The organism is Streptomyces sp. NPDC051913, from assembly GCF_044593635.1.
GTDB lineage: Bacteria > Actinomycetota > Actinomycetes > Streptomycetales > Streptomycetaceae > Streptomyces.
The window spans coordinates 1-161,593 of the sequence record NZ_JBIUCI010000020.1; the positions used below are offsets into that span (position 1 = coordinate 1).

Here is a 161,593-nt window from a genome sequence, read left to right on the forward strand (position 1 = left end):
TTCGGTGTGGACACCGTCATCGGCTTCACCGGCTCCGCGATCTGGCACCTGGTCGCGATGTTCCCGCCCGCGCCCGAGGCGATGATCGAGCGCGGCTACGAGGACTTCGCCACCCGCTGGAATCCGATCCTGGACGTGTTCGACGCGGAGGGCGTGCGGTTCGCGCACGAGGTCCATCCCAGCGAGATCGCCTACGACTACTGGACAACCCAGCGTGCGCTGGCGGCCGTTGACCACCGCCCGGCCTTTGGCCTGAACTTCGACCCCTCCCACTTCGTGTGGCAGGACCTGGACCCGGTCGGCTTCCTCTACGACTTCCGCGACCGGATCTACCACGTCGACTGCAAGGAGGCCCGCAAACGCCTCGACGGCCGCAACGGCCGCCTCGGCTCCCACCTCCCGTGGGGCGACCCGCGCCGTGGCTGGGACTTCGTCTCCGCCGGGCACGGTGACGTGCCGTGGGAGGACGTGTTCCGGATGCTGCGCTCCATCGCCTACGACGGCCCGATCTCGGTCGAGTGGGAGGACGCCGGCATGGACCGGCTCCAGGGGGCGCCGCAAGCGCTCGCCCATCTGAAGCGGTTCGACTTCGATCCGCCGTCGGCCTCCTTCGACGCCGCGTTCGCGGGCGGCGACAACTAGCCACCACCGTCCGGCGTTTGCTCACGCCCGACTTCCTCAGAGCCGACCAGGTCCGTGCCCGGCAGCGGTGAGCCGCCGGGCCGGTCCGGGCTGCCCCGCCCCTTCTTTGTCCTGGTCCGGGAAGAAGTTCGCTTTCTTCATGCACAAGGGGTTCCGGCCAAAGACGAACGGGGCTACGGTCCCTTCGTGCACAGGAACCACACAGTGGTCCGAGACTGACCCGCACCGCGTAGGGCCAAGTGCCCCCAGGTATCCCGCAGTTCTCAACGGCGGCCCTCTGCCGCCCCCTCGCACGCCGTAACCGCGCCCACTGACGGAGAAGAACTCCCAGGCCGCGGCCAAAGCCGCCCCAATGCCGGCGGTGGGCGAGAGGCCCCGAGCCTCGCCCACCGTCCTCCACACCACATCGGCACATCGACATGGCAGGGAGGCAGCCCGTGAACAACGACGGAAAAGCAGCGCAGCCCCAGAACGGGGAGACGACCGCACGCACCGGTGTCTGGTTCGTCGGGGCCCGCGGATCGGTGGCCACCACCGCCGTCGCCGGATGCGCGGCCGTCACCGCGGGACTGCACCCGCCGACCGGCATGGTCACCGAGACCCCGCCGTTCGACGGCGCCGGCCTGCCGCCCCTGTCCTCGCTCGTCTTCGGCGGCCACGACACCGCCCACGCCCCGCTGCCCAAGCGGGCCGAACACCTCACCGACGCGGGCGTCCTGCCGCACGGCCTCGCCCCCGCCGTCCGCGCCGAACTCCACGCCGCGGACGAGGAGATACGGCTCGGCGGCCCCCTCCCGGACGACGCACGCGACGACGAGGAACTCATCGCGGACCTCGCCGCAGACCTCACCTCGTTCCGCACCCGCAACGCACTGGCGCGAGTGGTCGTCGTGAACGTCTCCTCCACGGAGGCACTGCCCGCGCCCGACGCCGTACGACTGCCGCCCAGCTCCCTCTACGCGGCCGCCGCCGTGCGAGCCGGCTGTCCCTACGTCAACTTCACGCCCTCCACCGGGCTGCGCACCCCGGCCCTCACGGCCGCCGCCGCTCGCGCCGGACTTCCCCACGCGGGCCGGGACGGCAAGACCGGCCAGACGTTGCTGCGCGCCGCGCTCGCTCCGATGTTCGTCCAACGCGCCCTGGAGGTAAGGGCCTGGTCGGGCACCAATCTGCTGGGCGGCGGCGACGGCGCCGCGCTCGCCGACCCGGGCGCCGCCGCGGCGAAGAACGCCGGCAAGGAACGCGTCCTGGCCGACACCCTCGGGCACACCCCGCAGGGCGAGGTGCACATCGACGACGTACCGGTGCTCGGCGACTGGAAGACCGCCTGGGACCACATCGCCTTCGACGGCTTCCTCGGCTCGCGCATGATCCTCCAGACCATCTGGCAGGGCTGCGACTCGGCCCTGGCCGCACCCCTGGTCCTGGACCTGGCCCGACTGGTCGCCCGCGCCCACGAGGCGGGCCTGTCCGGACCGCTCCCGGATCTCGGCTTCTACTTCAAGGACCCCGACGCGGGCCCGTCGGGTCTCGCGGAGCAGTTCACCGCGCTGCTGTCGTTCGCCGACCGACTGCGGGAGGCGCGGTGATCCGCCGCCTACGGAACCGCGTCACACCGGTGCGCCCGTCCAAGCCCGCCGTACCGCACGCACGCCTGCGGGACTGGGCCGAACTGCTCCGCGTCTCCGCGCTGTTCACCGTCCCCGGCGATGCCCTCGCCGGCGCCGCGGCCGCCGCCCCGCGACCCAACCGGGGCACGGCGTACGCCATGGGCGCCTCGCTCTGCCTCTACGAGGCGGGCATGGCGCTCAACGACTGGGCCGACCGCGACGAGGACGCCGTCGACCGCCCGCACCGACCCCTTCCTTCCGGCCGTATCTCCCCGACGGCCGCACTGGGCGCGGCCGGACTCCTGACCGCGGCGGGCCTGACGCTCGCCGCCCGCGCGGGCCGCCCCGCACTCGCGGCGGCGTCGGCCCTGACCGCCACGGTCTGGGCGTACGACCTCCGCCTGAAGCACACCGCGGCGGCCCCGGCGGCGATGGCCGCGGCCCGCGCCCTGGACCTCGTGCTCGGCGCGACGGCCACCCTGACGACCCCTCAAGGACGCGTCCCCGCCGCTCCCGCCGCCGCCCGCCGCGTCGCGGCCCCCGCCCTCGCCCTGGCCGCCCACACCTACGCCGTCACCGCCGTCTCCCGGCACGAGACGCAGGGCGGCTCCGCACGCACCCCCCTCGCCGCCCTCGGCGCGATGACCGCGCTGGGCGTACTGCTGGCCCGCACCCACCCGACGGCCGGGCACCTTGCGACGCTGACGAGCGCCGCGTACATCCGCACCAGCGCCCTGCCCCACCTGCACGCCGCCCTCAACCCGTCCCCGCCCCTCACCCAGCGCGCCGTGGGCGGCGGGATCCGCGCCCTGATCCCGCTCCAGGCCGCGCTCGCCGCCCGGTCCGGGGCCCGCGGCACGGCCCTCGCCGTCCTGGGGCTCGTCCCCGTGGCCCGCACGCTGGCACGGAAAGTGAGCGTCACATGAGCCGCCACCAGCGCCTCCGCCTCGGTTACGGCACCAACGGCCTCACCGACCTCCGTCTCGACGACGCCCTCGGCCTCCTCGCCGACCTGGGCTACGACGGCGTCGGACTGACCCTCGACCACATGCACCTCGACCCGCTCGCCCCCGATCTCGTCGCCCGTACCGCCCGAGTCGCCCGCAGGCTCGGCGCACTCGGCCTCACCGCGACCGTCGAGACCGGCGCCCGCTACGTCCTCGACCCCCGCCGCAAGCACGGCCCGTCGCTGCTCGACGCGGACCCCGAAGGACGGGCCGCCCGCACCCGGCTGCTGCTCACGGCGTTCCAGGTCGCGGCGGACCTCGGAGCCCACGCCGTGCACTGCTTCAGCGGCATCACACCTCCCGGCGCCGACGCCGACACCGCCTGGCAGCGCCTTGAGGCGGCGCTCACACCCGTACTCGACGCCGCGGCAGCCGCCGGCGTACCGCTGGCGATCGAACCCGAACCGGGCCACCTCCTCGCCACCCTCGACGACTTCCACCGGCTCCGCCGCCTGCTCGACGACCCGGAGCCGCTCGGTCTGACCCTCGACATCGGTCACTGCCAGTGCCTGGAAGCCGAGTCGCCCGCCGACTGCGTCCGGGCGGCCGGGCCCTGGCTGCGGCATGTGCAGATCGAGGACATGCGGCGCGGGGTGCACGAGCATCTGCCGTTCGGCGACGGCGAGATCGACTTCCCGCCCGTGCTGGACGCCCTCGCCGCCACCGGCTACCAGGGCCTGACCGTCGTGGAGCTGCCCCGCCACTCCCACGCCGGACCCGAACTGGCCCGCGCCTCCATCGAGTTCCTGCAAGCCGTGGCGGCCACCCCCGCGAAGGGGGTCTCGGCAGCATGACCCCACCACACCTGCCCTGGACCCGTGACACCGTCAGCGCCGCGTTGCCCACCGATGACGCCCGCAGCTGGCTCGACGAAGCGCTGACGGACGCGGCACAGGCCTCACCGACCTGGGAGCTGCGGTTCGCCGCCGCCGGACGGCACTGCGGCAACGACCACGCGGACGCCGTACGGGCACTGCTGCTGGTCGAGGCCACCTCGGGGATCGACACCCTGAACCGGCTCTACCAGCACGGCAGCGCCGCCGAACGCCGCGCCGTACTCAGGGCGTTGCCCGCCCTGGTCGAGGGACCGCACGCCGTGCACCTCGTCGAGGACGCGCTGCGCAGCAACGACACGCGGCTGATCGCCGCCGCCGTCGGCCCGTACGCCGCCGCCCACCTCGATCCGCACGCCTGGCGGCACGCCGTCCTGAAGTGCCTGTTCACCGGTGTCCCCCTCGACGCGGTCGCGAACCTCCCGCAACGGGCGGCCGGCGACGGCGAACTGGCCCGCATGCTCACCGACTACGCCGCCGAGCGAACGGCAGCCGGCCGAGAGGTCCCCGACGACCTCGGCCGCGTGCTGACCCTGACGGGCGAAGAGCCCAAGGAGCTGTGATGCGCATCTTCGACCCCCACATCCACATGACGTCCCGCACCACCGACGACTACCAGGCGATGTACGCCGCCGGTGTCCGCGCCGTCGTCGAACCGTCCTTCTGGCTCGGCCAGCCCCGCACCTCGACCGCCTCCTTCCTCGACTACTTCGACGCCCTCCTCGGCTGGGAGCCCTTCCGCGCCGCCCAGTACGGCATCGCCCACCACTGCACCCTCGCCCTCAACCCCAAGGAGGCCAACGACCCGCGCTGCACGCCCGTCCTGGACGAACTGCCCCGCTATCTCGTCAAGGACGGCGTCGTCGCCGTCGGCGAGATCGGCTACGACTCCATGACCCCGGCCGAGGACACCGCCCTGGCCGCCCAGCTCCAACTCGCCGCCGACCACGGCCTGCCCGCCCTCGTCCACACCCCGCACCGCGACAAGCTCGTCGGCCTGCGCCGCACCGTGGACGTCGTCCGCGAGTCGGGCCTGCCGCTGGAGCGGGTGCTGCTCGACCACCTCAACGAGACCACCGTCAAAGTCGCCAAGGACAGCGGCTGCTGGCTCGGCTTCTCCGTCTACCCGGACACCAAGATGGACGAGGACCGCATGGTCGACATCCTGCGGATCCACGGAACGGAGAAGGTCCTCGTCAACTCGGCGGCCGACTGGGGAAGAAGCGACCCCCTCAAGACCCGCAAGGTCGCCGACACCATGCTCGCGTCCGGCTTCACCGAGGACGACGTCGACCAGGTGCTGTGGCGCAACCCCGTCGCCTTCTACGGACTCAGCGGCCGGCTGCGCCTCGACGTCCCCGAAGCCGAAGGCTCGCACGAGGGCAACTCCATTCTGCGCGGAGGCGAATAGCCCATGCGCTTCCGCCACCCCGACGGCTCCACCGTCCACCTCGCCTACTGCACCAACGTCCATCCCGCCGAGACCCTCGACGGAGTCCTCGCCCAACTCCGCGACCACTGCGAACCCGTCCGCAGATCCCTGGGCCGCGACCGCCTCGGCATCGGCCTGTGGCTGGCCAAGGGCGCCGCACACACCCTCACCACCGACCCGGTGGCACTGCGGAACCTGCGGGCCGAACTCGACCGTCGCGGCCTCGAAGTGGTGACACTCAACGGCTTCCCCTACGACGGCTTCGGCGCCGAAGAGGTCAAGTACCGCGTCTACACACCCGACTGGACCGACCCCGAACGCCTCGCGCACACCACCGACCTGGCCCGGCTGCTGACCGCGCTACTGCCCGACGACGTCACCGAAGGGACCGTCTCCACCCTCCCGCTCGCCTGGCGCACCGACTTCGACGAGCACGCCGCCGCCACCGCCGGCGCGGCGCTGACCACGCTGTCGGGCCAGCTCGACGCACTGGAGGAGTTGACCGGCAAATCGATCCGTGTCGCGCTCGAACCGGAGCCCGGGTGCACGGTGGAGACCACCGCGGACGCGATCGGACCGCTCACGGCGCTGCCCGGCGACCGTATCGGCGTCTGCGTGGACACGTGCCATCTCGCCACCTCCTTCGAGGACCCGGCCACCGCCCTGACCGCACTCGACACGGCCGGCGTCGGCATCCCCAAGGCACAGTTGTCGGCGGCCCTGCACGCCGAGGAACCCGGCCGGCCCGAAGTCCGCGCCGCCCTCGCCGCCTTCGACGAACCCCGCTTCCTGCACCAGACCCGCACCCGCACGCCCGGTGGTCTGCGCGGCACCGACGACCTCGGCGAGGCACTGGCCACCGACGCCCTGCCCGACACCGCACCCTGGCGCGCCCACTTCCACGTCCCCCTGCACGCCCCGCCCGCCCCACCGCTGACCTCCACCCTGCCGGTGCTCCAGGAGGCCCTGGCCCTGCTGGTGGGAGGCGTGGAGCCACGCACCCGGCACCTCGAAGTGGAGACCTACACCTGGCAGGCGCTTCCGCCCGAGCTGCGCCCCCGCACCAGAACCCAGCTCGTCGACGGCATCGCCGCCGAACTCACCCTCGCCCGCGACCTGCTGACCGACCTCGGCCTGAAGGAACTCCCATGAGCAGCCGCCCGACTCCGCTCCTGGTCCTCGACGTGGTCGGCCTCACCCCCCGTCTCCTGGACGACATGCCCCGGCTCAAGGCGCTGGCGGTCTCCGGCTCGCAGGCCCACCTGTCCACGGTGCTCCCGGCCGTGACCTGCAGCGCCCAGTCGACGTTCCTGACCGGCACGCTGCCCGCCGAGCACGGCATCGTCGGCAACGGCTGGTACTTCCGCGAACTCGGCGACGTACTGCTGTGGCGTCAGCACAACGGACTCGTCGCCGGCGACAAACTCTGGGACGCCGCCCGCCGCGCCCACCCCGGCTACACGGTCGCCAACATCTGCTGGTGGTACGCCATGGGCGCCGACACCGACTTCACCGTCACCCCACGGCCGGTCTACTACGCCGACGGCCGCAAGGAACCCGACTGCTACACCCGCCCACCGTCCCTGCACGACGAACTCACCGAGAAACTCGGCACCTTCCCTCTCTTCCACTTCTGGGGACCGGGCGCGGACATCGTCTCCAGCCAGTGGATCGCCGACGCCACCCGCCACATCATGCGCACCCGCCATCCCGACCTGACCCTCTGCTACCTCCCTCATCTCGACTACGACCTCCAGCGGTTCGGCCCCGACGACCCCCGCTCGCACCGGGCCGCCGCCGAACTCGACGCCGTCATCGGCCCGTTGCTCGACGACGCCCGCGCCGAGGGCCGCACGGTCGTGGCCCTGTCCGAGTACGGCATCACCCGCGTCAACCGCCCGGTCGACATCAACCGCGCCCTGCGCCGCGCCGGCCTCCTTGAAGTGCACACGCAGGACGGCATGGAGTACCTCGACCCGATGGCCTCCCGCGCCTTCGCGGTCGCCGACCACCAGATCGCCCACGTGTACGTCCGGCGCCCCGAGGATCTGGCGGCCACCCGCGAAGCGCTCGCGGACCTGCCGGGTATCGACGAGCTCCTCGACGACGAGGGCAAGAAGGCCAACGGGCTCGATCACCCGCGCTCCGGCGAACTGGTCGCGGTCGCCGCGCCGGACGCCTGGTTCACGTACTACTACTGGCTCGACGACGCCCGCGCCCCCGACTTCGCCCGGCTCGTCGAGATCCACCGCAAACCCGGCTACGACCCCGTCGAGCTGTTCATGGACCCCGAGGACCCCTACGTCCGCCTCAAGGCGGCCAAGGCGGTGGCCCGCAAGAAGCTCGGCATGCGCTACCGCATGGCGGTCGTACCCCTTGATCCCGCACCCCTTCGCGGCAGCCACGGCCGCCGCCCCACGAGCGACGACGACGGTCCGCTCGTCCTGGTCTCCACCCCCCGCGCAGTGTCCGGCCGCGTCGCGGCCACCGAAGTGAAATCCCTGCTCCTGCGGCTCGCCGGCCTCTCCTGAGACCGGCAGCCACCAGGCATCCGCAGCACTCGCTACAACGAAAGAGAGAACCACTGTGACCGCGTTCAACGACGAAGCCGTCACCGGCGACGACCTGCGCCGCACCCTCGGCGTCAGCCGCCGCCGTTTCCTCAGCACCTGCACGGCCGTCTCCGCCGCGGCGATCGCCGCTCCGGTCTTCGGTGCCGCTCCCGCCCTGGCGCAGGACAGAGCCGAGGCCGCCGCCGCTGACCGGGGCCGTTCCGCGCTGGTCCCGCCGCAGAAGCGGGGCATCATCCTCTACACCGTCCGTGACGCGGTCGGCCGCGATCCGCTCGCCTCCGACCTGCCCTCCGGGTTCCGCGAGGTGTTCAAGCAGCTGTCGCGCTTCGGCTACCGGCAGGTGGAGTTCGCCGGTTACGGCCAGCACGCCAACGCGCCCGGCGGCGCCGACCTGGGCACCGTCCAGGGCGCGAAGCTCCTGCGCTCCTGGCTCGACGAGTACGGCCTGCGGGCCCAGGGCAGCCACGGCTACATCCCGCCGTCCTGGCCGCTGACCACGTCCGACCTGGACACCTTCAAGCGCTTCCTGGAGATATCCAACATCCTCGGTATGGAGCACATGGGGACCGGCGCCGACCCCACCAACACCCGCTACCGGGCCGACTGGGACGTCGCCGCGGAGAAGTGGAACACCCTGGGCGGCATCGCCCGCCGTGAGGGCCTCAAGCTGTACACCCACAACCACGACGCGGCCTACGACTTCCTGCTCGACGGCGGCCCGCTCGACGACCAGGGCAAGCCCACCCGCAGCTCCGGCATCCGCAAGCTGGAGTACTTCCTGAAGGTCACGGACCGCAAGAACGTCTATCTGGAGCTGGACGTCTTCTGGGCACACGTGGCCCAGTACAAGTTCCACACGTACACCGCCCACGACGGCTCGCAGCGCGAGGACGTCTTCGACCCGGCCGCCCTCGTGGTCCGCAACACCAACCGCTTCCCGCTCTTCCACGCGAAGGACGGCGTGATCAACCTCCAGAGCGGCCTGGGCTACGACATGGTGCCCTTCGGTACGGGCGACATCGACTACCGGAAGTTCTTCACCCGGGTGGGCGCGAAGAACTACCACAACCCGATGGTCGAGCAGGACAACGCGCCGAGCACGACCGCCCTCGGCCAGTCCCTTGAGTTCGCCAAGGTCGGCTACGACAACCTCGCGGCCCTGCGCGCCTGCAACTGACGTCCTGTCACCCACTGTTCAGGTCAAAGGAGTTCTGAGTGCGTAACAGACGGATCGTCACCTTGCTCGGGGCGGCCGCCCTGGCCGGAGCCATCGGGCTGCTGCCTCTCCCCGCGGCCCAGGCCCACCCGTCGGACCCCACACCGCCGACTTCGTCGGACTTCCAGAAGGTCACCCTCAACGACCGCCCGGGCGAGCCGATGGCCCTGGCCGTGCTGCCCGACCGGCGTGTGCTGCACACCGCCCGCACCGGAGAGGTACGCGTCCACGACCCCAAGAGCGGCGTGAACTTCCTCGCCGCCGACATGAAGAAGAGCCCCGCCGGGCTCTACCAGCACGACGAGGAGGGCGTGCAGGGCATCGCCGTCGACCCGGGCTTCGCCAAGAACCACTGGGTCTACCTCTACTACTCGCCCCGCCTCGACACCCCCATGGACGACCCGGCCACCCCGGGCGTCAACGAAGGCGACGCACCGCAGTTCGGCACGGCCGCCGACTTCGCCAAGTACAAGGGCGTCACGCGGCTCTCGCGGTTCAAGCTCGTGGGCAACAAGCTCGACTATGGCACCGAGCAGAAGATCCTCGACGTGCCGGCCGACCGCGGCATCTGCTGCCACGTCGGCGGCAAGATCGACTTCGACCGCAAGGGCAACCTGTTCCTGTCGACCGGCGACGACTCCAACCCGTTCTCCTCCGACGGCTACGCCCCGCTCGACGACCGCGCCGACCGCAACCCCGCCTACGACGCGCGGCGCACCGCGGGCAACACCAACGACCTGCGCGGCAAGGTCCTGCGCATCAAGGCCAAGCGCAACGGCGGCTATTCGATACCCGACGGCAACCTGTTCGCCCCGGGCACGGCGAAGACCCGCCCCGAGATCTACGCCATGGGCCTGCGCAACCCCTTCCGCTTCGGAGTGGACGACAAGACCGGTGAGGTCTACGTCGGCGACTACTCGCCCGACGCCAACAGCGCCAACCCCAACCGCGGCCCCGCTGGCCAGGGCCGCTGGATGGTCATCGACCGCCCCGCCAACTACGGCTGGCCGTTCTGCGTGACCCAGGACCAGCCCTACCAGGACTACGACTTCGCCACCCAGACCTCCAGCGGCGCCTTCAACTGCGCCAAGCCGGTCAACGACTCACGCCACAACACCGGCCGCAGCGAGCTGCCCCCGGTCGAGGACGCCGAGATCGTCTACGGCTACGGCGCCACCCCGGAGTTCCCCGAACTCGGCACCGGCGGCATCGGCCCCATGGGCGGCCCGGTCTACAGCTACGACAAGCACAACAAGGCCGCCAACCGCTGGCCCCAGTACTTCGACGGCAAGCCGCTCTTCTACGAGTGGACCCGTGACCAGATGAAGGCCATCACCCTCGGCAAGAACAACGAGGTCCGGAAGATCGAGGACGCGATCCCCGGGATCGTCACCGACGGCCCGATCGACGCCGAGTTCGGCCCCGACGGCGCGCTGTACGTCCTCGAATACGGCACCGGGTACTTCGCGGAACTGCCCGAGGCCCAGCTCTCCCGCATCGACTTCGTCCGCGGCAACCGCACTCCGGAGCCCAAGGTCGCCGCCGACGTGGTCAACGGCACCAGCCCGCTGACGGTCCAGTTCTCCAGCAGCGGCACCAAGGACGCCGACGGTGACGCCCTGCGCTACGCCTGGGACCTCGACGCCGACGGTACCGTGGACTCCAGGGAGGCCAACCCGACGCACACCTTCGACAAGAACGGCGTCTACGACGCCACGCTGAAGGTCACCGACAGCACCGGCCGTTCGGCCTCCGCCTCGGTGCCCGTCGTGGTCGGCAACAAGGCGCCGGTCGTCTCCCTCACCACCGACCCCGCCCCGCACGGCGGCACCCCGTTCCACTGGGGTGACACGGTCACCTGGCAGGTCACCGTCACCGATGACCAGCCGGTGGACTGCGCCAAGGTCAGCGTCTCGTTCATCCTCGGCCATGACTCGCACGGCCACCCGCTGTCCACGAGCAACGGCTGCTCCGGCTCGTTCAAGACCTTCGTGGACGGCGGCCACTCCGGCTCGGACAACCTCAAGGCCGTCTTCAACGCCACCTACACCGACACGCCCCCGGCGGGCCTCCCGTCCCTCACGGGCAGCGCCGAGGTCGCCCTGACCCCGGCCGACTGACCTCCACCACCGACACCGCGGCGGGGCACCCCCTCTGGGGGTGCCCCGTCATGCCGGTGTCGGCACGGCAGCGCGTTCCAGGCGGACGACGACGCTCTTCGACGTGGGTGTGTTGCTGATGTCGGCGACGCTGTCGAGGGGCACGAGGACGTTGGTCTCCGGGTAGTAGGCGGCGGCCGAGCCCGGGGGAGTGGGATAGCCGACGACGCGGAGGGCCTCCGCGCGGCGTTCCGAGCCGTCGGACCAGATGCTGACCAGGTCGACGAGGCTGCCGTCGGTGAGACCGAGGCCGGTGAGGTCGGCGGGGTTGACGAGGACCACGCGCCGTCCGCCCTTGATGCCGCGGTAGCGGTCGTCCATGGCGTAGGGAACGGTGTTCCACTGGTCGTGCGAGCGCAGGGTCTGGAGGATCAGGTGACCCTCGGGCGCCTGAAGCAGGGTGAAGTCGTTGACGCTGAAGACGGCCCTGCCGGTGGTGGTGCGGAAGACACGGGAGTTGACCGGGTTGGGCAGGCGGAAGCCGCCCGGTCGGCGGACCCGCTCGTTGAAGTCCTCGAAGCCGTCGACCACCCGGGCGATGCGGTCGCGGACGCGGTCGTAGTCGGCCTCGAAGTCGGCCCACGGGATGTCCGGCGACGAGCCCAGCACCTTGCGGGCGAGGCGGGTGATGATGGACACCTCGCTCAACAGGTGCGGGGAGGCGGGAGCGAGGCGGCCGCGGGTGGCGTGGACCTCGCTCATGGAGTCCTCGACCGTCATGAACTGCTCGCCGCCCGCCTGTGTGTCCCGATCGCTGCGGCCCAGCGTGGGCAGGATGAGGGCGGTGCGTCCGCACACCGCGTGGGAGCGGTTGAGCTTCGTCGAGATGTGCGCGGTCAGCCGACAGGTGCGCAGCGCGCGCTCGGTGACGCCGCTGTCGGGCGAGGCCCGGACGAAATTGCCGGCGACTCCGACGAACACCTTGGCGTGGCCGTCGCGCATGGCCCGGATCGAGTCCACGGAGTCCAGTCCGTGCCGGGTGGGCGGCGCGAAGCCGAACTCGCGCCCCAGGGCGTCCAGGAAGGCCTGCGGCATGCGCTCCCAGATGCCCATGGTGCGGTCGCCCTGCACGTTGGAGTGACCGCGCACCGGGCACACGCCCGCGCCCGGGCGGCCGATGTTGCCGCGCAGCAGAAGGAAGTTGACCACCTCGCGGATGGTCGGCACACCGTGCTTGTGCTGGGTCAGACCCATCGCCCAGCAGACGATGACACTGCGGCTGGCCAGCACCCGCTCGTGGACCCGCTCGATCTCGTCCCGGCTCAGCCCGGTCGCCTCCAACACGGCGTCCCAGGACGTCTCCCGGATGTGCTCGGCGAAGGCGTCGTAGCCGGTGGTGTGCGCGTCGATGAACGCGCGGTCCAGGACGGTGCCCGGCTCCTTGTCCTCGGCCTCGACCAGCATCAGGTTCAGCGCCTGGAACAGGGCTAGGTCGCCGCCGGGCCGAATCTGCAGGAACTGGTCGGCGATGTCGGTGCCGCGGCCGATGACGCCGCGGGCCTTCTGCGGGTGCTTGAAGCGCAGCAGCCCGGCCTCGGGGAGCGGGTTGACGGCGATGACGTGGCCGCCGCGGCGCTTGGTCTCCTCCAGGGCGGAAAGCATGCGCGGGTGGTTGGTGCCCGGGTTCTGGCCCACGACGAAGACGAGGTCCGAGTCGTACAGGTCGTCGAGGCTGACGCTGCCCTTGCCGATGCCCAGGGTCTCGCCCAGGGCCGAACCGCTGGACTCGTGGCACATGTTGGAGCAGTCCGGCAGGTTGTTGGTGCCGAAGACCCGGGCGAACAGCTGGAGCAGGAAGGCGGGTTCGTTGGCGAGACGGCCGGAGGTGTAGAACAGCGCCTCGTCCGGGTCGTCCAGGGCGCGCAGTTCACCGGCGAGGAGGTCCAGGGCCGCGTCCCAGCCGATCGGCTCGTAGTGGGTCGCGCCCTCGCGCAGCACCATCGGCTCGGTCAGACGGCCCTGCTGGTTGAGCCAGTGGTCGGACTTCCGGCTCAACTCGTCGACGGAGTGCTGCCTGAAGAAGTCGGCGCTCACGCGACGGGAGGTGGCCTCGTCGGCGATGTGCTTGGCGCCGTTCTCGCAGTACTCGTTGCGATGCCGCTTGCCGGGGGCGGGCTCGGGCCAGGCGCAGCCCGGACAGTCGAAGCCCTTGGTCTGGTTGATGTTGAGCAGCGTCAGCGCGGTGCGCTTCGGCGATGTCTGGCCGAGCGCGTACTGGAGCGCGTGCACGACGGCGGGGGCGCCGGTGGCCCAGGTCTTGGGGGCCGACACCGACAGTTCACCCTTGTCCGGTTCGCCTTCGTCGAGATCACGCATCACGCCCACGCCCTTTCCGCCCTGTCCTCCCGCCCACTCTTCGCCCGTACGTCGGGCCAGGTCAAAGCGGTAGTTCCGATCACCTGAGAGGCGTCACCGATCAGCGCTGCCCCCTGAGGAGACCGGCGCCGGGGGAGTGAGCGTGGATCATTGGAGGGTGCTGCTGCGCCAACTGGAATACCTCGTCGCCCTCGCCCGCGCCCGCCACTTCGCGAAGGCGGCCCAGGCCTGCTACGTCTCCCAGCCGACCCTGTCCGAGGGCATCCGGAAACTGGAGGACGAACTCGGCGTGCCCCTGGTCCAACGGGGCCGCCGATTCGAGGGGTTCACTCCGGAAGGCGAACGGGTCGTCATGTGGGCGCGCCGCATCCTCGCCGACCGGGACGCGATGCGGGGCGAACTCCAGGCGCTGCGGGCCGGTCTGAGCGGGCGGCTGCGCATCGGCACCGTCCCCACCGCCGCCACGGCGGTCGCGCTGCTGACCCAGCCGTTCTGCGCCGCCAACCCGCTCGCCACGGTGCAGGTCTTCGCCGACCTGCGGTCCGAGGACATCATCAACCGGCTCAAGGCCTACGAACTCGACGCCGCCGTGACCTACCACAGCACCGTCGCCGACCACGGCTTCACGTTCGTACCGCTGTACCAGGAGCGGTACGTCCTGCTGATCCAGCGCTCCGCCCCCGAGGCGGGGCCCGCGGAGATCGCGTGGGAGGAGGCGGCGCACTACCCGCTCTGCCTGTTGCACCCCGGGATGCAAGGGCGCCAGGTCATCGACGCGGCCTTCGACTCGGTGGGCGTGCCGGTGACCCCGAGGGTGGAGACCGACTCGATCGCCTCCATGTTCGCGCAGGTCAGGGCCGGTCAGTGGGCGAGTGTCGTCCCGCACGCCTGGCTGCACGTCTTCGGTGTCCCGCCCGGCATGCACGCCGTCCCGCTGGTGGACCCGGTACGCACCGAGCAGATGGGCCTGGTCCTGCCCGCCCGCGAGCCGGTCTCCCCGATCGGCCAGGCGCTGCTCGACGTCGCGGACCGCTCGGTCGTCGCGGCGACGCTGGAGGGGCTCCCGGACGCGTATTGAGCGACACCCCGCATTTCCGTCAATGGCCGGTACCGAATGAACCGCGAAAGACTTTCGGAAACGTGCTCGTGACACACCGCTGCCGCGTCCCAATACTGACCTCACCTTTCATCGGCAATTTCCGCCGAAGAAACCCCCTGAGGTCGTAAAGGAATCGCGTTGATTCGTTCATTGATACGGAAGGTGCTCGCGACGGCAGCGGCCGCGGGCATCGGTATCGCCTTCACCATCGCCTCCGCGTCGACCGCGTCGGCTTATCAGCCGAGCCCCGCGAACCTGTATACGGCGACGAATTCGGCCGCCTGCAACAAGAGTCCGTGTGTGCTCTACCCGAAGTCGGCCCAGTTGCCGAGCGGCCGGATCGTGGCGACGTTCGAGGACAGCGAGACCGCCCCGGTGGGGCAGACCCTGCCCGTCTACAAGAGCGACGACGACGGCACGACCTGGGCCAAGCTCGCCGACGTCAAGGCGCCTGCCTACCTGTCGTCCGACTCGGCGTACGCGAAGTACACGAGTAACTGGACGAACCCGTATCTCTACGTCCTCCCACAGCGCGTGGGCGATCTGAGCGCCGGCACCCTGCTGCTCGCGAGCATCGTCTCGGGGGACGACTACTACTACCAGGAGCAGAAGGCGGCCAACTCCGGCTGGACGCCGACGGCCGACGGTGACCGCAAGGACGTGGCACTGGCCCTGTACTCCAGCACGGACGACGGGGCGACCTGGAGCTTTTCGAACATCATCGCCGCGGGCTCCTGGCAGGGCGGCAGCGCGGGCGCCCTCGGCCGCACCTCGACGGCCAACACGTACGCGCAGGTCGACCCGGTCTGGGAGCCGCATCTGCTCGCCCACGACGGGCGGCTGATCGCCTACTACTCCGACGAGGACGACTACACGGGCTACGACACCGCAACCGGCGCCCCGACCCTCGACCCGGACAACGCCACGGCGACCGACTCCGGCGGCCAGGTCCTGCTGCACCGCACCTGGAACGGCACCAGCGCGTCGGCCTGGAGCAGTCCGGTCATCGACGTCCCCGGCTCGACCGTGAGCATGGGCGGCGGCAAGACGGAGATCGGCGACGGCCGGCCCGGTATGACCACGGTCGCGCCGACGACCGACGGCAAGTGGCTGATGACGTACGAGTACTGGGGCGGCGGCGCGACCGTCCGTTACCGCATCGCCGACGACCCGACGAAGTTCTACGCGGGCACGGACGGGGCGGTCACCTCGCTGCCCGTGCCCGCGGGCGGCAACACCCTGGCCGTCGGCGGCAGCCCGGTCCTGCTGCCGATGCCCGACGGGCGCATCGTCTACAACGCCTCCGGCAGCGGCAGTGTGTGGGTCAACGAGTCCGGCTCGTCCACCGGCACCTGGAAGCAGTACCAGACGCCGATCGCCGCCGGGTACAGCCGCCAGCTCCAGTACGTCGACGGCACCGGACGCGTGCTCGTCCTCCAGGCATCGTGGAGCGGCACGAGCGTCGGTCCCGTGAAGTACGCCGAGGTCGACCTCGGCCGCTCCGACGGCACCTACTACACCCTCGTCAACCGGCTGACCGGCCAGGCCCTCGCCCCCGCCGCGGGCAGGACGCAGGACGCCAACCTCACCGGCGATGTCGCCGACCTGGTCACCAGTGCCGTGAGCGCCTCCGACACGAAACAGCGCTGGCACACCCAGGCCACGGGCTCCGACGTCACCCTGCTCAACAAGGCCGGCGGGCGCGCGGTCGCCATCTGGACCGGCACGGCGACGGCCGGACAGAAGCTGACCCAGTGGGTCGACGACGGCGCCGGCGACAAGAAGTGGACTTTGGTCGCCTCCTCGGCCTCCGGCTACTACAAGCTCCGCTCGGTGAAGAACACCGGTCTCTTCATGAGCGGCGCGACCGCGGGCGGCGCCGTCACCCTGGCCGCCTCGGCGGACGACGGCTCCCAGGACTGGCAGCTGGTCGCCGACCCGCTGCCCACGGCCTCGACCTTCACCCTCAAGGGCGCGCAGTCCGGCCGCTGCCTCGACGTGCCGAACGGCGCGACCGGTGTCCAGGTCCAGCTCTACGACTGCTCGGGCAACGCCAACCAGACCATCACCCGCACCGACGCGGGCGAGCTGCGCGTCTCCGGCAAGTGCCTGGCCGCCAACGGCGACGGCACTACCGCGGGCACCAAGGTCATCCTGTGGGCCTGCAACGGCAAGACCAGCCAGCAGTGGGCGTTCCGGGTGGACTCGACCATCGTCAACCGGTCCAACGGCCTGGTCCTGGACGTGACGAGCGCGGGCACGGCCAACGGTTCGAAGGTCGAGCTGTGGACCGGCACAGGCGCCGCCAACCAGCGGTGGAGCAGGGCATAAGCAGCCACGGCAGCGGGCGCCGGAGTCTTGTCTCCCGGCGCCCGCTGCTGTTGGCTTGCGACGGAACTCCAGGTCAGGGGTGGGTGGGAGAGCGAGGACAGTGACCGTTCAGGACAAGGGGCAGCCGGCCGGCCAGTACGGTCTGCTGACGAGCATCGCCCAGGAGGCGGGCGTCTCGCCGAGCACCGTGTCCAAGGTGGTGCACCGACGCCGGGACGTGGGCGCCAAGACCCGTTCCCGGGTCGAGGAGCTGCTGGCACGGCACGGGTACGTGCGCCCCTGGGACCGCGAGTCCGTCGCGTCCCGCCAGATCATCGCCGTCTTCCGGGACCTGTCGGGCCCGTACACCCTGGAGGTCGTCCGCGGGATCGTGGAGGCGGCCGGCGAGTTCGACGTCGACGTGCTGACCGGGACGACGAGCCGGCGGTCCATCTCCCAGTGGCTGGAGGAGTGCGTGGCGCTCGATGCCGCGGGCCTGATCATCGTGATCTCGATGCTGGCCGACGACGACCAGCGCAGGATCGTCGAGCAGCGGCTCCCGGTGGTGCTGGTGGACCCGCTGAGCGCCCCGTCGGCCGACATCCCGAGCATCGGGGTGACGAACTGGAGCGGCGCCAGGGATGCGGTGCAGCATCTGCTCGGCCTGGGCCACACCAGGGTCGCCATGGTCGCGGGCCGCGCCCATTCCTTGGCGGGTGCGGCGCGGCTGCACGGATACCGGGCGGCGCTGGAGGAGGCGGGCATCGTCTACGACCCGGCGATCGTGGGGTCGACCGACTTCGACTACGACGAGGCGCTGGCCGTCGGCCTCAGGATCCTGCGTACCGAGCGTCCGCCCACGGCCGTCTTCGCGGCCAGTGACGCCCAGGCGCTCGGCGTGCTGGAGGCCGCCCGGCAACTGGGCCTCCGGGTGCCGGACGACCTGGCCGTGATGTCCTTCGACGACACGCTGGTGGCGGCCATGGCGTCCCCGCCGCTGAGCGCGGTGCGCCAGCCGTTCGAGGAGCTGGGACGCGAGGCCACCCGGGTACTGCTGTCGGTGTCCGAGGGCCGCCCGCCCGCCTCCCCGCGCATCGAACTGGCCACGGAACTGGTCTTGCGGGCCTCGACGTCCGGCCCGCGCAACACCGTCTGAGTACGACGAGAGGGCGGGCGGCCCCGTGGGGGAACCGCCCGCCCTTCGCTGTGTTTCAGCCCTTCTGGATGTCTACCGGCACCCCGTGCTGCCGCAGCACCCTCACCTGCCGCTGCTCACCGACGAGTTGGACGCGCGTCTCGTTCGGTGTGTCACCGCTGGACGAGCCCGCGTACAGCAGGATCTCGCCGGGCTCCACGATCCGGTGCTCCGCGAGCCCGGTGAAGGCCAGCCGGTCGGTGTGGACGTCGAATCGGACCATCGCCTCCTCGCCCGGCTCCAACTCCACCTTGGCGAAGGCGAGCAGCGCCCGCACCGGTCGGGTCACCTGGGCGACCGGGTCGGTGAAGTACACCTGCACGGTCTCCGCACCGGACACGTCCCCGGTGTTGCGCACCCGCACGGTCACGGTGAACTCCCCGTCGGTGGGTACGAGGTCACGATCCACGGTCGGCTCGCCGATGGCGAACGTGGTGTACGACAGCCCGTGCCCGAAGGGGAATGCGGGCGTCGGATCGAGGTTGGACAGCCGGCTCTGCCGGTCGCCCAGCGGTGGGTGGAGGTAGGTGTACGGCTGTCCGGCGGGCGAGTTGGGGATCTGCACCGGCAGCTTTCCGCTGAAGTTCGCGGTACCGGAGAGGAGTTCGGCGACCGCGCGCCCGCCCTCCTCGCCCGGCAGGAAGACCTGCACCATGGCGGCCGTGTCCGCCGCGAACCGCCCCACGGCGTACGGCCGCCCGCTGTTGACGACGAGCACGACCGGCGTGCCGACCGCCAGGACCGCCTCCACCAACTCCTCCTGAACGCCGGGCAGTCGCAGGTCCTCGACGTCGCAGCCCTCGCCGGAGGTGCCGATGCCGAACATGCCGGCCTTGTCGCCGACGACCATCACGGCCAGGTCGGCCCCGGCGGCGGCCTCGACCGCGACGGGGATTCCGGTGCGGTCCTCGTCCCGGATCGGACACCCCTCGGCGAACACCCAGTCAAGGGTGGGCAGTTCGAGGGCGAGCGCGTCCCGCAGGGATAGGGCCTCGACGCCGTTGCCCAGGTCGTCGCGGTCGGAGAGGACGTGGTTGGGGAAGCTGTAGCAGCCGAACATGGTGCGGACGTCGTCCGCGCACGGGCCGAGGAGAGCGATCCGCCCGGCCGACGGCAGCGGCAGCCCCCCGTCATTGGACAGCAGCACGGCACTCGACTGGGCCACAGCATGGGCGAGTTGACGGTTCTCGGGCTTGTCCAGGTCGAGCTCGCCCGCACGCAGGGCGGCCGGTTCCGGGTCCCAGCCGGCGTCGAGCAGCCCGAGGTCGGCCTTCTGGCGCAGCACCCGGCGGACCGCACCGTCGAGGTCGGCCTCGCTCGCCCGGCCATGCCGGACCGCCTCGACCAGGAGGTCACCGAAGCCGCGTTGGTCGGGCAGTTCTACGTCCATGCCCGCCGCCAGAGCCAGTGCACCCGCCTCGGTCAGGTCGGCGGCGACCCGGTGCGCGTTCACCAGGAACGGCAGGGACCAGTAGTCGGAGACGACGGTGCCCTCGAAACCCCACTCCTCCCGAAGCACCTCGGTGAGCAGCCGGCGGCTCGCGGCGGGAGCCTCGCCGTCGATCTCCGCGTACGAGTTCATCACCGAGCGCACCCCGGCGGTGACCAGCCGCTCGAACGGCGGCAGGATCACGTCGTACAGCTCCCGGCGGCCCATGCCGACGGGCGCGTGGTTGCGGCCGCCCATGGACGCGGAGTACCCGGCGAAGTGCTTCAGAGTGGCGTACACCCCGGCGCCCTGGAGCCCCAGGACATACGCCTCGCCCATCTCGCCCACCAGATACGGGTCTTCGCCGTACGTCTCCTCGCAGCGGCCCCAACGATAGTCGCGGACCACGTCGACGACCGGGGAGAGCCCCTGGTGGACCCCGGCGGCGGCCATGTCGGTGCCGATGGCCGCGCCGACGCGGCGCACCAGCGCCGGGTCGAAGGTGGCGGCCATGCCGAGGGAGGTCGGGTAGATGGTCGCGCCGTAGGCGGTGAACCCGGTCAGGCACTCGTCGTGGGTCATCGCCGGGACGCCGAAACGGCTCTGCGCCATGACCTGACGCTGCCGTTCGGCGAGCACCCGGGCGTGGTCCAGTGCGGGCCGGGGCACGGTGCCGTAGGGGCGGGTGAGCTGGCCGAGCCCGTGCCGGGCGGTCCGGTCGAGGTCGCCCACGCGGCCGAACAGATTGGTGCCGGGGGCCACTTCGGGACCGGCGGGCTCGACGTCCTCCCAGGCGCTGCTGAGTTGGGCGACCTTCTCCTCCAGAGTGAGCCGGGCGAGCAGCGCCTCGACGCGTTCGTCGGCGGGGAGCGCGGGGTCGGTCCAGGGATTGGCCGGGGTGAGATCGGCGTGGTCCGGCAGGGTGGCAGTCATTCACGACTCCTCGGGGGATCGCTTGGGCATGCCGAGGGGCGGCCGGGGCCGCAGCGGGCCCGGGCCGACTCCTTCACGGCATGGGTTACTTGGAGAATCCGGCGGTCAGACCGGCGACCAACTGGCGCCGGGCGAGGACGAAGACCACCAGCACGGGAAGGGTGGAGAGCACCACCGCGGCCATCGTCGCGGGCACGTTGATGCCGAACTCGCCCCGGTAGAGCGTGAGGGCGAGCGGCAGCACGGCCTTGTCGCCGCTCTGGGTGAGGATGAGAGGAAAGAGGAAGCCGTTCCAGACCTGGAGGCCGTCGTACACCGCGACGGTCACCAACGCGGGGCGGGCCATCGGCGCGGCCAGCGAGAACAGCATCCGCCAGTCGCCCGCACCGTCCATGACCATCGCCTCGAACAGCGAACGCGGGATGTCGCGCAGGAAGCTGACGAGGATCATCACCGTGACCGGCAGCGCGAACGCGGCCGAGGGCAACACGATCGCGAGCAGGCTGTCGTACAACCGCATCCGGATGATCAGCAGGTACACGGGGATGATCACCGCCTGGAGCGGGATCGCCAGGCCCAGGAGGTAGAGCCGGAAGGTCAGTCGGGACCACGGGGTGGAGTGGCGGACGACGGAGAACGCGGCCATCAGGGCGACGGCGATGACGACGGCGACCGTGGCGAGGGTGACGATCACGCTGTTGAGGAGATAGGTCGTGAAGTCGCCGTCGAGGACGGTCCGGTAGTTGTCCAGGGTCGGGTGTCCGGGCAGTGCCAGGGGGTTTCCGGTGGTGAAGTCGGCCTGGCCGCGCAGACTGGTCACGAGCACCCAGTACAGGGGTACGACGACCAGTGCCGTCCACAGCAGTCCCGCGCCGCCGGTGGCGGTACGGCGCAGAGTCGTCACGACGGTGCTCACAGGCCCTCCTGCTGGCTGTCCATCCGGGTGAAGCCGGACATTCGGGTGGTGAACAGGGACAGCCCGAGGCCGAGCACCACCAGGATCGTGGCGATCGCGCTGGCGCGGCCCATGTCGTGGGCCTGGAATCCCGTGATGTACATGGCCAGCAGCAGGACGCGGGTCGCGGTGCCCGGGCCGCCGGTGCCGCCCGACAGGACGTAGATCAGGTCGAAGTAGGTCAGCGAGCCCACCAGCATGAGGGTGCTGGAGGTGACGAAGGTGTACTTCAGCTGCGGAAGGGTGATCCGCAGGAAGCGGGTGACCGGTCCGGCACCGTCTATGGCGGCGGCTTCGTAGAGCGCGACGGGGATCTGCCGCATCCCGGCCTGGTAGAGGAGGGCGTGGAAGGGCACGAACTGCCAGGCGATCACGAAGACGACCGTGTAGAGGGCGAGTTCGGGCGAGCCGAGGAACGGGCGAGCCAGCCAGTGCAGTCCGGCGGCCGCGCCGATCCCGAAGGACGGGTCGAGCAGCGCCTGCCAGGTCAGGCCGATCGCGACCGCCGACAGCAGGAGCGGCAGGAACCAGACCACGGCGAAGAAGGCGCGCAGCCGTCCTCGGGGTGCCTGGAAGGCGCCGAGGGCCAGCGCGAGCGGCGTCTGCACCAGCCAGCTCACCGCCATCACCTTGACGGTGAGCCACAGCGCCTGCCAGGTGGCGCCGTCGGTGAGAACGCCGCTCCAGTTGGTGAACCCGGCCCAGCGGAGCGAGCCGAGCCCGTCCCAGCCGGTCAGGCTGAGCACCAGCACACCGACCAGGGGGACCAGGCCGAACAGACCGAACAGGAGCAGTGCGGGCAGGGCCATGAGCAGTCCGCTGCGTCTTGGCCGTCGTGAACGGGTCGTGCCCGGACGCGTCTTGGCGGACGCGACCGGACGCGACGTACGAGCGAGGATGGCCACTACTTCGCCGCCTCGTTCATGTTCGTACCGAATTCCTCGGGGCCGATCTGTCGCAGGAACGACTTGTCGACGTTGGTCAGCAGCGGGTCGGCTTGGTCGGAGGGCAGCGCCTGGTCCCAGGAGAGCTGGAAACTGGGCGAGTTCTGCACCAGGTCGTAGACGAACGTCAGCCACTTCCTGTCGTCGGCCGACTTCACCTCCGCCAGCCGGGAGTCGAGCCCGTTCACCGGCGGCACGCTGCCCGCGGCTATGTAGGCGTCGACCTGGTCGTCGTCGAGGACGTAGTCCTTGAGATAGGTCAGCGCCGCCGACTTGTGCTCGCTGGAGGAGTTGAGTGAAAGGAAGTTGGAGGGATTGCCGACGATGGCCTTCGGATCGCCCTTCCCGTCGGACAGGGACGGGAAGGCGACATAGCCGAGGTCGTTCTTCACGAAGTCCGGGGCGGCCTTGACCAGGTTGGCGTACTCCCAGGTGCCCATCAGCTCCATGCCGGCCTTGCCGGTGTAGAGCAGGGCCGTGGACGCGCCCTGGTCGTAGCTGACGGAGGAGGCGCTGGAACCGAACGCGCCGGCCTTGACGAGCTCCTGGAGACGCGCGTTGGCCCGGGTGACCGAGGTGTCCTTCCATCCGGAGGTGTCACCGGAGGCGATCTTCTCGAACACTCCGGAGCCGCCCTCGCGGTCGAGGAGGTACTCCAGGTACATCAGCGTCGGCCACTTGGAGTTGGCGGCGAGGGAGATCGGGGTGACGTCCGCGGTTCTCAGCTTCTTGACCGTGGCCAGGAGCTCTTCGTACGTCGTCGGCGCCTCGACGCCGACGTCCTCGAAGACCTTCTTGTTGTAATAGAGGACCACGGGAGCCAGCCCGTTGGCCGGAACGCCGTACGCCTTGCCGCCGAAGGTGGCGCTCTCCATCACGCTGGGCGTGAACCGGTCCAGGCGCACCTGGGCGTCGCTGAGGGCGTCCACCTTGCCCGCCTCGACGTAGTCGTCCAGCGCGCCGCCACCCCAGCTGAAGAAGATGTCCGGGGCCTTGTCCGCGCCGAAGGCCACCCGCAGCTTCTGCTTGTAGTCGTCGTTGGCGTACAGCTGCAGGGTGATCTTCTCGTCCGGGTGGTCCTTGTTGTAGGCGTCCACGGACTCCTTGAGGATCGTCTGGTCCGACAGCGCCCACATCGTCAGCCCCTTGGACGACGAGCTGGTCGACGGCCCCGACGTCCCGCACGCGGTAACGAGCGTCATGGCCGCCGTCACGGCGATCGCGGCGCTCGTCGCGTGCCTCACTCCCGGACGTCTCCCGCCGCTCTGTCCAGGCACCGGAAATCCACGCATAACTGCCTCACTTCTCTCGGGATGCCGAATTCACGCGTCAGGCAGTTGAGCGGCTGGTGCGAAAAGCTTTCGGACGTCGTCACCGCAGACGGCCTGTCTCCTGGACCGGGACATTGACACGGAATTCACGACGGCGACAAGGAGGGAAATTCTTCGGTTACGAAAGACTTTCGTGACCGGAGGAGCCGGACGATCTCAGGCCGGCCGGTGGTGCGGGTCGGTGCCTGGTATCTCGCCGCGCTCGACACCGCCGCGGTGGCGGGCGGCACCGGGGAGCGGCTCGCCCAGCCCGAGTCACTGGCCTCGTGGCCGATGTCTGATCTCTGGCCCGGCGGCTACATCGCGTCCCTCGACGTCCGCCCCGTCGCCCCGCCCCGACCAGGACGTACGGCCGCCTGGATCGCCACGCCGCTCGACCTGGTCGCCGGCGTCGAGGTCAGTCCGCTCGCCTCGTACGTCGCCCTCGTCGACACCGCCAACGGCATCGCCGTACGGCAGCCGCCCACGGCCTGGATGTTCCCCAACGTCGACCTGACCGTCCATCTGCACCGACAGCCGCGCGGCGCCTGGACGGGCCTGGACACCACGGTCACGTTCGGCCCGTCCGGGCAGGGCCTGACCAGTAGCGTCCTGCACGATGTGGACGGACCGGTCGGCCGGGCGGAGCAGATCCTCACCGTCCGCCCCTCGCCGGGTGCGTGACGGACGCAGATCCCGCGTCGGGTCGGGCCCGCCACCTGTGGGGGAAGTCCCGCAACACGGCGGCTTCGGAAACCGGCTGGCGCTTCGAGCAGGGTCGTACTCGCGTTCCGACACCACGGTCGGGCCGGCCCGGTGAGGCGAAGGACAGGTGGTCGCCGCGATGCGGGCGGGTGAGGCCGCGGCGACGCCCAGCGACGAGCGGGTGAGCCGCGGAGGCTTCTGCGAGGTCGAGGAGCGCGGCCCGGGGCCGGTTCGCTCCTACGCCCACGGCGGCATGGTCATCGGGAACAGCCGCACCGGCATCGACCTGGCCCCGGACTGGGCGCGCGGGCGTACGACGTGAGGCGATCGGCGAATGCGAGGACGAGGTCGCGCAGTTCGGCGGGGCGCTCGATGACGAACGGTCGGTCGAGTGCGGCGATGACCCGAGGCAGCCAGTCGAGCCGCTCGGCCCGCAGTTCCACGCGCAGCCATCGCTCGGCCGCCGGGTCCTGCCCGGCCTCGGCCCCGTACGCGTGCTCGTGCTCTTCCAGGCTCGCGACGCTTGCGGGGAGGTGGGCGCGGATCTGCTCGACCGTCGCGTGGATGCGCAAGGTCACCTCATGCCGGTACTCGGCCGTGGCGAACCCCGACATCACGCGCTCTGCCGGAGCCGGACCCTCGGGCGCCTCGAACGAGCCGGGCAGGGTCCTCGCGTCCGCGATGCGATCGAGCCGGAAGGTCCGGTCCTCGCCGACCTGGGCGTCCCTTCCCGTGACGTACCAACGGCCCGCGTGGGCGACGATCCCGTACGCGTGCAGCGTGCGCTCACTGCGCCGTCCGTCACGGTCGGTGTAGCGGATCGAGACCGGCCTGCGGTGGCGGACCGCATCGGCGAGGGTGAGCAGCAGCCCGGCGTCCGGGTGCTCCAACTCGCCGGGCTGATCCGTGAAGGCGAGAGCCTCCAGGAGGGAGTCGAGGCGGTGGGCGAGGTGCCGGGGCAGCACGCGCCGGATCTTCGCCGACGCCGTCTCGTTCGCCGTGCGCTCGGTCGTCGTCAGCCCTGCCCGGCGGCCGGTGACCAGGCCGAGCAGCACCGCCAGCGCCTCGTCGTCGCTGAGCATGAGCGGCGGCAGACGGTACCCGGGGGACAGCCGGTACCCGCCGTAGCGGCCGCGCACCGACTCCACGGGAATGTCCAGGTCGACCAGCTGCTCCACGTACCGCCGCACGGTGCGTCCCTCGACACCGAGACGGTCGGCGAGCTCGGCCATGGTCCGGGTGCCGCCCGACTGCAGCAGCTCCAGGAGGGTCAGCACGCGGCCGGTGGGGCGAGGCATGTTCGCAGCCTAACGCCGATACAGGACCGATTCTGTCCAGTATCTCTCCTAGCCTGCGACGAGCACGCCCGCACGCCCTTCAGCACGGCCAAGGAGATCTCCCATGGACATGGACTTCGTCTCGATCCGCATCATCACCGGCGACGTCGCCCGCCTCGTCGACTTCTACGAGCGAGCCACGGGCGTACGGGCGCAGTGGGCCACCGAGGACTTCGCCGAACTCAGGACCGCGGGCGCGACCCTCGCGATCGCCGGCACCCGCACCGTCCCGCTGTTCGCCCCCGGCTCCGCCCGCCCGGCGGAAAACCACAGCGTGATCACCGAGTTCCGCGTCGACGACGTGGACCGCGTCCACCAGAACCTGACCGGCCTCGTCACCGACTTCGTCGCCGGGCCCACCACGATGCCCTGGGGCAACCGTTCGCTGCTGTTCCGCGACCCCGACGGCAACCTCGTCAACTTCTTCACGCCCGTGACGGCGGCGGCCATGGAGAAGTTCGCCCGCTGACAGCATCAGTGAGGAACGGGCCACCATGGCCGCCGCCGTCGCACCCGGACGCCCGCGAAGGGGTGGGCGGAGTCCGGGTGACCGGTCGGCAGTCACTGCGGGCCACCGACCGGGCCGTCCTCGCCGAACGGACGCCTACTTCTCCGCCGCCCGCAGCCGCTGGGCCGCCGTGTCGCCGCGTCGGCCGACCGGTACGACACCCGTCGCGGCGCCGAGGCCGTAGGCGGGCATGTCGACGTACACCGATTCGTAGGAGCCCGCCGGCACGATGAACGTCTCGTGCCAGATGCCCACACGGCCCTTTCCGGCGCGTGCTCGTCGGTTGAACGCCGACCATGCAGGCCGGTGCTCCTTGTTCTGCTGGTGTGCGTAGGCGAGGAGCCGTTCCTTGTCGGTCCAGTACTCGACGACGTAGAAGTCCCGGAGGCCGCCGTAGAGCACCTTGTAGCCGAGCAGCCCGCTGCCCTTCTCCTGTGACAGCTCGCGCAGCATGCGTGGCATCGACATGAAGGCCGGCACCCAACTGGAGAACGCCCACAGTCGGTTGATCCGAAGCCCGATGTGGAAGACGACGACATCGCCCTCCGCGGCGGCGGTATTTCGACCCGGTACTACTTTCTCGGGCATGTTCCTCCTCTGATCCCCGTGGTGTCGGTGCGCGTCATGGCCGGACGGGCGAGCGGTACTTCGAGCGAATCGCCCAGGCGTGGATCGCGAGCCCGATCCCCCAGCCGACAATCGACCACACGGGCCAGAAGAAGTGGTCGGGTGTGAGGATCGCCCACAGCACCACCTGGGCCGCATTGGCGACGACGTACCAGAGAAGGTGGATACGCAGGCCCCACCTCATGGCCTTTTCGGTCTTGTGCATGTTCCCTCCCACGGATCAGCGGATCGGTGCACCTGCGGTGTCCGGCGGGGCTACTGGGGGAGCGTCCGCTCCTGTACGGCGGTCTCGATGAGGGCCACCGTCGCGCCCGGCCGGGAGACGAACACCATGTGCGAGGCGCCCTCGACCACCTGGGTCTTCGCGCCGGAGCGCTGGGCCATGAACTCCTGCGTCGCGGGCGGGATGATCCTGTCGGCGCCGCTGATCAGGTTGTAGCTCGGAATCGTGTGCCAGGCCTGCGGACCGGCGGCGGGTTCGCCCAGGGCGGCGCCGGTGGCGGGGCGTTGGGCGATCGAGTAGAGCGCGGCTTCCTCCGCCGACACGTCGGCCGCGAAATGCGGATGAAAGACCTTCGGGTCGATGTACAGGTCGACCTGACCGTCGGGCAGCGGCACCGGTTTCAGGGACTCGCCCACGGTGCTCCCCGGGAACTTCTCCACCAGTGCCTGCGCGCTCTCGCCCGTCTCGGGCACGAACGCCGCCAGATAGACCAGTGCCTTGACGTTCGCGTTCCCCTGGGCGGCAGTCGAGATGACCGCACCGCCGTACGAGTGCCCGACCAGCACGATGGGTCCCTCGATGCTCTCCAGCAATGCCCTGACCTGAGCCGCGTCAAAAGCGAGCCCGCGCAGCGGATTCGGCGCGGCGACCACGGAATGGCCGTCGGTGACAAGCCGCTTGGCGACGGCGTTGAAGCCGCTGCTGTCGGCAAAGGCTCCGTGTACGAGCACGATCGTCGGTTTCCCGCTCACCATGGACCAGCCTCTCCTTCGGATGACGACGTCTTCGCGATCGACGCAAAGCTATGGCGCCGTACTGGACGGGAATTGAACGAGACCGGGGCATCGATCCGGGCGGCCTTCACTGGTCATTCAGTCGCCGTCAAGTCGGCCCGGCCAGGGTGAGCGCCTCGAAGGACACCACGTCCCCGGTCGTTTCTGGTTGTTTGCTTTGCTTTTCCAGTCAGCAATTACCGGTAATCGCTTTCCCTGTCACAGGACTTGAGCCACCATGGACACCGGATGGCGGCGAGGGCCGACCAGGGCTGGGAATGGGAAAAGGAATGGCTTCCTCCGCCGCGTCTCTGCGTCTGCAGGTTCTCGGTCCGATGCGGATCTGGCGGGACGGCGTCGAACTGGACCCCGGACCTCGGCAGCAGTCGTACCTGCTCGCCCTCCTGCTCGCCCGCGCGGGCAAGCCGATCACCACGAGCGAACTGGTCGACCTGATCTGGGCCGAGGACGTCCCGGCGTCGGCTCTCAACATCCTCCAGAAGTACGTCGGCGCGTTGCGACGGCTGCTGGAGCCTTCGCTGCCCGTACGTGAAGCCGGCTCGTTCCTCCACCGGCGCGGCAATTCCTACCTCTTCGTCGCGGGCTCCGCCCTTCTGGACCTCGTCGCCTTCCGGGAACTCGTGGAAGCCGCCAGGGCCGCGTCGGCCCGGCACGAGCACGAGACGGCTCTCGACCACTACGTCGAGGCGCTCGGGCTCTGGCACGGCTCGGCGGGCGACGGCATCGCCGACGGGACGCTCGCCGCGACGGTCTTCGCCGCACTCGACAACGAGTTCTACGACGCGTGCACCGGGGCGGCGGAGCTCGCCGTGCCGACGGGCCACCCGGAGCAGGTGCTCCCGGCGCTGCAACTGGCCGCGTCGATGGCGCCGTTCAACGAGCCCGTGCTGGCCGCCCTGGTCGGGGTTCTCGGCGCCTGCGGGCGCCAGGCGGAGGCGCTGTCGGTGTTCCGCCAGGCCCGGGACAGGCTCGCCGAGGAGCTCGGCATCGACCCGGGCCAGGCGCTGGTGGACGCACAGCAGCGCATCCTCACGCAGCCCGCGGCGGCGTCGGCGGTGCGGGATCCGGACATGGCCGTGGAGGTCGGGCGAGCCACCGCGGCCCCCTTGATCGGCCGGACCGAGGAACTCGCCACGCTGCGGCGCCTGGTGGAGCGCGCGCTCGCCGGCGACAGCGCGATCGGCGTCGTCGAGGGGGAACCGGGCGCGGGCAAGACGCGGCTGCTGGAGGAGGCCGCCGCCGTGGCGGGCCGGCTGGGTGCGCTCACCGTCTGGGGCTCCTGCCTGGAGGGCGAGGGGACGCCGGCGATGTGGCCGTGGGAGCAGGCACTCGGCCAGGTCGTGCACAGCCTGCCCACCGCGGCGGGCGAACAGTGGCTCACGGGCGGGCTGGCCGGCCTCCTCGGGGCGCGGGACGACACCGGCCGGGAACTCCCCGACGGCAACGCCCAGTTCCGGCTCTTCGAACAGGTCGTCGCCCTCGTCGGACAGGCCTCGGCGCGGCGGCCGACCCTCCTGATCCTCGACGACCTCCAATGGGCCGACGTCACCTCCCTCCAGTTGTTGCGGCATCTGGCGGGGCGGCTGCCCCAGGGCACCGCGCTCATCGGCGCGTTGCGCGACCGCGCGCCCACTCTCAGCCCGGACCTCTCCCGGGTGCTGGCCGCCGCGAGCCGACGGCCCGGCCACCGCAGATTCCGGCTCGGGCCGCTCGGTCCGGCCGACGTGGCCGAACTCATCCGCAACGAGGCGGGCCAGGATCCCGGCGACGCCGTCGCCCGCGCCATCCACGCCCGTACCTCCGGCAACCCGTTCTTCGTCCGCGAACTGTCCCGGCTCCTCGACGGGGTCGGGGCGCTCGGCGACGGCGACGCGTCCGCGGCGGCCGGAGTCCCCTCCACTGTCCATGACGTCGTCCGCGACCGGATGGCGGGGCTCGACGACCGCGCCCGCGGCCTGCTGCGGGTGGCCGCGCTCATCGGCCGCGACGTCGACCTCAGGCTGCTGTCCCGCGCCACCGGTGTGGACGTCGCGGACTGCCTCCTTCGCCTGGAACCGCTGCACACGCTCGGGCTGCTCGAACCCGGACCGCAGGACCCGTCCTCGCTCCGCTTCGCACACGACCTGGTGCGCGAGTCGGTCTCCGAGACCGCGACGGCACAGCAGGTCACCCAGTTGCATCTGCGGGTCGCGGACGCCCTCGAACAGATCCACGCCGACGACGAGGACGTCGCCGAACGCCTCGCCTACCACCTGTGGGCCGCCGGCCCCCTCGCCGACTCCGGCCGCACCGCGCAGGCCCTGATCCGCGCCGGGCGCCGCGCGGCCGCCAAGCTCGCCTTCGAGTCCGCCAACCGACAGCTGCGCTCCGCCGTCCAGGTCACCCGCGCCTCCGGACTCATGGAGCTGGAGTTCTCCGCCCTCACGCTGCTCGCCATCGTCGTCCGACGGCAGTCGGGCTACGACGCCTCGACCTTCGATCTGCTGGGACGGGCCGAGTACCTGGCCCGCACGCTCGGCCGGGAGGCGGAGGCCGCCGACTTCCTCTTCATCCGCCTGATGGGCGCCTACACCGCCATGGAGAAGGGCCGCGGGCAGCTGGCCCGCCGCATGCACGAGCTCGGTCAGGCGTCCTCCTCGCCCGCCGTCCGACGCTACGGTCGCCAGGCCTGGGGCCTGCACCAGTGGGACATCGGCAACATCGGCGAGGCATACCGGTGCTTCAGCAAGGAGGACGCCGCCGTCGGCGGCACCGTCGCCCCGGACGAGGAGACACCGCTGCGGCGGGACGGCAGCATTCCCGGGGAGGGACCCGGCTGGCGGGCCGTCATGACCGCGCTGCACGGTGATGTCGACACGGCGCTGGCCTTCGTAGACACCTGGGACACCCCGGGGGACCCGTACGCGGCCTCGGTCTGGGTCTACTACACGACCATGATCGCTTCCATGGCCGGGGACGCGGAAACGGCACGGCGCGCCGGCGAGCGGTGGGTCGCCTCCGGCCTCGCCCGCCTCAGCGCCCATATCGACCACTACATCCGGCAGTTCTGGTGCTGGGCGCGCGCCCTCACCGGCGATGATCCGGCCGGCGCCGCGGCCGAGGCTGAGGAACTCCTGGCCGCCCACCTGCTCGATCCGCCGCAATGGGGCATCGCCTACCACTACGCGCTGATCGCCGAGATGTGGCTGGCCGCCGGATCGCCCGACCGGGCCGACGCCGCGCTCGGCCGAGCCGACCAGGCCATGTGGGACTACGGCCAGCGGTACGCCGAAGGGCTGCTCCTGCTGCTGAAGGCCCGACTGCTCCAGGCCCGCGGCGCACCCCCCACCGCGGTGCGGGCCGCAGCCGAACACGCGCACGCGCAATCCACCGCATACGAGGCACACTTGTTCGCTCGCCGCGCCGAACACCTCCTCTTTGCACCTGGAGGCGACGCATGACCGAGGGCCCGGAGGAACAGAACGGGCTGACGGCCCTGGCCCGTGGGCTCTCCGCCCCGAAAGGCTTCGTCGACGCCAGCCTGGCCGCCCCCGCCCCCGGCACGATCCGACTGCTGGGGGGCGTCCCCGCCCCCGCGGCGCTGCCGGTCGAGGCGATCGGCCAGGCATCCGCGCAGGTGTGGCAGGACCCCGACGCCGCCATCACGAGCCTGCGGTACGGGCCGCCGCGCGGATCCGAAGCGCTGTGCGCCTGGATCGCGCAACGGGAGGGCGTCGACCCGAGCCGGATCGTGGTGACCAACGGCGGCATGCACGGCCTCGCACTGACGGTGCTGACCGTCGTCGAACGCGACGCCACCGTCGCCGTGGACGATCCGGTCTTCCCGGGCTTCCTGTGGGCCCTGGAGATGTCCACGACCCGAACCCTCCCGGTACCGGTCGTGGCCGACGGTTTCGACGTCGAACACCTCGCCCGGCGGCTCGCCACCGGCGCCCGGATCGCCGCCGCCTACACCGTGCCTGACTTCCACAACCCCGCGCAGGTCAGTCTCTCGGCACCGAAACGCCAGGCACTGATCGAGCTCGCCGAACGGTACGGCTTCTACGTGATCGTCGACGATCCGTACCGCGAACTGCGCTTCCGCGGACAGGACCAGGGGGTCGCCGCCTTCCACCGGTCGGATCGGGCGATCCACGTCAACACCTTCACCAAGACCCTCGGCCCCGGCTGGCGCGTGGGCTGGCTGGTGCTGCCGGACCACCTCGTGGACCCGGTGACCCGGCTGCGCAACCGCCTCGACGTCCACACGTCCTCGGTGACCCAGGCGATGATCGAGCGGCTGCTCACCGACGACGCCACCCGCTTCGACCGGATCGTGAACGGCGCCACCGCCCTGTACCGAGAGCGCGCCGACGCGCTGATCGACGCTCTGCGCGAGCAACTCCCGGGCACCTTCCGCATCGTGGCCCCTGAAGGCGGCCTGTTCCTCTGGCCGCGCCTCACCGACGACGACGTGGATCCCACCGAGCTGTTCCGGCGGGCGGCCGCCCACGGCGTGCTCTACCAGCCGGGGGAGTACTTCGCGGCGGACCCCGGGCAGCGTTGCTCGGCCCGGCACCTGCGGTTGTCCTACAGCGACCGCACTCCGGAAGAACTGCGGGAGGCCGTACGCCGGCTGGCCCTGGCCTTCTGACGACGCAGACATTCCTGTCGGGGATCTCCTGGAGGCGGCTCATGAGCGACGTTCGGCTTCCCCTGCGCGCACTCGTCCCGTTCGCCGCCGGTTCGGTCGGCATGGGCATCTGGGTCACCGTGCCGGGCATCTTCCTGCTGTACTTCCTGACCGACGTCCTGGGCGTGCCGCCGTACGCGGCCGGGCTGGCGCTGCTGCTGCCGAACGTCGCCGACATCCTGACGCACCCGTGGGTGGGCCGGCTCTCCGACACCGACCTGGCCGCCACCGGCCACCGGCGGCGACTCATGCTGGCCGGCTGCGTCGTGGTGCTCGCGTTCGTGGCCCTGTTCGCCGTGCCCTCGGGACTGCACGGGACGGCCGCCGCGCTATGGGTCGCGGCGGCACTGGTCGCCGGCAACCTGCTCTACTCGCTCTACCAGGTCTCCTACCTCGCCACCCCGGCCGACCTGGGCATCGGCTACCACGAGCGGACCCGTCTCATGGGCTACCGCAATGTCGTGATCACCGTGAGCGTCCTGCTCGCCGGCGTAGCCGCGCCGGTGGTCACCGGCGACGATCCGGGCGTCGGCGACTACACGAGAATGGCCCTGTTGCTGGGCGCGGTGATGCTCGTGGCGATGCTGGTCGGCATCGCAGGCGTCGCCCGCTGCAACCGGGCGGCCCCGGGCACCCCGGCCGGGCCGGGGCGGAGGGGCGGGCTGCTGGTGGCCCTGCGCGACCGCCAGTTCCGTGTGCTCACCGCGTCCTATCTGACCGTCGCGATCACGATGAACCTGGTACTCGCCGCCATGCCGTACTTCGCCGAGTACGAGTTGGGCCGCTCCTCGCTCACGACCGTGCTCATCGCGGCGTTCATGGCACCGGCGGTCCTGACCACACCCCTGTGGGTCCTGGTGGCCCGGCGTCTGGGCAAGCAGCGCAGCCTGCTCGTCGCCCAGGCGGCGTTCGTGGCCGGCTCGCTGGTGCTGGCCCTGGGCTCGGGCGCCGGCCTGCCCCTGCTGATCGCAGCCGTGGCAGTGCTGGGTGTCGCGTTCGCCGCGATGCAGCTGATGCCGCTGTCGATGGTGCCCGACGTCATCGCCGCCGCCGGGCCGGCCGGTGCCGCCAGCGCGGGCAGTTACACCGGTGTGTGGACCGCCGCCGAGGCCACCGGTGGGGCGTTGGGACCGTACGTGTACTCGGCCTGCCTCGCTGTGGGCGGTTTCGTGGCCTCCGGTGCGGGCGAGCACGTCACGCAGTCCTCCGGTGCGCTGGCGGCCGTTCGCTACGGCTTCACCCTGGTGCCGGCCGTGCTCATGACGATCGCCGCCCTGCTGCAACGCCACTACACCTTGGACGAGCACGCCCACACCGAGGCGCCCGGAGACGTCGTGGGAAGGGGTGCTTGACAACAACGGAATCGACGCCCGCAATCCTGTTCAGTTCTCGTCAAGTAGCCGCTTCTACGCTGACCCGCGATCACCACTGAGTACAGCGGAAATCAAAGGGGACACAGCGATGACGACAACTCGCCGAGGGCTGTTGGCCGGATCCGCCGCGGTCGTGATGGGCGCCGCACTCGACGCGCCCGCCGCGCAGGCGCACACCGCGAGCGGCAGCGGCCCGAAGCCCACCGTGGTACTCGTGCACGGAGCGTTCGCCGACGCCTCCGGTTGGAACGGGGTCGCCTCCCGGCTCATCCGCGACGGCTATCCGGTCATCGCGCCGGCCAACCCCCTGCGCGGCGTGGCCGCCGACTCCGCCTGTCTCGCGAGCGTCCTCGCGACCCTCAGCGGCCCGCTCGTCCTGGTCGCGCACTCCTACGGCGGGATCGTCGTCACGAACGCCGCGACCGGCAACCCCAACGTGAAGGCGCTGGTCTACGTGGCCGCGTTCGCGCCCGACCAGGGCGAGACGCTGCTGGGCCTGCAGACGAAGTACCCGGGAAGCAGGCTCAGCGAAGCGGCACTGGACTTCCGTCCCTACGGCGAGGGCCTCGTCGACGGCTACATCAAGAAGGAGTTCTTCCACGACGTGTTCGCCGGCGACCTGCCGAAGGCGACCACCGCGCTGATGTGGGCCGGCCAGCGGCCCGCGGACGTGCGCACCCTCGGGGAGCCGTCCGGCACCCCGGCCTGGAGGACCGTTCCGTCCTGGTACCTGGTGGGCCGCGACGACCAGGTACTGCCCCCGGCGGCGCAGCGGTTCATGGCGCACCGGGCCGGCGCGCACACCGTCGAGGCCGACACCTCACACGTCGCGATGATCGCGCGGCCCGCGGCGACCGCCGCCCTCATCAGGCGCGCCGCGCGCTGACACCTCCGGGCGGGCGACGGCCACTCCCTCGCCCGTCCCTGTCCCACCGACCCTCCTGCCGAGGACGAGACGATGCATCAACGCGCGTACGACCGCCAGTGCACCGCCGAGGAAGGGCGGCACACCGCCGCGACGTCACCCATCAGGAATCCGAGACCGACCTTGTTCGCACTGGCGCTGGGCACCTTCGCCATCGGCGCCGGTGAGTTCGGCAGCAACGGCATCATCCAGCTGTTCGCGGACGATCTCGATGTGTCCGTTCCGGTCGCGACCTACGCGATCACCGCCTACGCCTTCGGCGTGATGATCGGCTCTCCGGCCATCACCCTGCTCGCCGCCCGGGTCAACCGGCGCACTCTGCTGCTCGGCCTGATCGGGCTGTTCGTGATCGGCAACGGCCTGTCCGCCCTGGCGCCGGACATCACCTTGTTCGTCGTCTTCCGGTTCGTCGCGGGCAGCGTGCAGGGCGCGTTCTTCGGCGCCGGGGCCGTCGTCGCCGCGTACGTGTACGGGCCGGGCAAGGGCGGCAAGGCGTTCGCCACCGTGATGGGAGGACTCACCGTCGCCACCATCGCCGGATCACCGCTCGGCACCTTCATCGGCCAGCACGCCGGCTGGCGCGCCATGTACGGGACCGTCGTCGCCGTCGGCCTGCTCGCCGGAGCCGCGCTGATGGCCTGGCTGCCGCGCACCGACGACCTGCGCGGCAGCTCCCTCACGGGCGAACTGGGCGCCCTGCGGAGCCGGGGCGTCTGGCTGATGGTCACCGTCGCGGCACTCGGTATCTCCAGCATCTTCGCCGTCTACACGTTCATCGGCCCGTTCGTCACCGACGCGGCACGGCGGGACGCCTCGCTCATCCCGGTCGCGCTCGCCGTCTTCGGCCTCGGCATGGCGGTCGGCAACCACCTCGGCGGACGGGTCGCCGACCGGTACGAGAACCGGGGCCTGATCCTGGGCTACGGAGGTGCGCTGGCGTTCCTGGTACTGATCGGTGCGGCAGGCGACCACCTGGTGATTCTGCTGCCCTGTCTGTTCGGCGTCGGCGCGACCATGATGTTCGCCATCCCCACCATCCAGGTCCGGCTGACCGCCTTCGCACCCGATGCCCCGACCCTGATGGGAACGCTCAACCTGGCCGCCCTCAACCTGGCCAACTGCCTCGGCGCGATCGGCGGCGCGGTCGCCCTCGACGCCGGCTGGGGGACCCTGTCCACCGTGTGGTCCGGCTTCGTCCTCACCATCGCGGGCCTGCTCCTGTACGTCATGACCGTGGCCCGTGTGAGGCCCGCACCCGTTCCCGTCCGCGCCTGAGAACCACGGACTCTCCTGGGCACCGCGGGGCACCTGAGCCCTGCCATGAGGAAGAGCGATCGCAGGTCGGCCGATTAGGGCCTGTCCGGCGGATCAGGTCGCAGACGCGGGGCCTGGGACGCCCCAGCCGCGGCGTTGTCGTCGGTTGCCGACGCTCCGCGTCGCCGCCCTCCTCCGCCTTGCAGCTGGACGCCCCAGGCCCCGCTCACCGGCGTCAATGAGGTGCCGCGCTTTCCCGCGACCTGATCCGCCGGACAGGCCCTAGTGTCGAGGCATGACGACATCCCTCGCCGGCAGTGCCTTCGACCTCCTCCGCCTCGACGCCGTGTCCGACCAGGAGGCGCTGCGTCAGGTCTACGAACTCCCCAACGCCGCGGCCGTGCGCAAGCAGATGACCGAACTCACCGATCAGACCCGGCGGTTGATCGGCTGCTCCTCGCTGGTCCTGGTCGCCAGCGTGGACGCCGAAGGCAACTGTGACGTCTCCCCGCGCGGCGGCCCGGCCGGCTTCGTCGCCGTCCTGGACTCCCGGACGGTGGCGATACCGGACGCGACCGGCAACAAGCGTCTGGACACCCTGCAGAACGTCCTCGCCACCGGACGGGCCGGGTTGCTGTTCGTCGTCCCGGGGCGCACGACGACGCTCAGAGTGAACGGCCGGGCCTGCGTCTCCACCCGCCCGGAACTGCTCTCGCAGCTGACCGCCGTGGGCAAGCCGCCCGCCAGCGCGCTGGTGGTCGGGATCGAGGAGGTCTACCCCCACTGCCCCAAGTCCCTGTTGCGCAGCGGAGCTTGGCAGCCGGAGCGGTGGCTGCCGGCCGACGCCCAGCCCACCTCGGCCGAGGTGACGCTGGCCCAGCTGCGGATGCCGGAGCTGACGATCGCCGACATCGAGCGGACGGAGGCGGATTCGCTGAAGTACCGGTACGAGTAAGGGGTCGTCCCGCTCGCCGGATCAAGGAGCCGGCCACGCGTCGACCCGGCGGAGCGAACCCCTGGGTGCTGCTGCGACGATGCGGGGATGCGCGAGATCAACGAGCTGACCGACGTCGACGATCCGGCCTGGCCGCTCCTGCTCGAGGAGTTGTCCGGCACCGACGTACCGGTCGAGGTGCTGCCCGGCGACGCCGAGTCGGGCCGCGCCTCGCTGCGGCAACTCCAGGTCTCCGCCCGCTCGAATCTGGGCGGCCTGGTGCTGAACTGCGGTGGTCTGCTGGTGGACGGCGGATGGCTGCGGATCTTCGCAAGCCCGGGCGGTGCCGACGCCGAAGGGCTGCCCGGCCTGGCCGAGGTCAACGCGATGCCCACGACGTTCGATCCCGCATGGCAGCCGGGCGCGGGACTCGTGATCGCGCACGATGTGCTGGGCGGCGCCTTCACGCTCAACGGGGGCAGTCCGCGTGAGTCCGGGCGCCCCGGCGAGCCGGGCGAGATCCTCTATTTCGCCCCGGACGCCCTGCGCTGGGAGCCGCTGGGCGCGGGCCACTCGGCCTGGCTGTCCTGGATTCTCTCCGGAGGCGTCCACGAGTTCTACGAGACCCTGCGATGGGACGGCTGGCGCGACGAGGTCTCCGCGCTGAACGGCCGTCAGGGGCTGTCGTTCTTCCCGCCGTTGTGGTCGGCCGAGGCCCGCCAGGACCTGTCGGCGACCAGCCGGCGTGCGGTGCCCATGGCCGAACTCCTGGGCCTGGGCCGCGACGCGTGCCGTCAGTTCGACGGCGCCGATCCGGGGTTCCTCGGAGCCGGTTGAGGATCCTCGGGTCCCCTCGGCTTCGCTACGCCGGGTACGCGTGCGTCTGAGCCGCCTTCACCGTCGCCCAGACCACAGCCCCCGCGTGGAGGTCGAGTTCGGCCGCGGCGACCGTGGTGAGGTCGGCGGCCAGCGGGAGTTCGCCGCCGAGGGCGACGCGGATCTGGTCGCCGTGCGTCTCCAGACCTGCCACCTCGCAGCGCCAGAGGTTGCGGGCGCTGGACCCGGTCGGCCGGTCGCGGTGCAGGGTGACCGCGCTGGGCGGGAAGGCGACGAAGACCGGTCCGGTGAGGTGCTCCGTGGTGGTCACCGTGGAGCCGCTCTCGACGTGGACCGTGTGCCCGTCGGCCTGTCCCCGGTAGAGGTTGAGGCCGACCAGGTGGGCGATGTAGTCGGTCCGCGGGTGGCGGGCGATGTCGGCGGGCGTGCCCTGCTGGACGACCCGGCCCTCTTCCACCACGACGAGGTGGTCCGCCAGCACCATCGCGTCCAGCGGATCGTGAGTGACGAGGACGGCCACCGCCTCGAAGTCGGCCAGATGACGGCGGAGCTGGGCCCGGACGTCGAGCCGGGTGCGGGCATCCAGGGCGGCGAGCGGCTCGTCGAGCAGGAGCAGGCGCGGGTGGGTGGCCAGGGCGCGGGCGAGCGCGACACGTTGCGCCTGGCCGCCGGAAAGCCGCCGGGGCTTCGCGGACGCGTGCGCCGTCAGGCCCATGCGGTCCAGCCATACGGCGGCCTGGGCGCGGGCGTCCGACTTGGAGGCGCCGTGACAGCGAGGTCCGAAGGCCACGTTGTCGAGCGCGGTGAGGTGCGGGAAGAGCAGGTAGTCCTGGAAGACGACCCCGACCGGGCGGGACTCGGGCGGCATACGGTCCAACTCCGTTCCGTCCAGCCGCAGATGGCCGTCGGTGAGCGGGACCAGACCGGCGAGGGCACGCAGGGCGGTGGTCTTGCCGGCGCCGTTGGGGCCGAGGAGGGCGACGACGTCGCCGGGCTTCGCCGAGAGCGCCACGTCGAGGCGGAAGGAGCCGCGCTCGACCACGAGACGGGCATCGAGTCCGTCAGCGGACGGCGCCTCGACGTCGTAGCGGATCGGGTTCTTCTCGACGTCGGTCATGAGGCGGTCATCCATCGGTCGCGCAGGCCCGCGAGGACCGCGATCGACACGGCGAGCAGTACCAGGCTGAGGGCGATGGCCGCCTCCGGGTCGTTCTGGAGGGCGAGGTACACGGCGAGCGGCATGGTCTGGGTGCGGCCGGGGAAGTTGCCGGCGAAGGTGATCGTCGCCCCGAACTCCCCGAGCGCCCGCGCCCAGGCCAGAACGGCGCCCGCCGCGACACCGGGCGCGATGAGCGGCAGCGTGACCCGGCGGAACGCGGTGAAACGGGAGGCGCCGAGCGTCTGGGCGGCCTCCTCGTAGCGCGGGTCGGCGGCACGCAGAGTGCCCTCGACGCTGATGACGAGGAAGGGCATCGCGACGAACGCCTCCGCGATCACGACCCCGGTGGTGGTGAAGGGGAGGGTGATGCCGAACCACGCGTCGAGCCACTTGCCCACCACCCCGTTGCGGCCCAGCGCCATCAGCAGCGCCACGCCGCCGACGACCGGCGGCAGGACGAGGGGGAGAGTGACCAGCGCCCGTACGAGACCGCGTCCGGGGAACTCCACCCGGGCCAGCAGCCAGGCCAGAGGCACCCCGATCACCAGGCTCACGGCCGTGGCCGCCGTCGCGCAGACCAGGGACAGCTGGAGCGCCTGCCACACCTCGGTGCTGGTGAGCAGGTCGGGCATGCTGCTCCAGGGGGCCCGGATCAGCAGGGCGACGAGCGGCAGGACGAGGAACACCAGGCCGATCAGCGCGGGCACGAGCAGGGGCAGCGGAGCGCCCCGGTACGCGCGGCGGCGCCGCGGACCACCGGTGAGGGTGTCCGCGGCGCCGGCCTTGGTGGGAGACGTCACGGCTGGAGGAACCCTGCCGCGGTCAGCACCTTCTGGCCCTCGGCGGACTGCACCAGCGCGATGAACGCCTTCGCGGTGTCGGTGTTCTTCGACTCCTTGAGCAGGGTGATCGGGTAGTCGTTGATGGCGTCGGCGGACTCGGGGAACTCCACGCCCTCCACCTTGTCACCCGCGGCCTTCACGTCGGTCTTGTAGACGACCGCGGCGTCGGCTTCCTTGAGCACGACCTTGTTGAGGGCGGACTTCACGTCCTCCTCGTAGGAGACCGGGGTGAGCTTCAGCTTGCTCGCCGTCAGGGCCTTCTCCGCCGCGGCACCGCACGGCACCGTCTTGTCGCACAGCACGACCTTCAGATCCGAGTCGGTGAGGTCCTTGAGGGAGGCGACCTTGTCGGGGTTGCCCGGCAGGGTGGCGATCTCCAGCTGGTTGCGGACGAAGGTGGCCGGATCGGTGGCATTGTCACCCGCGTCCGTCACGATCTTCATCGTCTTGGGGCTGGCGGAGGCGAACACGTCCGCCGGGGCGCCGCCCGTGATGCTCGCGGCCAGGGCGTCGCTGCCGCCGAAGCTGAAGGTGACCTTCGTGCCGGGGTGAGCCTTCTCGAACTCCTTGCCCAGCGTCTCGAAGCTCTCCTTGAGCGAGGCCGCGGCGAACACGGTCACCTCGCCCGACAGCTTCGTCGAGGAGGACGCCGAGGCGGCGGAGCCCGACCCCTTGGAGGAGTCGTCGTCGGAGGACGAGCAGGCGCTCAGGGCCAGCAGAGCGGCGGCGCCGACGCCGGTCACCTGCATCATCCGACGGGTCCGACGCACGGAACGGGTCATCACGGGTGCAACTCCTTCTGGTCCTCACGGACACCACCGCACCGGCCCCTGACGGACCGGCAACGGGCTCTCGACCTTGCCTGCGCCGATGATAATGCCGCAAGTGCGAGGCGAAAGTCTCTTGTCGCATCGCATGAGCTGGATCGTCCATCCGAACACATGGCATGTGCGTTTGTACGGGGCCGGTCCTCGGGTACGGTCAGACGGGAGGTGGTAGCCCGTGAGTCAGCCCCTCGCAGCTGCCCGTACGGCCGCCGGACCGGCGGCGGAGCTCGTGCTCGCCGGTGATCTGAGCCGGCCGGCCCGCCTGACGGTGCCCGATCTGCGGGCCTGGCCGCAGCACCGGACGGAGGCCGCCTTCGAGTGCGCCACCAGCGGCATCCAGCACCACACCTTCACCGGCCCACTCCTGTACGACGTCCTCACCGACGCCGGTCCGGTCTTCGACCCCGCCCGCCGCAAGGACCGCCTCCGCTTCCTGATCGCCGTGCGCGGTACGGACGGCCACCACGCGCTGCTGTCCTGGGCGGAGATCGACCCCGACTTCGGCCGGGCCCCCGTCCTGCTCGCCGTCACCCTCGACGCCACCCCGCTGGACCGCGCCGGTCCCCAACTGGTCCTGCCCCAGGACCGCTGCGGCGCCCGCTACATCAGCGGCATCGAGGCGATACGGGTGGACGGCGGATACACCGCGTGGAGCTGAATCAGACGCGGTCGATATGGACGTTCGTCGACTTCACTCGGGCGGTGGCCTCCATGCCTACCTCCAGGCCGAGTTCCTCCACCGCCTCCCGGGTGAGCAGGGAGACCAGCCGGTGCGGACCGGCCTGGATCTCCACCTGTGCCGCCACGTCACCGAGTTTGATCGCGGTGACGATACCGGGGAACGCGTTGCGGACCGAGGTGGTGGAGACCTCCTCCTCGCCGGTGCCCCCCTTGGCGAGTTCCACGGAGAACGCGGCCAGGTCCGCGCCGTCGATGAGCCGCTTTCCCCCCTCGTCGCGGTGGGTGGCGACCCGGCCGGCGTCCGCCCATCTGCGCGCGGTGTCCGGACTCACGCCGAGGAGACGGGCTGCCTGGCCGATTGTGTATGACTGCATGGGCGCCAAGATAGGTCAGCAAGAGCGGTGCGCCGTCGCAGGGCTCGGTGGTGAGCGGGAAACCTTCCGTCCGCCCTGGTGAGCATCAGGTCGCAAGCCATGGACGCGTCAGCCTGCGCCGTTCCCGCCGCAGTCGGTCCCCGGGCCGGGCGCACCCCCATGCCGTCCACCGGCGCACGATGCCCCCGGCCACTGCCGCACGTCGTCAGGCGGCCCGGAGTCCGGCCCTCGCGTACTCCCGGCACCCTCATGACTCGGCCGGCGATGCCGCTGCGGCCGCAGCGAGAGCCTCCGCCGTCGCCGCGTCGGCCGGCAGGAACGCCTCCAGTTTGAGCTCGGCAAGGGTCACGTCGACGGCGGTGGCGAAGGTGGTCACCGTCGTCATCAGGCGCAACTCGCCGTAGGAGGACCGCAGATGGAGCGGCACCGCGAAACCGAGTGGCCCCGCGGCCGGCTCCGGTTCGGGAACGTAACCGGTGAGCTCGGCGTGCAACTCCGCCAAGTGGCCGAGGCGCACCAGGATGTGGCGCGCCCACTCGGCGAGGTTGAGGATCCGGGGGGCCAGGCCGTCGGGATGCAGCGCCAGGCGGTACATGTTTCTGCCCGGGCCGACCAGTTCGGGGGCGGCGCCTTCGGTGATCAGATCGAAGGCGGAGTTCGCGGCGATCAGGCGTCCGCCGCGGTCCAGGACCAGCGCCGGGTACGGCAGATGCCCGCGGAGGATGTGGTCGATCGCCGTGCGCACGGGGGCCAGCGCCGGATCGTCCAGTGAGCTCTCCGGGTAGGCGGGCGCGTACCCGGCCGCCAGCAGCAGCTCGTTGCGCTCCCGCAGCGGCAGCTCCAGCGACTCGGCCAGGCGCACCACCATGTTTCGGCCCGGAACGGACCTGCCGGACTCGATGAAGCTGAGGTGGCGCTGGGTGGTGCCCGCGCGCAGGGCCAGGTCGAGCTGGCTGACACGACGGCGGGTACGGCGTTCACGAAGCGCACGAGGGAAGTCCACCAGCAAGTTGTAACGGTGCCGGAGGTGAACAGGCCATTCCTCGCAGGGAATTGTCGGCACTCGCACCGGCCGCGAATCTTGCCGGCATGGACATCGGTGTACTGCTTCCGACCGGAACCGCCCCATGGGGCGCCGACGACGACGCCCGTGAGCTGATCGCCTTCGGCCGGCATGCCGAACGCGCGGGCCTCTCCTCGCTGTTCGTCAACGATTCCCTCATCAGCCCACGCATCGAGGCGCTCACGATGCTGGCCGCACTCGCCGCGGCCACCGACACCGTCACCCTGGGCACCGCCGCCCTGATGCCGTTCCTGCGCCGGCCGGTCCAGGCCGCGCAGTCACTCGCGTCGATCGACCTGCTGTCCGGCGGCAGACTCACCGTGACCGTCGGCGCCGGTTTCCCGGGCAGATTCGGGCGGCCCCTCTACACGCTGTCCGAGCTGCCCTGGGAGAGGCGCTTCGCCCGCCTGGACGAGACAGTCGCGCTGTGGCGGGCCCTGTGGGACGGCGCCGACGCCTTCCACGGGGAGATCCTCCGATTCACCGACATCCCTCCCACCACCCGGCCGTTCCGAGCCGGCGGCCCCCCTCTGTGGCTCGGCGGCGCGACACCCGCCGCACTGGCCCGCGCCGGCCGGCTGTACGACGGATGGCTGCCCTACCCGCCCGACCCCGCCGACTACGCATCCGGCCTCCACGCCATCCACAAGGCGGCGGCCGACGCCGGACGGACGACCGAGGCCATCACCCCCGCACTGTTCGTCTCGGCACGCATCGACGACGACATCGACTCCGGCCGCCGGGCACTGGACGAGTACGCACTGGCCACCTACGGAATGCCACTGCGTGAACTGGAGAAGATCCAGGCCGTCGTCACCGGCTCCGCGGACCAGGTGCTGGAACACCTGGGAGCGTACGTCGCCGCCGGCGCCCGGCACATCGTCGTCCGCCTCGGCTGTCTGGGCCTGCACGCCCAGCGCGACCAACTCGAACGGCTCGCCGACCTCGTTCCCGCCGTCCGCACCTCCCACCAACCCGCGTCCTCCTAGGGGGACTTGGGTACTGTGACGTCACATGACCGACACCGGCACCGCCACCCCCACCGAGATCACCGCAGATCTGGTACGTGCCCTGCTGAAGGAGCAACATCCCGACCTCGCGGCGCTGCCCCTGCGTGAGGTGGCGGGCGGCTGGGGCAACCAGATGTGGCGCCTCGGCGACGAGTTGGCCGTACGCATGCAACGTATGGACCCCACCCCGGAGCACCAGCTCAAGGAACGCCGGTGGCTCCCCGTGCTGGCTCCGCGCCTGCCGCTCCCGGTGCCGACACCGGTGCGGTTCGGCGAACCGTCCGAACGCTTCCCCAAGCACTGGACCGTGATGACATGGGTTCCCGGCGAGCCACTGGACCACGGCTCGATCACCCGCGGCGCCCACGCGGCCGACACACTGGCGGACTTCCTCCGGGCGCTCCATGTGCCGGCACCCGCCGATGCACCGACCGCCAGAGACCGCGGCGCCCATCCCAAGCACTGCACGGACGGCTTCGAGCACTTCCTCCGGTCCGTCGCCGTCGACGACATCGCCGCCGAGGTCCGGGCCGTCTGGGACGACGCGGTCGCGGCCCCCGAGTGGGAAGGCCCGCCGGTATGGGTGCACGGCGACCTCCACCCCGCGAACGTGGTCGTCTCCGACGGAACGCTCTCCGGCATCGTCGACTTCGGCGACATGTTCGCCGGCGACCCGGCGTGGGACCTGGCCGCGGCGTGGGTACTGCTCCCCGCGGGCACGGCCGCACGGTTCTTCGACACGTATGCGCATGCGGACGACGCGACGATCCGGCGGGCCCGCGGCCTGGCCGCGACGAAGTGCCTCTTCCTGATCCTCATGGGGCACAACGGCGACCGGGGCCTTCCCGGCGGCAAGCCGCACTGGGGACCTGTGGGCCGGGCGGCGCTGGAACGTGTTCTGCGGGGCCTGTGACGAGCGCCCTTCGAACTCGTCATCTGGCCCCCTTTCACCGTGGCCGTCCTGCTCCTGGGCGTCGTCGGTACCCTGCGGGACCAACGTGTGTGGCGCGCCCTGTACACAGCCGGCGTGCGCGCCATGGGCAAGGTCCCTTCCGCCTGGTGGCCGACCCCGCCGTGGGCGGAGAAGCGAGCCCAGACCTGCGGGGCGTCACCGACGCCCGACGGCCACGCGCAGTCCGCGGAGCACATAGCCGCCTATCTCGTCCTGGAACGTGACGCGGGGCGGCGTGAGCATGCGGATGCCGTCGAGGGAGAAGAGGTGACCCAGGAAGACGTTGGCCTCCATCAGCGCGATGTCGCCACCGGGGCAGCGGTGCGGTCCGTCGCCGAAGGACAGGGCGGCCGCGTAACGGCCGGTTGTCGCCGGCCTGCCGGGGCAGGCGGTCGTGGGCTCGTCGCCCATGGCGTCCGGGTCGGTGTTCGCCTCGTCCACGAAGATCTCGACGAGCGCGTCGCCGGGCACGGTGACCGGCCCGTCCGCCCCCGGTACCTCCACCGCGCCGGTGGTCCGCCGCTTGAGGCGGGCGACCGCGGGCTCCAGGCGCAGGAGTTCGTGCACCACCGCCAGACGTTCGCTCTCACTCCCCGCCAGATAGCGCTCGCGCAGCGCCTCGTCGGTGAACAGATGCCAGGCGGCGACGCTGATGAACTCACGCGTGGTGACCATGCCCGCGGCGGCGTAGGTGAGGCATTCACCGAGGATCTCGGCACGGGAACACCCCTCGGCGATCAGATGGGAGATCAGGTTGTCCGCGGGCTGTTCCCGGTGGGCCCGGACGGCCGGGCGGACGTCGGCGAGATAGATCCGCAGCCACTGGCTGTTCTGCCGCAGCAGCCAGTAGACCCCGTGCCAACTGGTCAGCCCGGGTCTGCCGAACTTCTCGGGGAAGAAGCGCTCCAGGCGGCGCTGGATCCCGGGTCTGCTGTGCGTCAGACCGATCACCTCGCACGCCACGTCGATCGAGACGCCGAAGGTGAGATCCTCCAGCCGTGCCTCGCCCTCACTCCGCAGGGTGTCCAGGTGCCGGCGTACGACGCGGTCCGCCAGGTCCCGGTAGTGCTCGTCCACGCGGCGCGGCGTGAAGTAGCGGGCGGTCTGCCGGCGGTGCTCACGGTGCTGGGGCCCGTCGCGGTACAGCACCGGCCGCCGGATCCGGGCCGGCAGCTTCTCCACGGTCTCGATCCCCAGGCCCGCCTGCACGGTCTCGGTGCTGCGCAGAACGGCGCGTGCCGCCTCGTAGCCCCGTATCCGCCAAGTGCCGTCCTCCCCGCGGTCGATCGGGCAGACGGGTGTGGCGTGAGCCCTGCGAATCTTGCGTACGTCCTCGGCCCGATCCATCAGGACCTAGCCAGCGGACGCCCCGCTTTAGCGGGGTGGGGAATGGCTTGTGAACTCTGCTCTGACCTCAACTGGGTGCATGGATCTGCACTGTTCACCTGAGCCCACCTTTCTGCTGCACCAGACCTGCGGCGCTTGTCTGGTGATCGTGTGGCCGTGACCGGGAAGGTTCGCCGATTCTCCGGCGGGGTGTACGGTCTCGGGCTGTACGTGGTGTGGTGCCCGAGGTACCGCTGTCCGGCTCCTCGGCGGCCGGGTCGCGGAACGGCTGGACGAACTGATCCGGCACAAGGCAGACGAACGCGGGTGGGAGATCATCGCTCTTGAGGCGATGCCCGACCACGTGCACCTGTTCGTCAAGCACGATGCGAAGTCGTCGGCCTCGTACGTGGCAGATCAGCTCAAAGGGCTTCACCTCCCGCGGTGCTGCGCGAGGAGTTCGGGCACTTGAAGTCACGGATGCCGACGCATGGGTCGTCGTCGTACTTCGTTGCCTCGGCCGACGACGTGTCGGCAGTCACGGTCGAGAAGTACATCAACACCCACGGGGAGCGCCCGTGGAGGAAGGGGGACGGCTGGTGATCCGCGCGTACAAGTTCCTCCTGCGCCCCACGGCCCGTCAGAGGGCAGCGCTCGGCGAGATGTTGCGGAATCACTGCTCCTTGTACAACGGTGCGCTGCAAGAGCGCCGTGACGCCTACCGGCACACTTCGAAGACCAGTGTCCGCTACGGCGGCCAGTCTGCCCAGCTCAAGGAGATTCGGGCGTTCGATCCCGAGGGGCAGGGCCGCTGGTCGTTCTCCTCCCAGCAAGCCACCCTGCGCCGCCTGGACAAGGCGTTCCAGGCGTTCTTCCGCCGGGTCAGGGCCGGCCGGGCGCCGGGCTACCCGCGTTTCAAGGGCGTCGGGCACTTCGACACCGTTATTTTCCCCAAGGACGGCGACGGCTGCCGCTGGGACTCCACGCCCCACGACCCCGTCACCCGTGTCCGCATCCAGGGTGTCGGGCATATCCGTGTGCACCGGCACCGGCCGGTGCGCGGCCGGGTCAAGACGGTCTCGGTGAAGCGGGAGGGAACCCGCTGGTATGTCGTCCTCTCGTGCGACAACGTGCCCGCCGAGGAACTGCCGCCCACCGGGACGATCGTCGGCATCGACCTTGGCGTCACCCACTTCCTGACCACCTCGGACGGCGAACACGTCGCCAACCCGCGATTCCTCACCGCGATGGCCGACGAGCTGGCCGAAGCGCAACGGCACCTCGCGACGTTCCCCAAGCGGACCCGGCAGCGCACCAAACGCCACCGCGCGGCGGCCCGGAAGGTCGCCAAGCTGCACGCCAGGATCAGGCGGCAGCGCGCCGACTTCCACCACAAGACCGCCCGCGCCCTGATCACCGGCCACAACGTGATCGCCCACGAGCGGCTCAACACGGCGGGCATGACCAAGAGCCCCGCACCCAACACCGACCCCGAACAGCCCGGCAGCTTCCGGCCCAACGGCGCTGCCGCGAAAGCCGGCCTCAACCGCAGCATCCTCGACGCGGGTTGGGCGCAGTTCCTCCAGATCCTGGCGAACAAGGCTGAAAGTGCCGGTCGCCTCGTGGTCCCGGTGGACGCGCGCAACACCTCCCGCACATGCCCCGAATGCGGGCATGTCGCGAAGGAGAACCGCGTCACCCAAGCGAGATTCGAATGCGTCAGATGCGGGTTCGCGGCGAACGCGGACCACGTCGGCGCGACGAACGTCCTCAACAGGGCCGGGCTGGTCCTCTGCGCGGCGGCTTAGCCACCAACGCAGGAAGCCCGCGCGTTCACGCGTGGGTGGAGTCACCGACTGCTGCCTCCGTCGTCAGGTGGTCGCCCCAATGGGAGGACCCACGGCCCGGCACATGCGGCCAGAATCCAGGAGGGCAGGGCCTTGCCGCCAGTAGTACTTCCAGTACTTCGTCGGCCGGCGCCCTCGCCTAGAGCTTGTCCTGGCGATCATGAGCGGAGCCAGAGGCAAGGCTCACCCGATTTGCTCGGCGATTTCCAGGAGGTTGGGGTGCAACCGCCTTGTAGAGAGCTCAACGCCCAACAACCGGCCGTTCGCGTCGAAGTCGAGCACCGCAGCCATGTCATCGCCAGCGATCGCTTGCCGTACTGCTTCACCAGGAGCAACGGCATCGACCAAGTAGATGTAGGCCATGCCTGCCTTGGCGTCGTACGTAACCCGCATCCTCTTCATCCCCGTCTCTCGATCGCACCAGATGCCCAGCTAGGCTATCGGCCACAAGATCGCGGGGACAGGCCCCAGGTTCCGCCCCGTCGATCATGTGACTATCGCCCGATCTGGTCGTTGAATCGGGGATGGGGCGGGGAGATCTCACGGATGCCGAGTGGGAGCGGCTGCGGCCGGTCCTGCCGGTCAGCAACAGGCGTTGTGGCCGGTGGCGGGACCACCGGCAGGTGATCGACGGGATTCTGCACCGGGTGCGGACCGGGGTGCACTGGCGTGACCTGCCCGAACGGTTCGGACCGTGGAAGACCGTCTACGAGCGCCACCGCCTCTGGTCGGCCGACGGTACCTGGGAGCGCCTGCTCCAGCGGGTCCAGGCCCAGGCGGACGCGGCCGGCGACATCGACTGGGACGTCTCGGTGGACTCCACCATCGTCCGGGCCCACCAGCACGCGGCTGGCGCCCGCACCGATCCACCGCCGGCCCTCGCGTCAAAGGGGGCCGGGTCAGGAGAACACCAGGACGAAACGCCGTCGCAGAGTCTCCTCGCCCGCCTGGCGGAGGTGGTGCAGGAGGCGAGGGGCTCGGCCGCTCGCGCGGCGGGTTCACCGCCAAGATCCACCTGAGTGCGGACGGCCGCTGCCGCCCGCTGTCCCTGCTCGTCACCGCGGGGCAGCGGGCCGACTGCACGCAGTTCGAGTCCGTGCTGGAGAAGATCCGCGTCCCACGGACCGGTTTGGGCAGGCCCCGCAAGACGCCCGAGAGCCTGGCTGGCGACAAGGCGTACAGCAACGGGCCGTGCCGTGCCTACCTGCGCAGACGCGGCATCCGGCACACGATCCGGGAGAAGGCCGACAGCCGGGCCGCCCGCCTGCGCAAAGGCTCACGCGGCGGACGGCCATCGAGCTTCGACGAGGAGCGGTACAAGAAGCGCAACACCGTCGAACGGGCCATCAACAAGCTCAAGCACGCCCGAGCCGTCGCCACCCGATACGACAAGCGCGGACACGTCTACCTCGGTACTGTCACCGCAGCCGCCCTCGTCATCTGGCTCCGCACATGATCGACCGGACGGAACCTAGTGAGGAGCGGTGGGCTGCTGTGGCGAGCGCAGTACGAGCAGGGTGATCTCGCTGGGGGCGAAGACGCGGAAGGGCGGGCCCCAGAAGCCGGTGCCGCGGCTGGTGTAGAGGAGGGTGCGGGCGCCGTGGCGGGTGAGGCCGGCGAGGGCGGGCTGGTCGATCCGGACCAGGTGGTGGAAGGGCCAGATCTGGCCGCCGTGCGTGTGGCCGGAGAGCTGGAGGTCGATGCCCGCGGCGGCGGCCCGGTCGATGAACTTGGGCTGATGGGCAAGGAGCAGAACGGGAAGATCGGGGTCGGCGCCGTCCAGGGCACCGGCCAGGTGGGCGCGGTGGCCGACGAGGCCGGAGGATTCGGCGGTGACGTCGTCCACGCCCGCGACCACGAGGGTGTCGCCGCCGCGTTCGAGCAGCAGATGGCGGTTGCGCAGCGGCTCCCAGCCCAGCTCGTCCATCAGGTCGACCCAGCCCTGGGCCTCGCTGTAGTACTCGTGGTTGCCGGTGACGTAGACCCGGGCCCGGGCGGCCTTCACGGTGCCGAGCGGGGCCGCCTGCGCGCGGCGGCGTTCCGCCGTGCCGTCCGCGATGTCGCCGGTGTGGCAGACCAGGTCCGCCTCCAGGGTGTTGACCACCTCGCAGACCCGCGCCGACCAGCGGGCGCGGTCGAGGGGACCGTAATGCGTGTCGGTGATGAGAGCGACACGGGTGCCGTCGAGCCCCGCCCCCAACCGCGGGAGCGTCACGTCCAGTTGACGTACCCGGGGCACGCGGCGAGCCTCGTAGTACCCCCAGCCGAGCAGCACGGCGGTCACGCCGAGGACGGTCCAGGCCACGACGCGGGCTCGATCCTGTCCGTCGCCGACACCGGCCACCGCCAGGGCCGACCGCAGCAGGACGCCGAGCAGCACGGACCAGGTGAACAGGACCCAGCTGCCGCCCAGCAGGGAGTCACCCACGATCGCCGCCCGGTCCTGCTGGCGTCGGCCGTGACCGCGCACCATCGAGAGCGGCATGGCGACCAGCCCGACGCCGAACCCAGCGGTGCCGGCGACTGTGACGGGCAGCGGCCAGTCCTGACCGCCGTACAGCAGCACCCAGCAGGGCACGGCCCACAGCAGGACGGGGGCGATCAGGGGCAGGTAGCGCATCAGGCGGAGCAGCGGGCTCGGTCGAGCCGCTCGCGCGGAACCGTCTGCGGGTCGGGTGTCGCTGGTGTCGGTCACGCTGCTCCTCCTGCTGTCCTGTCCGCCACATGATGCCCCTTGCCGTGTCGGAGGCGGACGGCGGAGTGGGTCAGCGCCTCACCCGGCGGCGCGACGCGCTGATGAGTTCACCTACGGTCGCGAGTTTGGTACGCGGCCTGCCGTCACCGAGGGCGCGCTCCGCCCGATCGATGGCCGCCATACCGCGAGCGTCCACGATTTGCGGGGCCCGACGCCGGGCCAGCCGCGCGAACGCCTTGGCCGAAGGCGTCGGCCGGGGCAGCGCGCCCTCGACCGCGTCGGCGATCAGTGTGCCCACCGTCTCGGCGGCGCAGGTGCGGTTCGCGCCGATACCGCCCGACGAACCACGCTTGATCCACCCCACGACGTAGGTGCCGGGCAGGCCGGTCACCCGGCCCCCCTCGTGCGGGACGGTCCCGGTCGCCTCGTCGAACGGCAGCCCCGGCACCGGCGTTCCCCGGTAGCCGATGGCCCGCAGGACCGTCGAGGCGGGGAGCAGGATCTCGCCGCCGGCACCGCTGACCCGGACAGCGCTCACGGCCGAGCCGGGGCCCTCGCCCTCGGCCCCGACGATCTCCCGCGGTTCGGAGTGGAAGCGCAGCACAATGCGCCTGCCCTCGCCGGGCGTTCGGGACCAGTCGATCTTCTCGCGCGGCACCTCCCGCAGCAGGGCCGCGAGTTCGCCCGGCGCGGCCGAGTCGATCGCCGCACCCACGCGAGGATCGTGGTCGTCCACGACCAGCCGCACGCCCGGGAGCTGGGCGAGCGCGAGGAGTTCGGGCCGGGTACAGGCCGCGTCCTCGGGCCCACGGCGGCCCAGGAGCACGACCTCGCGGACGGCGGAGTCGCGCAGGGCACGCAGGGCGTGGTCGGCGATGTCGGTGGCGGCCAGCCGCTCGTGGTCGCCGGTCAGGATGCGAGCCACGTCGAGGGCGACGTTGCCGTTGCCGACCACGACGACACGCTCGGCGGACAGGTCGATCGCGTCGGGCGCCACATCGGGGTGGGCGTTGTACCAGGCGACGAACGTCGTCGCGGACACACTGCCGACGCGGTCCTCGCCGGGGATGCCGAGGCGCCGGTCGGTGGCGGCGCCGACCGCGTACACCACGGCGTCGTGGTGGGCCGACAGCTCCTCGGCGGTCACCTGCTCCCCGACCCGCAGACCCAGCAGCATCCGCACCCGGGGGTGGTCGTGGAAGCGGGCGAAGGTGTCGCCGATCTTCCTGGTCGTCGGATGGTCGGGAGCGACGCCGTACCGCACCAGTCCGCCGGCCACCGGCAGCCGGTCGATCAGCGTGACCTCCGCGTTGGTGTGCAGCAGCAGATCCTGGGCGGTGTACATACCGGCCGGTCCCGTGCCGACGATCGCCACCCGCAGCGGTCGGAAGTCGGCGGGCAGGGCACGCTCGAACGAAGGCCGGTCCCACACATGGAAGTTGGGGCTGCCCGCGGCCGGTGCGGGGGCCGGGGTGCCGTCGAAGTACGCGGCGTTGATCTCGGCGTACGCCTTCTGCGGACCGGTCAGCCGGTCCACGGGGAAGATCGCGTCCACCGGACAGGCGTCCGCGCAGGCGCCGCAGTCGATACAGGCCCTGGGGTCCACATGGAGCATCTCGGTGCTGCCGAACTCCCGCTCCTGCGGGGTGGGGTGGATGCAGTTGACCGGGCAGACGGCGACGCAGGTCGCGTCGGCGCAGCAGGTCTGGGTGATCGCGTAGGTCATGGTGTCCGCTCTGCTCGGCAACGCTGCCGGGGGTCGGTCAGATCAGGTGAGCACGCTTGTAGAAGGCCAGGGCGGGCCTGGTCAGCAGGCCGGCCGAGGCGAGGAACTCCATCAGCCCGGCGCAGCTGGAACGCAGCATCGCCTTGTGGTGCTCGTTGCCACGGGCCTCGGCGATGGCTCGCTTCGCGTCCAGTCCCGCGTTGGCGTACACGGCCTTGTTCACCATGCTCGTGACGATGACGTACGCCGCCACGGCGATCACGAACGCGTGGATCCGCCGACGCACGCGGCCCGCCTTCGCCAGATGACGGCGGGTCTCCTCACGCGCGAACTTCATGTGGCGGGACTCCTCGACCACATGGATGTTGTTGATGGTGCGCACGAACGGCACGACCCGCTCGTCCCGCATCCAGTCGCGCTGCATGACGTCCAGGACCTCCTCGGCGACGAGGATCGCCGCGTAGGCGGCCTCGCCGAACGCCAGGGTCTTGAACGCCCTGCCCAGTTCGACCGCCACCCGGTGCGGCCGGTAGGCCGGGGCCCGGAGCTTCTTGGCACCACGGGCGAACATGATCGAGTGCCGGCACTCGTCCGCGATCTCGGTGAGGGCCCACTGGACCGTCTCGTCCGTCGGGTCCTTGGCGTAGACGTCCCGCAGGATGAGCTGCTGGAGGATCATCTCGAACCAGATGCCGGTGCTGGCGACCGAGGCGGCCTCCTGCCTGGTCAGCTCCTTGCGCTGTGCCTCGGTGAGCTCGGCCCAGTACGACGTCCCGTACAGGGTGCTCCACTCGGGGCTCGCGCCGTGGAAGTCCTCGTCCAGAGGCGTGTCCCAGTCCACCTCGCTCAAGGGGTCGTAGGACAACTGCTGGGCCGAGTCGAGCAGTCGGCCGGCGACTTCAGCGGCCTGGACATCCTGCTCGGCTCCCGACCGGACCGTGCTGCTTGCCATGCTCCCAACTCCTCGGTGTCGAGTGACGTAAGGGCTCCGTCGTACGGGCGCGGGTGTCGCCGGCCCTTGTTAGACGGAACGTATAACAAGCACTCGCGCTGAGCCTACCCCCGAGTAGGTAAGAACCGTCGGGAGGTTCCGTGAGAGGGATGTCGTCGGTGCCGGGTGCGACGCTGGTCCGCGTGGAAGGGGCGGATTGGACCCACGGGCCCGAGCGGGGGAGCGGGGAGTGGTGAGTAGGGCGTGCTCAGGCGCCCTTCGACTCCAGTTCGCGCTTGAGGTTGCGCAGCGTGGTCTCGATGTTGCGGGCCTGGAACGCGGCGAAGGTCCGGCCCGAAGTGGCCACCCGGTCGAAGGCGTTCGCCACGAACGTCGGCCAACGGCGCCGGTCGTCGGTCCAGATCTCCGTCACCCGGGTGCCCGCGTCGACCCGCTCGAAGCGGTACTCCCAGGTGGCGATCGGCCCGCGCAGCCACGGTGTGCGGACGCCGATCGCGTGGACGCGGAAGGCGAACCGGCGGGCGGGCTCGGCCGCGGTGACGGTGCAGCGTGTCACCCACCTGAACCGTCCTCGCTTGTTGCGTCCCGTGAAGACGCCGCCCACGGTCGCCGGGCCGCCCGCCGACGCCGCGGTCGTCCCCAGGTTCTCCGGGCTCCAACGGCCCATGTCCTCGGGGCGGCTCACCGCCTCGTAGGCGACCTCGGGCGTGACGTCGATGACGATGCTGCTGCTGACGGTGAACACTCGGGCCACTGTGCTGCCTCCCACCGGGGACCAGGAAATCTGTTCGGAGGAGCCTCCGAACCAGGAAGCTACCGTCCGGTAGGAAGCATGTCATGAGGACACTGGCCCACACCGGCGCGTCCGACCGCGGGGACGGTCAGCGGGCCATGCCCTTGACGACGGACAGGTCCTCTCCGGTCAACTCCGCGACACGGTGCGCCGGTACACCCGCCGCCAGGGCCCGGGTGAGCAGCGCGTCGCGGCCGTCGACCCGGGAGCGGTAGGCGAGGAGTTCGTCCTCCAGCCGAGCGAGGTTCTCGGGTGCGAGCTGGTGGCGGACCCGGATCAGCTCCTCCTCGCCGAGCGGTACGGGGATCCGCTCGGCGTCCTCGGGGATGGCCGCCGTCTCCTCCGGCGGCACGAGGCGCAGATCCGGCGACGTCGCGGAAACACCTTGAGCCTGTAGCCATGCCCGTACGGCCGGGGTCTCCATGCAGGCCGGTTCACCGGCGGCCGCGGGCGGTACGCCGAGGTCGGGGGCCGTGGCGGTGATCAGGACGAGGTAGGCGTCGTCGGTCATCCTGGGGTTCCTCACGCGTGAAGTTGTGATGTTGACGGCGGCACAGATACCCGCCGACGGGCGTCTTACGTCTGGTCCGGTGGGGATGCTCGATGCTCGACGCCACGCGGGCCTTGGCCCGACCGGGGCTGGCCGGATCGGGGTTGGCCGGACGGGGTACGCCTGACCGGGGTTGGCCGGGCCGGGATTGGCCGGGCCGGGGTTGGCCGGGCCGGGAGTGGCCTCCGGGGCTGGCCTCCTGGCCAGAGCCGGGTCGATCAGGGCCGGGCTGGTGCTGGCGCAGGCCCGATCGGCGTCGGCCTCTTGGCGCTGGCCCGTCCCTGGCCGGTCGGTGCCGATTCGTAGGGCGCCTGCCTGTCTCCGGCCCGGCCGGTGCCAGTTCGTAGGGAACTACGTGTCCCCGTCCCGTCCGGTGCCAGTTCGTAGGGAACTACGTGTCCCCGTCCCGTCCGGTGCCGGTCCTGGGGTGCCGTCCGTCTCCGCCTCGGCCCGCTAGGCGTGGTTCCGGCCCCCTCGGCACCGGTCCGCCGACGAGCGACCGGCCGCCCGCCGCCCTGCACCGCGCCTCCTCCACCCCGCCCCACACCCCACTCAGCCACCCCGTTAGCCCTCCCGACGCCGAGGCTCATGCTTGCGTGCCGTCTGGGTAGGCGCGGTCGACGACCTTCCGTAGCCGAGGAACGGAGAACACCGTGCCGACGACACCCTCACCCGCCGGCCCAGCCCCGCACGCCGACCCCCAGCTCGCCGCAGGCTGGACGCACTGGTTCGGCGACCACACCGCCGCGCTGATCGAGATACCCCTGCGCATCGGGCTGATCATCGTGGTGCTGGCCGTGGTCCGCTGGGTGGCCGGGCGGGCCATCACCCGGGTCGTGCGCCATGTGCTGGAGCCCTCGACGGGGGAGGGCGAGGCCAGGACGCCGAGGCGCCACGGGCGGGGGCTCGCCGTTCTGCAACGGGACCGCTCCCGGGCCCGGCAGCGCCGCGAGCAGCGGGCCCGCACCATCGGCACGGTCCTCGGCAGCAGCGTGACGATCATGCTGTCGCTGGTCGGCGTGGCGATGGTGCTCGACCAGGTCGGCATCGCGCTGGGGCCGCTGCTGGCCAGTGCGGGCGTGGTCGGTCTGGCGATCGGCTTCGGCGCTCAGAGCCTGGTCGCCGACTACCTCTCCGGGCTGCTGATCATGATCGAGGACCAGTACGGCGTCGGCGACTCCGTGGACCTCGGCGAAGCCGTGGGTGAGGTCGAGCACGTAGGTCTGCGGCTGACGCATGTGCGCGACCTCAACGGCGGTCTGTGGCACATCCGCAACGGGGAGATCCTGCGGGTCCGCAACGACAGTCAGGACTGGGCGCGAGCCGTCCTGGACATTCCCGTCTCCCACGCGGCCGACCTCGACACGGTGCAGCGGGTGCTGGAGGAGACCGGCCAGGAGCTGCGTCAGGACGCGGCGTTCACGGACCTGCTGCTGGAGGACCCGTCGGTGTGGGGGGTGCAGTCCCTGGACGCGGACGGCATCGTCGTACGGCTCGCCGTCAAGACGGTTCCCCAGCAGCAGTGGGGCGTCACGCGGGAGTTGCGCCGCCGGGTCAAGGGCGCGCTCGACGAGGCCGGTATCGACATCCCGTTCCCGCAGCACACCGTCTGGCTGCGCACGGACAAGCCGGCTCAGGTCCCGGTGAGTTGAACGACCCGGCCCGCTGGAACGGGTGCTCCGCGGCGGAGCCGGACGCTGGGGGCGGCCCCGATGCCAGATCGACGCCTACCCGTGCGAGGTCTGCGGGCACCTCGAACTCTTCGCCCCGTACGAGGTCCGACAGTCCCGCACCCTCCCGCGCACGACCCGGACTTCTTCGTCAGCGCGCGCTTCTGCGCAGGTGTTCCAGGTACCCCTCGGCGTCGGCGAAGTCCCGGTCCTGGGCGCCGTGTCGGTGCAGCTCCAGTCGGCCGTCGGGATGCATACGCACGGTGGTCGTGGCCATCCGCGGGCCGGAGGCGCTCCGCTCCGCCCCGGCCGCCGGTCCGCTCGGCGGCACGGCGAGGACGGGTACCGCGGCGGGGAACATCGCGAGGGCGTCGGCGGTGCCGGCGGCCGGTGCCCGCCCCGTGCGGTTGGCACTGCTGACGTAGAGGACGGGGTGTTCGTCGAGCAGGGGACGCAGGGGCCGCCAGCGGGCGCCGAACATCAGCATCCAGCCGTCCTTGACCGCCGGTTGCGTCCAACCGGGCAGTTCAGCGGGGTCACGCACCGGCACGAGCAGGGTGAGGAGCCGCTCGACCAGCAGCCGGCGCGCTGTCGCCGCCGGTCCCGGCTCCAGCCCCCAGATCCCGTCCAACTGTTGCACCGTGTCGGGATGATGGGCCCACAGGGCGACCGGCTGACCGGCGGGGCGGCCCTTGGCCTCGTTCACGGTCCGGGCCCGCAGGGCGGCGACCACGTGGGTGAGCGGGGCAGGGTTGGGGAACACCACGGCAGCCCCCGCGCGCAGGGCGCGCCCGGCCTCACCGAGGGACACCGGCCCCGCCGGGTCGCGGGTCGGCGGACGAGAGTTCATGTGCTGGTCCCGGAGGGGTGAGGGAGGTGGTGGCATCGCTCGACGTGCGGTGAAGATCGTATCCAGCCCCATCATGTGCTGGACGTGCATGCCCGACGACTGTGCCGCGGGCGGTGCAGTGCACTCCTGTCCGCCCCTTGAGTACCTCCACGCGCTCCCTCACACGTGTTTCGAACAGGCCCTTCGCCGTCGACCCCGTCGGCTAGAACAGGTGCCTTCGACACAGCGGTACGGCGCCGGAGTCGGTGCGCAGAGGGCGGTCATATGCACGGGGGATGGCACAGTGCCCGTCTGCGACGACGGTTGGGGTTCGCCGTCTGCGGGGTCTCCCTGGCGGGTCTGGCGGGCTCGCTGCGGATCTGGTGGGACGACACGGCGACCGCGGGCGTACTGGTGTCGGCGATCGGCGCCTTCGTGTCGGTGGCCGCACTCGTGACCGACCTCGTGCGCAGCGACGCCGGGACGGCGGGCCTGTCCGACGCCGAGATCCGGCGACGGGCCGCCGACTCGCTCGCCGATGCCGTACGGGAGCAGTGGGGGACCGAGGCGCGGTTGCGCCGGCTCCAGGATCCGGTGCCCCTCGACGTGGAGTGGGAGCCGGCGGAGCGGCGCCTGGCCGACCACGCGCGGAACATCCGGCGGCGCCCGCTCCTGCCCGCGCCGCGCGAGGGTGGGGACGAGGAGGTCATCGGGGCGCTCCCCGCCCTGCCCAGCCGGCGTCTGGTGGTGCTCGGCGGGCCCGGCACCGGCAAGAGCGTGCTGGCCATCCGTTTCGTCCTCGACCGGATCGCCGCTCGGCGCCCCGGTGATCCGGTGCCGGTGATCTTTCCCCTGGCCGGCTGGGACGTCCGGTGCACCGGACTGCGGGACTGGATGGCCACCCGGCTCGCCGCGGACTACCCGCCCCTGGGCGCCGCGGTCGACGACCGGCGTTCCCTCGCCCGTGTCCTGCTCGACACCGACCTTGTCCTTCCGGTCCTGGACGGCTTCGACGAACTGCCCCGGTCCGCCCAGGGGGAAGCCGTACGCCGTGTCAACGCGGAGCTGGCAGCCGACCTGCCGCTGCTGCTGACCAGCCGCCGTGAGGCGTGGGAGACGGCGGTCACCGAAGGCGATGTGCTCACCGCCGCCGAGGTCGTCGAGCTGCGACCGCTTCCCCTCGACCGGGCAGCCGCCCATCTGGAGCGGACCGCGCGGCCGCTGCGCCTGGACGACGAGGAACTCGGCACGGTGTGGACCCCGGTGCTGAACCGGCTCGTCCGGTCACCGGCGTCACCCGCCGCGCGAGCACTCACCACTCCTCTCATGGTGGCCCTCGCCCGCGCCGTCTACGGCGACACCTCCCGTGACCCGTCCGAACTGCTCGACCGGGACCGCTTCACCAGTGCGGCGAGCGTCGAGGAGCATCTGCTGACGGCGTTCGTGCCCGCCGCGTTCGCGGACGCGGGGCCCCGGGCGGCCGAGACCGCCGTGCGACGGCTGGCACTGCTGGCCCGTGCCGGCCGGCGACGGGGCGGCGGGCGGCTGGCCTGGTGGGAACTGGATTCGTTACTGCCCAGGACGCTGGCCCTGTACGCGCCCGGACTGCTGGCCATGGTGGCGCTCTCCGTCCTCGTCCTGCCCGTCGCTGTGGCCCGCACGGCCAGTGACCTGGCGGGCGCGGAGGATCTGGTGTCCGTGGTCGCGGCGCTGGCCGGACAGACCATCGGGTTCGCCTTCGGGGCGCACCTTCTCCTGCCGCCGGTGGCCGGTCGGCGGGACACACGCTTCCTCGTACGGCAGGGACTTGTCACCGTCGGTGTGAGCGTGCTCCTGTGGGCCGGCTTCGCCTGGGCCGACGACCTGCGGCTCGGGTTCCGCTTCGGCGGGGTGAGCGACGGGTGGCTGCCCGATCTGCTCGGCGGCTGTCTGTTCGCGATGCTGTTCACTCTCTTCTTCGGCATCGCGGGCCTGCCGCAGCGACCGACACCGCTCAGCCTGCCCTGGAGCGGCTCCGCCGGGCGGGCGTCGGCCCGGGTCTGCGGATCGGCACTGCTGCTCGGCGGGGCGGGGACGACGGGCCTGGCGCTGGCGGGCCGGACCGGCAGCGTGTGGACCGCACCGGTCGGCACCACCTGCGCGGCGGCGGGTGTGGCCCTGCTGGCGGGCGCCACCAGCAGGGCCGCGCGGGACAGTCCGCACCCGGTACGAGCCGGGCGGGTGGCGCGGCGCTTCGTGGTCGGCGTCACGCGGGGCACCGCCGCGGCGCTGGTGATCGGCGTGAGCGCCTGTGCGGCAGCGGGACTGAGCGCGGTGGCGGTGACCGCGGCGAAGTCGGCCTCCGCGGCCGATCTCGCCGGACGGCGGTTCGACGGTTGGCGGTTCGCGGATCGGCACGGGGTGAGAACGGCGGTCACGGTACGGCCGCTGCGGGGCACGCTGCTGATCCCCGGCGGCGGCGCCAGGCCGGTGGCCTACCCCGAGGGGGCGCGACCGTCGGACTGCACGCTGCCCCTGCTGGACAGCCGCAGGTGTGTCCCCTTCACTTCGCTGCGCACGGTGTTCGAGTCCCGGGGCGGTGCCGTGGCCGTCCGCCTCACCCTGGCGGGCAGCGGCTCGGTGTCCGGCCGTACACCCGGGCCGACCGTCACGACGAGCGGCACGAAGAGGCCTGTTGAGGTCACGACGGTGGCGTACGCCGCCAACCTGCGCTCGGCGCTGCCGCCGGCGGCACGCGGGTGGCTGGCTCAGGGCCCGGTGACCGGTCTCCTGGTGCGGACGCTGCCGCCGCTGCTCGCCGCGGGGGCACTCATCGGAGTGGTCGGAGGGTGTGTGTGCGGGGTGTACCGCGCACTGAGCGTGCCCTCGGACGTGATGCGCGCGGCCGGCCCCGCCTCCTCGCTGCGCACGGACCGGACCGCGTCGTTCACCCGGGGCGGCGCCGTGGCGTTGCTGGTCGGGCTGGTCTGTGTGCCGCTGGCGGCGCTGCCCGGCGATCGGGGCGGTCTGGTGCACGTCGGCACCCAGTTGTGGCTCCCGCTGGGCACCGCGGCGCTGTCCTTGAGTGCCTGGGGCCGGTTCACCGTGACCCGTGTCTGGCTCGCCATGACGGGCCGGTTGCCGTGGCGGTTGATGACCTTCCTCGAAGACGCCCACCGGCGCGGGGTGTTGCGACAGAACGGGGCGAGTTTCGAGTTCCGTCATGTGCGGCTGCACGCGCATCTCGTGGGCGACGACCCGGTCGAGGGCTCGCCGCTTCCCGCCCAGGCGGAGGTCGGGCGCCCTCGTTTGTCGGACGGCGGTACGGCAGCTGACGGGGCGAACCTGGGGATCGGCGGGGACGGGGCGGACAGGCTCTAGGCAGCGGGTAGTCCGAGTGTTCGAGTCGGTCCTTCCGGCAGGGCAACGATCCGGCCGGTTCGCTGGTCGTAGGAGACGACACAGACCCGTCTGCCGTACCCGCCGTCAACTTCCTTGGCCGGCGCAGTGGTTGGTGGGCACGATGCGTTCTCCGTGGAGGAATGATGAGGCGATACGTCGCACCGACCGACGAAAGACGGACCGGCGGGCGCGAGGTCTCCCGGCCCGCCCGCGCCGTGTCGCGCGGGCCCGTCCGGAGCGTCGCGAAGCGTGGTGCCCTCGTGGGCACCGTCGCCGTCGTGCTGGTGGGAGCGGGGACCACGGCTGATGCCGCGACCGGCGCTTCGGCCACTGATCCGGTGGTCAGCGGTGCGGTGGTCAACTCGGGGCACGACGTCATCGTGGGCATCACGCGCGACGTGACGTTCCCGGTCACGGTGACCGGCTCTGACGACTCCGGGCTGTCCTTCGTCGACGTGGACCTGAAGGGGCCTCACGGAGGCTTCTACACCACCGACGCGTACTGCGAGTCTCCGACGGCCTGCACCACGGCGTTCACCGTCAACGCCCACCTGGCTCCCGGCAGCGACGATCCGGTGGACCTGGCCAACGCCAACGCGGGGACCTGGTCGGTGGACGCGTTGGCCGACGCGGTCGACGGCGGTTCCGTCTTCGCGCCCGGCGCGGGGTCGTTCGCCCTCAAGCGCGCCGCGCGGCTCACCGTCAACGCGGCCCCGGAACCGGTGGCGAAGGGCGCCCGTATCACCGTCACCGGCAAGCTGGTGCGGGCCAACTGGGACACCTACCGGTACGCGGGGTACGCGGGCCGGGCGGTGAAGCTGCAGTTCCGGCCCAAGGGCAGCAGCACCTACACCACGGTCGCCACGGTGAACACCAGCAGCACGGGCACGCTGCGCACCACGGTCAAGGCGGTCAAGGACGGCTACTGGCGTTGGAACTTCACCGGGTCCGCCACCACCGGTCCGGCCAAGGCCGCCGGCGACTTCGTGGACGTACGCTCCTGAACCGGCGTACGTCACGCACCACCCTTCATCCCTGGCCTCGCTCGGGCCGGCTCACGTGACTGGCGATCATCGGCGGGCCGGGGGTGCCTCGGGGCGGCCTCGACCGTGTCGCGGATCCGGCCGAGCAGGGTGCGCAGGGTGGTGCGGTCCTCGGCGGTGAGGGCGCCGGTGGCCGTGCTCAGCGCCTCGCGGTCCAGGTCCTCCGCCTCCTGGTGGCGCAAGCGGCCCGCGTCGGTGAGGGCGAGGAGGTGGGCGCGGCGGTCGGTGGGGTGGGGCAGCCGTGCCACCAGGCCGTCCCGCTCCAGGGCGTCGACCAGGCTGGTCGCCGTGCGGGCGGCGATGCCCAGCATGTCGCTGAGGTCGCGCATCCGCATCGGCTCGGCGGTGTGGGCGAGGAAGCGCAGGGCGCGCAGCCGTGCCACGGACGTGCCCTTCTCGGCCAGCCGTCCGTCGACGTAGGAGCGCAGCCGCTGGGTGGTGGCGAACATTTCGTCGATCAGTGGATCGCTGCTGCCCGGTACGTCCCTCACCGTGGCTCCTGTCCTCGTCGGCCTGTCTTCACGGGCCACAACTGCTGTGCGCCGCGTGTCCGTTCCTATCGCATGCGGGCGGCGGACCGTCGGGCGACCGGCCGTCGCCGGTGCGGCGGGAGGCTCCAGGAACCACTTCAGGAACCACTTCAGGAACCGCTGCAGGAAACACTGAGGTTACTCATACTGAGTATGCTCAGCATGTGTCCGTACGTCTCAACCAGCGCATCGTCGTCCCCATCGTCTGTGTGGTCACCGCGTTCATGTCCATCGTGGACGGAGCCGGGACCACTGTCGCCCTGCCCTCGATCGGACGGGACTTCGGGCTCGCCACCGCGGGCCTGGACGCCGTCGTCGTGGTCTACCCCGTCTGTGTCGGCCTGGCCGTCCCCGTCTCGGCGTGGCTCGGTGACCGCTTCGGCGGCAGGAGCACGGTACTCGTCTCGTTCGCTGTCTTCACCCTCGCCTCCGGGCTCTGCGGCGCGGCCGGCTCGCTCGGCGAACTCGTCGCCTGGCGCGCCCTCCAGGGCCTGGCGGCCGGCATTCTGCTGCCGGTCACCGCGGCCCTGCTCTACCGCACCTTCAGCCTGTCCGAGCAGGTCAAGGTCTCCCGTTACATGATCATCCCGCAGCAGGTGGCACCCGCCCTGGCTCCGATGGGGGCCGGCTGGCTCGTCGACCACATGTCCTGGCGCTGGGTGTTCTACGCCAACCTCCCGATCGGCGCCGCGGTCCTGGTCTTCGGGCTGCTCTTCCTCGACCGGCACCGGGACCACGTCCCCGGGCGCCTCGATGTGCCGGGCCTGGTGCTCACCGCGTTCGGCACCGCGGGGCTGATGTTCGGTGTCAGCGAGGGTGCCGAGATGGGCTGGGGGAGTCCCCTGGTGCTGTCCGCGCTGACCGGCGGCGCGGTTCTGCTGGCGGCGGCCGTTGTGGTCGAGCTGCGGGTGCCCGAACCCGCCCTGCGGGTCCGCCTCTTCGCCGACCGGCTGTTCCGCGACACCAACATCACCGCCTTCATCGGCTTCATCGGGTTCATGGGGGCGATGTTCCTCGGCCCGCTCTTCCTCCAGGAGGGCCTGGGGCTGAGCGCCTGGGAGTCCGGTTCCGCCACCTTCGCCGAGGCGCTCGGCGTGCTGCTCACCGTCCAGCTCGTCGGCCCGCTCTACGCCAGGGTCGGCCCGCGCCGCATCGCCGGCTGCGGACTGCTCGGGGTGGCGCTGGTGCTGGTCGCCTTCTCCCGGCTGGACGCGGAGTCCTCGCTGTGGGCGTTCCGGGGGCTGATGTTCCTGCTCGGCGCGGCCATGGGAGGGGTGTTCATGCCCACCACCGTCGCCTCGTTCACCGCCATAGCGAAGGCCGACGTCTCGCACGCCTCGACCCTCAACACCGTCGTACGGCAGGCCGCCAACGCCGCCGCCCCCGCGGTGGTCACCGTCGTGCTGGCCTCGGCCACCGCGGTCGGCACGGGCGCCGACGCCCATCCGCCCGTCTCCGCCTTCCAGCACGCCTATCTCGTGCTCGCGGCCGTCTCCGCCGCCGCCGCGCTGTTCGCCTTCACCATGCCGGACCGCGCGGCCCGCATCGCCGCGTCGGCGCAGCCGGCCACGCGGCGCGAGGCGGTCGACGCCTGACCGCCTCCGGCACACCGCGAGCGCGCCCCCTTCTGCGGGGAAGGCGTGACTCGCGGTGCCCGCGGGTGCCTGTCCGAGCGGGACGGGACGCGCGCCGTGAAGCCGGCTATGCGCCGTCACCGCGCAGGGAACGGACCATGCCCTGGAGGATCCGGAACGCCTGTGCCTGCTCGGCGTCAGTCAGGTCGGCGAGCATCCTGGCCTCGACGGACCGGACGGCCGCGCTCGCCTGCTCAAGGCTTCGTCGGCCGCGAGGTGTGAGCCGCGTGGGAAGTGCCTTCCCGACGGGCGCCTCCGCGGGCCTGCTCACGTAGCCGTCGCGTTCCAGGGCCTGGAGCAGCACATTCATGGTCTGCCGTGTCACGAACGCGCCCCGCGCCAGCTCGGAGTTCGACAAGCCCGGCCGCTGCGCGAGCAGTTCCAGGCAGGAGTAGTGCGTCACGCTCATCCCGAGCGGCCGCAGCACGTCCTCCATGGCCGTGCGCAGGGCGCTCGACGCTTCCTTGAGCAGGTAGCCCAGTGACGTCTCCAGGTCGACGCCGACACCTTCTTGACTCATGTCAGTATTCTGACATAGCTTGCAGCGTGTCAGGAAACTGACACGACCGTAAGGAGCCTCATCATGCCCGTCACCGGCCCCGACTTCATCTCGCTCCAAGTACGCGATCTCGACGCGTCACAGGCGTTCTACGAGCAGTACCTGGGCGTCGTCCGTTCGCCGACCGGGCCGCCGCACGCCGTCGTCTTCGAGACGAAGCCGATCGCGTTCGCACTGCGCGACGTCATCCCCGGCACCGACCTCGCATCCGTCGCCCAGCCCGGCATCGGCGCCGCGATCTGGCTCCACGCCACCGACGTCCAGGCCATCCACGACGCACTCGCCGCCGACGGCCACACCATCGTCTCCGCACCGATCGACGGCCCCTTCGGCCGGACCTTCACCTTCGCCGACCCCGACGGGTACCGGATCACCCTTCATGACCGCTCCTGACACCATCGGATCAGTCTCCGGTGGGTCTGGGCCGGGACCGACCTGGCCGGACGGCGACGCGAGAGTGACTACGTGCTCGTTGAACTGACGGCGAAGTCCTCCGAAGCGCGGCAATGGCTGGGCGCGCACGCGGAGCACCTGAACTCGGTCCTTGCGGAGGGGTTCTCCGTGGAGGTGCACGACATGTAGGGCTGGCGTGGTGGCCGCCGGAACCGCGGTTCAGGCCTCCGGTGTGCGTGACTCAGGCATCCACGGTCTCGGTCCGCTCCTTCGTCGTCCGCGCGGCTTCTTCCGCCCCGTGCTCGCGGCCGGGCAGGACGGCGATGACGATCAGGGTGCCGACGGCCATGATGATGCCGCCGACGAGACTGGTGTGGGCGATGGCGTGGGCGAAGGACTCGTGCACCGCGCCGAGCAGTGTCTGGGCCTGTTCGGCGCCGCCCTGCGGGTTCTTGGCGACCTGCTCGGCGACCGCGATGCCGCCGCCCACCGAGTCCTTGGCCGTGTCCAGCGCGCCGGCCGGGAGGTGGCCGCCGACCAGGTCGGTCAGCTTGTCCTTGTAGGACGTGGCGAGCAGCGAGCCCAGGATGGCGATGCCCAGGGCGCAACCCAGTTCCAGGGCGGTGTCGTTGGCGCCGCCGCCGACACCGAGTTCCGACTCGGGGAAGGAGCCCATGATGGTGTCGGTGGCGGGGGACAGGCTCAGGCCTATGGCGAAGCCGAGCAGCAGCAGGGGTGCCAGGAAGTCGGTGTAGGTCGAGCCCGACTCGATCCGGGTGAGCAGGAGGACGCCGACCGTGCCGATGACCATGCCGGCGCCGACCACCAGCTTCACGCCCAGCTTCGGGGCGATGCGTCCGGTGACCGCGGCACCGACGAACACGGCGCCGGCCAGCGGCAGCAGCCGGATGCCGGTCTCCAGGGCGTTGTAGCCGAGGACGAACTGCAGGAACTGGGTGGAGTAGTAGATCGAGCCGAAGGTGCCGAAGAAGAAGAACAGCACGGCGAGCATCGAGCCGCTGAAGGAACGCTCGGTGAACTTGCGGACGTTCAGCATCGGGTTCGGGTGCCTCAACTCCCAGGCCACGAAGGCCGACAGGCCCGCCCCGGCGACGACGGCCGCGGTGATCGGGCCGACGCCCCAGCCGAAGTGCGGGCCCTCGATGGTCGCGTAGACGAGCGAGCCGACCGAGATGATCGACAGCAGACCGCCGACGTAGTCGATCCGGCCCATGCCCTCCGCCTTCGACGGCGGCACCAGCAGCAGCGCCCCGACGACGCCGAGAACGGCGACGGGGACGTTCATCAGGAAGGTCGAGCCCCAGGCGTGGTTCTCCAGGAGCCAGCCGGCGGCCAGCGGGCCGGCGGCGATCGCGAGACCGGAGGTCGCGGACCAGGCGGTGATGGCCTTGGCGCGCTCGGCCCGCGGGAAGATCGCGACGAGCAGCGAGAGCGTGGCCGGCATGACGACGGCGGCGCCGACGCCCATGACGGCGCGGGCGACGATCACAAGGCTCGTCTCGTCGACCAGGCCGCCCATGACCGATCCGCCGACGAAGATCAGCAGGCCCAGCACGAGTGCGCCACGACGGCTGTACTTGTCGCCGATGGCGCCGAGCACGAGCATCAGCGCGGCGTAGGGGACGGTGTAGCCGTCGATGACCCATTGCAGGTCGCTGCTGCTCAGCCCCAGGTCCCTGGTCATGTCGGGCGCGGCCACGATGAGTGAGGTGTTCGCCATGACGACGATCAGCAGGCTCAGGCAGAGCACCAGCAGCGCCCACCAGCGCCGGGCGTAGGGCTCGGTCATCTTCTCGACGGGTGTCTTCGCAAAGAGCGGCATCGTGGGACTCCTCGGCAGGAGGGGAAGCGGGGCTTCGGGGGTGCGGATCGACGGGATCGGTGCGGGCGCGGCCAAGAGGGGCGCGGCGCCTCGGGCAGTTAATTGCCCATCGATGTGCAGACTAGTTTATTGCTCAGTGGTGTGCAACGATCGAATCGCCCTCCCCGCCGAACCGGAGGTCCGACATGACCCACGCACCCGTTCCCGCTGCCCTGGAAGGCGGTCGAACCCTGCTCACCCGGGCCCGCATTCTCGAAGCGGCTCGGCAGGAACTCGGCCGCGACCCGGACAGCGGCCTCGGCGACATCGCCGAGGCGGCGGGCGTGGTGCGCCGTACGGTCTACGGCCACTTCAACGGCCGGGCCGCACTCGTCGAGGGACTGGTGGAGGAGGCCGCGCAGGCACTGCGGCGGGCACTCGCCGCTCCGCGCGGGCAGGCGGCGGACGCCGCCGCGGAGCTGGCGCTGTTCGTCCTCGCCGTGTGGCCCGTCGGTGACCGCTACCGCATCCTGCTCCGCCTCGCCCCGCAGGACCTGGGGCCCGAGCGGGTCGTCGAAGTCCTCGCCCCCGCGCGCGACATGGCGGAGACGATCATCGCCCGAGGGCAGCGGCAGGGGGCTTTCCAGGCCGGCATCGCGCCGGTCGTGCTGGCCCGGGCACTGGAGGGCCACCTGCTGGGGCTCCTGGACTGCGTGAACAGCGGGCTCTGGAGCGACGACGGCACGGGCACCGCGACCGCCGCCCTGATCGCGATGGGCGTGGACGCGCAGCGCGCCTCGACATGTGTCCACGGGCTCGTCCGCCCCGGAGGCGATGCCTCCTGAGCCGCTTGCCCACGCGTCACCGAGCACTTCCCAGGCACCCGAAGAGGAGAAGCGTGTACCAGTCCCAGCACGACGAGGAGTACGTCGGTGAGCCCTGCTACGGCGACGGATCCGTGTACGTCGGACCCCCGGCCCGGACCAGGCGGCGTCTGATCCTCGTCGCCGCCTCCCTGGCGGCCCTGCTCGCCGGCGCCGTCGCGGTCGACCGGATCACCGCAGGGCGCGCGGAGAGCCGTACGGCGCAAGCGTTCCAGGACGGAATGGGAACCACCGATCGGCCATCGGTGCACGTCAGCGGCTTTCCCGTGCTGACCCAGCTGGCCCGCGGCAGCCTCGACCACGTCGATCTCACCGCCCACGACATCCCGGCGAACGGCACGACCCGGCCCCTGCCGGTGACGAGGCTGACGGTCGGGATGGACGGGCTGATGACCTCGGGGAGCGCCGACGAGGCGCACGCCCGCAGCGTCGAGGCGACCGCCCATCTGTCGTACGCGGACGTGTCGAGCGCGCTCGGGGTGAAGGTGTCGCGGGGCGACGGGGCGGGTCGGGTCGACGCGACCGCGACTCTGCCCCTCGCCGGTGACGTGACCGTGAGCGCGGCCGTCTCGGCCGCGAGCGGCAACCGCGTCGCCTTCACCGACGTGCGCGCGGAGCGGGGCGACCTGCTGCCGCCGCTGAAATCACTGCTCGACAAAGCCCTGGACGAGCCCATTGCGCTGCGGAACGTTCCCCAGGGACTGCGTCTGCGTTCGGTCACCACCACCGAGGACGGGATCGACGCCCGCTTCACGGGCCGCTCGGTCACCTTCCGCCCCGAGTCGTCGTCCGGCTGAGGTCGGCCGAGGTCAGTCCAGGTCGGGCAAGGGGCGCCGGGCGGCCTCGTGGGCGTCGTCCGCCGGCAGACCCAGCATGCGCAGCACCATTTCGGCGAGGTTCACCGCCGCCTCGTCGCCGTCGACCTCGGGGCGGGCGAACCGCAGTTCCAGCAGGGCCAGCAGGGTGCCGCCGAGGGCTGTGAGGGCGACGACCGGGTCGAGGGCGGTGAAGCGGCCGGAGGCGATGCCGACCTCGAGATCGCGCAGGGCGCGTCGGGCGAGCCCGTTGTCCGCGTGGACGTGTCCGAGGCCGCGGCGGCGCAGGACCTGCATCAGCTCCGGATGGGAGTCGGCCATGCGGGCGCTGAGCCGGAAGCCGGCGGCGACCAGCTCCGCCGGGTCGTCGATCCCCGTCAGGTGCTCGTCGAAGGCCTGGCCGAACTCCTCCATGGCGTCCACCACGGCCGTCTCGAACAGTTCCGTCTTGGAGTCGAAGTGGTTGTAGAAGGAGCCGAAGCCGACGTCCGCGCGCTCGGCGATCGCCTGGATGCTCGCGCCGGTGTCCCCGGTCTCGGCGAGGATCTGCCGGGCCGCTCGTACGAGAGCCCCACGGGTCTCCGCACGACGCCGTTCGAACCGGTTGCTGGGCAGGGCTGACGTAGACATGCGCAGAGTCTAGCCGCCACGGCGATGGCGATCGCAGTCCTGATGAATTCATCATTTCCTGTCGCGAACGCCTTGACGAAGAAACTGTCACAGTTGATGATTTCCTCATTACGGCGATGTTGCTCGGAGGGCACCATGTCTGAAATCCGCGTCAACGGGGCCGATGTCATCACGGCCCACCAGGACCTCCACAGCGAGCAGGGCGCCCTGCGCGGCGAACACCCCGGCCGCTCCCGGAACCCCGTCATCAAGGTGGCCGACCTGGCCTGGCTGGAGTTCGAGAAACCCGACCTGGACCGCGCCGAGGTCTTCGCCCGCGACTTCGGGTTCGGCGTCGCGGCGCGCACCGAACGGGAGCTGTGGCTGCGCGGGACCTTCGCCGGCTCGCCCTGCATGGTGATCCGCAAGGGCCGCGTCTCCCGCTTCATCGGCCCCGCGTTCCGGGCCGCCGAGCGGGTCGACCTGGACCGGCTGGCCCGGGCCGTCGGAGCCTCGGTACGGGAAGCCGACGTTCCCGGCGGTGGAAAGGCGGTCGACCTGCTCGACCCCTCGGGCTTCCCGGTACGGGTCGTGCACTGCGGCGAACAGCTCCCGGCGCTGCCGGAACAGCGGCCGCTGCTCCTGAACTTCGGTACGGATCACCGTCGTACCGACACCACCCAGCGCCCCCCGCGCGAGCCCTCCCGCATCCAGCGGCTCGGCCATGTGGTGCTGGAGACGCGCGTGTTCGGCCGCGCCCTGGACTGGTATCTGGACACCCTCGGGATGATCGTCTCCGACTTCCTCTTCCTGGACGGACAGCGCGACCGGGGCCCCACGATGGCGTTCATCCGCTGCGACCTGGGCGGCGTACCGGCCGACCACCACACCCTGGCCATGCATCTGGGGCCGGGCACGGGCTACGTCCACTCCGCCTACCAGGTCACCGACCTGGACTCCATCGCCGCCGGCGGCGAGTACCTCAAGGAGCGGGGCTACAAGCGCAGTTGGGGCATCGGACGGCACATCCAGGGCAGCCAGCTCTTCGACTACTGGCGCGACCCCGACCGCTTCATGCTGGAGCACTTCGCCGACGGCGACCTGTTCTCCTGCGACGTCGAGCCCGGCTGGGCGCCCATGTCGACCAGCGGCCTGGCCCAGTGGGGCCCACCGGCCACCCGTGACTTCCTCGGCGCCGGCCCCTCCCCGCAACGCGTCCGCGATGTCGTCCAGGCCCTGCGCGGCGACAACGAGATGGACTCCGCACGGCTCTTCGGCCTGCTCAAGGCCGCCAACTCCTGACCCGCACCTCTGAAGAAGGCACTGACATGAGCACCAATGTCCTGCGCACCGCCGACGGCTGGTGGGCCGTCCGCGGCGACCGGGCCGTCCCGGTCGACACCAAGGCCGTGACCACCGCCGAACTCCTGGCCGGCCGCGCCGCGGTCCGCGCCGCCGCCACCTCCGGCGAGCCGGGCACCCCGCTCGCCGATCTGGTCGCGCTCTCGCCGGTCACCACGCCCTGCCGGGTGGTCGCCCAGATGGTCAACTACCGCAGCCACGCCCGCGATTCAGGCTTCAAGGGAGAGATCCCGCCCGCCTTCTTCCGCAAGGCCTCCGGCTCGGTCAGCGGCCCCGCCGAGGCCGTCGTCCGCCCCGCACACGTGACACTCCTCGACTACGAGATAGAACTCGGGCTCGTCATGGGCGCCCCCCTGCCCGTCGGCACCGTGGTCGAGGAGCGGGACCTGCCGTCGTACGTCGCCGGACTGGTCATCACCAACGACATCAGCGCCCGCGAGGTGCAGCTGACCAAGACCCAGTTCTACGAGAGCAAGTCCTACCCCACCTTCACGCCGACCGGCCCGTACCTGTCCCTCCTGGAGCCCGACGACTTCGCCCATCTCCTCGATCTGCGACTGAAGTTGAGCGTCAACGACGAGCTGCGCCAGGACCGCACCCTGGCCGACATGATCGTCCGCCCGGCGCAGGCGCTCACCCTCCTCGCCCGGTTCCAGACCCTGGACGCCGGCGACCTGCTGCTCACCGGCACGCCCGGCGGCACCGCGCTCAAGGCGCCACCCAAGGCCGTCGAGAAGATCGGCGCGCTGCTCCCGCCCGCCGTGAAATGGAAGGCGTTCTTCAAGAGCCAGGCCAAGAACCCGCACTACCTCCGTGCCGGAGACATGATCACGGCGGCGATCGCGACCCCGGACGGCCGCATCGACCTCGGCGAGCAGCGCACGCCCGTCGCGGACGCGAACTGACACCCGGGGTGAGCCGCACATGAACGTCGACGACACCATACGTGTGCCCGTCGTGATCGTCGGAGCCGGGCCGGTCGGTGTGACCGCCGCCCTTCTCCTGGCCCGGCGCGGAGTCCGCAGCGTCGTCCTCGAACGCCACCGGGACGTCTACCCCCTCCCGCGGGCCGTCGCAGCCGACGACGAGATCCACCGGATCCTCCAGGCCGCGGGGGTCGGGGAGGAGTTCACCGCGATCTCCCGTCCGGCGGGCGGGCTGCGGCTGCTGGACGCCGGGCACCGGGTGATGGCCGAGTTCCGGCGCTCCCCGCACGGCCACCACGGCTATCCGCAGTCCAGCATGTTCGACCAGCCCGAACTGGAACGCGTACTGCGCGACGCCCTGGCCCGGCACCCGGAATGCGAGCTGCGGGGCGGGGTCGAGGTCACCGGCGTCGGCCCGGACAGCACGGGCCCCGTGCGCGTGACCTACCGCGCCGACGACGGCGAGCACGAGCTGTGGGCCGACGCGGTCCTCGGCTGCGACGGCGCGGGCAGCCTCACCCGCGAGGCGATCGGCGGCGTCTGGGAGGATCTGCGCTTCGAGGAACGCTGGACCGTCATCGACGCCGAGACGACGGCCCCCGTCCGTTGCTGGGAGGGCGTGGACCAGGTCTGCGACCCGGAACGCCCGGGCACCTTCATGCGGATCAACGACATCCGCTACCGCTGGGAGTTCAGGATCCGGGAAGGGCAGGAGACGGTCCGCGAACTGATCGCCCCCTGGCTCTCGCCCTCGTACGACGGGGACTTCGAGGTCGTCCGCGAGACGCGGTACACCTTCCGGGCCCGCGTCGCCGACCGCTGGCGCAGCGGCCGGGTCTTCCTGCTCGGCGACGCCGCCCACCTCACCCCGCCGTTCATCGGACAGGGCCTGTGCTCGGGACTGCGGGACGCCTACAACCTCACCTGGAAGCTCGCCCGGGTGCTCCAACAGGGTGGCAACGAAAGGCTGTTGGACACCTATGAGCGGGAACGCAGACCGCACGCCCGGCATGTGGTCCGCCTCGCGGTCGCCATGGGCTGGGCCATGACCGGCGGCCAGGACCGGGCCGCCGCGCTGCGCCGCCGGGCACTGGCCGCCGCCTGCCGCATACCCGGCCTGACCGAACTCGCCGGGCGCGACCTCAGCCCGCCCCTGACCGCCGGACCGCTGGTGCGGCGAGGTGTGCGCCGGGGCCTGGCAGGTACGCACTGCCCCAACCGTGGGTGAGCGTCGGCGGCCGGCGCACCCGGCTCGACGAGGTGCTCGGCGATTCCTTCGCCGTACTGACCGCCACCGAACCCGGCCCCGCCCTGACCGCGCTCGCCCACGGTCTGGGCGTGGACGCGGTCGCGGTGACCGCCCTCGGCGACGACGGCACACTCGCCGCCTGGCTGCGCTCCGGACGCGCGGACGCGGTCCTGCTGCGGCCGGACCGCGTCGTCATGGACGTCATCCCGACAGGTGGCCGGGACTTCACGGCCACCGCCGACTGGGCATCCCTTCTGCACACCACACGAAGCCCCGTTCCCTCCGAACGAACGGCCCCGAAAAGCCTGTTGAGGAGCACGACGCGATGAGCACGCCCTTCTTCACACCCGATCCGGAGACGGCGGCCGCCAGTCGCATCGCGGACTTCGCCCACTACGTCGGCGTGGACGACACCGACTACGCCGCCCTGCACCGCTGGTCCGTCACCCACCTGGAAGGCTTCTGGGGCGCGGTGTGGGACTACTTCCACATCGACGCCGACACCCCCTACGAACAGGTCCTGACCGAGGAACGGATGCCCGGCGCCCGCTGGTTCCCCGGCGCCACCCTCAACTACGCCCTCCACGCCCTGCGCAAGGTCAGGGACGACGAGGCGGCGATCGTCGCCCTCGACGAGACCGGCTCCGGGTACGAGGTGACCGGCGGGCGGCTGCGGGACCTGGTCGCCTCCGTCGCCGCCACCCTGCGCGACCTCGGCGTCGGCAAGGGCGACCGGGTCGTCGGCTACCTGCCCAACACCCCGCACGCCGTCGTCGCGTTCCTCGCCGCCGCGAGCCTGGGCGCGGTCTGGTCGGTGTGCGGGCAGGACTACGCACCCAAGGCCGCCGCCGACCGCTTCGCCCAGCTCGAACCCACCGTGCTGATCGCCGCCGACGGCTACCTCTTCAACGGCACCACCCACGACCGGCGTGACGCCGTCCTCGAACTGGCCGGTGCGCTGCCGACGTTGAAGGCGACCCTGCTGGTCGACCACGTCGGTCTGCCCTGGCCGACCCGGGCCTACCCGACGCTGGTCGTGCCCTGGGAGGACGCCTCGACCCGCACCGAGCAACTCAGCTGCGTACCGGTGCCGTTCGACCACCCCCTGTGGATCGTCTTCTCCTCCGGCACCACGGGCCTGCCCAAGGGCATCGTCCACGGCCACGGCGGGGTGCTCCTGGAACACCTCAAAACCCTCGGCCTGCACTCCGACCTGGGCCCGGAGGACCGCCTCCTCTGGTACACCACCACCCACTGGATGATGTGGAACCTGGTCGTCTCCACCCTCCTGACCGGCGCCACGACCTGCACCTACGACGGCAGCCCGGCCCCCTTCGCCCGACCCGACGTCCTGTGGCAGCTGGCCGCCCGCCACCGCGTCACCGTCTTCGGCACCAGCCCCCAGTACCTGCTGGGCATGGCCAAGTTCGGCATCGACCCCTCGGTGCACGACCTGTCGTCGATCCGCGTGGTCGGCTGCACCGGCTCCGCCCTGCCCGCCTCCGCCTACCCGTGGGTCCGCGACCAGGTGGGGGAGAGGGTGCTGCTGGCCTCCATCAGCGGCGGCACCGACATCGTCTCCGGCTTCGCGGGCAGCGCGCCCAACACCCCGGTCTGGGCGGGGGAGTTGTCCGCACCGCACCTGGGCGTGGCGCTGGCCGCCTACGACGCCGAGGGCCTGCCCGTCACCGGCCGGGTCGGCGAACTGGTCGTCACCCGCCCCATGCCCTCCATGCCGCTGTACTTCTGGAACGATCCCGACGGCACCCGTTACCGCGACGCCTACTTCTCCTCGTACCCCGGCATCTGGCGGCACGGCGACTGGATCACCCTCACCGACCACGGCTCGGTGATCGTGCACGGCCGCTCGGACAGCACGCTCAACCGCAACGGGGTCCGCCTCGGCAGCGCCGACATCCATGACGTCGTCGAGCGCCTCCCCGAGGTCGCCGAGGCGCTGGTCATCGGCGCGGAGGAGCCGGACGGCGGCTACTGGATGCCGCTGTTCGTGGTCCCGGCGCCCGGCGTGACACTGGACGACGCCCTGCGCGACAGGATCCGCGACGCCGTCCGTACGGGCGCCTCACCGCGCCATGTCCCCGACGAGGTGATCGAAGTGCCGGGCATCCCGCACACCCGTACCGGAAAGAAGCTGGAGGTCCCGGTCAAGCGGCTGCTCCAGGGCGCGCCGGTCGAGCAGGTCGTCAACCCCGCCACCGTGGACGCCCCCGAGCTCATCGACCACTACGCGCGACTGGGCGCCGAGCGTCGCGCGGGCAGGACCAGCGCATGACGCCGGTCATGCGCCAGGCGGCGGCCCATCTCGGAATGTCGACCCGCCTCTACCGTGTCGTCGGCGCGCTGGAGGTGGCCGGCGTCGCCGGTCCGCCGACGGGGCTGCCCTGGACACCGCTGGGCGGCGCCGGGCGCCGGCAGCCCCCGGTGAGGGCGGCGGCTGCCCGCACCGGCGTCAGGCCTCAGGCGCGACTCGGCCGCCCTCGGCGTCGCTCCTCCGGGGCTGCCTCTGCGTCGCGGCCCAGGTCGCCAGCAGGGTGAGGCCGTCCGCGCTGGGCGTTCCGGGAACCGCGGTGTAGGTGGTGATGGAGACGTGCGGGTCTCCGGGCAGGGCGAAGTCGTCGTACGCGAGGTCCATCCTGCCGATGGCCGGGTGATGGACGACCTTGCGCCCGCGCGAGTGTCGGCGCACGTCGTGCCGGGCCCACCGGGTGCTGAAATCGGTGCTGTGTGTGGAGAGCTCCCCGATGAGTCCGGTCACCTGCCGGTCCAGCGGGTCGCGCCCGGCGGTCGCGCGGAGTATCGCGACCACCTGGTCCTTCGCCTCGTCGAGGTCGGTGTAATAGGCCTGCGCACGTGGGTCGAGGAACACGAATCTGGCGAGGTTCGGCACCTGCCCGCCCGCGGTGAACAGGTCGGCGTACAGGGCGCGGCCCAGTTCGTTGGCCGCCAGGAGATCGAGACGCCCGTTCTGGATGACGGCGGGCACGCTCATGGAGTCGAGTACCTGCTGTACGGACGCGGTGATGGGCGAGGTGCGCTGAGGGCGTTTGCGGCGTGCGCCGGGTGCGACGTTGCGGGCCAGGTCGTACAGGTGGGCGCGCTCGTCGTCATCCAGGTGCAGCGCACCGGCGACCGCGTCGAGGACACTCTCGGACGCGCCGCCGATCCGGCCGCGCTCCATCCGGGTGTAGTACTCGACGCTGAGGCCCGCGAGCATCGCCACTTCCTCGCGCCGCAGCCCCTGGACGCGGCGGTGACCTGCGACGTAGGGGAGCCCGGCCTGCTCGGGTGTGATCCTCGCCCGGCGGCTCATGAGGAACCCTCTGATCTCCTGCTGGAACTCCATGGCTTCCAGGCTAGGGCGCCTGTTCCGGGTGTGGGGGTCCCTGACAGTGCCTGGCACGCGTGCGCGATGCGCGGGACGGTAGCTCGGTACCTGAGAAGAGCCGTGCGAAAAGGAACGTCAGCACATGCGTGGAACAGTCATTCATGCCCCGGGCGACATCCGGGTCGAGGAGCGTGAGAACCCCACGATCGTCGCGCCGACGGACGCGATCGTCCGTGTGTCCGCCAGTTGTGTGTGCGGCTCGGACCTGTGGGACTACCGAGGCGTCAACAAGGTGGCCCAGCCGACCCCGATGGGGCACGAATACGTCGGTGTCGTCACCGAGATCGGCGCCGAGGTCAAGAACATCGAGGTGGGTGACTTCGTCGTCGGTTCGTTCATGGCCTCGGACAACACCTGCGAGATCTGTGAGGCCGGCTACCAGTCACGGTGCGCGCACGGCGAGTTCGTCGGCGCCGGCGGGGCGCAGGCGGAGTACCTGCGGGTTCCGCTGGCCGACGGCACCCTCGTCGCCACGCCCACCGTGCCGGACGACGACCTGATCCCCTCGCTGCTGGCCGCCTCCGACGTGCTCGGGACGGGCTGGTTCGGCGCGGTGGCCGCCGAGGCCGGGCCGGGCAGGACCGTGGCCGTGGTCGGCGACGGAGCCGTGGGCCTGCTCGCGGTCCTGGCCGCGAAGCAGCTGGGCGCCGAGCGCGTCATCGCGATGTCGCGGCACGCGTCGAGGCAGCAGCTCGCCCGAGAGTTCGGCGCGACCGACATCGTGGCGGAGCGCGGCGACGAGGGCGTCGCCAGGATCAAGGAGCTGACCGGCGGATACGGCGCCCACAGCGTGATCGAGGCCGTCGGCACCCAGGAATCGATGATGCAGGCCATCCGCGCCACCCGCCCCGGCGGGCACGTGGGATACGTGGGTGTGGCCCACGGGGTGGAGCTGCCGGGCGAGGAACTGTTCTTCGCCGAGGTGCACCTGCACGGCGGGCCCGCTCCGGTGCGCCGGTTCCTGCCCGAGCTGATCCAGCTCATCTGGGACCGCGAGATCGACCCGGGCAAGGTCTTCGACCTCACCCTCCCGCTCGATCAGGCCGCGGAGGGCTACCGGGCGATGGACGAGCGCCGCGCCATCAAGACCCTGCTCAAGCCCTGACCCCTCACCCCCTCCTTCCAGCCGCTCTCGCCGGGCCTCTCGACATTCCCAGGCCGGTCGCGAGACCCGATCTCGAACTCGACGGAGAACCCCATGAGCCCCATGAACCCCACGAACCTCATGAATCCCACCTACGACTTCTCCGGGCAGGTGGCCCTGGTCACCGGCGCCGCCTCCGGCATGGGCCTGGCGGCCGCCCGCGCCTTCGCCGACTCCGGCGCGGCCGTGGTGCTGGCCGACCGCGACCACGACGCCGCCCACAAGGCAGCCGAGGAGATCACCGGCCGCGGCGGCCGGGCGATCGGCGTGGCCTGCGACGTCACCGACGAACAGCAGGTGGAAGCGGCCGTGCGGCGCGCGGTCACCGAGTACGGCCGTCTGGACATGGCGTTCAACAACGCCGGCGTCCAGGCACCCCCGACCGACGCCGCCGACGAGACGGCCGATGCCTTCGACCGGGTCAACGCCGTCAACCTGCGCGGCGTCTGGGCGGCGATGAAGCACGAACTGCGACAGATGCGGGAGCAGGGCAGCGGCACCATCGTCAACTGCTCCTCCCTGGGCGGGCTCGTCGGGCTGCCCGAGCGCGCGGCCTACCACGCCTCCAAGCACGGCGTCATCGGCCTGACCCGCAGCGCGGCCGTCGAGTACGCGCCCCGAGGCGTCCGTATCAACGCCGTGTGCCCCGGCGTCATCGACACTCCGATGGTCGCCGACATGGTCGAGAACCAGGCCGACGCCATGGCCGCGATCATGAAGGAACAGCCCATCGGGCGGCTGGGACGGGCCGACGAGGTCGCGGCCGTCGTCCTGTGGCTGTGCAGCCCCGGCGCGAGCTTCGTCACGGGAACCGCTCTCCCGGTCGACGGCGGTTTCACCGTCCACTAGGCGTCCCCACGGGTCAGCCGCGTCCGCGCAGCCAACGCAGCGCCGCTGCCTCCTGATGAGGCCCGCCACCCTCGTGGCCGTTGAACTCGTAGACGTTGATCTCCTTGTCCGGGTGGGGCCAGGCGTTGAAGGCGGCGAAGACCGTGGAGGGCGGGGAGACCTGGTCCTCCAGAGCGGTGGAGAACAGGGCCGGAGCCTGGGCGCGGGCGGCGAAGTGGACGCCGTCGAAGTAGGAGAGGGTCGCGCGGACCTGCGCCACGCGGGTGCGGTGGACGCGGAGGTAGTCGGCTATCTCGCGGTACGGGGTGCTGTGGGTGACGGCCAGGGCGCGCGGGAAGTCGCAGAGGAACGGGACGTCCGCGAGGGTGGCGCCGAGGTCGGGGATCAGACCGCTCGCCGCGAGCGCGATGCCCGCGCCCTGGCTGCCGCCGGCGAGCGTGGTGCGCGAGGCGTCCGTCAGGGGGTGCGAGCGAGCCGCCTCCACGGCGCGGACGGCGTCCGTGAAGACACGGCGGTAGTAGTAGTCGTGCGGCGACTCGATGCCGCGCGTCATGCAGCCGGGGTACGAGGGTCCCGAACCCACCGGGTCCGGGGTGTCCCCGCCGGCCATGCGCGCGCCCTGTCCGCGGGTGTCCATCACGAAATGGGCCCGGCCCGTGGCGGGCCAGAGCAGATGCATGTGGGGCAGGCCACGGTCACCTCCGTAACCGACGAACTGGACCACCAGGGGCACGGGGGTGCTCGTCCCGGCGGGAAGCGTCAGCCAGCCTCTCACCGGGTGGCCGCCGAATCCGCTGAAAGTCGCGTCGTACACGTCGACCGTCGTCAGACCTGTGTCGACGGGTTCGAAACGCGCGTCGAGCGGATACTGGCGCGCCTCCTTCAGGGTGTGCTGCCAGAACGCGTCGAAGTCGGCGGGTTCCGCGGAGCTGCCGCGGTAGGCGCGGAGTTCGTCGAGCGGGAGGTCGAACTGGACCATGGTGGCTGCCTTTTGGGTGGTGAGACGGGGTTGCGGGGCGGGCGGGAGTGAGCCCACCCGCCCCGGGACTGCGGTGTCGCGTCCCCGGTCAGCGCACCTGACGCGCCGGGACCAGGCCCTGGTCCGCCAGATCGCCCAGGACCAGTCCGGCGAACGTCGTCGCCCCGGAGACCGACGTGTGCGTGTTGTCGCCGTTGACGTCGGTCAGATAGAGGTCCTTGGACGCCTCGACGCCCAGGCCCTCGACGAGGTCCCTGCTCATCTGCGTGAGATCCACCAACGGGACGTCCAACTCCTTGGCGAGGGAGCGCATTTCGTTCGGCAGGTCCGCTGCCATCACATGCAGCGCCACGGAGTTGAGCGTGCCGTCCGAGTTGAAACGCCGGCGGACGATGGGGGTCACGAAGACGGGCTGGCCGCCCTGTGCCCGGACCCGTTCGGCCATGGCCGTCAGATTGGCGCGGTAGTCGTCGGCGGTGGTCGTCTTGTCGTTGTGGGCGAGCTGGATGAGGACCAGGTCACCCGCGCGGATCTCCGTCTCCAGCTGGTCGAACAGGAGCGGGTTCGCCAGGAAGGAGACCGTGCTCTCGCCCGAGTCGGCGTGGTTGGCGACCGAGATGCCGCGGCGCAACAGCTGGGGGAGTTCCTGGCCCCAGCCGGTGTACGGCTCCAGCGGCTGGTCGCAGACGGTGGAGTCACCGGCGAGCAGGATCTGGCGGGCATGCGTGGCGGGGGTGACGTCGAGGCCCGCGAGCAGCGGGGCCGAGCCTTCGAAGCGCAGGTCGAGGCCGGGGCTGCCGATCTCGCCGGTCGGCTCGCCCTCCACGGCACGGACATCGACCGTGAAGCTGCGGTAGGCCCGGTCGCCGGCCGTGGTGGCGGTCTCGCCGAGTACCGCGCGGCGCTGCTCCGCGCTGATGGAGGTGCTGCCCGCCGTGTCGCCGCCGAGCAGTGCGGAGACGTCGTAGGTGCCCGGCGGGACGTCGAAGTGGCAGACGATGGGCGCGGTGCCCGTGCAGTGGGACGCCAGGGAGTGCCGGTGGAGTCCGTGGGCGGAGGCGGGCTGGGCCGTGACGGCGGTGAGCGCGGTGAGGGCGGTCAGCAGCGCGAGGCCGCCGGCGGACGTGCGGGCAGGGCGGAGCGAACCCATGGTGAGTGTCCTTCCGGAAGGGGTGTGGGTGCGGTGAGCGGCGGAGGCGGTGTGTCCGGGCCGGGTCAGCGGGCTTCGAAGGCGCCCAGGTCCGGTGCCGCGCCGCGGTAGGGCAGGCCGACGTCGGTGCCCTGGTCGACGAGGGTGCTGGTCCCCGAGAGACGGAAGGCGGGCAGGACGGGCAGCCCGCCGTCGGCGTCGCGGGGCGCGTCCCAGCCGGACGTGGACACGCTCTTGAACTGGCTGTCGGACACCGTGACGTTCAGATCCCAGGTGTTGTGGGAGGAGTCCGTCCCCGCCGTGTTCGAGGTGAGCGTGCCCCCGTAGGCGATGTTGTTGCGCAGGACTCCCAGGCCGGTGCTGGTGCCGTCGGGGGCGACGCCGAGCATGTTGAAGTCGGGGTGATTGGCGTAACCGGTGTTGTTGAAGTAGTCGTTGGCGACGGTGTGGTGGTTGGCGTAGATGCCGGACGCCCGGTTGGCGAAGGCGACCGCGTTGCGGACGGTGTGCTTGGCGCCGCCTTCGACGTAACCGCCGCCGTAGCCACCGGCTTTGAAGCCGACGCCGTTTCCCGCGGCTGTGGTGGTCTGCGGTAGGTAACCGTTGCGCCAGGACCAGGAGTTGTCGATGGTGACGGACGAGAACGCGCGGATCAGGTCGAAGCCGTCGTCGGAGTTCCACCAGGCCCGACAGCCCCGGAACACGTTGCCGGCATTGCCCGCCGGGATGTGGGCGCCGAAGCCGTCGGCGTTCTCGCCCGCACCGCCGGAGCTGTGGGCGTCGTAGTTGTCGTGGGAGTCCGAGTTCAGGACGAGGTTGCCGCCGCCGTTCTGGATGAACAGGCCGGGCCCCATGTTGTCGTGCAGATCGAGGCGTTCGAAGGTGTTGTGGCTGCCGGAGATCCAGACGCCCCAGGACTCGTGGTTGAGTTCGTTGTTCTGCGGGACACCCTTCACCTCCAGCCCCCTGAGGTGCAGGTGGTCGGCCGTGACGTCGAATCCCTTGATGCGGCAGTCGTCGCGCATGGCGGAGAAGTCGAAGACGGGGGTCTCGCCGGGGTAGGCCCAGTAGCGGATGGGGGCCGCCGCCGTGCCGCTCCTGTTCAGGGTGATCGCGTCGACCCGCGCTGTCCGGCTCGCGCAGGCGCTGTCGGCCCGGGTGTAGGCGTAGGTGCCGCCGCGGAAGTACACCGTGTCGCCCGGCCGCACGACACTCTGTGCGTGGGCCAAGCTCGCCCAGGGGGCCGACTTCGACCCGGATGCGTTGTCACTGCCGGTGGGGGAGACGTAGTGGACCTGAGCCGTCGCGCCGTGCGCCGAGGGCGGGACGACGACGCAGGCGGCGGCGCACACGGCGGCGGCCGCGAAGGTGCGGGGCGGGGTGATCCATGTGCTTCTCCTGCGCCTGTGTGTCACATCTACTCCTTTGTAGACGGGTGGGGTGGGGGACCGAGGCAGATCAGGGCCGCACGGACTCAGGAACTCGGGTGGGCGCCGCAGGAGGCTCGGATCACGAGTGACGGCTGGAGATGGACCTGTCGCACGGGTGGCGGGGTGGTCCCGTGCGCGGCGTGTTCCAGACGGTCCAGCAGCAGGCCGGCCGCCTGGCTGCCGACCGCGTGTTTGGGCGGCGCGACCGCGGTGAGGGGTACGTCCGCGAGTTCGGCGATCTCGTCGTCGTAGGCGATCAGGGCGAGGTCGTCCGGAGCGCGCAGACCGCGGGACGCCATGCGGCTCAGCAGTTCGATGGCGTCGTGGTCGGAGTGCACCAGCGCGGCCCGGACGCCCGTGTCGCGGCAGGTGTCGAGGAAACTGTCGTAGTGCGGCGCCGACTCGGCCGCCCCCCGTGCCGGCCGCCCGCTGTCCACCACCGGCACCCCGGGTGCGAGCCCGAGGTGGCGCACCGCGGCGGAGTGTCCCTGGCGCAACAGGGCAGCGGTGGGGCTGCCGTTGGTGAACAGGGCCACCCGGTCGTGGCCCAGCTCGGCGAGGTGCCGGATCGCCGCGTAGACGCCCTGGCGGTGATCGGTGACGGCGAACTCGCAGGGCAGGAACGGATTGGGCGGTCTGCGTTCGATGAGGGCGAACGGCAGGCCCGTGGCCGCGAGTCGGGCGTACGTGTCGGAGGCGAGCCCGTGGCCGTGCGCGGAGGCGATCAGCAGTCCCGAAGCGCCCGAGTGGTGCAGTTCGTCGATGCGCTGGGCGTCATGCTCGTGGGCGTAGCCGCTGAGGCCGATGACGACCCGGGCGCCGCGTCGCGCGGCCTCCGCCTGCACGCCGTCGATCACCTGGGGGTAGTAGTAGGTGGCCGACGGCACGATCAGGCCGAGGACGTGGGTCTGCGCGTGCCGTGTCGCAGGGGGCACGGACGAGGGGCGAGGGTCGCCGGCGGTGGTGTCGGCCGGCAGTGCGCCTCCTCGGACGCGGACGACGAGCCCTTGGCGCTCCAGGTCGATGAGGTCCCGGCGCACCGTCGCCCGGGACACGCGCAGCAGCGCGGCGAGATCGATCACCTTGCGTCCGCCGCACCTCTCGAGCGCGGTGACGAGCTGCTTGCGCCGGGAGTCGACGAGTACGTCGGGCATGGTTCCTCCGTCCGTGGCGGGGACCTTGGGTGCGGGGGCGTGGCTAGGCCGTGTCTTTCGGATCATCCCGGGGCCGCGGGGCACCGGTGCAGCACCGTCGCTCCGAGTCGGGCTGATCCGAAAGACACGGGCTAGCCGATCGCGTTCCCCACGAGGGCCAGGCACTGGATCGCCGCCAGGCCGTACTGCGCGCTGGCGTTGGTGGACAGTGGGGCCTCGTCGACGGGGTTGAGCACGTCGGGCCCCTCGTAGTGCCTGGTGGCGAAGGAGAGGCTGTCGGGGTAGCCGGCCGCGCCCTTGCGCAGCTCGGTCACGGCCCGCGTGGCGAGCGCGCTGTCGTCGAGCTGCTTCGCCGCGTAGGCGGTGGCGCGGGAGTAGGCCTGGCCGAGGTTGAGGCTGCCCCAGCTGGATCCTGTGGTGGCGATCTGGTCGGCCTTGGTGCCGTTGTAGAGGCGGCAGAACTCGACCCACTTGGCCTTGACCTCCGGGAGGTCCACCAGGTCGATCAGTTCGGTCATCACTTCGACGAGGCCGAACACACTGCTCAGCGCGCCGACGGAGACGGACTTCTCGGTGGGGCCCGTATAGGTGCCGTCGGTGAGGTTGTAGCGGATGTCGCCGCCCTGCGCCCAGCCGTTGGGCAGGGCCGCGATGGTGGTGGCGCTGTTGATCAGTTTGGTCTTCGCGATCGGGTCGCCGCCTCGCTCCCACTCCGCGAGCCACGCCATCGCCAGCGCCCCCCAGTCGGTGGTGGTGCTGATGCCCAGCGCCGCCGGGTCGGGTTCGTAGGCTCCCTCGCGGATCTTGCGCCCGGGGTCCAGGGCCAGGAAGGTCCGATCGGAGTCGACGAGGTCGTGCAGGATGTCGCCGATGCGTTCGTCGGCGGTGAGGAAGTAGTGGAAGCGCCGGTAGGCGGCGTTGCTGATGCGGACCTGCTTGGCGCTGTCGCCCCAGTGCATGACGCCGTGCCGGGTGCCGAGTCCGGCGTACTTGCCGAGGTGGTAGACGTCGACCTCGCTGGTGTGCCGGCTCATCGCCTCGACGAAGCGGAACGCGGTGGCGTCGCCGGTGCGCAGGTAGTGGTACCACAGCCACATGTCCGTGGACAGCTCGGAGTTGTCCCAGGCGTAGCCGCCGATGTCGTAGCACCAGGTGTGCCGGGTGCCGTCGTAGGTGTGCATGATGTCGCCGAAGTCCCAGAAGCCGTACCAGGAGCGCTGGTCGACCTGCTCGCGGTGGTAGGTGTGCATCTGCTGGAGGCGGTCCTCGATGGTCTTCTTGGCGGCCGTCGAGCGGTCGACCGGGCTCCAGGAGCCGAACACGCCCGCGGAGTGCAGGTGTTGGGGGCTGCTGACGAGCAGGGGCGGGGTGGCGTTGGCGGCGGCGAGCTCGGAGAACCGCTCCGCGGTGGGTGTGGCGTCCAGGGCCCAGAACGTCAGCTCCGTGGTGCGGGCGACGCCGTAGGGACTGCCGAAGCCGGGCTCGTAGTCCTCGTAGGTGATCTCCAGCGCGTCCAGCTGCTTGTCGTAGGTGTCCTCGCCCATGCCGTCGTGGTAGAAGCGCAGGTCCATCGCCCCGGCGCGGGGGGACCACATCCAGACCGTGGCGGTGGCGGTGTCGCTCGCCGCGCCGGTGATCTCCAGCTCGGTGGGGTGCAGTTGCCAGAAGTTGCGCATGCCGAAGGCGAGTCCGCCGGTGGGGGAGCCGACGTAGGCCAGGCCCTCGGCGCGCTTGCCGCCGTCGGACCGGATCCAGGAGTGGCCTTCCTTGGTCCGCTTGCGGATCTCGAAGCCGTGCGCGCTGAGCTGGGACAGGCGGTAGTCGCCCCAGGCGGGGATCCACTGGAGCCGGCTGGTGACCCGGGTGTCCCAGGTCGAGGTGTCCGGGGTGGCCTTGCCCTGGTACTGGGCGGCGCGTACGGCGGCGCCGGGGTCGCGGCGCAGACCGGTGACGCCCTGGACCGCCTCGGCGAGGACGCCCTTTCCGTCGCCGGCGAAGCGGACGTGCCGGTTGTGGAGCTCGCCGCGCATCGGGACGGAGAAGCGCACCGCGAGCCCGTCGATGAAGTCCTTCTGCTCGTTGCCGTCGAAGACGAAGGTGTGCACGACGCGGATGGCGTCCGACCCGGCGTAGAGGTAGAAGCGGACGGTGAACGGGAGCCAGGAGCGCAGCCCCTTGCGGTGCTTGCCCTCGACCCGGACGACGGCCCGGACGGGACCGTCCTGTTCGATGTGGACGGCCTTCACGGTGCTGGTGAACGTTTCGGATCTGACGGTGCTGGACTCGCCGGGCGCGCTGTCCTGCCGGGAGGCGATGAGCCGGCCGGAGGTGGCGATCTCGGTGCCTGCGCGCTTGATGGACTTGATCAGGTCGTTGCCGGACTTTCCGAAGGTGACCTGGACGACGCCGGTGTCGACGACGACCGTGCCGCTGTCGCCGGTGACGCGTACCGGCTTCTCGGGGGCCTGGGGGCTGCCCGCTTCCAGCCGGTAGGTCTCCCCGCGGGGCGCCGAGTCGGCGACGGCGTGGGCCGTCCACTTCACGGAACCGTCCGGCCACCAGCCCGTGGGCCATGTCTGCACGGGCACCTGGGTGCCTGAGTCGCTGGTCAGGGAGAAGGGCTGGTCCGCGGCGAAGGCTCCGCGTGGCCAGGGGACGCCCCAGGTGGTGCCGGCGGCGAGCTCCGCGGGGGTGCCGCCCTCCAGCCAGCGCAGGGTCACCGGGTCATGGCCGGTGAGGCCGGCGGCCCGGGCCCCGTCGCCGGCCGCCGCGGGTGCGGCGTGCGCCGTTCCCGACTGCGAGGCCAGCAGGACGGTGGCACCGCTTGCCGCGGCCGAGGCGAGGACGGCGCGTCTGCTGATGTGAACCACGGTGTGCGACTCCTTGAAGGCAGGGGTGAGGGGGCGTGCCAGGACCATGTCGCTTAAAACGTTTTCAGTGCATGCATGCGGGGGCTAGGAGGCTATGAGGGGCAATACAGGGAAGTCCTTGCGGGCCAGGAGTGGAATCGTTTGCGGCTCGATCCGACTCCGGCGGGCTGACGGTGGACATGCTTACACCAGTTGGATCGGATGAACCAGACCTGACGCCGAGGTTCACAGCGGGTGCGCGTCGCACCGGCGCGAACGGCGTCCTGAGCGGGGCCGGTTGCAGCAAAGTGAAGCAAGAGGAACGCATGCTGGCCCTTTTCCCGTGCCGGCTGTTCAATCTGTGCAGGGCCCGCAGATGCCGCTTCTCCATGTGCCCTCTCCCCGCAACCTCCTGTCAGGGAAGACCCATGCCATTCGACGTTTCCCCGTCCGCCCGGCTGTTGTTCCAGGGCGACAGCATCACCGCCGCCGGCCGCGATCCCGCCGACGGACTGAGCCTGGGGCACGGCTATGTCGCCGCCGTGGCACGGCACTTCGCGGCCTCGGGCGCGACCCCGGACATCCTCAACCGTGGTGTCAGCGGCCATCGCACCGCGGACCTGCGCGTCCGCTGGGAACGCGACGCCGTCGCCCTCGAACCCGACGTGCTGTCCGTGCTGATCGGCGTCAACGACACCTGGCGCCGCTACGACGCCCAGGACCCCACGTCGACGGCCGACTACGCCCGCGACTACCGCGAACTGCTGCTCCCGTTCCAGGCAACCGGCACCCGGCTGGTGCTGGTGGAGCCGTTCCTGATTCCCGTACGCCGCGAGCAGTGGGCCTGGCGTCAGGACCTCGATCCGCGCATCCACGTGGTCCGGCGCCTGGCCGCCGAGTTCGACGCGGCCCTGCTGGCGGCGGACGGGCTGCTGAACCAGGCGGCGCGGGAGGCCGGGGACCCCACGCTGATCAGCGAGGACGGGGTGCATCTCACCTCGCGGGGGCACGAGGTGCTGGCCGCTGCCTGGACCGGTCTGGTCCGTGTTGGCTAGCGCCGCGCGTCCGCCGGCCGCGTCGTCCGGCGCCCCGCGTCCGCGCGCCGCGGTGGTGCTCTCGCGAGCCCTGCGGGAGGAGGTCTTCGGCCCGGCCGCGTGGGCGGAACTGACCGGCCTGGTCGACCTGGTGACCGACTGCTCCGATGGCGCCGACCTGGTCGTACACCCGCTGCGCGGCGAGGTCGAAGTCCTCGTCACCTCCTGGGGTGCGCCTCCGCTGACAGCCGGGCTCCTCGCCGAACTCCCACGGCTGCGCACCGTGTTGCACGCGGCCGGGTCCGTGCGCCGCATCGCCACCGACGCGCTCTGGGAGCGTGGGATCACCGTGGTGTCGGCGGCCGACGCCAACAACGAGCCGGTCGCCGAGTACGTGTACGCCCAGACCGTCCTCGCGCTGAAGGACGTGCACCGACGCTCCCGGCGGATCGTCGCCGACCGGGCACTGCCCCCGCTGGACGGCGTCCCGGGTATCCGTGAACAGACCGTCGGGCTGGTCTCGTTCGGCTCTGTCGCCCGCAAGACCGCGCAACGGCTGCACCGGCTCGACGCCCGGATCCTGGCCTGGGACCCGTACCTGGACGACGACGCGTTCCGGGCGGAGGGCGTGACCAGGGTGGCCGAGCTGTCCGAACTGGCCGCGAGATCGCGGGTGCTGAGCATCCATACGCCGCTCATCGCGGGCCGCACGGAGGACCTCGTCGGGGAAGACCTGCTGCGGCTGCTGCCCCCATGGGCGACCCTCATCAACACCGCGCGCGGAGCCGTGATCGACGAGGCGGCCCTGCTCCGGGTCCTCGTCGAACGGCCCGACCTGTTCGCCGTGTTGGACGTCACCCGAGCCGAGCCCCCGGAGCCGGAATCGGCCCTCTACGCCCTGCCGAACGTCCTGCTCACCGGGCATGTCGCCGGGACGGTGGGCACCGAACGACGAGCCATGGGGCGCCTCGTCGTCGACGAACTCCGGCGCCTGGCCGCGGGGTTGTTACCGCTGCACGCCGTGCCGGCGGCCTCCGCCCATCTGCGGGCCTAGCCTCGGACGCGGGCCCGGCTTCAGGTCGACGCATCTCGTCGCAAGCATTGACCCGTCTCTGAAAACGTTTTAACTTCCCTTCACTCCCTACCTCCCTGAAGGAGGCTCCGTGGCAGCGTTGCTGCGTGAGCGCCCTGCCAAACCGACGGATAAACGCTCATTCCGTCGCCCGGCAGGCGCCAAGACCGAGCGAACACGTTTTCGCGACCGCCGGAACGCGACACTGTTCTGGCTGATGGTGCCCGGCCTGGCCTACTTCCTGCTCTTCCACTACGGCGCGCTGGTCGGCAACGTCATCGCGTTCAAGGAGTACATCCCCTTCGAGGGACTGTGGGGCAGCCCCTGGACCGGCGTCGGCAACTTCCAGCGCATGCTGGAGGACAAGGCGTTCTGGGACGCGGTGTTCAACACCGTCTGGATCGCCCTGCTTCAGCTCGTGTTCTACTTCCCCGTGCCGCTGGCCCTGGCGCTGCTGCTGCACAGCCTGACCTGGAGCAGCGTCCGCCGCTTCGTGCAGTCCGTCGCCTACCTGCCCCACTTCATCTCGTGGGTCATCGTCGTCGCCCTGTTCCAGCAGGTCCTCGGCGACACCGGGATGCTCAACAGCTATCTCGGCGACGCCGGACTGCACAGCGCGGACATCATCGGCAACCCGGACGCGTTCAAGCCGCTCGTCGTCGCCCAGGTCATCTGGAAGGACGCCGGCTGGGGCACGATCATCTTCCTCGCCGCGCTCTCCCAGGTCGACGAGCAGCAGTACGAGGCCGCCGCGATCGACGGCGCGGGCCCCTGGCGCCGCTTCTGGCACGTCACCCTGCCCGCCATCCGCCCGGTCGTCATCCTGCTGCTGATCATGCGGCTCGGAGACATCCTCTCCGTCGGCTTCGAGCAGATGCTGCTCCAGCGCGACGCCGTCGGCCCGCAGGCCGCCGAGATCATCGACACCTTCGTCTACTACCAGGGCATCGTCGGCGGCGACTACGGATACGCCGCCGCGGCAGGCCTGTTCAAGGGCGTCATCGGCGCCGTCCTCGTCTACGCGGCGAACAAGGTCGCGCACCGCCTCGGCGAGCAGGGGGTCTACAAGTGAGTGCCACTGTCCGGCCCGGCTGGATGGAGAAGCCGAAGCCGCTGACCCAGGCGGCGAAGGTGCTGGCGCTGCTCACCGTCGTCCTCCTGGTGTGCGTGCCCTTCCTCGTCATCGTCTCCACCTCCCTCGCCTCACAGAAAGAGGTCGTCGCCAACGGCGGCTGGGTGCTGTGGCCGACGGAGCCCACCCTGCAGGCCTACCGGGACATCCTCGACGGCGGCATCGTCACCCACGCCCTCGGCGTCAGCGCCGGCGTCACCCTCGTCGGCACCCTGCTCAGCCTCGCGTGCACCGTCACCCTCGCCTACGCGCTCGCCCGCCCCGGCGTCTTCGGCGGCCGGCCCGCGCTGCTGCTGATCCTGTTCACGTTCCTCTTCCCGCCCGGCATGATCCCCAACTTCCTGCTGGTCAAGGAGCTGGGCCTGCTGGACAGTTACGCCTCGCTGATCCTCCCGGTGCTGATCAACGTCTTCAACCTGGTGGTCCTGCGCGGCTTCTTCCAGGGCATCCCCGAGGAACTGTACGAGGCCGCCCGCCTCGACGGCGCCGGGGACCTGCGCGTGCTGTGGACCGTCGTCCTGCCCCTGTCCAAGGCCGCCCTCGCCGTCGTGGGGCTCTTCTACGCGGTGGCCTACTGGAACTCCTGGTTCTACGCCTCCCTGTACCTGGAGAGCGACCACTGGCCCCTCCAGCAGGTGCTGCGCACGTATGTCATCTCCGGCGTCAGCATGACCGACACCACCCTCGGCGACGGGGCGGTCAACGCCCCCCAGACCATCCAGATGGCCGTCCTGGTGATCGCCACCGTACCGATCCTGCTGGTCTACCCCTTCCTCCAGAAGTACTTCACCAAGGGCGTGCTCACGGGCGCCATCAAGAGCTGAGCAGGTCTTCCCCCGGCAGTGCCCGGGCAGCGGTGCCCGCACCCGCGCCGGCACCCCATCACCCCTTTCACGAGCCGCACAACGAAAGGCACTTCGCCATGTCCCATGTCTCCCGGCGCACCGTCCTGCGCTCCGCCGCCATGGCCGGCGCCGCCCTGTCCGTGCCCGGTCTGCTCACCGCCTGCTCCACGGACGACGGCGGCGGCGAGGGCGTGTCCAACACCGGCAAGAAGCTCGCCCCGTGGCCCACGTACAAGCCCGCCCCCGCGGCCAAGCCGGACCTCGCCGGCACCGCCGAGGGCGTGCAGCCCGGCTACACCTCCTACCCGGCGTCCCTCACCAGCTCCGTCGCCCGCACCCCCGGTGACGGCTCCACCATCAAGGTGATGTCGGTCAGCTTCGGCACCCCGCCCAAGGCGGAGGCGCAGAACCAGTACTGGAAGGCGGTCGAGAAGGCCCTCGGCGTCAAGATCGAGTACACGGTCGTCCCGCAGACCGACTACCAGAAGAAGATGGCCACCGTGATGGCCGGCGACCCCGACTCACTGCCCGACATCATCAACATGTTCGCCGGCTACACCCTGCCCCGCGAAGCCCAGTTCGTGCAGAAGCTCGGCGAGGACCTCACCGCGCACCTGTCCGGCGACGCGATCGCCGACTACCCCAACCTCGCCAACCTCCCCACCCACGCCTGGCACGACATGGGCCGTATCGGCGGCCGTATCTACGGCATCCCGCTGGAACGCCCCGTCCCCGGCTCCACCCTGTACCTGAACCGGACCATGTTCGACGGCGCCGGCATGAAGGAGGGCTGGACCTCCGAGGACTTCGCCGCCGTGGCGAAGAAGGCCACCTCGGGCAAGAAGTACGCGCTGGGCGCGGCCACCGGCTCCATGTTCGGCAACGCCGTGCACAACGCCGCCCACAACGCCCCCAACGGCTGGGCCGTCGACTCCAAGGGCACCTTCCGCGCCGCGTGCACCGACGACCGCTGGAGGGCGGCCGTCGCCTTCCAGGCCCAGCTGCGCAAGAACGGCTCCTACCACCCCGACGCCACCTCCCTGTCCACCCCCGACCTCCAGACCCTGTTCCTCAACGGCACGGTCGGCTCCCTGCAGAACGGCTTCGGCGCCTACACCACCCTGTTCTCCGACGCCGAGGGCCTGATCACGCCGGCGCTCGCGCTGCCGTACAGCGTCGACGGCACCCCCGGTGGCGTCGTCGGGGCCCGACGCTCCTTCGGCTACACCATCCTCAAGAAGGCCAAGAAGGAACGCGTCCAGCTGCTGCTGCGCGTCCTCGACTACCTCGCGGCCCCCTTCGGCACCAAGGAGTACGAACTCCTCCACTACGGAGTGGAGGGCGTCCACTTCACCCGCGGCAAGGACGGCTCCCCGCAGGCCACCAAGCTGGGCGAGGTGGAGAACATCACCAACCTGCCCTTCCGCTACCTCGCCGAAGGCCCCCAGGTGCTGTTCGTGCCCGGCATGCCCGACGTGGTGCGCTCCCTGCACGCCTGGCAGCAGAAGGTCGTGCCGGTCGCCATCCGCAACCCCGCCTTCGGCCTCCAGTCGCCGACCAACACCGCCCAGGGTGCCACCCTCGACGCGCTGCTCAACGACACGGTCACCGCGGTCGTCGCCGGCCGCTCCCCGCTGTCCGAACTCGACTCCGTGGTCAAGAGCTGGCGCTCGCGCGGAGGCGACAAGATGGCGGAGGAATACGCCGCGGAGTACGCCCAGAACGTCTGACCGGCGCGAGCGCACTGCACCGACGTATCGCTCTCGTGCGAGGAAAGGCGGACCTGATGGGACGCGTCACGATCCGGGACGTGGCCGAGCGGGCCGGCGTGTCCGCGGCCACGGTGTCGCGGGTGCTCACCGGCAACTACCCGGTGCCGCACACCACCCGGGCCAAAGTCCTGCGGGCCGCCCGCGCGCTCGACTACGTCGCCAACCCGCACGCCCGCGCCCTGGTCGGAGCCGGCCGCAAGACGGTCGCCGTCGTCCTTCGGGGGGTGACCAGCCCGTTCTACGCCCTTGTCGCCGAGGGCGTCGAGGCGGAGGCGTCGGCCAACGGCTGGCTCTGCATGGTCGGCACCACCGGCGGCGACCCCCAGCGGGAACTGGACTTCGTGCACCTCATGCGGGAGGAGGGCACCCGGGTGGTGATCCTGGTGGGCGGCGTCGTGGAGGACGACGCCTACCGGCAGCGCATCGCCCGCTACGCCCACGCCCTCGACTCGGCCGGGGCCCGCCTCGTACTGTGCGGGCGCCCCTCCCCGGACCCCGAACTCCCGGTGCAGGTCGTGATGTTCGACAACGAGGCCGGAGCCCATGCCATCACCGGGCATCTGCTGTCCGCCGGGCACCGGCGCATCGTCTTCCTCGGCGGCCTGCCCGGCAACACCGCCCTGGACGCCCGGGTCCGCGGCTACCGCGCCGCCCTCGCCGAACACGGACTGCCCCCCGAGGCGGGTCACGTCGTCGACTGCGGACTGGGCCGCGCCGCCGGCCGCCGCGCGATGGCCGAACTCCTCGTTCAGCGGCGGGACTTCACCGCCGTCTTCGCCGGCGACGACATGGTCGCCGCCGGAGCGTTGCGCGCCATCGCCGAGGCCGGACTGCGCGTGCCCGACGACATCTCCGTCGTCGGACACGACGACATCCCCCTCGCCGAGGACTTCAACCCGCCCCTGACCACCGTCCGTACCCCCGCCGAGGAACTCGGCCGCGCCGGCATGCGCCTGGCGCTGCGCGACCCCGAGGACACCGACGGCGCCCCGCTCGTCCTGGGCTCCCACATCGTCGTACGCGACAGCGTGGCCGCACCGGCACGCCATGCCGACGACCGGCCGTCCGTGGGCGCCCGCTGAATCGACGAACAGCCCTCGCCCGCACCAAGGCGACGACGTGGACCACCACCCCCGCCTCGCCGGGACCGCATGGGTCTCCTGACGCACCCACCGACCAACGGAGGAAACGCCCCCGTATGACCGCGCCTTCGGTCACCACGCCCGGCCCGCCGCCCGCGGACCACCGCCTCTCGCCCCTCACCGGCTACACCCGGGCCCACTGGGAAGCCGCCGCCGACCGACTCCTCGACGCACTTCGTCCCTACGCCACCCCTGGGCTGGCCCAGTACCGGCTGCCCGGCCGCACCGGCTACTCCGGGGAACAGGCCGACGGTCTGGAGGGCTACGCCCGTTCCTTCCTGCTGGCCGCGTTCCGTATCGCCGGAGCGACCCGGCCGGGGGAGCGGGAGAGACTGGCCCCGCTCATCGAGCGGTACGCGGCCGGACTCACCGCGGGCACCGACCCGGGGCACCCCGAGCACTGGCCCCCCATCAAGGACCGTTCGCAGCCCATGGTGGAGGCCGCGTCCGTGGCCATCGCCCTGCACGAAACCCGGCCCTGGCTCTGGGACCTGCTCGACGACCAGGTCCGCGGCCGTGTCGTCGACTGGCTCGCGGACTTCGTGGGCGCCACCGCCAACGACTCCAACTGGCGCCTGTTCCAAGTGGTCGTGGAGGAGTTCCTCGCCTCCGTCGGCGCACCGCACCGCCGCTCCGAGATCGAGGCGGGACTCGCCCGCCTCGACGACTGGTACCGCGGCGACGGCTGGTACACCGACGGCGACGGCCAGAAGTTCGACTACTACAACGCCTGGGCCCTGCACCTGTATCCCGTCCTGTGGGCCCGGATCGCCGGCGAACGAGCGGACCCGTCCCTGACGGCCGGTCACCGTGAGCGCCTGCGCGCCTTCCTGGAGACGCACCAGTACTTCTTCGGCGCGGACGGTGCCCCCCTGCACCAGGGCCGCTCGCTGACCTACCGGTACGGCACTGCCGCCGCCCTGTGGGCCGGGGCGCTGGTCGGCGCGACCCCGCTGCCCCCGGGCCGCACCCGTCGGCTGGCCTCGGGTGCGCTGAAGCACTTCACGGACCGAGGGGTTCCCGGTCCCGACGGCCTGCTCAGCCTCGGCTGGTACCACCCCTACCTGCCCGTCACCCAGCCCTACTCGGGGCCGGCCTCGCCGTACTGGGCGGCCAAGGCGTTCCTCGGTCTGCTGCTGCCCGACACACATCCCGTGTGGACGGCGACCGAGGAGCCCGGGCCCGTCGAGACGCGGGACACCGTACTGGCCCTGCCCGGCCCCGGGTGGCTGCTGCACAGTACGGCCGCCGACGGGATCGTGCGCCTGGTCAACCACGGCAGCGACCGGCGGTCGCCCACCCCCGACGAACAGCCCGAGAGCCCGCACTACTCCCGGCTCGCCTACTCCACCGCGACCGCACCGCAGACCCCGCCCGACGGCCACGCCACCACCGTCGACCACCACATCGCCGTCCTCGACGCCGCCGCGGTGTCGCGACGTCGGCGAATACACCGGCTGGGCGCCGCCGACGGTGCTCTCGCCGCCTCCTGGTACACCGACGACGGCACCGCGCCCGGGGCGCCGGCATCGGTCGCCACGGTCAGCGCCGTCCATCGCGCCTGGGAGATCCGCGTCCATCTGGTGCACGCCGGCGAGGGAGCCGCGGTGCGCGAGACGGGGTGGTCACTCGCCTACGACGACACCCCCTGCACCGTGGAGGCCGGGCCCGGCTGGGTCGTGGCCCGCCGCGCCGACGGCCTGACCTCGGCGCTGGCCGGCCTGCACGGCTGGGACGGCCCGGGCGAGCCGCGCGACGGCCTCGTCGTCCAGGCGACGGGACTGAACGCCTACGGACCGCACTCCGCCACCCCCGCCCTCGTCCTCCCGCACCACCCCGGCGACACCCTGCTCCTGGCCACCCTGGTCGTCCTCACCCGGGACCCCCGACTCGCCCATGACCCGCACGCGCTGTGCCACGGCGCCCGTGTGCGGACCACGCAGGACGGCGCCCTGGACCTTCACTTCCCCGACGGCCACCGGGAGCGACTGGCCCCCGACCTGACGGCGGCGGCACGGGAACACGTGGGCGGTGCGCCCGCGCACTGACTGAGGGAGCCGTTGTGAAGACGACCGTCGCTTCTCGGGAAGCGGCGGTCTTCTCGTATGCCGTACGCCCGCCCGGTGCGCGCCGTCCGGTCGAGCAGCGTGTACCCGGCTTCGGCTGCTTCATGGCCGTGGGCGGGCCGAGACGTTTGCCACACCGCTAGGCCGCGCCGGAGGGGGTACTCGGTCGTCATGCCAAGACAGAACACCGACCGATACTTGCCATTTGACAACTATGGCCGGGAGGCAACAAAGTAGCGATGACGGACGCGCATGGGGAAGGATCTTGGATGTTCCGGTGGGCGGGGGCGGCTCCGTGCGCTGATCCCCGGGACCCGGCCGCGGTGCCGGGCCGGATCCCGCGGCGGATCGCTCAGGCAGTCCTGCTGTCGGACGCCTCGGCGTCGTCGTGCAGTTGTAGTGCCGCCGCCGCACAGAAGGCGTCCAGTCCCTCCATCAACGCGGTTCGCTTCGCGGCGGGCATCTGGTCGAGAACCGCTCGCAGCGCCTGCTCCCGGCGGGCGCGCAGGTCGACGAGGAAGGCACGGCCCCGGCCGCTGAGGTGCAGCCGCACTTCGCGCCGATTGGCCGGACTCACCACACGCTCCACGAACCCCGCAGCCTGCAACCGGTCGCACAGGCGACTGGTGGAGGGCGGAGTGGAGGCGAGATGGTCGGCGAGGGTGCGCAGGTTGATGCCGTCGTGGTGTTCGAGGACGAACAGCACGCGCAGCTGGGACGCGGAAGCGGGGGCGGTCGAGGCGCGGCCCCACAGCACTTCCAGCAGCTCCGCAGCCGTGGAGGTCATACGAGCGACCTCGTCGGGCTCCGGGCGGGGGCGGAAGGCAGTCACAGTCACACTTTCGCAGGCACTGGGGTGCCCGTCAGCGTACTAGGTGCGCGGGCGGGCCAATGAGGCATTGGAGCGACGGTCGCGGCCGGGACGGGCGGGTTCGCCGCCCGGCGGAGCCAGCGGCCTCCGGCAAGAGATAGGTGTGTTGTCCATCGTGAACAGATTCATGGCCGCTGAGCGCGCGCTGCGCACAGCGGCGCCCCATGCGTTGCTCGACGCCCTCCGCGCCGCACTGATCGAGCAGTACGGTGCGGAGGACGTCGAGCTGTTCATGGCCGACTACGGATTGACGGTGCTCCAGCCGGTGTCGGTCCTGCCGCACGTCCTGGAGCCGGTGTCGATCTACAACAGCCCGGCCGGGCGGGCCTTCGGCTCGCAGCGGCCGTACCGGGAGGACTCCCCGGAGGGGCGGACGCGGCTGCATCTGCCGGTCAGCGTCCGTGGTGATCGCGTCGGCGTGCTGTCGGTGACGTTCGGCGGGGGCGAGGTCACGCGGCAGCGCGAGTCCGAACTCCTGGAGATCGCCGACGTGCTGGGGCGTGAGGTGCTCGTGGCCGAACGGGACACCGACCTGTACCTGGAGGCGCGTCGCAAGGACCGGCTGACCCTGGCGGCGGAGATGCAGTGGCAACTGCTGCCCGGCTGCGGCTGCATCCGCCCGGAGTACGAGCTGGGGGCTCAACTGGAGCCCGCCTACGCCATCTTCGGCGACAACTTCGACTGGGCCGCCACGGCCGACCGGCTGTCGCTCTACGTCACCAACGGCATGGGTGAGGGCATAGAGGCGGCCCTGCTGACCAACCTGGCGATCAACGCCCTGCGCAACGCCCGGCGGGCCGGCCTCCCCATCGCCGACCAGGCCGCCCTCGCGGACCAGGCCGTGTACGCCCACTACCAGGGGCGCTGCTATCTCTCGGTCCTGATGTTCGACTTCGACCTGGCCACCGGGCGGGCCAGCGTGGTGGACGCGGGCTCCCCGCAACTGCTGCGGCTGCGCGGCGGTGCCGTGGAGCGCATCGCCTTCGACGCCCAGCTGCCCCTCGGCATGTTCGAGGAGACCGACTACGTGGTGCAGGACTTCCACGTCGAGCCCGGTGACCGGCTGGTCTTCGTCAGCGACGGCGTGCACGCCGTGGCCTCTCCCAAGGGGGAGGCGTACGGGGAGGCGGCCCTCGCCCGGGCCATCCACTCCACCCGGCTGCTGCCGGCCGCCGAGGTGCCGCGCGCGATTCTGCGGGAGCTGACCGGCCACCGGGGAGAGGCGGCGGCGGACGACGATGCCCTCATCGTGTGTCTGGACTGGCGGGGGAGGCCGTCGGAGCAAGGAGGCGCCGAACTGCCCTTGTGATGATCGCGTGTTGTTCGCCCCGCGCCCCCGCGATAACGTTTGCCATGCGGCAATAATCAGGTGATGGCCCGCCGCACGGTCGGCCGCAGGAGCGCTCGACAGGAAGAAGATGTACGTGGTGGATCACGACACCGCCCCCGAGGTGGCACAGCAACTCGCCGCATTCCTCGAACGGCGTCGCGAGCAGATCGCCCACCGATGGGCGGACGCCGCGCTGTTCCGCGCCGTTTTCACGGTCTCCCGGGACGAGGCGGTCGAGGGGAGCAAGGCGGTGGTGGACGCCCTCGCCGAGGTGGCCCGCGCCGACCGGCTGGAGGACGTCGACGCCCCCGGCTTCGACATCGTCAGGGACCAACTGGGCCGCATGGCGATCGCCCGCACCCAGGCCGGGTACAACCCGCCGCAGATCGCCCGTGAGGTGGCCGGACTGCGGCAACCGGTCACCGCGCTGCTGCGGGCCGAGTTCGAGGATCCCGCCGACGAGGCCCTGCACGCCTGTCTGCTGGAGCTCACGGTCCTGATGGGCACGTTGCGCCTGGTGGTCATGGACACCACGGTCAACTCCGGCGAGGAACTGATCGCCCGGCAGCGCCAGCAGCTGCTGGAGGTGGCCACCCCGGTCATCGAGCTGTGGGACGGCGTCGTCGCCGTGCCGCTGATCGGCACCCTGGACAGTTCCCGCAGCCAGATCGTCATGGAGAGCCTGCTGGCGGCGATCGTGGAACGGCGGGCCCGCTACGCCATCCTCGACATCACCGGCGTGCCGACCGTCGACTCGCTCGTGGCCCAGCACCTGATGAAGACGGTCGCCGCCGCACGGCTGATGGGGGCGGAGTGCATCGTCTCCGGCATCCGTCCGGCCATCGCGCAGACCATCGTCCACCTCGGCATCGATCTCGGATCGATCCTCACCCGGGCCGGGCTCTCCGACGCCCTGGCCTACGCGCTCGCCCAGCAGGGCATCGCCGTCTCCACCCGCCCCGCCGCAGGAGCGGGCCCGCGGTGACCGACCATTCCGCCCTCCACCCGGAGCCGGTGCCGGTCCTGGCACTGGGAGACATCCTGCTGGTCACCCTGCGGGGAGACCTGTACGACGGGGTCGCGGAGCAGCTCCAGCACGACATCACCCAGCGCATCGCGAACAGCGCGGTGCCGGTGAACGGTGTCGTGATCGACCTCTCCGGCGTGGAGATCGTCGACTCCTTCCTCGGCCGCATCCTGGCCGAGATCGCGGCGAGCGCGAGCCTGCTGGCCACCCGGACCGTACTGGCCGGCATGCGTCCGGCCGTGGCCATCACCCTGGTCGAGCTGGGCCTGACCCTGCCCGGCCTGGTCACGGCACTGGACGTCGACCGGGCCCTGGCCCTGCTGGGCAGCGCCTTCCCGACTGCCCGGCCGGAAGCGGGTGCGTGATGCATGCTCCCCTCACCCCGACCACGCGACTGCCCATCGCCGGGGACGCCGATCTAGCGTGGCTGCGCCAGCATGTGCGGCAGTGCGCCGCCGACCTCGGTTTCGGCCTGGTGCAGCAGACGAAGCTGGTGACGGCCGCCAGCGAACTGGCCCGCAACACCCTCGTCCACGGCGGCGGCGGACACGCGGAGATCACGACACTGGGCGACGGGGCACGCCGCGGGCTGCGGCTGTCCTTCGTCGACACCGGCCCCGGCATCCGCGACGTCGACCTGGCCCTGACCGACGGCTACACCAGCGGCGGCGGACTGGGCATGGGCCTGAGCGGAGCCAAGCGGCTCGTCCAGGAATTCGTCCTGGACACCCGGCCCGGCCTCGGCACCACCGTCACCATCACCGAATGGGTCTCCGGCCTGCCCACGCCCCGCCCGGGAGTGCTGTGAGCAGGGTCTGGGACGTGCCCGTCCCCGAAACCACCAGAGTCCGGGACGTCCGGGTCGCGGCCGAGAGCGCCTGCGCCACGGCCGGACTGGACGCACGTTCCACGGCCGCCGCGGCGCTCGTGGCCACCGAACTGGCGACGAACCTCGTCAAGCACGCCAGCGGTGGCCGCATCGTGATCAACCTGACCGGTCCCGCCGACACCCTCGCCCCCGCCGGGACCCGGGTGCAGATCACCTCGCTCGACCACGGCCCCGGCATCGCCGACGTCGCCGCGGCCCTGCGCGACGGCTACACCACCGCCACTTCCTCCCTGGGCGCGGGCCTGGGCACCTGCCGCCGGCTGTCGGACGACTTCGACCTGCACAGCCGCAGGGGCACGGGCACCGTCGCCGTGGCGCGCCTCGGCCCGGCCGGATCCGCGCAGCCGTCCCGCTCGGCTCCGGCCCTCGCCGCCCAGGGCACCCGGGCCGGCGGCATCAACGCCCCCCTCGCCCACGCCGATTACTCGGGGGACGCCTTCAGCTGGGTGCGCTCCGGACCGCTGATCACCCTGATGCTCGCCGACGGGCTCGGTCACGGCGCGAAGGCGGCCGAGGCGTCCGCCGCCGCCGTCGCGGAGCTGCAGCGACGGCCCGACCTGCCCCCGGCCGACATCCTGCGCCGACTGCACACCGCGCTGCGCACCACCCGGGGCGCGGCCGTCGGAGTCGCCCAGCTCGACGAGGACACCCAGCGACTGTCGTTCGCCGGGGTCGGCAACATCGGCGCCAGGCTCCGCGGCGAAGGGGCGTGGCGGCCCCTCATCTCGCACCCCGGCATCGTCGGAGCGCACTTCCCCGCCACCGTGCCCCGGCACGAATCGGCCTGGCGGCCCGACAGCCTGCTCATCCTGCACAGCGACGGACTCCCCAGCCGCTGGACACCCCCGGACGACGCCCGTCTGCCCGCTCACGACCCGGCCCTGACGGCCGCCGTCGTCCTGCGGGACGGGAGCAGCGCCGCACGCCCGCTGCGCGACGACACCACCGTGGCCGTACTCGCCCCCGACCTGGACGGACGTCCATGACCGCGACTCCGGACGCCTGGAAGATCACGTCGGTCACCGACGTGGTCGAGGCCAGAGCCGCCCTCGACCGCGTCGTCACCGCCGCCGCGGTCCCGCCGCTGGAGCGCGCCCGCTTCCTCACCGCGCTGACGGCGCGACTGCGCGGCTGCCTCGACGGGGACGGCGACTGGGAACTCGTGCCGTCCGTCCGGCAGGCGGCCGACGGAAGCGCCGGACGGCTCGACGTCACCCTGCGACCGGTCGCCACGACCCGACCCGACGTCGCTGACGAACCGGACCTCACCTGCCCGCTGCCGGAGCCCGCCGACATCCCCGACAAGGACGTGCCACTGCCGCCGGCCCTGCTCCACGCCGACGACAACACGGCGGCTGTGCTGAGCCTGTTCGACGAGCAGGAACGCCTTCTCCGACTGCACCGCGAGGAGCTGCACCAGACCAACCAGGGCGTCCTGGCCCTGCACACCGATCTGGAAGCCGCCTCCCGGGTCCAGCGCGAGCTCCTGGAGGCCGAGCGGGCCGCCCGCGCCGAGGCGGAGCGGGCCCGGCGTCTGCTGACCTTCCTGACGGACGCCAGCGCCGCCATCACGGCCTCCCTCAACCCCGCGGCCATCCTGCGCAGCCTCGCCGACCTGCTCGTACCGGAGTACGCGGAACACCTCGACGTATGGCTCTTCGACGAGGAAGAGGAACAGAACGGCGAAGGGCGCCCCCAGCGGGTACGGCAGCACGCGGCGGCCGCGGTGACCGCCGCCCGCACCGGCCGACCGCAGCACGCCGCCGCCCACCCCGGCGAGCTGCCCGGAGTGGACGACCTCCCGCCCTCCGTCCTGTTCCCGGACCGGGTGCTGCTGGCCATCCCGCTCGCCGCCCGACGGCTGCTCGGCGTCCTCACCCTCACCGCCCCCGGCCCCCGGTTCGACCCGGACACCAGCGTGATGCTGGTCGAACTCGCCCGCCGCGTCGGCGTCGCCCTGGACAACGCCCGCCGTTACGAGCAGTACCGGGACACCGCCGAGGCCCTCCAACGGGCCCAGCTCACCCAGCTGCCCACACCGTCCGGTCTGCTGCTGGCCGCGCGTTACCTGCCCGCCACCCGGGGCCTGAACATCGGCGGTGACTGGTACGACGCCTTCCTCCAGCCCGACGGCAGCCTGCTCGCCGTCATCGGCGACGTGACGGGCCACGGTCTGCACGCCGCCGTCGTCATGGGGCAGCTGCGCACCGCGCTGCGCGCCTACGCGGTGGAGAACGACAGCCCCGGACAGATCCTGACCCGGCTGCACCGCATGCTGAGCCATCTGCAACCGGAGCTGTACGCCACCGCGATGATCGCCCGGTTCAGGCCCGGCGAACCGGAAGTCGTCTGGTCCTCGGCCGGCCACCCGCCCGCCGTGGTGCGCGGCGCGGACGGCTCGGTCCGCGTTCTGGAGACCAGACCCGGCGTGATGCTGGGCATCCCCATGCCGTTCGAGCACACCGACCACCGCGTCGACCTGCCCGCCGGATCCTCCTTGGTGCTGTACACCGACGGCCTGGTCGAGCGCCGGGCCCGAGGCATCGACGCGGGCATCGAGCGCCTGGGCCAGGCCCTCGGCGCCCTGAGCACGCCGGAACTGGAGCAGAACCCGGAGGCCGCGGCGGACGCCCTGCTCAAGCCGCTCCTGCACGACTCCGAACGCGACGACGACATCTGCCTGCTGCTGTGCCACACCGTGCCCCCCGGCGAGGGGTGACGGCACCCACCGGGGGTCACCGGGGACCGGCCTCCCGCCCGATGTGCACCTGCTGAGCACCGGCGAGCTCGGGTAGCGTGAAGAGCATCGGGCGAGAGGGCTGATGCCGTGGATGCCGCTGAACCACTTCCCTCGGTGGAGGCCCGGCTGCGCGATGCGGCCCCCCACCGGCTGGTCGCCACCGCTCGCCGGGTCCTCGCCGAGCGGGTGGGGGCGGGGGAGGTGACCCTCCTCCTCGCCGACTACGCGCTCTCCGTCCTGCGCCCGGTGTCCCATCTGCCGGACACCGGTACGCCGGTCTCCGCTCACGACGGACCGCAGGGCAAGGCGTTCCGCGAGCAGAGTCCGGTGATCGAGGTCGTCCCCAGCCCGGCCGGCCACCTCGTGCATCTGCCCGTCACCGTGCGCGGCGACCGCCTGGGCGTCCTGACGGTCCGGCTGCCCGCGGAGGCCGCCGTCCCCGACCTCGTGCTCCAGCTCGGCGACTTCGCCACGGCGCTCGGCCACGAGGTCGCCACCGCCGGCCGCGACACCGACCTCTTCCTCCTGGCCCGCCGCACCCGCCGTCTCACGCTGGCCGCGGAGATGCAGTGGCAGCTCCTGCCCGGACGCGGCTGTGCCCGCGACGAGTTCACGGTGGGAGCCCATCTGGAGCCCGCCTACGCCATCGGCGGCGACAACTTCGACTGGTCGGCGGGCGCCGACCGTCTCGTCCTCACCGTCACGGACGGCATGGGACACGGCATCGAGGCGTCCCTGCTCACCAGCCTCACGGTCGCCGCCCTGCGCAACGCCCGCCGTGCCGGGGTGCCCCTGGCCGATCAGGCCAGCCTCGCCGACCAGGCCGTCTACTCCGAGTACGGCGGGAGGAAGTACGCCTCCACGCTGCTGCTGGAGTTCGACCTGGCCACCGGCACGGTCATCGCGGTGGACGCGGGTTCTCCCCAGCTGTTCCGCCAGCGGGAGGGGCGCACTGAGCGGATCGAGCTGGAGGCGCAGCTGCCGTTGGGGATGTTCGAGGAGAGCGTCTACGACGAGCAGACGTTCCAGGTCGAGCCCGGCGACCGCCTCATCGTGGTCAGCACCGGCGTGCATGCCATGCGCTCGGCCTCGGGCATCGTCTTCGGTGAGGAGGTTCTGCGGCAGATCCTGAGCGCGACCCGCGGCGCCGCGGCGCACGAGACCGCCCGCGCGGTGGTCGCCGGGCTGTTCGAGCACCACGGCAGCAGTGAGCTGGCGTCGGACGCGGTCGTCGTGTGTCTGGACTGGAACGGCCGGCCGCACTGACCGGGCCCGGTCAGTGGTGGGGGTCCCGGGGCCCGGTAGTGCCGTGGTGGCCGCCTTCCTGAGCGGTCAGGAAGGCGCGCAGGCTCCGGCTCAGCGCCTCACGCTCGGCCGGTTCCATCGTCGCGAGAACGACGGCGAGCGCGTGCGTTCTGCGCGAGGCCACCTCGACCAGCACCTGCCGGCCGAGTCCGGTGAGGCGGAGCTGTACCTCACGTCGTCTGTGCGGGTGCAGCTCACGCTCCAGCAGGCCCGCCGCCTCCAGCCGGTCGCACAGCCGGCTCGCCGTCGGAAGCCCTATGTCCATGCCCTCCGCCAGGGCGGTGAGATTGAGTCCCGGCCCCGACTCCAGAATCCGCAGGGCCCGCAACTGGTGCGGCGACAGCCGCAGGTTCGCTCTCTGTCCGGCCACCGACCACAGGTGCGACAGCCCGTCCACGGCGTCGGACATCTCCCGCGCGAGGGACAGCGCACCCTCGCCCGGACCGCCCGCGTCCTCCGGCCTGTCGTGCCCGAAGCCACTGAGCCGACTCACGAACCCATTGCTTTCAGCAGTCGCCTGCGCATACGAATACCACCCTCACTCCCTCGCGGTACCCGAAGCGTCGCCGAGCAAGCACCGCCACCCAGCCATCGTAGGGACCTCTGCCGGGCGGACCGGTGTTCCACCCCGTGCCCAGATCGTGGAGAAACCGCGCACGTCAGCTCCGTGTACCCGGCAGCTCGGCGCCCCCGACGCGAGGCAGGACGGCGTGGGCGTCAGCCGTCCAGACGGGGCAGCGGACGGTCCGACAGCGCGAGCCGCGCGGTGATCCGTTTGCCGACGGGCTCCCGATGCGCCTCGAATCCATCGACCACGGCCATGACGATCTCCAGGCCGTGCTGCCCCACGCGGTCGGCGTCGGTGGCCCGAGCCGTCGGCAGGCTCGGATCGCTGTCCCACACCGTGATCTCCAGCGCGCCCGCGGCGACCCTCAGCTCCAGCAGGACCGGCCCGGGCGCGTACTTGAGCGCGTTGGTGACCAGCTCGCTGACCACCAGCTGCGACAGGTCCATGGCGCGTGCCGACACGGGCAGCCCGTGGTCGGTCCGGGCCCGGGTCAGGAAATCCACCGCGCAGGCCCGCGCGTCGGCGATGCAGCCGACCGCCCCGTCCAGGGCCACGATCAGCTCGGCCAGTGCTTCGTCCGGCATCCGGGAACACTCCTCGCGCGCGACGGGCTCCCTGACGACGGCCTGCAATACCCCGTTCATGAGCGCGCGCGTACCCGCGTATGGCCGAAGTACTCCTGTGAGGCTCCCGAAGTGTGCCGCGCCTGCGGCGGAGGCAACCCCTCCGCGTACCCTGAAAGGGCTTCACCATGCCGCTTCGGGGTCTCGGGTTCTGTGTGGTCGAGCGGTTCCCGCCGGACTTTGGTTGTCGCCTGACAACTGAGTTAACCTTCACCGGATTTCCCCATCGTGCGGGTCCGTGAGGAGCGGAAACGCGGGCGGTGGGCAGGGCCGTTCACGGCCCGGCGCGGTTCCGAGTCCTCGGTGTGAGGGCTCCCGGGGAGCGGAACGAGGGTGCGCATGACCGGCAAGACGATCGAGGCCGTGGAGCGGGCTCCGGGCGAGCAGGAGCTACGGCAACTGCTGGCCGGCCTGACCGCCGTCCGCGACGGTGACTTCGGCACCCGGCTGCCGTCCGACGGCGAGGGCCTGCTCGGTGACATCGCCACGGTGTTCAACGGCATGGTGGACCAGTTGTCGCTGTTCACCTCCGAAGTCACGCGCGTGGCACGCGAGGTGGGCACCGAGGGCACCCTGGGCGGCCAGGCCGAGGTACCGGGCGTGTCGGGCACCTGGGCCGACCTGACGGACTCGGTCAACGCCATGGCGGGCAACCTCACCACGCAGGTGCGCGACATCGCCCAGGTGGCGACCGCGGTGGCCAAGGGCGACCTCTCGCAGAAGATCGACGTGCCCGCACGAGGCGAGATCCTCCAGCTGAAGGAGACCGTCAACACGATGGTCGACCAGCTGTCCGCGTTCGCCGACGAGGTCACCCGCGTCGCCCGTGAGGTCGGCAGCGAGGGCCGGCTCGGCGGCCAGGCCCAGGTGCCCGGTGTCGGCGGTGTCTGGCGGGACCTGACCGACTCCGTGAACTTCATGGCGGGCAACCTCACCGCGCAGGTCCGCAACGTGGCCCAGGTGACGACCGCGGTGGCGCAGGGTGATCTCTCGCAGAAGATCACGGTGGATGCGCGGGGCGAGATCCTGGAGTTGAAGAACACCATCAACACGATGGTGGACCAGTTGTCCGCGTTCGCTGACGAGGTCACCCGCGTCGCCCGCGAGGTCGGCACCGAGGGCAACCTGGGCGGGCAGGCGATCGTGCGCGGCGTGTCGGGGACCTGGAAGGACCTCACCGACAACGTCAACGTGATGGCGTCGAACCTGACCGGGCAGGTCCGCTCGATCGCCCAGGTCGCCACCGCCGTGGCCCGCGGCGACCTCTCGCAGAAGATCACGGTGGAGGCCAAGGGCGAGGTCGCCGCCCTGGCGGACGTCATCAACACCATGGTCGACACGCTCTCCGCGTTCGCCGACGAGGTCACCCGCGTGGCCCGCGAGGTCGGCACCGAGGGTCGGCTCGGCGGTCAGGCGCACGTGCCCAACGTGGCCGGCACCTGGAAGGACCTGACGGACAACGTCAACTCGATGGCCAACAACCTCACCGGGCAGGTCCGCAACATCGCCTTGGTGACGACCGCGGTCGCCAACGGCGACCTGTCGAAGAAGATCGACGTCGACGCCCGGGGCGAGATCCTGGAGCTGAAGACCACCATCAACACGATGGTCGACCAGCTGTCGTCGTTCGCCGCCGAGGTCACCCGCGTCGCCCGTGAGGTCGGCAGCGAGGGCCGGCTCGGCGGCCAGGCCGAGGTCGAGGGCGTCGAGGGCACCTGGAAGCGACTCACGGAGAACGTCAACGAACTGGCCGGGAACCTCACCCGGCAGGTCCGCGCCATCGCCGAGGTCACCAGCGCGGTGGCCGAGGGCGACCTGACCCGCTCCATCACCGTGGAGGCCTCCGGCGAGGTCGCCGACCTCAAGGACAACATCAACTCCATGGTGGAGTCCCTGCGCGAGACCACCCGGGCCAACCAGGAGCAGGACTGGCTCAAGACCAACCTCGCCCGTATCTCGGGCCTGATGCAGGGCCACCGCGAGCTGCCGGTCGTCGCCGAGCTGATCATGGACGAGCTCGCACCGCTCGTCACCGCCCAGTACGGCGCCTTCTACCTCGCTGAGGACACCGAACGCGGACACGAGCTGCGCCTCGTGGGTTCGTACGGCTGGCCCGACGACGCCGAGCGGCCCCTCCGCATCCCCGTCGGGCGCTCGCTGGTCGGGCAGGCCGCCCGCAACCACCGGGCCATCACCGTGGAGGAACTGCCGCCGGGCTACGTCACCATCTCCTCCGGCCTCGGCCAGGCAGTGCCCAGCGCCCTGGTGGTGCTGCCGATCGTGGTGGAGGACCAGGTCCTCGGCGTCATCGAGCTGGGCTCCGTCACCTCCTTCACCCAGATCCACCAGGACTTCCTGAGCCAGCTGATGCCCACCATCGGCGTCAACCTCAACACCATCGTCGCCAACGCCCGCACCGACGAGCTGCTGGACGAGTCCCAGCGACTGACCGCCGAACTCCAGTCCCGGTCCGAGGAGTTGCAGATCCAGCAGGACGAACTCCAGCGCTCCAACGCCGAACTGGAGGAGAAGGCGTCCCTGCTGGCCACGCAGAACCGGGACATCGAGGCCAAGAACCTGGAGATCGAGCAGGCCCGCCAGGAACTGGAGACCCGCGCCCAGGAGCTGGCGCTGGCCTCCAAGTACAAGTCGGAGTTCCTGGCCAACATGAGCCACGAACTGCGCACCCCGCTCAACAGCCTGCTGATCCTGGCCCAGTTGCTCGCCCAGAACCCGTCCCGCAACCTCACCCAGAAGCAGGTCGAGTACGCGGGCATCATCCACTCGGCCGGCTCGGACCTGCTCCAGCTGATCAACGACATCCTCGATCTGTCGAAGGTCGAGGCCGGCAAGATGGACGTCAGCCCCGAACGGGTCCCGCTGCGCAAGCTGCTGGAGTACGTCGAGGCGACCTTCCGGCCCATGACGACACAGAAGAGCCTCGACTTCACGGTGGCCACCGGGCCGGGCACCCCCGCCGACCTGCTCACCGACGACTCCCGGCTGCGCCAGATCCTGCGCAACCTGCTGTCGAACGCGGTGAAGTTCACCGAGCAGGGGGGACTGGAACTGCGGATCGAGCCCGCCGCCGACCGGGAGGTGCCCACAGGTGTCCTGCGCGGCGGCCCGGTCGTGGCCTTCCGGGTCAAGGACACGGGCATCGGCATCCCGCAGCAGCAACTGGAGACGATCTTCGGCGCGTTCCAGCAGGCCGACGGAACCACCAGCCGCAAGTACGGCGGCACCGGCCTGGGACTGTCCATCACCCGGGAGATCGCGCATCTCCTCGGCGGGGCCGTCACCGTCGACAGCACACCCGGCCAGGGCAGCACCTTCACCCTGTATCTGCCGGTGGCCCGCGCCGACTTCGAGGACCTGCTCAGCAGCGGCCGGCCGCGGGAACACGCGGACGACACGGCCGGATCGCCCACCCCGATCGGTTCCGCCGCGGCGCCCGAGCGCCGCAGGCGTCGCCTGCTCGTGGTGGAGGAGCGGCTGCGCGGTCTGCTCACGCTGGTCGCCGAACGCGCGGCCGCCGACATCGCACACAACCCCGACGACCCCCGCGGGACCATCGACATCATCACCGCCGTCGGTGCCCAGGAGGCGGCCGCGGCGCTCGCCGCCGAACCCTGCCACTGCGTCGTGCTGGAACTCGGCCTGCCGGACGGCGAGGGTGCCCAGCTCCTGGAAGCCATGCGGGGCGACTCGGCACTGAACAGCGTGCCGGTGCTCGTCCACACCAGTCAGCGCGTCGACCTGACGCGGGAGAAGTCCCTGCGAGCCCGGGCGGCGGGCCGTCCGCTGGCCTTCCTGTCCAGTCTGGACGAGCTGCGCGAACAGATCACCCTCCAGCTGTCCGCCGAGGAACCCGGCGACGTCCTGCCGCTCGTCCGCTCCGACGAACCCCAGCCGCCCCTCGAACCGGTGCTGGACGACACCTTCCTGGGCCGTACGGTCCTCGTGGTGGACGACGACGCGCGCAACCTCTTCGCACTCAGCGGGGTGCTGGAGATGCACGGTTTCCAGGTGCTGCACGCCGACAACGGCCGCAAGGGCATCGAGATGCTGCTCGCCCACCCGGAGATCTCACTGGTCCTGATGGACGTGATGATGCCGGAACTGGACGGCTACGCCGCCACCGCGGAGATCCGCCAGATGCCCCGGTACGCGGACCTGCCCATCATCGCCGTCACCGCGAAGGCCATGCCGGGCGATCAGGAGAAGAGCCTCGCCTCGGGTGCGAACGACTACGTCACCAAGCCGGTCGACTCCGACGATCTCATCGGCCGTGTCCGGCGCTGGCTGCCCGCGTGAGCCCGTCGTGAGCCGCCGCCGCCCCTGTGCCGTCCCCGGACGTTCGAAGCGAGGAACACCGCCATCGTGAGCCGACCGACCCAGCCCCCCGACCCCCCGGGCGCCGGCCCCGGCGAGCAACCCTCCGACGCCCGGGCGATCGCCGGTGCCACCCTGCCCGCAGCCCGCGGCGGCGAGGACACGCCGACGGACGCCGCCTACGGCGCGGACGACCGGGTCTCGCCCGTCGGACGCCTCGCCACGACCGTGGAGCGGTTGCGGCGCGAGGTCCGCGACGCACAGGCGGAAGCGGACGGGCGGGCGCTGATCGAACTGGCCAAGGGCATCCTCGTCGAGCGCCTGCGGTGCGGCCCGGCCCAGGCGGCACGCCAGTTGGCCGAGTTGACCGAGCAAGCGGGCGTGACACCGCTGGAGTTCGCCGTCGAGGTGATCAACCAGGCCTCCCGCGACCGGCTCTCCGAAGTGACGACCGCCTTCCTCGCGGCCACCGCCGGAGGAACCCACGCCGCCGGCCCGCCGGGCCCGGGCTCGTCCGCGGTCGAACTGCGCTCCGCGGAGAGCGCCGCCCTGGCCGCCCGGGACGCGCAGACGGTCGCCGACTCCCTGCTCGCCCACGCGCTGGCCCCGCTGGGTGCGGTGGCCGTGGCCATCTGGTCCCTGGGCGCGGACGGCTCCCTCAGCCTGGCGGGCAGTGCGGGATTCTCACCCGCGGAGGCGGGGCGCTGGCGGCACGTACCGCCGGGTGTGGCCACCGTGGCCCGCCGCGGTCTGGCCGTGCGCACGGGCCACTGGATCGGTTCCCTGTCCCACACCGGTCTGCCCTCCGTGGGCCAGCACCAGTTCCCGCACGGCGGCCGGGTCGCCATGCCGGCCGCCGCCGCAGGCCGGATCCACGGGGTCCTGGAGATCGTCTGGCCGGACCCGCTGGAACCGCAGCCCCCGCAGATCGCCCGGCAGATCGAGGCTCTGGCCGAGCTGTGCGCCCACACCCTGGAGACGTACGCCCTGTGCCGCCCGGACGGCGGCCCCCGTGTGCTGCCCGACGCCGCCGAGTTGGTGGACCTGGCCGACGGGCTCCACGATCCCGCCCTGGTCCTCGTGCCGCACGTCGACGCGGGCGGGGAACTCGTCGACTTCCGCATCCACCACGTCAACGCCCGTTTCCTGGACCCCGCGGGCCGGCCGCGAGGCGTCGTCAACGGAGCGCTGCTGCTGGAGGCGTACCCGATGGCCGCCGGCGACGGCGGACTGTTCGAGCAGGTCGAACGGGTGCAGGCCACCGGGGAGCCGTTCCGCGCCCAGCGGATGCGGCTCACCGCGCTGGTCGGCGATGTGCCGCTGGCCGCGGTCGCCGACGTGAACATCAGCCGGCACGGCGGCAGCGTCCTGCTGATCTGGCGGATAGAGGACGAGACGGCACGCCTGGCGAACCTGCTCCAGCACGCCCAGCGCCTGGGCCGCATCGGCGGCTTCGAGGAGAACCTGCTGACCGCCGAGATCACCTGGAACGGCCAGCTCTACCACCTGTACGGCCAGCCGGTGTCGCTCGGCCCCGTTCCGCTCGCGGAGCTGCCGGCCCACGCCCACCCGGACGACGCGGTCGCCATCGGCCGTTTCCTGCGCACGCTGCTGCACCACCACCGGCCGGCCGCCACGGCCTTCCGTCTGCAACGACCCGACGGGGTCACCCGGCATCTGCGGGTGGCCGCCGAGCCGGTCCTCGACTCCGACGGCAGGCTGCACGTCGTACGCGGCGCCTACCAGGACATCTCGGCCCACCACTGGACGGAGGTGGCGCTCGCCGCGACCCGTGACCAGCTCGCCCACACCGAGCAGCAGGCCAGCGAACGCCACCGGCTGACCCTTCAGCTCCAGCACGCCATCATGCCGCCGGCGCAGGCCCCGCTGGAGGCACCCCGACTGCGCGTCGCGGTGCGCTACCGGCCGGCCGAGACCGAGCAGCTGGTCGGCGGCGACTGGTACGACGCCGTGGTCCTGCCCTCCGGGCTGATCCTGCTGTGCGTGGGAGACGTCGCCGGACACGGCATCGAGGCCGCCACCAGCATGGTCGTGCTGCGCAACGCGCTGCGCGGGCTCGCCGTCACCGGCGCAGGACCGGGGCAGCTGCTGTCCTGGCTCAACATGGTCGCCCACCATCTGACCGGGTCCGTCACCGCCACCGCGGTCTGCGGTCTGTACGACCCGGAGCGCCGCAGCCTGCGCTGGGCCCGGGCCGGCCATCTGCCGCCGGTCCTGGTGCGCGGCGGTGAGGCGACCGCGCTGCCCCTGGTCAAGGGGATGCTGCTCGGCGCCGTACCGGAGGCGGCGTACGAGGAACGGGAGATGCAGCTGGCTGTCGACGACACCCTGCTGATGTACACGGACGGTCTGATCGAACGGCGTGACCGTTCTGTGGAGGAATCCCTCACTCATCTGCTGACCACCGCCCGGACGCTCCAGCCAGCTCTCGAACAGCAGTTGGACCATCTGCTCACCCACAGCAGGTCCGACACCGACGACGACACCTGCGTCGTGGGCGTCCAAGTGACCTAGCGGGGCGGGTCCGATCGATTTTCGTGCGCGTAGTCTCGTCGTCCTCGGGAAAACAGACAACCGCAGGGACAAGCGAGCCGGGCCGGAAGGGGCGCGGCTTCTGGTGGGAAGGCGAGATGACGACCGAGCACCGCTGGCAGGAGAGTGCGGCGTCGGGGAGCACCCCGGAACAGGCCACGCGTTACCGGGGCGAGCTGCATGACGTGACGACCGCACGGCTCGACACCGAGCGCTTTCTCGACGACCTCACGGGGGTGGCGCCGCCTTCCGCACCGGAACACTGGGACGACATCCTCCTGGTCGTCAACGAACTGGCCGCGAACGCGGTCCAGTACGCGCCGGGGCCCTTCGAGGTCCGGCTGCGCAAGACCTTCGACGGCGTTCACGTCGTGGTCCACGACACGAGCAGCACACCCCCGGCTCCACGCCCCTTCCGCCGTGACGGCGGCGGCGGGGTCGGCTGGTATCTGGTCCAGTCCCTGGGCAGCCAGGTCAGTGTCGTCACGCAACCGGACGGGAAGGACGTGCATGTCTTTCTGCCCTGGTGAGGCGGCTAGGACCGGCTGCGCAGCGGGACCAGCACGCTGATCGTCTTGCCGCCGCCCGGCCGGCGCCGCACGACGATGTCGCGCGCCAGGCGGATGATGATCGGCCAGCCGTAGCCCTGTCCGTGTCCCGCCAGGGGGAGGGTGCCCGAACCGTGGACGACGTCGGGGACGACATCGCTGTGGTCGTGAACCGCCAGTCGGACGCCGTCCGGGGTGGCGGCGGCCTCGAACCCGGCCAGCCCGTCACCGTGCCGCAGGGCGTTGCTGACGAGTTCGGAGACGACGAGCAGCAGATCGACGACGTCCTCTTCCCGCGCCGTGCGGGCTGCGGTGTCCCACTCCTCCCGTACGACCGAACGCGCGTGTTCCCGTGCCGCCGCCGCGGTCGTCACCGTGGCCGTGCGGTCCGACCGGCTCACCGTACGACCACTGCCCAGGGCCCCTCCACAGCCGGTCGGCGGTCCCGGCCGAGGGCGAAGATCGTTGCGTTTTCTTTCATGTCGGGCGGCCTTTCGATGCCTTCGTGAACGGATCTGCCACCGTCAGGGCTGCGTCGGTGGGGGCGCGGCACCACCCGCAGCCTGTGCGGCATGGCGGAGCCGGCCGGCGTGACGGTGGTGCGTGGGCGTGGGTGGTGTACCGGACGCCCTGTCACGCGGTGTTTCCCAGCGAACGGATGGCGAGCCGTTGCTGTGTGCCCTCCGCTGCAGATACCCGGGCGGCCCCTGTGCATGCGGGGTGACTTTCCTCCGGCGACGGCGGACGAGCCCGGTCGCGACGGGGTGCGGGCGTCAGTTCGGGCCGGGAGAGCCCAGGTACTCCTTCCAGTTGGCCTCGGGCCGTACGTCGGCGGCGAGGGCGAGCAGACGGCGCGGCTGCCGGTGCAGACCGACGATTCTGAGCAGACCGCCGCGCCGGGTGACGCAACCGTCGACGGTGAGGAGGAGATGGAGGAGCGCCGAGTCCACGAAGTCGACGCGGGCGAGGTCGAGGGTGAGCCGGCGTACGGAGAGCGGCAGTCCGGTGGCCGCGCCTTCGATGGCGGGCCTGGCACGGTCGTCGATGGCGTCGTCCACGGTCAGCGTGGCGGCGTAACCGCCGGGACTCAAAGTGATGCGGGTGCCCATCTTTCGGGCCCCCTTCCCTGGGGGTTGGTGGCCTGGGGAGGCCACTGGGCTCCTCCCACCGTGTCACGTACCGCCGCGCACGTCGAACGGCCTTTTGCTCAAGGGTGCATGACGTGCGCGTTCACGGGTAAGCGCGCATCCGCGGCGCACGCCGCGATCCGCAGGTGAGAGCCGCCAGACCTGGCCGTAGTAGACGTTGTTGGAGGCATACGTGTCCGTTGCCCAGAATCCCTTGTCCGTCGAGGTCACTCTGTTGCGTGACGACGTGGCCCTGTTCACGGTGCAGGGCTATTTGGACGTCGACACCGCGACGGAGTTCCGTCACCATCTGGCGAACCAACTGCACCACGGCCGACGCCATTTCCTGCTCGACCTCACCCAGGTTCCGTTCATGGACTCGTCCGGTATGAACATCATTCTTCGCGTCTATCAGGAAGCCCGGGACCTTCCCGGCAGCGTCCACATCATTTCGCCGCAGCCCGCCGTACGCCGGATACTCGATCTCACCGGTGTGAGTCTCACCGTCCCGGTGTCGGGGAGCGTCGAGCAGGCACTTGACCTGGTGGACCACCCGCAGCCGCAGTCACAGCCCTGACAGTCGCCGATATTGCATCCGGACCCCACCGGGGGAGGGCCGTCCACCGTGCCGTCGCCGTCGCCGGTCGGGTCGGCGGTGGCACGGTGAACGAGGCCCAGCGCCGGATCTCGCTCGCTCAGACCCTCCTGATCCGGTCGGCGATCTCCGGCATGGCCGTGAACCCCGCCGCCCTGTACGTGGCGACGCCGCCGACATTGGAACTCGGCGTGCACACCCGCGCACTCGACGAGCCCATCTCCCGCAGTGCCGCCGCCCCTGCGACGGTGATCGCCCGGCCGTGGCCGCGGCCGCGGTGGTCGGCGTGGACGCCCATCGGCTCCACCAGTCCCGGCTTCCCGGGTCCGGCCGACCAGACCGTCACCACCGCCGCGGGGTTGCCCTGGTCGTCGTAGGCGCCCAGGCAGCGCGCCTCGGCGTAGCACGGTGCCGCGGTCATCTTGTGCCGGTACTCGCGCGTGGGCCGCGTGGTGTTGAACGCGGACCGCAGGACGTCCGCGAAGTCCTGCGCCTGCTCCAGGCCGATCGCCGTGATCGGCACGCCGGGGTCCTCCACCGGTGCGGCGAGGTCGCGGAAGAGCGGCGTCCACGGCTCGTCGACACCCCAGCCCTCCTCGTCCAGCAGGTCGTGGAGCAGCAGGCCGAGCGGCGCCTCGACGGACACGGTTCCCTCCGGCAGCACGCCGCGCTCGGGCAGGGAGAAGTCCTTGGCGAGCTGCCGCGCCAACTCCTCGTCCCGGACAGCGTCGGGAGCGACCGTCATCCGCACCAGCGTCGGCGAATCCAGCATCCCGACGGCGAGGATCCGTCCCTCCCGGCTCCAGGTCCGGACCACCGCCGCCGTCTCGGCCGCGCCGAACCGGTAGTTCCAGCCGATGTCCCCGGGATGCAACTGCATCGGCGCGCCATCGTGCTGCCACTCCCGCAACGCCGCGAGGGCGTCGCCCACCTGGCCGGCGGTCGGCGTACTCAACACCATCGTCATGACCGGGATCAGACCCAACGCCCAGCCGCCGTGCAACCGATTAACCGGCATGCGGCGAGGGCGGCGGATGTGAGGAAGTCATCCGCCGCCCCGGCTGCGGACCGCAGCAGGGCGTGAGGCGCCCTTTCCCGCCGTGCGGTGGCTCAGGACTGCACGGCGAGCTGGAAGGCCTGCGCGGTCGAGCCGTCGCAGGTCCGCTGGGTGAGCTGAACACTGTTCGTCGCCGCCGCGGCGGCCGTCAGGCATTTGCCGCTGTGCCGGGCGACGAAGTGATAGCGCCCGCTCGTCTCACGTACCGGCTGCCACTGCTGATTCGTGCCGCCGGAGTAGGCCCACAGCTGCAACGGCGCGTTGTCCGCCGTGGAGCGGTCGGTCACGTCGATCACCTGCGCGGGGTCGGTGCGTGCGGTGATCTGCAGATAGCCGCTGTCGGTGCTGCGGAAGCGGTACTGCTGCGCCGCCGTGCCGTTGCAGGCGTACTGCTGGAGCACCGTCCCGTTCGCCGTGGCCGCCGAACGGGCGTCCACGCACGTGCCGTTGCCGCCGTTCTGCAGGGAGTACCAGGCGGTCTCGGAGATCTGGTCGTCCGTCGGCGGGGTCGTGGTGCCGCCCCCGCCCAGCCACTTGAGCCCGTCGAGCAGGAACCGGTTCTGGGTCGCGCTCGCGAACGTGGACGACAGTCGCGTGTTGGTCGTGTAGTTCATCGCGTTGTGGCCGAAGTTCGCGTACAGCATCCTGTACTTCGTGTTGGTCCACAGGATCGGGTAATAGCCGCTGTACCAGGACTGGTTGGGGTCCGTGCCGACCGGGAAGCTGCTCGGGTCGATCGACGCCAGGATCTTGATGTCCGGGTTCTGCCGCAGATCCTTGGACCAGCTGTACCACTCGCTCACCGACGAGGTGAAGGTGGCCGGAAGGTTCACGGTCGCCGGGCTCGTGCGGTCCTCCACCTTCAGGGTGACCGCGGTCGGGCCCCAGGTGTTGGACGCGAAGTTGCCGGAGCCGAGGAACGTGTTGTGGTACCAGGACCAGCCGGCCGCGTCGGTCGTGAACGCCGAGACGTGGAAGCCCAGGAAGCCGCCCCCGCCTCTCATGTACGCCTCGAATCCCGAGCGTTGGGCGGAGGTCTGGGGCAAGTCATCGAGGAACAGGACGACTTGGTAGGCGTTGACCCCACCGTTGGCGAGCAGGTCCCAGTTGGTGCTGGCCGTGTAGGTGAAGCCGCCCGCGGCCGCCTGCTGCGGGAACCAGGCGTTGGCCTCCTTGTCGAAGTCGATGTGCGCCGCGTCGTAGGTGCCGCTGAACAGGGCGAGGACCTTGAACGGGGTCGCGGCGGTGCCGGCCTGTGCGACGGGCGGTACGGCCGCGAGGCCCATCAGGGTGGCCAGCAGGAGCAGGACCCGCAGGAGCGCGCGGGTGGAGCCGGATCTGACGGTGTTCATTCGTCTGGTCGATCCTTTCCGTGTGGTCCGCGGAGTGCGGGCGTCAGCCGGTGTACCGGGCGAAGATGCTGGTGAACTGCCAGTTGCTCTGACTCACACCGGAGCAGGTGTCGTCGTTGGGGTAGGCACCCGGGCAGGGACGGTCACGGTTCGCGGACCAGAACGTCAACCGCGCCAGGTGATGGGTCTGCGCGTAGCCGAGGATGGTCTGGAAGTCGGCGGTGGTGACGGTCTCGTTGTCGTCGGTGATGCCGTTCATCGACGAGATGCCCATGTCCCGGTAGGCGGCGTCGTCGCTGTAGCCGTACGCGTTCTTCAGCGCGTTCTTCAGCCCCTCGGCCGCCCGCTGGGTCAGCGTTCCCATGTTCTGGCCCGCGCCGCCGAAGTCGAACGGCATGATCGTCCAGGCGTCCACGGTCAGCCCGGACGACGCGGCCCGGTTGATCAGGCTCGTGTCGGGGCCGCTCTGCCCGGTGCCGATCGTGACGTACACCTTGATGCCGGGGTTGTTGGCCTTGACGGTCTTGAGCGCGTCCACGGTCCGCTGCTGCACGGTGCCGTTGCTGTAGGCGTCCGCCTCGAGGTCGATGTCTATCGCCTTCAGCGAGTAGGCGTTGATGACCTTCTGGTACGCCGCCGCCAGCTCGCCGGCGCTGGAGCAGGAGCTCTCCAGCTTGTTGCCGCTGTAGCCGCCGAAGGACGGGACGACGTCGCCGCCGGCTGCGCGCACGGTGCTGATGGTCTGCTGGTCGACTCCGCCGGTCAGCGCCCGGTTGCCGTCCCACTGCGGATTGCAGTAGCCGTTGCTGAGGACGAACGCCAGGGTGAACCACTTCACGCCGGTCGCGTTCATGACAGTCGTTGGGCTGGGTGGATTGCCCCAGCCGTTGTAGAGGTAGGGCGCCACGGCCATCGGTGCGGCGCCGGGCGGGGTCGTGCCGCCACCGGCGGCGGGCGCAGTCCACTTCTGGTTGGCGGCGCCGGTGCAGGTCCAGAGCTGGGCGCGGGTGCCGTTGGCGGAGGAGTTGCCGGTGACGTCCAGGCACTTGTCGGCGGTCGGGTTGACGATGTCACGTGCGGCGCTGACGGCCCACTTCTGGTTGGTGCCGCCACTGCACGTCCAGAGCTGGAGCTGGGCCCCGTTGGCCGTCGAACCGCCGGTGACGTCAAGACATTTGCCGAGGGCGCGGATGGTGCCGTCGGAGCCGACCGTCCACTGCTGGGCGGCGGTTCCGTTGCAGTCGTAGAGCTGTACGGCCGTGCCGTCGGCCGAACTCGCGCCGGCCACGTCGAGGCACTTGCCGGCCAGGCCGGTGATCGTGCCGGTGGCGGCCGAGGCGGAGGGGGCTGCGAGGGTGCCCACGGCGGTGAGGCCGAGGGAGAGAGCGAGAGCGCAGCGCAGGGCGAGGCGTTGCATGGCGAGGGGCCTTTCGTCCTGGGGTGGGGGGTGGACGCCGCCGGCGTGGGGCGGTGAGAGGTGAACACGGATGTTCACATACGTGTGCAGGGGTCGCATGCATGGAATGTCTGCTGGCTGGTGAACCTAAAGGTCTACACCAAAGCCGTCAAGAGGTGCGACCGAAGAAGTGCCGCACGGCTTCGCTGAGTTGAGAAGTTGTAGCCGGGGGCGCGAGAAGGGCCCTGGGCAGGGGGCGCCGGTCGTGCAACCCTCCGGGCCCGGCGGGAGTCTAGGGAGCCGACGGATCGTTCGCCTGGGCGACACCGTCGGTTTACCTGGCTCCGACAGAGGATCTCTCCATGCCCGTGTCGTCACGCAACCGTCGCGTCTGCCGTGCCGGTGTCGCCGCCTTCGGCGCTGCCGCCCTGATCGCGCTGGCCGCGGCTCCCGCCGCCTTCGGCGATGAGCCCGAGCCCGAACTGGTCGTCGGAGGGCTCACCGCGGTCGACGACGTGAAGCCGGGGGACGGCTTCGACGTACCGGTGACCGTGGCGAACAAGAGCGTCGGGACCGCCCCCGAGAAGGTCTGGATCACTTACGACATCACCCGAGGGCTGGAGTTCGAGGAGGTCCCCTCCAACTGTCTGATCCAGCATGTCCGGCCTTACGACGAGATGCCCGAGCGGTGGACGGCGTCCTGCGAGTTCGACCAGGCGCTGGAGTCAGGCGTCGTCTACACCCCCGAGACCGCCATGGGCGTCAAGGCGCTGGGCCGCGCGCTCAACGAGCAACTCCGGGTGCGCGTCGCGGACGGTGGGCCGGCCTACGAGGACAACGGCACCGATCCGGTGGCGGGACCCGCGCCCGCGGTGAAACTGGTCGAGGCGCAGACCGGTGTTGCGGGATCCGCGCAGGTGGTCACTGTGCCCGTCACCGCCGTCAACACGGCCGACTACCAGGTGACGGGTGACGCGTTGCGGGGGAGTGTCGGTGACACGGTGACGATGAAGGCGACCTTCACCAACGCCGGCCCCGCGTGGGTCTGGCCCAGAGAGGGCGACCCCTCCGTCAGCGTCGTCATCACACCTCCCGCCGGTACGTCGGTGGTCAAGCGCGGCCAGTTCTGCCGGGCCAAGGCGGACACGTATGTCTGCGGCATGCGGTCGCTCAACGAGGGCAGCCAGGAGACCTACACCTTCGAGTTGAAGATAGACAAGCGGGTGGCGGGCGCCGAGGGCTCGGTGGCCCTGAGCAGCGAAGCGCGCCCCTTCGACCCCGACAAGACCAACGACAGGGCCGCCATCACGCTGGACGTCACCGGCGGCGGGCCGAGCGACTCGACCGGCGGTTCGACGGGCAGCACGACCGGCGGCGCCGACACCTCGGGCGGCGGTTCCTCGTCGACCGGCGGGGGGACGGCGAGCGGCGGCAACGGGTCGACCACTGGCGGCAGCGGGACCACCACCGGCGGCACCGGGACGACGACCGGGGGCAACCTGGCGGACACGGGATCCTCGACACTGCCCCTCGCGGGCGCGGCCGCCGCGGCCGTGACCCTCGGTGCCGGCACATTCCTCATCGTGCGGCGTCGCCGTACCCAGGACATGAACTGACGACCGAGGACTTCCTCACTGCTCCACAAACAACACACGTCGTGAGCATGCACAGCGAAAGGCCGGGAACACGCTGGGCCAGGAGGTTGATAAATATGGTTCCCCTGCTGATTGTTCTTCTTCTCGCGCTCATCCTTTTCGGCGCCGGTTTCGCCGTGAAGCTCCTGTGGTGGGTCGCGCTGATCGTGCTCGCGGTGTGGCTGCTCGGTTTCCTCATGCGTTCGACCAACGCGAGCGGCGGACGTGGTCGCTGGTATCGATGGTGACCTGAGGTCGATATCCGAGCCGGAGCCGGCAGTGAAGTCGAGCACCAGGGTGACCTGGTGCTCGACTTCATTTGTGCCCTCAATTGTCTCCTGCACAAGGGGTGTTGGGGTGTTCACCGTTCATCTGAGGCCTCGATCCTCCTCACACGCGGCGCGGTCGCGCGGCGGAGGGCAGCCGCGGAGGCAGCGGCAACCAGGAGGCGTCATGGGTCAGGGCCGGCACCACCACAGACACGACCACGAGCACGGTCATGCGCACGACCACGGTCACGCGCATGAGGTGGCTCCCGCCCTGCCCGCGGCCTTCGACACCTCCGTGCCCGACGAGGCGCTCACCCCCGAGCAGCGGTCCCGCCGCGCTCTGCTGCGCCGGGCCGGACTCCTCGGCGCGGGCCTGGCCGCCGGAGGCGTCCTCGCCGACGCCACGCAGGCCGCCGCTGCCACCGCCGCGTCCGGCGGCCGACGCCCCGAAGGTTTCCTGTGGCTGGCCGGCGACCACCACATCCACACCCGGTACAGCAGCGACGGCAAGTACCGCGTCGTCGACCAGGTCCGCCAGGGCGCCCGGCACGGCCTGGACTGGATGGTCATCACCGACCACGGCAGCACCACCCACGCCAAGATCGGCGTGGACAAGGTGAACCCGGACATCAGGGAGGCGCGCGCCGCGTACGAGGACACGCTCGTCTTCCAGGGCTTGGAGTGGAACATCCCGGCCGCCGAGCACGGCACGGTCTTCGTGCACCCCGGCAAGAACGAGGTCGCCGTCCTCAAGCAGTTCGAGACCGACTACGACGGCAGCGTGCGGGGCGCGAGCGACTCCACGCCCGCCAACGAGGCGCTGGCCGTAGCGGGCCTGAACTTCCTGGCCGAGCAGGTACAGCGGCGCAGGGTGAAGGACGCGCTCATGCTCGCCAACCACCCGGCGCGGCGCGGCGTCGACTCGCCGCACGAGATACGCGGCTGGCGGGACGCCACCGGCGCGGGCCGCCAGATAGCCGTCGGCTTCGAGGGCGCCCCCGGACACCAGGCCGCGGGACTGCCCGCGCCCCTGGGTATGGCCCGCGCCCGCGGCATCTACGACAACAGCCCCAGCGCCGGCTCGTTCGCCGGCTACCCGCTGGAGAGCTACCGCACCTGGGGCGGCTTCGACTGGATGACCGCCACGGTCGGCGGACTGTGGGACAGCCTCCTCGCCGAGGGCAGGCCGTGGTGGATCACCGCCAACAGCGACAGCCATCAGGTCTACGGCGACACCGCCGTGCGCGGACCCGGCGGGGACTTCAACGCCAACGGCCGCTACGAGGACCCGGTCTACGGCGGCAAGATCGACATCACCCAGGGCGACTACTGGCCCGGCCAGTACAGCCGGACCCACGTGGGAGCCGACGGCTTCTCCTACGCCGCGGTCATGGACGGCATCCGCGCGGGCCGGGTCTGGGTCGACCACGGGCAGCTCCTCGGCGGCCTGGACGCCAGGGTCGTAGGCGGCGGGCGCTGGGCCACGCTGGGCGGCGCCCTGCACGTGAAGAAGGGTACGAGCGTCACCCTGACCGTCGACGTGACCCTCGCCGGCGGCCCCAACTGGGCCGGGTACGTGCCCCGGCCGGCGCGCATGGACGTCATCCAGGGCGAGGTCACGGGACCGGTGGCGGACAAGGACACGTTCACCGCGCCGACGGCGAAGGTGGTCCGCTCCTACGAGGTCGACCAGTCCTCAGGCGTCGTCCGGCTCACCTACCAGCTGGGGCGGGTGGACCGTCCGCTCTACGTTCGTCTGCGCGGCAGCGACGGCAACCGGACCGCTGTCGGCGCGATGGGTGCGGCGGTCGACCCGGTGGGGCCGGCGATCGACGTCGTGGGCGACGCCGACCCGTGGCTCGACCTGTGGTTCTACTCCAACCCGATCTGGGTCCTGCCGTCGTGACGCCGTACGCCCTCATGGTGGACCCCGGACTCCGCGAGTTGCGCGCGGCCGATCACCTGCTCCAGGAGCTGGCTGCCCGACTCGCCCTTCCTGAGGGCGCGTTCGGCTGCACGCATCTCGTTCGGGGAGACCGCCCGCGTGTCGTTCTCTCCCTGACCGTGCCGTCCGAGCCGCTCCTGAGCACCGTCCGGGAGCGGCTCACGGCACGGGGCCACGACGTGCGGCACGGCCTTCCCGATCTGGAGGGCCGTGCGGTGCTCTTCCCCGGAGCCGCGGCTCTCACCGGCACACTGACGGTGGCGGAAGTGCTGATGCGCTCAGCGATCGACCGCGTGACGGTACTGGGTGCCCCCGGCCCGTCCGCTCCCGGCACGTCGCTGGTGACGCGCGAGCACGTTCGCCCGCAGTGGCGGGACGGCGAACTCGTCCTGACGGCCATGCCGGCGGCTGGGGGAGCCCTCGTGCCGTTCGAAGTGCCGGAGCCGACCCCGTGCTGCGCGGACCACTGACATCGCCGCCCGGGCCATGGGTGCCCCTCGGCCCCGGCTCTGTGCGAGCGGCGGGCGGATCCCGTGCCTACCTCAGGGGGTGAAGACCTCTTCGAGGCTGTCGATGGCTCCGTCGGCGCCGAGGTGGTACTGGAAGACGAGGCCGCTGTCGGGGTGTGCTTCCAGCCAGTCGAGGAATTCCTGGACGCCGATGTGCTGGTTCTCGGTGCTGGCCACGATGGGGTTGGTCACGGTGATGTAGGCGGCCTGGTCCAGCGGCAGATAGGTTTCCTTGCCGACGGTCTCGAACGGGGCGCCGTCGGAATCGGGTGTACCGCAGCCCCAGTTGCCGTGGCGGAAGATCAGGCTGAGCGAGCCGCCCTCGGGTGTGTAGCGGTAGACCGCGATCTCGTCCGGCGAGATGGGCATCTTGTGGTCACAGCCGTCGTCTTCGCCACCGCCGGCGGCAGCCGGTGAGCCCTCGGCCGGTGAGGTGGCTGACGACGGGGGAGTGGCCACCTTGGAGTCGGGTGACGTGGAGACCTTCCCGGCGGGCACGGCCGTGGCGGGCGCGGTCGCCCCGCTGCCCTTGCCGGCCTTGGTCGGCGAGGCGGTGGCGGCCGTCGCCGCAGGTGCCGCGTCCGGGGAGTGGGAGGAACAGGCGGTGAGCGCCAGGACACCAGCCGCCCAAGTGCTCAGAGCGAGTGTCCGGAGCGCGATCTGTCTGCGGCGATGCGTGACCTTCATGATGTCCCCCGAGGGTGGTGGCAGCGGCTACCTGTGTGACCGCGTGAGCTGGAGAGACCATATTCAGCCACGCCGCGGCGCATTTGATCACCCTGGCGCCGTCCGTTGCGAATCAGTGACCAGACCCGCGCAATATCCGGAGACTGGCCCGCCGGGGGAGCGGACGCCGGCCAACTGGACGTTGTCAGGACTGAGGCGGAGCCTCCTCGGCGCGGCGGATGCGCCGCACACCGAAAGCGGCTCCCGAGACTCCGCCCACCACTGCGGTCACGCCCGCCGTGACATCGCTCCCTGAGAACCCGGCCACGATCAGGGCGGCCGCCAGGGCGCCGAGCATCAGATACATGAGGACGATGAATCCCGCGGCCAGGTGACGGTCCCGCAGCGGCGGTATGCCGCCGTTCATCCGCGCCCTCCGTGAACCAGGCTCGCGAGCAATGCGGCACCGGGGCAAGGTTGTTCAGCGGCGCTGTCTGTCGGGACGTCCAACCGCGTGAGGCGTGCCGTGGATCGGCATCGGTACATGAGGCTCTCGATCCGTCGGAGGCGTTCTGTCTTCCTCACGCATGCCCCTGAACGGCTTCGCCATCCGGGCGTCGTGCCGGCCGTGCGGTCGATACACGGAAGACGTGGGTTTGCCTTGGGCGTGCGCGGCAACGCGAAGTGCATGAGTCAATCGAACAGCGGCACGAATCGAGATTCCAAGGCCAGGCAGAGCACTTCCGCGAAAGCCCGGCAGGCCACAGCCAAGGCCACCGCTCCCGCGTCGAAGGCGGCGGACAAGGCAGCCGAGACGTCGGGTGACGTGGCATCAGCGACTGTGGATGTGGCAGAGCGTACGGCCAACAAGGGCACCGCGATCGTGAACGGCGCGGCCGCGGGCGTCCAAGCCGGCCGCCGGGCCGTCATCGACGCCTCGGGGCAGGCGGTCACCTTCGCCAAGACCACGTGGACGCTGATCGCCCATCGCAAGGGCCTCGTCGTCGCCGGCGTGGGCGCGGGCCTGTCCATGCTGGGCGCTTCGTCGTACCTGGCGGGTCGTCGTGCGGGGCGCCGTACGCATGGTCCGATCACCCGCCTGACCGGCGGGCGGATTTGAGGCGAGAGCCGAGCGGTGGGGTGAACCGCCGGGTTCACCCCACCGCGGCGGCTCCGGCCCGGCTGTCCCTCGCCGCAGTGCCCTGCCGTGCCTCGGAGCGGATCTGGTCTTCCCTCTCCGGTTCCATACCGGGGTCAACGAGTCGTACCCACAAGAAGAAACGGTTCTTCCGTTGCCCGCGCTCTTACCCTCGGGGGCGCTTCTGTGCGTGAGTGCCTTTGCGGGAGCGGTGTTTGGAGGGGACCTGGCCGATGAGTTCCCAGAAGCACACCAGGGCGGTGATCGGTGGAATGCCGAGTGTCACGAACGCCAGCACGGAGTGGGCGGAGTGGCTGACGCACAGGGCTACGGCGATGGCGGAGGTCACCAGCAGGACGCCCCAGGAACGGCGTGCGGGCTGATGCTGGACGGCGGCGCGGAGGATGGACAGGGCCGCGACCAGCCAAGGGCCGTACACGGTCAGCGGCCACCATTGGGCGAGCCGCACCGGCAGGATGAGTTCGGCGACGGTGCGCAGTTGGCTGTAGGTGTACGTGATGGACCAGGCCAGCAGGCACGCGGCACACACCGCGATGGCGGCGAACAGGATCGTGACCTGGGTGATGCGATGACCTGCCACGAGGAACTGCCTTCTGGGACGCATGCGCCGGCGCGCGCTGCGGGACAGGTGCGGTGGTGCGGGCTCGTCCGTAGGTGAGGGGGCCGACACCGAGGCAAGCATCTCGGCCAGTTCCTGCTCGATGTCGTGGCCGCCGAGCGTGCCGTCCGGGCCGGTTCTGTCCCAGGCCTCCTGGGCGGGGATCCGGCTGATGCCGTGCTGATCCCATGTCTGGGGATCGGAGTTGTAGGGGTACTGCGGGACGTAAGGCCTGTCCCTGTCGTGCCAGTTCATCGGGATTCTTTCGGTCCGTTCATGGGGGTGTGCTGCCGGAGCGGGGAACCCAGACGGTGGCGCCGGTGCGGGCTGTTGATGGCGTGCCCCTCGCACGCCGCCCGCAGGCATTCGTTTCGCATCGTCCTGATCTCGTTCACATGTTCATCTGACGGGCCGGACCCATTTCCTCCCGCTCACCTTCGAGTGACGCGTTCGGTAGAGGAAACCTTTCTCCGTATGTATCCGAATCGTTTTACGTCCGCCTAACGAACGTAAATGAAGGGAAGATGCGTGGCGTTCGAGTGAACGGTTCACACGAACGCATCCAGGTGCGCGGCGCATTGGCCCGGCAGCGGTCGCCGGAACTAGCTAGTGGCCGGATGTGAGGATCATGGCGACGGCGATGGTGAAGAGCAGGGTGCCCATCGCGGCGAACACGGTCCGGGTCTGCAACCGGGTGCGCTCCTCACTGCTGGTGCGAACGGATCGGGCGTGGGGCACGGTCGCGATCGACACGGCGTCGGTGAGGGCGTGCAGCCGCTGCTGCACCGCGCTGGGGTCGTCCGGAGCGGATAGTCGCTGGGCGATGTGGGTGCGCGCGTTGAGGAGGCGGCTTGTCGCGGCCGGTGTGCTGGACTGCATCTCGCGCGCGGCGTGATCGAGGCGGATGCCCAGGCCGTCGCAGAGGAGGAGGGCGCGTCGGTGCGGTGGCGCCAGGTCGAGCAGGGCCCGGTGGGTGGCGTCGGTGACGGGGAGGTCGGGGTTCTTGCGTGATGGCCGCAGGCGGTGCCAGGGGGAGAGTGCGTAGTCGTAGGCCGCGGTGCGCAGCCACGCGACCGGATCGGGGTCGCAGGCGACCTCGGGCCAGTGTTCCCAGGCGTGGTGGAAGGCCCATTCGACGGACTCGAAAGAGAGGCGGCGCTGCCCGGTCAGCAGATAGGTCTGATGGACCAGGCCGCGGGCGATATCGGAGTAGAGAGCGTCGAAGCCGTCCTCGGCGCTGGGCGCGCCCCGCGAGGGTGCCGCCCCGTCCCTCGCGGGGTGGGTGCGCCGCTTGTCGGCCGTGCTCATCCCGGTACTGCAGGTGCGTGCGTCCACTGGTCCCCTGTGTGCTCATGAAAATCGGTCGGTGCGGCGCGCGTGCAGATGGTGACTGACGGCATTGCAGAACCGTTCCCTCGAACACGCGTCACATGCCCCAACGTTCGGAGAGCACTTCGGTCGCGACCGTCGCGGACGGATCACACGCACCGCTGATTGCTCGACTGCCAGTTCGGGTCGGCTCTGGGGGTGTCCGAGCGATCGCGTGTGACCTGGTGTGATCTGTCCGGCGTACGGAGGGAGACCGAGCCGGTGCGGAGTGAACGGTGGGGAGGGGAGGGCTGTGCGTGGGCGCGAGGCGCGTTCCTTGCCCCGGGGGTCTGCCTTGCGCCCTTCGACGGCTCCTCCGATGTGGGTCGCTGTCATCCGCCGGTGGAGGACGACCCGGCCACCGGGAAGTTCCTGCTGGTCGTAGAGCTCCAACTCGCGCGCGGTGTGGGAACTTCCCGGCATCAGCCCGCACACCCTAGACACCATGGCGGCCTCGGCCCTGACGGTCCCCGATGGCGAATCCGCCGTCGCCACGTGAGCGAGTCGATCCGCCGCTGAGTGGGAGCTTGGCGCATCGCGTCCGCAGCGTGATGTGTGCCGTAAGGCGGCCGGTCCCTTGGACCTACTTCGCCCACGCACGCTCCAGCTCGCTGCGGAACGTGGCCGGTTCCCGGCCGATCAGCGTGGCCAGAGTCGGGTTGACGGCGGCGAACTCGCCGTTGCGTGCCGCGGCGAAGATGCTCACCACCAGGTCCGCGATCGGGGCCGGGGCGCCGTGGGCGAGGGATTGTTCGCGGAAGGCGTCGTCGGGGACGACGGTGCGGGTGAACGGGCGTCCGTCGACTTGGGACGCGATCTCGGCGACGGTGTCGAAGTCGAGTGCCGCCGGACCGGTGAGTGGCGGGGTGGGCCCTTCGAAGTGGCCCGGGTCGGTGAGGATCGCCGCCGTGGCCTCGGCGAGGTCGTCGTGGCCGGTCCAGACGACAGGCCCGTCCGCGGGGAGGGCGATGTCGCCGCTGTGGCGGGCGTACTCCAGGAACTGCAGGGCGCTGGAGGCGTAGAAGCCGTTGCGCAGCGCGGTCCACGGCAGGCCGGTGGCCTGCAGCAGGTCCTCGGTCTGGGCGTGGTCGCGGCATGCCTGGAATCGGGAGTCGTGGGCGGCCCCCATCTGGCTGGTGTAGAGGATGCGGCCGACGGCCGCTTTCGCGGCGGCGTCGATGGCGGCGCGGTGGCCCGCGACGCATTCCTCGCCGGTGCGGTCGAGGGAGACGAGGAGCAGCTGCTCGGCGCCCTCGAAGGAGTGCACGAGTGAGGCGGGGTCGTCGAAACTGCCCTGGCGGACGCGGACGCCCCGGTCGGCGAGGTCCTGCGCCTTGCGCGGGTCGCGGACACTGACGCCGAGGCGGTCGGCGGGGACGAGGTCCAGGAGGCGCTCGACTGTGCGGCGGCCGAGTTTTCCGGTGGCTCCGGTCACGATGATCACGGGATTCTCCCCAAGTTGTTTCCAATGGAATCACCTGAACGGTATCACTGGAACTAACGCTGGAAGCATAACTTCGTTATCATTGATTCATGTCTTCCCGTGACACCACTGACAGCGCTCGGCGTCGCATCGTCATGGCGGCCGTCGAGCTGCTGGAGAAGGGCGGGCCGGACGCGGTGAGCACTCGTGCGGTCGCCGCCGCGGCCGGCATGCAGGCGCCGGCGATCTACCGCCTCTTCGGGGACAAGGAGGGGCTGCTGGAAGCGGTCGCCGAGCACGGCTACGCGCAGTTCCTGGAGAGCAAGCGCGCTCAGCTCGACCCAGCCCCGCAGGACCCGGTGGAGGAGCTGCGCCGCGGATGGGACCTGGTGGTGGAGTTCGGCGTGTCGCGCCCGGAGCTCTTCGCGGTCATGAACCGGGCCACCGGACGGGGGCCGCAGGCGGCGCACCGCGCGGGCCTGGAGATCCTGCACGGCCGAGTGCACCGACTGGCGGCCGCGGGATGGCTGCGCGTGGATGAGGAACTGGCCGCCCAGATCATCCAGGCCACCGGGCAAGGAGCGGTCATCACCTGGCACTCCACCCCGGAAGAACGCCGCAACCCGGCGCTGCTGAGCGTCCTGCGCGAATCCATGGTGGCGGCCGTCACCCGTGCCGAGCCGACGGTCCCCGCCGCCGAGGCCGGCCCCGCCCCGGCGGCCCGCGCGCTGCGCGCCGCCCTCCCTGAGAACTCCGACGTCCTGAGCGAAGCCGAGCAGCGCCTGCTGCATGAGTGGCTCACCCGCCTGGCCGCGGACGGAGGCACACCCCACGTCTGAACGCGCCGCTCAGGTGCCCTCAGGAGTTGTGTCAGGACACGCGCAGAGCCAGGAGCGTGACGGCCGCGAAGTACAACACGATGCCGATGATCAGGGACCAGCGTGTGCCTGCTGTGGTGCTGCCCGCTGAGAGGGGGCGTGTGTCGGAAGGTGTGAAACACGGGCAACTGTCGCTGTCCTGAGGGGGATTGGGCAGCCAGTAGGCACCCCAGAGGCGGGTCGTCGGTGAGGGCTGCGAGGTGTCGTCGACCGGTCTCATGCACCTCCCAACACCGCGGAGGCACAAGGGTTTTGTGATCTGGTGACCTGTCACACGAATGGGAACGTTCCTTCGTTCTGGTGTATGAGTCGAGAGTTGCTCTGCGAGGAACGCGTCGCCCACTCTGTCGGCCGTACCCCTTCGAACGGCTGGCCGGGAAGGGGAAGCTGACGTGTCGAGTGGGTGCGGGGCCGTCCGGAAAGTAGCGTCGTCGGCCGCGTACGGAGCCCGGCAGAGGGCACGTCACGTCAGAGAAACGAGAGCAACGCCTTGTCTACGCCGCGCCGTCCCTTCACATCGCTGCCCACTGCCGTGAAACACGCAGTCGGTCATCTCACCGGCACCGTTCATTCGGCGCGCAGTGTGAGAGGCGGCTGCAACGCGGGAGTCGCGGCCTGGCTCGAGACGGACAGCGGCGACGTCTTCCTCAAGGGTGTGCACGCCGCTCACCCCATGGCGGAGACCTTGCAGGCCGAGGCCCGCATCAACACGTATCTGCCCGGCGCGAGTCCGCGCCTGCGCTGGCAACTGGAGGTCGGCCGGTGGGTCCTGCTGGGGTATCAGGCCATCCGCGGCCGCCATGCCGACTACCGGCGCGGCTCGGCCGACCTGCTCCTGGTGCGGGAAGCCGTGCACGAGGTGCAGTGCCTCCGGGTCCCCCTGGACGTGGAAATGGGCCGAGCGGAGGAGAGATGGGCCGCACACGCCCCGGAGGGAACCGCCGGGCTCTTCGCGGGCGACGCACTGCTGCACACCGACCTCACACCGGAGAACGTGCTGATCTCCGACCGGGCCCATCTCGTCGACTGGTCGTCACCGACCCGCGGCGCCGCATGGATCGACCCCGCGCTGTTCGTCGTCAGCCTGGTCGACGCAGGCCACACCGTCGACGAGGCCGACGCCCTGGCCGGAGGATTCGCTTCGTGGGTCACTGCCTGTCCACGGGCGAAGGCGGCCTTCGCGATGGCCAACGCCCGGCAGTGGGAGAGCGCCGCCACCGAGGAGCGAACGGCCTGGAGGCACCGAATGGCTCGCAACGCGGCGGCCATCGCCCATCACTTCAGTTTCCGGTGACGCTCCACCGGGCTCGCACAGGCAAAACGACTTGTCGACCCAGACGCCGCTCCGGCCGCTCCGTTCGCCCGCGGCCGGCCGGGCGCCACCACGGGAACAGGTATCGGGTCGGTCGAAACACGGGTGCAGATCCTGTGCGGATACCCCGACAGGCTGGGCGGATCGCGGCAGAAACGTTCAAGCTGAGCGGGTCCGTCCTGAGCCGCAAGGAGCCGTTTGCCGCGCCGAGCAGGCACGATTGCCGCGGAGGATCCGCCAGAGATGAAGAGCGCCGGGAATCCGCCGGAGACCGTCCCAGACAGCAGAAGCGATCGGGTGCGGAAGACGGCGAAGGTTCTGCAAGCATCCACTGTGACCACCGGCGTGGAGAGGGCGCTGGCGGTCGAGCACTGGCTCCTGATCTCGGCCTCCGACGTCTCCGACGCGTACTGGGCCTGGAAAGAGGGAGACGTCACGTTCCTGCGCTGCGGGGCGCGCTTCACCGCCGTACGACTGCCCGCCGACGTCGTCAATCGCGCGGCCGGCACCCGTCGGGCGCGTGCGGTGGATGCCTTCCTCGCCGAGGCACTGGGCGGCGGTCCGGTCATCGTCAGCAACGGACACCACACCTACTACGCGCTGGTGTCCCGGGCCGCGGGCCGTGCATGGGCCTCGCGCGGCGCCGCCGTGCTGGCGCCGGGGACATGGATCGAGGTGCCGCCGCCGAGCCGTACCGAAGGCAGGGGCAAGGAAGCGTACTGGGCTGTGTCGATGCGTGAGCCGGGTGCGTTGTGCCGAGCGGATCTCGTCGCGGCGATGGTCGAGTCGGCTGTTTCGTCCGGCGACGAGAGTTGCACGGACCGGGCCTGAGGCTGTCATGTCGTCGGTGGATCTGCGCGGGTGTCGTACGCGGTGCGGGCGTCGTCGATCCGGGAGAGGTGCGCGATGCTCCATTCCAGCAGGGGCGCGGTGGCCTCGCGCAGGGTGAAGCCCATCTCGGTCAACTCGTAGCTGACGTGAGGCGGCATCACCTGGTGGACGGTGCGGGTCAGGATTCCGTCGCGCTCCAGGCTGCGCAGCGTCACGGTGAGCATGCGCTGGCTGATTCCGTCGATCGCCTTCTTGAGCTCGGTGAACCGCCGCGGTCCGTCCCGGAGATTGCGCACGACCAGCAGCGACCACTTGTCCCCGACGATGTCGAGCACCACCCGGGTCCGGCACGCATCGCTGGGCCGCGCCGACGATCGCGGATCGCCCTGTGCCGCGTCCATCAGGACCTAGCCAGGGGACGCCCCGCTTCAGCGGGGTGGGGAATGGCTTGTGAACTCTGCTCTGACCTCAACTGGGTGCATGGATCCGCACTGTTCACCTGAGCCCACCTCTCTGCCGCACTAGACCTGCGGGGGTGGGAGATCATCGCCCTTGAGGTGATGCCCGTCCACATGCCCCTGTTGGTGAAGCACGATGCGCAGTCGTCGGCCTCGTACGTGGCAAACCAGTTCACGGGCTTCACCTCCCGGGTGCTGCGCGAGGAGTTCCCGCACCTGTACTTCGCTGCCTCGGCCGACGCCGTGTCGGCAGTCACGGTCGAGAAGTACATCATTACCCAGGGGGCACGCCCGTGGAGGAAGGGGGACGGCTCGTGATCCGCGCGTACAAGTTCCTCCTGCGCCCCACGGCCCGTCAGAGGGCAGCGCGCGGCGAGATGCTGGCCGATCACTGCTCCCTGTACAACGGTGCGCTGCAAGAGCGCCGTGACGCCCACCGGCACACCTCGAAGACCACCGTCCGCTACGGCGACCAGTCCGCCGAGCTCAAGGAGATCCGCGCGTTCGATCCCGAGCGGCAGGGCCGCTGGTCGTTCTCCTCCCAGCAAGCCACCCTGCGCCGCCTGGACAAGGCGTTCCAGGCGTTGTTCCGCCGGGTCAAGACGGTCTCGGTGAAGCGTGAGGGCAATCGTTGGTATGTCGTCCTCTCGTGCGACAACGTGCCCGTCGAGGAACTGCCGCCATCCGGGACGGTCGTCGGCGTCGACCTGGGCGTCACCCACTTCCTGACCACGTCGGACGGCGGACACGTCGCCAACCCGCGATTCCCCACCGCGATGGCTGAGGCGCTGGCCGAAGGGCAGCGGCACCTCGCGACGTTCCCCAAGCGGACCCGGCAGCGCACCAAGCGCCACCGCGCGGCGGCCCGGAAGGTCGCCGAGCTGCACGCCAGGATCAGGCGGCAGCGCGCCGACTTCCACGGCCACGACGTGATCGCCCACGAGCGGCTCAACACGGCGGGCATGACCAAGAGCCCCGCACCCAAGGCCGACCCCGAACAGCCCGGCAGCTTCCTGCCGAACGGCGCTGCCGCGAAAGCCGGTCTCAACCGCAGCATCCTCGACGCGGGTTGGGCGCAGTTCCTCCAGATCCTGGTGAACAAGGCTGAGAGTGCCGGTCGCCTCGTGGTCCCGGTGGACGCGCCCGACACCTCGGAAACGGCCTAGCCACCGACGCAGGAAGCCCGCGCGTTCACGCGTGGGTGGAGTCACGGTTACCGCCAGAGAACCGGGTCACCGAAAAGTGCCTTATTGCCTGCCGAGTGTCAGGTGCACAAGCATGATCTCGGTACTCAAACAGTACCGAGGCACGAAAGGTAACCGCGAGAGCCGCGAGCCGCGGCATACGCGTGATCGTGCGGCTCTGCTTCTCTGCATCTCTGCTTCTGCGAAGGAAGATCGATGTCCACATTCCTGCTGGTGCACGGTGCTTGGCACAACGGACGGTGCTGGGAGCGGGTGGTACCGCTGCTGGAGGCCGCCCGACACCGGGTGTTCGCGCCATCGCTGACCGGCTTCGGCGACAAGGCACACCTGCTCGGTCCCGAAGTGGGTCTAGATACGCACGTCGACGACGTGGTCGGGCTGATCACCGAGGAGGACCTCGGCGACGTCGTACTCGTCGGCCACAGCTACGCGGGGCTGGTGATCTCCGGCGTCGCCCACCGGATTCCGGAACGCGTCGCGCACCTGGTCTATCTGGACGCGATGGTCCCGGAGGACGGCGAGTCCGCAGCCGACGTCCAACCCGTGACACGGCAACTGATCGAGCTGGCCGAGAAGTCCGAGAGCGGCTGGCGGGTGCCGCCGCTGCCCGAGCAGCCGGCGCCCTTCGGTCTGTTCGGCGTCACCGACCCGGCCGACGTCGCGTGGCTGCGCGGGATGCTCTCGGACCAGCCGGTGCGTTGTCTGCGGCAGCCTGTGCGACTGGGCAACCCAGCTGTTGACGCGATCCCGCGCACGCACATCCACAATGTCGGCGCCATGCCGGCAGGCGTCACCCGTCGCCCCGTCCCCGCGACCCAGCCCAACGGCACCGCCTCCCAGGTCTGGGAGCTGCCGACCGGCCACGACTGCATGATCACCATGCCGGGCGAACTCAGCGAACTGCTTCTCAAACTGCCCTGGTCAGGGTGGGGTCAGCAGGGGAAGGTTCCGCTGTAGAGGGCGTGGCCGTAGGAGGAACTCCCGGAGCCGAAGCCGTAGATGCCGTCGTCGCTCCAGACCGCCTCGCGTCGGCCATTGACGCACGTCGAGGTCGGGGCGAGCGCGAAGCCCTCCAGGTTGTCGGTCGGCATGACGGCCGGGTTCGTGTAGGTCACGTCCGGGACGATGGCGCCACTGGTGTCGATCTTCATGAAGGTGTGCGTCTCACCGCAGGTGTTGTCGCAGGTCGCGATGAGGCGCTGGGTTCCGGCGTCGAACGACACGTCCATCACCGATGCCTTGCCGGTGGCGACGGTGCCGAACGTGGTGAACGTACCGTCCGAGTTGAGGCCGTAGACGTGCAGCGTGCCGTCCCACTCCAGACCCGCGAAGAACAGGCCCGAGCCGTGCGACGGGTAGTTCGCCGGGTTGTAGGCGGTGCCGGTGAGCGGATCGGTCCAGCCGTTCGTGGTCAGCCAGCTGTCCGGTACGTAGCCGACGCCTTCGAAGCCCAGGTTGGCGTCGTCCTTGCTGCCGGTGTCGAGCTGCGGGAACTGCGAGGTCATGTCCCACTGGTGGATCGGCGTCAGCGTCGAACCGGTCGCGGCCGGGTCGAACTCCATGATCGTGTCCCTGGGGGCCGTGTTGTCGGTGTTGTCCCGCTCGGAGGTCACGTAGAGGTGGCCGTTGCCGCCGACCGTCAGGCCCTCGGAGTCCGGTTCGCCGGAGCCGTTCGCGAAGCGGATCTGCTTGCCGCTCGCGCTCCAGGACGGGTCCGGGATCCACCGGCCGTTGCTCTTGACCAGTTTGTACAGCCAGTTCTTGTTCTTGGCGGCCCACAGCACCGACGGGTCGGCCGGGTCGAAGGCCAGGCCGCTGACGTCGCGGCCTTCGGGGCCGGTGGAGGTGGTGAACGCGCAGACCTGGTCGGCGATCGTGACGTCCAGCCCGCCCGGCCACGCCAGGCTGCCGGTGGGGGCAGAGCCCGTACCGGAGGGCGCTTCGGGAGTGCAGCCGCTGCTGAGCGAGCCGCCGCCACCCAGCAGTTGGCCTGTTTCGCCACCGCCACCGCCACCGCCGCTCGCGGAGCAGGAATTCGTGCTGCCCGGTGTCGCGGTCACGGCGGTCTGGAACGGTCCGGTGCCGTTGGCGCAGCGTTCGGTGGACGGCTTGGCGCCATCGGTCGCCCACGTCACCGAGTCGACGCTGTTGCCGTTGCTGTCGAGGACGAACACCGAGTCGTTGTCGCCGAGGCCGAGGGTGGAGTCGAAGGTGAGGTAGCCGCCCGCGGGGAGACTGGTCGCGCTCGGCGAGGAGGCCGAGATCGCGACCGGGGAGTGGCTGGTGTCGCTGTCGACGTACTTCCACGCCCCGACGCTGACCGCGCTCGTTCCGCCGTTGTACAGCTCCACGGTGTCCGAGCCGTTCGAGGTGACCTCGTTCAGACGGACCCTGCTGGCCGCCGGCAGGGACGACGGGCAGCCCGAGGCGTTCGCCCCGGCGAACGTGGTCGCCACGGTGGTGGTCACCCACGCCCCGGTGCCGTCGCCGCCGCAGCGCGCCATGGCCGGCTTCGCCCCGCCGGTGGCCCACTGAACGCGGTCGACCACGGTGCCGTCGGACGCGTAGATCACCACCTTGTCCGAGTCACCGAGCCCCTTGGGCGAGTTGAAGGTGGCGAAGCCGCCGGCCGGGATCGTGGTGGAGGACGCGCTGAACGTCTGCGGCGAGAAGCTGTCGTCGGACATCTTCCAACCGCTGATGCTCACCGCGGTCGCACCGGTGTTGTACAGCTCGACCGTGTCGTTGTTCGACGACGTGACCTCGTTGATCCGGACGTTCTGGTAGCCGACCGGGGCCGCGGCGACCGCCGGCTGCGCGGCAAACCCTCCGGTGACGACCAGCGTTGAGAGCGTCAGAGCCGCGGCGCTCACGGAGGCGACGCGGGAACGCGAGTGTGAGATAGGCACGAGGTCGAACTCTGATCACGCAACCTTGAGACCGCGTGTACTCCGGCTGAATGCAACCTGCTGCCCATGCGAACGCCAGGCACGAACCCGTGGGTCCGGCGCGTGGACGGTGTGTGATCCGGTCGGCTACTCAGGCGGAGTTGAGTAGGCCCGCTCATGCCCGGCGGCTCCTCGCGCGGCGAGTATCTGTGCTGCGGCGCAAGGCAGTTGCGCCGGTTCGATCCAGTACTGATGACCTTTACGGAGTATCCCATGTCCCGTCGTATCGCTCTGTCCGTGGCCGCAGGTGTCGTCGTTCTCGCTGGTGCCGGGGCCGGTGCGTTCGCCCTCGCCTATGCCGGGGAGCAGCCCCCGGCCCTGGCTGACAGCACCGCCCGTTACACCGCTCCGAACGGTGACCGGGACGGCTCGCTCACCTTCGCCACCGAGGTCACCGCGTCGTCCGGCACCAAGAGCGTGCGGGTGCTGGCCTGGCCGGAGAAGTCGTCCCTCGGTGAGAAGGGGCTGACCGAGAAGGACATGGCCGCCGCGGAGCCGGCCGTCTGCGTTCCTGCCGGGGGCGACACCGTGCGCTGCACCTACACCGTCACGGTCACCGCCGCCGACGCCGCGTCGTCGCCGCGCGGCGTCTGGCGGATCGCCGTCCTGGCCACGGCCAAGGACGGCACCACCACCCTGGACACCACCGCGACCGACTTCACCGTGCGCTAGACGAACAAGCGCACGACCCAACCTGCTTGGTCACGAACGATACTGCCGCACCGCGAGACTCCGCCCGCAACCGCTTCGGGGTCCAATCACGACGGAGCCGGTCATACCGCGCCGAACGACTCTAGGCTGACCGCCCACAGTGGGCGCGCCACGGTGGGGCGCCTCCACAGGCCACAGGGGGAACGATGACGGCATTTGCCTTACCGGCCGGTCTACGAGCGGAACTGGAAGCCGCGTTCGGGACCGGGTTCGCGGATGTAAGGGTGCATCTGCACGCGACGGCGCCCAGGGGCGGGCCCGTGGCGTGGACCGTGGGGGACGACATTCACCTGACGCCCGGCGCCTGGCAGCCCGGCTCCGCCTGGAGCCGACGGGTGCTGGGGCACGAGGTGGCACACGTGGTGCAGCAACGAGCCGGCCGGGTCGGGCCGGGATGCGACCGCGCGGCACTGGAGGCGGAGGCACACACCGCCGGCCGACGCTACGCCCGGGGGCTGCCGGTACGGCTGCCCGACGGCCCCGGCGGTGCGCGAGCGGTGCCGACGCCCGCGGTCCAGGGATGGAACCAGGTGACGCCGGCTCAGCGGGTGGGCGCGGGCGTGGTCGTGGGCGCCTCGGTCTGGTCGTCCCCGACGGCCGCGCAGGACGCCTTCATCGGCCAGAACAACGTCAACCACGTCGCTGTCCCCGCCCCGGCCGATCCGCTGGTGTCGTTCCTCAACCCCACCGGGCAGCTCCGCCTGGTCTCGGCCGACCCGGCCGGCGTCACCCTGCGGGTGTCGGCGAACGGCCGGCTGGCGATCGAGGACTGTCAGCTCACCGCCCGCCAACCGAAGGTCTTCTATGCCACCCAGGCCCTCATCGACGAGAGCAACGCCTGGCGGCGCGCGCTGGGCGAGGCCGTCGAGCTGGTGCCCGACTCCGCGCTCGAGAACCAGACCATCACGGTGAACGGACAGGTCCTGCGCAGGGTGACCGTCCGCCACAACCCCTGGGGAGGGCGCGGAATCGCCGCCGTGGGACCCCAGAACTGCAACGACATCGTCGGCAGTGCCCTGGGCGCGGGCGATCTGGAGACCGTCGCGCCCGACGGCATCGGCGTGCTGCCCCCGCAACTGGCGGAATTCGAGATCGCCCGCTTCCTCGTCAACCCGGCCCCACCAGCGGTCACCGGAGCCGCCCAGAGCACCCAGCAAGCCGACTCCGCCCGGGCCATCGCCACGGCGTACGGCACCGCACTGCGCACCGACACCTGGCGGATGATCGCCGGCGTACCGGCGAACCGCCACTTCGGAGTGAACCAGTACGTACGACCCGACGTCGGCGAGGCGTTCATGGCCATGTCGTTGCAGGCCGTACCGGCCGGAGGCGATCTGGCACACGCCACACTCAGCACCGACCACAGCCGGCCCGGAGCCCCCGTACTGGACCTCACCTCCTTCTGGAGCGCCCACTACGCCAGCGTGGTGGTACGGGACGGCAACGACGTGATCACGCTGGAGAACTACGCCCGGAACCGGGAGGGCGCGCCGAGCGACGACGCACGGGCCCGGGTCGGTCACTACTTCCAGATGTACGACACCGATGCGGCGGCCCCGCTCGGCCACACCTTCCACGGCTCCTGGACCTCGGCCGCGGTCCGCCCCGTCAACGCCGCCCTGGCGGGCGACGCGGAGAAACCGGCGGGCACCACGCACCGGCCGGTGCCCAACGGAGTGAAGTCCTTCACCAACCCGCTGACCGTACGGACGAACCTGACCGGCATGGGTTACTACGTCCAACTGCCGGGCGTGTTCGCGGCCGAGACCGACGACGCGCTGCGCACCGCCTACACGGCCGCATCCGGCGGCGTGGTCAGTCCGCTCACCCAGCTCAGGACCGTGGGCAGGGGCCGGCTCTACGCCCGCCGACTGGAAGCACAGAACAAGCGGGTGCCGGTAGGTGACATCGACCCCTGGATGAAGCTGCTGAGCATGATGAACGACCCGAACTCCGCCACGGACCGTCGCCTGCGCGGTTTCGTCCGCCACACCTTGACGGCGTTCACGGCCCTGCCCACGAAGTAGTACGGGGTTGGGCCCTCACCCGGCCCCGTCGTCGTTGCGGCTGCGGCGGTCGATGGCCGCGGCCAGGGCGAGGATCGCCTGGACCTGGGCAGCCGCGACGGCGAGTGATTCGGAGCGCTGGAAGTCCTTGGGCGCAACGGTGTCCAGGAGCTCCTGGGCCATGCGCGCATGTGTCTCGTAGTCCGCCATGATTCCCCTCGGGTCTCACTCGGCCAGGGTGCAGGCGAGTGCCTTGGTCGCGTCCACGAGTTCGTGGTCGTGCTCGGCCAGAAGTCGCGGGATGGCGCCGCGTTGGGCGCGTACCGCGCGGCGGGCGGCCGATTCCCATTCGACGTGGTGTCCGCGGTGGCGGAGCTTCGGGTAGGCGGCGGCCATGATCTCCCACTGCCGGGCGTCGGCGATGCTCCGCAGCAGGAGCAGAATCTGTGCCCGGCACCTGGTCTGCGGGCGCCGGGCCAGGTCCCACAGGAAGGGGACCGTGACGGCTGTCGCCTGTCCGACGACGAAGCCGTGCCGGCAGATGCGGTGCCGCAGCCGGTCCAGCGCGTCGTGCGCGGCGGCCTCGTCGCCCGAGGCGATGGCGGCGAGCAGATAGGGGATGGCGGCGGCGGACCCTGTCGAGTCCTCGATGTCACCCCAGGGCACGAGGCCCACGTCGCGGAGCGTGGTGACCTGATCGGACCGCCGCACGCTTGCCTCACCGCTGGAGAGCTCGGTGAGTGGCTGCATCTCAGGCGCCCCCTGTGGACAGCATGGCCCAGACGGTCTTGCGCGAGGGCGTGTGGCGCGTCCAGCCCCAGTGCTGCGACAGGGCTTCGACGATCAACAGGCCACGGCCGTGTTCGCTGAACGTGTCCGGCGCGTGGGCCGCACGGGGAAGTCCGGCGCCCTGGTCCGTCACGGCACACACCAGATGAGCCGCGCGGCGTGTCAGCCGCAGCCATACGTCAGGATCGGCGCCGTCGGGTGTGTCGCTCTTCCGGCCGTGCAGCACGGCGTTCGCGGCGAGTTCGGAGACGACGGTCAGGGCGTCGTCCCGGCACTCGGCCAACTCCCACTCGCCCAGGACGCGGTCGGTGAACTCGCGCGCCAGTGCGCATCCTTCGTTGCTGCCGGGCAGGCGCAGGGTGGCGGTTCGGGGTGCGGCGGAACGCGGTGCGGCCGGGATCACCGCGAGGCCAGGCCAGGGTGCTGGGCGCGCGGGCTGCGACACGGCATCTCCTGAGGTGGCGTCAGGGCGTCAGGACTGGGCGTCCGTACGGGTGTTGGCGACGAGGGCTATTATCCACCTCGAAAGCCAGTCCGTGCAATTTCACGAGAAATTGCGGGCATGGATCGAGCCAGTCGTTCCCGACCTACCCGAGGAGGCTGCGGTGCCATCAGTTCCGAACGGGGTGCAAGCCAGTTCGCTGGGCGTCCGCTGGACCAAGAGCCGGCACAGCAACGCCGAGGGCAACTGCGTCGAGGTGGCGCCGTTGGCCGAGGGAGGAGTGGCGATCCGCAACTCCCGTGATCCGCACGGCCCCGCGCTGGTCTATACGTCCGCCGAAGTCGCGGCCTTCCTGGCCGGGGTGAAGGACGGGGAGTTCGACCAGCTGCTGTGAGCGGTGGCCGGCGCCGCCCGCGCCGGGATCGGCCCCGGATCATGCGCGCCGGCGCTAACTGGTGCGATAATGCGGGCTGTTGCCTTCTGCCCACCGGGAGTCAGGATGCCCTCGGATTCACCGCGTGTCTCCCGGCTCGAACCGTACCTGCAACGGAGCGAGCCCGCGCCGACCCTGCTGAAGATGCTGGTCGGCGTGCAGTTGGCCGGCCTGCGCGAGGATGCGGGCATGGCGCAGGAACAGGCGGCGCGGGCCGTGGGGTTCAGCCCGGCGAAGCTGTCCCGCATCGAGGCGGGCAAGGGCCGCCGGCCTCCCACCGAGGCCGATGTCCGCGCACTGCTGGACTTGTACAAGACGGACGAGTACGAGGCGTCCGTCCTGCTCCAGTTGCTGCGGCGGGCCGGTGAGCCCGGGTGGTGGCAGCGCTTCGACAAGCGGCTGATGCCCGAGTGGTTCGACCGGCTCGTCGGACTGCAGGAAGCGGCCGATTTCATCCGTACGTTCGAGATTCAGTACGTCCCCGGACTGCTCCAGACACCGGCCTACACCCGCGCCATCGTGGAGCGCGGCCTGCCCTCGGCCCCGAGCCGCGAGGTGAACCGCCGCGTGGAACTGCGCATGAAGCGCTCGGAGTTGCTGGGGCGGCCGGACGCCCCGCAGATGTGGGCGATCATCGACGAGTCGGTGCTGCTGCGGGTACTGGGCAGCCGCGACATCATGCGCGAACAGTTGGAGCATCTCGTCGCGATGGCCGAGCGGTCGCACGTCGTCATCCAGGTCGTACCCCTGGACGTGACCAACGCGTCCGCACCGGCCATTCCGGTCACGTACCTGCGCTTCGGCGGTTTCGACCTTCCGGACATCGTCTATCTGGAGCACATCAAGAGCGCCACGTTCCTGGAGGACCGCGACGAGACCGAGCAGTACCGCGTGGCGCTGGACCAACTGGCCGACGACGCGCTCAGCCCCCGTGACTCCCTCGAGCGTCTGCGGGAGACCGTCAAGCAGCGTTACGGAGGCGAGTGAGCCCGTGCCGCTCCCTCACAGGATGCGGCCGGCCCCGCCGAACTCGATCCACTCCTGGGTCAGCTGACGCGGCGCCACTTCGTTGTCGGGCCGCCAGGTGGACACCTCCACCAGGCCGGGTTCGAGGATCTCCAGCCCCTCGAACCACAGGGCGACGTCCTTCTCCTCGCGCACCCGGCCCCAGTGCCCCTGCGTGGCCTTGTCCATGAAGTCCGTGACGTGTTCCCGCACCTGCGGGTCCTCGCTGACCAGTTGGCACATCACCAGGCAACTCCCGGGCGCGAGCCGCTCGGTCACCCGCTGCACCACGGCGGGAGGACCGTCCGTGTCGCTGTCCGGAATGCAGTGGAACACGGAGTTGAACAGCACGCCCACCGGCTGCGAGAAGTCGATGAGCCGCTGGGTGTCGGGGTCGGAGAAGATCACGTCGGTGTCGCGCAGATCGGCCTGGATCACGGCCGTGCGGTCGTTCTGGTCCAGCAGGGCACGGCCGTGGACCAGGACCATCGGGTCGTTGTCCACGTACACGACGCGCGAGTTCGGATCGACGCGCTGGGCCACCTGGTGCACGTTGTTCTGCGTGGGCAGACCGGACCCGTGGTCCAGGAACTGCCGGATGCCGTGCTCCTGGGCCAGCGTCCTGACCACCCGCTGAAGGAAGTGCCGGTTGTTCACCGCCAGTGCCCGGGTGCTGGGCACTACTTTGTCCAGTTCCTCGCAGGCGGCCCGGTCGACCGCGTAGTTGTCCTTGCCGCCCAGGTAATGGTCGTACATGCGCGCGGCCGTCGGAACCGTGGCGTCGATCTTGGTGGACAACCGCTTCCCGGACTCCATCGTCTCCCCAGTCACGTACCGCACCGAGTTGACCGGTGCGTGAGGCAATCCATCCTAGGGACAAGGAAGTTGGCGCAGCCACCGTATGCGGGAAGTCCCCCTCGACGTCAGGCCCGGTGCCGACGTGCGCGGCGCAGGAAGGGCCGTTCGACGAGGTAGTACGACAGCAGCGCCATCGCCAGGGTGAGCACCACTGTGCCCGTCAGCAGCCCGTCCTTGACGTCGAGGGAGGCCAGCAGCCGTACGACGGGGTAGTGCCACAGATAGATGCCGTAGCTGAGATTGCGGCCGATCCAGGCCAGTGGCTCGAGCCCGAGCAGACGGGACAGCGGGCTGTCGGGCCGCAGTTCCAGCCCCGCGATCAGAGTGGCGGACACCGCTGCCACGGCGAGGATGCCGACCGTGTACCAAAGGGCGGTCCAGATGCCGGCGCTCCCGGTCACCGGCACCTTCCAGGCTACGAGCGCGAGCAGGCCGAGGGCGGGAAGGGCGAGCCGCCCCGCCCAGACGCGCAGCAGGCGCAGGCGCGGGTCGTCCGGTCGCAACCGTGCCAGGACCACGGCCACCAGGGCTCCGGCCAGCAGTTCGTCGGCGCGGGTGTCGGTCCCGTTGTAGATCCGGTGGACGGCGTCCGGGTGCCACAGGACGCAGCGCCACAGGAGGGGCAGCGCGCACAGGGCGGCGGTGCACAGCAGGACCGTGCGTGGCCGCAGACGGCGCAGCAGGCACAGCAGCAGGAGCGGCCACAGCAGATAAAACTGCTCCTCCACACCCAGTGACCAGGTGTGGGCGAGGGGGCCGCCGTACGCCCCGGAGTCAGCGGCCCGGAAGACGTTCGTCAGGAAGGTCGCCGCGAGGCCCACCGCCTGCCAGGAGCCGTCGAAGCTCCACAGCGAGGTCGTCGTCGCCAGCACCAGGCAGACCGCGCACACCGCCAGCAGCGCGGGGACCAGGCGCAACCACCGGCGCCGGTAGAAGGGAAGCAGGGCGAGGGTGCCGGTCCGGGAGTACTCGGCGAGCAGCAGACGGGTGATGACGAAGCCGCTGAGGGTGAAGAAGACGTCGACGGCGATCGAGCCGCCGGGGACCAGTGAGTGGTCGACGTGGTAGACGACGACCAGTGCGACCGCGAGGGTGCGCAATCCGTCCAGCGCGCCGACCCGGCCGCTGTGCAGGCTCGCGGACGGGAAGCCCCGGCGTGCACCTGGTGCCGCCGGGGCCGTGCGTCTCCGGCTCGTGACCGCCGTAACCGTCTCGGTTGTCTCCACGGCGGTCGAGTCCGGTGTGCTGCCCATGTACGAGATCGCTTCCCACCTGCCGACTGTTTCCGGGTAATCCGGTTCACCTGTCCGCAAAGCACGATCACATTCCTGTCTGTCACCCGGCTGTCCGAATCCGAGGGCGAGCCGATGAGACGCCTGTGAGGCGGGTCGGAGGGCAGGGTGGGATCCGAGCGGCTGTCCGAGCCAGCGGGTACCGGGACCGGCATCATCTGCATTCGCAACCCAGGGGGAACCGGGCTCAGGCCAGGCCGTTGGCGCTGCTGGAAGGGTCGCCGTACGCGTCGCCCGCGGTCGGGCGGCACATGGCGTAGTCGTGGCCGACGGAGGAAACAGCCCGCTGTGGGCCGCCGACAAGCGATCGCGTATCTCGGCGACGTGCTGGTCCACGGCGGCCGTGAAAGCAGGTTCGAATGCGAACTCCGCGAATCGCGGCTCGAACGCGCTGCTGATCCTGGCCAGGGGGGGACATGAGAGCAACCGTTCGAGAGCCGCCACCTCATCGGGTTTCCAGTCGGCACGCAGAGCAGTGGGCGGTCACTCCGTCGACGCCAGAAGGCGGTCGAGTGTCCGGTGTCCCATCCTGCTCATGGTCGGATTGCTCTCGACGTAGTACCAGACCAAGCCCATCGCCTGTTCGAACGCCCAGGCCTTGCCGCGTTCCCACTCCAGGTCGTCGCAGGCCAGCGCTCGCCGGAGCGCGTCCCGCGGGCCCGGCATCAGCAGGTGCCAGGCGCCGACCAGGTCCAGCGCGGGGTCGGCCGGGCCGAAGCCGCCGGTGTCGAGTACGCCGGTGAGCCGGTCTCCCGCGACCAGTACGTTGCCGGGGATCAGGTCACCGTGGCTCATCACGTCGGCACCCGTGCGCGGCAACTCTCGGAAGTGGCTCCAGAGCCGGCGCAGTCGGGGGACGTCGAGGAGCCCCTCGCTCTCCTCGAAGCACTGTGCCATCCAGTCGTCGTGGTGAGTGAGATCGCCGCCACGACCGTTGCCGCTGAAACGCCGTCCCCGCGTCTCGGCGTCGCGCAGCGCCGCGATGAAGGCCGCGAGGTCCTCGGCGAAGGCCTCGGACCCGCTCGGGTCGGCATCGGAGGCGACCGTTCCCGGCAGCCATGTCTGGACCGACCAGGGCATGGGACAACCCGCTCCGGGTTTTCCCAGGGCGACGGGCTCGGGAACGGGGAACCGGGACACCCGGGCCAACTCCGCGCTCGCCTGGGCCTCTTGTTCCAGCATCCACAGCGCGTCGGCGGCATCGGCGGGACGCAGGGGGAAACGCGCCGCGAGGTCGTTCCCGATGCGGAAGATGGCGTTGACCGTCCCGGTTGACGGGAGCGGTCTGATCGGCTCGCCGCTCCACTGGGGGAACTGCTCGTCGATCAAGGCCGCAACGGTCGCGGTGGTCACGTCCAGTTGGTCGTCGTGCATGGTCATGCCCGCAGGCCCCTCCACTCCACTGGTGCGGTTCCAGACGCCGGAAGCAGACCAGATCAGTGGAGGTGACGGCCAGTGGTTATACGTCAGGGCCCGGGGCGTCCGTCGGTCTCGGTCAGCCGGCGGTCCCCGCCCCGGTCCCCCCGCTCAGAGTCCCGGTGCGGTGAGCGCGCGGGCGAAGTCCAGCGAGGTGGTGAAGCAGCGTTCGACGTCCTCGTCGGGCAGGCCGGCCCAGGCATGGTCGGCGCCGGGGACGGGGCGGAAGTCGACATGCGCGCCTGCCTCGCGCAGGGCGGCGGTGAGTTGCTCGCCCTGGGCGAGCGGGATGAGGGTGTCGTCGGTGCCGTGCAGGATGAGGAAGGGCGGGGCGCCGGCGGTGACGTGGGTGACCGGGCTGGCCGCACGGGCGAGGTCGGGGGCCGCCGCCACGGGTGCTCCGATGAGCAGCGCCTCGCGCGTCGTGGGGCTGCCTGCGTCGTAGGCGCCGGGCCGGGACTGGGTGGGCAGGGTCGTCAGATCGGTCGGGCCGTACCAGGCGACGCAGCCGAGCATCGGCGTGGTGAGGGCCAGCAGCGCGGCCAGATGGGCCCCGGCGGATTCGCCCCAGGTGAGGGTCCGGCGGGTGTCCAGGCCGAGTTCGTCGGCGCGGGCGTCGAGCCAGGCCAGGGCCGCGGTGACGTCCTCCAGCTGGGCGGGATGGACGGCCTCGCCGGTGAGCCGGTAGTCGAGGCTGGCGACGGCGAATCCGGCCTGGGCGAGACGGGCGAAGGGGCTGAGGTGCCAGGAGCGGAAGCGCGGTCCCATGTCCGTGCGGGTGCCCGTGCGCCAGCCACCGCCGTGGATGTAGACGATGACCGGAAGCGGATCGTGCGGGTATTCGGGCAGCCACAGGTCCAGTTCGAGTGGGCGGATGCCGTCCGGGGCGGCGTAGACGGCGCCGCGCAACAGCCGTGTGCCCGGGGCGGGATGCGCCGAGGGCGGCAGCGGTAGCTGGGCGGGGGCGAGCGGGGCGAGCAGGGCGGCGAGCTCGGGCGACAGCGGCATGAGGGTTCTTTCCGAACGGGACGGCGGGAGCGTCGTGCGGGTCAGCGAGGGCTGGATGACGGCAGGCAGTTGCAGCCGGAAGCCGTCCCTGGGGCGTCGGTCGTATGCGGGGCTCGGGACGGTCGCGGACCGGCTCCGCGCGAGGCGATCCGTGCGCCGAGTGCCGTGGCCGCCCGCTCGCCGAGGCCGATGCCCAGCAGGCCCGTGAGTCCCAGCAGGGCCGGCGCGGGTGCCCGCAGGTCCCAGGTCCAGTAGAGGGCGCCCATGGCCAGCCCCGCTCCGAAGGAGATCAGCACGCGTTTGCCGGACGCGGCCACGCGAGCGGGGGCCGCGCCGCTCACAGCTTCCCCAGGACGGTCTGCCCGACCAGGATGCCGAGCAGACCGGCCAGGGCGACGGGCGGGGGAGCGGGCGCTTTGACGCGCAGTGCCGCGTACAGGGCGCCGACCAGGGTCCCGGCCAGCAGCGCTTGGACGTACGGCATCCCGGTCAGTTCCCGGTGCGCCACTGGTGGTCGGGCAGGAACCGCACGTCGTGCTGGAGCGGGACGGTGCCGAACTTGTGCGGTTCGGGTATGTACGGCTGCGCCGGCAGGCCCAGTTCCTCGGTGGGTGTGCCGAGGCTCTCGAAGAACCGCTCGAAGGTCTTCCCCGGGCCGGCGGCTACACCGACGATCCGGCTGTGGTGGCGCTCGATGCGGTAGGCGTGCGGGCAGTTCTTGGGTACGAATCCGAAGTCGCCCGCGCTGAGGAGCTTTTCCTGCTGCTCGCCCTGGAGGTCTTCGACGAAGATCCGGACGGCGCCGTCGGTGACGTAGAAGATCTCGTGGGTGTCGGCGTGGGAGTGGGCGGGGATGAGGTCGCCCCGGGGGCCCTCGACGGTGAAGAAGTTGAAGGTGTTCTCGGTCTGCTCGCCGCCGGCGTAGACGGTGACCAGGTCGGTGAAGAGGTGGGCGCGGTCGCCCATGCCCTTCTCGATGAAGTAGGGCTGGCCCGGCTCGGCGGGAATGCGCGAGCGGGACCGGTAGCGGGTGGCGAACTCCATGGTCATGGAAACCTCCGGTGCGGCGGGGCGAACGAGGCGATAATGTCAGGCTACCTGACATTTGAGAAGAGGGAACCCCGGAGGCTCGCTATGCTCGACACCCCGTCCCGCCCGAGGAGCCATGACCACGCCCGCGCCGAACCTGCCCCAGCTGTTCACCGAGGCCAAACGGTGGTTCGACGACGCGTTGCTGGCCAGCATGGAGGCCGCGGGCGAGCAGGCGGTGACCGTCGCGCAGGCGGCCGTCTTCGCCGCCCTGGACGAGCAGGGCACCACCATTTCCGAGCTCGCCCGCCGGATGGGCGTCACCCGGCAGACCGTCCACCAGGCCGTGCACGGACTGATCGGCATGGGGTTGCTGGAGCAGATCCCCGACCCGGCCTCCGCCCGCAGCCGCCTGATCCGCCCGACCGGCGAAGGCTTCCGTGTCCATCACCGGGCCCAGGCCGCGCTCGCCGTGATCGAAGGTGTACTGGCCGACCGCATCGGCACCGACGCGGTCGGCGCACTGCGACAGGCGCTGGCCACCCCGTGGGGCGAACCGCCCCTGGTCGAGGCACCCTGACCTCCCGGCACCGAGTGTCGCGGGCACACTCCGCCGCGACACACCCGCGTGTCAGTCGTCCTCACGGCACCTGTCGATCGTGTACGTGTGCGTGCCCGGTCCCACGGTCGCGGTGCCGGCCCCCGGGAGCCGGATCTCCGCTTCCGTGCCCGGCGGGATCCGGGCGGTGAGGGTGAACTCCCCGTCGTGGAGGCGCCATTCGCTCGTGATGGGCCCGTGCGGCGATTCGTGGCGGGCGGATGCGGAGGTGAGCCCGCCGCCGGGGCGCGGGGCGATGACGAAACGCCGGTATCCGGCTTCGCTCGCGGCCGGGGCCGTCGGCAGTCGGATGCCGGCGACGTACTGGTGCAGGAAGGAGACGACGGCACCCTTGCTGTAGTGGTTGTAGGACATCCTCGGCCGTCCCGCGCCGTCGGTTCCTTCCCAGTCCTCCCAGATGGTGGTCGCTCCCTTGTCGATCATGGTCAGCCAGGAGGGCGCGGTGTCCTGGAGCAGCAATTCGTAGGCGAGGCCGAGATGGCCCGTCTCGGCGAGGACGGGGAGCAGCAGCCCGGTGGTGAGGAAGCCGGTGGACAGATGGGTGCCGGCGGCGCGGATCAGGGCGGCGAGCCGGTCGGCTGCGCGCGCCCGCAGCGGCGCCGGGACCAGGTCGAAGGCCAGCGCGCGGACCAGAGTGGCCTGGGTGTCGGGGGCGACGGTGCCGTCGTCGGCGAGGTACTCGCGCTGCCATGCGAGCCGGGCGCCCTCGGCGATGCGGCGGTAGCGGGCCTCGTCGGCCGGGTGCCCGAGCAGCGCGGCGGTGCGGGCCAGCAGGTCGGCCGAGCGATGCAGGTAGGCGGTGGCCACGGCGCCGTGATCGCGCGTGGGATCGAGGTCCGGGGTGACCCCCGGCTCCAGCCATTCACCGAAGTGGAAGCCGGTGTCCCAGAGGTGCTCCTCGTGCGGGGCCGCCTGACGTCGTGCGGCCGCTCGGTCGGGGTGGCGGCGGGTACGCGCCTGGTGCGCGGCGAAGTCGACCCAGGCGCACATGGAGGGGTACTGGACGCGCAGGAGGTCCAGGTCGCCGTAGGCGCGCCACATCTCCCAGGGGACGATGACGGCGGCGTCGCCCCAGCCGGCGGAGCCGTTCATGCCGCCCTCGGCGGAGGCGCGCCGGGCCTGCTCGTCGGCGGGGTCGGGGACGAAGTTGGGGACGGTGCCGTCGGCCCACTGGTCGGCCGCCAGATCGCGCAGCCACTTGGCGGTGAAGCCGGCGACGTCGTAGAGGTAGGCGGCGGTGGGCGCGAAGACCTGCCAGTCGCCGGTCCACGCGGCGCGCTCACGCTGCGGGCAGTCCGTGGGTACGTCGCACATGTTGCCGCGCAGGCTCCACACGGCGGCTTCGTGGAGGCGGTCGACACGTGCGTCACTGCTGGTGAACCAGCCTGTGCGGGGCAGGTCGGTGTGGACGACGATCCCGCGGAGGTCGTCGGGGGTGAGCGGGCCGGGGTGGCCCTCGACGCGGACGTAGCGGAAGCCGTGGGTGGTGTGGCGCGGCTCGAACGCTTCGCCGGGCCGGCCCGCCGAGACGACCGTGTCGATCTGCCCTGCGGGCAGTGGACGGCGGGTCGCCCAGTCGAACGCGCGGATGTTGTCGGTGGTCACGTCGCCTTCGGTGTCGAGGGCTTCGCCGTGTACGAGGGTGAGGCGGGTGCCCGCGGGGCCGAGGTTCGTCAGGCGTACCCAGCCGTTGATGTTCTGTCCCAGGTCCACCACATGGCGGGCGGGCCCCAGTGAGGTCACCGCGACCGGGGTGAGTTCCTCGACCCGGCGGACGGGTGGGGCGAGGGGACCGGTCAGGCGGCTGAAGTCGTCGTAGAGCCCGCCGACGGCGACCTGCGCCTTGTCCCAGTGACGGTCGTCGAAGTCGGCCGTCGACCAGGCCGGTGCGTGGACGCGCAGATCGGTGCGCTGGCCGTCCATGAGGTCGGCCGCGGTGACGGCGCTCGGGGTGCTTCGCCAGGCGGGGCCGGTGCCCAGGACGGTGGTGGTGCCGTCGTGGTGAGTGAGGGTCAGCTGGGTGAGGAGCGCGGTGCGGGCGCCGAAGCCGTCCGCCTCGCGGGCGAAGCCGTGCCGGCCGCGGAACCAGCCGTCGGACAAGATCGCCCCGACCGTGTTGTCACCGTGCACCAGCAGGTCTGTGACGTCGTACGTCTGCACCTGGAGGCGGGAGCGGTAGGCGGTGAAGCCCGGGGTGAGTTCCATGTCCCCGATGCGCCGGCCGTTGAGGAACGCCTCGTAGAGCCCGTGGGCGGTGGCGTACAGCCGCGCCTCGCGGACCGGCTCGGTGAGGCTGAAGGTGTGGCGCAGCAGGTGGGCGGGGCGAGAGCCAGCGGCGGCGGGTTCGGCTTCCGCCGGTTCGATCCACTGGGCCTGCCAGTCCTGGGGTGCGAGGAGGCCGGTCTCCCACCAGGACGGCTGCGACCAGGCGCTTTCGCCGAGGTCGGTCCACACCTTCACCCGCCAGGGAATCCGGCGCGCCGAGCCGGGCACTGGACCGCCGTACGGAATGCCGGTGTTCGCCCGGGAGTCCACCCGGCCCGTGTCCCACTCCCCGGCCTCGACGCGGTACGCGAGCTGTGCAGTGGCGTCCTGCGGAAGTCTCCAGGACAGGCGGGGGCGGAGGGTGTGAATGCCCAGGGGCCGGTCGAGGTGTTCTACGCGCAGATGGCTGGGGCGGGGGTGGGGCACTGGTGGTCCTCTCGGGCGGCCAGGGGTGTCAGGCGGAGGCGACGGTTGCGGCTGGGGGTGTCAGCGGGACGGGGCGGTTGCGGCTGGGGGTGTCAGGTGGACGGGGGACGGTTGCGGCCGGTGCGGCGCCCTGTGGTTCCTGGTCGCCTCCACCGTCGTGGCGATCCTGGCGCTGCTCGCCGTGCCGGAGACGCCGCGGCGTGCCGTGGCCGGCCGGCTCGACCGGGCCGGAGCGCTGCTCCTCGGCGGGGGCCCCGCCCTGGTGGTCTTCGCCGTGGGCCAGGGCCGCGACCGGGGCTGGGCCTCCGTCGGGGCAGACGCGGCGGTCGCGGTCCGGGTGCCAGGTGGACGGGAGACGGTTGCGGCTGGGGGTGTCAGGTGGACGGGACCGTCGCGGTCGGGGTCTGAAGGTCGTGTGCCGCGCTGTCTGCGGGGCGGGCGAGACGGGGGATGGCGAGGCTGATCAGCAGTCCGAGGACGACGACGGCGGCCATGGCGAGGTAGGCGTGGGTGAAGGCGGTGTCGTGGTAGAAGGCGGTGCCGTCGAGCACGGTGGAGTCCGCCGCCAGGACGGTGTAGAGGGCCTGGTTGGTCAGTGCCAGGAAGACCTGGGTGAGCAGGGACGACAGACCGTTGGCGGCGGCCTGCTCCTCCGCCGAGACCACCGACACGATCATGGCCTGCTGGCCGGCCATGAGGATGCCGCCGCCCAGGCCCATGACGAGGCCCGTCAGGACGATCTGGGTGGCGTCGTGGTGGTAGAAGGCGGCCAGGGCGAGTCCGGTGGCGAGGATGCCGAGCCCGACGTACCAGACACTGCGCGGGCTGGCCGTGCGCACGGCCCTGCCGACGCCGATGCCGGCCGCGAAGGTGAGGATGCCGGCGGGGATGCCGATCACGGCGGTGTGTGTGGTCGACCAGCCCAGGCCGTCGGAGACGTGCGGGATCGCCGGGAAGAGCGCCAGGAAGATCAGGATCGCCTGGGAGGCGAAGAAGGCCGCCTGGGGCACGGACGAGCCGAGGAGCACGGTGGCCAGGGACCGGCGCCCGAGCATGCGCAGGTCCAGGATCGGGGCGGTGACCCGCAGCTCCACGGTGACGAAGAGGACCAGCGCGGTCAGTCCGGCGAGGAGGGAGGCGATGACCCCGGCGGAGGTCCAGCCCCAGTCGCGGCCCTGGCCGACGGCGAAGACCACCAGGGCGAGGCCCCCGCCGAGGAGCAGCGCTCCGGCCCGGTCGAGCCGGCCGGCCACGGCACGCCGCGGCGTCTCCGGCACGGCGAGCAGCGCCAGGATCGCCACGACGGTGGAGGCGACCAGGAACCACAGGGCGCCGCGCCAGCCGAACGCGTCCAGCAGCCGGCCGGACAGCAGCGGGGCGAGCATGCTGAGCACACCGACCGAGCCGGCGACCGTACCCAGCGCCAGGGCGACCTTGCGGGGCGGGAACAGATCGCGGACGGCGGCCAGGACGAGGACCGCGACGGGACCGTAGAGGCCGCCGATCGCGCGGCCGAGGACCATGACCGGATAGGTCGGGGCCAGCACCGTGACGATGTCGCCGACGAGCCCGGCCACCGCGAGAACGATCATCACCCGGCGCTTGCCGTACATGTCGCCCAGGCGGACCGCGAACGGCGTGGCGACGATCGTGGCCAGGGTGAAGGCCAGGCTGAACCAGGCGATCTGCGTGGTGTGGAAGTGCTGGGCGATCTGCGGCTGGGAGTTCGCGGCGATGATCCCGGCCACCACGAGAAGCTGTCCGGGCCAGATCAGGGCGGTCAGCCGCCGCAGCTCGGCAGTGCTCCAACGCGCGCTCGCGGCGGCGGACCGCGCTCGCTCGATCGTGTCGGGGTCACCAGGGGCGGCGGGCGGGGACGGCGGCGCCGGGTCCTGCGAAAGGCTCATGGAGGCTCCCAGGGAGGTCGGCGCATCGTCACGCCGAGGTTTCGACCGATGATGCGAAGCGAAAACCGAGTACGCTAGGTTTTCGGAGAGTGACTCATGTCACAGCGGCTGACGCGACGGGCACCGCCGGTCCGCACGGGCGGGGGGATGACTACGGTGATCCTCATGACCAGCAGCACCCAGGGGCGGCGAGGCAGTTACGCGGTCGGTATCGCCCGACGGCAGAAAATCGTGGAGGCGGCCGCGAAGCGGTTCGCCCACGAGGGCTACCGGCGCACCGCGCTCACCCGCGTCGCGGAGGACGTCGGCATCACCGAGGGGGGCCTGCTGCACCACTTCCGCAGCAAGAAGCACCTGCTGCTAGCGGTGATGGAGCATCGCTTCACCGCCGAGGCCACCTGGTGGTCCCGGCTTCCCGCCGACGCCGCCGGGCGTGACATCCTGCGGGCCATGGTCGCGGCCACCGAACGCCATCTGGCGGAGCCGGGCCTCATCGAGCTGTTCGTCCTGACCTCGGCCGAGGCCGCCGATCCCGAGAGTGCGGCCCACACGCTGTTCGCCGAGCGCTACCAGAGCGCCATCGACGAACTCGCCGGGAAACTGGCCGCCGCGAGGGAGCTCGGCACGGTGCGCGAGGGCACCGACTGCCCCGCGGTGGCGCGCGAGTGCATCGCCGTCAGCGACGGCCTCCAGCTGCAGTGGGTGATCTCCGGCGGCACGCTGGACCTCGCCGACGCCGTCCGCCTGCACGCCGACCGCATCGCGCGCACGATCCTGCCCGACGGCGAGGGGCTCTGACCGGCACGAAGCGATGCTGGTCCGTGGGAGCCGCGGCAGGACCGACGACGGGAGGGGCCCGTCAGTCGAGCTGACGAGCCCCGGTGTGCTGGAGTCCGCGGCGCACGCCCGCAGGCCGGGCGCGGCACGCGCAGGTACGGCGCGGTCAGTTGCCTCCGCGCGCGGCGACGGTCCCGCGGTGGCTCCGCACCACGTTCGCGTAGGCCTGTGCGCTCGGCTTCGCCCGGCGTTCGAAGGTGTCGCGGTCGACGGTGTGGAGTCCGAGCTGGGCGCCGTACCCGAAGATCCACTCGAAGTTGTCCAGCAGCGTCCAGTGGCAGTAGCCAAGGACGGGTGTGCCCGCGGCGACCTGGGCCGCGAGTTCCTCGACGGCGGCCGGGACGAAGGCGGCCCGCTGGGTGTCGTCGGGGGTCTGGATGCCGTGCTCGGTGACGAGGACGGGCACCTGGGACACCTCGTGGGCGTAGCGCACCGCGCCCGCGAGCGAGCCGGGTGCGATGACGGTGCCCATGCCGTTGCGCTCACCCTCGACGGTCACCTCGCCGTCGGGGCCGTGCACGATCCGCTCGTAGTTCTGTACGCCGATGAAGTCGTCGTCGCGGGCCTCGCGCAGCCAGTGGTCGTACACGGCGGCACGCTTGGCGTCCCGGCGCTCCTCACCGCCGGGGAGGGCGACCTCGTCGGCGATGGCGATCGAGACACCCACGGGGAGGTCTGCGCGGCGGGCCTTGATCGCCTCGCGGGCCGCGCGGTGGGCGCGGGTGAACGCCGCCTGGAACTCGTCCTGGCGGTCTGCCGGGATGACGTTGGCACTGGCGTAGGTGCCGCTCCCGGCGGCGCGTGCGGCGGCTGCCAGCATCTGGAGCTTCACCGCTTCCGCCTCGGGAGGGAGCTTCGCACCGGCCTGGAGGAGCTGTTCGAGGTTGGGCTCGTTGAGGGTGACGGCGTACGCGATACGGTCGCCGAAACGGGCCATGACACGGTCGCACTGTTCGGCGAAGCGGGACGGCGCCTCGGCCGCGGTCCAGGAGCCGTCTGCGGCGAACCAGTGCGGCGCGGTGAAGTGATTGAACGTCACCAGGGGCGCGAGCCCCCGCTCCAGGCAGCCGTCGACCATGCGTTCGTAGTGGTCCAGTGCGTCCGGGTCGACGACGCCGCGCTCGGGTTCGACGCGGGCCCACTCGACGGAGAACCGGAAGGCGTTGAGACCGAGGCCGGCGGCCAGGTCGAGGTCCGACGCCCAGTGCTGGTAGCCGCGGCAGGCCGGTCCGCTCGGCTCACGGAACAGGGAGGGGGTGATGTGCTCCAGGAACCAGGTGTCGCTGGCGCTGTTGTCGCCCTCGTTCTGGTGTCCCGCGGTGGCGACGCCCCACAGGAAGGTGTCGGGCAGCCTGATGTGTGTCATGTGTGTTCCTCGAACTGAACAGGTGTGGGGTGAAAGGGGTGTTCGGTACGGTCGGCCGGCGTCAGCGCGCGGCGGCGGGCACCGGGGTGAAGAAGGCGTGTCGGCCGGGGCCGACCTCCTTGTGCTCGGCGCCCGGCAGGTCGACCAGCGCGGTGACGTGCGGCGGTACGAGGAGGTCGAGGTGCAGCGATTCCCCCTCGACGCGCCAGGACGTCTCGACCCGGCCGTACGGAGTGTCGTGCTCGGCCCGGGCCCAGGTGATGCCGCCGCCGGGACGAGGGCGCACGAGGAGCCGCCGGTAGCCGGGTTCGACGGGTGCCAGGCCGGCGACCGTGCGGTGCATCCAGTCGGCGACCGCGCCGAGGGCGTAGTGGTTGAAGGAGGTCATCTCGCCGGGGTGGACGCTGCCGTCGGGCAGCATGCTGTCCCAGCGTTCCCACACGGTGGTGGCGCCCATGTCGACCTGGTACAGCCAGGACGGGCAGGCCCGTTGGGTGAGCAGCCGGTAGGCGGTGTCCACGTGCCCGGTGTCGGTCAGCGCGTCGCAGACCAGGGGAGTGCCGAGGAACCCGGTCCCGATGCGGTGGCCGCCCTCGGCCACCAGGTCCGCCAGTCGGCGTCCGGCCGCCGCGCGCTCGGCCTCGTCGTCCAGGAGCCGGAAGCACAGGGCGAGGGCGTAGGCGGTCTGTGTGTCCTCCGACAGGAGACCGCCGCCGGTGTGGAAGCGGGCGCGGAAGGCGTCGCGGACCGCGTCGGCCAGGGCATGCCGGCGCGTGGCCTCGGCCTTGTCGTCGAGTACCTCCGCGGTACGGGCCAACAGGCGGGCGGCGTGCGCGAAGTAGGCGGTGGCGACCAGGGCGGAGGAGGTCATCGCGCGCCCGGGGTCGTCCGCCGGTGCCGTCGGGTCCAGCCAGTCGCCGAACTGGAACCCCTCGCCCCAGACCCGGCCGGGTCCGGCGATGCGGTCGACGGCGTCGACCCAGGCCCGCATGGAGGGGTACTGGGCGCGCAGCACGTCGGTGTCGCCGTACCGCTCGTACAGCACCCAGGGGACGATGACGGCGGCGTCGCACCAGCCCGCCATGGGCGGGTTGCCGGGCGGGATCGGTACCGGGGTGATGACGGGGATGTCGGGGCTGAACACCGGGGGGACGTGGTGTTCGTCGGCGCTCTGGTCGGCGGCGAGGTCGCGCAGCCAGGAGCGCAGGAACTCTTGGACGTCGTAGAGGAAGGCGGCGGTCGGGGCGAACACCTGGACGTCGCCGGTCCAGCCGAGCCGTTCGTCGCGCTGCGGGCAGTCGGTGGGTACGTCGACGAAGTTGCCGCGCATGCCCCACACCACGTTCTCGTGCAGGCGGTTCAGTGCGGCGTCGGAGCAGGAGAACCAGCCCGTGCGGCGCAGGTCGCTGTGCACGACCACGGCGGTGACGTCGGCGGGATCGAGGTCGCCGGGCCAGCCCTCGACGTCGGCGTAGCGAAAGCCGTGGAAGGTGAAGCGGGGCTCCCACTCCTCGCCCGCCGGGTCGCCGCGCAGGACGTAGCGGTCGGTGGCGGTGGCGTGCCGCAGGGGACGCGTGCACAGGTCGCCGTCCTGGAGGACCTCGGCATGGCGGAGGGTGACGGTGTCACCGGCCGCGCCGCGCGGGCGGATACGAAGGCGTCCGACGAGGTTCTGGCCGAAGTCGAGGACCGTGCGGCCCGTGGGGGAGGTGGTCACGGCGACGGGTGCGAGGTGCTCGGTGCGGCGCACCGGCGGACTGTCCGCCGGGAAGAGGACGGCGGTGTCGAAGTCGAGGAGGTCGACCGGCTGCCATGCCGAGTCGTCGAATTCGGCCTCGCTGAAGCCCGCCCGCTCGCGGCGGGCGTCGTACTCCTCGCCCTCGTACAGGCCGGTGGCGAGGACGGGCCCGGGACTCCAGCGCCAGTCCTTCCCGGTCGTGAAGGACTCGGCGGTGCCGTCGGCGTAGTCGACACGCAGTTCGGCCAGGAGCCCGGTGCGCTCCCCGTAGATGTCGCGGGTGCCGCCGTTGAAGCCGAGCAGCCCCCGGTACCAGCCGTCGGCGAGATGGGCGCCCCAGGCGTTGCGGCCCTCGCGGACCAGGGGGGTGACGTCGAAGCACTGGTAGCGGTGCCGGTGGCGGTAGCTCGTCCAGCCGGGGGCCAGGACGTGGTCGCCGACCGGGGTGCCGTTGAGCTCCAGCTCGTAGACGCCGAGCGCGGTGACCAGGAGCCGGGCCGACCGCACGGGTGCCCGTGCCGTGAACGCGCCGCGCAGCAGTGCGGCCGGGCGGGGTCCTTCGGCGGGGGTGGCGAGGCGGGGGCTGATGACGTGTGCGGTCCAGTGGTGGTGCATGGCGGCCTTTCTCAGCACCGGAGGTGAGCAGGCTCGATCATGCGGCGAATACTTAGTGATTACTAGGCATTCGGGTGGGTGACGTGCGTCACCCACTGGTGTGATGTCATAAACATGTCAACAAAGAGGATCTCTGTGCGGTCGGCGTGCGTGCCGGTCCGCCTACAGTCCCTGCCCGTCGCTGGAAATGGCCCGCAGGAGGCGGTCGAGGTGGCCGCTCATGACGGCGACGAGATCGAAGGAGCGCCCTCCGGCCAGCCACTGCTGCATCAGCCCCGCGTCCAGGGCGGCGCACTCGCGGGCGATGCCCTCGTGGTCCAGGTCGGCTCGCAGCTCGCCGTTGCGGCTGCCGGCGCGCAGTCGGTCGGCGAGCTCCGCCACGCCCTTCTCCTGCCAGGTGGTGAAGTGCGTGTGCGCCGGATGGTCGGGCGCGGTGGCCTCGGCGGTGAGGACCACGGCGAGTTCGACCATGCCCGGCATGGTCAGCGTCTCGGTCGTGTCCTCCAGGTGACAGCGGAAGGCGTCCCGTACGGAGTCCGAGACCCGCTGCCAGCGCACGTCCATGCGTTCGTGCCAGAACTCGACCACCGCGAGCAGCAGCTGCTGCTTGTCGCGGAAGTAGTGCAGGAGTCCGGCGTCGGTGACACCGGCGTCGCGTGCGATGCGGGCCAGTGAGGTCTTGCGGTAGCCGTCCTGGCCGAAGGCGAGCAGGGCCGCTTCCAGGATCTGTGTCCGCCGCGCCCGGCCCGCCGTGTAGTGGCCGCGCGGCCCCCTGGGTGTCGCCATGCCAGAACAGTACCGGTGGCCCGTGCGGGGCCGAGCGGCCACCGCCCGCCTGTGAACACCCTGTGTGACGTGGGTCATAACTCAGATGCCTAGTAAGCACTAGGTGTTCGGGTCATCATCGACGTCACGCGATGACGGGTTGCCGCGCTGACACGTTTCTGAGAGATGTGCGTTCCGCCGACCCTCCCTCCTGCGTACACCCCCCCGCGCTTCTCTCTCCTCCCTCGGTACCTCCGTGAAAGGAGGGCTGGCATGACGCCGATGTCATCAAGCCCCTCAGTCGACCGCGCAGTCCGGGCCCCCGCGGACGGGCGGTGGACTCCCCGCCTCGTCCTGCTGCTGGTCGCGCTCGCCTGGCCGACCCAGCTGCTGGCGGCCGGCGGCATCCTCGGCGCCAACGCCACCGCCGGCGTGGCCCAGGCCTTCCACACCACCCAGGTGGTCTGGTTCGGCCTGACCCTGACCCTGGTGTCCACGCTGCTGACCCCCTTCGTGATCAAGCTGGGAGACCTCTACGGCAAGAGGCGCGTCATGCTCGCGATGACCGCCCTCGGCGCACTCGGCGAAGCCCTCGCGGCCCTGGCCGGAAGCTTCTGGCTCGTGCTCGCCGGACGCGCGGTGGCGGGCTGCTACGGACCCTTCGGCGCCCTGTCGTTCGCCGCGGTGCGCGACGTCTTCCCGCCCCGGCTGGTCAAGCCCGCCAGCGGCATCATGGGCAGCAGCGTCGGGCTGGTCGCCCTCTTCTCGCCGTTCCTCGCCGGCTGGCTCGTCGACCACTGGGGCTACCGCGGCGTGCTGTGGTTCCTCGCCGCGGCCACCGCCGTGGCCTGCGCCCTGATCGCCTTCCTGGTCCCGGAGACACCCAGGCACGCCGCCGGCTCCGGCTTCGACTGGCTGGGCGGCCTGGTCCTCGGCGGCGGGCTGACCGCGGTCGTCTACGCCGTCGGCCAGGCGCAGAGCTGGGGCTGGACGGACACCCGGACCCTGGGCTGGCTCTTGGCCGGCGCCATCGCCCTGACCGCCTTCTTCTTCGTGGAACGCGCCAGCGACCACCCCATCCTCGACCTGGGTGTGCTGCGCCGCCGCCCCGTCGCCCTCGCGCTCACCGCGGGCGGTCTCGCCCAGACCGTCGCCTTCACCATGCCCGGCCTGGCCATCCTGCTCGCCCTCTACCCGCACATCCCCGGCGTCTCGGCCGGCCTGGGCTGGACGGCACACCACAACGCCGTCGTCAGCGTCAGCTGGAACCTGGTGATGTTCGGCACCGGCCTGCTCATCAGCCGCGCCCTGCGCCACCTCGACGTACGCCGCATCTGGTGCGCGGGCCTGGCCGTCATGGCCGTCGGCTACGGACTCGTCGGCCTCTACCACGGCAACGAACTCCAGCTCATCGTCACCTCCTGCATCGCCAACGTCGGCGCGGGCATCGTCGTCGCGGGCGCCCCGGCGCTGGTGGTCGGCGTCGTCTCGCGCGACGAACAGGGCCTGGGCAGCGGCATGTTGAACATGCTCATCAGCCTCTTCGGAGCCCTCGTCACCGCCGGCGCGTACGCCGTCCTGGCCGCGGACAGCACGGTCGTCGACGGCACCGCGTTCTATCTCGACACGGGCTACACCTGGATCTTCTGGCTGGGATCCCTGGTGTCGGTGGTGGCCCTGGTGCTCTCCCTGTTCATCCCGCGCCTGCGCGACCCGGAGAGCGAGGACAGCCTGCCGGCCGAGCCCCAGCCGCTGTGAGAGGCCGACGCGTTCCGTGTGTTGTCTCGTGACGCGCGTGTGATCCGGTGACGACGGTGGCCGCGGCCGTGAGGCGGTGGCCACCGGACCGGTCAGGCGTACCGGACCGGACCGTGCCTTCGGGGCGGCGGGGCGGGCTGGTCAGACGGTTTTGACGAGGGTGCCGGCCGTTTCGAGCGCGGCGACTTCGTCGGCCGGCGCGGTGGCGTCGGTGACGACCGTGTGCAGCAGGCCGGCCGGGGTCACGTGGGCGTATGCGGTGTGCCCGAGTTTGCTGCCGTCGGCCGCGACGATCGCGCGGCGGGCGGAGGCGATACCCGCCTTCTTCACGGAGGCGTCGTCGAGGTCGTAGGCCGTCAGACCGTCGGCCGCGCTCAGCCCGCAGCACCCGATGATCGCCGTGTCGAAGCGCAGGGCGGCCAGGGATGCGAGCGTGAGCGGACCGGTCAGGGCCCCTTCGGCGGCGCGGGGCTGGCCCCCGGGCACCACCAGGGTGGCCCGTCCGGGGGTCTCACCGAGCAGATGGATGGCCTGAAGGGACAGCGGCATCACGGTGACCGGCCGCTCACGCAGCAGACGCGCGGCCTCCAGACAGGTGGTTCCGCTGTCCAGCAGGACGCTCTCACCGTCGGCGACGAGCGCGACGATCTCGGCCGCGATGCGCTGCTTGGCCGCGACCGCCTCGTGGGCGCGCAGGGCGAACGGGGGTTCCTCGCCCCGCAGCAGCAGGGTGCGGGCGCCGCCGCGGACCCGTTCGAGGACGCCCTGGGCGGCCAGGGTGTCGAGGTCGCGCCGGATGGTCATCTCGGAGGCCCCGGTCAGCTCCGCGAGTTCCTGGACGGTGGCCCCGCCGGAGTCCCTGACGGCCTTCGCGATCAGCCCGTGCCGGTCTGCGTTGCTCATACCGCGATTGAACACCACCCTGAAATGAACAAGCAAGCTGTTCATTAGCGCGCTGTACGAACACTTGAAATGTTCGTTACAGTCGTTGGCATGGAGCATTCGCTGCGAGCCGCCCGTGTGGCGACCTATGTCTATTTCGTCCTGTGCGGCACCTTGATGGGGGCCTGGGTGGTGCACATCCCCGCCATCGAGGAACGCGTCGGCATCAGCCACGCCACGCTCGGCGGCCTGCTGGTCCTCCTCGGGCTCGGGGCCTTCCTCGGCATGCAGGTGGCCGGCCCCCTCACCGACCGCCTGGGCGCGCGCGTCGTGGTGCCCGCCAGCGCTGTCCTGTGCGGCGCCACCCTGGTCCTGCCCGGTCTCGCCCACGACCCGTGGACCCTGGCCGGCGCGCTGCTGGTCTTCGGGTTCTGCAACGGCTGCCTCGACGTGAGCATGAACGCCCACGCCGTCCACGTGGAGAAGGCGTACGGCCGACCCGTCATGTCGGGCTTCCACGCCACGTTCTCCGTCGGCGGCGTCCTCGCCGCGCTGGTCGGAGCGGGCGCGGCCGGCGCAGGGCTGAACCCGGCCGCGGGCCTCGCCGCCATGGGAGCCGCCGGCATCGTGATCGCCGTCATATCGGCACGCGCCCTGCTGACCGCCGCCGACGGCCTCGACTCCCCTTCCGGGGAGACGGCCGAGACATCGGCCGCCGTCGAGCCCCGCGGCGCCAAGGGCCGTATCTGGATGCTGGCCGTCCTGGCACTCATGGTCATGCTGTGCGAGGGCGCCGCCAACGACTGGAGCGCCCTGCACCTCAAGGACGTCCTGGGCGCCTCCGCCGCCACGGCAGCCTTCGCGTACGGCACCTTCGCCGCGGCCATGACCATCGGCCGGCTGCTCGCCGACCGCCTCGTGGCCCGGTTCGGCTCCCTGGCGATCCTGCGTCACGGCGCCGCCACGGCCGCCGTCGGCATCACCCTCGTGGCGCTCGGCCCCTGGCTGTGGGCCGCCTTCACCGGCTGGGCGCTGTTCGGTCTGGGGCTGTCGGGCTGTGTCCCGCAGTTGTTCAGCGCGGCAGGGCACGCCGACCCCGCGGCTGCCGGGGCCAACGTCTCCCGCGTCGCCGGGCTCGGCTACGTCGGCATGCTCGCGGGCCCCGCCGTCATCGGCTGGCTGACCCACCTCGTCGCCCTCAACCACGCCTTCGTCCTGCTGACCCTGCTCTGCGCGACCACCGCTGCCGCCGCGGGAATCCTGCGCACCGGAGGCGACCACTCCACGGTGCGGGCGGCCTCGGACCGCGTGCGCGAGTCGGCGTGACGCAAGGACCAGTCACCCCCACCATGGCAGGGCTGGTCACGCGGCCGACACGGGCCTGAGCCCGAGCCAGGACTGACGAGGCGGGTGCTACTCGCCCTCGGGTGTACTCGTCAGCCGACGGCGTCCGCGCTCACGCTGCTGCCTCGGAGCGCCGGACGCGCCTGCCGCCTCCGCCTCTTGCGCGGCCATCACCTCGTCCCCGTGCTCGAAGGCCCAGGCGCCGAAGGCGTCGATGGGCGCCAGCAAGGTGCGGCCCAGAGCGGTGAGTCGGTACTCGACCCGTGAGGGCGCGGCAGGATCTGCCTGCCTGTCCACCAGCCCGTTGAACTGCAGCCGACGCAGCGTCTCGGTCAGCACCTTGGCACTGATGCCCCCGATCCGCTCCCGTAGTTCGACCGGGCGGCTGGGGCCGTCGCGCAGTGCCCACAGGACCACGGCGTTCCAGGTGTTGGAGAGCAGGTCGAAGGCGAGACGGGCGCGGCAGTCGGCGAGGAACGCGTCGGTGGTCACGTACCAAATGGTGTCCGAACAACCTTCTAGCGTCGGTGTGAACGGTCGAAGCAGGCACGGAGAGGGGCCGCGTGATGAGGATCGGTGTACTGGGCACGGGCAACATGGCCGACGCGCTCGCCACCCACTGGGTGCGGGCCGGACACGAGGTGGTCATCGGAGGACGGGACACGGACAAGGCAGGTCGGCTCGCGGCGCGCGTCGGAGGCGGAGCCAAGTCCGCCGGCCTGCGCGCGGCGGCCGACTCGGCCGAAGTCGTGCTGGCCGCGCTGCCCTTCGGAGCGGGAGCGGAGGTGGTAGGGAACCTGCACGCCGCCCTGGAGGGCAAAGTCCTGCTGGACTGCTCCAACCCGGTCGGCCCCGGGTTCCGACTGCTGACGGAAGGCGGCCCATCAGCCGCCCAGCACCTGGCCGCGGCGGCGCCGGGAGCTCACGTCGTCAAGGCGTTCAACCTCTGCCACGAGGACGTGTGGCGCATGCGCCCGCCCGTCTTCGACGGCCGACCGTTGTCCGTACCCCTGTGCGGAGACGACGAGACGGCCCTCGTCCGGGCACGCGAGTTGGTACGCGACGTGGGCTGTGAGGCCGTGCCCGGCGGCGGTCTCGAACGCGCGGGACTCCTGGAGGCGACCGCCGCACTGTTCATCGCGCTGTGGGTCGGCGAGGGAGCGGACGCGCAGGCAATAGCCCCTCCGCTGGCGTACGCTGCCGGACCGCGATCCCACTAGTGGACGCATCCGCCATCATGATCGAATCGCCTGCCGGCCCGCATTCCGCGCAGCAACAGTGCCTGACTTCAGGATGAGTTCAGTGGCGGTCATGAGGCGTCGACGTAGGCGAGGTGGGTGCCGCAGATGGTGCAGCGGAAGAGCATCGCGGAGGCGCCTTCGCCGAGGTGGGTGAGGAACTGTTCGAGTTGGGCCAGGTCGCGCAGGCCGCCGATGCGCAGATCCTGCCTGAGCTGGTCGAGGGCCTCGGGACGGGCTGCCAGTTCCCTGTAGCCGACCTCGCCGATGAAGGCGGCCGCGTCGGCGCAGTGGACGAGCCAGTGCGGATCCTGCCAGGCATGGAAGCCGGGGGTGCGGCGGGTGACCTCATGGAGGATCGCCTCACTGACGCCGTCGAGTCCGTAGGCGTCCATGAACTCGCCGTCGAACCGGGCGGCCGCGCTGCCGTCCGCGATGCACCACGGGCAGAAGGGTCCACTGACCTCGTGGGCGGTTTGAAGCTCTCCCCTCCCTTCGCAAGCTCAGGAAGGGGATTCCTGTCTACCTTGCGGCGACGGGTTTGACGGTTCTATCCGCCCTGCGACCGCGCCTTCCGGCGGCCGGGACTGCCACGATGAGGTGGCCGGTCCGGTACAGGTGCAAGATGTTCCTCGCTGCGTTCCAG

General features: G+C 71.1%; 142 protein-coding genes and 4 pseudogenes. 80 read left to right on the plus strand and 66 right to left on the minus strand.

Annotation, left to right across the window (positions count from 1 at the left end; genetic code table 11):
* The 10 genes from ACIHIX_RS39640 to ACIHIX_RS39685 form a co-directional block, all read left to right on the plus strand.
* Nucleotides 1-642, plus strand: a 642-nt coding sequence (locus ACIHIX_RS39640) for a sugar phosphate isomerase/epimerase family protein (protein WP_399965150.1), incomplete at its 5' end; no start/stop codon positions are given.
* Between the two features lie 437 nt (nt 643-1,079).
* Complete coding sequence (locus ACIHIX_RS39645; RefSeq protein ID WP_399965152.1) at nt 1,080-2,231, plus strand: inositol-3-phosphate synthase; 1,152 nt, start codon at nt 1,080-1,082, stop codon at nt 2,229-2,231.
* Entirely contained in the window at nt 2,228-3,178 is a 951-nt protein-coding gene (locus ACIHIX_RS39650; RefSeq protein ID WP_399965154.1) for an SCO3242 family prenyltransferase, read from the plus strand. Before ACIHIX_RS39645 ends, ACIHIX_RS39650 begins: the two co-directional genes overlap by 4 nt.
* Nucleotides 3,175-4,053, plus strand: coding sequence for a sugar phosphate isomerase/epimerase family protein (locus ACIHIX_RS39655; RefSeq protein WP_399965155.1), 879 nt, complete (start codon nt 3,175-3,177; stop codon nt 4,051-4,053). The genes ACIHIX_RS39650 and ACIHIX_RS39655 overlap by 4 nt, the downstream gene beginning before the upstream one ends.
* The gene (locus tag ACIHIX_RS39660) at nt 4,050-4,655 is read left to right on the plus strand and encodes an EboA domain-containing protein (RefSeq protein WP_399965157.1); all 606 of its coding nucleotides are present in this window, start codon (nt 4,050-4,052) and stop codon (nt 4,653-4,655) included. Before ACIHIX_RS39655 ends, ACIHIX_RS39660 begins: the two co-directional genes overlap by 4 nt.
* The gene (locus tag ACIHIX_RS39665; protein ID WP_399965159.1) at nt 4,655-5,503 is read left to right on the plus strand and encodes a TatD family hydrolase; all 849 of its coding nucleotides are present in this window, start codon (nt 4,655-4,657) and stop codon (nt 5,501-5,503) included. The genes ACIHIX_RS39660 and ACIHIX_RS39665 overlap by 1 nt, the downstream gene beginning before the upstream one ends.
* A gap of 3 nt (nt 5,504-5,506) precedes the next feature.
* Nucleotides 5,507-6,676, plus strand: a complete 1,170-nt coding sequence (eboE, locus tag ACIHIX_RS39670; RefSeq protein WP_399965161.1) for a metabolite traffic protein EboE — start codon at nt 5,507-5,509, stop codon at nt 6,674-6,676.
* The gene (locus tag ACIHIX_RS39675) at nt 6,673-8,055 is read left to right on the plus strand and encodes a nucleotide pyrophosphatase/phosphodiesterase family protein (protein ID WP_399965163.1); all 1,383 of its coding nucleotides are present in this window, start codon (nt 6,673-6,675) and stop codon (nt 8,053-8,055) included. Before eboE ends, ACIHIX_RS39675 begins: the two co-directional genes overlap by 4 nt.
* 55 nt (nt 8,056-8,110) lie before the next feature.
* Nucleotides 8,111-9,274, plus strand: coding sequence for a sugar phosphate isomerase/epimerase family protein (locus ACIHIX_RS39680; RefSeq protein ID WP_399965165.1), 1,164 nt, complete (start codon nt 8,111-8,113; stop codon nt 9,272-9,274).
* A 38-nt stretch (nt 9,275-9,312) separates the two neighbouring features.
* A complete protein-coding gene (locus ACIHIX_RS39685) occupies nt 9,313-11,433 on the plus strand; it encodes a PQQ-dependent sugar dehydrogenase (protein WP_399965168.1) in 2,121 nt (706 codons plus the stop codon).
* Nucleotides 11,434-11,481: 48 nt separating this feature from the next.
* Here ACIHIX_RS39685 and ACIHIX_RS39690 read toward each other — a convergent pair whose 3' ends face one another.
* Nucleotides 11,482-13,788: an FdhF/YdeP family oxidoreductase gene (locus ACIHIX_RS39690; protein ID WP_399965170.1), complete on the minus strand. Its 2,307-nt coding sequence runs from the start codon at nt 13,786-13,788 to the stop codon at nt 11,482-11,484.
* A gap of 157 nt (nt 13,789-13,945) precedes the next feature.
* On the opposite strand from ACIHIX_RS39690, the gene ACIHIX_RS39695 reads away from it, so the two are divergent.
* The 3 genes from ACIHIX_RS39695 to ACIHIX_RS39705 all read left to right on the plus strand — a co-directional run bounded on the left by ACIHIX_RS39695 (nt 13,946) and on the right by ACIHIX_RS39705 (nt 18,353).
* The gene (locus ACIHIX_RS39695; protein WP_399965411.1) at nt 13,946-14,866 is read left to right on the plus strand and encodes a LysR family transcriptional regulator; all 921 of its coding nucleotides are present in this window, start codon (nt 13,946-13,948) and stop codon (nt 14,864-14,866) included.
* Between the two features lie 159 nt (nt 14,867-15,025).
* Nucleotides 15,026-17,218, plus strand: coding sequence for an RICIN domain-containing protein (locus ACIHIX_RS39700; protein WP_399965173.1), 2,193 nt, complete (start codon nt 15,026-15,028; stop codon nt 17,216-17,218).
* Between the two features lie 100 nt (nt 17,219-17,318).
* Nucleotides 17,319-18,353: a LacI family DNA-binding transcriptional regulator gene (locus ACIHIX_RS39705; RefSeq protein WP_399965175.1), complete on the plus strand. Its 1,035-nt coding sequence runs from the start codon at nt 17,319-17,321 to the stop codon at nt 18,351-18,353.
* A 55-nt stretch (nt 18,354-18,408) separates the two neighbouring features.
* Here ACIHIX_RS39705 and ACIHIX_RS39710 read toward each other — a convergent pair whose 3' ends face one another.
* From ACIHIX_RS39710 to ACIHIX_RS39725, 4 genes are all read right to left on the minus strand, one after another.
* A complete protein-coding gene (locus ACIHIX_RS39710; protein WP_399965177.1) occupies nt 18,409-20,754 on the minus strand; it encodes a glycoside hydrolase family 3 N-terminal domain-containing protein in 2,346 nt (781 codons plus the stop codon).
* Between the two features lie 85 nt (nt 20,755-20,839).
* On the minus strand, nt 20,840-21,670 hold the full coding sequence (locus tag ACIHIX_RS39715; RefSeq protein ID WP_399965179.1) for a carbohydrate ABC transporter permease: 831 nt from the start codon (nt 21,668-21,670) through the stop codon (nt 20,840-20,842).
* Complete coding sequence (locus tag ACIHIX_RS39720; protein ID WP_399965182.1) at nt 21,667-22,518, minus strand: carbohydrate ABC transporter permease; 852 nt, start codon at nt 22,516-22,518, stop codon at nt 21,667-21,669. The genes ACIHIX_RS39715 and ACIHIX_RS39720 overlap by 4 nt, the downstream gene beginning before the upstream one ends.
* A 95-nt stretch (nt 22,519-22,613) precedes the next feature.
* Nucleotides 22,614-23,897, minus strand: a complete 1,284-nt coding sequence (locus ACIHIX_RS39725) for an extracellular solute-binding protein (RefSeq protein WP_399965184.1) — start codon at nt 23,895-23,897, stop codon at nt 22,614-22,616.
* Nucleotides 23,898-24,137: 240 nt separating this feature from the next.
* Here ACIHIX_RS39725 and ACIHIX_RS39730 point away from each other — a divergent pair.
* A pseudogene (locus ACIHIX_RS39730) lies at nt 24,138-24,647 on the plus strand (thioesterase family protein); the annotation flags it as partial.
* Between the two features lie 278 nt (nt 24,648-24,925).
* On the opposite strand, the gene ACIHIX_RS39735 reads toward ACIHIX_RS39730, so the two are convergent.
* Nucleotides 24,926-25,966, minus strand: coding sequence for a helix-turn-helix transcriptional regulator (locus tag ACIHIX_RS39735; protein WP_399965186.1), 1,041 nt, complete (start codon nt 25,964-25,966; stop codon nt 24,926-24,928).
* A 109-nt stretch (nt 25,967-26,075) separates the two neighbouring features.
* Between ACIHIX_RS39735 and ACIHIX_RS39740 the strand changes: the two genes are divergently transcribed.
* Nucleotides 26,076-26,474 (plus strand): VOC family protein, encoded by a 399-nt coding sequence (locus ACIHIX_RS39740; protein ID WP_399965413.1) that lies wholly within the window; start codon nt 26,076-26,078, stop codon nt 26,472-26,474.
* 135 nt (nt 26,475-26,609) lie between these two features.
* On the opposite strand, the gene ACIHIX_RS39745 is transcribed toward ACIHIX_RS39740, so the two are convergent.
* Genes ACIHIX_RS39745 through ACIHIX_RS39755 form a run of 3 tightly spaced genes read right to left on the minus strand, consistent with a single transcriptional unit; the run spans nt 26,610 to nt 28,118 of the window.
* On the minus strand, nt 26,610-27,101 hold the full coding sequence (locus ACIHIX_RS39745) for a DUF4188 domain-containing protein (protein WP_399965188.1): 492 nt from the start codon (nt 27,099-27,101) through the stop codon (nt 26,610-26,612).
* A gap of 34 nt (nt 27,102-27,135) precedes the next feature.
* Nucleotides 27,136-27,345 (minus strand): 2TM domain-containing protein, encoded by a 210-nt coding sequence (locus tag ACIHIX_RS39750; RefSeq protein WP_399965190.1) that lies wholly within the window; start codon nt 27,343-27,345, stop codon nt 27,136-27,138.
* A gap of 50 nt (nt 27,346-27,395) precedes the next feature.
* On the minus strand, nt 27,396-28,118 hold the full coding sequence (locus tag ACIHIX_RS39755) for an alpha/beta fold hydrolase (protein ID WP_399965192.1): 723 nt from the start codon (nt 28,116-28,118) through the stop codon (nt 27,396-27,398).
* 353 nt (nt 28,119-28,471) lie between these two features.
* Here ACIHIX_RS39755 and ACIHIX_RS39760 point away from each other — a divergent pair, with 353 nt between their 5' ends.
* The 7 genes from ACIHIX_RS39760 to ACIHIX_RS39790 all read left to right on the plus strand — a co-directional run bounded on the left by ACIHIX_RS39760 (nt 28,472) and on the right by ACIHIX_RS39790 (nt 38,152).
* On the plus strand, nt 28,472-31,597 hold the full coding sequence (locus tag ACIHIX_RS39760) for an ATP-binding protein (RefSeq protein ID WP_399965194.1): 3,126 nt from the start codon (nt 28,472-28,474) through the stop codon (nt 31,595-31,597).
* On the plus strand, nt 31,594-32,790 hold the full coding sequence (locus ACIHIX_RS39765) for a PLP-dependent aminotransferase family protein (RefSeq protein WP_399965196.1): 1,197 nt from the start codon (nt 31,594-31,596) through the stop codon (nt 32,788-32,790). Before ACIHIX_RS39760 ends, ACIHIX_RS39765 begins: the two co-directional genes overlap by 4 nt.
* 41 nt (nt 32,791-32,831) lie before the next feature.
* Nucleotides 32,832-34,181, plus strand: a complete 1,350-nt coding sequence (locus tag ACIHIX_RS39770) for an MFS transporter (protein ID WP_399965197.1) — start codon at nt 32,832-32,834, stop codon at nt 34,179-34,181.
* Between the two features lie 109 nt (nt 34,182-34,290).
* Nucleotides 34,291-35,088, plus strand: a complete 798-nt coding sequence (locus tag ACIHIX_RS39775) for an alpha/beta fold hydrolase (protein WP_399965199.1) — start codon at nt 34,291-34,293, stop codon at nt 35,086-35,088.
* Between the two features lie 72 nt (nt 35,089-35,160).
* Complete coding sequence (locus tag ACIHIX_RS39780; RefSeq protein WP_399965202.1) at nt 35,161-36,402, plus strand: MFS transporter; 1,242 nt, start codon at nt 35,161-35,163, stop codon at nt 36,400-36,402.
* Nucleotides 36,403-36,676: 274 nt separating this feature from the next.
* On the plus strand, nt 36,677-37,336 hold the full coding sequence (locus ACIHIX_RS39785; protein ID WP_399965204.1) for an MSMEG_1061 family FMN-dependent PPOX-type flavoprotein: 660 nt from the start codon (nt 36,677-36,679) through the stop codon (nt 37,334-37,336).
* Nucleotides 37,337-37,423: 87 nt separating this feature from the next.
* On the plus strand, nt 37,424-38,152 hold the full coding sequence (locus ACIHIX_RS39790) for a DUF2625 domain-containing protein (RefSeq protein WP_399965206.1): 729 nt from the start codon (nt 37,424-37,426) through the stop codon (nt 38,150-38,152).
* A gap of 25 nt (nt 38,153-38,177) precedes the next feature.
* On the opposite strand, the gene ACIHIX_RS39795 is transcribed toward ACIHIX_RS39790, so the two are convergent.
* From ACIHIX_RS39795 to modA, 3 genes are read right to left on the minus strand one after another with little or no spacing between them, the layout of a single operon-like run.
* A complete protein-coding gene (locus ACIHIX_RS39795) occupies nt 38,178-39,269 on the minus strand; it encodes an ABC transporter ATP-binding protein (RefSeq protein WP_399965208.1) in 1,092 nt (363 codons plus the stop codon).
* On the minus strand, nt 39,266-40,111 hold the full coding sequence (locus ACIHIX_RS39800; protein WP_399965210.1) for an ABC transporter permease: 846 nt from the start codon (nt 40,109-40,111) through the stop codon (nt 39,266-39,268). The genes ACIHIX_RS39795 and ACIHIX_RS39800 overlap by 4 nt, the downstream gene beginning before the upstream one ends.
* Nucleotides 40,108-40,935 carry a molybdate ABC transporter substrate-binding protein gene (gene modA, locus ACIHIX_RS39805; protein WP_399965212.1) on the minus strand — a complete coding sequence of 276 codons (828 nt, stop codon included), beginning with the start codon at nt 40,933-40,935 and terminating at the stop codon, nt 40,108-40,110. The genes ACIHIX_RS39800 and modA overlap by 4 nt, the downstream gene beginning before the upstream one ends.
* A 220-nt stretch (nt 40,936-41,155) precedes the next feature.
* On the opposite strand from modA, the gene ACIHIX_RS39810 reads away from it, so the two are divergent.
* Nucleotides 41,156-41,638: a molybdopterin-dependent oxidoreductase gene (locus ACIHIX_RS39810; RefSeq protein WP_399965214.1), complete on the plus strand. Its 483-nt coding sequence runs from the start codon at nt 41,156-41,158 to the stop codon at nt 41,636-41,638.
* Between the two features lies 1 nt (nt 41,639).
* Here ACIHIX_RS39810 and ACIHIX_RS39815 read toward each other — a convergent pair whose 3' ends face one another.
* Both ACIHIX_RS39815 and ACIHIX_RS39820 read right to left on the minus strand, forming a co-directional pair.
* Nucleotides 41,640-42,035 carry a molybdopterin-binding protein gene (locus ACIHIX_RS39815; RefSeq protein WP_399965216.1) on the minus strand — a complete coding sequence of 132 codons (396 nt, stop codon included), beginning with the start codon at nt 42,033-42,035 and terminating at the stop codon, nt 41,640-41,642.
* A gap of 247 nt (nt 42,036-42,282) precedes the next feature.
* Nucleotides 42,283-43,038, minus strand: coding sequence for a helix-turn-helix domain-containing protein (locus ACIHIX_RS39820; RefSeq protein WP_399965218.1), 756 nt, complete (start codon nt 43,036-43,038; stop codon nt 42,283-42,285).
* A gap of 86 nt (nt 43,039-43,124) precedes the next feature.
* On the opposite strand from ACIHIX_RS39820, the gene ACIHIX_RS39825 reads away from it, so the two are divergent.
* Both ACIHIX_RS39825 and ACIHIX_RS39830 read left to right on the plus strand, forming a co-directional pair.
* Entirely contained in the window at nt 43,125-44,087 is a 963-nt protein-coding gene (locus ACIHIX_RS39825) for an LLM class flavin-dependent oxidoreductase (protein WP_399965220.1), read from the plus strand.
* A 25-nt stretch (nt 44,088-44,112) separates the two neighbouring features.
* Entirely contained in the window at nt 44,113-45,021 is a 909-nt protein-coding gene (locus tag ACIHIX_RS39830; RefSeq protein ID WP_399965222.1) for an aminoglycoside phosphotransferase family protein, read from the plus strand.
* 195 nt (nt 45,022-45,216) lie between these two features.
* Here ACIHIX_RS39830 and ACIHIX_RS39835 read toward each other — a convergent pair whose 3' ends face one another.
* Complete coding sequence (locus tag ACIHIX_RS39835) at nt 45,217-46,407, minus strand: cytochrome P450 (protein WP_399965224.1); 1,191 nt, start codon at nt 46,405-46,407, stop codon at nt 45,217-45,219.
* Nucleotides 46,408-46,687: 280 nt separating this feature from the next.
* On the opposite strand from ACIHIX_RS39835, the gene ACIHIX_RS39840 reads away from it, so the two are divergent.
* From ACIHIX_RS39840 to ACIHIX_RS39850, 3 genes are read left to right on the plus strand one after another with little or no spacing between them, the layout of a single operon-like run.
* Nucleotides 46,688-46,858: a transposase gene (locus ACIHIX_RS39840; RefSeq protein ID WP_399965415.1), complete on the plus strand. Its 171-nt coding sequence runs from the start codon at nt 46,688-46,690 to the stop codon at nt 46,856-46,858.
* Nucleotides 46,831-46,989, plus strand: a complete 159-nt coding sequence (locus tag ACIHIX_RS39845) for a hypothetical protein (protein WP_399965226.1) — start codon at nt 46,831-46,833, stop codon at nt 46,987-46,989. Before ACIHIX_RS39840 ends, ACIHIX_RS39845 begins: the two co-directional genes overlap by 28 nt.
* Nucleotides 46,986-48,194 carry an RNA-guided endonuclease InsQ/TnpB family protein gene (locus ACIHIX_RS39850; protein ID WP_399965417.1) on the plus strand — a complete coding sequence of 403 codons (1,209 nt, stop codon included), beginning with the start codon at nt 46,986-46,988 and terminating at the stop codon, nt 48,192-48,194. Before ACIHIX_RS39845 ends, ACIHIX_RS39850 begins: the two co-directional genes overlap by 4 nt.
* A gap of 222 nt (nt 48,195-48,416) precedes the next feature.
* On the opposite strand, the gene ACIHIX_RS39855 is transcribed toward ACIHIX_RS39850, so the two are convergent.
* Nucleotides 48,417-48,635 (minus strand): DUF2283 domain-containing protein, encoded by a 219-nt coding sequence (locus ACIHIX_RS39855; protein WP_399965228.1) that lies wholly within the window; start codon nt 48,633-48,635, stop codon nt 48,417-48,419.
* Nucleotides 48,636-48,757: 122 nt separating this feature from the next.
* Between ACIHIX_RS39855 and ACIHIX_RS39860 the strand changes: the two genes are divergently transcribed.
* Nucleotides 48,758-49,689 (plus strand): IS5 family transposase gene (locus ACIHIX_RS39860; RefSeq protein ID WP_399965230.1). Its coding sequence is split into 2 segments (ribosomal slippage): nt 48,758-49,150 and nt 49,153-49,689, totalling 930 coding nucleotides; the frame shifts between segments, so codons are not numbered across the junction.
* Between the two features lie 15 nt (nt 49,690-49,704).
* Here ACIHIX_RS39860 and ACIHIX_RS39865 read toward each other — a convergent pair.
* The 5 genes from ACIHIX_RS39865 to ACIHIX_RS39885 all read right to left on the minus strand — a co-directional run bounded on the left by ACIHIX_RS39865 (nt 49,705) and on the right by ACIHIX_RS39885 (nt 54,910).
* A complete protein-coding gene (locus tag ACIHIX_RS39865; RefSeq protein ID WP_399965232.1) occupies nt 49,705-50,928 on the minus strand; it encodes a metallophosphoesterase in 1,224 nt (407 codons plus the stop codon).
* Between the two features lie 70 nt (nt 50,929-50,998).
* A complete protein-coding gene (locus ACIHIX_RS39870; protein WP_399965234.1) occupies nt 50,999-52,654 on the minus strand; it encodes an FAD-dependent oxidoreductase in 1,656 nt (551 codons plus the stop codon).
* 37 nt (nt 52,655-52,691) lie between these two features.
* Nucleotides 52,692-53,606: a diiron oxygenase gene (locus ACIHIX_RS39875; protein ID WP_399965236.1), complete on the minus strand. Its 915-nt coding sequence runs from the start codon at nt 53,604-53,606 to the stop codon at nt 52,692-52,694.
* Nucleotides 53,607-53,853: 247 nt separating this feature from the next.
* Nucleotides 53,854-54,360 (minus strand): SRPBCC family protein, encoded by a 507-nt coding sequence (locus tag ACIHIX_RS39880; protein ID WP_399965238.1) that lies wholly within the window; start codon nt 54,358-54,360, stop codon nt 53,854-53,856.
* A gap of 127 nt (nt 54,361-54,487) precedes the next feature.
* Nucleotides 54,488-54,910: a DUF6003 family protein gene (locus ACIHIX_RS39885; protein WP_399965240.1), complete on the minus strand. Its 423-nt coding sequence runs from the start codon at nt 54,908-54,910 to the stop codon at nt 54,488-54,490.
* 692 nt (nt 54,911-55,602) lie between these two features.
* On the opposite strand from ACIHIX_RS39885, the gene ACIHIX_RS39890 reads away from it, so the two are divergent.
* Nucleotides 55,603-56,601, plus strand: coding sequence for a mechanosensitive ion channel family protein (locus tag ACIHIX_RS39890; protein WP_399965242.1), 999 nt, complete (start codon nt 55,603-55,605; stop codon nt 56,599-56,601).
* Between the two features lie 169 nt (nt 56,602-56,770).
* Here the strand turns inward: ACIHIX_RS39890 and ACIHIX_RS39895 are convergent, their stop codons facing one another.
* The gene (locus tag ACIHIX_RS39895) at nt 56,771-57,469 is read right to left on the minus strand and encodes a hypothetical protein (RefSeq protein ID WP_399965244.1); all 699 of its coding nucleotides are present in this window, start codon (nt 57,467-57,469) and stop codon (nt 56,771-56,773) included.
* Nucleotides 57,470-57,733: 264 nt separating this feature from the next.
* Between ACIHIX_RS39895 and ACIHIX_RS39900 the strand changes: the two genes are divergently transcribed.
* Both ACIHIX_RS39900 and ACIHIX_RS39905 read left to right on the plus strand, forming a co-directional pair.
* On the plus strand, nt 57,734-60,808 hold the full coding sequence (locus ACIHIX_RS39900) for an NACHT domain-containing protein (RefSeq protein ID WP_399965246.1): 3,075 nt from the start codon (nt 57,734-57,736) through the stop codon (nt 60,806-60,808).
* Between the two features lie 281 nt (nt 60,809-61,089).
* Nucleotides 61,090-61,833, plus strand: coding sequence for a calcium-binding protein (locus ACIHIX_RS39905; protein WP_399965248.1), 744 nt, complete (start codon nt 61,090-61,092; stop codon nt 61,831-61,833).
* A gap of 11 nt (nt 61,834-61,844) precedes the next feature.
* Here ACIHIX_RS39905 and ACIHIX_RS39910 read toward each other — a convergent pair whose 3' ends face one another.
* A complete protein-coding gene (locus ACIHIX_RS39910; RefSeq protein ID WP_399965250.1) occupies nt 61,845-62,363 on the minus strand; it encodes a MarR family winged helix-turn-helix transcriptional regulator in 519 nt (172 codons plus the stop codon).
* Between the two features lie 203 nt (nt 62,364-62,566).
* Here ACIHIX_RS39910 and ACIHIX_RS39915 point away from each other — a divergent pair, with 203 nt between their 5' ends.
* Entirely contained in the window at nt 62,567-63,997 is a 1,431-nt protein-coding gene (locus tag ACIHIX_RS39915) for a DHA2 family efflux MFS transporter permease subunit (RefSeq protein ID WP_399965252.1), read from the plus strand.
* 106 nt (nt 63,998-64,103) lie between these two features.
* Here the strand turns inward: ACIHIX_RS39915 and ACIHIX_RS39920 are convergent, their stop codons facing one another.
* A complete protein-coding gene (locus tag ACIHIX_RS39920; RefSeq protein WP_399965253.1) occupies nt 64,104-64,556 on the minus strand; it encodes a MarR family winged helix-turn-helix transcriptional regulator in 453 nt (150 codons plus the stop codon).
* A gap of 63 nt (nt 64,557-64,619) precedes the next feature.
* On the opposite strand from ACIHIX_RS39920, the gene ACIHIX_RS39925 reads away from it, so the two are divergent.
* Nucleotides 64,620-64,988 carry a VOC family protein gene (locus tag ACIHIX_RS39925; protein WP_399965255.1) on the plus strand — a complete coding sequence of 123 codons (369 nt, stop codon included), beginning with the start codon at nt 64,620-64,622 and terminating at the stop codon, nt 64,986-64,988.
* 241 nt (nt 64,989-65,229) lie between these two features.
* Here the strand turns inward: ACIHIX_RS39925 and ACIHIX_RS39930 are convergent, their stop codons facing one another.
* A complete protein-coding gene (locus ACIHIX_RS39930; protein ID WP_399965257.1) occupies nt 65,230-66,831 on the minus strand; it encodes an MFS transporter in 1,602 nt (533 codons plus the stop codon).
* Between the two features lie 185 nt (nt 66,832-67,016).
* On the opposite strand from ACIHIX_RS39930, the gene ACIHIX_RS39935 reads away from it, so the two are divergent.
* Both ACIHIX_RS39935 and ACIHIX_RS39940 read left to right on the plus strand, forming a co-directional pair.
* Entirely contained in the window at nt 67,017-67,655 is a 639-nt protein-coding gene (locus ACIHIX_RS39935) for a TetR/AcrR family transcriptional regulator (protein ID WP_399965259.1), read from the plus strand.
* 53 nt (nt 67,656-67,708) lie between these two features.
* A complete protein-coding gene (locus ACIHIX_RS39940; RefSeq protein WP_399965262.1) occupies nt 67,709-68,491 on the plus strand; it encodes a DUF2993 domain-containing protein in 783 nt (260 codons plus the stop codon).
* A 12-nt stretch (nt 68,492-68,503) separates the two neighbouring features.
* Here ACIHIX_RS39940 and ACIHIX_RS39945 read toward each other — a convergent pair whose 3' ends face one another.
* Nucleotides 68,504-69,139: a TetR/AcrR family transcriptional regulator gene (locus ACIHIX_RS39945; protein ID WP_399965264.1), complete on the minus strand. Its 636-nt coding sequence runs from the start codon at nt 69,137-69,139 to the stop codon at nt 68,504-68,506.
* A gap of 135 nt (nt 69,140-69,274) precedes the next feature.
* Between ACIHIX_RS39945 and ACIHIX_RS39950 the strand changes: the two genes are divergently transcribed.
* The 4 genes and pseudogenes from ACIHIX_RS39950 to ACIHIX_RS39965 all read left to right on the plus strand — a co-directional run bounded on the left by ACIHIX_RS39950 (nt 69,275) and on the right by ACIHIX_RS39965 (nt 74,948).
* Nucleotides 69,275-70,420 carry a VOC family protein gene (locus tag ACIHIX_RS39950; protein ID WP_399965266.1) on the plus strand — a complete coding sequence of 382 codons (1,146 nt, stop codon included), beginning with the start codon at nt 69,275-69,277 and terminating at the stop codon, nt 70,418-70,420.
* A 26-nt stretch (nt 70,421-70,446) separates the two neighbouring features.
* Complete coding sequence (locus ACIHIX_RS39955) at nt 70,447-71,385, plus strand: fumarylacetoacetate hydrolase family protein (RefSeq protein WP_399965268.1); 939 nt, start codon at nt 70,447-70,449, stop codon at nt 71,383-71,385.
* 19 nt (nt 71,386-71,404) lie between these two features.
* A pseudogene (locus tag ACIHIX_RS39960) lies at nt 71,405-72,984 on the plus strand (bifunctional 3-(3-hydroxy-phenyl)propionate/3-hydroxycinnamic acid hydroxylase).
* On the plus strand, nt 72,981-74,948 hold the full coding sequence (locus ACIHIX_RS39965) for an acetoacetate--CoA ligase (protein ID WP_399965270.1): 1,968 nt from the start codon (nt 72,981-72,983) through the stop codon (nt 74,946-74,948). The pseudogene ACIHIX_RS39960 and the gene ACIHIX_RS39965 overlap by 4 nt, the downstream one beginning before the upstream one ends.
* 177 nt (nt 74,949-75,125) lie before the next feature.
* On the opposite strand, the gene ACIHIX_RS39970 is transcribed toward ACIHIX_RS39965, so the two are convergent.
* Entirely contained in the window at nt 75,126-76,019 is an 894-nt protein-coding gene (locus tag ACIHIX_RS39970; protein WP_399965272.1) for a helix-turn-helix transcriptional regulator, read from the minus strand.
* Nucleotides 76,020-76,143: 124 nt separating this feature from the next.
* Here ACIHIX_RS39970 and ACIHIX_RS39975 point away from each other — a divergent pair, with 124 nt between their 5' ends.
* Nucleotides 76,144-77,166, plus strand: coding sequence for a zinc-dependent alcohol dehydrogenase family protein (locus ACIHIX_RS39975; protein WP_399965274.1), 1,023 nt, complete (start codon nt 76,144-76,146; stop codon nt 77,164-77,166).
* Between the two features lie 120 nt (nt 77,167-77,286).
* On the plus strand, nt 77,287-78,054 hold the full coding sequence (locus ACIHIX_RS39980; RefSeq protein WP_399965418.1) for an SDR family NAD(P)-dependent oxidoreductase: 768 nt from the start codon (nt 77,287-77,289) through the stop codon (nt 78,052-78,054).
* A gap of 13 nt (nt 78,055-78,067) precedes the next feature.
* Here the strand turns inward: ACIHIX_RS39980 and ACIHIX_RS39985 are convergent, their stop codons facing one another.
* The 5 genes from ACIHIX_RS39985 to ACIHIX_RS40005 form a co-directional block, all read right to left on the minus strand.
* The gene (locus tag ACIHIX_RS39985; protein WP_399965276.1) at nt 78,068-79,033 is read right to left on the minus strand and encodes an acetylxylan esterase; all 966 of its coding nucleotides are present in this window, start codon (nt 79,031-79,033) and stop codon (nt 78,068-78,070) included.
* A gap of 88 nt (nt 79,034-79,121) precedes the next feature.
* Complete coding sequence (locus ACIHIX_RS39990) at nt 79,122-80,183, minus strand: rhamnogalacturonan acetylesterase (RefSeq protein WP_399965278.1); 1,062 nt, start codon at nt 80,181-80,183, stop codon at nt 79,122-79,124.
* A gap of 65 nt (nt 80,184-80,248) precedes the next feature.
* On the minus strand, nt 80,249-81,598 hold the full coding sequence (locus tag ACIHIX_RS39995; RefSeq protein ID WP_399965280.1) for a right-handed parallel beta-helix repeat-containing protein: 1,350 nt from the start codon (nt 81,596-81,598) through the stop codon (nt 80,249-80,251).
* Between the two features lie 59 nt (nt 81,599-81,657).
* Entirely contained in the window at nt 81,658-82,767 is a 1,110-nt protein-coding gene (locus tag ACIHIX_RS40000) for a substrate-binding domain-containing protein (RefSeq protein WP_399965282.1), read from the minus strand.
* A gap of 131 nt (nt 82,768-82,898) precedes the next feature.
* A complete protein-coding gene (locus ACIHIX_RS40005) occupies nt 82,899-85,637 on the minus strand; it encodes a Tat pathway signal sequence domain protein (RefSeq protein WP_399965284.1) in 2,739 nt (912 codons plus the stop codon).
* A 407-nt stretch (nt 85,638-86,044) separates the two neighbouring features.
* Between ACIHIX_RS40005 and ACIHIX_RS40010 the strand changes: the two genes are divergently transcribed.
* From ACIHIX_RS40010 to ACIHIX_RS40040, 7 genes are all read left to right on the plus strand, one after another.
* Nucleotides 86,045-86,671 carry a GDSL-type esterase/lipase family protein gene (locus tag ACIHIX_RS40010; RefSeq protein WP_399965285.1) on the plus strand — a complete coding sequence of 209 codons (627 nt, stop codon included), beginning with the start codon at nt 86,045-86,047 and terminating at the stop codon, nt 86,669-86,671.
* Nucleotides 86,661-87,704: a hydroxyacid dehydrogenase gene (locus tag ACIHIX_RS40015; RefSeq protein ID WP_399965287.1), complete on the plus strand. Its 1,044-nt coding sequence runs from the start codon at nt 86,661-86,663 to the stop codon at nt 87,702-87,704. The genes ACIHIX_RS40010 and ACIHIX_RS40015 overlap by 11 nt, the downstream gene beginning before the upstream one ends.
* A 235-nt stretch (nt 87,705-87,939) precedes the next feature.
* On the plus strand, nt 87,940-88,794 hold the full coding sequence (locus ACIHIX_RS40020; protein ID WP_399965289.1) for an ABC transporter permease: 855 nt from the start codon (nt 87,940-87,942) through the stop codon (nt 88,792-88,794).
* A complete protein-coding gene (locus ACIHIX_RS40025) occupies nt 88,791-89,678 on the plus strand; it encodes a carbohydrate ABC transporter permease (protein ID WP_399965291.1) in 888 nt (295 codons plus the stop codon). Before ACIHIX_RS40020 ends, ACIHIX_RS40025 begins: the two co-directional genes overlap by 4 nt.
* A gap of 98 nt (nt 89,679-89,776) precedes the next feature.
* Nucleotides 89,777-91,429, plus strand: a complete 1,653-nt coding sequence (locus ACIHIX_RS40030) for an extracellular solute-binding protein (RefSeq protein ID WP_399965293.1) — start codon at nt 89,777-89,779, stop codon at nt 91,427-91,429.
* A gap of 56 nt (nt 91,430-91,485) precedes the next feature.
* Entirely contained in the window at nt 91,486-92,553 is a 1,068-nt protein-coding gene (locus tag ACIHIX_RS40035) for a LacI family DNA-binding transcriptional regulator (protein ID WP_399965295.1), read from the plus strand.
* A gap of 116 nt (nt 92,554-92,669) precedes the next feature.
* The gene (locus ACIHIX_RS40040; RefSeq protein ID WP_399965297.1) at nt 92,670-94,661 is read left to right on the plus strand and encodes a DUF2264 domain-containing protein; all 1,992 of its coding nucleotides are present in this window, start codon (nt 92,670-92,672) and stop codon (nt 94,659-94,661) included.
* 370 nt (nt 94,662-95,031) lie between these two features.
* Here the strand turns inward: ACIHIX_RS40040 and ACIHIX_RS40045 are convergent, their stop codons facing one another.
* Nucleotides 95,032-95,466, minus strand: coding sequence for a MarR family transcriptional regulator (locus tag ACIHIX_RS40045; RefSeq protein WP_399965299.1), 435 nt, complete (start codon nt 95,464-95,466; stop codon nt 95,032-95,034).
* Nucleotides 95,467-95,677: 211 nt separating this feature from the next.
* Here ACIHIX_RS40045 and ACIHIX_RS40050 point away from each other — a divergent pair, with 211 nt between their 5' ends.
* The 7 genes from ACIHIX_RS40050 to ACIHIX_RS40080 all read left to right on the plus strand — a co-directional run bounded on the left by ACIHIX_RS40050 (nt 95,678) and on the right by ACIHIX_RS40080 (nt 102,802).
* Entirely contained in the window at nt 95,678-96,859 is a 1,182-nt protein-coding gene (locus ACIHIX_RS40050; RefSeq protein WP_399965301.1) for a PP2C family protein-serine/threonine phosphatase, read from the plus strand.
* Between the two features lie 109 nt (nt 96,860-96,968).
* Nucleotides 96,969-97,865, plus strand: a complete 897-nt coding sequence (locus tag ACIHIX_RS40055) for an STAS domain-containing protein (protein ID WP_399965303.1) — start codon at nt 96,969-96,971, stop codon at nt 97,863-97,865.
* Nucleotides 97,862-98,272: an STAS domain-containing protein gene (locus ACIHIX_RS40060; protein WP_399965305.1), complete on the plus strand. Its 411-nt coding sequence runs from the start codon at nt 97,862-97,864 to the stop codon at nt 98,270-98,272. Before ACIHIX_RS40055 ends, ACIHIX_RS40060 begins: the two co-directional genes overlap by 4 nt.
* Complete coding sequence (locus ACIHIX_RS40065) at nt 98,272-98,715, plus strand: anti-sigma regulatory factor (protein WP_399965307.1); 444 nt, start codon at nt 98,272-98,274, stop codon at nt 98,713-98,715. The genes ACIHIX_RS40060 and ACIHIX_RS40065 overlap by 1 nt, the downstream gene beginning before the upstream one ends.
* Nucleotides 98,712-99,782, plus strand: coding sequence for a SpoIIE family protein phosphatase (locus tag ACIHIX_RS40070; RefSeq protein WP_399965308.1), 1,071 nt, complete (start codon nt 98,712-98,714; stop codon nt 99,780-99,782). Before ACIHIX_RS40065 ends, ACIHIX_RS40070 begins: the two co-directional genes overlap by 4 nt.
* Nucleotides 99,779-101,515: a PP2C family protein-serine/threonine phosphatase gene (locus tag ACIHIX_RS40075; protein WP_399965310.1), complete on the plus strand. Its 1,737-nt coding sequence runs from the start codon at nt 99,779-99,781 to the stop codon at nt 101,513-101,515. The genes ACIHIX_RS40070 and ACIHIX_RS40075 overlap by 4 nt, the downstream gene beginning before the upstream one ends.
* A gap of 108 nt (nt 101,516-101,623) precedes the next feature.
* Nucleotides 101,624-102,802: a PP2C family protein-serine/threonine phosphatase gene (locus ACIHIX_RS40080; protein ID WP_399965312.1), complete on the plus strand. Its 1,179-nt coding sequence runs from the start codon at nt 101,624-101,626 to the stop codon at nt 102,800-102,802.
* A 10-nt stretch (nt 102,803-102,812) separates the two neighbouring features.
* Here the strand turns inward: ACIHIX_RS40080 and ACIHIX_RS40085 are convergent, their stop codons facing one another.
* Nucleotides 102,813-103,334 (minus strand): MarR family winged helix-turn-helix transcriptional regulator, encoded by a 522-nt coding sequence (locus tag ACIHIX_RS40085; RefSeq protein ID WP_399965315.1) that lies wholly within the window; start codon nt 103,332-103,334, stop codon nt 102,813-102,815.
* Nucleotides 103,335-103,558: 224 nt separating this feature from the next.
* Complete coding sequence (locus tag ACIHIX_RS40090) at nt 103,559-103,993, minus strand: ATP-binding protein (RefSeq protein ID WP_399965317.1); 435 nt, start codon at nt 103,991-103,993, stop codon at nt 103,559-103,561.
* Nucleotides 103,994-104,371: 378 nt separating this feature from the next.
* Here ACIHIX_RS40090 and ACIHIX_RS40095 point away from each other — a divergent pair, with 378 nt between their 5' ends.
* The 3 genes from ACIHIX_RS40095 to ACIHIX_RS40105 all read left to right on the plus strand — a co-directional run bounded on the left by ACIHIX_RS40095 (nt 104,372) and on the right by ACIHIX_RS40105 (nt 111,450).
* Nucleotides 104,372-108,349 (plus strand): HAMP domain-containing protein, encoded by a 3,978-nt coding sequence (locus ACIHIX_RS40095; protein WP_399965319.1) that lies wholly within the window; start codon nt 104,372-104,374, stop codon nt 108,347-108,349.
* Between the two features lie 66 nt (nt 108,350-108,415).
* Nucleotides 108,416-110,902 (plus strand): SpoIIE family protein phosphatase, encoded by a 2,487-nt coding sequence (locus ACIHIX_RS40100; RefSeq protein WP_399965321.1) that lies wholly within the window; start codon nt 108,416-108,418, stop codon nt 110,900-110,902.
* A gap of 116 nt (nt 110,903-111,018) precedes the next feature.
* The gene (locus ACIHIX_RS40105) at nt 111,019-111,450 is read left to right on the plus strand and encodes an ATP-binding protein (RefSeq protein WP_399965323.1); all 432 of its coding nucleotides are present in this window, start codon (nt 111,019-111,021) and stop codon (nt 111,448-111,450) included.
* 5 nt (nt 111,451-111,455) lie between these two features.
* On the opposite strand, the gene ACIHIX_RS40110 is transcribed toward ACIHIX_RS40105, so the two are convergent.
* Complete coding sequence (locus ACIHIX_RS40110) at nt 111,456-111,869, minus strand: ATP-binding protein (RefSeq protein ID WP_399965325.1); 414 nt, start codon at nt 111,867-111,869, stop codon at nt 111,456-111,458.
* 372 nt (nt 111,870-112,241) lie between these two features.
* Nucleotides 112,242-112,577 (minus strand): STAS domain-containing protein, encoded by a 336-nt coding sequence (locus ACIHIX_RS40115; protein ID WP_399965327.1) that lies wholly within the window; start codon nt 112,575-112,577, stop codon nt 112,242-112,244.
* A gap of 211 nt (nt 112,578-112,788) precedes the next feature.
* On the opposite strand from ACIHIX_RS40115, the gene ACIHIX_RS40120 reads away from it, so the two are divergent.
* Complete coding sequence (locus tag ACIHIX_RS40120) at nt 112,789-113,172, plus strand: STAS domain-containing protein (RefSeq protein ID WP_399965329.1); 384 nt, start codon at nt 112,789-112,791, stop codon at nt 113,170-113,172.
* Between the two features lie 118 nt (nt 113,173-113,290).
* On the opposite strand, the gene ACIHIX_RS40125 is transcribed toward ACIHIX_RS40120, so the two are convergent.
* The 3 genes from ACIHIX_RS40125 to ACIHIX_RS40135 form a co-directional block, all read right to left on the minus strand.
* Nucleotides 113,291-114,157, minus strand: coding sequence for a GNAT family N-acetyltransferase (locus tag ACIHIX_RS40125; RefSeq protein WP_399965330.1), 867 nt, complete (start codon nt 114,155-114,157; stop codon nt 113,291-113,293).
* A 143-nt stretch (nt 114,158-114,300) separates the two neighbouring features.
* Entirely contained in the window at nt 114,301-115,599 is a 1,299-nt protein-coding gene (locus ACIHIX_RS40130) for a ThuA domain-containing protein (RefSeq protein ID WP_399965332.1), read from the minus strand.
* 43 nt (nt 115,600-115,642) lie between these two features.
* Nucleotides 115,643-117,016, minus strand: coding sequence for a lectin (locus tag ACIHIX_RS40135; RefSeq protein ID WP_399965420.1), 1,374 nt, complete (start codon nt 117,014-117,016; stop codon nt 115,643-115,645).
* Between the two features lie 341 nt (nt 117,017-117,357).
* Between ACIHIX_RS40135 and ACIHIX_RS40140 the strand changes: the two genes are divergently transcribed.
* The 4 genes from ACIHIX_RS40140 to ACIHIX_RS40155 all read left to right on the plus strand — a co-directional run bounded on the left by ACIHIX_RS40140 (nt 117,358) and on the right by ACIHIX_RS40155 (nt 121,313).
* Nucleotides 117,358-118,611 (plus strand): hypothetical protein, encoded by a 1,254-nt coding sequence (locus tag ACIHIX_RS40140; protein ID WP_399965334.1) that lies wholly within the window; start codon nt 117,358-117,360, stop codon nt 118,609-118,611.
* A 95-nt stretch (nt 118,612-118,706) separates the two neighbouring features.
* On the plus strand, nt 118,707-118,877 hold the full coding sequence (locus ACIHIX_RS40145; RefSeq protein WP_329343060.1) for a hydrophobic protein: 171 nt from the start codon (nt 118,707-118,709) through the stop codon (nt 118,875-118,877).
* 205 nt (nt 118,878-119,082) lie between these two features.
* Nucleotides 119,083-120,804 carry a PHP domain-containing protein gene (locus ACIHIX_RS40150; RefSeq protein WP_399965337.1) on the plus strand — a complete coding sequence of 574 codons (1,722 nt, stop codon included), beginning with the start codon at nt 119,083-119,085 and terminating at the stop codon, nt 120,802-120,804.
* A gap of 14 nt (nt 120,805-120,818) precedes the next feature.
* Nucleotides 120,819-121,313, plus strand: coding sequence for a hypothetical protein (locus ACIHIX_RS40155; RefSeq protein ID WP_399965422.1), 495 nt, complete (start codon nt 120,819-120,821; stop codon nt 121,311-121,313).
* 72 nt (nt 121,314-121,385) lie between these two features.
* On the opposite strand, the gene ACIHIX_RS40160 is transcribed toward ACIHIX_RS40155, so the two are convergent.
* Nucleotides 121,386-122,039, minus strand: a complete 654-nt coding sequence (locus tag ACIHIX_RS40160) for a hypothetical protein (protein WP_399965339.1) — start codon at nt 122,037-122,039, stop codon at nt 121,386-121,388.
* Nucleotides 122,040-122,223: 184 nt separating this feature from the next.
* A complete protein-coding gene (locus tag ACIHIX_RS40165; RefSeq protein ID WP_399965341.1) occupies nt 122,224-122,445 on the minus strand; it encodes a hypothetical protein in 222 nt (73 codons plus the stop codon).
* Between the two features lie 420 nt (nt 122,446-122,865).
* Between ACIHIX_RS40165 and ACIHIX_RS40170 the strand changes: the two genes are divergently transcribed.
* Complete coding sequence (locus ACIHIX_RS40170) at nt 122,866-123,138, plus strand: hypothetical protein (protein WP_399965342.1); 273 nt, start codon at nt 122,866-122,868, stop codon at nt 123,136-123,138.
* 184 nt (nt 123,139-123,322) lie between these two features.
* On the opposite strand, the gene ACIHIX_RS40175 is transcribed toward ACIHIX_RS40170, so the two are convergent.
* From ACIHIX_RS40175 to ACIHIX_RS40185, 3 genes are all read right to left on the minus strand, one after another.
* Nucleotides 123,323-124,030: a DUF2637 domain-containing protein gene (locus ACIHIX_RS40175; protein WP_399965344.1), complete on the minus strand. Its 708-nt coding sequence runs from the start codon at nt 124,028-124,030 to the stop codon at nt 123,323-123,325.
* Nucleotides 124,031-124,381: 351 nt separating this feature from the next.
* Entirely contained in the window at nt 124,382-125,083 is a 702-nt protein-coding gene (locus ACIHIX_RS40180) for a hypothetical protein (protein WP_399965346.1), read from the minus strand.
* Nucleotides 125,084-125,726: 643 nt separating this feature from the next.
* Nucleotides 125,727-126,587 (minus strand): SDR family oxidoreductase, encoded by an 861-nt coding sequence (locus ACIHIX_RS40185; protein ID WP_399965347.1) that lies wholly within the window; start codon nt 126,585-126,587, stop codon nt 125,727-125,729.
* 89 nt (nt 126,588-126,676) lie between these two features.
* On the opposite strand from ACIHIX_RS40185, the gene ACIHIX_RS40190 reads away from it, so the two are divergent.
* The 3 genes from ACIHIX_RS40190 (at nt 126,677) to ACIHIX_RS40200 (ending at nt 129,587) form a co-directional block, all read left to right on the plus strand.
* The gene (locus ACIHIX_RS40190) at nt 126,677-127,405 is read left to right on the plus strand and encodes a TetR/AcrR family transcriptional regulator (RefSeq protein WP_399965349.1); all 729 of its coding nucleotides are present in this window, start codon (nt 126,677-126,679) and stop codon (nt 127,403-127,405) included.
* Nucleotides 127,406-127,976: 571 nt separating this feature from the next.
* Nucleotides 127,977-128,738 carry an aminoglycoside phosphotransferase gene (locus tag ACIHIX_RS40195; protein ID WP_399965351.1) on the plus strand — a complete coding sequence of 254 codons (762 nt, stop codon included), beginning with the start codon at nt 127,977-127,979 and terminating at the stop codon, nt 128,736-128,738.
* A gap of 351 nt (nt 128,739-129,089) precedes the next feature.
* Nucleotides 129,090-129,587, plus strand: coding sequence for a hypothetical protein (locus ACIHIX_RS40200; RefSeq protein ID WP_399965353.1), 498 nt, complete (start codon nt 129,090-129,092; stop codon nt 129,585-129,587).
* Nucleotides 129,588-129,592: 5 nt separating this feature from the next.
* On the opposite strand, the gene ACIHIX_RS40205 is transcribed toward ACIHIX_RS40200, so the two are convergent.
* Entirely contained in the window at nt 129,593-129,988 is a 396-nt protein-coding gene (locus ACIHIX_RS40205; RefSeq protein ID WP_399965355.1) for a winged helix-turn-helix transcriptional regulator, read from the minus strand.
* A 126-nt stretch (nt 129,989-130,114) separates the two neighbouring features.
* Here ACIHIX_RS40205 and ACIHIX_RS40210 point away from each other — a divergent pair, with 126 nt between their 5' ends.
* The 3 genes from ACIHIX_RS40210 to ACIHIX_RS40220 all read left to right on the plus strand — a co-directional run bounded on the left by ACIHIX_RS40210 (nt 130,115) and on the right by ACIHIX_RS40220 (nt 132,207).
* Nucleotides 130,115-130,363, plus strand: a complete 249-nt coding sequence (locus ACIHIX_RS40210) for a transposase (protein ID WP_399965424.1) — start codon at nt 130,115-130,117, stop codon at nt 130,361-130,363.
* Nucleotides 130,360-131,211, plus strand: a complete 852-nt coding sequence (locus tag ACIHIX_RS40215) for an RNA-guided endonuclease InsQ/TnpB family protein (RefSeq protein ID WP_399965357.1) — start codon at nt 130,360-130,362, stop codon at nt 131,209-131,211. Before ACIHIX_RS40210 ends, ACIHIX_RS40215 begins: the two co-directional genes overlap by 4 nt.
* A gap of 234 nt (nt 131,212-131,445) precedes the next feature.
* The gene (locus ACIHIX_RS40220; protein ID WP_399965359.1) at nt 131,446-132,207 is read left to right on the plus strand and encodes an alpha/beta fold hydrolase; all 762 of its coding nucleotides are present in this window, start codon (nt 131,446-131,448) and stop codon (nt 132,205-132,207) included.
* Here the strand turns inward: ACIHIX_RS40220 and ACIHIX_RS40225 are convergent.
* Nucleotides 132,183-134,159, minus strand: coding sequence for a lamin tail domain-containing protein (locus ACIHIX_RS40225; protein WP_399965361.1), 1,977 nt, complete (start codon nt 134,157-134,159; stop codon nt 132,183-132,185). The genes ACIHIX_RS40220 and ACIHIX_RS40225 overlap by 25 nt on opposite strands.
* Before the next feature lie 252 nt (nt 134,160-134,411).
* On the opposite strand from ACIHIX_RS40225, the gene ACIHIX_RS40230 reads away from it, so the two are divergent.
* On the plus strand, nt 134,412-134,870 hold the full coding sequence (locus ACIHIX_RS40230; protein ID WP_399965363.1) for a DUF5707 domain-containing protein: 459 nt from the start codon (nt 134,412-134,414) through the stop codon (nt 134,868-134,870).
* Nucleotides 134,871-135,055: 185 nt separating this feature from the next.
* Entirely contained in the window at nt 135,056-136,936 is a 1,881-nt protein-coding gene (locus ACIHIX_RS40235) for a DUF4157 domain-containing protein (RefSeq protein ID WP_399965365.1), read from the plus strand.
* Nucleotides 136,937-136,951: 15 nt separating this feature from the next.
* Here the strand turns inward: ACIHIX_RS40235 and ACIHIX_RS40240 are convergent, their stop codons facing one another.
* Genes ACIHIX_RS40240 through ACIHIX_RS40250 form a run of 3 tightly spaced genes read right to left on the minus strand, consistent with a single transcriptional unit; the run spans nt 136,952 to nt 138,149 of the window.
* The gene (locus tag ACIHIX_RS40240) at nt 136,952-137,125 is read right to left on the minus strand and encodes a hypothetical protein (protein ID WP_399965367.1); all 174 of its coding nucleotides are present in this window, start codon (nt 137,123-137,125) and stop codon (nt 136,952-136,954) included.
* Between the two features lie 15 nt (nt 137,126-137,140).
* Nucleotides 137,141-137,665 (minus strand): hypothetical protein, encoded by a 525-nt coding sequence (locus tag ACIHIX_RS40245; protein WP_399965369.1) that lies wholly within the window; start codon nt 137,663-137,665, stop codon nt 137,141-137,143.
* A gap of 1 nt (nt 137,666) precedes the next feature.
* Nucleotides 137,667-138,149 carry an ATP-binding protein gene (locus tag ACIHIX_RS40250; protein WP_399965371.1) on the minus strand — a complete coding sequence of 161 codons (483 nt, stop codon included), beginning with the start codon at nt 138,147-138,149 and terminating at the stop codon, nt 137,667-137,669.
* A gap of 160 nt (nt 138,150-138,309) precedes the next feature.
* Between ACIHIX_RS40250 and ACIHIX_RS40255 the strand changes: the two genes are divergently transcribed.
* Both ACIHIX_RS40255 and ACIHIX_RS40260 read left to right on the plus strand, forming a co-directional pair.
* Nucleotides 138,310-138,540 carry a DUF397 domain-containing protein gene (locus ACIHIX_RS40255; RefSeq protein ID WP_399965373.1) on the plus strand — a complete coding sequence of 77 codons (231 nt, stop codon included), beginning with the start codon at nt 138,310-138,312 and terminating at the stop codon, nt 138,538-138,540.
* A gap of 105 nt (nt 138,541-138,645) precedes the next feature.
* Complete coding sequence (locus ACIHIX_RS40260; protein WP_399965376.1) at nt 138,646-139,566, plus strand: helix-turn-helix domain-containing protein; 921 nt, start codon at nt 138,646-138,648, stop codon at nt 139,564-139,566.
* Between the two features lie 15 nt (nt 139,567-139,581).
* On the opposite strand, the gene ACIHIX_RS40265 is transcribed toward ACIHIX_RS40260, so the two are convergent.
* The 7 genes from ACIHIX_RS40265 to ACIHIX_RS40295 all read right to left on the minus strand — a co-directional run bounded on the left by ACIHIX_RS40265 (nt 139,582) and on the right by ACIHIX_RS40295 (nt 145,208).
* A complete protein-coding gene (locus ACIHIX_RS40265; RefSeq protein WP_399965426.1) occupies nt 139,582-140,400 on the minus strand; it encodes an SAM-dependent methyltransferase in 819 nt (272 codons plus the stop codon).
* Nucleotides 140,401-140,507: 107 nt separating this feature from the next.
* Nucleotides 140,508-141,695: an acyltransferase family protein gene (locus ACIHIX_RS40270; RefSeq protein ID WP_399965378.1), complete on the minus strand. Its 1,188-nt coding sequence runs from the start codon at nt 141,693-141,695 to the stop codon at nt 140,508-140,510.
* Between the two features lie 522 nt (nt 141,696-142,217).
* Nucleotides 142,218-143,114, minus strand: a complete 897-nt coding sequence (locus tag ACIHIX_RS40275; RefSeq protein ID WP_399965380.1) for an aminoglycoside phosphotransferase family protein — start codon at nt 143,112-143,114, stop codon at nt 142,218-142,220.
* 147 nt (nt 143,115-143,261) lie between these two features.
* A complete protein-coding gene (locus tag ACIHIX_RS40280) occupies nt 143,262-144,158 on the minus strand; it encodes an alpha/beta hydrolase fold domain-containing protein (RefSeq protein ID WP_399965382.1) in 897 nt (298 codons plus the stop codon).
* Nucleotides 144,159-144,199: 41 nt separating this feature from the next.
* On the minus strand, nt 144,200-144,499 hold the full coding sequence (locus tag ACIHIX_RS40285) for a DUF1427 family protein (RefSeq protein WP_399965384.1): 300 nt from the start codon (nt 144,497-144,499) through the stop codon (nt 144,200-144,202).
* A complete protein-coding gene (locus ACIHIX_RS40290; protein WP_314207512.1) occupies nt 144,496-144,642 on the minus strand; it encodes a DUF1427 family protein in 147 nt (48 codons plus the stop codon). The genes ACIHIX_RS40285 and ACIHIX_RS40290 overlap by 4 nt, the downstream gene beginning before the upstream one ends.
* A gap of 5 nt (nt 144,643-144,647) precedes the next feature.
* The gene (locus ACIHIX_RS40295) at nt 144,648-145,208 is read right to left on the minus strand and encodes a quercetin 2,3-dioxygenase (protein ID WP_399965387.1); all 561 of its coding nucleotides are present in this window, start codon (nt 145,206-145,208) and stop codon (nt 144,648-144,650) included.
* A gap of 115 nt (nt 145,209-145,323) precedes the next feature.
* Between ACIHIX_RS40295 and ACIHIX_RS40300 the strand changes: the two genes are divergently transcribed.
* Nucleotides 145,324-145,767: a MarR family winged helix-turn-helix transcriptional regulator gene (locus tag ACIHIX_RS40300; protein WP_399965389.1), complete on the plus strand. Its 444-nt coding sequence runs from the start codon at nt 145,324-145,326 to the stop codon at nt 145,765-145,767.
* A gap of 51 nt (nt 145,768-145,818) precedes the next feature.
* Here the strand turns inward: ACIHIX_RS40300 and ACIHIX_RS40305 are convergent, their stop codons facing one another.
* Both ACIHIX_RS40305 and ACIHIX_RS40310 read right to left on the minus strand, forming a co-directional pair.
* On the minus strand, nt 145,819-148,497 hold the full coding sequence (locus ACIHIX_RS40305) for a family 78 glycoside hydrolase catalytic domain (RefSeq protein WP_399965391.1): 2,679 nt from the start codon (nt 148,495-148,497) through the stop codon (nt 145,819-145,821).
* A gap of 374 nt (nt 148,498-148,871) precedes the next feature.
* On the minus strand, nt 148,872-150,404 hold the full coding sequence (locus ACIHIX_RS40310; RefSeq protein WP_399965393.1) for an MFS transporter: 1,533 nt from the start codon (nt 150,402-150,404) through the stop codon (nt 148,872-148,874).
* Between the two features lie 165 nt (nt 150,405-150,569).
* On the opposite strand from ACIHIX_RS40310, the gene ACIHIX_RS40315 reads away from it, so the two are divergent.
* Nucleotides 150,570-151,202 carry a TetR/AcrR family transcriptional regulator gene (locus tag ACIHIX_RS40315; protein WP_399965395.1) on the plus strand — a complete coding sequence of 211 codons (633 nt, stop codon included), beginning with the start codon at nt 150,570-150,572 and terminating at the stop codon, nt 151,200-151,202.
* A gap of 145 nt (nt 151,203-151,347) precedes the next feature.
* On the opposite strand, the gene ACIHIX_RS40320 is transcribed toward ACIHIX_RS40315, so the two are convergent.
* The 3 genes from ACIHIX_RS40320 to ACIHIX_RS40330 all read right to left on the minus strand — a co-directional run bounded on the left by ACIHIX_RS40320 (nt 151,348) and on the right by ACIHIX_RS40330 (nt 155,746).
* Nucleotides 151,348-152,607 (minus strand): family 1 glycosylhydrolase, encoded by a 1,260-nt coding sequence (locus ACIHIX_RS40320; protein WP_399965397.1) that lies wholly within the window; start codon nt 152,605-152,607, stop codon nt 151,348-151,350.
* Between the two features lie 61 nt (nt 152,608-152,668).
* Nucleotides 152,669-154,960 (minus strand): family 78 glycoside hydrolase catalytic domain, encoded by a 2,292-nt coding sequence (locus ACIHIX_RS40325; RefSeq protein WP_399965398.1) that lies wholly within the window; start codon nt 154,958-154,960, stop codon nt 152,669-152,671.
* Nucleotides 154,961-155,122: 162 nt separating this feature from the next.
* Nucleotides 155,123-155,746: a TetR/AcrR family transcriptional regulator gene (locus ACIHIX_RS40330; RefSeq protein ID WP_399965400.1), complete on the minus strand. Its 624-nt coding sequence runs from the start codon at nt 155,744-155,746 to the stop codon at nt 155,123-155,125.
* A gap of 252 nt (nt 155,747-155,998) precedes the next feature.
* Between ACIHIX_RS40330 and ACIHIX_RS40335 the strand changes: the two genes are divergently transcribed.
* Nucleotides 155,999-157,483: an MFS transporter gene (locus ACIHIX_RS40335; RefSeq protein ID WP_399965402.1), complete on the plus strand. Its 1,485-nt coding sequence runs from the start codon at nt 155,999-156,001 to the stop codon at nt 157,481-157,483.
* Between the two features lie 141 nt (nt 157,484-157,624).
* Here ACIHIX_RS40335 and ACIHIX_RS40340 read toward each other — a convergent pair whose 3' ends face one another.
* A complete protein-coding gene (locus tag ACIHIX_RS40340) occupies nt 157,625-158,386 on the minus strand; it encodes a DeoR/GlpR family DNA-binding transcription regulator (protein ID WP_399965404.1) in 762 nt (253 codons plus the stop codon).
* Nucleotides 158,387-158,476: 90 nt separating this feature from the next.
* Between ACIHIX_RS40340 and ACIHIX_RS40345 the strand changes: the two genes are divergently transcribed.
* On the plus strand, nt 158,477-159,691 hold the full coding sequence (locus ACIHIX_RS40345; protein WP_399965406.1) for an MFS transporter: 1,215 nt from the start codon (nt 158,477-158,479) through the stop codon (nt 159,689-159,691).
* 87 nt (nt 159,692-159,778) lie between these two features.
* Here ACIHIX_RS40345 and ACIHIX_RS40350 read toward each other — a convergent pair whose 3' ends face one another.
* Complete coding sequence (locus ACIHIX_RS40350; RefSeq protein WP_399965407.1) at nt 159,779-160,201, minus strand: winged helix-turn-helix transcriptional regulator; 423 nt, start codon at nt 160,199-160,201, stop codon at nt 159,779-159,781.
* A 74-nt stretch (nt 160,202-160,275) separates the two neighbouring features.
* Between ACIHIX_RS40350 and ACIHIX_RS40355 the strand changes: the two genes are divergently transcribed.
* The gene (locus ACIHIX_RS40355) at nt 160,276-160,929 is read left to right on the plus strand and encodes an NADPH-dependent F420 reductase (protein ID WP_399965409.1); all 654 of its coding nucleotides are present in this window, start codon (nt 160,276-160,278) and stop codon (nt 160,927-160,929) included.
* A gap of 89 nt (nt 160,930-161,018) precedes the next feature.
* Here ACIHIX_RS40355 and ACIHIX_RS40360 read toward each other — a convergent pair.
* Nucleotides 161,019-161,417 (minus strand): annotated as a pseudogene (locus ACIHIX_RS40360) (CbrC family protein); the annotation flags it as partial.
* Between the two features lie 52 nt (nt 161,418-161,469).
* Nucleotides 161,470-161,593 (minus strand): annotated as a pseudogene (locus ACIHIX_RS40365) (RNA-guided endonuclease TnpB family protein); the annotation flags it as partial.

Coding starts and splice junctions, on each gene's coding strand:
- ACIHIX_RS39655 (WP_399965155.1), top strand. CDS start 3,175: ATGAGCCGCCACCAGCGCCTCCGCCTCGGTTACGGCACCAACGGCCTC.
- ACIHIX_RS39660 (WP_399965157.1), top strand. CDS start 4,050: ATGACCCCACCACACCTGCCCTGGACCCGTGACACCGTCAGCGCCGCG.
- ACIHIX_RS39665 (WP_399965159.1), top strand. CDS start 4,655: ATGCGCATCTTCGACCCCCACATCCACATGACGTCCCGCACCACCGAC.
- eboE (WP_399965161.1), top strand. CDS start 5,507: ATGCGCTTCCGCCACCCCGACGGCTCCACCGTCCACCTCGCCTACTGC.
- ACIHIX_RS39675 (WP_399965163.1), top strand. CDS start 6,673: ATGAGCAGCCGCCCGACTCCGCTCCTGGTCCTCGACGTGGTCGGCCTC.
- ACIHIX_RS39690 (WP_399965170.1), bottom strand. CDS start 13,788: ATGCGTGATCTCGACGAAGGCGAACCGGACAAGGGTGAACTGTCGGTG.
- ACIHIX_RS39710 (WP_399965177.1), bottom strand. CDS start 20,754: ATGACTGCCACCCTGCCGGACCACGCCGATCTCACCCCGGCCAATCCC.
- ACIHIX_RS39720 (WP_399965182.1), bottom strand. CDS start 22,518: ATGGCCCTGCCCGCACTGCTCCTGTTCGGTCTGTTCGGCCTGGTCCCC.
- ACIHIX_RS39735 (WP_399965186.1), bottom strand. CDS start 25,966: ATGCCTCGCCCCACCGGCCGCGTGCTGACCCTCCTGGAGCTGCTGCAG.
- ACIHIX_RS39740 (WP_399965413.1), top strand. CDS start 26,076: ATGGACTTCGTCTCGATCCGCATCATCACCGGCGACGTCGCCCGCCTC.
- ACIHIX_RS39745 (WP_399965188.1), bottom strand. CDS start 27,101: ATGCCCGAGAAAGTAGTACCGGGTCGAAATACCGCCGCCGCGGAGGGC.
- ACIHIX_RS39750 (WP_399965190.1), bottom strand. CDS start 27,345: ATGCACAAGACCGAAAAGGCCATGAGGTGGGGCCTGCGTATCCACCTT.
- ACIHIX_RS39755 (WP_399965192.1), bottom strand. CDS start 28,118: ATGGTGAGCGGGAAACCGACGATCGTGCTCGTACACGGAGCCTTTGCC.
- ACIHIX_RS39760 (WP_399965194.1), top strand. CDS start 28,472: ATGCGGATCTGGCGGGACGGCGTCGAACTGGACCCCGGACCTCGGCAG.
- ACIHIX_RS39765 (WP_399965196.1), top strand. CDS start 31,594: ATGACCGAGGGCCCGGAGGAACAGAACGGGCTGACGGCCCTGGCCCGT.
- ACIHIX_RS39770 (WP_399965197.1), top strand. CDS start 32,832: ATGAGCGACGTTCGGCTTCCCCTGCGCGCACTCGTCCCGTTCGCCGCC.
- ACIHIX_RS39775 (WP_399965199.1), top strand. CDS start 34,291: ATGACGACAACTCGCCGAGGGCTGTTGGCCGGATCCGCCGCGGTCGTG.
- ACIHIX_RS39780 (WP_399965202.1), top strand. CDS start 35,161: ATGCATCAACGCGCGTACGACCGCCAGTGCACCGCCGAGGAAGGGCGG.
- ACIHIX_RS39785 (WP_399965204.1), top strand. CDS start 36,677: ATGACGACATCCCTCGCCGGCAGTGCCTTCGACCTCCTCCGCCTCGAC.
- ACIHIX_RS39790 (WP_399965206.1), top strand. CDS start 37,424: ATGCGCGAGATCAACGAGCTGACCGACGTCGACGATCCGGCCTGGCCG.
- ACIHIX_RS39795 (WP_399965208.1), bottom strand. CDS start 39,269: ATGACCGACGTCGAGAAGAACCCGATCCGCTACGACGTCGAGGCGCCG.
- modA (WP_399965212.1), bottom strand. CDS start 40,935: ATGACCCGTTCCGTGCGTCGGACCCGTCGGATGATGCAGGTGACCGGC.
- ACIHIX_RS39815 (WP_399965216.1), bottom strand. CDS start 42,035: ATGCAGTCATACACAATCGGCCAGGCAGCCCGTCTCCTCGGCGTGAGT.
- ACIHIX_RS39825 (WP_399965220.1), top strand. CDS start 43,125: ATGGACATCGGTGTACTGCTTCCGACCGGAACCGCCCCATGGGGCGCC.
- ACIHIX_RS39830 (WP_399965222.1), top strand. CDS start 44,113: ATGACCGACACCGGCACCGCCACCCCCACCGAGATCACCGCAGATCTG.
- ACIHIX_RS39835 (WP_399965224.1), bottom strand. CDS start 46,407: ATGGATCGGGCCGAGGACGTACGCAAGATTCGCAGGGCTCACGCCACA.
- ACIHIX_RS39855 (WP_399965228.1), bottom strand. CDS start 48,635: ATGAAGAGGATGCGGGTTACGTACGACGCCAAGGCAGGCATGGCCTAC.
- ACIHIX_RS39870 (WP_399965234.1), bottom strand. CDS start 52,654: ATGACCTACGCGATCACCCAGACCTGCTGCGCCGACGCGACCTGCGTC.
- ACIHIX_RS39875 (WP_399965236.1), bottom strand. CDS start 53,606: ATGGCAAGCAGCACGGTCCGGTCGGGAGCCGAGCAGGATGTCCAGGCC.
- ACIHIX_RS39885 (WP_399965240.1), bottom strand. CDS start 54,910: ATGACCGACGACGCCTACCTCGTCCTGATCACCGCCACGGCCCCCGAC.
- ACIHIX_RS39895 (WP_399965244.1), bottom strand. CDS start 57,469: ATGAACTCTCGTCCGCCGACCCGCGACCCGGCGGGGCCGGTGTCCCTC.
- ACIHIX_RS39900 (WP_399965246.1), top strand. CDS start 57,734: ATGCACGGGGGATGGCACAGTGCCCGTCTGCGACGACGGTTGGGGTTC.
- ACIHIX_RS39920 (WP_399965253.1), bottom strand. CDS start 64,556: ATGAGTCAAGAAGGTGTCGGCGTCGACCTGGAGACGTCACTGGGCTAC.
- ACIHIX_RS39925 (WP_399965255.1), top strand. CDS start 64,620: ATGCCCGTCACCGGCCCCGACTTCATCTCGCTCCAAGTACGCGATCTC.
- ACIHIX_RS39930 (WP_399965257.1), bottom strand. CDS start 66,831: ATGCCGCTCTTTGCGAAGACACCCGTCGAGAAGATGACCGAGCCCTAC.
- ACIHIX_RS39935 (WP_399965259.1), top strand. CDS start 67,017: ATGACCCACGCACCCGTTCCCGCTGCCCTGGAAGGCGGTCGAACCCTG.
- ACIHIX_RS39945 (WP_399965264.1), bottom strand. CDS start 69,139: ATGTCTACGTCAGCCCTGCCCAGCAACCGGTTCGAACGGCGTCGTGCG.
- ACIHIX_RS39950 (WP_399965266.1), top strand. CDS start 69,275: ATGTCTGAAATCCGCGTCAACGGGGCCGATGTCATCACGGCCCACCAG.
- ACIHIX_RS39955 (WP_399965268.1), top strand. CDS start 70,447: ATGAGCACCAATGTCCTGCGCACCGCCGACGGCTGGTGGGCCGTCCGC.
- ACIHIX_RS39965 (WP_399965270.1), top strand. CDS start 72,981: ATGAGCACGCCCTTCTTCACACCCGATCCGGAGACGGCGGCCGCCAGT.
- ACIHIX_RS39970 (WP_399965272.1), bottom strand. CDS start 76,019: ATGGAGTTCCAGCAGGAGATCAGAGGGTTCCTCATGAGCCGCCGGGCG.
- ACIHIX_RS39975 (WP_399965274.1), top strand. CDS start 76,144: ATGCGTGGAACAGTCATTCATGCCCCGGGCGACATCCGGGTCGAGGAG.
- ACIHIX_RS39980 (WP_399965418.1), top strand. CDS start 77,287: ATGAATCCCACCTACGACTTCTCCGGGCAGGTGGCCCTGGTCACCGGC.
- ACIHIX_RS39985 (WP_399965276.1), bottom strand. CDS start 79,033: ATGGTCCAGTTCGACCTCCCGCTCGACGAACTCCGCGCCTACCGCGGC.
- ACIHIX_RS39990 (WP_399965278.1), bottom strand. CDS start 80,183: ATGGGTTCGCTCCGCCCTGCCCGCACGTCCGCCGGCGGCCTCGCGCTG.
- ACIHIX_RS40000 (WP_399965282.1), bottom strand. CDS start 82,767: ATGCCCGACGTACTCGTCGACTCCCGGCGCAAGCAGCTCGTCACCGCG.
- ACIHIX_RS40010 (WP_399965285.1), top strand. CDS start 86,045: ATGCCATTCGACGTTTCCCCGTCCGCCCGGCTGTTGTTCCAGGGCGAC.
- ACIHIX_RS40020 (WP_399965289.1), top strand. CDS start 87,940: ATGGTGCCCGGCCTGGCCTACTTCCTGCTCTTCCACTACGGCGCGCTG.
- ACIHIX_RS40030 (WP_399965293.1), top strand. CDS start 89,777: ATGTCCCATGTCTCCCGGCGCACCGTCCTGCGCTCCGCCGCCATGGCC.
- ACIHIX_RS40035 (WP_399965295.1), top strand. CDS start 91,486: ATGGGACGCGTCACGATCCGGGACGTGGCCGAGCGGGCCGGCGTGTCC.
- ACIHIX_RS40040 (WP_399965297.1), top strand. CDS start 92,670: ATGACCGCGCCTTCGGTCACCACGCCCGGCCCGCCGCCCGCGGACCAC.
- ACIHIX_RS40045 (WP_399965299.1), bottom strand. CDS start 95,466: ATGACCTCCACGGCTGCGGAGCTGCTGGAAGTGCTGTGGGGCCGCGCC.
- ACIHIX_RS40050 (WP_399965301.1), top strand. CDS start 95,678: ATGGCCGCTGAGCGCGCGCTGCGCACAGCGGCGCCCCATGCGTTGCTC.
- ACIHIX_RS40055 (WP_399965303.1), top strand. CDS start 96,969: ATGTACGTGGTGGATCACGACACCGCCCCCGAGGTGGCACAGCAACTC.
- ACIHIX_RS40065 (WP_399965307.1), top strand. CDS start 98,272: ATGCATGCTCCCCTCACCCCGACCACGCGACTGCCCATCGCCGGGGAC.
- ACIHIX_RS40075 (WP_399965310.1), top strand. CDS start 99,779: ATGACCGCGACTCCGGACGCCTGGAAGATCACGTCGGTCACCGACGTG.
- ACIHIX_RS40090 (WP_399965317.1), bottom strand. CDS start 103,993: ATGCCGGACGAAGCACTGGCCGAGCTGATCGTGGCCCTGGACGGGGCG.
- ACIHIX_RS40095 (WP_399965319.1), top strand. CDS start 104,372: ATGACCGGCAAGACGATCGAGGCCGTGGAGCGGGCTCCGGGCGAGCAG.
- ACIHIX_RS40105 (WP_399965323.1), top strand. CDS start 111,019: ATGACGACCGAGCACCGCTGGCAGGAGAGTGCGGCGTCGGGGAGCACC.
- ACIHIX_RS40115 (WP_399965327.1), bottom strand. CDS start 112,577: ATGGGCACCCGCATCACTTTGAGTCCCGGCGGTTACGCCGCCACGCTG.
- ACIHIX_RS40125 (WP_399965330.1), bottom strand. CDS start 114,157: ATGACGATGGTGTTGAGTACGCCGACCGCCGGCCAGGTGGGCGACGCC.
- ACIHIX_RS40130 (WP_399965332.1), bottom strand. CDS start 115,599: ATGAACACCGTCAGATCCGGCTCCACCCGCGCGCTCCTGCGGGTCCTG.
- ACIHIX_RS40135 (WP_399965420.1), bottom strand. CDS start 117,016: ATGCAACGCCTCGCCCTGCGCTGCGCTCTCGCTCTCTCCCTCGGCCTC.
- ACIHIX_RS40140 (WP_399965334.1), top strand. CDS start 117,358: ATGCCCGTGTCGTCACGCAACCGTCGCGTCTGCCGTGCCGGTGTCGCC.
- ACIHIX_RS40145 (WP_329343060.1), top strand. CDS start 118,707: ATGGTTCCCCTGCTGATTGTTCTTCTTCTCGCGCTCATCCTTTTCGGC.
- ACIHIX_RS40150 (WP_399965337.1), top strand. CDS start 119,083: ATGGGTCAGGGCCGGCACCACCACAGACACGACCACGAGCACGGTCAT.
- ACIHIX_RS40155 (WP_399965422.1), top strand. CDS start 120,819: ATGGTGGACCCCGGACTCCGCGAGTTGCGCGCGGCCGATCACCTGCTC.
- ACIHIX_RS40160 (WP_399965339.1), bottom strand. CDS start 122,039: ATGAAGGTCACGCATCGCCGCAGACAGATCGCGCTCCGGACACTCGCT.
- ACIHIX_RS40165 (WP_399965341.1), bottom strand. CDS start 122,445: ATGAACGGCGGCATACCGCCGCTGCGGGACCGTCACCTGGCCGCGGGA.
- ACIHIX_RS40175 (WP_399965344.1), bottom strand. CDS start 124,030: ATGAACTGGCACGACAGGGACAGGCCTTACGTCCCGCAGTACCCCTAC.
- ACIHIX_RS40180 (WP_399965346.1), bottom strand. CDS start 125,083: ATGAGCACGGCCGACAAGCGGCGCACCCACCCCGCGAGGGACGGGGCG.
- ACIHIX_RS40190 (WP_399965349.1), top strand. CDS start 126,677: ATGTCTTCCCGTGACACCACTGACAGCGCTCGGCGTCGCATCGTCATG.
- ACIHIX_RS40205 (WP_399965355.1), bottom strand. CDS start 129,988: ATGGACGCGGCACAGGGCGATCCGCGATCGTCGGCGCGGCCCAGCGAT.
- ACIHIX_RS40220 (WP_399965359.1), top strand. CDS start 131,446: ATGTCCACATTCCTGCTGGTGCACGGTGCTTGGCACAACGGACGGTGC.
- ACIHIX_RS40230 (WP_399965363.1), top strand. CDS start 134,412: ATGTCCCGTCGTATCGCTCTGTCCGTGGCCGCAGGTGTCGTCGTTCTC.
- ACIHIX_RS40235 (WP_399965365.1), top strand. CDS start 135,056: ATGACGGCATTTGCCTTACCGGCCGGTCTACGAGCGGAACTGGAAGCC.
- ACIHIX_RS40240 (WP_399965367.1), bottom strand. CDS start 137,125: ATGGCGGACTACGAGACACATGCGCGCATGGCCCAGGAGCTCCTGGAC.
- ACIHIX_RS40245 (WP_399965369.1), bottom strand. CDS start 137,665: ATGCAGCCACTCACCGAGCTCTCCAGCGGTGAGGCAAGCGTGCGGCGG.
- ACIHIX_RS40260 (WP_399965376.1), top strand. CDS start 138,646: ATGCCCTCGGATTCACCGCGTGTCTCCCGGCTCGAACCGTACCTGCAA.
- ACIHIX_RS40265 (WP_399965426.1), bottom strand. CDS start 140,400: ATGGAGTCCGGGAAGCGGTTGTCCACCAAGATCGACGCCACGGTTCCG.
- ACIHIX_RS40270 (WP_399965378.1), bottom strand. CDS start 141,695: ATGGGCAGCACACCGGACTCGACCGCCGTGGAGACAACCGAGACGGTT.
- ACIHIX_RS40275 (WP_399965380.1), bottom strand. CDS start 143,114: ATGACCATGCACGACGACCAACTGGACGTGACCACCGCGACCGTTGCG.
- ACIHIX_RS40280 (WP_399965382.1), bottom strand. CDS start 144,158: ATGCCGCTGTCGCCCGAGCTCGCCGCCCTGCTCGCCCCGCTCGCCCCC.
- ACIHIX_RS40290 (WP_314207512.1), bottom strand. CDS start 144,642: ATGCCGTACGTCCAAGCGCTGCTGGCCGGGACCCTGGTCGGCGCCCTG.
- ACIHIX_RS40295 (WP_399965387.1), bottom strand. CDS start 145,208: ATGACCATGGAGTTCGCCACCCGCTACCGGTCCCGCTCGCGCATTCCC.
- ACIHIX_RS40300 (WP_399965389.1), top strand. CDS start 145,324: ATGACCACGCCCGCGCCGAACCTGCCCCAGCTGTTCACCGAGGCCAAA.
- ACIHIX_RS40310 (WP_399965393.1), bottom strand. CDS start 150,404: ATGAGCCTTTCGCAGGACCCGGCGCCGCCGTCCCCGCCCGCCGCCCCT.
- ACIHIX_RS40315 (WP_399965395.1), top strand. CDS start 150,570: ATGACCAGCAGCACCCAGGGGCGGCGAGGCAGTTACGCGGTCGGTATC.
- ACIHIX_RS40320 (WP_399965397.1), bottom strand. CDS start 152,607: ATGACACACATCAGGCTGCCCGACACCTTCCTGTGGGGCGTCGCCACC.
- ACIHIX_RS40325 (WP_399965398.1), bottom strand. CDS start 154,960: ATGCACCACCACTGGACCGCACACGTCATCAGCCCCCGCCTCGCCACC.
- ACIHIX_RS40330 (WP_399965400.1), bottom strand. CDS start 155,746: ATGGCGACACCCAGGGGGCCGCGCGGCCACTACACGGCGGGCCGGGCG.
- ACIHIX_RS40335 (WP_399965402.1), top strand. CDS start 155,999: ATGACGCCGATGTCATCAAGCCCCTCAGTCGACCGCGCAGTCCGGGCC.
- ACIHIX_RS40340 (WP_399965404.1), bottom strand. CDS start 158,386: ATGAGCAACGCAGACCGGCACGGGCTGATCGCGAAGGCCGTCAGGGAC.
- ACIHIX_RS40345 (WP_399965406.1), top strand. CDS start 158,477: ATGGAGCATTCGCTGCGAGCCGCCCGTGTGGCGACCTATGTCTATTTC.
- ACIHIX_RS40355 (WP_399965409.1), top strand. CDS start 160,276: ATGAGGATCGGTGTACTGGGCACGGGCAACATGGCCGACGCGCTCGCC.